Origin of the sequence: Methylocystis rosea SV97 (genome assembly GCF_000372845.1) — a bacterium.
Taxonomy (GTDB): domain Bacteria; phylum Pseudomonadota; class Alphaproteobacteria; order Rhizobiales; family Beijerinckiaceae; genus Methylocystis; species Methylocystis rosea.
The window spans coordinates 555,179-779,119 of the sequence record NZ_KB889963.1 but is presented as its reverse complement, the minus strand read 5'-3'; the positions used below and the strand labels follow the sequence as shown (position 1 = coordinate 779,119).

The 223,941-nt window shown below is 63.7% G+C and carries 218 protein-coding genes, 2 tRNA genes, 1 pseudogene and 2 riboswitches (2 of these 223 only partly in view); of the genes and pseudogenes, 128 read left to right on the top strand and 93 right to left on the bottom strand.

All coding sequences use genetic code 11. From position 1 onward, the window contains the following. Positions 1-219 carry the 3' portion of a transcription termination/antitermination protein NusG gene (gene nusG / locus A3OO_RS0104210; protein WP_018406586.1) on the top strand. Its footprint begins 312 nt before the window's first position, so 219 of the gene's 531 nt are visible here — the last part of the coding sequence; the start codon falls outside the window, past its left edge; its stop codon occupies positions 217-219. 3 nt (positions 220-222) lie between these two features. Here nusG and A3OO_RS0104205 read toward each other — a convergent pair whose 3' ends face one another. After that, the gene (locus A3OO_RS0104205; RefSeq protein ID WP_018406585.1) at positions 223-483 is read right to left on the bottom strand and encodes a hypothetical protein; all 261 of its coding nucleotides are present in this window, start codon (positions 481-483) and stop codon (positions 223-225) included. 99 nt (positions 484-582) lie between these two features. Here A3OO_RS0104205 and A3OO_RS0104200 point away from each other — a divergent pair, with 99 nt between their 5' ends. The 7 genes from A3OO_RS0104200 (at position 583) to A3OO_RS0104170 (ending at position 8,178) form a co-directional block, all read left to right on the top strand. Next, the gene (locus A3OO_RS0104200) at positions 583-918 is read left to right on the top strand and encodes a hypothetical protein (protein WP_198008748.1); all 336 of its coding nucleotides are present in this window, start codon (positions 583-585) and stop codon (positions 916-918) included. A gap of 218 nt (positions 919-1,136) precedes the next feature. Further along, a complete protein-coding gene (rplK, locus tag A3OO_RS0104195; RefSeq protein WP_014891468.1) occupies positions 1,137-1,583 on the top strand; it encodes a 50S ribosomal protein L11 in 447 nt (148 codons plus the stop codon). A 4-nt stretch (positions 1,584-1,587) separates the two neighbouring features. Then, positions 1,588-2,292: a 50S ribosomal protein L1 gene (gene rplA / locus A3OO_RS0104190; RefSeq protein ID WP_018406583.1), complete on the top strand. Its 705-nt coding sequence runs from the start codon at positions 1,588-1,590 to the stop codon at positions 2,290-2,292. 254 nt (positions 2,293-2,546) lie between these two features. After that, the gene (gene sucD / locus A3OO_RS0104185; RefSeq protein ID WP_026222681.1) at positions 2,547-3,431 is read left to right on the top strand and encodes a succinate--CoA ligase subunit alpha; all 885 of its coding nucleotides are present in this window, start codon (positions 2,547-2,549) and stop codon (positions 3,429-3,431) included. Positions 3,432-3,493: 62 nt separating this feature from the next. Then, entirely contained in the window at positions 3,494-6,481 is a 2,988-nt protein-coding gene (locus A3OO_RS0104180) for a 2-oxoglutarate dehydrogenase E1 component (protein WP_026222680.1), read from the top strand. A 27-nt stretch (positions 6,482-6,508) separates the two neighbouring features. Then, complete coding sequence (gene odhB, locus A3OO_RS0104175; RefSeq protein ID WP_018406580.1) at positions 6,509-7,804, top strand: 2-oxoglutarate dehydrogenase complex dihydrolipoyllysine-residue succinyltransferase; 1,296 nt, start codon at positions 6,509-6,511, stop codon at positions 7,802-7,804. 104 nt (positions 7,805-7,908) lie between these two features. After that, entirely contained in the window at positions 7,909-8,178 is a 270-nt protein-coding gene (locus tag A3OO_RS0104170) for a BQ00720 family protein (protein WP_018406579.1), read from the top strand. Between the two features lie 82 nt (positions 8,179-8,260). Here the strand turns inward: A3OO_RS0104170 and A3OO_RS21085 are convergent, their stop codons facing one another. After that, entirely contained in the window at positions 8,261-9,580 is a 1,320-nt protein-coding gene (locus A3OO_RS21085; protein ID WP_018406578.1) for a hemolysin family protein, read from the bottom strand. Positions 9,581-9,756: 176 nt separating this feature from the next. Beyond that, positions 9,757-10,182: an Hsp20 family protein gene (locus tag A3OO_RS0104160; RefSeq protein ID WP_026222679.1), complete on the bottom strand. Its 426-nt coding sequence runs from the start codon at positions 10,180-10,182 to the stop codon at positions 9,757-9,759. Positions 10,183-10,355: 173 nt separating this feature from the next. On the opposite strand from A3OO_RS0104160, the gene A3OO_RS0104155 reads away from it, so the two are divergent. Genes A3OO_RS0104155 through A3OO_RS24520 form a run of 4 tightly spaced genes read left to right on the top strand, consistent with a single transcriptional unit; the run spans position 10,356 to position 11,662 of the window. Further along, complete coding sequence (locus A3OO_RS0104155; RefSeq protein WP_018406576.1) at positions 10,356-10,790, top strand: hypothetical protein; 435 nt, start codon at positions 10,356-10,358, stop codon at positions 10,788-10,790. 36 nt (positions 10,791-10,826) lie between these two features. After that, positions 10,827-11,237, top strand: coding sequence for a DUF6460 domain-containing protein (locus A3OO_RS0104150; RefSeq protein ID WP_018406575.1), 411 nt, complete (start codon positions 10,827-10,829; stop codon positions 11,235-11,237). A 9-nt stretch (positions 11,238-11,246) separates the two neighbouring features. Beyond that, on the top strand, positions 11,247-11,453 hold the full coding sequence (locus A3OO_RS0104145; protein WP_018406574.1) for a type II toxin-antitoxin system HicB family antitoxin: 207 nt from the start codon (positions 11,247-11,249) through the stop codon (positions 11,451-11,453). Further along, positions 11,450-11,662, top strand: a complete 213-nt coding sequence (locus tag A3OO_RS24520; protein ID WP_083909727.1) for a type II toxin-antitoxin system HicA family toxin — start codon at positions 11,450-11,452, stop codon at positions 11,660-11,662. Before A3OO_RS0104145 ends, A3OO_RS24520 begins: the two co-directional genes overlap by 4 nt. On the opposite strand, the gene A3OO_RS0104140 is transcribed toward A3OO_RS24520, so the two are convergent. Continuing rightward, positions 11,657-12,604 carry an extensin-like domain-containing protein gene (locus A3OO_RS0104140; protein WP_018406573.1) on the bottom strand — a complete coding sequence of 316 codons (948 nt, stop codon included), beginning with the start codon at positions 12,602-12,604 and terminating at the stop codon, positions 11,657-11,659. The two genes, A3OO_RS24520 and A3OO_RS0104140, sit on opposite strands and share 6 nt — an antisense overlap. Before the next feature lie 1,259 nt (positions 12,605-13,863). On the opposite strand from A3OO_RS0104140, the gene A3OO_RS0104125 reads away from it, so the two are divergent. After that, positions 13,864-14,349, top strand: coding sequence for an SH3 domain-containing protein (locus tag A3OO_RS0104125; RefSeq protein ID WP_040573605.1), 486 nt, complete (start codon positions 13,864-13,866; stop codon positions 14,347-14,349). A 121-nt stretch (positions 14,350-14,470) separates the two neighbouring features. On the opposite strand, the gene A3OO_RS0104120 is transcribed toward A3OO_RS0104125, so the two are convergent. The 6 genes from A3OO_RS0104120 to A3OO_RS0104095 all read right to left on the bottom strand — a co-directional run bounded on the left by A3OO_RS0104120 (position 14,471) and on the right by A3OO_RS0104095 (position 18,551). Next, positions 14,471-14,953 carry a DUF2852 domain-containing protein gene (locus A3OO_RS0104120; RefSeq protein WP_026222678.1) on the bottom strand — a complete coding sequence of 161 codons (483 nt, stop codon included), beginning with the start codon at positions 14,951-14,953 and terminating at the stop codon, positions 14,471-14,473. Between the two features lie 138 nt (positions 14,954-15,091). Next, positions 15,092-15,412 carry a cell division topological specificity factor MinE gene (minE, locus tag A3OO_RS0104115; protein WP_018406568.1) on the bottom strand — a complete coding sequence of 107 codons (321 nt, stop codon included), beginning with the start codon at positions 15,410-15,412 and terminating at the stop codon, positions 15,092-15,094. Beyond that, a complete protein-coding gene (gene minD, locus A3OO_RS0104110) occupies positions 15,409-16,224 on the bottom strand; it encodes a septum site-determining protein MinD (protein ID WP_018406567.1) in 816 nt (271 codons plus the stop codon). Before minD ends, minE begins: the two co-directional genes overlap by 4 nt. Positions 16,225-16,237: 13 nt before the next feature. Beyond that, positions 16,238-17,035 carry a septum site-determining protein MinC gene (gene minC / locus A3OO_RS0104105; RefSeq protein WP_018406566.1) on the bottom strand — a complete coding sequence of 266 codons (798 nt, stop codon included), beginning with the start codon at positions 17,033-17,035 and terminating at the stop codon, positions 16,238-16,240. A 105-nt stretch (positions 17,036-17,140) separates the two neighbouring features. Then, positions 17,141-17,761, bottom strand: a complete 621-nt coding sequence (locus tag A3OO_RS0104100) for a TetR/AcrR family transcriptional regulator (RefSeq protein ID WP_018406565.1) — start codon at positions 17,759-17,761, stop codon at positions 17,141-17,143. A 43-nt stretch (positions 17,762-17,804) separates the two neighbouring features. Next, the gene (locus A3OO_RS0104095) at positions 17,805-18,551 is read right to left on the bottom strand and encodes a YebC/PmpR family DNA-binding transcriptional regulator (protein ID WP_018406564.1); all 747 of its coding nucleotides are present in this window, start codon (positions 18,549-18,551) and stop codon (positions 17,805-17,807) included. Positions 18,552-18,674: 123 nt separating this feature from the next. Here A3OO_RS0104095 and A3OO_RS0104090 point away from each other — a divergent pair, with 123 nt between their 5' ends. The 9 genes from A3OO_RS0104090 (at position 18,675) to A3OO_RS0104045 (ending at position 27,994) form a co-directional block, all read left to right on the top strand. Continuing rightward, entirely contained in the window at positions 18,675-19,613 is a 939-nt protein-coding gene (locus tag A3OO_RS0104090) for an LOG family protein (RefSeq protein WP_018406563.1), read from the top strand. Positions 19,614-19,743: 130 nt separating this feature from the next. Continuing rightward, on the top strand, positions 19,744-20,088 hold the full coding sequence (locus A3OO_RS0104085; protein ID WP_018406562.1) for a YidB family protein: 345 nt from the start codon (positions 19,744-19,746) through the stop codon (positions 20,086-20,088). 214 nt (positions 20,089-20,302) lie between these two features. Next, positions 20,303-21,286, top strand: a complete 984-nt coding sequence (gmd, locus tag A3OO_RS0104080; RefSeq protein ID WP_018406561.1) for a GDP-mannose 4,6-dehydratase — start codon at positions 20,303-20,305, stop codon at positions 21,284-21,286. 20 nt (positions 21,287-21,306) lie between these two features. Beyond that, positions 21,307-22,296: an NAD-dependent epimerase/dehydratase family protein gene (locus tag A3OO_RS0104075; RefSeq protein WP_018406560.1), complete on the top strand. Its 990-nt coding sequence runs from the start codon at positions 21,307-21,309 to the stop codon at positions 22,294-22,296. Positions 22,297-22,306: 10 nt separating this feature from the next. Continuing rightward, positions 22,307-23,731 carry a glycosyltransferase family 4 protein gene (locus A3OO_RS0104070; protein WP_018406559.1) on the top strand — a complete coding sequence of 475 codons (1,425 nt, stop codon included), beginning with the start codon at positions 22,307-22,309 and terminating at the stop codon, positions 23,729-23,731. A 187-nt stretch (positions 23,732-23,918) separates the two neighbouring features. Continuing rightward, positions 23,919-24,449: a hypothetical protein gene (locus tag A3OO_RS0104065; protein ID WP_018406558.1), complete on the top strand. Its 531-nt coding sequence runs from the start codon at positions 23,919-23,921 to the stop codon at positions 24,447-24,449. Between the two features lie 160 nt (positions 24,450-24,609). Next, positions 24,610-25,611, top strand: coding sequence for an adenosine kinase (locus tag A3OO_RS0104055; RefSeq protein ID WP_018406556.1), 1,002 nt, complete (start codon positions 24,610-24,612; stop codon positions 25,609-25,611). Between the two features lie 62 nt (positions 25,612-25,673). Continuing rightward, complete coding sequence (locus tag A3OO_RS0104050; RefSeq protein WP_018406555.1) at positions 25,674-26,111, top strand: FKBP-type peptidyl-prolyl cis-trans isomerase; 438 nt, start codon at positions 25,674-25,676, stop codon at positions 26,109-26,111. An 80-nt stretch (positions 26,112-26,191) separates the two neighbouring features. Next, positions 26,192-27,994, top strand: a complete 1,803-nt coding sequence (locus A3OO_RS0104045; protein WP_018406554.1) for a patatin-like phospholipase family protein — start codon at positions 26,192-26,194, stop codon at positions 27,992-27,994. 7 nt (positions 27,995-28,001) lie between these two features. Here A3OO_RS0104045 and ubiB read toward each other — a convergent pair whose 3' ends face one another. Both ubiB and ubiE read right to left on the bottom strand, forming a co-directional pair. Further along, the gene (ubiB, locus tag A3OO_RS0104040) at positions 28,002-29,564 is read right to left on the bottom strand and encodes a 2-polyprenylphenol 6-hydroxylase (protein ID WP_018406553.1); all 1,563 of its coding nucleotides are present in this window, start codon (positions 29,562-29,564) and stop codon (positions 28,002-28,004) included. 125 nt (positions 29,565-29,689) lie between these two features. Next, the gene (ubiE, locus tag A3OO_RS0104035) at positions 29,690-30,460 is read right to left on the bottom strand and encodes a bifunctional demethylmenaquinone methyltransferase/2-methoxy-6-polyprenyl-1,4-benzoquinol methylase UbiE (protein ID WP_026222676.1); all 771 of its coding nucleotides are present in this window, start codon (positions 30,458-30,460) and stop codon (positions 29,690-29,692) included. 108 nt (positions 30,461-30,568) lie between these two features. Between ubiE and mutM the strand changes: the two genes are divergently transcribed. The 6 genes from mutM (at position 30,569) to A3OO_RS0104000 (ending at position 36,810) form a co-directional block, all read left to right on the top strand. Next, a complete protein-coding gene (gene mutM / locus A3OO_RS0104030; RefSeq protein ID WP_018406551.1) occupies positions 30,569-31,438 on the top strand; it encodes a bifunctional DNA-formamidopyrimidine glycosylase/DNA-(apurinic or apyrimidinic site) lyase in 870 nt (289 codons plus the stop codon). Positions 31,439-31,478: 40 nt separating this feature from the next. Further along, the gene (locus tag A3OO_RS0104025; RefSeq protein WP_018406550.1) at positions 31,479-32,243 is read left to right on the top strand and encodes an ABC transporter ATP-binding protein; all 765 of its coding nucleotides are present in this window, start codon (positions 31,479-31,481) and stop codon (positions 32,241-32,243) included. Further along, on the top strand, positions 32,240-33,052 hold the full coding sequence (locus A3OO_RS0104020; RefSeq protein ID WP_018406549.1) for an ABC transporter permease: 813 nt from the start codon (positions 32,240-32,242) through the stop codon (positions 33,050-33,052). Before A3OO_RS0104025 ends, A3OO_RS0104020 begins: the two co-directional genes overlap by 4 nt. A 2-nt stretch (positions 33,053-33,054) precedes the next feature. Beyond that, on the top strand, positions 33,055-33,783 hold the full coding sequence (locus A3OO_RS0104015; protein WP_040573603.1) for a TlyA family RNA methyltransferase: 729 nt from the start codon (positions 33,055-33,057) through the stop codon (positions 33,781-33,783). Then, positions 33,780-35,048, top strand: coding sequence for a class I SAM-dependent RNA methyltransferase (locus tag A3OO_RS0104010; protein WP_018406547.1), 1,269 nt, complete (start codon positions 33,780-33,782; stop codon positions 35,046-35,048). The genes A3OO_RS0104015 and A3OO_RS0104010 overlap by 4 nt, the downstream gene beginning before the upstream one ends. 337 nt (positions 35,049-35,385) lie before the next feature. Then, positions 35,386-36,810, top strand: coding sequence for an FAD-binding oxidoreductase (locus tag A3OO_RS0104000; RefSeq protein ID WP_018406545.1), 1,425 nt, complete (start codon positions 35,386-35,388; stop codon positions 36,808-36,810). Here A3OO_RS0104000 and A3OO_RS0103995 read toward each other — a convergent pair. Then, positions 36,807-37,091, bottom strand: a complete 285-nt coding sequence (locus A3OO_RS0103995) for a hypothetical protein (protein ID WP_018406544.1) — start codon at positions 37,089-37,091, stop codon at positions 36,807-36,809. The two genes, A3OO_RS0104000 and A3OO_RS0103995, sit on opposite strands and share 4 nt — an antisense overlap. A gap of 1 nt (position 37,092) precedes the next feature. Then, complete coding sequence (locus tag A3OO_RS0103990; RefSeq protein ID WP_018406543.1) at positions 37,093-37,542, bottom strand: RT0821/Lpp0805 family surface protein; 450 nt, start codon at positions 37,540-37,542, stop codon at positions 37,093-37,095. Positions 37,543-37,643: 101 nt separating this feature from the next. Between A3OO_RS0103990 and pdxH the strand changes: the two genes are divergently transcribed. The 4 genes from pdxH (at position 37,644) to A3OO_RS0103970 (ending at position 40,523) form a co-directional block, all read left to right on the top strand. Next, the gene (gene pdxH, locus A3OO_RS0103985; protein WP_018406542.1) at positions 37,644-38,258 is read left to right on the top strand and encodes a pyridoxamine 5'-phosphate oxidase; all 615 of its coding nucleotides are present in this window, start codon (positions 37,644-37,646) and stop codon (positions 38,256-38,258) included. Further along, positions 38,255-38,860: a TIGR02301 family protein gene (locus tag A3OO_RS0103980; protein WP_018406541.1), complete on the top strand. Its 606-nt coding sequence runs from the start codon at positions 38,255-38,257 to the stop codon at positions 38,858-38,860. The genes pdxH and A3OO_RS0103980 overlap by 4 nt, the downstream gene beginning before the upstream one ends. Before the next feature lie 72 nt (positions 38,861-38,932). Further along, the gene (locus A3OO_RS0103975; protein ID WP_018406540.1) at positions 38,933-39,187 is read left to right on the top strand and encodes a hypothetical protein; all 255 of its coding nucleotides are present in this window, start codon (positions 38,933-38,935) and stop codon (positions 39,185-39,187) included. 241 nt (positions 39,188-39,428) lie between these two features. Continuing rightward, on the top strand, positions 39,429-40,523 hold the full coding sequence (locus A3OO_RS0103970) for a histidine phosphatase family protein (RefSeq protein WP_018406539.1): 1,095 nt from the start codon (positions 39,429-39,431) through the stop codon (positions 40,521-40,523). Between the two features lie 208 nt (positions 40,524-40,731). On the opposite strand, the gene A3OO_RS0103960 is transcribed toward A3OO_RS0103970, so the two are convergent. Continuing rightward, on the bottom strand, positions 40,732-41,838 hold the full coding sequence (locus tag A3OO_RS0103960) for a cupin domain-containing protein (RefSeq protein WP_018406537.1): 1,107 nt from the start codon (positions 41,836-41,838) through the stop codon (positions 40,732-40,734). Between the two features lie 267 nt (positions 41,839-42,105). Here A3OO_RS0103960 and A3OO_RS0103955 point away from each other — a divergent pair, with 267 nt between their 5' ends. From A3OO_RS0103955 to gcvPB, 7 genes are all read left to right on the top strand, one after another. Continuing rightward, the gene (locus A3OO_RS0103955) at positions 42,106-43,437 is read left to right on the top strand and encodes an Nramp family divalent metal transporter (RefSeq protein WP_018406536.1); all 1,332 of its coding nucleotides are present in this window, start codon (positions 42,106-42,108) and stop codon (positions 43,435-43,437) included. 86 nt (positions 43,438-43,523) lie between these two features. Continuing rightward, positions 43,524-44,567: an HpcH/HpaI aldolase/citrate lyase family protein gene (locus A3OO_RS0103950; RefSeq protein ID WP_018406535.1), complete on the top strand. Its 1,044-nt coding sequence runs from the start codon at positions 43,524-43,526 to the stop codon at positions 44,565-44,567. Between the two features lie 93 nt (positions 44,568-44,660). Beyond that, on the top strand, positions 44,661-44,993 hold the full coding sequence (gene hspQ / locus A3OO_RS0103945) for a heat shock protein HspQ (protein ID WP_018406534.1): 333 nt from the start codon (positions 44,661-44,663) through the stop codon (positions 44,991-44,993). Between the two features lie 103 nt (positions 44,994-45,096). Further along, positions 45,097-45,187, top strand: a riboswitch (glycine riboswitch). A gap of 154 nt (positions 45,188-45,341) precedes the next feature. Next, entirely contained in the window at positions 45,342-46,499 is a 1,158-nt protein-coding gene (gene gcvT / locus A3OO_RS0103940) for a glycine cleavage system aminomethyltransferase GcvT (protein WP_018406533.1), read from the top strand. Further along, complete coding sequence (gene gcvH / locus A3OO_RS0103935) at positions 46,496-46,870, top strand: glycine cleavage system protein GcvH (RefSeq protein WP_014891518.1); 375 nt, start codon at positions 46,496-46,498, stop codon at positions 46,868-46,870. The genes gcvT and gcvH overlap by 4 nt, the downstream gene beginning before the upstream one ends. Before the next feature lie 17 nt (positions 46,871-46,887). After that, the gene (gene gcvPA / locus A3OO_RS0103930) at positions 46,888-48,228 is read left to right on the top strand and encodes an aminomethyl-transferring glycine dehydrogenase subunit GcvPA (RefSeq protein WP_018406532.1); all 1,341 of its coding nucleotides are present in this window, start codon (positions 46,888-46,890) and stop codon (positions 48,226-48,228) included. Beyond that, complete coding sequence (gene gcvPB, locus A3OO_RS0103925) at positions 48,228-49,766, top strand: aminomethyl-transferring glycine dehydrogenase subunit GcvPB (RefSeq protein ID WP_018406531.1); 1,539 nt, start codon at positions 48,228-48,230, stop codon at positions 49,764-49,766. The genes gcvPA and gcvPB overlap by 1 nt, the downstream gene beginning before the upstream one ends. Before the next feature lie 2 nt (positions 49,767-49,768). Here gcvPB and A3OO_RS0103920 read toward each other — a convergent pair whose 3' ends face one another. Together A3OO_RS0103920 and A3OO_RS0103915 are read right to left on the bottom strand one after the other, a co-directional pair. After that, positions 49,769-50,851, bottom strand: coding sequence for a cytochrome-c peroxidase (locus tag A3OO_RS0103920; protein WP_018406530.1), 1,083 nt, complete (start codon positions 50,849-50,851; stop codon positions 49,769-49,771). 103 nt (positions 50,852-50,954) lie between these two features. Then, positions 50,955-51,599 (bottom strand): S24 family peptidase, encoded by a 645-nt coding sequence (locus A3OO_RS0103915; RefSeq protein ID WP_018406529.1) that lies wholly within the window; start codon positions 51,597-51,599, stop codon positions 50,955-50,957. 167 nt (positions 51,600-51,766) lie between these two features. Between A3OO_RS0103915 and A3OO_RS0103910 the strand changes: the two genes are divergently transcribed. After that, positions 51,767-53,149 carry an anion transporter gene (locus tag A3OO_RS0103910; RefSeq protein WP_018406528.1) on the top strand — a complete coding sequence of 461 codons (1,383 nt, stop codon included), beginning with the start codon at positions 51,767-51,769 and terminating at the stop codon, positions 53,147-53,149. 6 nt (positions 53,150-53,155) lie between these two features. Here A3OO_RS0103910 and A3OO_RS0103905 read toward each other — a convergent pair whose 3' ends face one another. Next, complete coding sequence (locus tag A3OO_RS0103905) at positions 53,156-55,012, bottom strand: cation:proton antiporter domain-containing protein (protein WP_018406527.1); 1,857 nt, start codon at positions 55,010-55,012, stop codon at positions 53,156-53,158. Positions 55,013-55,263: 251 nt separating this feature from the next. Between A3OO_RS0103905 and A3OO_RS0103900 the strand changes: the two genes are divergently transcribed. Together A3OO_RS0103900 and A3OO_RS0103895 are read left to right on the top strand one after the other, a co-directional pair. Continuing rightward, the gene (locus A3OO_RS0103900; RefSeq protein WP_026222672.1) at positions 55,264-55,527 is read left to right on the top strand and encodes a type II toxin-antitoxin system ParD family antitoxin; all 264 of its coding nucleotides are present in this window, start codon (positions 55,264-55,266) and stop codon (positions 55,525-55,527) included. After that, a complete protein-coding gene (locus tag A3OO_RS0103895) occupies positions 55,524-55,823 on the top strand; it encodes a type II toxin-antitoxin system RelE/ParE family toxin (RefSeq protein ID WP_018406525.1) in 300 nt (99 codons plus the stop codon). Before A3OO_RS0103900 ends, A3OO_RS0103895 begins: the two co-directional genes overlap by 4 nt. 78 nt (positions 55,824-55,901) lie before the next feature. On the opposite strand, the gene A3OO_RS0103890 is transcribed toward A3OO_RS0103895, so the two are convergent. Next, the gene (locus tag A3OO_RS0103890; protein WP_018406524.1) at positions 55,902-57,104 is read right to left on the bottom strand and encodes a glycosyltransferase family 4 protein; all 1,203 of its coding nucleotides are present in this window, start codon (positions 57,102-57,104) and stop codon (positions 55,902-55,904) included. A gap of 137 nt (positions 57,105-57,241) precedes the next feature. Between A3OO_RS0103890 and A3OO_RS0103885 the strand changes: the two genes are divergently transcribed. Then, positions 57,242-58,060, top strand: coding sequence for an alpha/beta hydrolase (locus A3OO_RS0103885; RefSeq protein WP_018406523.1), 819 nt, complete (start codon positions 57,242-57,244; stop codon positions 58,058-58,060). A 166-nt stretch (positions 58,061-58,226) separates the two neighbouring features. Here A3OO_RS0103885 and A3OO_RS23430 read toward each other — a convergent pair whose 3' ends face one another. Both A3OO_RS23430 and A3OO_RS21080 read right to left on the bottom strand, forming a co-directional pair. Then, complete coding sequence (locus A3OO_RS23430; RefSeq protein WP_198008747.1) at positions 58,227-58,877, bottom strand: Nmad2 family putative nucleotide modification protein; 651 nt, start codon at positions 58,875-58,877, stop codon at positions 58,227-58,229. A 186-nt stretch (positions 58,878-59,063) separates the two neighbouring features. Then, positions 59,064-59,342 (bottom strand): GNAT family N-acetyltransferase, encoded by a 279-nt coding sequence (locus A3OO_RS21080; protein ID WP_156824745.1) that lies wholly within the window; start codon positions 59,340-59,342, stop codon positions 59,064-59,066. 386 nt (positions 59,343-59,728) lie between these two features. On the opposite strand from A3OO_RS21080, the gene metX reads away from it, so the two are divergent. The 7 genes from metX (at position 59,729) to A3OO_RS0103840 (ending at position 65,145) form a co-directional block, all read left to right on the top strand. Then, positions 59,729-60,901: a homoserine O-acetyltransferase MetX gene (metX, locus tag A3OO_RS0103865; protein ID WP_018406519.1), complete on the top strand. Its 1,173-nt coding sequence runs from the start codon at positions 59,729-59,731 to the stop codon at positions 60,899-60,901. Next, on the top strand, positions 60,898-61,566 hold the full coding sequence (gene metW, locus A3OO_RS0103860) for a methionine biosynthesis protein MetW (RefSeq protein WP_018406518.1): 669 nt from the start codon (positions 60,898-60,900) through the stop codon (positions 61,564-61,566). Before metX ends, metW begins: the two co-directional genes overlap by 4 nt. Before the next feature lie 180 nt (positions 61,567-61,746). Further along, positions 61,747-62,559, top strand: coding sequence for a Crp/Fnr family transcriptional regulator (locus tag A3OO_RS0103855; RefSeq protein WP_245257099.1), 813 nt, complete (start codon positions 61,747-61,749; stop codon positions 62,557-62,559). A gap of 381 nt (positions 62,560-62,940) precedes the next feature. Next, positions 62,941-63,666 carry a M15 family metallopeptidase gene (locus A3OO_RS21075; RefSeq protein WP_245257098.1) on the top strand — a complete coding sequence of 242 codons (726 nt, stop codon included), beginning with the start codon at positions 62,941-62,943 and terminating at the stop codon, positions 63,664-63,666. A 64-nt stretch (positions 63,667-63,730) separates the two neighbouring features. Continuing rightward, complete coding sequence (locus tag A3OO_RS22835) at positions 63,731-64,024, top strand: YARHG domain-containing protein (RefSeq protein ID WP_083909726.1); 294 nt, start codon at positions 63,731-63,733, stop codon at positions 64,022-64,024. Between the two features lie 207 nt (positions 64,025-64,231). After that, positions 64,232-64,708 carry a hypothetical protein gene (locus A3OO_RS0103845; protein WP_018406515.1) on the top strand — a complete coding sequence of 159 codons (477 nt, stop codon included), beginning with the start codon at positions 64,232-64,234 and terminating at the stop codon, positions 64,706-64,708. 74 nt (positions 64,709-64,782) lie between these two features. Then, complete coding sequence (locus tag A3OO_RS0103840) at positions 64,783-65,145, top strand: DUF1636 family protein (protein WP_018406514.1); 363 nt, start codon at positions 64,783-64,785, stop codon at positions 65,143-65,145. An 80-nt stretch (positions 65,146-65,225) separates the two neighbouring features. Here the strand turns inward: A3OO_RS0103840 and ppa are convergent, their stop codons facing one another. Continuing rightward, the gene (gene ppa / locus A3OO_RS0103835) at positions 65,226-65,759 is read right to left on the bottom strand and encodes an inorganic diphosphatase (RefSeq protein ID WP_018406513.1); all 534 of its coding nucleotides are present in this window, start codon (positions 65,757-65,759) and stop codon (positions 65,226-65,228) included. A gap of 152 nt (positions 65,760-65,911) precedes the next feature. Beyond that, complete coding sequence (locus A3OO_RS0103830; RefSeq protein ID WP_026222669.1) at positions 65,912-66,433, bottom strand: GNAT family N-acetyltransferase; 522 nt, start codon at positions 66,431-66,433, stop codon at positions 65,912-65,914. Positions 66,434-66,879: 446 nt separating this feature from the next. Here A3OO_RS0103830 and A3OO_RS0103820 point away from each other — a divergent pair, with 446 nt between their 5' ends. The 4 genes from A3OO_RS0103820 (at position 66,880) to A3OO_RS0103800 (ending at position 73,363) form a co-directional block, all read left to right on the top strand. Next, the gene (locus tag A3OO_RS0103820; protein WP_018406510.1) at positions 66,880-68,457 is read left to right on the top strand and encodes a 2-isopropylmalate synthase; all 1,578 of its coding nucleotides are present in this window, start codon (positions 66,880-66,882) and stop codon (positions 68,455-68,457) included. A gap of 464 nt (positions 68,458-68,921) precedes the next feature. After that, entirely contained in the window at positions 68,922-70,754 is a 1,833-nt protein-coding gene (locus A3OO_RS0103810; protein ID WP_018406508.1) for a trypsin-like peptidase domain-containing protein, read from the top strand. Between the two features lie 18 nt (positions 70,755-70,772). Continuing rightward, positions 70,773-71,651 carry a PP2C family protein-serine/threonine phosphatase gene (locus tag A3OO_RS0103805; protein ID WP_018406507.1) on the top strand — a complete coding sequence of 293 codons (879 nt, stop codon included), beginning with the start codon at positions 70,773-70,775 and terminating at the stop codon, positions 71,649-71,651. Between the two features lie 2 nt (positions 71,652-71,653). Then, entirely contained in the window at positions 71,654-73,363 is a 1,710-nt protein-coding gene (locus tag A3OO_RS0103800) for a serine/threonine-protein kinase (protein ID WP_026222668.1), read from the top strand. On the opposite strand, the gene A3OO_RS23425 is transcribed toward A3OO_RS0103800, so the two are convergent. Beyond that, positions 73,338-73,553: a hypothetical protein gene (locus A3OO_RS23425; RefSeq protein ID WP_156824744.1), complete on the bottom strand. Its 216-nt coding sequence runs from the start codon at positions 73,551-73,553 to the stop codon at positions 73,338-73,340. The genes A3OO_RS0103800 and A3OO_RS23425 overlap by 26 nt on opposite strands. Positions 73,554-73,882: 329 nt before the next feature. On the opposite strand from A3OO_RS23425, the gene A3OO_RS0103785 reads away from it, so the two are divergent. From A3OO_RS0103785 to A3OO_RS0103775, 3 genes are all read left to right on the top strand, one after another. Beyond that, entirely contained in the window at positions 73,883-74,923 is a 1,041-nt protein-coding gene (locus A3OO_RS0103785; RefSeq protein WP_018406504.1) for an alpha/beta hydrolase, read from the top strand. Positions 74,924-75,078: 155 nt separating this feature from the next. Then, positions 75,079-77,253 (top strand): L,D-transpeptidase family protein, encoded by a 2,175-nt coding sequence (locus tag A3OO_RS0103780; protein WP_018406503.1) that lies wholly within the window; start codon positions 75,079-75,081, stop codon positions 77,251-77,253. Positions 77,254-77,418: 165 nt separating this feature from the next. Beyond that, a complete protein-coding gene (locus A3OO_RS0103775; RefSeq protein ID WP_018406502.1) occupies positions 77,419-78,465 on the top strand; it encodes a class I SAM-dependent methyltransferase in 1,047 nt (348 codons plus the stop codon). 46 nt (positions 78,466-78,511) lie between these two features. Here A3OO_RS0103775 and A3OO_RS0103770 read toward each other — a convergent pair whose 3' ends face one another. The 3 genes from A3OO_RS0103770 to A3OO_RS21065 form a co-directional block, all read right to left on the bottom strand. After that, complete coding sequence (locus A3OO_RS0103770; RefSeq protein WP_245257097.1) at positions 78,512-78,946, bottom strand: cupin domain-containing protein; 435 nt, start codon at positions 78,944-78,946, stop codon at positions 78,512-78,514. Positions 78,947-79,015: 69 nt separating this feature from the next. After that, the gene (locus A3OO_RS0103765; protein WP_018406500.1) at positions 79,016-79,717 is read right to left on the bottom strand and encodes a VIT1/CCC1 transporter family protein; all 702 of its coding nucleotides are present in this window, start codon (positions 79,715-79,717) and stop codon (positions 79,016-79,018) included. A 38-nt stretch (positions 79,718-79,755) separates the two neighbouring features. After that, entirely contained in the window at positions 79,756-80,871 is a 1,116-nt protein-coding gene (locus A3OO_RS21065; protein WP_156824743.1) for an SbmA/BacA-like family transporter, read from the bottom strand. Between the two features lie 242 nt (positions 80,872-81,113). Here A3OO_RS21065 and A3OO_RS21060 point away from each other — a divergent pair. Further along, positions 81,114-81,408, top strand: a pseudogene (locus A3OO_RS21060) (type II toxin-antitoxin system RelE/ParE family toxin). A gap of 8 nt (positions 81,409-81,416) precedes the next feature. After that, a complete protein-coding gene (locus tag A3OO_RS0103750; RefSeq protein WP_018406498.1) occupies positions 81,417-81,725 on the top strand; it encodes a HigA family addiction module antitoxin in 309 nt (102 codons plus the stop codon). A gap of 53 nt (positions 81,726-81,778) precedes the next feature. Here the strand turns inward: A3OO_RS0103750 and A3OO_RS0103745 are convergent. Further along, positions 81,779-81,868, bottom strand: a tRNA-Ser gene (locus A3OO_RS0103745). Between the two features lie 127 nt (positions 81,869-81,995). Here A3OO_RS0103745 and A3OO_RS0103740 point away from each other — a divergent pair. Together A3OO_RS0103740 and msrA are read left to right on the top strand one after the other, a co-directional pair. Next, a complete protein-coding gene (locus A3OO_RS0103740) occupies positions 81,996-82,313 on the top strand; it encodes a hypothetical protein (RefSeq protein ID WP_026222665.1) in 318 nt (105 codons plus the stop codon). A 32-nt stretch (positions 82,314-82,345) separates the two neighbouring features. After that, positions 82,346-82,993: a peptide-methionine (S)-S-oxide reductase MsrA gene (gene msrA, locus A3OO_RS0103735; protein WP_018406496.1), complete on the top strand. Its 648-nt coding sequence runs from the start codon at positions 82,346-82,348 to the stop codon at positions 82,991-82,993. A 116-nt stretch (positions 82,994-83,109) separates the two neighbouring features. Here msrA and mepA read toward each other — a convergent pair whose 3' ends face one another. Further along, positions 83,110-84,066, bottom strand: a complete 957-nt coding sequence (gene mepA, locus A3OO_RS0103730; protein ID WP_018406495.1) for a penicillin-insensitive murein endopeptidase — start codon at positions 84,064-84,066, stop codon at positions 83,110-83,112. Positions 84,067-84,223: 157 nt separating this feature from the next. Between mepA and A3OO_RS0103725 the strand changes: the two genes are divergently transcribed. From A3OO_RS0103725 to A3OO_RS0103710, 4 genes are all read left to right on the top strand, one after another. Then, complete coding sequence (locus tag A3OO_RS0103725; RefSeq protein WP_018406494.1) at positions 84,224-84,775, top strand: L,D-transpeptidase; 552 nt, start codon at positions 84,224-84,226, stop codon at positions 84,773-84,775. A gap of 253 nt (positions 84,776-85,028) precedes the next feature. Beyond that, on the top strand, positions 85,029-86,009 hold the full coding sequence (locus A3OO_RS0103720; RefSeq protein ID WP_040573592.1) for a hypothetical protein: 981 nt from the start codon (positions 85,029-85,031) through the stop codon (positions 86,007-86,009). Continuing rightward, positions 86,006-86,947: a heparan-alpha-glucosaminide N-acetyltransferase gene (locus A3OO_RS0103715; RefSeq protein WP_018406492.1), complete on the top strand. Its 942-nt coding sequence runs from the start codon at positions 86,006-86,008 to the stop codon at positions 86,945-86,947. Before A3OO_RS0103720 ends, A3OO_RS0103715 begins: the two co-directional genes overlap by 4 nt. A 299-nt stretch (positions 86,948-87,246) precedes the next feature. Further along, positions 87,247-88,653, top strand: coding sequence for a hypothetical protein (locus A3OO_RS0103710; RefSeq protein ID WP_156824742.1), 1,407 nt, complete (start codon positions 87,247-87,249; stop codon positions 88,651-88,653). Positions 88,654-88,776: 123 nt separating this feature from the next. Here A3OO_RS0103710 and trpB read toward each other — a convergent pair whose 3' ends face one another. From trpB to A3OO_RS0103685, 5 genes are all read right to left on the bottom strand, one after another. Further along, positions 88,777-90,015, bottom strand: a complete 1,239-nt coding sequence (gene trpB, locus A3OO_RS0103705; RefSeq protein WP_018406490.1) for a tryptophan synthase subunit beta — start codon at positions 90,013-90,015, stop codon at positions 88,777-88,779. A gap of 189 nt (positions 90,016-90,204) precedes the next feature. Continuing rightward, positions 90,205-90,849, bottom strand: coding sequence for a phosphoribosylanthranilate isomerase (locus A3OO_RS0103700; RefSeq protein ID WP_026222663.1), 645 nt, complete (start codon positions 90,847-90,849; stop codon positions 90,205-90,207). A 67-nt stretch (positions 90,850-90,916) separates the two neighbouring features. Continuing rightward, on the bottom strand, positions 90,917-92,329 hold the full coding sequence (locus tag A3OO_RS0103695) for a mannose-1-phosphate guanylyltransferase/mannose-6-phosphate isomerase (RefSeq protein ID WP_018406488.1): 1,413 nt from the start codon (positions 92,327-92,329) through the stop codon (positions 90,917-90,919). Between the two features lie 104 nt (positions 92,330-92,433). Further along, on the bottom strand, positions 92,434-95,598 hold the full coding sequence (locus A3OO_RS0103690; RefSeq protein WP_018406487.1) for a helicase-related protein: 3,165 nt from the start codon (positions 95,596-95,598) through the stop codon (positions 92,434-92,436). Between the two features lie 697 nt (positions 95,599-96,295). Continuing rightward, positions 96,296-96,369, bottom strand: a tRNA-Gly gene (locus A3OO_RS0103685). A 163-nt stretch (positions 96,370-96,532) separates the two neighbouring features. Here A3OO_RS0103685 and A3OO_RS0103680 point away from each other — a divergent pair. Next, on the top strand, positions 96,533-96,901 hold the full coding sequence (locus tag A3OO_RS0103680; RefSeq protein WP_020561381.1) for a TIGR02300 family protein: 369 nt from the start codon (positions 96,533-96,535) through the stop codon (positions 96,899-96,901). 87 nt (positions 96,902-96,988) lie between these two features. On the opposite strand, the gene A3OO_RS0103675 is transcribed toward A3OO_RS0103680, so the two are convergent. Further along, on the bottom strand, positions 96,989-97,396 hold the full coding sequence (locus tag A3OO_RS0103675; protein WP_018406485.1) for a Ros/MucR family transcriptional regulator: 408 nt from the start codon (positions 97,394-97,396) through the stop codon (positions 96,989-96,991). A gap of 285 nt (positions 97,397-97,681) precedes the next feature. On the opposite strand from A3OO_RS0103675, the gene A3OO_RS0103670 reads away from it, so the two are divergent. From A3OO_RS0103670 to greA, 3 genes are all read left to right on the top strand, one after another. Then, complete coding sequence (locus tag A3OO_RS0103670) at positions 97,682-98,683, top strand: MDR family oxidoreductase (protein ID WP_018406484.1); 1,002 nt, start codon at positions 97,682-97,684, stop codon at positions 98,681-98,683. An 84-nt stretch (positions 98,684-98,767) separates the two neighbouring features. Next, entirely contained in the window at positions 98,768-98,878 is a 111-nt protein-coding gene (locus A3OO_RS24195; protein ID WP_245257096.1) for a DUF1348 family protein, read from the top strand. A gap of 157 nt (positions 98,879-99,035) precedes the next feature. After that, positions 99,036-99,503: a transcription elongation factor GreA gene (gene greA / locus A3OO_RS0103655; protein WP_018406481.1), complete on the top strand. Its 468-nt coding sequence runs from the start codon at positions 99,036-99,038 to the stop codon at positions 99,501-99,503. A gap of 58 nt (positions 99,504-99,561) precedes the next feature. Here the strand turns inward: greA and A3OO_RS0103650 are convergent, their stop codons facing one another. Further along, positions 99,562-100,245, bottom strand: a complete 684-nt coding sequence (locus A3OO_RS0103650; protein ID WP_018406480.1) for a ParA family protein — start codon at positions 100,243-100,245, stop codon at positions 99,562-99,564. Between the two features lie 293 nt (positions 100,246-100,538). On the opposite strand from A3OO_RS0103650, the gene A3OO_RS0103645 reads away from it, so the two are divergent. The 6 genes from A3OO_RS0103645 (at position 100,539) to A3OO_RS0103620 (ending at position 109,860) form a co-directional block, all read left to right on the top strand. Beyond that, positions 100,539-101,849, top strand: coding sequence for a replication-associated recombination protein A (locus tag A3OO_RS0103645; RefSeq protein WP_018406479.1), 1,311 nt, complete (start codon positions 100,539-100,541; stop codon positions 101,847-101,849). Between the two features lie 215 nt (positions 101,850-102,064). Beyond that, positions 102,065-103,009 (top strand): outer membrane protein, encoded by a 945-nt coding sequence (locus A3OO_RS0103640; RefSeq protein ID WP_018406478.1) that lies wholly within the window; start codon positions 102,065-102,067, stop codon positions 103,007-103,009. 254 nt (positions 103,010-103,263) lie between these two features. Then, the gene (locus A3OO_RS0103635) at positions 103,264-104,463 is read left to right on the top strand and encodes an efflux RND transporter periplasmic adaptor subunit (protein ID WP_018406477.1); all 1,200 of its coding nucleotides are present in this window, start codon (positions 103,264-103,266) and stop codon (positions 104,461-104,463) included. Positions 104,464-104,542: 79 nt separating this feature from the next. Further along, positions 104,543-107,761 carry an efflux RND transporter permease subunit gene (locus A3OO_RS0103630; protein ID WP_018406476.1) on the top strand — a complete coding sequence of 1,073 codons (3,219 nt, stop codon included), beginning with the start codon at positions 104,543-104,545 and terminating at the stop codon, positions 107,759-107,761. A gap of 2 nt (positions 107,762-107,763) precedes the next feature. Next, on the top strand, positions 107,764-109,170 hold the full coding sequence (locus A3OO_RS0103625; protein WP_040573353.1) for a TolC family outer membrane protein: 1,407 nt from the start codon (positions 107,764-107,766) through the stop codon (positions 109,168-109,170). Between the two features lie 210 nt (positions 109,171-109,380). Further along, positions 109,381-109,860: a hypothetical protein gene (locus tag A3OO_RS0103620; RefSeq protein WP_026222661.1), complete on the top strand. Its 480-nt coding sequence runs from the start codon at positions 109,381-109,383 to the stop codon at positions 109,858-109,860. A gap of 68 nt (positions 109,861-109,928) precedes the next feature. On the opposite strand, the gene A3OO_RS0103615 is transcribed toward A3OO_RS0103620, so the two are convergent. The 6 genes from A3OO_RS0103615 to A3OO_RS0103585 all read right to left on the bottom strand — a co-directional run bounded on the left by A3OO_RS0103615 (position 109,929) and on the right by A3OO_RS0103585 (position 117,118). Beyond that, positions 109,929-110,171, bottom strand: a complete 243-nt coding sequence (locus A3OO_RS0103615; protein ID WP_018406473.1) for a hypothetical protein — start codon at positions 110,169-110,171, stop codon at positions 109,929-109,931. A 330-nt stretch (positions 110,172-110,501) separates the two neighbouring features. Further along, positions 110,502-110,918, bottom strand: coding sequence for a hypothetical protein (locus tag A3OO_RS0103605; protein WP_245257095.1), 417 nt, complete (start codon positions 110,916-110,918; stop codon positions 110,502-110,504). Between the two features lie 17 nt (positions 110,919-110,935). Next, on the bottom strand, positions 110,936-113,647 hold the full coding sequence (acnA, locus tag A3OO_RS0103600) for an aconitate hydratase AcnA (protein ID WP_018406470.1): 2,712 nt from the start codon (positions 113,645-113,647) through the stop codon (positions 110,936-110,938). A 92-nt stretch (positions 113,648-113,739) separates the two neighbouring features. Continuing rightward, positions 113,740-115,176, bottom strand: coding sequence for an MDR family MFS transporter (locus tag A3OO_RS0103595; RefSeq protein ID WP_026222660.1), 1,437 nt, complete (start codon positions 115,174-115,176; stop codon positions 113,740-113,742). 71 nt (positions 115,177-115,247) lie between these two features. Beyond that, positions 115,248-116,825 (bottom strand): RecQ family ATP-dependent DNA helicase, encoded by a 1,578-nt coding sequence (locus A3OO_RS0103590; RefSeq protein WP_018406468.1) that lies wholly within the window; start codon positions 116,823-116,825, stop codon positions 115,248-115,250. Continuing rightward, on the bottom strand, positions 116,822-117,118 hold the full coding sequence (locus A3OO_RS0103585) for a hypothetical protein (protein ID WP_018406467.1): 297 nt from the start codon (positions 117,116-117,118) through the stop codon (positions 116,822-116,824). The genes A3OO_RS0103590 and A3OO_RS0103585 overlap by 4 nt, the downstream gene beginning before the upstream one ends. A gap of 537 nt (positions 117,119-117,655) precedes the next feature. On the opposite strand from A3OO_RS0103585, the gene ffh reads away from it, so the two are divergent. The 3 genes from ffh to rimM all read left to right on the top strand — a co-directional run bounded on the left by ffh (position 117,656) and on the right by rimM (position 120,296). Then, entirely contained in the window at positions 117,656-119,194 is a 1,539-nt protein-coding gene (gene ffh / locus A3OO_RS0103580; protein WP_018406466.1) for a signal recognition particle protein, read from the top strand. Positions 119,195-119,254: 60 nt separating this feature from the next. Then, positions 119,255-119,614, top strand: a complete 360-nt coding sequence (rpsP, locus tag A3OO_RS0103575) for a 30S ribosomal protein S16 (RefSeq protein WP_018406465.1) — start codon at positions 119,255-119,257, stop codon at positions 119,612-119,614. 139 nt (positions 119,615-119,753) lie between these two features. Then, complete coding sequence (gene rimM / locus A3OO_RS0103565) at positions 119,754-120,296, top strand: ribosome maturation factor RimM (RefSeq protein ID WP_018406463.1); 543 nt, start codon at positions 119,754-119,756, stop codon at positions 120,294-120,296. Between the two features lie 22 nt (positions 120,297-120,318). On the opposite strand, the gene A3OO_RS0103560 is transcribed toward rimM, so the two are convergent. After that, complete coding sequence (locus A3OO_RS0103560) at positions 120,319-120,933, bottom strand: hypothetical protein (RefSeq protein ID WP_018406462.1); 615 nt, start codon at positions 120,931-120,933, stop codon at positions 120,319-120,321. A 104-nt stretch (positions 120,934-121,037) separates the two neighbouring features. Between A3OO_RS0103560 and trmD the strand changes: the two genes are divergently transcribed. Continuing rightward, positions 121,038-121,745 carry a tRNA (guanosine(37)-N1)-methyltransferase TrmD gene (gene trmD, locus A3OO_RS0103555; protein WP_018406461.1) on the top strand — a complete coding sequence of 236 codons (708 nt, stop codon included), beginning with the start codon at positions 121,038-121,040 and terminating at the stop codon, positions 121,743-121,745. 112 nt (positions 121,746-121,857) lie between these two features. Next, positions 121,858-122,397, top strand: coding sequence for a Dps family protein (locus tag A3OO_RS0103550; protein WP_018406460.1), 540 nt, complete (start codon positions 121,858-121,860; stop codon positions 122,395-122,397). 20 nt (positions 122,398-122,417) lie between these two features. Here the strand turns inward: A3OO_RS0103550 and A3OO_RS0103545 are convergent, their stop codons facing one another. The 11 genes from A3OO_RS0103545 to A3OO_RS0103490 form a co-directional block, all read right to left on the bottom strand. Continuing rightward, complete coding sequence (locus tag A3OO_RS0103545; RefSeq protein ID WP_018406459.1) at positions 122,418-123,299, bottom strand: 3-hydroxybutyryl-CoA dehydrogenase; 882 nt, start codon at positions 123,297-123,299, stop codon at positions 122,418-122,420. Positions 123,300-123,500: 201 nt separating this feature from the next. After that, entirely contained in the window at positions 123,501-124,445 is a 945-nt protein-coding gene (locus tag A3OO_RS0103540) for an electron transfer flavoprotein subunit alpha/FixB family protein (protein WP_026222659.1), read from the bottom strand. 2 nt (positions 124,446-124,447) lie between these two features. After that, positions 124,448-125,194, bottom strand: coding sequence for an electron transfer flavoprotein subunit beta/FixA family protein (locus A3OO_RS0103535; protein WP_018406457.1), 747 nt, complete (start codon positions 125,192-125,194; stop codon positions 124,448-124,450). A 148-nt stretch (positions 125,195-125,342) separates the two neighbouring features. Next, positions 125,343-126,161: a rhomboid family intramembrane serine protease gene (locus tag A3OO_RS0103530; RefSeq protein ID WP_018406456.1), complete on the bottom strand. Its 819-nt coding sequence runs from the start codon at positions 126,159-126,161 to the stop codon at positions 125,343-125,345. A 55-nt stretch (positions 126,162-126,216) separates the two neighbouring features. Beyond that, complete coding sequence (locus A3OO_RS0103525; protein ID WP_018406455.1) at positions 126,217-127,644, bottom strand: lipopolysaccharide biosynthesis protein; 1,428 nt, start codon at positions 127,642-127,644, stop codon at positions 126,217-126,219. Further along, complete coding sequence (ileS, locus tag A3OO_RS0103520) at positions 127,645-130,767, bottom strand: isoleucine--tRNA ligase (protein ID WP_018406454.1); 3,123 nt, start codon at positions 130,765-130,767, stop codon at positions 127,645-127,647. A 332-nt stretch (positions 130,768-131,099) separates the two neighbouring features. Further along, positions 131,100-131,372, bottom strand: coding sequence for a hypothetical protein (locus tag A3OO_RS0103510; protein ID WP_018406452.1), 273 nt, complete (start codon positions 131,370-131,372; stop codon positions 131,100-131,102). 51 nt (positions 131,373-131,423) lie between these two features. Continuing rightward, positions 131,424-132,407 carry a bifunctional riboflavin kinase/FAD synthetase gene (locus A3OO_RS21055; protein ID WP_018406451.1) on the bottom strand — a complete coding sequence of 328 codons (984 nt, stop codon included), beginning with the start codon at positions 132,405-132,407 and terminating at the stop codon, positions 131,424-131,426. 18 nt (positions 132,408-132,425) lie between these two features. After that, on the bottom strand, positions 132,426-132,911 hold the full coding sequence (locus A3OO_RS0103500; protein WP_018406450.1) for a MaoC family dehydratase: 486 nt from the start codon (positions 132,909-132,911) through the stop codon (positions 132,426-132,428). Between the two features lie 61 nt (positions 132,912-132,972). Beyond that, positions 132,973-133,881 (bottom strand): TIGR01459 family HAD-type hydrolase, encoded by a 909-nt coding sequence (locus A3OO_RS0103495; protein WP_018406449.1) that lies wholly within the window; start codon positions 133,879-133,881, stop codon positions 132,973-132,975. Beyond that, entirely contained in the window at positions 133,878-134,594 is a 717-nt protein-coding gene (locus A3OO_RS0103490) for a carbonic anhydrase (RefSeq protein ID WP_018406448.1), read from the bottom strand. The genes A3OO_RS0103495 and A3OO_RS0103490 overlap by 4 nt, the downstream gene beginning before the upstream one ends. Positions 134,595-134,751: 157 nt before the next feature. Between A3OO_RS0103490 and A3OO_RS0103485 the strand changes: the two genes are divergently transcribed. The 3 genes from A3OO_RS0103485 (at position 134,752) to A3OO_RS0103475 (ending at position 138,462) form a co-directional block, all read left to right on the top strand. Next, entirely contained in the window at positions 134,752-135,621 is an 870-nt protein-coding gene (locus A3OO_RS0103485; protein ID WP_018406447.1) for an HpcH/HpaI aldolase/citrate lyase family protein, read from the top strand. A gap of 66 nt (positions 135,622-135,687) precedes the next feature. After that, positions 135,688-137,043 carry a COG4223 family protein gene (locus A3OO_RS0103480; RefSeq protein WP_018406446.1) on the top strand — a complete coding sequence of 452 codons (1,356 nt, stop codon included), beginning with the start codon at positions 135,688-135,690 and terminating at the stop codon, positions 137,041-137,043. 15 nt (positions 137,044-137,058) lie between these two features. Then, on the top strand, positions 137,059-138,462 hold the full coding sequence (locus tag A3OO_RS0103475; protein WP_018406445.1) for a heme biosynthesis protein HemY: 1,404 nt from the start codon (positions 137,059-137,061) through the stop codon (positions 138,460-138,462). On the opposite strand, the gene A3OO_RS0103470 is transcribed toward A3OO_RS0103475, so the two are convergent. The 3 genes from A3OO_RS0103470 to A3OO_RS0103460 form a co-directional block, all read right to left on the bottom strand. After that, on the bottom strand, positions 138,459-138,893 hold the full coding sequence (locus A3OO_RS0103470) for a Smr/MutS family protein (RefSeq protein ID WP_245257094.1): 435 nt from the start codon (positions 138,891-138,893) through the stop codon (positions 138,459-138,461). The genes A3OO_RS0103475 and A3OO_RS0103470 overlap by 4 nt on opposite strands. A gap of 110 nt (positions 138,894-139,003) precedes the next feature. Next, positions 139,004-140,119 carry a murein transglycosylase A gene (mltA, locus tag A3OO_RS0103465; RefSeq protein WP_018406443.1) on the bottom strand — a complete coding sequence of 372 codons (1,116 nt, stop codon included), beginning with the start codon at positions 140,117-140,119 and terminating at the stop codon, positions 139,004-139,006. Positions 140,120-140,121: 2 nt separating this feature from the next. Next, positions 140,122-140,823 (bottom strand): Tim44/TimA family putative adaptor protein, encoded by a 702-nt coding sequence (locus A3OO_RS0103460; protein WP_156824740.1) that lies wholly within the window; start codon positions 140,821-140,823, stop codon positions 140,122-140,124. Positions 140,824-140,938: 115 nt separating this feature from the next. Between A3OO_RS0103460 and A3OO_RS0103455 the strand changes: the two genes are divergently transcribed. Together A3OO_RS0103455 and secB are read left to right on the top strand one after the other, a co-directional pair. Beyond that, a complete protein-coding gene (locus A3OO_RS0103455; RefSeq protein ID WP_018406441.1) occupies positions 140,939-141,382 on the top strand; it encodes an FxsA family protein in 444 nt (147 codons plus the stop codon). An 86-nt stretch (positions 141,383-141,468) separates the two neighbouring features. Beyond that, positions 141,469-141,957 carry a protein-export chaperone SecB gene (secB, locus tag A3OO_RS0103450; protein WP_018406440.1) on the top strand — a complete coding sequence of 163 codons (489 nt, stop codon included), beginning with the start codon at positions 141,469-141,471 and terminating at the stop codon, positions 141,955-141,957. Here secB and dnaQ read toward each other — a convergent pair. Genes dnaQ through A3OO_RS21050 form a run of 3 tightly spaced genes read right to left on the bottom strand, consistent with a single transcriptional unit; the run spans position 141,954 to position 143,902 of the window. Next, positions 141,954-142,670 (bottom strand): DNA polymerase III subunit epsilon, encoded by a 717-nt coding sequence (dnaQ, locus tag A3OO_RS0103445; RefSeq protein ID WP_018406439.1) that lies wholly within the window; start codon positions 142,668-142,670, stop codon positions 141,954-141,956. The genes secB and dnaQ overlap by 4 nt on opposite strands. 3 nt (positions 142,671-142,673) lie before the next feature. After that, positions 142,674-143,264: a dephospho-CoA kinase gene (coaE, locus tag A3OO_RS0103440; protein WP_018406438.1), complete on the bottom strand. Its 591-nt coding sequence runs from the start codon at positions 143,262-143,264 to the stop codon at positions 142,674-142,676. Between the two features lie 11 nt (positions 143,265-143,275). Next, on the bottom strand, positions 143,276-143,902 hold the full coding sequence (locus A3OO_RS21050) for a Maf family protein (protein WP_018406437.1): 627 nt from the start codon (positions 143,900-143,902) through the stop codon (positions 143,276-143,278). A 394-nt stretch (positions 143,903-144,296) separates the two neighbouring features. Between A3OO_RS21050 and hemE the strand changes: the two genes are divergently transcribed. Further along, on the top strand, positions 144,297-145,328 hold the full coding sequence (gene hemE, locus A3OO_RS0103430) for a uroporphyrinogen decarboxylase (RefSeq protein ID WP_018406436.1): 1,032 nt from the start codon (positions 144,297-144,299) through the stop codon (positions 145,326-145,328). A 2-nt stretch (positions 145,329-145,330) separates the two neighbouring features. Continuing rightward, positions 145,331-145,750 (top strand): protoporphyrinogen oxidase HemJ, encoded by a 420-nt coding sequence (hemJ, locus tag A3OO_RS0103425; protein ID WP_018406435.1) that lies wholly within the window; start codon positions 145,331-145,333, stop codon positions 145,748-145,750. A 2-nt stretch (positions 145,751-145,752) separates the two neighbouring features. Here hemJ and A3OO_RS0103420 read toward each other — a convergent pair whose 3' ends face one another. Continuing rightward, the gene (locus A3OO_RS0103420) at positions 145,753-146,808 is read right to left on the bottom strand and encodes an amidohydrolase family protein (protein ID WP_018406434.1); all 1,056 of its coding nucleotides are present in this window, start codon (positions 146,806-146,808) and stop codon (positions 145,753-145,755) included. Beyond that, positions 146,798-147,562: a hypothetical protein gene (locus tag A3OO_RS0103415; protein WP_198008746.1), complete on the bottom strand. Its 765-nt coding sequence runs from the start codon at positions 147,560-147,562 to the stop codon at positions 146,798-146,800. Before A3OO_RS0103415 ends, A3OO_RS0103420 begins: the two co-directional genes overlap by 11 nt. A 312-nt stretch (positions 147,563-147,874) precedes the next feature. Here A3OO_RS0103415 and rho point away from each other — a divergent pair, with 312 nt between their 5' ends. After that, positions 147,875-149,140 (top strand): transcription termination factor Rho, encoded by a 1,266-nt coding sequence (rho, locus tag A3OO_RS0103410; RefSeq protein WP_018406432.1) that lies wholly within the window; start codon positions 147,875-147,877, stop codon positions 149,138-149,140. A 47-nt stretch (positions 149,141-149,187) separates the two neighbouring features. Here rho and A3OO_RS0103405 read toward each other — a convergent pair whose 3' ends face one another. After that, complete coding sequence (locus A3OO_RS0103405) at positions 149,188-149,619, bottom strand: GNAT family N-acetyltransferase (RefSeq protein ID WP_245257093.1); 432 nt, start codon at positions 149,617-149,619, stop codon at positions 149,188-149,190. A 140-nt stretch (positions 149,620-149,759) separates the two neighbouring features. On the opposite strand from A3OO_RS0103405, the gene A3OO_RS0103400 reads away from it, so the two are divergent. The 6 genes from A3OO_RS0103400 (at position 149,760) to A3OO_RS0103375 (ending at position 156,294) form a co-directional block, all read left to right on the top strand. Beyond that, positions 149,760-150,737 carry an aromatic ring-hydroxylating oxygenase subunit alpha gene (locus tag A3OO_RS0103400; RefSeq protein WP_018406430.1) on the top strand — a complete coding sequence of 326 codons (978 nt, stop codon included), beginning with the start codon at positions 149,760-149,762 and terminating at the stop codon, positions 150,735-150,737. Further along, positions 150,737-152,032: a tRNA uridine-5-carboxymethylaminomethyl(34) synthesis GTPase MnmE gene (gene mnmE, locus A3OO_RS0103395; RefSeq protein ID WP_018406429.1), complete on the top strand. Its 1,296-nt coding sequence runs from the start codon at positions 150,737-150,739 to the stop codon at positions 152,030-152,032. Before A3OO_RS0103400 ends, mnmE begins: the two co-directional genes overlap by 1 nt. 39 nt (positions 152,033-152,071) lie before the next feature. Then, a complete protein-coding gene (gene mnmG / locus A3OO_RS0103390) occupies positions 152,072-153,913 on the top strand; it encodes a tRNA uridine-5-carboxymethylaminomethyl(34) synthesis enzyme MnmG (RefSeq protein WP_018406428.1) in 1,842 nt (613 codons plus the stop codon). After that, positions 153,910-154,545 carry a 16S rRNA (guanine(527)-N(7))-methyltransferase RsmG gene (locus A3OO_RS0103385; protein ID WP_018406427.1) on the top strand — a complete coding sequence of 212 codons (636 nt, stop codon included), beginning with the start codon at positions 153,910-153,912 and terminating at the stop codon, positions 154,543-154,545. Before mnmG ends, A3OO_RS0103385 begins: the two co-directional genes overlap by 4 nt. Continuing rightward, the gene (locus A3OO_RS0103380) at positions 154,542-155,354 is read left to right on the top strand and encodes a ParA family protein (RefSeq protein WP_018406426.1); all 813 of its coding nucleotides are present in this window, start codon (positions 154,542-154,544) and stop codon (positions 155,352-155,354) included. The genes A3OO_RS0103385 and A3OO_RS0103380 overlap by 4 nt, the downstream gene beginning before the upstream one ends. Positions 155,355-155,421: 67 nt before the next feature. Beyond that, entirely contained in the window at positions 155,422-156,294 is an 873-nt protein-coding gene (locus tag A3OO_RS0103375) for a ParB/RepB/Spo0J family partition protein (protein ID WP_026222655.1), read from the top strand. A gap of 217 nt (positions 156,295-156,511) precedes the next feature. Here A3OO_RS0103375 and A3OO_RS0103365 read toward each other — a convergent pair whose 3' ends face one another. Continuing rightward, positions 156,512-158,215 (bottom strand): OmpW family outer membrane protein, encoded by a 1,704-nt coding sequence (locus A3OO_RS0103365; protein WP_018406423.1) that lies wholly within the window; start codon positions 158,213-158,215, stop codon positions 156,512-156,514. 346 nt (positions 158,216-158,561) lie between these two features. On the opposite strand from A3OO_RS0103365, the gene purL reads away from it, so the two are divergent. The 6 genes from purL to A3OO_RS0103335 all read left to right on the top strand — a co-directional run bounded on the left by purL (position 158,562) and on the right by A3OO_RS0103335 (position 164,174). Then, positions 158,562-160,808 (top strand): phosphoribosylformylglycinamidine synthase subunit PurL, encoded by a 2,247-nt coding sequence (gene purL, locus A3OO_RS0103360; protein WP_018406422.1) that lies wholly within the window; start codon positions 158,562-158,564, stop codon positions 160,806-160,808. 1 nt (position 160,809) lies between these two features. Further along, a complete protein-coding gene (locus tag A3OO_RS0103355) occupies positions 160,810-161,040 on the top strand; it encodes a BolA/IbaG family iron-sulfur metabolism protein (RefSeq protein ID WP_026222654.1) in 231 nt (76 codons plus the stop codon). Positions 161,041-161,089: 49 nt separating this feature from the next. Next, positions 161,090-161,434 carry a Grx4 family monothiol glutaredoxin gene (grxD, locus tag A3OO_RS0103350; protein WP_018406420.1) on the top strand — a complete coding sequence of 115 codons (345 nt, stop codon included), beginning with the start codon at positions 161,090-161,092 and terminating at the stop codon, positions 161,432-161,434. Between the two features lie 220 nt (positions 161,435-161,654). Continuing rightward, positions 161,655-161,897: a hypothetical protein gene (locus A3OO_RS0103345; RefSeq protein ID WP_156824737.1), complete on the top strand. Its 243-nt coding sequence runs from the start codon at positions 161,655-161,657 to the stop codon at positions 161,895-161,897. A gap of 327 nt (positions 161,898-162,224) precedes the next feature. After that, complete coding sequence (gene pdxA / locus A3OO_RS0103340; RefSeq protein ID WP_018406418.1) at positions 162,225-163,223, top strand: 4-hydroxythreonine-4-phosphate dehydrogenase PdxA; 999 nt, start codon at positions 162,225-162,227, stop codon at positions 163,221-163,223. Further along, positions 163,224-164,174 carry a ribosomal RNA small subunit methyltransferase A gene (locus A3OO_RS0103335; protein ID WP_018406417.1) on the top strand — a complete coding sequence of 317 codons (951 nt, stop codon included), beginning with the start codon at positions 163,224-163,226 and terminating at the stop codon, positions 164,172-164,174. It begins immediately after the preceding gene. Here A3OO_RS0103335 and A3OO_RS0103330 read toward each other — a convergent pair. The 7 genes from A3OO_RS0103330 to fabG all read right to left on the bottom strand — a co-directional run bounded on the left by A3OO_RS0103330 (position 164,168) and on the right by fabG (position 171,769). Next, positions 164,168-164,527, bottom strand: a complete 360-nt coding sequence (locus A3OO_RS0103330; protein ID WP_018406416.1) for a DUF488 domain-containing protein — start codon at positions 164,525-164,527, stop codon at positions 164,168-164,170. The two genes, A3OO_RS0103335 and A3OO_RS0103330, sit on opposite strands and share 7 nt — an antisense overlap. 31 nt (positions 164,528-164,558) lie before the next feature. Further along, the gene (gmk, locus tag A3OO_RS0103325) at positions 164,559-165,200 is read right to left on the bottom strand and encodes a guanylate kinase (protein ID WP_026222653.1); all 642 of its coding nucleotides are present in this window, start codon (positions 165,198-165,200) and stop codon (positions 164,559-164,561) included. 71 nt (positions 165,201-165,271) lie between these two features. Further along, positions 165,272-166,159: a YicC/YloC family endoribonuclease gene (locus tag A3OO_RS0103320; RefSeq protein ID WP_018406414.1), complete on the bottom strand. Its 888-nt coding sequence runs from the start codon at positions 166,157-166,159 to the stop codon at positions 165,272-165,274. A gap of 75 nt (positions 166,160-166,234) precedes the next feature. After that, positions 166,235-168,979 carry an endolytic transglycosylase MltG gene (gene mltG / locus A3OO_RS21045; protein ID WP_018406413.1) on the bottom strand — a complete coding sequence of 915 codons (2,745 nt, stop codon included), beginning with the start codon at positions 168,977-168,979 and terminating at the stop codon, positions 166,235-166,237. A 159-nt stretch (positions 168,980-169,138) separates the two neighbouring features. Beyond that, the gene (fabF, locus tag A3OO_RS0103310) at positions 169,139-170,401 is read right to left on the bottom strand and encodes a beta-ketoacyl-ACP synthase II (protein WP_026222652.1); all 1,263 of its coding nucleotides are present in this window, start codon (positions 170,399-170,401) and stop codon (positions 169,139-169,141) included. Between the two features lie 91 nt (positions 170,402-170,492). Next, positions 170,493-170,732 carry an acyl carrier protein gene (locus A3OO_RS0103305; protein ID WP_014891668.1) on the bottom strand — a complete coding sequence of 80 codons (240 nt, stop codon included), beginning with the start codon at positions 170,730-170,732 and terminating at the stop codon, positions 170,493-170,495. A gap of 299 nt (positions 170,733-171,031) precedes the next feature. Beyond that, complete coding sequence (fabG, locus tag A3OO_RS0103300; RefSeq protein WP_018406411.1) at positions 171,032-171,769, bottom strand: 3-oxoacyl-[acyl-carrier-protein] reductase; 738 nt, start codon at positions 171,767-171,769, stop codon at positions 171,032-171,034. Positions 171,770-172,194: 425 nt separating this feature from the next. On the opposite strand from fabG, the gene A3OO_RS0103295 reads away from it, so the two are divergent. Further along, positions 172,195-172,971 carry an outer membrane protein gene (locus A3OO_RS0103295; protein ID WP_026222651.1) on the top strand — a complete coding sequence of 259 codons (777 nt, stop codon included), beginning with the start codon at positions 172,195-172,197 and terminating at the stop codon, positions 172,969-172,971. 96 nt (positions 172,972-173,067) lie between these two features. Here the strand turns inward: A3OO_RS0103295 and fabD are convergent, their stop codons facing one another. Continuing rightward, the gene (gene fabD, locus A3OO_RS0103290) at positions 173,068-174,015 is read right to left on the bottom strand and encodes an ACP S-malonyltransferase (protein WP_018406409.1); all 948 of its coding nucleotides are present in this window, start codon (positions 174,013-174,015) and stop codon (positions 173,068-173,070) included. A 106-nt stretch (positions 174,016-174,121) separates the two neighbouring features. Between fabD and A3OO_RS0103285 the strand changes: the two genes are divergently transcribed. Next, entirely contained in the window at positions 174,122-174,688 is a 567-nt protein-coding gene (locus A3OO_RS0103285; protein WP_245257092.1) for a nucleoside deaminase, read from the top strand. 581 nt (positions 174,689-175,269) lie between these two features. Here A3OO_RS0103285 and A3OO_RS23420 read toward each other — a convergent pair. Then, positions 175,270-175,485 carry a hypothetical protein gene (locus A3OO_RS23420; protein WP_156824736.1) on the bottom strand — a complete coding sequence of 72 codons (216 nt, stop codon included), beginning with the start codon at positions 175,483-175,485 and terminating at the stop codon, positions 175,270-175,272. A gap of 258 nt (positions 175,486-175,743) precedes the next feature. Beyond that, positions 175,744-176,319: an SOUL family heme-binding protein gene (locus A3OO_RS0103270; RefSeq protein ID WP_018406405.1), complete on the bottom strand. Its 576-nt coding sequence runs from the start codon at positions 176,317-176,319 to the stop codon at positions 175,744-175,746. A 169-nt stretch (positions 176,320-176,488) separates the two neighbouring features. Here A3OO_RS0103270 and A3OO_RS24190 point away from each other — a divergent pair, with 169 nt between their 5' ends. Then, on the top strand, positions 176,489-176,665 hold the full coding sequence (locus tag A3OO_RS24190) for a tRNA-specific adenosine deaminase (RefSeq protein ID WP_245257201.1): 177 nt from the start codon (positions 176,489-176,491) through the stop codon (positions 176,663-176,665). A gap of 193 nt (positions 176,666-176,858) precedes the next feature. Next, positions 176,859-177,557, top strand: coding sequence for a TIGR02391 family protein (locus A3OO_RS0103255; RefSeq protein ID WP_018406402.1), 699 nt, complete (start codon positions 176,859-176,861; stop codon positions 177,555-177,557). Here the strand turns inward: A3OO_RS0103255 and acs are convergent. Together acs and A3OO_RS0103245 are read right to left on the bottom strand one after the other, a co-directional pair. Then, positions 177,554-179,488 carry an acetate--CoA ligase gene (gene acs, locus A3OO_RS0103250; protein ID WP_026222649.1) on the bottom strand — a complete coding sequence of 645 codons (1,935 nt, stop codon included), beginning with the start codon at positions 179,486-179,488 and terminating at the stop codon, positions 177,554-177,556. The genes A3OO_RS0103255 and acs overlap by 4 nt on opposite strands. A 192-nt stretch (positions 179,489-179,680) precedes the next feature. Continuing rightward, positions 179,681-180,313 carry a Crp/Fnr family transcriptional regulator gene (locus A3OO_RS0103245; protein WP_018406400.1) on the bottom strand — a complete coding sequence of 211 codons (633 nt, stop codon included), beginning with the start codon at positions 180,311-180,313 and terminating at the stop codon, positions 179,681-179,683. A 124-nt stretch (positions 180,314-180,437) separates the two neighbouring features. On the opposite strand from A3OO_RS0103245, the gene A3OO_RS0103240 reads away from it, so the two are divergent. From A3OO_RS0103240 to lptB, 3 genes are all read left to right on the top strand, one after another. Beyond that, complete coding sequence (locus A3OO_RS0103240; protein ID WP_018406399.1) at positions 180,438-180,971, top strand: DUF2243 domain-containing protein; 534 nt, start codon at positions 180,438-180,440, stop codon at positions 180,969-180,971. 100 nt (positions 180,972-181,071) lie between these two features. After that, the gene (gene leuD / locus A3OO_RS0103235) at positions 181,072-181,677 is read left to right on the top strand and encodes a 3-isopropylmalate dehydratase small subunit (RefSeq protein WP_018406398.1); all 606 of its coding nucleotides are present in this window, start codon (positions 181,072-181,074) and stop codon (positions 181,675-181,677) included. Between the two features lie 124 nt (positions 181,678-181,801). Continuing rightward, positions 181,802-182,794, top strand: coding sequence for an LPS export ABC transporter ATP-binding protein (gene lptB / locus A3OO_RS0103230; RefSeq protein ID WP_018406397.1), 993 nt, complete (start codon positions 181,802-181,804; stop codon positions 182,792-182,794). Here lptB and A3OO_RS21035 read toward each other — a convergent pair. Beyond that, positions 182,767-183,804: a class I SAM-dependent methyltransferase gene (locus A3OO_RS21035; RefSeq protein WP_198008745.1), complete on the bottom strand. Its 1,038-nt coding sequence runs from the start codon at positions 183,802-183,804 to the stop codon at positions 182,767-182,769. The genes lptB and A3OO_RS21035 overlap by 28 nt on opposite strands. A gap of 208 nt (positions 183,805-184,012) precedes the next feature. On the opposite strand from A3OO_RS21035, the gene rpoN reads away from it, so the two are divergent. From rpoN to A3OO_RS0103210, 3 genes are all read left to right on the top strand, one after another. Then, positions 184,013-185,578, top strand: coding sequence for an RNA polymerase factor sigma-54 (gene rpoN, locus A3OO_RS0103220; protein ID WP_018406395.1), 1,566 nt, complete (start codon positions 184,013-184,015; stop codon positions 185,576-185,578). A gap of 252 nt (positions 185,579-185,830) precedes the next feature. Beyond that, positions 185,831-186,424 (top strand): ribosome hibernation-promoting factor, HPF/YfiA family, encoded by a 594-nt coding sequence (gene hpf, locus A3OO_RS0103215; protein ID WP_018406394.1) that lies wholly within the window; start codon positions 185,831-185,833, stop codon positions 186,422-186,424. Between the two features lie 168 nt (positions 186,425-186,592). After that, complete coding sequence (locus A3OO_RS0103210; RefSeq protein ID WP_014891684.1) at positions 186,593-187,057, top strand: PTS sugar transporter subunit IIA; 465 nt, start codon at positions 186,593-186,595, stop codon at positions 187,055-187,057. Positions 187,058-187,069: 12 nt separating this feature from the next. Here A3OO_RS0103210 and A3OO_RS0103205 read toward each other — a convergent pair whose 3' ends face one another. Together A3OO_RS0103205 and A3OO_RS0103200 are read right to left on the bottom strand one after the other, a co-directional pair. After that, positions 187,070-187,348 carry a con-10 family general stress protein gene (locus tag A3OO_RS0103205; protein WP_014891685.1) on the bottom strand — a complete coding sequence of 93 codons (279 nt, stop codon included), beginning with the start codon at positions 187,346-187,348 and terminating at the stop codon, positions 187,070-187,072. Between the two features lie 156 nt (positions 187,349-187,504). After that, positions 187,505-188,320 carry a response regulator gene (locus tag A3OO_RS0103200; RefSeq protein ID WP_018406391.1) on the bottom strand — a complete coding sequence of 272 codons (816 nt, stop codon included), beginning with the start codon at positions 188,318-188,320 and terminating at the stop codon, positions 187,505-187,507. Between the two features lie 173 nt (positions 188,321-188,493). Between A3OO_RS0103200 and A3OO_RS24670 the strand changes: the two genes are divergently transcribed. From A3OO_RS24670 to A3OO_RS0103160, 7 genes are all read left to right on the top strand, one after another. After that, complete coding sequence (locus A3OO_RS24670; protein ID WP_018406390.1) at positions 188,494-188,886, top strand: NepR family anti-sigma factor; 393 nt, start codon at positions 188,494-188,496, stop codon at positions 188,884-188,886. Next, positions 188,883-189,527: a sigma-70 family RNA polymerase sigma factor gene (locus A3OO_RS21030; RefSeq protein ID WP_018406389.1), complete on the top strand. Its 645-nt coding sequence runs from the start codon at positions 188,883-188,885 to the stop codon at positions 189,525-189,527. The genes A3OO_RS24670 and A3OO_RS21030 overlap by 4 nt, the downstream gene beginning before the upstream one ends. Further along, complete coding sequence (fumC, locus tag A3OO_RS0103185; protein ID WP_018406388.1) at positions 189,505-190,902, top strand: class II fumarate hydratase; 1,398 nt, start codon at positions 189,505-189,507, stop codon at positions 190,900-190,902. The genes A3OO_RS21030 and fumC overlap by 23 nt, the downstream gene beginning before the upstream one ends. Before the next feature lie 225 nt (positions 190,903-191,127). After that, positions 191,128-192,516 carry a M20/M25/M40 family metallo-hydrolase gene (locus A3OO_RS0103175; RefSeq protein ID WP_018406386.1) on the top strand — a complete coding sequence of 463 codons (1,389 nt, stop codon included), beginning with the start codon at positions 191,128-191,130 and terminating at the stop codon, positions 192,514-192,516. Between the two features lie 58 nt (positions 192,517-192,574). Beyond that, a riboswitch (cobalamin riboswitch) is annotated at positions 192,575-192,779 on the top strand. Between the two features lie 110 nt (positions 192,780-192,889). Next, a complete protein-coding gene (locus A3OO_RS0103170; protein ID WP_018406385.1) occupies positions 192,890-194,968 on the top strand; it encodes a TonB-dependent receptor plug domain-containing protein in 2,079 nt (692 codons plus the stop codon). A gap of 24 nt (positions 194,969-194,992) precedes the next feature. Further along, entirely contained in the window at positions 194,993-195,604 is a 612-nt protein-coding gene (locus tag A3OO_RS0103165) for a DUF7676 family protein (protein WP_245257091.1), read from the top strand. A 54-nt stretch (positions 195,605-195,658) separates the two neighbouring features. Beyond that, entirely contained in the window at positions 195,659-196,213 is a 555-nt protein-coding gene (locus tag A3OO_RS0103160; protein ID WP_018406383.1) for a hypothetical protein, read from the top strand. Positions 196,214-196,341: 128 nt separating this feature from the next. Here the strand turns inward: A3OO_RS0103160 and A3OO_RS0103155 are convergent, their stop codons facing one another. Further along, entirely contained in the window at positions 196,342-197,307 is a 966-nt protein-coding gene (locus tag A3OO_RS0103155) for a LysR family transcriptional regulator (RefSeq protein WP_018406382.1), read from the bottom strand. A 247-nt stretch (positions 197,308-197,554) separates the two neighbouring features. Between A3OO_RS0103155 and A3OO_RS0103145 the strand changes: the two genes are divergently transcribed. From A3OO_RS0103145 to A3OO_RS0103130, 4 genes are read left to right on the top strand one after another with little or no spacing between them, the layout of a single operon-like run. Then, the gene (locus tag A3OO_RS0103145; protein WP_018406380.1) at positions 197,555-198,214 is read left to right on the top strand and encodes a DUF938 domain-containing protein; all 660 of its coding nucleotides are present in this window, start codon (positions 197,555-197,557) and stop codon (positions 198,212-198,214) included. Between the two features lie 30 nt (positions 198,215-198,244). Continuing rightward, a complete protein-coding gene (locus A3OO_RS0103140) occupies positions 198,245-198,991 on the top strand; it encodes an SDR family NAD(P)-dependent oxidoreductase (protein ID WP_040573352.1) in 747 nt (248 codons plus the stop codon). Between the two features lie 34 nt (positions 198,992-199,025). Next, a complete protein-coding gene (locus tag A3OO_RS0103135; RefSeq protein ID WP_018406378.1) occupies positions 199,026-199,649 on the top strand; it encodes a DUF1326 domain-containing protein in 624 nt (207 codons plus the stop codon). A 17-nt stretch (positions 199,650-199,666) separates the two neighbouring features. After that, the gene (locus A3OO_RS0103130; protein WP_026222647.1) at positions 199,667-200,446 is read left to right on the top strand and encodes a DUF2182 domain-containing protein; all 780 of its coding nucleotides are present in this window, start codon (positions 199,667-199,669) and stop codon (positions 200,444-200,446) included. Positions 200,447-201,241: 795 nt separating this feature from the next. Here the strand turns inward: A3OO_RS0103130 and A3OO_RS0103125 are convergent. Beyond that, positions 201,242-201,781: a cob(I)yrinic acid a,c-diamide adenosyltransferase gene (locus A3OO_RS0103125; protein ID WP_245257090.1), complete on the bottom strand. Its 540-nt coding sequence runs from the start codon at positions 201,779-201,781 to the stop codon at positions 201,242-201,244. 315 nt (positions 201,782-202,096) lie between these two features. Here A3OO_RS0103125 and hemA point away from each other — a divergent pair, with 315 nt between their 5' ends. Beyond that, entirely contained in the window at positions 202,097-203,383 is a 1,287-nt protein-coding gene (hemA, locus tag A3OO_RS0103120; RefSeq protein WP_018406375.1) for a 5-aminolevulinate synthase, read from the top strand. A 107-nt stretch (positions 203,384-203,490) separates the two neighbouring features. Here hemA and A3OO_RS0103115 read toward each other — a convergent pair whose 3' ends face one another. The 3 genes from A3OO_RS0103115 to A3OO_RS0103105 form a co-directional block, all read right to left on the bottom strand. Then, positions 203,491-203,880 carry an SgcJ/EcaC family oxidoreductase gene (locus tag A3OO_RS0103115; protein WP_018406374.1) on the bottom strand — a complete coding sequence of 130 codons (390 nt, stop codon included), beginning with the start codon at positions 203,878-203,880 and terminating at the stop codon, positions 203,491-203,493. Positions 203,881-203,905: 25 nt separating this feature from the next. Beyond that, positions 203,906-205,210, bottom strand: coding sequence for a UDP-glucose dehydrogenase family protein (locus tag A3OO_RS0103110; RefSeq protein WP_018406373.1), 1,305 nt, complete (start codon positions 205,208-205,210; stop codon positions 203,906-203,908). A 144-nt stretch (positions 205,211-205,354) separates the two neighbouring features. Next, complete coding sequence (locus A3OO_RS0103105; RefSeq protein ID WP_018406372.1) at positions 205,355-207,649, bottom strand: NADP-dependent malic enzyme; 2,295 nt, start codon at positions 207,647-207,649, stop codon at positions 205,355-205,357. Positions 207,650-207,950: 301 nt separating this feature from the next. Here A3OO_RS0103105 and A3OO_RS0103095 point away from each other — a divergent pair, with 301 nt between their 5' ends. Further along, positions 207,951-208,877 carry a hypothetical protein gene (locus A3OO_RS0103095; protein WP_018406370.1) on the top strand — a complete coding sequence of 309 codons (927 nt, stop codon included), beginning with the start codon at positions 207,951-207,953 and terminating at the stop codon, positions 208,875-208,877. Between the two features lie 135 nt (positions 208,878-209,012). On the opposite strand, the gene A3OO_RS0103090 is transcribed toward A3OO_RS0103095, so the two are convergent. Further along, on the bottom strand, positions 209,013-210,029 hold the full coding sequence (locus tag A3OO_RS0103090) for a DUF3616 domain-containing protein (RefSeq protein WP_018406369.1): 1,017 nt from the start codon (positions 210,027-210,029) through the stop codon (positions 209,013-209,015). Between the two features lie 122 nt (positions 210,030-210,151). Here A3OO_RS0103090 and mutS point away from each other — a divergent pair, with 122 nt between their 5' ends. Continuing rightward, complete coding sequence (mutS, locus tag A3OO_RS0103085; RefSeq protein WP_018406368.1) at positions 210,152-212,833, top strand: DNA mismatch repair protein MutS; 2,682 nt, start codon at positions 210,152-210,154, stop codon at positions 212,831-212,833. Between the two features lie 242 nt (positions 212,834-213,075). Then, positions 213,076-213,498 (top strand): hypothetical protein, encoded by a 423-nt coding sequence (locus A3OO_RS0103080; RefSeq protein ID WP_018406367.1) that lies wholly within the window; start codon positions 213,076-213,078, stop codon positions 213,496-213,498. Between the two features lie 194 nt (positions 213,499-213,692). Here A3OO_RS0103080 and rsmD read toward each other — a convergent pair whose 3' ends face one another. Next, positions 213,693-214,250, bottom strand: coding sequence for a 16S rRNA (guanine(966)-N(2))-methyltransferase RsmD (gene rsmD, locus A3OO_RS0103075; protein ID WP_018406366.1), 558 nt, complete (start codon positions 214,248-214,250; stop codon positions 213,693-213,695). Between the two features lie 3 nt (positions 214,251-214,253). After that, positions 214,254-215,864, bottom strand: a complete 1,611-nt coding sequence (locus tag A3OO_RS21025; RefSeq protein ID WP_425338971.1) for a pseudouridine synthase — start codon at positions 215,862-215,864, stop codon at positions 214,254-214,256. Between A3OO_RS21025 and A3OO_RS24755 the strand changes: the two genes are divergently transcribed. Together A3OO_RS24755 and A3OO_RS0103065 are read left to right on the top strand one after the other, a co-directional pair. Next, on the top strand, positions 215,860-216,276 hold the full coding sequence (locus A3OO_RS24755; protein ID WP_425338977.1) for a hypothetical protein: 417 nt from the start codon (positions 215,860-215,862) through the stop codon (positions 216,274-216,276). The two genes, A3OO_RS21025 and A3OO_RS24755, sit on opposite strands and share 5 nt — an antisense overlap. 48 nt (positions 216,277-216,324) lie before the next feature. Beyond that, positions 216,325-216,771, top strand: a complete 447-nt coding sequence (locus tag A3OO_RS0103065; protein ID WP_018406363.1) for a nucleoside deaminase — start codon at positions 216,325-216,327, stop codon at positions 216,769-216,771. Here the strand turns inward: A3OO_RS0103065 and A3OO_RS0103060 are convergent. Then, positions 216,756-217,616 (bottom strand): patatin-like phospholipase family protein, encoded by an 861-nt coding sequence (locus A3OO_RS0103060; protein ID WP_018406362.1) that lies wholly within the window; start codon positions 217,614-217,616, stop codon positions 216,756-216,758. The genes A3OO_RS0103065 and A3OO_RS0103060 overlap by 16 nt on opposite strands. Then, positions 217,613-218,497: an alpha/beta fold hydrolase gene (locus A3OO_RS0103055; protein WP_018406361.1), complete on the bottom strand. Its 885-nt coding sequence runs from the start codon at positions 218,495-218,497 to the stop codon at positions 217,613-217,615. The genes A3OO_RS0103060 and A3OO_RS0103055 overlap by 4 nt, the downstream gene beginning before the upstream one ends. 213 nt (positions 218,498-218,710) lie before the next feature. Here A3OO_RS0103055 and A3OO_RS0103050 point away from each other — a divergent pair, with 213 nt between their 5' ends. Then, positions 218,711-219,295 (top strand): carbonic anhydrase, encoded by a 585-nt coding sequence (locus tag A3OO_RS0103050; protein ID WP_018406360.1) that lies wholly within the window; start codon positions 218,711-218,713, stop codon positions 219,293-219,295. A gap of 125 nt (positions 219,296-219,420) precedes the next feature. Here the strand turns inward: A3OO_RS0103050 and A3OO_RS0103045 are convergent, their stop codons facing one another. The 4 genes in view from A3OO_RS0103045 to A3OO_RS0103030 are tightly spaced (at most 17 nt apart) and all read right to left on the bottom strand, a layout consistent with a single transcriptional unit that may run on beyond the window. Next, the gene (locus A3OO_RS0103045) at positions 219,421-219,762 is read right to left on the bottom strand and encodes a rhodanese-like domain-containing protein (protein ID WP_018406359.1); all 342 of its coding nucleotides are present in this window, start codon (positions 219,760-219,762) and stop codon (positions 219,421-219,423) included. A gap of 17 nt (positions 219,763-219,779) precedes the next feature. Next, entirely contained in the window at positions 219,780-220,133 is a 354-nt protein-coding gene (locus tag A3OO_RS0103040; RefSeq protein ID WP_018406358.1) for a carboxymuconolactone decarboxylase family protein, read from the bottom strand. Further along, positions 220,130-223,366: an efflux RND transporter permease subunit gene (locus tag A3OO_RS0103035; RefSeq protein ID WP_018406357.1), complete on the bottom strand. Its 3,237-nt coding sequence runs from the start codon at positions 223,364-223,366 to the stop codon at positions 220,130-220,132. The genes A3OO_RS0103040 and A3OO_RS0103035 overlap by 4 nt, the downstream gene beginning before the upstream one ends. Further along, a protein-coding gene (locus A3OO_RS0103030) for an efflux RND transporter periplasmic adaptor subunit (RefSeq protein ID WP_018406356.1) crosses the window boundary here: on the bottom strand, positions 223,363-223,941 show its 3' portion. 399 nt of this gene lie beyond the right edge of the window; 579 of the gene's 978 nt are visible here — the last part of the coding sequence; the start codon falls outside the window, past its right edge; the stop codon is at positions 223,363-223,365. The genes A3OO_RS0103035 and A3OO_RS0103030 overlap by 4 nt, the downstream gene beginning before the upstream one ends.

The window sequence follows — 223,941 nt, the reverse complement described above, 5'->3', positions numbered from 1 at the left end:
CGCATCAAGGGCCAGGTCGCCGATGGCGTCGAGCGGCCAAAGCCGACGATCATGTTCGAGGTGGGCGAGACGGTGCGCGTCGCCGACGGGCCTTTCGCCTCTTTCAACGGCCTCGTCGAGGAGATCGACGAGGCGCGTTCGCGCCTCAAGGTCGCCGTGTCGATCTTCGGCCGGCCGACGCCGGTCGAACTGGAGTTCGCGCAGGTCGAGAAGGTTTAAGGCCTAACGCGCGGGCGATCTATCCGGCCCGCTTTCTCCCTTGGCGCCGCCGTCCGCGGTCGCATCTTTCCGCTCAGGGGGCGCGACGGCGCAACGCTGAGCTCGGCACGCCGGGCAAACGCCACGCCATCCGTAATAATAGAAGCCGATCCCCGCGAGCAGGCCAGCCCAGCCGAGCAGCGTCTCTCCCATGTATAAATTGGAGAAGATCATCGCCGCGAGTCCGGCGGCCATGAAGGCGAGGCGCTTTGCGTAATCTGACATGCAGGCTTCCTTTCCTCGATGGAGGTGGGAAGCCGGAGACAAAGGCGCAATGCGACGCTATGTTGGGTCGGCGGATTGCCGCAGTCGATGGAAGCCGCGATGAGCGACGAGCCCGAGAATTTCACGCTGGCGCTGCTGCGCAAGATCGACGCGAAGGTGGACGGCCTTCGCGAAGAGATGGCGACGAAGAGCGACGTCGCTGACGTCCGCTCCGAGGTCCATTCGCTGCGCGCGGATGTCGGCTCAGACATCATGAATTTGGAAAAGCAGATCAAGGAGCAGGAGAAGCGCCTGAGCGACCAGATTTCCGGCCTGCGCCGCTCGGTGATGGAATATCACTCATCCGCCATCGGCCACGGCGTTCTGCTGACCGAATTCGAAGAGCGCTTACGCAGGCTCGAAGAGCATGTCGGCCTCACGCCCGAGGGGCATTGAGGCTCGCATCAGCAGCAATCAGTTGCTTTTCCCGATCTCGTCAGTATAAGTCGCAAGCCCTCTCGCCGAGGGCTTTTTTCGTTCCTTCCAAAGGAAGCGAAAATCATACGTGGCGGGTCTGCCCCGACGCCATCGGGGAGCTCCAGACCGGACCACGAACTGCAACCGGCGCCGACGCGTGAAAAATCGCGGCGGGCGTCAAACGTTGGAGAAAGCAAATGGCGAAGAAAATCGCCGGCTATATCAAACTGCAAGTGCCGGCCGGCGCGGCCAATCCGTCGCCGCCGATCGGTCCCGCGCTCGGCCAGCGCGGCCTCAACATCATGGAGTTCTGCAAGGCGTTCAACGCCAAGACGGGACAGATCGAGAAGGGGACGCCCATCCCCGTCGTCATCACCGCCTATCAGGACCGCTCCTTCACCTTCGAAATGAAGCAGCCGCCGGTCAGCTTCTTCCTCAAGAAGGCCGTGGGCCTCAAGATCGGCAAGAAGCCGGCCTCCGGCTCCAAATTGCCGGGCCGCAACGTCGTCGGAAAGATCACGCAGGCGCAGATCCGCGACATCGCGGAAAAGAAGATCGTCGATCTCAACTGCGCTTCGATTGAATCCGCGATGTCGATGATCGCCGGCTCCGCCCGCGCGATGGGCCTTGAGGTGGTGGAGTAAGACCATGGCGCATGTCGGAAAACGTATTGCCAAGTCCCGCGAGGGCATCGAACGCACGAAGCTCTATGCGATCGACGAGGCGGTGAAGCTCGTGCGCGAGCGCGCCAAGGCCAAGTTCGACGAGTCTGTCGAAATCGCCATGAATCTCGGCGTCGACCCCAAACACGCCGACCAGATGGTGCGCGGCGTGGTCAATCTGCCGAACGGCACCGGCCGCGTTCTGCGCGTCGCGGTTTTCGCGCGCGGCGCCAAGGCTGATGAAGCCACGGCGGCGGGCGCCGACGTCGTCGGCGCCGAGGATCTCGTGACGACGGTGCAGGGCGGAACGATCGACTTCGACCGCTGCATCGCAACGCCCGACATGATGCCGCTCGTCGGCCGTCTCGGCAAGGTGCTCGGCCCGCGCGGCCTGATGCCGAATCCGAAGGTCGGCACGGTGACGATGGACGTCGCCGGCGCGGTGAAGGCCTCAAAGGGCGGCGCGGTCGAGTTTCGCGTCGAAAAGGCCGGCATCGTGCAGGGAACGATCGGCAAGGCCTCGTTCGACGACGGCAAGCTCGTCGAGAACATCAAGGCCTTCGTCGACGCCGTGGCCAAGGCGAAGCCGCAGGGCGCCAAAGGCACTTATATTCAGCGCGTCGCGCTCAGCTCCACGCAGGGGCCGGGGGTGAAGGTCGACGTATCGAGCCTGGGCGCCGCCCCGCACTGAGACAAGTTCTTTCGACAAAAAAGCCGGCGGGTGACCGCCGGCTTTTTGTTTTGGTTCATCCAACGTAAAGACTCGCCGCGCCAAAACAGACGGTGAGAGCGCGACGCGGCCCCCTGTCGCAGGGGCCTTCTCCGCCTTGTGCGGCTGAGCTTTTGTCAATAGGTTCCGCGCGGGCGACGACGGGCGGCGGCTCCGGTTTTTCGCTTATTCAAAGGCGCGCGCGCCGTTTTCGCTTGTTTCGGGATTTGCGCTTCATGTCCGTGCTGATCGACAAGAACACCAAAGTCATCACCCAAGGCTTCACCGGCAAGACCGCCACCTTCCACTCCGTCCAGGCCCTCGACTATGGGACCAAAATGGTCGGCGGCGTCTCGCCGGGCAAAGGCGGCTCGGTCCACCTCGATCTTCCGGTTTTCGACACGGTGCTCGAGGCGCGCGAAAAGACCGGCGCCGACGCGTCCGTGGTCTATGTGCCCCCGCCAGGCGCCGCCGACGCCATCTGCGAGGCGATCGAGGCGGAGATCCCGCTCATCGTCTGCATCACCGAGGGCGTGCCAGTCCAGGACATGATCCGCGTCAAGCGCGCGCTCTGCGGCTCCAAGTCCCGCCTCATCGGGCCGAACTGCCCGGGCGTCGTCACCGCCGGCGAGAGCAAGATCGGCATCATGCCTGGCAATATTTTCTCACGCGGCTCGGTCGGCGTGGTGTCGCGCTCCGGCACGCTCACCTATGAGGCGGTGTTCCAGACGACGCGCGAAGGCTTAGGTCAGACGACGGCCGTCGGCATCGGCGGCGATCCCGTCAAAGGCACGGATTTTATTGAAGTGCTGGAGTTGTTTCTCGCAGACGAGGCAACTAAGTCCATCATCATGATCGGCGAGATCGGCGGGGCGGCGGAGGAAGACGCGGCCCAATTCTTGAAAGACGAAGCTAAGCGCGGCCGCAAGAAGCCAATGGTCGGGTTCATCGCGGGCCGCACCGCGCCTCCCGGCCGCCGTATGGGCCACGCGGGCGCGATCGTCTCGGGCGGCAAAGGCGACGCCGAAAGTAAAATCGCAGCCATGGAGTCCGCGGGCATCAAAGTGTCGCCCTCGCCTGCGAGGCTGGGAAAGACCTTGGTCGAAGCGCTGAAGGGCTAGCGCTGGCCCGCTCATCGCTTCGTCGGGGGCTTTGAGCGCCGGCGCTTTTGGGAAAGATTGAGATGGCGCGTTTTGAAACCAATGGCGGCGCCGGACCCGCCGCGCCGGTGGGCGCGCGCTCGCCGCAAAATGACTTTCTTGCTTCGACATCGTTTCTGCAGGGGGCGAACGCGGGCTATCTCGAGGGCCTGCTTGCGGCCTATGAGGCCGATCCCTCCTCGGTCAGCGCCGACTGGCGCAATTTCTTCGCCGAGATGGGCGTCAGACCGCAGGAGCAGGTCGTCGCCCACGGCCCGAGCTGGGCGCGGCGCGACTGGCCGCAGCCGAACGGCGAATGGGTGAGCGCGATCATTGGCGAGGCGCCGGCGCCTGTGAAATCGCCAATCGTTCCCGTCGCCCCGCCGACGCCCGGCGGCGAGGACGTGTTGCGGGCGACGCGCGATTCCGTGCGCGCCCTGATGATGATCCGCGCCTATCGCATGCGCGGCCATCTGCACGCCAATCTCGATCCGCTCGGACTGGAGCAGCGCTACGATCACGGCGAGCTCAATCCGCAGACCTACGGGTTCACCGACGAGGACTACGAGCGCAAAATCTTCCTCGATGGCGTGTTGGGGATGCGATACGCCACGCTCTTTGAAATGGTCACGATCCTGCGCCGCACCTATTGCGGAACGATCGGCTTCGAATTCATGCATATCTCCAATCCGGAGGAGAAAGCCTGGCTGCAGGCGCGCATCGAAGGCCCGAAGAAGGAGATCGTCTTCACGCAGGAAGGCAAGCGCGCCATTCTCAACAAGCTCGTCGAGGCGGAAGGTTTCGAGAAGTTCCTCGACGTCAAATACACCGGCACGAAGCGCTTCGGTCTCGACGGCGCTGAATCCATTGTTCCGGCGCTGGAGCAGATCATCAAGCGCGGCGGCGCGCTCGGCGTGCAGGAAATCGTTCTTGGCATGGCCCACCGCGGCCGTCTCAACCTGCTTTCGCAAGTGATGGCCAAGCCGCATCGGGCGCTGTTTCACGAATTCAAGGGCGGCTCCTTCCTGCCGGATGAAGTCGAAGGCTCCGGCGACGTCAAATATCACCTCGGCGCGTCATCGGATCGCGTGTTCGACGACAACAAGGTGCATCTCTCGCTCACCGCCAATCCGTCGCATCTCGAGATTGTCGATCCGGTCGTGCTCGGCAAAGTGCGCGCCAAGCAGGATCAGCATCATTGCGCCGATGGCGACCGCCGCTCGGTGATGCCGCTCCTCATCCACGGCGACGCGGCCTTCGCCGGCCAGGGCGTCGTCGCGGAATGTTTCGGCCTTTCCGGATTGAAGGGGCATCGCACCGGCGGCTCGATCCACTTCATCATCAACAATCAGATCGGCTTCACCACCTACCCGCGCTACTCGCGATCCTCGCCCTATCCGTCCGATGTCGCGAAGATGGTCGAGGCGCCGATTCTTCACGTGAACGGCGACGACCCAGAAGCCGTCGTCTTCGCCGCCCGCGTCGCCGCCGAGTTCCGTCAGCAGTTCCAAAAGCCCGTCGTCATCGACATGTGGTGCTATCGCCGCTTCGGCCATAATGAGGGCGACGAGCCGGGATTCACCCAGCCGCTGATGTATAAGAAAATCCGGGCGCACCGCACGGCGCTCGATATCTATGCGGACCGTCTGATCGCGGAAGGCGTGACGACTCGCGAAGACGTCGATCGCATGAAGGAAGACTGGCGCACGCGGCTCAACGAAGAGTTCGAAGCGGGCCAGAGCTACAAGCCCAACAAGGCGGATTGGCTCGACGGCCGCTGGGCGGGAAAGAAATCGGGCTGGCAACTCTCGGAGAACGAGCGGCGCGGACAGACCGGCGTGGCGCTCGAGACGCTGCAGCACATCGGCGCCGAGATCACCTCGACGCCGCCCGATTTTCACGCCCACCGCACGATCCAGCGTTTTCTCGACAATCGCAAGGCGGCCATCGAACATGGCGGGCCGATCGACTGGGCGACGGCCGAAGCGCTGGCGATCAGTTCGCTGCTCTATGAAGGCTACAATGTGCGGCTCTCCGGGCAGGACAGCGAGCGCGGCACCTTTTCGCAGCGTCACAGCGTGCTCATCGATCAGGAGAATGAAGCGCGTTATCTGCCCTTCAATCACATCGCCGAAGGCCAGGGCCGCTACGAAGTCGTCAATTCGATGCTCTCCGAAGAGGCTGTGCTCGGCTTCGAATATGGCTATTCGCTGGCCGAGCCCGACGCGCTGGTGTTGTGGGAGGCGCAGTTCGGCGATTTCGCCAATGGCGCGCAGGTCGTCTTCGACCAGTTCATTTCATCGGCCGAACGCAAATGGCTGCGCATGTCGGGCCTCGTTTGCCTCTTGCCGCATGGCTACGAAGGCCAGGGTCCGGAACATTCCTCCGCGCGGCTTGAGCGCTATCTGCAGCTGTGCGCCGAAGACAATATGCAGGTGGCCAATTGCACGACGCCTGCGAACTACTTCCATATCCTTCGCCGTCAGCTGCACAGAAGCTTCCGCAAGCCGCTGGTGCTGATGACCCCGAAATCGCTGCTGCGCCATAAGCGCGCCGTCTCGCGGCTCGGCGAAATGGGCATGGCCTCGAGCTTTCAGCGGCTGCTCCTCGACGACGCTGAAACGTCGCCGACGGAGACGTTCGTCCTCAAAGCCGACGAAAACATTCGCCGGGTCATTTTGTGTTCGGGCAAGGTCTATTACGACCTCCTCGACGAACGCGAGAAACGCGGCGTCGACGACGTGTATCTGCTGCGGGTCGAGCAGCTCTATCCTTTTCCGCTCAAGGGTCTCGTCGCGGCGCTTGGGCGCTTCAGGGACGCGGACGTCGTATGGTGCCAGGAAGAGCCCAAGAACATGGGCGCCTGGTCCTTCGTCGACTCCTATCTCGAATGGGTGCTGACGCAGATCGGCGGCAAGTCGAAGCGCGCCCGCTACGTTGGACGCGCCGCCTCGGCGTCGACGGCCACGGGCACCATGTCCCGGCACCTTGCACAGCTGAAATTGTTCCTGGAAGAAGCGTTCGCGCCGTAAGACGCAACGCGAGCGAAGAGAGAGCCGATGGCTGAAATACGCGTGCCGACCTTGGGCGAATCGGTGACTGAAGCGACGATCGGCCGCTGGTTCAAGAAGGCGGGCGACGCGGTGCGCGCCGACGAGGCGCTCGCCGAGCTCGAGACCGACAAAGTCACGCTCGAAGTCAACGCCCCCGCCGCCGGCGTGCTCGCCGAGATCGTCGCCAAGGAGGGCGAAACTGTCGGTCCTGGCGCGCTGCTCGGGCAAATCGCCGAGGGCGCCGCCGCGCCGGGGAAGAGCGGCGAGACCGCCGGCAAGAGTCCCGCGCCTAAGCCGGCGCCCGCCCCCGCAGCGCCTGCGCCCAAATCCACTCCGGCTCCGGCGCCGGCTGCGCCCGCCGCGACCCAGATGCCGCCCGCGCCATCGGCCGCCAAGATCGCCGTCGAGCAAGGGATCGACATTGCTCAGGTTCCCGGCAGCGGCAAGCGCGGCCAGGCGCTGAAATCGGACGTCGTTCAATTCGCCGCGCGTCAGGCGGCCGCCCCGCAGCCCGCGCAAGAAGGCCGCGTCCAGGAGCTTCCCGCCCAGGAAGCGCGAGTCGAGGCGCCGCCGCCCCGCGTCCCCGTTCCGCAGGACGACGCCCGCCGCGAAGAGCGGGTGAGGATGACGCGCTTGCGTCAGACGATCGCGCGCCGGCTGAAAGAGGCGCAAAACACCGCCGCCATGCTGACGACGTTCAACGAAGTCGACATGTCGGCGCTCATCGAATTGCGCAAACGCTACAAGGAGGCGTTCGAGAAGCGGCACGGCGTGAAGCTTGGCTTCATGGGCTTCTTCGTGAACGCCTGTTGCCAGGCGCTGGAAGAGATCCCTGCCGTCAATGCGGAGATCGACGGGACGGACATCATCTACAAGCGCTTCTGCCACGTCGGAGTCGCCGTCGGCACGGAGAAGGGACTCGTCGTGCCGGTGGTGCGCGACGCCGACCGTCTGTCGCTCGCCGAGATCGAAAAAACCATCGCCGAACTTGGGCGCAAAGCGCGCGAGGGCGCGCTCGACATCGCCGATCTGCAGGGCGGCACCTTCACGATTTCCAACGGCGGCGTCTATGGTTCGCTGATGTCCACGCCGATCCTGAATGCGCCGCAATCGGGCATTCTCGGCATGCACAAGATTCAGGAACGTCCTGTGGTCGTCGACGGTAAGATCGAAGCGCGGCCGATGATGTATCTGGCGCTTTCTTACGATCACCGTGTCGTCGACGGGAAGGAAGCCGTGACTTTCCTGGTGCGCGTCAAAGAGTTGCTCGAAGATCCTGCACGGCTGGCGCTCGGCCTGTAGCCGCGACCCCTTCAAAATCTCCAAAGGCTACACATCTTATTTCAGACGGCGCGCCCGCCAATGGGGCCGTCGGCGGGGACGAAAGGACCGCCTTGGAGGTAGAGATGGAAATGAAAACCGCCACCGAAACCAGAGAGTCTCCGCTGACGCCCGAGCAGTTCGCGCAACTTGGCGATGGCCTCATCGCTTATGTGCGATCGATGAGTTCGGAAGACGTCAACCGGCTTTACCCGCAGGCGCCGCAGATTGCGCCAGGGCTGACGATCTTTGCGCTTTTCGGTGCGGATGGCGCGCCGATCGTGCTTGCGGATTCGGAAGAAGGCTGCATCGGCAACGCTCGTGAAAATCATCTGCAGATGGTGAGCCTGCACTAACCGTCCCAGTAAGGGGCGCGCCGTCGGCGCGCCTGCCGCCCGGGCAAAGGTTAAGCGCTTGGGGCGAAGATCTTCCCGCAACTCAGCCGTTAGCGTCTCTCGAACGTGCGCCGTTAAGGTTGTCGACGGTCAGCTTTGACGCCAGCACCTTGTCAAGCCGGCGTCCGTCGAGGTCGATGACTTCGAAGCGCCATCCGAGCTTCTCCACCGTTTCGCCGAGGGTCGGGAAGCGGATAAGCCCGTCGAGGACGAGGCCGGCCACCGTTTCAAAGCTCCTGTTCTCGGGCAGGGCAACGTGCAAAAGCTCGGCCATTTCATCGACCGGCATCCAGCCGGCCAGCAGCCAGCTGCCGTCTTCGCGCTGAAGCGCCTCCGGCTCTTCGTGCCCCTCGTCGGATCTGAACGCGCCGGCGATGGCGTCGAGTATATCGGCGGGCGTCACCACGCCTTCGAAATGGCCATATTCGTCGTGCACGAGCGCCATCGGCGTCTCGGCTTCGCGCAGAACATTCAGCGCGTCGAGCGCGTCGATCGAATCGGGCACCACCGGCGCCGACCGGACATGGGATTCGAGGTCGAGCGGCTCGCCGCGCAGCGCGGGTCCAAGCAGGTCTCGGATCAGCAGGACGCCGATCATGTCGTCCATATCGCCCCGACTGACCGGCAGGCGCGCATGGGACGTCTCGATGAGCTTCTCGCGCAAAAGGTTTTCGGGCTCGCCGAGATTGAGCCAGTCCACCTCCGTGCGCGGGGTCATCAGCGCACGCGCGGCGCGGTCGCCCAGCCGCAGCACGCCCGCGATCATCTGCTGTTCGTCGGCCTCGATCGCCCCAGCCGAATGCGCCTCGGCGACAAAGGTCTTGATTTCTTCATCGGTGACCCAGGACTGAAGCTCGTTGGCCTGGCCGACGAACAGCAAGATGAGCTTCGTCGACTCATCGAGCAGCCAGACCACCGGCGTGACCAGAGTGGAAAGCAACGCCATCGGCGCGGCCATGCGGCAGGCGATGGCTTCCGCATGGCGCAGCGCGATGTTCTTGGGCAGCAATTCGCCGATCACGACGGAAAGATAGGTGATGACGCCGATGACGCCGCCATAGCCGATCCAGTCCGCCGCACTGTCCGATAGACCAAGCGCGCGCAGCTCTTGCGAAAGCCGCTGACCGAGCGCGGCGCCTGAAAAGGCGCCCGCGAGGACTCCAACGAGCGTGATCCCGATCTGAACGGTGGAGAGGAAGCGTCCCGGATTTTCCGCCAGCGCCAGGGCGGCGGCGGCGCCGCGGCGACCTTCGGAGGCCAAAGTCTTCAGCCGCACTTTGCGCGACGAAACGATGGCGAGTTCGGACAACGAGAAAATCCCGTTGATGACTATCAACACAAGCGCGACGGCTAGCTCGAACATGACACCTGATAGGGCTTTCTGCGCAGGCTCTCAAGCAAATGGCGCCGGCAAGCGTTGACGGCGACGACATTTGTCGCAACTGGGCGTTGATCCTGGGCGTCGATCCCGGCGAGAAGGCGGGCAATCGACCGATCCGAAATCTACATCACAGGATTCCATGTGTGATCCGGAAGCGCTCAGTCGCGAGCCGCGATTTCGATCTTTTTGATGACCCGCGCCGGCTCGGGCCGCGCCAGATCGATCGAGAGCAGCCCGTTGACGAGATCGGCCCCCAGCACCTGCATCCCTTCGGCCAGGAGAAAGGCGCGCTGAAACTGCCGCGCGGCGATGCCGCGATGCAGGAAATGCCGCTCTCGATCCTCGGTTTGGCGCCCGCGGATGACAAGCTGATTCTCTTCGAGGGAGACGTCGAGCTGGTCGCGGGTGAAGCCCGCGACGGCCAGTGTGATCCGAAGCCGCTCTGGCGCGCTCTCGACGCGCGGAATGCGCTCGATATTATAGGGCGGGTAGCCGTCGGAGGCGGTGCGGGCGACGCGGTCGAGCGCCCTTTCGATCTCATCGAAGCCGAGCAGGAACGGCGAATTGAGCGGCGGACGCGACATGTCGTTGAAGCCCTGTTGGCGCCTCTTCGGCCAGAGCCCGTGAAGCGCTCCGGCTCCAGCTATATGGCCGAGCCGGCCGAGCCATTCAAGCGCGGCCGATGCGCGCGCCCGCCATTGACGCGCGAACGACAAACGCCCATGTGCGAGCAAGCTTCCCCTTAAGAGCGGCGACCATGGGCAAAGCAAAGCATCTCTTCCTCGCGATTGTCCTTGCCGCGTCCTTCGGGGCGCCGGCGGTCGCCGAAACGCCGCCGCCAATCATCGCGCCGGACGGCGAACGCTTCACGCTCACCCCTGCCGAGGGCGGCTATGTCCGGCTGAACAAGGAGACCGGCGCCCTGTCCTATTGTTCGGCCAAGGACGGCGTCACGGCGTGTCGGCTCGGCGCCGAGGAGCGCGCCGCGTTTGAGGCGGAGATCGAGCGTCTGCGCAAGGAGAACGCCGCGCTCAAAGCGCGCGCCGAAGCTGCGCCCGTCCCCCCGGCGGCCAGGCCGAACATGGCGCCGAGCGAAGAGGAGTTCGAGCGCGCGCTCTCCTTTACCGAGCGCTTTCTGCGCCGCATAATGCGCCTGTTCCGCGAAGAGACCTCGCCTGGAGGCGCTCTGTGAGGACCAAAGCGACGACGTGTCCGCGGGAGCGCCCCGGTGGCTGATCAGGGACCCTTCGCCAATTGGCCGCATCTCGACAAGCCGCCCCGGCCTGAGCGGTCAGAGACCGCCCACGACGTGCTGCTCCTGCCGAGCTCCGACAAAATTTCACAGGAAACCAAGCAGATGGCGTCGAACAACACGCTTGAAAATTTCCTCGGCGGCTCGCCCCTCAACACTCTCGCGCGGTTGTTCGTCATTTCGCTCGTCGTCGGCGCCCTGCTGATGTGGCTGGAACTGCGGCCGATCGATATTTTTCGCGGCGTGCAGGCCTTCTTCGACCGCATCTATCAGCTGGGATTTGGCGCGGTGCGTGAGCTTGTCAGCTATGTGCTCGCCGGCGCCATTTTCGTCGTGCCGGCGTGGCTCGTTCTGCGACTCGTCAATGTGGGCGCGAGCAAGCGCTGAGGAAGGGCGATGAAGCTGACTGTGGAGACCGAGCAGGAGGTGGACGGCCGCTGGATCGCCGAAATCCTGGAAATTCCGGGCGCGTTGAAATACGCGACGACCCGCGAGGCGGCCATCGCTCAGGTGGAGGCGCTGGCCCTACGCGTCATCGCAGACCGCATCGAACATGGCGAACGCCCGACTGAGCCGATTCATATTACTTTCGCGGCTGCATGACGCCATGGCCGAGCGTAAAGGCGAAGCGTCTTCGTGCGGCGCTGGAAAGAAAAGGTTGGACGGAAAAGCGATCCGCCGGCTCTCACCGGACGTATGCCAAAAGTGGGTTTCCTGATTTCATATTTGCGTTTCACGATGGCGAGGAGATCGGGCCACGAATGTTGGCGAGGATAGCCAAACGAACAGGACTGACGCGGGAAGATTTATAGTCTTCGGCGCCGGTCGATGCTTGACGTCTGATCCGGATCTTCGATGAGCTGGCCGATGCCGTCCCGGCGCGGCGGAAGCGGCGGCGGCGGCGCATAGGCCTCAGGTCCGGCGACGGGGCCGAACCCGTCCCGCGCGCCGACTCCAGGTCCTTCGAACGCGGCGAGCGGCGGCTTGCCCGTCGTGTCATTGTCGGTCTCGTCATCCGGCGCAGGCGGCGCGCGCCCCTGCGCGATCAGCGGCGACGGGTCGGGCGGCGGCAGCGTCTCTTGCGGCGCGGGCTTGCAGATGCTGCGCCCCGAGCGGCCGTGCAGGGCGAGATCGACGTGAATATGGTTGTAGTGAAAGGCGTTGGAGCCTGGCGACAGCACCGTCGAGAAATGCCCGCACGAGCCGCGATGCACGTCCATCAGGAAGGCGCGCGTCTGTTCGTCGCCATTGCGCCAGTCTCTCACGAGCGTGATCTCGCGACCGTTGGCGAGCACGAAGCCGCCGATGTCCAGCGCATTGCCGAAGGAATGTTCAGAAAGCTGCGCGCCGCGCTGATTGTTCATGCCGCGGCAGGCGTAAGAGCCCATTGAATTGATCTGAACCACCTGCTGTCCGAAGCGCGCCTGCGCGGCGGGCTGGACGGTGTCGGCGAGCCAGGCGTCGAGTTCGGCCACCATCGAGCAGTCGAGCGTGGCGGTCGCGTTGAACGAAACGGCCCCGCCCTGCAGCGCCGTCACTTTGAACGGCCTCGTCAGGCCGCAAATGCCCGGACCGTCGACTTCGGGCGCGAGCGCGATGTAGTCGGAAGGGTTGACGCGCCTTTCCGCGAGACAGGCGTTTTCAGCCTGGGTACGCCAGGCCGGCCGCTGCGGCTTCTGCCCGATCGAGCAAGCGGAAAGCGTCGCCGCGACAAGCGCCGGCACGAGCAACAATTTATGGGCGCGGCGGACCATGCCGCGAGGATGGGCGCCGGGCCGTTAATTCAGGGTCGAGAATTGTGGTTAATGCTCAAATATTTGAGGACTGTGGCGGGCGATCCACACGCCCGCGCAAGTTGCACGGGATGCGCTGCGCATGAGCGCGGCGGCAAAAGAAGCGTGATCAGCGCGCAAATCTGCTCAAGCGCCGCTTCCATGTTTCGCCGGCTTTGAGTTCAGTCTTCAAAACCCATTTCCGTCGAATCGTCCTGATCGCCCGCGACGATGTCTTGAGAATGACTTCCGGTTCCGGTTCTTTTGCGCGCTGCGCCGTGAAAATCGGGGTCGCTGCTGTCTGCGGCGCGATCTGCGGCTTCACCTTTTTTGGTTCCGCAGGAACAGCCTCTTTAACTTTGGCCGGCTGACGCACACGACGCGTCCGAACTGATGCGCCTCGCGCCGGAGGATCGCTTATGGCGTCGTCCTGCAACAGGTTCGGGAGCACCCGCCCCGGCAGGCCCGTCGATGGCGAGAGAATCTGGGGACGTTCAGCCGCTTTGGCGCCGAAAACCGCGTCCGCCGCGTTTAGAGCCGCCAAATAGGAGGCGTCACGTTCGACCTCAGGGGCGGCCGAAGCGCCGGAGCCATTAAGCGATGGACTCCCACTCGCATTTTCAGGCTCGTCGATCTTCCACGGATTCGAAGTGCGAGATTTGGGAGACCGACCTTTATATGCCGTGATGAACGGACGAGTGGGCTGGCGCATTGAAGCTGAAGATCTTTCTGTTGACGTATATGGCAAGGAAGGTCGCTCGAAAGACCCGCCTCGGCACAAGCGTAATTGAGTATTGAGAAAACGCCTGGGCATGACGCTCAGTCCAAGCGTCTGCGACGAAGGACATTTGCTACCTATAACGGAAAAGCCGCAAGAAGTCATCGTAATGGCCCACTGATGGCGCAAAGGGGACGGAACTTAAAATTCGTCTTTCGCCAGGACGTGGGGCGCTCACATTCCATTTTGAGCCGATCAGTCAGCTTGCAGACGCATGCTGCGGCTATGGGGTTGCGCGCTCCGATCTCAGAATGTTGTGCAGCCCCTCTAGAAAAGCTTCAGGTCTATCCCAACTGAAAGACGATCAAGCGCTGCGATTTGTCTTCTTCCAACAACGAACGACTCGGAGCGTTGCTGAAAGACCCTCTAAACGGATCAGCAAAACCCTCATTCGCCCGCCGGATATGTCGGCGCAACGCGAGAAACCAGAAGTCCATTGTCGTTCACTTGGGAGATTTTAGTCATGCGAAACATGCTCGCTGCAGCGACGGTCGGCCTCGTCGTTTTTCTTGTCCAGGACATCGCCAAGGCGGCCACCGCCCAAAGTCCGGCGACGCTACGCTCTGGACCGGGGACGTCGTGGCGTAGAATCGGCCAGATCCCGGCCGGATCTGATGTGCAGGTCTTGAGCTGCAACCCTGGCTGGCGCCACAGCTGGTGCCAAGTCCGCTACGGTTCGAAGACGGGGTGGGTGAACGCTCCTGCGCTCGGGACGTCCGGATCGCAGGTCATCGTTGCGCCAGTCGTGACAACTGACGCCGCCAGTCTCAAGCGGCGCGCGAGCATGTTTTCCTCGGTTATCGAGGTCATTCCCGGCGGCAAAAAGGTCGACGTCCTTCGCTGTAGAAATGGACTCGGCAGGGGCTGGTGCCGCGTCTCCTATCAGGGCAAGACCGGATTCGTCAGAGGGGGTCTTTTGACGCGCCAACGGTCCGTCATTCCCCGTTAAGAACGGGCGTGCGAGCCGAGAAAATTCGGCCCCGAAGCCGCAAAAAATAAAGGCGCAAATCGGACATCGCCGATTTGCGCCTCTTCTGTTCAGGTCAGCGCCTGCGCAGCCTTAACCGGCGTTATGCGCCTTTATCCTCGCCCTTGCGGCCGCGCATAAAGGATTCGAACTCTTCGCGGTCGCGGGCGCGGCGCAGCTGGTCGATATGTTCGGCGAAGTCGCGCTCCGCTTCGGCGACCTTGCGACGATCTTCCTCAAGACGCGCGAGTTCGCCTTCGCGCCACTCATCAAAGGCGACATTGCCGGTGGAGCGCATGAAGGAGGGACCGCCCCAGGCAGCCGAACCCTCTCGAGCGACGCCGCTCACGGCGTCCCTCACCCGCGCGCCCTGCTCCTGGGCGAAGGCGAAGAAGTCGCCCTCAAAGCCCTGGCTGCGCTGCCAAAGCTTCCAGACCAGTATGCCGAGGCCGAGCGGCCAGAAGATCAAAAAGCCAAGGATCACCGCCGCGATCTCGTAGGGCCTCCAGGACATTCGTCCGTGATGCCCCCAGGGCGTGCCGCCCTCTGCGGATGACGACATGCGAGAATAACGATGGCAGCTCATGATGGGCTCCAGTTTGTCAACGGCCGCCCGCCGCAAAGCGGGGCCGACACCAATGTAATATGCATTAACATTGGCGCAAGGGAAAGCGCCGCGCCAAAAAATTGGCGCGGCGCCTTCAGGCGTTTCGCGGCGCGCGCATCAGGCCGCCTTGCCGCTCAGATCCTCTTCAAGCACGGCGTCATCCGCGAAGGCCGCGGCGCTTTCGAGCGTCGCCGCCGGCTCGATTTCAATGTCGATTTCGAGCAGCGACATGTCTTCCTTGCGATGCATCTTCACCATGACCTTTTCGGGGTCGACGTTGATGTGCTTGGAGATCGCGATGAGGACTTCCTTGTGCAGCACGGCGATCAGATCCGAATCGCGCGCCGATTTGCGTTCATGCGCGAGAAGGATCTGCAGGCGCTCGCGCGCAACCGGCGCGGTGGCGCCGCGACGCCCGAACAATCCGAAAATATTCATGCCGCCCTCCGACCAAAGAGCCGAACGAAGAGTCCCCGCTTGTCCGCGGGAATATTCACCGGCAGTTTTTCGCCGCACAGCCTCTTCGCCGCTTCCGAATAGGCGCGCGCCGCAGGGCTCATGGCGTTGTGAAGAATGATAGGCGCGCCGACGTTCGACGCGCGCAGAACGTCTTCGCTCTCCGGCACGATCCCAAGCAGCGGTATCGAGAGAATTTCGAGCACGTCGTCGACGCTGAGCATCTCGCCGCGGCCGGCGCGCTGCGCGTCATAGCGCGTCAGCAGCAGATGCTTCTCGACGCGTTCGCCCTTTTCGGCGCGTTCGGTCTTGGCGTCGAGCAATCCGATGATGCGATCGGAATCGCGCACCGAGGAGACTTCCGGATTGGCGACGACCACCGCGACGTCGGCGAAGCGCATCGCGAGCGTCGCGCCGCGTTCGATGCCGGCGGGACTGTCGCAGACGATCCAGTCGAACTTCTCGCGCAATTCATTGATGACGCGCTGCACGCCCTCTTCGGTCAAGGCGTCCTTGTCGCGCGTCTGCGACGCGGGCAGCAGATAGAGATTGTTCAAGCGCTTGTCGCGGATGAGCGCCTGATGCAGCTTCGCGTCGCCCTGGGCGACGTTGATGAGATCAAAGACGACGCGCCGCTCGGCGCCCATAACGAGATCGAGGTTGCGCAGGCCGACGTCGAAGTCGACGACCGCGACCTTGTGACCCTGTTGCGCCAGCGCGGCGCCGAGAGCCGCGGTCGACGTTGTCTTTCCGACGCCTCCTTTGCCGGAGGTCACCACCAAAGTCTTGGCCATTGTTCGTCCTCTCTTAATCGAGCCGCGCGATCTTGACCGTCTCGTTTTCGAGCCAGGCCTGGATGGATTGGCTCTGAACATTCGCCGAGATCTCGTCGGCGGTGAGATAAACGCCGCAAACCGAGAGCAGCTCGGCTTCGAGCTTGCGGCAGAAAATTCGCGCGCGTTTTTCGCCATAGGCGCCGGCCATCGCGCGGCCGCGCAGCGTTCCGTAGATATGCACGGAGCCGCCCGCCATGATTTCCGCGCCCGACGCGACGGAGCCGATGACCGTCACGTCGCCGTCCGGGTGATAAATCGACTGCCCGGAGCGCACCGGCTCCAGCAGGATCAGCGGCGCAGCCGTGGGGGCCGGCTCGGACGATTTGGGATCGACGGACTGCGCGCCGCCGGCGCCGAGCGCGTTGGCGATATCCTCGAAGGCTGCTTCTTCGCTTGGGGACAGCGTTCCAGGGCTTGCGTCTTTGGCGCGCGTTGCGCTGACGTCCGGCGGCGGTTGCGGGGTGGCGCGACCGCCAGCCAGAATCGGCGGCAGATCGTCGCTGGCCCATGACGGGTCGACTCCCGACAATCCCATGAGGCGTATGCCGCGCCGGGTGAGATTTTCGAGGAGCTCGGTGAGTTGTGGCCGCTCAATCGTCAGTTTGGCGAGGTCGATGACGATCGACTTCCGGCTGAAAAAGGCGGGCGACTGCTCAAGCAGCGCGTCGAGCTGCTCGAACCAGCCTTCGATCGGCTGCTCGGGCTCCAGCGTCAGGACGGGAAAGGACCTGCCTCTGAAGCGGATGTGTCGGGATGACGCTTGCGTCACGGGAGCCCTCACGCAATTAGGATTTGCGTCATTTGAGGGCGTTAACGTTAATGAAGGATTAAAGCGCGCGCGTAATTTGGCGCCCGGTCGCGCTTTATTAAGAGATTAAGCTGGCGCGGCTTTCGCGCGCGCAGCAGCGCTCTCCATGACGCCTTGCGCGGCGCTCTCGAGCACCAGCGCCGGATCCGCGCTTTTGACGGGATCGAAATGGCCCGAGATGGTCAGCATCGCGACGCCATGGGCGAGCGACCAGATTTGCAGCGCCGCGTAGCGCGCGCCCTGCGCCGGCGCGCCCGCCTGCTGCAGCCAGGCCACCACGGCGCGCCAAAGGATTTCGAGCGCATGGTCGGCGGCGCCGCCGGCGCCGGGGTCGGCAAGCGTCTTCGCCTGCCCGAACATGGCTGCGTAAAGCCCCGGTTCGTCCCGCGCGAATTTGAGATAGGCGGCGCACATCGCCCGCATCGCGCTCTTGGCGTCAGGTCGGCCTTCGTCCCACGCCGTTTCAATTCGTGCGCCAAAGGTCTCAAAACCGCGGCGCGCCAGCTCGCTCATCAGCGCGTCGCGTCCGCTGAAGTGACGGTAGGGGGCGGCGGGCGAAACACCGGCGCGGCGCGCCGCCTCGGTGAGCGTCAGCGCCGATGGTCCGCCTTCGGCGAGAATGTCCAAAGCGGCGTCGATCAGCGCCTGTTTGAGCGAACCGTGGTGATAGCCTCGCTTATTGTGCATCTCTCACCCCGGCGCGGATCGGCGTCATCGCCCCGTCGCCGGGTTATCCCGAGAGCTTGGCGACCAGCGCGTCGGAGACCTCGAAATTGGCGTAGACGGTCTGAACGTCGTCATTGTCCTCGAGCAAGCCGACGAGCTTGAGGATCTTCTCGCCCGAATCATCGTCGACCTTGATCGTGTTCTGCGGGCGCCAGACGAGCGCCGCCTTGCGCGGCTCGCCGAATTTCTCCTCGAGAGCCTTGGCGACGTCGCGCAGCGATTCGACGGACGTGATCACTTCATGCGTCTCGTCGGTCGTCGAAACGTCGTCGGCGCCGGCGTCGATCGCCGCCTCCATCATCGCATCTTCAGTCGCCGCCTTCTTATCGAATTCGATGAGCCCGACGCGGTCGAACATGAAGGACACGGCGCCGGTCTCGGCGAGCGCGCCGCCAGCCTTGGTGAAATAGGAGCGCACCTCGCCGGCCGTGCGGTTGCGATTGTCCGTCAGGGCCTCGACGATCACGGCGACGCCGCCCGGCGCGTAGCCCTCGTAACGCACTTCATCGTAATTTTCGGCGTCGGCGCCCGAGGCCTTCTTGATCGCGCGTTCGATGTTGTCCTTTGGCATGTTCTCCGCCCGAGCGGCGAGAACGGCGGCGCGCAGCCGCGCGTTCATATTCGGGTCGGGCATGCCCATCTTGGCGGCGACGGTGATTTCTCGGGCGAGCTTTGAAAACAGCTTGGAGCGGATCGCGTCCTGCTTGCCCTTCTTGTGCATGATGTTCTTGAATTGACTATGCCCGGCCATGCGCTCCCGCCCTGCTCCTCGATCAATCTTCGCCGTCCGGCGTCCGGCGGGTCATATACGCCGGACGTATCCGGAAATAAAGAAAAGCGCCAAGGAGAGTATGGGCGCCAAAGGAGAGTATGATTGAGCGCAAGCGATGAAGAGCGAAATTCTCGGCCTGAGCCCGACGGGCCGGCCCCGTCCGCACTCCCGGCGCCGCATATCCCGGACCTCGCCGCCGCCAAGCGGCTGCAGGCGATCCTCTCCAGTCCGTCCTATCGCAAGGCCGACGAGGACATTCATTTCCTGACGTCGGCCGAAGCGCGCGGTCCCCGACTGGAGCTCGAATACCTCAAGGCCGAACTGCTGCTGCGACGCCATGGCGTCACCGATACGGTCGTCGTTTTCGGTTCGACTCGCATCGTCGAGCCCGCTTTAGCGGAAAGCCGCCTCGCCGAATCGCAGGCGCGCGCGACAGCCAATCCCAATGACGCGGCTCTCGCCAGACAGCTCGCGGCGGCGAAACGCGCCCGCGATAATTCGCGCTATTATCAGATCGCGCGCGAGTTCGGCGCGCTCGTCGGCGCCGCCCGCGAGAGCGGAGACCGGCCGCGCCTCGCGATCGTCACCGGCGGCGGACCGGGCATTATGGAGGCGGCGAACCGCGGCGCCTTCGAGGCCGGCGCCGAGACGGTGGGGCTCAACATCACCCTCCCGCACGAGCAGCTGCCCAACAGCTATGTCACGCCATCGCTTTGCCTGCGCTTCCGCTATTTCGCGCTGCGCAAAATGCATTTCATGCTGCGGGCGCGAGCGCTGGTCGCCTTTCCGGGGGGCTTTGGCACGTTCGACGAATTGTTCGAGACGCTCACGCTGGTGCAGACCGGCAAGGTCAAGCCGATCCCGATCATCCTCGTCGGCGAAAGCTATTGGCGACGCGCCTTTGACGTCGACTTTCTGGTCGACGAGGGCGTCATCGCTCCACAGGACCGGGATATTTTCCGCTACGCCGAAACCGCCCCTGACATTTGGGAAGAAATCCGACGCTGGGGCGAACGCAAGGAGGATCTCCTATTTGAATGAAGGCCTTAGGCTGTGCCGGCGATCGCCCGCCCGATCCTGCCCGATCCCCTGCCATTGTAAAGCCTATGCCCCGCCTTATCTCAGCTAGCGCGGCGCAAAGCGCGCGCTTTTTTAAAAAGGGAGAATACTCATGAGTTGGCTCAAAGCGATCGCTGGCGGCGTGATCGGGGCTGAAGCCCTGACCCTTATTAAGGATTATGTGGAGAAGCAGGGCGGCCTCGACGGCGTCGTCAAGAATTTCGAGAACTCCGGACTGGGGAAGCAGATCCACTCCTGGGTCGGCCTCGGTCCCAATGAAAAGATCAGCGAGATGGACATTGGCAAGGTGGTCAACGCCGATAAGCTGATGGAAATCGCCAAGAACGCCGGCATCGACATCGACAAGGCGAAAGCGCTTCTCGCTCAGTATTTGCCGGAAGTGATCGACAAGGCGACGCCGGAAGGCAAGCTGCCGCCGCCCGACAAGCCGGCGTAAGCGCTCCAACGCCAATTCTCGACACTGCCGACGGCGGCGCGCGCCGCCGTCCGGCCTGTTCCCCGCCCACGCTCTTGCTTCACGCGCCCTGATTCTGTAATTCCCTCGCGCGCGCCCTTTGCGCCCGCGCCAGGGCGCGGAACGCCCTGAGGCCGCGCCGCTGCGGGGGTTTCGCCTTCGCCACGACCGCCGGCCAATTTGAATAGGACCATTAATGACCAAGCGCGCGCTGGTGACCGGGGTTACAGGACAGGACGGCGCCTATCTCTCCCAGTTTCTCCTCGACAAGGGCTATGAAGTGCATGGCGTGGTGCGGCGCTCGTCGCATCGGGGCGTCGAGGACCATCGCCTGCGCTGGCTCGGCATCAGCGGCAAGCTGAATTTGCACGACGCCGATCTTGCAGATCTTTCAAGCCTGCTGCGCACCGTTCAGGCCATCCAGCCCGACGAAATCTACAATCTGGCGGCGCAATCCTATGTCGCGTCCTCCTGGCGCCAGCCGATCCTCACCGCGAACGTCACCGGCGTCGGCGTCACCAACGTGCTTGAGGCGATGCGGCTCGGCGCGCCCAAAGCGCGCTTCTACCAGGCGTCCTCCTCCGAAATGTACGGGCTCATCCAGGAGCCGATGCAAAGCGAGAAGACGCCCTTCTATCCGCGCAGCCCCTATGCCGTGGCGAAACTCTACGGCCATTGGATCACGGTGAACTATCGCGAGAGCTTCGGCCTTCACGCGTCCTCGGGCATTCTCTTCAATCACGAAAGTCCGCTGCGCGGCGTCGAATTCGTCACCCGCAAGGTCACGACCGGCGTCGCCGCGATCAAACTCGGCCTCGCCACGGAGTTGCGGCTCGGCAATATCGACGCCAAGCGCGACTGGGGGCACGCCAAGGATTACGTGCGCGCCATGTGGCTGATGCTGCAGCAGGAGAAGCCTGACGATTACGTCGTGGCGACCGGCGTCACCACCACGGTGCGTGACATGTGCCACATCGCTTTCGAGCACGCCGGCCTCGACATGGAGAAATTCGTCATCATCGATCCAGCGTTCTACCGCCCGGCCGAGGTGGACGTTTTGCTTGGCGATTCCAGCAAGGCCCGGCAGGTTCTCGGCTGGAAGCCGGAGATCGATCTTCGCGAAATGATTTGCGAGATGGTCGACGCCGATCTCGAGCGGCTGCGGCGCGAGTCGGCCTAACCCGAAAAAGGGCGCCCGCGATGGCCGCCTTCGAGCGCATCTTGGTGACGGGCGGCGCCGGATTTGTCGGCGGCCACCTCTGCGCCGCCCTGGCCGAGGCCTATCCGCAGGCGACGCGGTCGCTGCTGCTGCGTCCCGGCGAACGCGGCGGCCATGAGGCTTTCGCCGCAGCCGTCGCCGATCTTGTCGACGAAGCCGCGATCGATTCGCTGATTGCGCGCATGCGTCCCGATCTCGTCGTCCATCTCGCGGGTCAGTCGTCGATCGCGCAGGCGCTGCACGCCGCCGAAATGACTTGGCGGGTGAATTTTCATGGTTCTTTCGCGCTTGGGGCGGCGGTCGCCCGGCACTGCCCAACCGCGGCGTTTCTCTTCGCCTCAACCGCGGCGGCCTATGGCGCAAGCTTTCGCGACGGGGTCTTGAACGAGGACGCCCCGTTGCGGCCGGTGGACGTCTACAGCCGCTCGAAGGTCGCCGCCGAGAGCGCGCTTTCGGATCTCTTGGCTCCCAAAGGGCGACTCATCGTGGCGCGGCCGGTCAATCATTCAGGACCGGGCCAGCGCAATCGCAACTTCGCGCTCGCCTCCTTCGCCGCGCAGATCGCCGCGATCGAGGCGGGGCGCGCCGAGCCCCGCCTCAGGGTCGGCGATCTCTCCAAGGCCCGCGATTTCCTCGACGTGCGCGACGTCATCGACGCCTATTTGCGGCTGATCGCAAGTGCGCGGGATCTGCCCGCTTCCGTCTCGATCTTCAACATCGCGTCCGGAAGGGCGCATCGCATGGAGGCGCTGCTCGAGCGGCTGCGCGGACAGGCAAGGGCGCAATTTGAGATCGAGGTCGATCCGGCGCTGCTGCGCCCTGAAAGCGACATCGCCAGCGTCGCCTGCGACGCGACGAGACTGACCGAAGCGACCGGCTGGCGCCCCCGCCACGACATCGACGACATGCTGCAGGCGCTCCTCGACGACGCCCGCGCCGCCCAAGCGCAGGCCACAACGGCGCCGTCATGAGCAAGCGGTCATGAGCGAGCGGCAAAACCGAGAGCCCGAGCAGGACCGCGAACGCATCCGCCTGCTCGAATTCCAGCTCGATTATTTGCGCGCCGAACTCCTGCATCTGACCCACGAGCGCCATCGGCTGATCTATTCGGTCTCCGGCCACATCTATCGCTTTCTTCGGCCGGTCGAAGCGTTTCTCGCCGACGCCGCCAACGCTGTCGTCGCGCGTTTTCGCCCGCCGCCCGACGCGACGAGGCCGTCGGCGTCCGGTGAGGGCGCGCCGGCCGCTCGCGGCGCGCCGCTGCCGGCGCGAAGGCTGCTGGTCGATGTGACGGGAACGATCAAGCGCGACGCCGGCACCGGCATTCAGCGCGTCGTCAAGGAAGTGACGCGCGGCCTCTATAGCGGCGAAAGCTTCGACCTGCCGGTTCTGGCGGCACGCTGCGAGGACGGTCGGCTGCTGACCGCCAATGGCTTCATCGCCGAACTTGTCGGCGGCGAAGCCGCGCCCGACTCCGAGATCGCGATCGCCGGAGGCGACCGCTTTCTGATGCTTTCTGACAGCTGGAACGCCTTCGACGAACTCGCGCCGGTTTTTGCGAGGATTCGGGACGCGGGCGGCGAGGTCGTCACCTGCATCTTCGATCTCATTCCGGAGCTTTATCCGCACGCCTGCCACGAAGTGACGGTGCCGCGCTATCGCGCCTGGCTGCGCAAGGCGCTCCTCGAGAGCGACAGTTTCCTGGCGATTTCGCGAACCGTCGCCGATGAACTCGCCGACTATGTCGCCGCGCAAGGGCTGCCGCATCGTCCTGGTCTCAAGATCGGCTGGTTTCACTGCGGCTCCGATCTTGCGCTGCGCGCAGACGCCGCGCCGCGCGACAAGGTCAAAGCGGCGGTCGCCGGGGATGCGCCGGTCTTTCTCGCCGTCGGCACGATCGAACCGCGCAAGGGTCAGCGCGTCGCCCTTCGCGCCTGTGAAGACCTCTGGGCGAGTGGCCGCGATGTCCGGATCGTCTTCGTCGGCCGGCGCGGCTGGTTTGAAGAAGCGGTGGCAAGCGAAATTCTCGGACATAAGGAATTCGGCCGTCGGCTGTTCTGGTTCGACGACGCGGACGACGACGAGCTTTCGTTTCTCTACGACCACGCGGCGGCGCTGATCTTCCCCTCCTATGCCGAAGGGTTCGGCCTGCCGATCGTCGAGGCGGCGCGCCGCGGCCGCCCGGTCATCTGCAGCGACATCCCGGTCTTTCGCGAGGTCGGACGGGCTGGCGCGCTCTATTTTCAGGTCAATAACGCCAAAGCGCTGGCGGAGACGATCGCCGACTTTCTCGACGGCCGCCGCGTCGCCGACCAGGACCAGGTCTTGCGCGTCGCCTGGCGCGACGCCGCGCGGCGCATCGTCGAGGTTGTCGCGCGTGAGGACTGGAGCCGGCGCCTGCCGTAGCCTGCTGGTTTGCGTTGCACCATGAGAACGCCGGATTTCCGCGCTCCCTCAAAGCGTGTTAGAGAGGCGCCAATTGGCCGTGCGGCCTGGCCAGCGCTCTTGCGGCGCGCTGGGCCCGCACGGCTTTTCGCTTCCAATGCGGGTAAGGCCTTCGCCTTCTCCCACGCCAAAAACGGAAACGCTCTCCATGCCGATCAATATTCCGCTTCTCAATCAGCAGACGCCGCAGACGGTGCTCAAGATGATCAATCTCGAAGCGTCGCAGCTCTCGCTGCCGGATTCGCGCGAATTGATGTGGGGCGCTTTCGGCGCCTATGGCGTGCTCCAGGCGATCGCGCAGTCGTTCAACCACTCGCTGCTCGGGAGCCTGATCTACGGCGTGCTGAGCGTGGTCCTTCTCTACGGCGGAACGTACGGCCTGCTGCGCGTTTTGAAAGAGGACGCAAAGTTTCAGCGCACCGCCACGGCGCTCGCCATCATGAGCGGGCTTGCGGCGCTCGTCTATACTATCCTGCACCTCCTCTTCGGCATTGCTCTGCCGCCGCCCTTGCCGACCGAAAAGCTCCTGCGCTTTCTGCTCTTTCCGATTTTGATTTGGATGGTGTTCATGTACGCCTTCGTGTTCCGGCACGTGTCGCTGCGCCCGGCGCCGGCCTTCTTCGCGGCGGCGCTGTTCGTCATCGTCATCGAGGTGATCCTGTCGCCGATTAGCCGATAGACGCAAATCCATATTCGGACGGCGCGGCGCTCGGCCGCCTCGTTTTGCGAATTTCGCGAATGCCTCGCATGTGATCGACGGAACCGCGGCGCAATGCTAAACAACGCGCCAGCGGCGCGCAGACGCCCGATTGCCTACGCTAAACGGATTAACGACGCTCATGACCTTATCATTTGATGTTCTGGGCATTGGCAACGCCATCGTCGACACGATCGCGCGCGCCGAGGACGACGATTTGCTGCAGGCCGGACTGCGCAAAGGCTCGATGACGCTTGTCGACGAAGCGCGGGCCGCTGAACTTTATACAGCGATGGGCCCGACGACGGTTATTTCCGGCGGCTCGGCCGCCAACACCATGGCGGGCCTTGCGAGCCTGGGGCGCGCCGCGGGATTCGTCGGCAAGGTCAAGGAAGACGACGCGGGGCGCGAATTCGCGCACGACATCCGCAAGGCCGGAGTCGCCTTCGACACGCCGGCGGCCGCCGACGGCGCCGCGACCGCGCGCTGCTTGATTTTCGTGACGCCGGACGGCCAGCGCACGATGAACACGTTCCTCGGCGCCTGTCAGGCGCTCGCCCCGACGGACATCGACGAGGAGACGGTCGCGCGCGCGAAGGTCCTCTACATGGAGGGCTATCTCTGGGACCCGCCCGGCGCCAAGGAGGCCTTCCTGAAGGCCGCGAAGATCTCGCGCGCCAACGGACGCAAGGTGGCGATCACCCTTTCCGACAGTTTCTGCGTCGATCGCTATCGCGGCGAATTTCTCTCTCTCATCCGCGATCGGGTGGTCGACATCGTTTTCGCCAATGAAAGCGAATTGCACGCGCTCTATCAAACCGGCGATTTCGAGACGGCGCTCGCGGCGCTGCGCGCCGAAGACGGACTTCTTGGCGTCGTCACGCGGTCGGAAAAGGGCTGCGTCGTGGCGAATGGCGCGAGCGCCCTCGCCGCGCCGGCCTGTTCTGTCGATGCGGTCGTCGACACGACCGGCGCGGGCGACCTCTTCGCCGCCGGTTTTCTCGCCGGCTACACGCAGGACTTGCCGCATGAACGCAGCGCCATGCTCGGCGCGCTCGCCGCGGCGGAGATCATCTCTCACGTCGGCGCGCGGCCGCAGAAGGATTTGCTGCAACTCGCCCGTGACACTGGCGTGCTGGAATAAGTTCGGGTTTCCTCGACCAGAGGCGCTCGATCGGCGATTCAAACAAGCTGGAGGAACGAAAGATGCGCCTTGTCTCCAAAGCGGTTCTGGCCGCATTTGCCGCAGTCGCGAGTCTCGCGCTCACCGTTGAAGCGCGCACGGAGGAGCAGATGACGAAAAGCCTCACCGGCCTTCAGCACAAGGACACGAAGGTCGGGACCGGCGCGACCCCCAAGATCGGTCAGACGGCGGTCATGCATTACACCGGCTGGCTTTACAACAATGGCGAGAAGGGCAAGAAATTCGACTCGTCTCATGATCGCGGCCAACCGTTCGAATTCCGGCTGGGCCAGGGTCAGGTGATCAAGGGCTGGGACGAAGGCGTTGAAGGCATGAAGGTCGGCGGCAAGCGCACGTTGGTCATTCCGCCGGAACTCGGCTACGGCGCGCGCGGCGCCGGCGGCGTCATTCCGCCGAACGCCTGGCTGATCTTCGATGTGGAGCTGGTCGGGGTGAAGTAGCGCTGCGCCGCACATTGACGGAATCCAGCGCCGCCCGCCATATTTAACGCGGGCGGCGTTTTTATTTTTATGGATGCATTATGAGCAGCGATCAATCGCAGGCGGCGTTCGCCGCGCCTCAAGAGTTTTGCGACATCGTCATGAAGGGCGGCATCACGTCCGGCGTCGTTTATCCGCTAGCGCTGACATCTCTCGCCAAGAAGTATCGTTTCTCGAACATCGGCGGCACGTCCGCCGGCGCCATCGCCGCTGCAGCAGCGGCCGCCGCGGAATATGGGCGCTTGTCCGACAAAGGCGGCTTCGTAAGGCTCGCGACGGTGCCCGACGAAGTCGGGCCACATCTCAAGAGCCTCTTTCAACCGACGCCCGCGCTAAAACCGCTGTTCGATATTTTCATCGCGCTACTCGAATCGAGATCGGCGTTCGGGAAGGTCGCCGGCGTGCTGCGCGCAGCTTTTCTTGGCTACCGTAAGGAGGCGATCATCGGGGGAAGCCTTGGGTTCTTCCTCGCGTTGCTGCTCGTCACTCAGGGCGCCGCCTTCTGGCCGAGCCTTGTCCTTTTTATTCTGCTTGTTACGCTTGGAGTCGCCGTCGCGTTCGTCTGGCGTTTGATAGTGGCGTTCAAGCGTGAGCTGCCCGACAACGACTACGGCCTATGCCCTGGCCTGCGACAAGATGGAGGCGAACACGAAGGCTTTACGGACTGGCTCACTCGGCTGATCGACGAAGCGGCAGACCGCGCGCCCGACTCAGCGCCGCTGACATTCGGCGAGCTCAAGAAGCCGCCGCAAGACGGGCGTCCGATCTCGCTGATGATGATGACGACGAGTCTGATGGAGAAGCGTCCCTATACGCTGCCGCTCGATAGCGGACGCGAGGGTGACGCCACCTTTGGTTTCGTCTTTGAGATTGGAGAATGGAAGAGGCTCTTTCCCGCACGGGTCATCGACCACCTCCTCAAGGTCTGCGAACGAGATTTTCAGTCGCAGGGGGAGCCCGGCGAATTTTATACGTTTCCCCACCGGGACGATTTGCCCATCGTCGTCGCCGCGCGCATGAGCCTCAGCTTCCCAGGGCTCATTTCCGCTGTTCCGCTCTGGCGACGCGACTACAAATATGCCTCGAAGCCCGATCAGCAGACATTAAGACGCTGCCTTTTTAGCGACGGAGGGCTCTCGAGCAACTTCCCAGTCCATTTTTTCGACAAGCTGCTGCCGAATACGCCTACCTTCGCCATCTCGCTCGATGTCTTTGATCCGAAGCGGCATGATCCAGAGGGGGGTGACGGGCGCATCTGGATGTTCCGCAATCCGCGCGAAGGGGCAAGCTTGCCCATTCTGCCTTTCTCGGGCTTCGGCGACTTCCTGTTCCGGCTCGTCGATGCAGCGAAGGACTGGCAGGATAATCTGCAGAGCGTTCTGCCGGGCTACCGTGAGCGTATCGTCCATGTCGGACTTTCGGACGACGAGGGCGGCCTCAATATCGCAATGACGGAGGAAACTGTCCGAAAGCTGGTTGCGCTCGGCGAAAGAGCGGGCGAACGGCTGGCGGATTTTGACGGCGACGACATGGACGCGCCTCGTTGGCGCCGCTTCCTCGTCGCCATGGCCCGCATGGAGCAGACGCTCGACGATCTCACCCGTTCGTGTGAAGGGATCGCGCAGACGAGTAGCGGCCCGACTGTGGAGTCCTTCGGTCGTTTTCTGGAGCGCTACCCCGCGCTTGCGCGGGAATACGAGCAGACGCCCGCAGTTCTTAACGCTATGCTGACGCGCGCCGCGGAAATCCAGGAAATAGGCGCACAGTGGCGGGATTCGCCGACCATCCGATCAGGTAGGATTCCTCAACCAGACACCAATCTGCGCATCACGCCAAAGCCCTGAGCTTACGTCAATGGAATATCCACATAGCGGCAAAGAGCACTAAGGCGAGTCCGATCAGCAGCGTTCTGTCGGAGCGGCGGCGCGTCTCGCCCAGCGCCTCGATCGAGCGCGGCGAAAGATCGACGCCGCGCTCTGACATTTCGCTCACCCGCTGAATCGCCGTTTCGGCGTCCTGCAATGTCTGCGGCAGCCGCGTCGCGAGCTTCGCCAGCTCCGTGAGACTTCTGCTCGCGTCCTCGATCTTCGCCTTGACGCCAAGATTCTCCTCGATCCAGGAGCGAACCACCGGATCGCAGGTTTTCCAGATGTCGAGCTTGGGATCATAGGCGCGGGCGACGCCTTCGGCGACGACCATGGTCTTTTGTAGCAGCACCAGCTCGGTGCGCGTGCGCATGTCGAAGAGGGCCGTCACTTCGAAGAGCAGCGTCAGCAGCCGCGCCATCGAAATATCGGCGGCGTTGATCGTATGCATCGGCTCGCCGATCGCGCGCAGCGCCTGCGAAAATTCTTCGATGGAATGGCTGGCGGGAACATAGCCCGCCTCAAAATGAACCTCAGCGACGCGCTTATAGTCGCGAATGATGAAGCCGTAGAGAATTTCGGCGAGGAACCGGCGCTCCTTCAGGCCCAGCCGTCCCATGATGCCGAAGTCGATGGCGACGAGCCGGCCTCGCTTGTCGACGAAGAGATTGCCCTGATGCATATCGGCGTGAAAAAAGCCGTCGCGCATCGCATGGCGCAGAAATGACTGCAGCACGTTGCGGCCGATCGCCTTGAGGTCATAGCCCTCGGCGGCGACCCGCTCGATATCCGAGAGAGGAACGCCGTCGACCCATTCCAGCGTCAGCACTTCACGATCGGTGCGGCTCCAGTCGACGCTGGGCACGTGAATCTCGGGATCGCCGGCGACATTGTCGGCGAATTCGGAGGCGGCCGCCGCCTCGAGACGAAAGTCGGTTTCAAGCCTGACGGTGCGCGCGAGCGTATCGACGACCTCGATCATACGCAGCCGGCGCGCTTCGGAAGAATAGCGCTCAGCCAGCCGCGCCACGCGATACATATCGCGTAAATCGAGCGCGAATCGGCCTTCGATGCCCGGCCGCAGCACTTTCACCGCAACCTTGCGCACGCCCTCCTTGTATTGCGCCTGGGCGACATGCACCTGCGCGACGGACGCGGCGGCGACAGGCTCGCCGAAAGACACAAACAGCTCGTCGATGCTTCGGCCGAGCGCCTTTTCGACGATCGCGACCGCTTTGTCGCGGCCGAACGGCTCCATCCGGTCCTGCAGCGCGGTCAGCGCATCGGCGATCTCGCCCCCGACGATGTCGGGGCGCGTCGCCAGAAACTGCCCGAGCTTGACATAGGAGGGGCCGATCTGCGCCAGCGCGCGCACCAGCGCCCGCCCGGCGCCGTCGCGCTTGCCGCCCGCGAAGAGATTGGCGAAGCGCACGAGCGGCGCCGCGGCCGGCGGCAAAAGCGCCGGATCGAGGAGCGCAAAGACGCCTTCGCGCGCCATGATGTAGCCGGCGCGCGCCAGACGATAGAAATGACCGACGCCAAGGATCACGAACGCCGCCGCTCTTTAGATCACGCTGAACTTGGGCGGAATCGCCCAAATTAGCGTGTTCGAATGCAAAAGATTAGAGCGCGGCGTCACCGGGTCCCGATTTTTCGCAGCGCGCTCGTTAGAGATCAGCTCTTCCAGCCGGAATGGATCGCCACCACGCCGCCCGTCAACCGCTCGAAACCCGTGCGCCGAAAGCCGGCCTTGCGGATCATCCGTTCGAATTCTTCCGCGCTTGGGAATTTACGGATCGATTCGACGAGATAGCGGTAGGGCTCGGAATCTCCCGCGACAAGCTTGCCGATCGCCGGAATGACGTTGAACGAATAGGCTTCGTAGAGCTTGTCGAGGCCCGGAACGGCGACCTGCGAAAACTCAAGGCACAGGAAGCGGCCGCCGGGCTTCAGCACGCGATAGGCTTCGGCGAGGGCGACGTCGATGCGCGGCACATTGCGAATGCCGAAAGCGACCGTGTAGCTGTCGAAATGCGCATCGGGAAAAGGCAGCGATTCGGCGTTGGCCTGTATGAATTCGACTCCGGAAACGCCGCGCTCGCGCGCGCGATCGCGGCCCACTTCGAGCATGTCGCCATTGATGTCGAGCACGACGATTTCCGCGTCATGCGCCGCGCTCGCGGCGATGCGAAAAGCGACGTCGCCCGTGCCGCCCGCGACGTCGAGATGGCGAAAGCCCGTGCGCCCCCGCGCATTGACCTTGGCGACGAGCGTGTCCTTCCACAGCCGGTGCATGCCGCCCGACATGAGGTCGTTCATGATGTCGTAGCGCCGCGCAACCTTATGGAAGACGTCGTCGACGAGGCCCTGTTTCTCGTTCAAGGGAACCTCGGAATAGCCGAAATGGGTCGAGCCCTCTCGCTCGGAAGTTCGATCAATCATCAGGCGCTCGGGTGACGAGGAAGGAAGGGGACGGTATAGCCTGTCGCCGAGCCGGTGGCTACGCCCGCGCCGCCCCAGCCCGCCGGCGCTTTGACGGGATCAACCCACTTCATGCCAGAGCTGCCCGAAGTCGAAACTGTGCGACGGGGATTGGCGCCCGCGCTCGTCGGCGCGACGATCGAGCGCGTTGAGCTGAGGCGCCATGACCTGCGCTTTCCTTTCCCCGAACGCTTTGCCGCGCGTCTTCAGGACCGGCGCGTTCTCGACCTTCGCCGGCGCGCGAAATATCTCCTCGCCGATCTCGACGACGGCCATTCGCTGATCATGCATCTTGGCATGAGCGGCTCGTTTCGCATCGATGAAGAAACGCCGGGCGCGTTTCACCACAAGCGCGACAAAAACGCCGCGCATGACCATGTCGTCCTGCATCTCGATCATGCGCGGCGCGTCGTCTACAACGACCCGCGCCGTTTCGGCTACATGCTGCTCATCGCCACGCAGGCGATCGATGAAGACAAGCTCTTTCGTGGTCTCGGCGTCGAACCTTTGAATGGCGCGCTCGACGCGGCGTTCCTTGCCCGCGCCTTTCGCGGACGCGCGGCGCCGGCGAAGGCGCTGCTGCTCGACCAGCGCCTGATCGCCGGCCTCGGCAATATCTATGTCTGCGAGGCGCTGCATCGGGCGCATATTTCGCCGCTGCGCGCGGCGGGATCGCTCGTCACGGCGAGCGGCCGGCCGACGGCGGCGCTGGCGCGGCTGCCGGAGGCGATCAAGGATGTCTTGACGGATGCGCTGAAAGCGGGCGGCTCGTCGCTGCGCGATCATCGCCAGATCGACGGCTCGCTCGGCTATTTTCAGCACAGTTTCCGCGTCTACGACCGCGAAGGCGCCGCCTGCCCAACGCCGGGCTGCAAGGGAACGATCACGCGCGTCGTTCAATCCGGCCGCTCGACCTTTTATTGTCCTGTGTGCCAGACGTGACGCCCTTGCGAGGCGACGCGCGGCGAGCTTAATAACCCCCATGTCCCAAAATGCAGTCGCGCCAAAGCCGACGCTCGTCGTCGCCGGCCTTTCCAAGAGTTACGACAAGCGTAGAGTGGTCGGCCCGCTCGACTTCTCGCTGGAGGCCGGCTCCGTCACCGGCCTGCTCGGCGGCAATGGCGCCGGCAAGACCACGACGATCGGCATGGTGATGGGGCTGATCGAGCCGACGCAAGGTTCGGTCCACGCTTTCGGCTGCGATATGTCGCGCGAGCGCTATGGCGCGCTCGGCCGGATGAACTTCGAAAGTCCCTATGTCGACATGCCGCATCGCCTTACCGTGCGGCAGAATTTGCGCGTCTTCGGCATGCTCTACGACGTCGAGGATCTCGACGCGAAGATCGAACAGCTCGCGAAGGATCTGGCGCTTGGGGATTTTCTCGACCGCCAGACCGGACGCCTGTCCGCAGGCCAGAAAACGCGCGTCGCCATCGCCAAATCGCTGATCAACGACCCGCAGCTCTTGCTGCTGGACGAACCGACCGCGTCGCTCGACCCCGACACGGCGGACTGGGTGCGCGCGCGACTTGAAGCGCATCGACGCACGCATAATTGCGCCATCCTGCTCGCGTCCCACAATATGAGCGAGGTCGAGCGTCTGTGCGACCGCGTGCTGATGTTGAAGGACGGGACGCTCGTCGACGATGATTCGCCCGCAAGCCTCCTGGCGCGCTATGGCCGCGACACGCTCGAAGAAGTGTTTCTCGACGTCGCCCGCGGCCGCGTCGACGGAGCCCCGGCATGAATGTTTCCTTCAAGCGTATCGGCGCGATGGTGCTGCGCTACGCCTATCTCTTACGCGCGTCTTACACGCGCGTGCTCGACATCATCTATTGGCCGACCGTGCAGCTCCTCACCTGGGGATTTCTGCAGACCTATCTCGTGCGCGCCGGCGCACTCGCGGCGCCGGGCGGGGCGGCGCAGGCCGCCGGCACGCTGATCGGCGCCATTCTTCTGTGGGACATTCTGCTGCGCGGACAACAGGGCTTCTGCTTCTCCTTCATCGAGGAGTTGTGGTCGCGCAATCTCCCCAACATTCTGATGAGCCCGCTGCGGCCGGCGGAGTTCGTCGGCGCGCTTGTGGCCTTGAGCCTCATTCGACTCGCTGTCGGCGTGCTTCCCGTCACGATTTTTGCGATCCTGTTCTTCGGTTTCAATCTCTGGGCGCTGGGGATCGCCTTCGCCGCCTTCTTTGTGGTGCTGATGTTGTTCGCCTGGAGCATCGGTCTCTTCGTCTCCGGCATTCTGCTGCGTTATGGACTTGGCGCGGAAAACCTCGTCTGGTCGCTGATGTTCTTCGTGCAGCCGCTCGGCGCCGTCTATTATCCTGTGACCACGCTGCCCAACTGGCTGCAGCCGATCTCCTGGATGCTGCCGCCGACCTATGTGTTCGAAGGTCTGCGCGCCGTATTGATCGATCACGTCGTCCGCTGGGATCTGCTGGCGCAGGGCTTCGCGATCGACGTTTTTCTCTTCGCGGCCGCATCGGCGGCGTTCGGCCTGCTGCTGAAAAGCGCGCGGCGGGCCGGCACGCTGCTGCAGACGGGAGAATGACGATGGCCGCGAGCCGCGCCGACACAGCTCTCCACGCGCGAGGGCTTTTCGAGAGTCGCGCCAAGGCGCGCGAGGCGATCGAAGCCGGGCTTGTCACCGTCGACGGACGCATCGTCAAAAAGCCCTCCGAGCCGATCGCCGCCGACGCACATATTGTCGCGCAAGCGGCTTATCCCTGGGTGTCGCGGGGCGGCGTGAAGCTGGCGCATGCGCTCGACCAGTTCGGCGTCGATCCAGACGGGCGCTTCTGTCTCGACGTCGGCGCCTCGACGGGAGGCTTCACCGACGTTCTGCTGACGCGCGGCGCGCGCCATGTCGTCGCGGCCGACGTCGGTCACGGACAACTGCATGCGCGGCTGCTCGGAGATCCGCGCGTGACCTCGCTCGAAGGGCAGGACGCCCGCACGCTGACGGCGGCGCATCTGACCGAGGCGCCGAGCCTGATCGTGATCGACGCGAGCTTCATTTCGCTTAGCGTCCTGCTGCCGCATGTTCTTTCGCTCGCGGGGCCGCGCGCCGACCTTGTCGCGCTGATCAAGCCGCAATTCGAAGCCGGGCGCGCCGCGGTGAAGAAGGGCGTGGTGCGCGACGAGAAGATTCACGCACAAGTTTGCGCGCGCATCGAAGGCGAAATCGAAGCGCTCGGCTGGCGTGTAAGCGGCGACATTCCTTCGCCGATCGAGGGCGGCGACGGCAATCGCGAATTTTTGATTCACGCGGCGCGATCATGAGCGTTGAGCGCCTCGTCATCGAGCGGCTCGGCAATCGCGGCGAGGGCGTGGCGCTGCTTGGCGAGCGGCGCGTCTTCATTCCCTATGCGCTATCCGGCGAGACCGTGACGGCGGAGGTCGACGGCGAGCACGCGCGCCTCGTCGACATCGTCGAAGCGTCGCCGCAGCGTATCGCGCCGATCTGTCCGCACTTTGAGGATTGTGGCGGCTGCGCCGTTCAAACGCTGCGCGCCGACGGCTATGCGGCGTGGAAGCGCAGTCTCGTCGAGACGGCGCTCGCAAATGCAGGGCTGACGCTCGACGTGGCGCCGACCGTCGACGCGCATGGCGCCGGCCGGCGGCGCGTGACGTTCCACGCCCGGTTCGATGCCGGCAAGGCGCGGGTCGGCTATATGGCGGCGCGCTCGCATCGAATCGTCGAGATCGAGACCTGTCCAGTGCTCGCGCCCGAACTTGCCGGAGCGCTGCCCGCCGCCCGCGCAATCGCGGCGATTCTCGCGCCGCGCGGCAAGCCGCTCGACATCGCCGTCACGGCGACCCTCGGTGGTTTGGACGTCGAGTTACGCGGCGGCGGGCCGCTCTCCGAGACGGAAACCGGCGCGCTGCTCGCCGCGGCTGAGGCGCTTGATCTCGCGCGGCTGACGAATCACGGCAAGCTTGTCGCGCTCCGCCGCGCGCCACAGATCCAAGTCGGCGAAGCGACGCTCACGCTTCCGCCTGGCGCATTCCTGCAGGCCACCCAAGCCGGCGAAGAAACGCTCGCGGCCCGCGTTTTAAGCGCGACGGCGAAAGCGCAAAACGTCGCCGACCTGTTCTGCGGCGTCGGCGCCTTCGCACTTCGGCTGGCGCGGCGCGCGCAAGTGAAAGCCTATGATATGGACGCCGGCGCACTCGCGGCGATGCGCGCCGCGGCGCATGCGACGCCCGGCCTGCGCACACTCGAAGACGTCGCCCGCGATCTCTTCACGCGTCCGCTCAGCGCCTGTGAACTCAATGAGTTCGACGCCGTCGTGTTCGATCCGCCGCGCGCCGGCGCCGCCGCGCAGGCGGCTGAAATCGCACGATCGGAAGCTCCGATCGTCGTCGCCGTCTCCTGCCATGCACAAAGTTTCGCCCGTGACGCCGCAATTTTGCTCAAAGGCGGGTACGTCATCCGGGAAATCACGCCCATCGACCAGTTCCGCTATGCGGCGCATGTCGAGATCGTGGCCGTTTTCGAGAAGTCGAGCGGACGCAAATCCGCAAAACGGCGTCTGCTTGGATGAAATTGTCGGCGCCTGCGTCGCTCGTGCGTGCCAAGAATGTCACAGGAGCGTCAAGAAGCGACATTGCGACGCAGCGGCTCCGCCCTGAGCAGTTGCCGGCCGCCCAAATCAGGCATAGGATTTGCGAGTGGTCCAGCGTAGCCGGAAATTCAATGATTTCCGAGGTCTGGAAGGAGAACGTCATGATGAATGCGCTTATCGCCGCGACATTATGCAGTATCGTCCTCGCAAGCGCGCCGGTCGCCATGCGCGCTTATGTCTATGCCCGCCGCAAAGATGATCGCCGCCGTCACTATCGCTAAGGACAGCGCGACAAAAAGGGCGCATCTTACTGCCTGTGACAGCCATTCGGTCTGACGCGCCTCTTTTGCTTTCTCGTCTCGCGGCCATTGTCGGGGAGGCGGCCGTCGTAACGGATGCGACGGCGATGTCCCCTTACCTGGCTGAGCCTCGCGACCTCTATCATGGCCGCGCGCTCTGCGTTCTCAAGCCAAGCGCCCCACAAGAAGTCGCCGGCATCCTGGCGCTGTGCAATGAAACCGGCGCGTCCGTAACGCCCCAAGGCGGCAACACCGGACTCGTCGGCGGACAAACCCCCGACCGAAGCGGCGCGTCCGTCGTGCTTTCGCTGGAAAAGCTCAATCAGATTCGCGCCGTCGACGCGACGGCCGACGCGATGACGGTCGAGGCCGGCGTAACGCTGTCGCAGGCGCAAGACGCCGCGCAGGCGGCCGACCGCTATTTCCCGCTTTCGCTCGCGTCCGAAGGAAGTTGCACCATCGGCGGCAATCTCGCGACCAACGCCGGCGGCGTGCATGTCCTCGCCTATGGCTCGATGCGCGACCTTGTGCTGGGCGTCGAAGTGGCGCTCGCCGACGGCCGGCTGCTTTCGACCATCGGCGCCCTGCGCAAGGACAACACCGGCTACGATCTGACCCGCCTCTTTGTCGGTTCGGAAGGCACGCTCGGCGTCATCACCGCCGCGACGCTAAAGCTTTTCCCCTCACCGCGCTCCCACGCCGTCGCCTTTCTCGGGCTTCGCGATCCCGCTCAGGCGCTGCAATTGCTGAACTTCGTCAAAGGCCGCGCGGGTCCGATGCTCCACGCCTTCGAGCTCGTGTCGCGGCAGGGCCTCGAGCTCGTCCTGCGCCATATCCCCGGAACGCGCGATCCTCTGTCGCAGCCGCACGATTGGTATGCGCTGATCGAGCTTGCCGGCTTCGCCGATGGCGACGCCGAGCGCGCCGCCGCCGAGATTCTCGCCGCCGCGATCGACGCGGATTTGACGCAAGATGCAACGCTCGCGCAATCGCTGGATCAGGCGCGCGCGCTATGGAAGCTGCGTGAAAGCATGTCGGAAGCTCAGAAGCGTGAAGGCGGCTCGATCAAGCACGACATCGCCGTTCCCGTGAATGTCATTCCCAACTTCATCGAGGAGGCTGGGCGACGGCTGCGCGCCGCTTTCCCGCTGGCGCGGCCGGTGCCCTTCGGCCATATGGGCGACGGCAACATCCATTATAATGTCTCGCAGCCTCTCGGCGTCGATAAGGCGGAATTCATCGCGCGTTGGGCCGAGGTCAACGCCATCGTGCACGGCGTCGTGCACGAGTTCGGCGGATCGATTTCCGCCGAACATGGGATCGGACGGCTGAAGCGGGATCTCCTGCGCGAAACGAAAGACCCGGTCGCGCTCGACGCCATGCGCGCCATCAAGGCGGCGCTCGACCCCAACGGCATCCTCAATCCGGGCGTGTTGCTTTAGCTTCGGCGTTGCGGGCAGACGATCTTCACTGTGATCCCGTCCCTGTAGATGAAATATTCGACGCAAGACTGACCATTGACGTCGACCGGCCGCTTGCCGACGTCAGCGGCGCGCAGGAAATCCGCCATCGACGTATGGCCCTTGTCGTCCCAATCCATTTCCGCCCAGTCGTAGCCTTGCCGCCAGGCCATGATGGCGCGCGCGACGAAAAAGAACGCCGGAATCGCGAGGATGGCGGCGATTGTCGCCACAATGAGCCATTTGCCGAAGGGCGCCGACATGTCATCCTTTCTTGGAGCGCTTCACCTCGGTGAGCGCCCATTCAGCGGTTTTTTCGCGACAGGCCGCGCCCTGGAGGCTTTCCTGAGTGTCGCTGACGACGATGTCGCCATGGAAGGCGCGGCAAATTCTGCCTTCCAGCGGATAGGGCTGGCCCACCGGCGTGAAGGAGCCCTTGGCGCCGCTCTGCGGATTGTCCCAATTGACGCTCGTCCCGCTTCCTTGCGGATCGAGCGCGGTGCTCAGCGCCGCGATCGCCCTGCGCTGATCTTCCGAATCGAGCGCGCCCGACAGTTTGGGAGGAGACTTTGGAATCGCGCTTGTGACGTCCGATGCGACGCGTTCCGAATTCCACATGACGGAAGGGTCCGAGGCCATGGGAACGGCGATCGAGCAGCCGGCGAGGCCGCCGGCCGTCGCCGTCAGGGCAATGAGCTTTGCGCCGCGCGACATTTGAGCAATGACGCAAGCGGCGGTATGTCTGACGCACTGGAACTGCAAAGCGCCACCTTTGAAGCGCCGATCTTTGAATCGGCTTGAGAAAGGATTCTCGCTTGAACGCGTTAACGTCGGGTGACTTTGTCGAGGCCGCCGAACCTTTCGCATTGTTTGGTCAATGGTTCCAGGAGGCTCAACTCAAGGAGCCGAACGATCCCGAGGCGATGGTCTTGGCGACGGCCGACGCGCACGGCCTGCCCGACGCGCGCATGGTGCTCCTGAAGGAATGGACGCCAGAGGGCTTCGTATTCTACACCAACGCCGAGAGCGCCAAGGGGCGCCAACTCGAGTCGAACATGCAGGCGGCGGGGCTCTTTCACTGGAAATCGCTTCGCCGGCAGGTGCGGCTGCGCGGACCCGTCAGCCGCGTCAGCGACGCCGAGGCGGACGAATATTTCGCCAGCCGGCCGCGCGATTCCCGCATCGGCGCGTGGGCGAGCCAACAGTCGCGTCCGCTGGAAAGCCGGTTCGCGCTCGAAAAGTCCGTCGCCGTCTTCGCCGCCAAATATGCGGTGGGCGGCATTCCCCGCCCGCCTTATTGGCGCGGCTTTCGAATTGCGCCGGTCGCGATGGAGTTTTGGTCCGATCGGCCGTTCCGGCTCCACGACCGCGTCCGCTTTTTCCGGGCCGAGCCGGGTCAAGATTGGCAAAAGGAGCGGCTCTATCCATGACAGGGCAAGCAAAGCGCGCGACGGCGGCGCTCGCTGTGGCGGCGGCCGCGGCGCTTTTTTCGGCCGAGGCCGCCGCGCAGGATCCTTTCGATTTCCTCTTCGGCGGCGGCTACGACGGCCCCCGCCGCGCCAGGCGCGCGCCCAGCGCGCCGAGACGGTCCGAGCGTCCGCCGCCGCGCAAGCGGGACGGCGCCGCGCAGACCCAGACGAAGGGTCAAAATCAGCAGGCTCCCGGGGCGCCCGGCGCGCCAGGGACGACCGGAGCGCCGGCGGCGCCGAGCGGACCGGAGGGGCCGCCGCCGCCCTATGATCCCCAGATCACGCGGCTCTCGGAAGTCCTCGGCGCGCTGGCCTTCCTGCGCGACCTCTGCGGGTCGGGCGACGGCGAGGAGTGGCGGGGGAAGATGTCGGCGCTGCTCGACGCCGACGCCCCCAGCGGCGCGCGCCGCCAGAGGCTCATGGCGTCCTTCAACCACGGATTTCGCGGCTATGAGCTGACCTATCGCGCCTGCACGCCCAACGCCAAGACGGTGATCTCCCGCTATCTGGCGGAGGCCTCCCGGCTGACCCGCGACATCACCTATCGCTACGGAAACCCCTAAGCGGACTCGCGAAATTAACCTTCCGGCGAGCGTCGCCTCGCGCGGCGCGGGCGGCTTCTCTACAGTGGCGTCATGAACGAATTGAACGTCGCCTCGCTCTACGACTTGGGCGGGGACCAGCACCGAGCGGCCCTTGCCTATGTCACCGAGGCCTTCGCCGAGGCGATTCTCGCGGGGATCGAAAGCGATTCCTTCGCGCATGCCGCCCTCTGCGCGGCGTTGCGCGAACTGGTGGCGACCTATGGCGAGGAATCGGTGGCGGTCTTCGCCGAAACGCTGCCCGCGAGGCTGCGGGCGGGCGAATTCACCACCGGCCTGAGACATTAGATCGCACTGCATTTGGGCAAAATCGCTCGAATGCGGATCAATCTCAAAGTTTAGGGCGCTCTCTCCGCCCATAACGCCGCCACTTTTGCGCAGCGCGCGCCAAGTCGCTTGCGGTTATTCGCCGCGACCCCGCGAATGCGGACTGACTTTTGCACTGCAAGGCCCTAGAACGCCGGACGCCGCGGGCGTAGACGCCCGGCGGCTTTGCACAGCGACTCCTGCGCCTTAAATCCGAAACGACATGCCCCGCACGCTTCTGTGTCTCGCACGGCACGGCGAGACCAACTGGAATATCGAAAGGCGCTTTCAGGGCCAGTTCGACATTGCGCTGAACGCCCGCGGACGCGCGCAGGCGGCCGCCCTGGCGAAGGAGCTCGCCGGCGCGCATTTCGACAGAGTCTATTCGAGCGACCTGCGCCGCGCGCTCGCGACAGCGACGCCGATCGCCGGCGCACGCGGCCTCGACGTCGCCAAGACCCCGGCGCTGCGCGAGAAGGACGACGGCGTTTGGCAGGGCCACACGCATGCGGAAGTGCAGGCGACGCACGCCGACATCTATCCGAACTATCTGACGCGCCGGCCGGATTTCGCCGCACCGCAAGGCGAAAGCCTGGAACATTTCGCCGCGCGGGTGCGCAAGGCCTTGACCCAGATCGCCAAGGAGAGCGCCGGCGAGACCGTGCTCGTCGTCGCCCATGCCGGCGTGCTCGACATCGCCTGGCGGCTCGCCGCCGGCAAGAGGCTCGACGAAAAGCGCGAACATCCGGTGCTTAACGCCACGCCGAATTGGATCGCCTATGAGGACGGGAAATGGTCGCTCGTCGACTGGGCGACGCCGGAGGGACGCGCCGAAATCGCCGCGCCATGGGACGGCCGTGAACTGCCACGTCGCGAAGCCGCGCGCGCCTTGATCGTCGATCAGGATAACGACGTCCTGCTGATGCGCTACGCCGGCGGACTCACGCCGCATTTTCTGGCGCTCGGACATCATCACTTCTGGGCGACGCCGGGCGGCGCGGTCATGGAGGGCGAGGACTTCGAGTCGGCGCTGCGCCGGGAGGTCTATGAAGAGACGGGCCTCACCCTTCTCGATCCCGGTCCGGTCGTCGCGACGCGCGAATTTCCGATGGAGATCGGCGACGACTGGCATCAGGCGGTGGAGCGCTATTATCTCATCCGCACCGAACGTTTCGCCATCGAGCCGCGCCACCTGACGCAGGAGGAAAAAATCCATGTGCTCGGCTGGCGCTGGTGGAGCGCGGACGAGATCGCGGTCTCGCACGATCTGATTTTCCCCGAAGGGCTCGAGGCGCTGCTGCGAAAGGTCAGTACGTAACGGGCGCGGTCGAGGCGCGCTCGCACGCGCCTCTTATACGGAAACCGGCTCACCCGTTTGCTCGGAAGTGTCATTCCCGGCAGGCCGAAGGCCTGACCGGGAATCCAGAATCACAACAAGGATCGCGGCGGCGCTCTGGATTCCCGATCGCGCGCGTTGCGCGCGTCGGGAATGACATCCGCGCCGTTCAAACGGATTTCGTAATTACTCACTTCGTCATGAAGACGTCCCTGCGCGGGAATTTCTCGAAGACCGAGGGGTCCTGCCCGAAATTCGTCGCGAGAATGTCGGTCGGATTGCCGGCGATCCATTGCGAGAGGTCGATCGTCTGATAATGCGCGTTGTTGAAGACGATGAGCACGCGCACCGTCTCGGTCCCGACATTTTCGAGCGAATGACCCATGCCCTGGGGAATATAGCCGACGTCGCCTTTCGAGAACGTCTCCTGGCGCCAGCGGCCCTTTGACCCAAACAGCGTGACGCTAAGCTGTCCGCTCAGAACATATTGCCATTCGGAAGCATTGGGGTGCCAATGCAGTTCGCGAAGCGCGCCGGGCTCCATTTCCAGAACGACGCCGGTCATCGTCGTGGAAATCGGGAATTGCGATCCGTCGACGCGCCACTCGATTCCGCCCGGAAACGTCTCATAGGGCTTTTGCGACAGAAGGCTGTATTTGTGGGTCAGCGGCGGCGGCTTCCATCCCTGCAACGGTCGCGCGGGGGTCTCCGGCGGATTATTGCCCCTGGCGAAATAGACTTCCTGCTTGGGGAAACTGTCGAAGGTCGACGCGGGGACGCCGAAATTCTTCGCCAGCAGCTCCTTGGGCGCATGGCCGAGCCAGTCGCTGATGCTGAAGGTGCCGAATTCGGAGAAATAGCCATTGTCGAAGACGAGGATGAAATGACACAGGTCTTTTCCCAGCGTCTCGATGACATGGCCATGGCCGCGCGGAAAATACCAAAGATCGCCCGCCTCAAAGTCGTTGGTCTCCGAGCAGCCCGCCGGATCGATGACGGTGGTGCGCACACGACCCTCGGTGACGAAGCCCCATTCGGCGGCGGTCGCGTGCCAGTGAAGCTCGCGCATGACGCCCTGCTCCATGCGCATTGAAACGCCGGCGATGTCCTTGGAGATCGGCAGCTGAGCGACTGTCGCTTCCTTGCCGTAGCTGGCGCCGTCGACGCGTCCTTGAGATTTTTCAAGCTCGAACTTGAACGTCGGCAGCTCGGCGCCCGAGGTCACGGGATCGGGCACATTATTATGGAAGCTCGTGTGTCCGCCTTCCGAGCTTATCGGGATCGTCAATGAGAACATTACCAGCCCCCGCTGTTCTGACTGTGTGTCGCAATCTCTCGTCGCATGACAAGCACATCGGCTGATTCTGAATCGCGACGGCTCAGCTTGCGAGCATGCCTGCTCGAACGGCGCGCGACAAGGCGCGGCTGCGGCGGCGCTCGCCCGCAGGTGAAATTCTCCCGTCACGATTTACATTGGTGACAAAGGGAAGCCTTAAGGCGAAAACTTCTTGCTAAGAAGCGGCCCTTGCCAAGTAGATCCTGTGTCCGGCGCCGCCGGCGCCTCGTGGAGACAAATGTGACGCCAGCGACGACCGCCAACGCGCCCGCTCCGCAACGCGGCGATATGCGCCGCTCCGTGCATGTGCCCGAAGGCGGCAGGTTTCTCCGGCGGCTCTTCGTGTTTCTGGGTCCGGGCTATCTCGTCGCTACCGGCTATATGGACCCCGGCAACTGGGCGACGGCGCTCGCCGGCGGCTCGAAATTCGGCACGGCGCTGCTTTTCGTCGCCGTGCTGTCGAGCTTGATGGCGATCGTCCTGCAATCCCTTGCGGCGCGGCTCGGCGTCGGCGCGGAGCTGGATCTGGCGCAGGCCTGCCGGCGGCATTATCCCTTCCCGGCCGCGGTCGGGCTCTGGATCTTGGCGGAAATCGGCATTTTCGCCACGGATCTCGCCGAAGTGATCGGCACCGCCATCGGGCTGCAATTGCTGTTCGGCCTGCCGCTTGCGGTCGGCATCTTCATCACGGTGCTCGACACCTTTCTGGTCCTTGCTTTGGAGCGGGCCGGCTTTCGCAAGATCGAGCTTTTCGTCGTCGCGATGCTTGCGCTCATCGCCTTTTCGTTCCTGGCGCAACTCATCATGGCGCGCCCCGATCTGGCGCAGATCGCGCAAGGACTGGTTCCAACGCGGCGCTTTTTCACCGACCCAGAGATGCTCTACATCGGCCTCGGCATCCTCGGCGCGACGGTGATGCCGCACAATCTCTTCCTGCACTCCTTCGTCGTGCAAACCCGCGCCGTCGCCGAGCCGCTCGATAAGAAACGCGAGGCGATTCGCTTCGCGGTGATCGACAGCACGCTGGCGCTGTTTCTCGCGCTGTTCGTCAACGGCGCCATCCTCGTTCTCGCCGCCGCGGTCTTCCACGCGACCGGCCATACGGAAGTCGCTGAGCTTGGCGAGGCCTATAGGCTCATCGCGCCTTTGCTCGGGCAGCCGGTCGCGGCGACGCTCTTCGCCGTCGCGCTCATCGCCTGCGGGCTCAATTCGACCGTGACCGCCACCCTCACCGGACAGATCGTCATGGAGGGATTTGTGCGGCTGCGGATGAAGCCGGCGACGCGTCGGCTCATCACCCGCTGCATCGCGATCGCGCCGGCGATCGGCGTGACGCTTTACGCGGGCGAGTCGGCGACGGCGCAGCTGCTCGTCATGAGCCAGGTGGCGCTGAGCGTGACGCTGCCCTTCGCCGTCGTGCCGCTCGTAGCCTTCACGGCGCAGCGCAGCGTGATGGGAGAACTCGTCGCGCCCAGACGCACCACCGCGCTTGCGGCGATCATCGCCGTCGTCATCATCGCGCTGAACCTGAAGCTGCTCTGGGACGCCGTAGCGGGCTGAGCCTTTGCGGCTGTGACAAACTGCTCAGCATTGCCAAGCCGACGCATCTGGCTTAACTCGACGCAGTTTTTTGGAGCTGCGTCGAGATGAAACTTCCCAATCAATTCTATCGTCCGCTCGCCATCGGCGCCCCGGCGCCGCTGCGCGAACCGCCCGTCAAGGTCGAGCGGATGATCCATTTCGTGCCGCCGCATCTTGAAAAATTCCGCGCCAAAGTTCCCGAGCTCGTCAAACAGGTCGACGTCGTGCTCGGCAATCTCGAAGACGCGATTCCCGCCGACGCCAAGGAAGCCGCTCGCGCCGGCTTTATTGAACTGGCCAAGGCGACCGACTTCGGCTCGACCGGCCTGTGGACGCGCATGAATGCGCTGAACAGCCCCTGGGCGCTCGACGACATGATCGAGATCGTCGGCGAGGTCGGGAGCAAGCTTGACGTCGTCATGCTGCCCAAGGTCGAGGGTCCCTGGGACATCGCCTATCTCGACCAGCTCCTGGCGCAGCTCGAAGCGCGGCATAGCGTGACGAAGCCGATCCTTATTCACGCCATTCTGGAGACGGCGGAAGGCGTCAAGAATGTCGACGCCATCGCTTCGGCCTCGCCGCGCATGCATGGCATTTCGCTTGGACCGGCCGATCTCGCCGCCTCTCGCGCCATGAAGACGACCCGGGTCGGCGGCGGCCATCCGGATTATAAGGTGATCGCCGACGCCGAGCCCGGCCAGGGCCTGCGCGCCTCGTTCCAGCAAGACCTTTGGCATTACACCATCGCCAAGATGGTCGACGCCTGCGCTTCCGCCGGCATCAAGGCCTTCTACGGACCCTTCGGCGATTTCTCCGACGCCCCCGCCTGCGAAGCGCAATTCCGCAACGCCTTTCTGCTCGGCTGCGCCGGCGCCTGGTCGCTGCACCCGTCGCAAATCGCCATCGCCAAGAAGGTCTTTTCGCCCGATCCGCAAGAAGTCGCCTTCGCCAAGCGGGTGCTTGACGCAATGCCGGACGGCACCGGCGCGGTGATGATCGACGGCCGAATGCAGGACGACGCCACCTGGAAGCAGTGCAAGGTCGTCGTCGACCTCGCCAAACAAGTCGCCGCCAAAGACGCCGACCTCGCCAGGATCTACGGATTTTGAGGGGATTTGGCTGTGGCGCGACGTCCGATTGACGGCTGCGCCCCGGCTGCGTTACTAAAAGGCAAGTAAACAGCGTGTTAAAGGCGCCTTGGAATGCCGCGAGAAAACTCCGCGAAATTTTCTATTGGACAGGTGGTCAAGCATCGCCGCTATCCGTTCCGCGGCGTGATCTATGACGTTGATCCGGTGTTCGCCAACACTGAAGAGTGGTGGCTTTCAATTCCGGAAGAGCTGCGTCCGAACAAGGATCAGCCTTTTTATCACCTCTTCGCCGAGAACGCCGAAACCGAATATGTCGCCTATGTGTCGGAGCAAAATCTGCTGCCCGACAACAGCAACAGGCCGGTGCGCCATCCACAGGTCGACGAGACCTTTGAGCGCGATGACGACGGCGTCTATCGCATGCGGGCGCCCAAGCGCCACTGAGCAGCGGCGCTTCCGATCGGACCGCGCGCTGCCGCATTGCAAAAAAACCCGCAGCGCCGGGATTGACGATCGCGCGAATCGACCACATTTTGGTTGCAGGTCGAACTTCATCGCGGGAGAGACCGGCGCTCGCGCCGGCGCCGAAGGCGAAACCGCCCCGGAAACGCTCAGGCCCAAAGGACCGCGACGAAGTAGAAACTCTGGAAAGCGGCGAAGCGCGCAAGCGTTTCGCCCACCGAAGGGCGTAACCTGTCGCTTTTAGCGCAGGGAAATCTCTCAGGTCACCGGACAGAGGGGGCGCGTAGCGAAGTTTGGCTTTGCTGCGCCAACCATGTCCTGGCGGAGTTGATGGTGACCGAACTCGACGTCGCGACCGCCGCGCCTCCAGCGCTGGCCAAACTTCCGCTCGACGCCGTTCATCGACGGCTTGGCGCGCGCATGGCGCCTTTCGCTGGCTACGAGATGCCGCTGCAATATGAGCAGGGCATCGTCGCCGAAACGCTCCATACGCGACGCCGGGCAAGTCTGTTCGATGTTTCGCATATGGGTCAGGCGATCCTCGCCGGCGCGCGCGCCGCACGGGCGCTTGAAAGTCTGACGCCGGCCGATTTGGCGTCGCTTTCGCCAGAGCGCACGCGTTATACGCAGCTGCTCAATGAGAGCGGGGGCATACTCGACGATCTTCTCGTCACCCGTCTGCCAGGCGTCGAGGAGCGGCTGCTGCTTGTGGTCAACGCCTCGCGCAAGCAGGCCGATTTCGCGCTTATCAGCGCGGCGTTGCCCCAGTTCGACTTCAATCCATTGGACCGCGCGTTGCTCGCCCTTCAGGGCCCGCGCGCGTCCTCGGTCCTCGGCGCGCTCCTCCCCGGCGCCGAGGACCTTCCTTTCATGGGCTGGCGCGCCTTCGACTTCGGCGGCGCGCCGCTCTTCGTGTCGCGCAGCGGCTATACGGGCGAAGACGGATTTGAGCTGTCGCTGCGCGCCGAGCATGCCGAAGACCTCGCGCGCCTGTTGCTGTCGCATGAGGACGTCGCGCCGGCGGGCCTTGGCGCGCGCGACGCCTTGCGGCTGGAGGCGGGCCTGCCCCTCTATGGCCACGACCTCGACGAAACCACAGATCCCGTCGAAGCCGGACTCGGCTGGTCGATCGGCAAACGCCGGCGCCTCGAAGGCGGGTTCCCCGGCTTCGAACGCATTCGGATCGCGCTTGAGCAGGGTCCTGCCCGCAGGCGCGTCGGGCTCGAGCCGCAATCAAAGGCGCCGCTGCGCGAAGGCGCGGAGCTCTCGGCGCGCGACGGCGAAGCTGTTGGCCATGTGACGTCGGGCGGCTTTTCGCCGACGCTGCAACGCCCGATCGCGATGGGCTACGTCGCCAGCAATCACGCAAACCTCGGCGCGACGCTTTCGGCGCCGCTGCGCGACAAACGCGTCGACGTCACAGTGGCGGCTCTGCCCTTCGTCCCGCACCGCTACTTCAAAACGCCGGATGGAAAGGATGCGAGATGACCGATCTTCGCTACTCGAAGGATCATGAATATGTCGCGCTCGATGGCGATCTCGCGACGCTGGGCATATCGGACTATGCGCAGTCGCAGCTCGGCGACATCGTCTTCATCGAACTGCCTGAGGTCGGCAAAAAGGTCGCGAAGGGCAAAGAGATCGCGGTCATCGAGAGCGTAAAAGCCGCGAGCGAAGTCTATTCGCCTGTGAGCGGCGAAGTCGTCGAAGTCAATCCCGAGCTCGGCGAAGCGCCGGCGCTCGTCAACGACGATCCGCTTGGACGCGGTTGGCTCATCAAGGTGAGAGTCAGCGATCCTGGCGAATGCGCATCGCTGATGGACGACGCCGCCTATTCGAGCTTCCTGAAGACGATTTAAGCGCAAGGAAAAGAACGATGCGCTATCATCCGCTGTCAGAGGCCGACAGAAACGCGATGCTCGCGACGATCGGCGTGTCGTCGATCGAAGCGCTCTATGCCGATGCGCCGCGCGCGACGCTGCTAGAAACGCCGCTCGACCTGCCGTCCGGCAAGTCGGAGCTCGACGTCGAACGTTTCTTCGCAAGGCTTGCCGCCCGCAATATGCCTGCGTCGCGCGCGCCGTTCTTCGTCGGCGCCGGCGCTTACAAGCATCACATTCCTGCTAGCGTCGATCATCTCATTCAACGTTCGGAATTCTTGACGAGCTACACGCCCTATCAACCGGAGATCTCGCAGGGCACGCTGCAATATCTCTTTGAATTCCAAACCCAGGTCGCTCTGCTCACAGGCATGGAGGTCGCCAACGCCTCGATGTACGACGGCTCAACGGCGACCGCCGAAGCCGTGCTCATGGCGCATCGTGTGACGAAGCGACGCAAGGCGCTGCTGTCCGGCGGGCTGCATCCGCATTACGCCGAAGTCGTCCGCACCATCTCGCGGCTTGCCGAAGATGAAGTCGAGACGATGGCGCCCGACATTGGCGCCGCCGAAGACCTCGTTGCGCGCATCGACGACACGCTTTCTTGCGTCGTCGTGCAGACGCCCGATTTTTTCGGCAATCTGCGCGATCTGACGAAGATTGCGGAAGCCTGCCACCGGAACGGCGCGCTTCTCATCGCCGTCTTCACCGAAGCCGTGTCGCTTGGTCTCCTCAAATCGCCTGGCGCGATGGGCGCCGACATCGTCGTCGGCGAGGGCCAGTCGATCGGCAATTCGCTCAATTTCGGCGGACCTTATGTCGGTCTCTTCGCGACGCGACATGAATTCCTGCGTCAGATGCCCGGCCGCCTCGCCGGCGAAAGCGTCGACGCCGACGGCAGGCGCTCCTATGTGCTAACGCTGTCGACCCGCGAGCAGCATATCCGCCGCGACAAGGCGACATCGAACATCTGCACCAATTCGGGGCTCTGCGCGCTCGCCTTCACGATTCATCTGACCTTGCTTGGCGAAGCAGGATTGACGCGGCTCGCGCGCATCAATCACGCCAATGCGGTCTTGCTGGCGCAAATGCTCAAAGACGTTCCAAAGGCCGAAGTCCTCAACGAGACCTTTTTCAACGAGTTTACGCTTCGCGTCGAAGGCGACGCCGCCGCGCTTGTTGAGAAAATGGCGGCGCGCGGCGTCCTCGCAGGGGTTCCCGTCTCGCGGCTTCTGCCGCGCGCCGGGCTTGACGATCTTCTCCTCGTCGCCACCACCGAAGTGAATACGCAAGAAGATCGCGACGCGTTCGTCGCGGCGCTCAAGGAGTCGCTCTGATGCTCGACAGACCCGCAGTCGTCGAACCGCTCGATGACGACAAAACGCCCGCGACCTTCACCGGCAATCGCGGGCTCGATCAGGAAGAGCCGCTGATCTTCGAGATCGGTCGGCTTGACGCGACCGGCGTCGACATCGACGATCCTGCGCCCATCGCGACGCGGCTCGGCGCGCTGGAGCGCAATGCGCCCATCGGTCTTCCGGGCCTCACCGAACCGGAGACGATGCGCCATTACGTGCGTCTGTCGCGCAAGAATTATTCGATCGACGCGGGGCTCTATCCGCTCGGCTCCTGCACGATGAAGCATAATCCGCGCAGCAATGAAAAGATCGCGCGCTTCGAGGGCTTCGCGGATCTTCATCCGCTGCAGCCGCAATCGACCGCGCAAGGCGCGCTGGAGTTGATGCAGATTCTCGCCGACTGGCTGATGACGCTCACCAATATGCAGGCGGTGGCGATGTCGCCGAAGGCCGGCGCGCATGGCGAACTCTGCGGCATGATGGCGATCAAGTCCGCGATCGCCGCCAGAGGCGAAAGCGCGACGCGCAATGTCGTTCTCATTCCGCAGTCGGCGCACGGCACCAATCCGGCGACGGCGGCGCTGCTCGGCTTTTCGGTTCGCGTCGTTCCGGCGGCGGCGGACGGAACCGTGCGCGCCGAGGCTGTCAAAGAGGCGCTCGCTCCCGACGTCGCGGCGATCATGCTGACGAACCCCAACACTTGCGGGCTGTTCGAGCGTGAGATCGTTGACATCGCCGACGCGATGCACGAGGCCGGCGGCTATTTCTATTGCGACGGCGCGAATTTCAACGCCATCGCCGGCGTCGCGCGTCCGGGCGACTTCGGCATCGACGCCATGCACATCAATCTACACAAGACCTTCTCGACGCCGCATGGCGGCGGCGGACCTGGCGCAGGTCCGGTCGTCTTATCGGAGCGTCTCGCGCCTTTCGCGCCGGTTCCGTTCATCCGCCGCAACGGCGACGCCCTGGAGCTCGTCGAAGCGGCTGAGGGCACGCAGAGCTTCGGTCGCCTGACCGCGTTTCACGGCCAGATGGGCATGTTCGTGCGGGCGCTCGCCTATATGCTGGCGCATGGCGCCGACGGGGTCGCCCAGGCCTCGAAAGACGCCGTGCTGTCGGCGAACTATGTCCGCGCGTCGCTACGTGACGTGATGACTCAGCCGTTCGGCGATCGCATCTGCATGCATGAAGTTTTGTTCGACGACGCCTGGCTGCGCGGCACCGGCGTGACGACGCTCGATTTCGCCAAGGCGATGATCGATGAAGGCTATCATCCGATGACGATTTATTTCCCGCTCGTCGTCCACGGCGCCATGCTCATCGAGCCGACGGAATCGGAATCGAAAGCCTCGCTCGATCTCTTCATCGCAACGCTGCGCGATCTCGCGCGGAGCGCCAAAGCCGGCGAGGTCGCGCGCTTTGGCCCCGCGCCGCGATTGGCGCCGCGTAGGCGCGTCGATGAAGCGCTCGCGGCGAGAAAGCCGGTGCTGCGCTGGACGCCCGCCGCTGCCTGACGTCACTGCGCCTGGCTGACCGGCGGCGCGGTGCGCGGCGGTAGAATCGGCAGCACCACCTCAGGCTGGCGCCCGGTCAGCGAATCGAGGAAGGCGACGATCTTGTCGGTCTCGTCGGCGCTGAGTTCGACGCCGAGCTGGCTTTCGCCCATCACCGCCACGGCCTTCTTCAGATCGAAGGTCGCGCCCGTGTGGAAATAGGGCGCCGTCAGTTCGACATTGCGCAGCGAGGGAACCTTGAAGGCGTATTTGTCGGCGACCGCCTTAGTGACCGCGAAGCGGCCCAAATCGTCCGGCGGCAGAAATTCCGCGGTCGGCTGTTTGACGACGCCGAAACGCGCATACATGCCGCCGCCGACATTGACGCCGTTGTGGCAGGTGACGCAGCCCTTCTCGATGAAGAGCTTCAGACCATCCTTCTGCGCGTCGGACAGCGCCTGATCGTCGCCTTTGAGCCAGCGGTCGAACGGCGCGTCCGGCGTGATCAGCGTCGCCTCGAAAAGTGCGATGGCGCGACCGATGTTGTCATAGGCGACGGGATCGCTCTGTTCGGGAAAGGCCTGTTTGAAGGCCGCCACGTAACCTGGGATTTTCTTGAATTGCTCGACGGCGCGCTGTTTTGCGATTGCGTGCTCCGTCGGATTGATCGGCATCGGCCCCCCGCGCGTCTTCAACATCGCCTTGGGATTGGCCATCACCGAATTAACCACCTGGTCCGAAAGATTGGCGGCGCGCCCATCCCAATACTGGGCCTTGTTGAAAATGGCGTTCAACACCGTGAGGACTTCGCGGCCGGCGAGCTGCGCATTATGCCCGCCCGACAGCGCGCCGCCGTCGACGCCGCCCATGCTCAGATTGTGACAGTCGGCGCAGCTGACATCGCCGCTTCCGGAAAGTCGCGGCTCAAAATACAGCATCTTGCCGAGCGCGAGTTTTTCCGGCGTCGCCGTCTCTCCAGGAATCGCCGGCGGCGCCGTGGGAATCGGCTCGAACAATTCCTTCGCCCGGTCCCGCAGGCCGGCTTCGGCAAAAGCGGGGCCGCCGACAAGAAGCGCGACAAGAGAGACGATCGAAGAAAGACGCATGGCGGATTTCACCCGGATGGAAGCGGCGCAAGAGGTTGAAGCTTATACCACAGCTGCATGGGCGCGAGGCTAGATGCGTCGGTCGGCGGCTAAGCGTCACACGTCATTGGCTCGCCCAGAGAATGCGGGCCATCCAGCTGACCTCGTCGCGCGGAATCGTGCGGTCGGGATAGGCCGGATTGACCGAACGCAGTTCGATGGTTCGCGCCGTCTCGCGCTTCAGCTCCTTGGCCATGATCTCGCCCGAGGTGGTCTTCACCACCACCCGGTCGCCGCGCCGCACCGGCGCCGCCGGCGAGACGATGACCACATCGCCGTCGCGATACAGCGGCGCCATGGAGTCGCCTGAAATCTCCAGCGCGTAGGAATGTTCGTCGGCCTCGGCGAGCACGTCGATCTCGTCCCAGCCCGCGCCGGTGGCGAAGCCGGCATCGTCGAAAAAGCCGCCGACTCCCGCCTGCGCCAGGCCGATCAGCGGCCGCGTATGGCGCCAGCGGCCGGCGGCGCTGTTCGCCATCACCAGCGACATGAATTCGTCGAGCCCGGCGCCGGTCGCCTGCAACACTTTGGCGATCGATTCGGTCGAAGGCCAGCGCTGGCGCCCGCTCGTCGTTTCGCGCTTGGAGCGATTGAAGGTCGTGGGATCGAGCCCGGCCTTGCGCGCCAGGCCCGACGGCGTCATGCCATATCGCTCGCCGAGCGCGTCGATCGCCGCCCAGATCTGAGCATGGGTGAGAATGTCGGACATGGCTGGCCGCGTTCGGAAGAGTTTCCTAGCAGCTAGGAATATATCTATTAACTATGCCGCACAATAGGAAATCGGCGCTGTCGGCTTGGCGCGCGCAAGGCCAGGCGCCATAACCCTCTTCTCACTGCGTCGTCTTCCACGCCGCGCGCTCTAACTTGCCGGGTTGCATGTCTTCCTCGCCCGAGCCCGCGCCAAATCGCCCGCGCCGCCCTTTCCTCACACTCTGGCTTGGGATTCTCGTCGCTATCATTGTCGCGGGGAGCGCGGCCTTGGCCGCTGTCGCGATCCTGGGCCTCGGCGAATTTCTGTCGCTCGTGAACCGCCTGCCGACGCCGACGCCGCAGACGGCGGCGGTCGGAGCGATCTTCGCGGCGACCTATCTCGTGCTCGCGATCGGCAAGCTGCCCTACTATCGGCTCGACCGCGCCGGCGGCGCGCTGCTCGGCGCGAGCCTGATGATCGGCGTCGGCGCTCTGACGCTGGACGAGGCCTACCGGTCCATCGATTTCGACGCCATCACTTTGCTGCTCGGCATGATGATCGTCGTCGCCAATCTGCGCCTTTCAGGCTTCTTCCGACGCGCCGCCGACTGGCTGGCGGACGTCGCGCGGCGTCCGATTTTTCTGCTCGCGGCGGTCGCCGCGGCGACGGGGCTGTTTTCCGCCTTTCTCGTCAATGACGCGATCTGTCTCGTCATGCCGCCGCTGGTCGTGGATTTGGCGCAGCGACTGAAGCGCGATCCGACGCCCTATGTGCTGTCGATCCCGCTCGCCTCCAATGTCGGCAGCGTCGCGACGATCACCGGCAATCCTCAAAACATGATCATCGCTGCCGCCTCGGGCATTTCCTACGGCGACTTCGCTGAGGCGCTCTGGCCGATCGCCCTCGCCGGCGTCGCGCTCACGATCCTTCTGGTGGCGATCGCTTTTCCGCGCGAATTCTTTTCGCGCGAGAAGCTGACGCCGATCGTCGCGGCGCCGCGCGCTTTTCATGCGGCGCTCGCCTCGAAAGCGCTGCTGATCACCGCGGCGATGATCGGGTTCTTTTTCGCCGGCGTTCCGCCCGCCAAAGCGGCGATCGTCGCCGGCGGGCTGCTGCTGCTCACGCGACGCATCGGCTCGAAGAAAATCTACAGCGAAATCGACTGGCCGCTGCTCCTGATGTTCGCCGGACTCTTCATTGTCGTCGGCGCCTTCGACAAGGTCGTGCTGACGCCAGGAGAAATCGCGGATGTCGGGCGGCTCCGACTCGATGACGCATCGACGCTCGCGCTCGTCTCCGCCGTGCTGTCCAACATCGTCAGCAATGTGCCGGCGGTCCTCGCGCTAAAACCGTTCATCGTCGGACTGAGCGATCCGAGGCGCGCCTGGCTGATTGTGGCGATGGCCTCGACGCTCGCCGGCAATTTCACGCTCGTCGGCTCGATCGCCAATCTCATCGTCGTCGAGCGGGCGCGCGCGCTTGGCGTCACGATCGGCTTCTGGACCTATTTCAAGGTGGGTGCGCCGCTGACCCTCGCGACGATCGCGCTCGGACTGTGGAGGTTGTAGGGAGCGCTAAGCCTCCTCCCCGCTCTCTTCCGCCGCGCGTCCCGATATGCGCCGGCGCGTATGCTCGCGCCTGATCTTTCGATTGCGCTCCGCGTGCCGGGCGCGCGTCTTGTCGTCGGACGGCTGCAGCAGCTTGCGAAACTCGTCGCGCTTTTCGTGGATCGAGGCGATGACGAAGCCCATCGGCACGCCGATATCGACGAGCACGGTTTCGGCGAGCTGCAGGCTGGCTTCGACCGTTTCGGGTATCGCGTCGGTTGCGCCGAGTTTGTAGAGTTCGGTGGCGTGGTCGGCGTCGCGCGCCCGCGCGACGATGGTGAGATCGCCGCGGATTTCATGCGCCAGACGGACGATCTCTCCGGCCGCGTGAACATTCTCGATCGTCACGACGAGCGCGCGGGCCTGCGCCACGCCGCAACGCATCAGGAACTCGCGCCGCGTCGCATTGCCCCAGTAGATTTCGACGCCGTCCTCGCGCCCCGCGGTCACCAGCGACACGACGTTTTCGACGGCGACGAACGGGATGTCGTGGCGCTTCAGCATTTCGCCGACAAGGCTGCCGATTCTGCCATACCCGACGACCACGACGCGGTCCTCGGCGACTTCGGCCGCCGGCGCGAGATCCGCATAAAGCTGTTCGTCCTCGGCTTCCGTCGCCGGCGGGACGAGAGCGGCGCCGATCCGGCCAAGAAGGGGAATGGCGAAAATGCTGATCGTGACGACGATCATCGCGTCGGCGCCATAGTGACCCGGCAGCACGCCGACGGCCATCGCCGAGGTCAGCAGCGCGAAGGCGAATTCGCCGCCCGGCGCCAACAGCAGCGACGCCTCGGCTGAGGGGCGCCATTCGACGCCAAAGAGCCGCGCGAGAACGAAGATGATCGCGCCCTTAACCGCGATCAGCCCGGCGGCGTATATGAAGATCGGAACGGGATCCGCGGCGACGGCCCCCATATCGAGACCGGCGCCGACCGAAACGAAGAAGAGCCCCAGCAACAGGCCCTTGAACGGCTCGATCGTCACCTCGACCTCGCGCCTGAACTCCGTTTCCGCCAGCAGCAGCCCGGCGATGAAGGCGCCAAGGCCCATGGAGAATCCGGCGGCCGCCGAAAGCGCCGCCTCGCCGATGACCACGAGTAGGCAGGCGGCCATGAACAATTCGGTCAGCTGCACGGCCGCGACCATGCGAAACAGCGGACGCAGCAGCAGCCGTCCGATGAAGATCAGCGCGCCCATGGCGAGGAAGGCGCGCCCAAACGCCCACGCCGCCTGTTCGCCCGTGAAGCCGCCGTTCTTGGCTTCGGCGAGCGCGGAAACGAGAAAAAGCGCGGGCGCAACGGCAAGGTCCTGAAACAACAACACCGAGAACGCGACGCGGCCGGACGTCTTGTTTAAGCGCCGCGCCTCGGCGAGCACCGGCAGCACCACCGCCGTCGAGGACATGGCGAGGGCGATGCCCATCAACATCGAGGGGCCGAGTTCGACGCGGAAATAATAGAAGCCCACAGCCGCGAGCACGCTTGCGCACACCACGACCTGCGCGAGGCCCAGTCCGAAGACGAGCCGCCGCATGCGGGCAAGTCGCTCCCAGGAAAGTTCGAGGCCGATCATGAACAGCAGGAAGACCAGCCCGAATTCGGCGAGATTGGACACGCCTTCGACATTGGTGATGGTGAAATTGCGCGCCCATTCATGATCGCCCGCCAAGCGGCCGAGTCCGAACGGCCCAAGCACGACGCCGGCGAAGAGAAAGCCCAGCACCGGCGAAACCTTGATGCGATGAAACAGCGGGACGACGACCCCCGCCGTGGCCAGAAAGACCAGCGCCTCGCGATAGGATTCAAGATGCAAAGAGCCTGTCATGCCGCCTCGTCGTTCGCGCGCTGGTCCTTAGCGAAGGATAAATGGGTCACGCGGCGATCGGCGACGAAACAGCAAGAGTCGCGCCGCCGGGCGAGCTTAGGGAAGCCCGACTGGCGCGACCATGGCGCTGCGCGCGAGATCGTCCGTTTGACGACGGGATTCTATCCGATTCGGCGGGTGTCTCGCGCCCGCAGTGACGGTTGATAATAGTTATTGGTCCGTGACATGTTAACCACAAGGAGGATCGTGTCATGGCCATCAGCGCAGACTTGGGAAGCCAGCTCGAGGCCTTCGTCGCCAAGCTGGTGGCGTCGGGCCGCTACAACTCAAAGAGCGAAGTCTTGCGCGAGGGGGTTCGCCTCATTCAGGAGCGCGAGGCCCGTCTTGCCGCTCTGGACGCCTCGATTGCGAGGGGCATCGCCGACGCTGACGCCGGACGCGCCCAGCCCGCGAAGGCGGTGTTCGATCGCTTGGAGGCTAAATTCAAGGCCAAGGCGCAAGCCCGTCGCCGATGATTGTTGTCATAACCCAGGAGGCCGAAGCCGATCTTGAATCGATCGGCGATCATATTGCGCAAGAAAGCCCCGAGAGCGCCGTGACGTTCGTGCGGGAGCTCCGGGAGGCGTGCGAGGGACTGGGCGACATGTCGAAACGATTTCCGCTCGTGGCGCGCTATGAACACGCCGGGATCCGCCGTCGCGTCCACGGCAATTATCTCATTTTCTATCGGGTCGGGATTGAAACGGTTGATGTGATCCATGTGCTGCATGGCGCCATGAACTATGAACCGTTGCTGTTCCCCGAGGGATGATTGGCGGTCGCAACTCAGGTGTCGCCGTTGCTGCGTTGTAGAGTTTGCCGTCAGCACGAACGGAGCTGATGACTTCAACTAGAGCCCGAGCAGACGCTCATAGACCTGCAGCGTGGCGCGCTGCATCTCCTCCACCGAGAAGCGCTCCTGCGCGTTTCGGCGCGCCCGCAGCGCGAGGTCGTCATGCGCCGAGGCCTGCAGGCTCAGCGCCTCTGCGATGGCGTCGGCCAAGGCGACCGGATCGCCGGGCGGCGTCCGCCATCCAGTCGCAAGATGGCGCGGGGTCTGCGGCGGCGCCAGGACGATCTCCGGCGCGGCGCCGATATCGGAGATGATCACCGGCGCCCCCATCGCCTGCGCTTCAACAGCGATCCGCCCGAACGCCTCCGGCTCCGTCGCCGGCGCGACAATGACGGCCGCGGCCATATAGGCGGCGGGCATGTCTTCGCAGTAGCCGGCGTTGCGAACGACGTCGCTCAGGCCGGCGTGCTCGATCTGCGTATCGAGGGCGCGGCGCGTGGAATCGCTGTGCGGGTCGCCGACGAAAATGACGCGCAGATCGCAGATTCCTTGCTTGATCAGCCGCTTGGTCGCCTCGACCAGAACCGAATGGCCTTTGCGCGCCGAAAGCCGCGACGGCAGCAGCACGACGCGATCATGCGCCGCGACGCCCCACGCCGCGCGCAGGCGTTCGACGCGGCGCCGGTCGACGGCGGCGGGCGCGAAGGCGCGCAGATCCGCGCCGCGCGGGATGACCACAATCCGCTCCGCGCTTTCCGGATGCAATTCCCGGATGCGCTGGGCGGCGAATTCCGAGATGGCGATCACCGCATCGCCCGCCGACATGATGGCGTTGTAGCGCTGCTTGATCGCCGACGCGCCGCTATAGGCGCTGTGATAGGTGGTGACCAGCTTCGCGCCGGTCTGACGCGTCGCGTAATAGGCGACCCAGGCGGGGGCGCGCGAGCGCGCATGCACGATGTCGACGCCTTCGTCGCGGATGATTCGCGCAAGCCGCACCGAATTCAGCGCCATCGCGAAGGGATTTTTCGTCGCCGCCGGAAACGGCGCCCAGACGCCGCCTTTCGACTGCAACTCGCTGACCATGCGGCCGCCGCGCGACGCCACAAGACAGCGGGCGCCGACCCGGCTTAAAGCCTCGGCCACGTCCACCGTCGCGCGCTCCGCCCCGCCCGACTGGAGATCGGGCACGATCTGCAGGATCGTTCGTCCGGCGAGTCGCTGGCCGGGGGCGGCGATCGTGGCGGTTTGTTGCGACATCGCTGGGCTAACGCGCGCCTCGGACAGAAGCGTCCGGCTGCGGCATTCTGTTGCGAGATCCTTTACCAACTATGAGCGAACCGCCTATTTCCAATCGCGTCGCCTCTTCGATCCCAAGTGAACCTGAGTGAACCAGCTTGTCCGACACGCTCGACTTCCTCGACATTCCCAATCCTGCGGGCGGCGCCTGGCGCATCGCGCGGCGATGGCGCGCCGCGACGGCCGAGGCCGGCAACGCGCCGGGCCTCGTCTGGCTTGGAGGCTTCGCCTCCGATATGGACGGAACCAAGGCGAGCTTTCTCGACGAATGGGCAAAAGCGCGGGGGCGCGCCTTCCTGCGCTTCGACTATTCGGGCCATGGCCGCTCGGCGGGACGTTTCGAGGAGGGTTGCATTGGCGACTGGCTGGAGCAGAGCCTCGCCGTTTTCGAGCGCTCGACGCAAGGGCCGCAGATCGTCCTCGGCAGTTCGATGGGCGGCTGGATCGCGCTGCTTCTGGCGCGCAGGCTCGCCGCGAGAGGCGAGAGCGCCCGGCTCGCCGGACTGATCCTGCTCGCGCCGGCGGTCGACTTCACCGAGGCGCTGATGTGGGAAGGTTTCGACGAAGCGACCCGCCGCGAACTCATGGAAAAGGGCGTATTGCCCGCCAAGGAGCCGGATCACGGGCCGGTCACAAGGCGGCTGATCGAAGAGGGGCGCCATCATCTGCTGCTCGGCGGCCTCATGCGCGCCCATGCGCGCGTGCATATTCTGCAGGGCATGCGCGATGACGCCGTGCCCTGGCGGCATGCGCTGACGATCGTCGAGCATCTGAACGCCGATCCCGTGACGCTGACCTTCATCGCTGACGGCGATCATCGGCTGTCCCGCCCCGAAGATCTCGCGCAGCTCGCCGCCGCGGTGGAGACGATGAGCGCCCCGCCGCCGGGCGAGCCGCCGCCGACGTTTTTCGATTGAGGGGCGCAAGGGATCGATGCGGGTTCGCGTAGAGCCTATCTCGTTGCTATGCAGACTATTGCACCGAGCCCGAAAAGACCGGAGCACGCCGAGGTGTCGAGGCGTTGGTCAGGAGAGGAGGCCTATGTTCCTGTCCTGGATTTTGCAGGATCTCCAACAAGGAACTTCAACAGGTCTCGTCACTTTCAGCATCTAGCTTTCGCTCGATACATCCCCCACAGGACGGAATTGCCGTCCAGTCAACGATATGATCGGGCCAGCCGAGTTGACCATGCGATAGATTTAATTTGTGTAGCCAACTCACAAATTGATCAAAGTAAGGTGCGTTACTGTCGCTCTTGTGCCCTTGGTTTTGATGACAAATGGGCAGCAGGTCATCAGGTACCCTGATGGCCCGACTGCCGAAATAGTAAAAATGGCACGAAACAAGGGCATTCTTTCCGCTCAGATCGATCTCCATGTTTTGTGGACCATGAACGCTGGAACGCTGCACGGGTCTCCCCTGAGAAAAGTCATGGATACAATCGCCAAGCCGCTCTGATAAATCAGCGCTGCCTGTATTTGGTATTCGATGCGGCCATCTCGCGGGAGCTTGCCTGTCATAGGCTTCCAACGACAAAACCTCGTCAACGCGCATCGCGTACACAAGGCGCTGGCTTAGATCTCCGCTTTGCGCGAATTTTGAACCTAGACCTGCAACCCAGTCACCTTCTTTTGCCGTGCTACGAATCCTCGGTTTACAAATAGCCAGCGAACACATGCCATGAAACGGATTAGGTGCTGCCCCGTCGTCAATTCGGATCGTGTAAGTGAACAATCGAGACATCGATACAGCACCCACGTTTTATGTCTTTTGGAGATTTCGACGATTGCTCTATTCCACACGCAGGTAGTTTCCGTAAACAGCTCTAACTCACGCCAAAAAGGCGGGTTCGCCTTAAGCGGTTCCCTGATCAGGGCTACGCGCCTTTGATAAAGATTGGAGCTTTCGCAAGACAGCGGCTCACCCGCGCCGCTCGCTTTCCAGAAGCTGCAGCGCGGTCGCCATTGGCAGAAACATCCGCCGGGCTTCGTCGGGAATTGAGGCGAAGCCGTTCGCTGCGTAAAAGGCGCTCGCGCGTTCGTCTTTGGCGTCCACGATCAGCGCATAACCGCCGACGCGAAGGCTTTCCGTGCGGGTGATGGCGTCGGCGATGAGGGCGCGCCCAAGCTCAAGCCCTTGGCCCTGTCCCTGGCGTTTCGTCGCGACGGCGAGCAGGCCGATCAGCATGGCCGGCGGCACGGGATAGCGGGGCAGCTTTTTCGTCGCCGCCGGCGGCAGCCCGGCCCTGGCGCCGCCGCATGGCTTCGACCTCGGGTTAATTTCAGCCTAGCTTCAGCCGTCATGGCCGGGCTTGTCCCGGCCATCCACGCCGGGACATCGCGAAATGCCTCGCGCGGAGACGGCATGTTCGGCTCATGTTGTCACATTTAGATCGCGTCATCGCGTGGATGGCCGCGACAAGCGCGGCCATGACGGGGGAGATGACGCGGCGAGATGACGTCTCGATAATCTGGATTCGAAACCTTGTGCGCCGCCGCGCGGCGCTTGACACCTCCGCCGGGCGCATCGATGTTGCCGAACGAATTGTTCGGCATATCGAACGCTAGGATGATCGCTTGTCCGTATTGTCAGAAGCGCGGCCGGCCTGCGGCGAGGGCTTCGCACCGAAAACCGTCGTCTTTCAGCCCGACCGACCGCTTCTGACAGACGGCGGCGGCCGCATCGCGCCGCTCACGATCGCTTACGAGACCCGTGGAACGCTCAACGCCGCGCGCAGCAACGCCATTTTGCTGTGCCATGCGCTCACCGGCGACCAATATGCCGCGGGCGTAAATCCCGTCACCGGCAAGCCCGGCTGGTGGGAGGCGATGGTGGGACCCGGCAAGCCCTTCGACACGGATCGCTATTTCCTGATCTGCTCGAATGTCGTCGGCGGCTGCATGGGCACGACCGGCCCGGCGTCGATCAATCCAACGACCGGCAAGCCCTATGGCGTCGATTTCCCCGTCGTCACGATCCGCGACATGGTGCGCGCGCAGGCGATGCTCATCGATCATCTCGGCATCGACACGCTGTTTTGCGTCGCCGGCGGCTCGATGGGCGGCATGCAGGTGCTGCAATGGGCGGCGAGCTATCCGGAGCGGGTCTTCTCGGCCATGCCGATCGCCACCGCCGCCAAACATTCGGCCCAAAACATCGCCTTCCACGAAGTCGGCCGACAGGCGGTGATGGCCGATCCGGACTGGCGCTCGGGACGCTATCAAGAGCAAGGCGTGCGGCCCGAGAAGGGACTCGCGGTGGCGCGCATGTCGGCGCATATCACCTATCTCTCGGAAGCGGCGCTGCAGCGTAAGTTCGGCCGCAAGCTGCAGGACCGCAGCGCGCCGACCTTCTCCTTCGACGCGGATTTTCAGGTCGAGAACTATCTGCGCTACCAGGGCCTCGCCTTCGTCGAGCGCTTCGACGCCAATTCCTATCTCTTTGTCACCCGCGCCTGCGACTACTTTGATCTTGCCGCCGACTATGGCGGTTCGCTGGCCATGGCCTTCAAGGACACCAAGACGCGCTTTTGCGTCGTCTCCTTCACGTCGGACTGGCTCTATCCCACCTCCGACTCGCGCGCCATCGTTCACGCGCTCAACGCCGGCGGCGCCTCGGTGTCTTTCGTCGAAATCGAATCCGACAAGGGGCACGACGCGTTCCTGCTGCACGAGCCGATGTTCATTGCGACGACGCGCGGCTTTCTCGATTCAGCCGCAGACGCGCGCGGCCTCGCGCCTGACGGAACCTCGAAATGAACTACACGCCTGCGGCCGACGCGCCTGAGCGGCCCGCGCAGCCGCTCGAGCAATCGCGTCTCGATCTCGCCGTCATCGCCGAGATGGTCGCGCCCGGCGCGCGCGTTCTCGACGTCGGCTGCGGCGACGGCGCGTTGCTGCAGCTCCTGGCGCAGAAGAAGGGCGTTGACGGCCGCGGCGTCGAACTCTCCCAGCGCGGCGTCAACGAATGCGTAGCGAAAGGACTTTCCGTCATTCAAGGCGACGCCGACACCGACCTCTCCGATTATCCGGACGACGGATTCGACTATGTGATTCTTTCCCAGACGCTGCAGGCGACAAGGCGCCCGCGCGCGGCTCTCGCCAATATGCTGCGCATCGGTCGGCGCGCCATCATCTCATTTCCCAATTTCGGCTATTGGCGCGTGCGCGCGCAGCTCGCCTTTGGCGGCCGCATGCCGGTCACCGGGCGACTCGACTATCACTGGCATGACACGCCGAACATTCATCTTTGCACTATCCGTGACTTCGTCGAGATCGTCGACGAACTCGGCGCGCACATCGAGCGCGGCGTCGCCTTTGATCGCGCCGGCGCGCCGATCCGCTTCAGCGCGCCTTGGTGGGTTTGGAATCTCTTCGGCGAACAGGCTGTGTTTCTGCTGGAGCGTGGCGACCAACGACGCTGACCCGTGCGACGGTTTGTCCCGCGTTCGTCGCCTTTCGCGGGTTGACGGTTCGCGTTAGCCTTCTCCTTGGCGGCATTAAGAGAATCATGCGCGGGAGGGAGCGGCGGCGCCTCCGCTTCATGCGTCGTCATCCCTTGGATGACGCGCGTAATTCCGCGCGCTTCGGTAGGAGGCGCGAGCTTGACAGTCGACACCGGCCCCGCCGTGCGAAGCTATGACAGCGTCTCGCAAAAGAGCCGCGCCGGTCCGTGCGCGCCGCAGCCGGCGGGCCCCGGGGAGCTGCGCAACGCGCCGCTCTTCGCCGAGGTCGACGAAGCGACATTGTCGCGTCTGTCGGCGGACGCCAGGATCGAGTCCCTCCAGGACGACGATGTGCTTTTCCATCAAGGCGCTGTCGTCACGGACCTCGCATTCGTCTTGAGCGGCTATGTGAAGCTGCTGCGCATTTCGTCTTCGGGACGCCAAACGCTCATTGGCATTTGCTCGGACGGCGAAATCATCGGCGAGGCCCCGACCGACGCCGATGAGAGTCACACGCTCTCCGCCAAGGCGGTAGGCGCGACCCGCGTGCTCAAGCTGCCGGCGGCGCTGTTCGCTCGGCTCGTCAAGGAGTCGCCGTCGCTCTGCGCCGCGGTGATGCAAAACTCCAAGGAGAGCATCGCGCGTCTCCTCGGCGAGATTGAGTCGCTCAAGAGCCAGAACGCCGATCAGCGCCTTGCCAGTTTCCTACTCGGCCTCTGCCCGCCGGGCGAAGACCGGTGCCGCTTCCGCCTGCCCTATGACAAGCGCCTGATCGCCGCGCGCCTCGGCGTAAAGCAGGAGACGCTATCGCGCGCTTTCGCCAAACTCCGCGCCCATGGCGTCCGCACGGAGACGCGCAACGTGCATGTCGAAAGCGTGCTGCATCTCGCGGATCAGTGCGACCGGCTGGGTCGGCCGCCACGCCTTGCTTTCGGGCGACGCAAGATCGAGAAGCGGCACGACGCCGCTTAGAGCGCGGCTCGCGAATAAAAGTGAAGTCCGGTTTTTCGCGCGAGGCGCGCTATAAGCTGTGAGGGAATTCCCCGGCTTTGCCGGAGGCGCTAGAAGTATGCGCAGAGCGGAAATGCTTTGGCCCTCGCCGCCGGGGCGCGAAGAAAGCGTCGGAAAGTATGGCGTTCGGCGAAATATTGGCGGCGCGCAATGGCTTCTCACGGCAACAAGAATGAAAAGACAGCGCCGATTCTAGATCACGCTGCATTTTGGCGGAATCGCCATAATGCAAATGACGTGATCGCTTCCAAAAGCTTAGAGCGCGCTCGACGCGAAAGGCCGGATTCCACTTTTTTCGCGAGCCGCGCTCTAAAGATCGGCTTGCTCCTCGCGGGCGTCGAGATGCTTTTCTTTTCCGTCGCCGCTCGCGGGCAGGCGATTTCGCCCGACGCGTTGACGCACGCCTATCCAGATCAAATCGCCGGTCGCGACGACGCCGGGATCATATTCCGCGACGGAACAAGACAAAATCTCTCTGACGGCAGGACTGACAAGAGCTTCGACGAGAAACTGAAAAACGCCTCTCTCCTAGATCAGTTGAGCCTTCCCTATCCCAAGGGCGCGCTGACGCAGCCTCCCGGACCGCAGGACGATCCGGGACGCTTCCGCAACGCCGCCTTCTTCGACAAAATGTATGGGGATTGCGACAAGGGCGAAACCCAGAAGCATTTGACCGATATTCCCTGGTTCATCGGCAAGGTGCGAGTCACCACGATCAATGGCGTCGCTGAAAGGTTGCGCGCGGTCGCCACGGAAATCGATCGTCTGCCACAGGACATTAAGCGTCATGCTTATCCGAGCGCCGGCGCCTTCAATTGCCGCGTTGTGAAGGACACTGGCAAACGCAGCATGCACGCCTATGGCGCGGCGATTGATCTCAATACCGCCTTCTCTGATTATTGGCTCTGGCGCAAAGGCGGTTACCGCAATCGGATTCCTTACGAGATCGTGGAGATTTTCGAACGCCATGGGTTCATCTGGGGCGGCAAATGGGGGCATTTTGACACGATGCATTTCGAATACCGGCCCGAATTTTTCGAGACATCGCCAGGCAGCGAAGAGAAATAACAACATAGCGATTGAAAAGAACTGCGCGGATCGTACGTAACATCCATTAGAGGAGGGAATTCCTATGAAATCACAAAAGATTTTCACGGCGCTTAGCCTTATCGGCGCGATAGGCGCGGGATCGATGGGGGTCGTCACGCCGACTCCGGCGGCGGCGCAGGATCCGGCTTACATGTCTTGCGGGGATCTCTGGTACGCACGCAACCGGATATACGCGCGTAACGGCCATTGCTTCAATACCGACCGAGGGCGGGCCGCCTTCGGAGCCGGCTGTTTTCCACCTTACGGGCGGCTGAGCGGTTGGGAGAAAAGCCGCGTCAATCAGCTTCAAATGTGGGAGCGCCGTAAGGGCTGCTGAGCCCCATGTGCGGGCCAAAATTTCGCAGTTCAACAAGGGCCGCCACTCGAGCGGTAGACGGTCCGCCTGCGGCTCTAATTTTCAGACGCGCATTCACGGTCGCGGAAATGGCGGATATGTTCGTCGCCGTAGACTGAACGCGCCTGCGTCGCAAATTCGGCGTCGGCTTTTGGTCAATTGCGCAGATGCATTTGTCGGGGAATCATCATGATCGCCATTAAACCGGTTGGCTTGTTTTTTTTGTTCGTCCTCGCGCCCGCGGCTGCCCAAGCGGGGGCGAGCAACGGCTCCAATGCGCTCGCGCTCGCGGCGATCGTCGGCGAATTGTCGCCCCAGACGAGCGCCCCCAATAAAAAGCTTCTTGCGGCGTTCTTCAGCGGTAAGGCGGACGCGCCGCACGCCAAGGATCTGCGCATTGCGGTCAAGGCTGACGCGATCGACTGCCGCGCCGGTAATGTCGACATCACGTCACGCGCCTGCGAGCTGACCTTCGGCGCCAAGAAGATCGAACTGCGCGGCCGCAAGGCGCATGAGCTCTATGCGACCTTGATCGAGAATGGCGTCGCCCTGGACGGCGCCGCCGGCGCCTCGCATGCGTCGCTCACCGGACTCGACTGCATCGTCGACGCCGACGAGGTGGCGGAAAAGGCCGGCGGGGGGGCGCGCTGCGCCTTCAATCCCTAAGAGCTGCGCCCCGGCACGACTTGTCTTTGGGGCGACTTTGGCCGAGAAGGCGCGTCCATAGACAGGAGTTCTAAATGGCTGCGCCGGGCGTCACGGTCTTTGTTTGCGTCTCCTGCCGCGACGACGGCGACGCCGACATGCGTCCCGGCGCGCTTTTGCTGGAGGCGCTGCGCACGCGGCTGAACGAGCGCAATCTCGATATCGCCGTCGAACCGGTGGAATGCCTCGCGGTGTGCAAGCGCCCGGCGACGGTCGCCTTCGCCGGCGGCGGCAAATGGACTTATGTGATCGGCGATATCGACCGCGGTGTCCATGTCGACGAGCTGATCGATTCGGCGCAAAGCTTCGCCGCGACGGACAATGGCATCGTCGCCTGGAAAGACAGGCCGGCGTGCTTCAAGAAGGGCGTGGTGTCGCGCACGCCGCCGCTTCGCTAAGGCGCTTCGCTCAAAATCAAAATGCTCGAGCAGGTTCTCATCGAAAAAGTCGGTCAGTTTTTTCGGAACCTGCTCTGACGCTATTTCGCCGCTCGCGCCCGCTCGATCGCCGCCGAGATCAGCACGCGCGCCTCGGCGGCGTCGCCCCAGCCCGCGATTTTGGCCCATTTGCCCGGCTCGAGATCTTTATAATGCACGAAGAAGTGCTCAATCCGGCGCCAGGTCATCTCCTGCAGGTCGGTGTAATTCTCGACGTCGACATAGCGTTGCGTGAGCCGCGCCGACGGCACGGCGACGATCTTTTCGTCGCCGCCAGCCTCGTCCGTCATGCGCAGCACGCCGATCGGCCTGACTGCGATAACCGCGCCCGGCGCCACAGGCCGGGTGTTGGCGACGAGCACGTCGCAGGGATCGCCGTCGTCGGAAAGCGTATGCGGAATGAAGCCGTAATTGCCGGGATAGCGCATCGCCGTATACAGGAACCGATCGACGAAGAGCGTGCCGGAGGCCTTGTCGAGCTCATATTTGATCGGCTCGCCGCCAAGCGGCACCTCGACGATGACATTGACTTCGTGCGGCGGGTTCGCGCCGATGGGAATGGCGTCGAGACGCATTCAAGTGCTCCGATTGAGATCGATGGCGCCGCGTGAACGGCCGGCGCAGTATGGGTTTCGTTGAGGAAGGACGCGCAACAAACCTTGCGGGGATCGCGGCGCTGCGCGGTCCATATCTTCACAGTGCTTCGCGTTATGTCGCCAAATTTGATTTACCGCACCGGCGCGGAAACGAAGCCGAAAGCGACGCGCGTCAGCATGTCCGCGCCGAACCGCTCCTCGGCGCGGCGAACCGTCTGGCCGCCGAGACTGCGATAAAAGGCGAGCGCCTTCTCATTGTCGGCGAGCGCCCAGACGATGGTGGAGAGATAGCCGTGCTCGGCGAGTTCGCGCCGGGTGGCGTTGAACAGCCGGCGACCCAAGCCAAGCCCTTGCTGCTCAGGCGCCAAATAGATTTCAAAGATCTCACCGGAATAGGGCATCGATGGTACGCGGTTTCGCCCATAAGTCGAGTAGCCGACGATAGCGTCATCGAAGTCGAGCACGAGAAGACCGGTGCCACGCACGATGGCCGAATGCCACCAGTTGGGACCCCGGCGCGCGATCATCCGCTCAAGCTCGGCGCCGGGTATGACGCCGCGATAGGCGTAGCGCCACGAGGCGTCGTGAACGCGCGTGATCTGCTCTGCGTCTCCGGGACGTGCATGACGGATGGAGAATGCGGTTTTGACCATGCCTTTGATGTTAGGTCCCATCGGTTCGTTTCGGCAAGAGCCATAAGCGTTTCAGCTGTAAAAATTCTCCTCGCCGGGACGCTTAGGCGTTTGGCGTCATTGCCTGTTTCACTTTATGACGCTCGCGAGTCGCGCGAGATGGCGCGCGGCGACGCGGCGCTTGCGGCACGGGGCCTTCTTGCGCTATTCTTCCGGCGATTGCGGCTAACGCCGCCGGAACGGGACGAGATCGTTGCCCCACGCAACCGCCTTTGCGAATGACCCTGTGACGCCCGCGCGCGCACACGGATTCGCTCGGCCGCGTTCCCTGCCGCTTTTCGGCCTGCTGCTTCTTAGTCGCCCCTGAGCGCCCGACGGGCTCGCGCCCAGGCCTTCAGGGGACATGTCATGCAGTCAGACGACAAGAGCCCCCCCAGCGGGCGCGGCACAGCAGGATTTCAAAACCGATGAGCAACACGTCACAGCCCGGCGCCGTCGCAGATAATGACGCGCGCGTCCTGATTTTCGACACCACCCTGCGCGACGGCGAGCAATCGCCCGGCGCCTCGATGACCCTGGAAGAGAAGCTCGAGGTCGCGGATCTCCTCGACCAATTGGGCGTTGATATTATCGAGGCCGGTTTCCCGATCGCCAGTCCCGGCGATTTCGAGAGCGTCAGCGAAGTGGCGCGGCGCGTCAAGAACGCCTCCGTCGCAGGATTGGCGCGCGCGTCCGAGAAGGACATCGACCGCTGCGCCGAAGCGCTGCGCGAGGCGAAGCGCCCGCGCATCCACACCTTCATCTCCACCTCGCCGGTGCATATGAAATACAAGCTCCAGCTGGAGCCGGAGCGCGTCTTGGAGATGGTCTCCGCGTCGGTGACGCGCGCGCGCAATCATGTCGCCGACGTCGAATGGTCGGCGGAGGACGGCACCCGCACGGGGCTCGATTTTCTCTGCCGCTGCGTGGAGGCCGCGATCACGGCGGGCGCAACCACGATCAATATTCCCGATACGGTCGGCTACATCACGCCCACGGAATATGAGCAGCTGTTCCGCACGGTGCGCGAGCGGGTGCCAAATTCCGACAAGGCGATCTTCTCGGTCCATTGTCACGACGATCTGGGGCTGGCGGTCGCCAATTCGCTCGCCGGCGTGCGCGGCGGCGCGCGGCAGGTGGAGTGCACCATCAACGGCATCGGCGAGCGCGCCGGCAATGCGGCGCTCGAAGAAATCGTGATGTCGATGAAGACGCGCGCCGACGCGCTGCCGTTCTTCACCGATATCGACGCCAAGCTCTTAACCCGCGCCTCGAAGCTGGTCTCGGCGGTCACGTCCTTTCCGGTGCAGTACAACAAGGCGATCGTCGGGCGGAACGCATTCGCGCATGAGAGCGGCATCCATCAGGACGGCATGCTCAAGAATGCGCACACCTATGAGATCATGACGCCGGAAAGCGTCGGGGTCTCCAAGACCTCGCTGGTCATGGGCAAGCATTCGGGCCGCCACGCGTTTCGCGAAAAGCTGAAGGAGCTCGGCTATGACCTCGGCGAGAACGCGCTGCTCGACGCGTTCAATCGCTTCAAGGATTTGGCCGACCGCAAGAAATTCGTTTACGACGAAGATCTGGTGGCGCTCGTCGACGACGAGATCGTCAACGCCCATGATCATATCAAGGTCGAGGCCTTGATGGTGATGGCTGGCACGCATGGCCCGCAATCGGCGGCGCTCACGCTCGACGTCGACGGACAGAAGCTGACGCATCAGGCGACCGGCAACGGCCCCGTCGACGCCATCTTCAACGCCATCAAGGCGCTCGCGCCGCATGACGCCACACTGGAGCTGTTCCAGGTCCACGCCGTCACCGAAGGCACCGACGCGCAGGCGGAAGTCTCCGTGCGCCTGAGCGAGAACGGCAAGTCGGTGACCGGCCGCGGCGCCGATCCCGACACGCTCGTCGCTTCGGCGCGCGCCTATGTCTCGGCGCTGAACCGGCTGATGGCGAAACGCGCGCGCGGCAAGCCCGAAGCCATGCAGGCGATCTAGGCGGCGCGGCGACGCCTGACGCATACGGCGGCCGCGAGCGGATTTGACGATCCCGCTCGCGGCGCCAATCGGGCGTCCTTAAAATTCGACGCGCAGCCCACCCGTGATGTTCGGTGACGCATAGCGCCGGCACGACGGTGAAACTGTTGACGAGAGGGCCGCGCGCCTCCGTTGCCGCAAATATATTCAATCGGTGAAAGAACCGATTGCGCAAACGGACAGTGTCCGTGCGAGTCGACACGCGCGCGACTACCATCAAGATATCTTTGAAAAAATAGCACAGCGCTCGCCCAGCGTCTGAGCCGCTTGATCGCCGCCGCAAAGGAAACGCGCGCGCGCGCCTGCCGCAGCCATGGCCAAGCGGCCTTGCCACCCGAGGAAAGTCGGGTCTATCCTCGAAATTGGGGCAATTCGCGCATTTTCAAACGGCGAAGACGAGCGCGCTTTTGGCGCAGGGGGCAGTAATGACGACTCCAATCGAGCGTATCATCATACGACATCTGTCGGGCTCCAAGGCCAATCAGATCGAACAGCTGCCGGTCGGCGACTCGCGCGAATTCACTATCGGCCGCGATCCAACGTCGAAGATCGCTTTCGATCCTGTCGGCGACAGCGTCGTCAGCCGCAAACATGCGCTCATCCGCATCATGGGCGAAGGCGACAATGTCTCCTTCAAGCTCTCGGACGCCGGCAGCAGCAATGGCACCTTTCTCAATGGCGAGCGGGTGAACGGCGAGGTCGAACTTCTTCCCGAAGACACGATCGAACTTGGCGCCAAAGGTCCGAAGTTCACCTTCGACGTGCAGCCGCGGCCCGCAAGTTTCGCCGCCAGAACCAAGGTGATCGGCGTCGCAGACACCGCGGCGACCCGCGTCATCAAGACCGCCGAAGCCGCCGCCTCGACGGCTGTGAACGCCGCCGCGACCGGCGCCAGCACGGCGGCAGGAGCGAACGCCGACGGCGGACCGCCGAAGAAGGTCGGAATCGGCCACGAAACTGTGCAGCGGCTCATCGGAGAAGAACGCGGCAAGGCCAATCGAAACATGACCGGCGCGATCGCCGCGGTGGTCGCCTTCTTTGTACTCGGCGGCGCGGCGCTCTACTGGGCTCAGCATCGCGAACTCGAGCGAAGAGACGCGGAAGACAAGCTCGCTCAAACCGAGACGGATGAAAGGCTGTCGCGCATCCCCGGCGACGTCAACCTCAAGATCGGCATGAAGCCGCGCGAGATCTATGACAAGTATGCGAAAGCGACTGTCCAAGTCGGCATGATGTGGCGGCTGTACGATAAGCAGACCGGCAGGCCCATCCAGCACAAGACGATCGACTACAAAGGCCGGCGCTATCCCGCCTATGTGCAGCTGCCGAACAATCTCGGCGTCGTGCGCTGGCTGACCCTTGAAGACGATCACATCACCAATCTCATGGTCGGCGGCGGCGGCACTGGCAGCGGCTTCGTCATCAGCGAGCAGGGCTATATTCTCACCAATAAGCATGTCGCCGCCGGCTGGCAGGTCGCCTATGGCGCCGAAGGCGGCAGGGAGGGCATCCTCTACGATTACGTCGTCGTCTCATCGGGAAAGAAGCGCAAAGCCAAAATCAAAGAGCCGAAGCTCATCGATCTCTATGATTCGGCCTATGCCGACGTGTTCCATTGGATTCCTGAATCGGGCGGCTACATTTTCAAGACCGACGATCCAACGACGGCGCTCACGGGCAACACCCCGGATCCAAATTCCAATAACAAGGCGTCTTTCGTCGGCCGCAACGAAGTTCTCGAGGTCAAGTTTCACGGCAGCCGTTTGGGCGTGAACGCCAGTCTCGTGAGGACGTCGGCGGACGCCGACGCGGCGCTCGTCAAGATCGATTCGCCCCAGACTTTGACCAAAGTGGATATGGCGCCCAACGCCGCCGTCGAGATCGGCGAGAACATCACCGTGCTCGGCTACCCCGCCGTTTCGGTCGAAAACTTCGTGCTGCGGCAAACCGAAGAGCGCGGCCGTATTCGCAGCCAGCTCGAAAAGATCACCGAGGCGACCGTCACCGAAGGCATCGTGTCGAAGACCGCGAGCGGCGTGAAGTCGACGGAAGGCGGCACCTTCGCCAGCGATATGGGCGACGTTTACCAGCTCAGCGTCGTCGCCACCGGATCGGGCAACAGCGGCGGGCCGGTGTTCAATTCCTCCGGCAAGGTCATTGGTCTCTTCACCTACAGCCGCAATGTTGGCGACACCAAAGCGACCATGGCGGTTCCAATCAAATATGGCGCCGAACTCACCCAAGCGCAGCGCGAATAGCAAAGGGTCCGTCCTCCCATGACGGCGAACCGGCCAGAAGACCCGTTGCGCATCGCAGGCGCCATCCGCACGGATGTCGGATGCGTCAGGCAGCTCAACGAAGACTCCGTCGCCTTCATCGCAGGCGCCGGCCCCTCGCAAGCTCGCGACCACGGCGCGCTGGCGCTTGTCGCGGATGGCATGGGCGGCCACGCCGCTGGCGAGGTGGCGAGCGCGCTCGCGCTCGAAGTCGTGCGGCGCGTCTATTATTCGCTCGACAAGATCGCTTCTGAGGCGCTGCGGGCGGCTTTTGACGCCGCCAATCGAGCGATCTTCGACTACGCCGCCAAACATCCTGACTGCGCCGGCATGGGGACGACCTGCACGGCGCTCGGCGTCAGGGACGGTCTTCTGTGGCTCGCGCATGTCGGCGACAGCCGCGCCTATCTGATGCGCGACGGCCGGCTTGTCCAACTTTCCGACGATCAGACGCTGCACGCGCAATTGGTGCGCGACGGCGTGATGTCGCCGGAGGACGCAGGCAAGGGCGCCGGAAGCAATGTCATTCTGCAGGCGCTCGGCACGCGTCTCGACGTCGAGCCGACAATCTGGACGGAAGGCCTGCCGCTGCGACAGGGCGACATCGTGATCTTGTGCTCCGACGGCTTAACCAATCTCGTCTCCGACGCAAGGATCGCCGAAGTGGTCTCAAAAAACCCGCCGCCGGAGGCCTGTCGGCTATTGATCGACGCCGCGCGCCGCGGCGGCGGACATGACAATATTTCAGTGGGCGTCTTCGTGGCGGAGACCGACGGCGCCGGTCGGGTGGCCGATCAAGCGGCGACGAAGCGGATAAACATCGCGGACCCGCCGACGGGCGCCCTGACGGCGAAGATCGACGCCGTCGCGGAGGGTTGAGCATGACCGACCCGCAGATGATCGGACACTATCGCATCGTCAAGCTGCTCGGCGTCGGCGCGATGGGCAAGGTGCACGCCGCGCTCGACACTTTCCTCGAGCGCGAAGTGGCGATCAAATCCCTGCGCGCGGAGCTCACGCAGGACCCCGACTTCGTCGGACGTTTCCGCGCCGAAGCGACGAGTCTCGCCAAACTCAACCACCCCAACATCACGACGCTCTATTCGCCGGTGCTGCAGGGCAGCGACCTTTACATGGTCATGGAGCTTATCAACGGCCGGCCGCTCGACGAGATCTTGAGGGAGCGCGGCAAACCGCTTGGCGTCAAGGAAAGTCTCGCGATCATCGCGCAGGCGGCGGACGGACTCGCTTACGCGCATCAGATGGGCGTCATTCACCGCGACATTAAGCCGTCGAACCTCATGGTCGCCGACGACGGCCGAATCAAAATCATGGATTTCGGCATCGCGCGGGTGCGTGGCAGCGTGCGTCTCACGCGCGCCGGCACGGCGGTCGGCACGCCGCTTTACATGTCGCCGGAGCAGTGCCGCGGCGGCGAAGGCGACGAGAGGAGCGATCTCTATTCGTTGGCCGTCGTGCTTTATGAGATGCTTGCCGGCGCGCCGCCCTTTTCCGGCGCGACCGAATATGATCTCACTCAGGCGCAGATCCACGCCGAGGCGCCGCCGCTCGTGCCGCGCATATCGGGCGTCACGCCGGAAATTGAATCGGCGATCATGACGGCGCTGTCGAAACGTCCGGAGCAACGCTTCCCGAATATGCGCGCCTTTAGCGACGCGCTCGGCGCCACGGCGCTGCGCATCGACGCCTCGAGCATTATTCGCAGCGCGGGACATCTCGTCCAGGATTCGACGGCCGAGCGCGACGTGCCGACGCCCGAGCGCATGTCGACGAAGCTTATCGCCCTCGCGAAAAGTCGCAGCGCGACGCTCGTGCGCCGCTTCAAGCGGCTGCATCCCGCGGCGCAAGGCGCTTCCCTCGGCATCGCGGCTGCGGCGCTCGCCACGTTGGCTTTTCTCGCGCTGATCGAGCCGTCGTCGCCAGCACGGGACGAACGCCAGACCCGAACCGATCCAGGCGACGGCGACCACCGTCCCATCAGCAGAGTCAACGATGCGCCGATCGCTCGGGGCGGCGACTGCAACTCGCAGTTTGCGACGCGGAACGACCCGTTGGGCTGCAATTGGCGCCAGCCATCCACTTCAAACTCGAGCGCTTCGATTTCCGAGCTGCGCGCGGCGATGAAGGATCGCGGACGATGGGACGTCGCCTTCCCGCTTGCGCAAAAACTGGCGGAGTCCGGCGATAAAGAGGCGCAGTATCATCTCGCCACTCTCTACGCGAAGGCGCCGGGCCGGCAGAATTTCTCGGAGGCCTTCAACTGGTTCAAAAAATCCGCGATGCAGGGCTATGCCGACGCGCAGGCGTCGCTCGGCGTCATGTACAAGGACGGCATGACGCCCGACGGCAGGCAAGATCCGACCGAAGCGGTACGTTGGTTTGAGCAGGCGGAGGCGCAAAACAACGGCAGAGCGCAATATTGGCTCGGCGAAGCCTATGAGAAGGGCCTGGCAGGACTGGACGTTAGTCGCGGCAAGGCCGAAGAACTCTATTATAAGGCGAGTCTACAGGACGTTCCCGACGCCGCCGAAGCCTTGCAGAGAATCAAGCGGCGACGCGGCCGGCGTTAAAGTCCGCCTTTGCTGAATTGTCCGCCGCCACCCCCGCCGCCGCCGCTGTCCCCTCCGCCACCGCCGCCGCCATGACGGCGACGGTTTGCGACACGCACGCGTCCGCGATGACGCGCGTAATGGCGGCGCGCCTGATAATGATGGTAGCCGCCAGAATGGCGACGGTGAAACCGGAAGCGAAACCCTCCAAGCATCGCGCCAATGAGACCCAGCTGCGCGGACGCCGGCTCCGGCTCCACAACGACAAGAGGCAGCGTGAAAGCGCCGAGCAAGAGAGCTCGGCGCGAAAGCCGACGGTCGGCGCCGTCGTCATTGTCAGTCATGGAACTCGCCCCCGCAGACGGTAGGCGATGATATTGTTCTCGCGGCTGCGTCCTGTCAATTTGCCGCGCGCTTCATCAGAGTTCGCATCGGTTCTTGGAAAATCGCGCTCAGGCCGACGGTCGACGTTGGCCGCGTCTTTCACATTGTCGTGGATGCAGGATATTCCCGAAGCCGCAAGGATTTGGAGCAAGGTTGATGGGGGAAATTGAGAATCGCGGCGCCGCGCCGTCCGACTTTGTCGACGCGCGCGCGGACGGACCGGGCGTCGTCCGCATCTTTGAAGATGATCCAGCCGCGCCCTTCTATCGATTGCTGTCGAAACTGCGCGCGCCCGTCGCGATGCGCGACATGATGATGGCGCCCGTGCGCGCCTGTTACAGAGGCGAGGGGCTGGCGATCGACCCGGCGGAACTGCCGCCGGGCGCCTCGCAGCTCTATCCGCAGGTCTCGGTTTCGACGCTCGCCGTTCCTTCGGACGCCGGTCCGATCCGCTGCGAATGTTATGCGCCGCCCGGCGACGGCCCGAAACCGCTGATGCTGTACGTGCATGGCGGCGGCTTTGTCGTCGGACGATCCGAGGACACCGCTTACGTCACCAGCCGCATCGCCGCCGAAAACAACGTCATCGTGGTCAGCGTCAATTATCGCTGGGCGCCCGAATGGCCCTTCCCAGCCGGCCTCGACGACTGCATGGCGGTTTTGCGCTGGATGCGTGACAGAGGCGCCGACATCGGCGGCGACGCATCGCGCATCTTGGTCTGCGGCGATTCCGCCGGGGGCAATCTCGCGGCGGCGTTGCCGCTAAGAGGGCGCGAGGAACGCATATCCATTCTCGCGGCCGTGCTTTTATGTCCGGTCACGGATTTTCACTTCGAAGAATTTCCCTCCTTCGAGCGGCTGGCGCCGACCGGCGTCGTGATCGACGCCTCCTTCATGGGATTTGCGCGCGGCGCCTATCTCACGAAGCTCGAGCAGTGGCGAAATCCATGGGCGAGCCCGGCGCTTGGCGATTTGAACGGCTACCCGCGAACTCTGCTCGTCAGCGGAACCGCCGATCCGCTTGTCGACGACAATCGCGCCTTTGCCAGGAGATTGACAGCCGCGGGCGTGGCGGTCACGCATTTTATCGGCGAGGCCATGCCGCACGGCTTCTATTTCTTCCCCGGCCTGTTGAAAGAGACCGACGGCGCCTTCGCGGCGATCGCGAGATTCCTCCCGGCGGCGCTCCAAGGCTAGTCAAAACAACCCTCTCTTCGCTGCGCACGAAGCAAAGCTCAAGCATTGGGCCTTGATCTTGGTTGCTGTTTGGCCACGCATTAGCCATTCATTATCGTTTAAATAAGAAATTCGCCTTAGTACCGAAGGTGCTCAACAGCAGTTTGGAGCGGCACATGCGCTTGCGAACGCGCTCTCGCGCCCGGCTTTTTTCGAAGGTGGCAGTGACCGCCGCCGCGACGCTCGGCTTGGCGCGGACGCCTGTCCTGGCGCAGGGCTATTATTTCTGGGGCGACCGCGAGCCTCTCATCAATGCGGTTCCAGAGCCAGAGCGCATCACTCGCCCGCAACGCCCGGCCGCGCGAAAAAAGATCTCTCGTCCAACGAGCGACAAAAGCGGCGCGGCGACTTCGCTCGACGCCAAGCCCGAGGCTGCACGGCTTGATCGGCCGCTCTTCGTCGTCGCCTCCATCGCCGATCAGCAGGTGTCGATCTACAACCACAGCGGCCTGGTCGCGCGTTCGGCGATCTCGACAGGCATTGCCGGACATCCGACGCCGAAAGGCATTTTCACCATCATCGGCCGCGAACGGTTCCATCGATCCAACATCTATTCCAGCGCGCCGATGCCCTTCATGCAGCGGATCACCTGGTCCGGCATCGCCATGCATCTTGGAGTCGTGCCGGGACATCCGGCCTCGCATGGCTGCATCCGGCTTCCCGCCGCATTCGCGGCGAAGCTCTGGGGCATGACCAGAATCGGCGAGCGGGTCGTGATCACGCCGCATGACGTGTTTCCGGCCGAATTCGAACACCCCTTGCTGCCAGCGCCTATGATGCGCGCATCCCTAGAAGCGGAAAAAGGCGCGCCAGCGGCTGAGCCGCAACAACCGCCCCACGCCGCAGAAGATCGCCTCGCGCCTCAGGCGGAGCAGCCCAAAGCCGACGCCGGTGAAGGCGACGCGCGACGCGACAAAGCAGAGCAGCCCAAGGCCGAAACCAGCGAAACTGTCGCGGCAATTGCAGACCCGCAGAAGCAGCCCCTCGCCGCGACCGACCAGCTGGCGGCCAGACTGCAGCAGCCGGCCACTCAAGCCGACGCCATGGCCGGCGCGACTGGAGCCGCCAAAGCCGCGCCGACGGCTGATATGCCACAGCCCCCCGCCGTCGAGGCTGATGCGACTGCCGCCGGTTCAAAGCACCCCCAGCAGCCCAAGGCGGAAGCCGGCGCTGAGGTCGCTTCGGCCGATACAGCCGCGCCCGCTGCAAATTCGCAGCAGCCCGACTCCGCCGACCCGGCGTCGAAGACGGAGCAGCCCAAACCCGGAACCACGGCAGAGAAATCGGCATCGTCGGTTTCCTCGGGCCCAGCCGCCGTCGCCGAACGCCTGACGGTAAACCCGCATCAATATGCCCAGCGACTGAAAGCCAAGGCCCAGGCTGACGCCGCCGCCGCCAGCAAGGCAATCAAGGCTTTGTCCGCTGAAGTGGTCATCAAGCAGAAAGAGGCCGCGCGCACCGCGGCCGAGCTCCGCGCCGCAAAAGCCGCGCAGGCCTTGGCCGTCGTCAAGGCGGACGCGGCTGGGGCCTCCTATGACGCCTCTAAGGCCGCGGCCATCAGCCAGCAGGAGCCGGCCGTAACGGCGGAACGCAGCGCGTCGGCGGGCGATGAACAGGCCAAAGCCAGAGCCGACCGTCTGACGAGAGCCTATGGCGAAGCTCTGCTCGCTGAGGACGCGGCGCTGCTGATTCAGACGAACGCCAGCTCCGCGTTGGCGGAAGCCACGGCAAAGCTCGAACAGGCGAGCGCGGCCGTCGTCGCCGGGGACTCGGATCTGGCGGACGCGGAGCGGCGTTTGGATGAGGCGAGAACGACCGCCGCCGCCGCCGCAACCGCTCAAAGAGAAGCCGAGCGGCGCGTAACGCCCCTCTCGGTGCTGATCAGCAAGAAGGATCGGCGGATCTATGTTCGCCAGGGCCTGTCGCCGCTTTTCGATGCGCCAATCGAGATCCGCGATCCGGACTCGCCGCTCGGCTCGCATCTGTATATTGCGACGGCGGCCAAGGACGACGGAAGCTCGCTCAAATGGTCGGTCCTGTCGATGCCGGAAGCGCAGACGGAGCGCAGGAAGAATCTGGCGTCGGCCGATGCTAAAGCCGACATATCCTGGGATTGGCGCCCTGCGAGCGCGAGCCCGTCCGAGGCGCTGGAGCGCATCGACATCCCGAAAGACGTACGCGACCGGATTGCGGAGCGGCTATGGACTGGTGCGTCGCTCATCATCTCGGACCAGCCGGTCAGCGGCGAGACCGGAAACGACGGGACCGACCTGACGATAAAACTACGCTAGCGCGCACGCGCCACGCTCCATCGGTTCTCCCGCGCTCGACGGCGATATTGCTCGGCAGTTGGAAGCTGCGCCTGTATTCTCCCGGCTTATGCCCGCGAGCGCTGTATAGGCGCTGAGCGCAATATCCGAAGGCGCCCTGCGTCCATCCACAATGAGAGGTGAGCGATGAACCTCGACATGAACAAGCTCGACTTGCTGCTCGGAACGGTCGTCAATGAACTGGGCGCCGCTTCCAACGCGGCTCTGGTGATCATCGGAGACAAGCTCGGCCTGTTCCGCGCGCTCTCGCAAGGCGCCGCGACCTCCGCCGAACTCGCCGACAAGACCGGCACGCATGAACGCTACGTGCGCGAGTGGCTCTCCGCGCAAGCGGCCTCCGGCTTCGTCGATTATGACGCCGAGGCGCGCAAATTTTCGATGTCTCCCGAGCAGACCGCGGTGTTTGCGGCCGAGGACAGCCCCGCCTTCATGGTGGGAGGTTTCAGCCTGATGACCGCGATTTTTCACGACGAACCCAAACTCGCCGAGGCTTTCAAGAGCGGCAAGGGCATGCATTGGGGGGACCACTGCAATTGCCTGTTCTGCGGCGTGGAGCGCTTTTTCCGGCCGGGCTACCGGACGCATCTCGTCGCCGAATGGCTGCCGGCGCTTGACGGCGTCACCGCCAAGCTCGAGCGCGGCGCAATCGTCGCCGACGTCGGCTGCGGACATGGCGTCTCGACCCTGCTCATGGCCGACGCGTTTCCGAACTCGGAATTTGTCGGGATCGACTACCATGAGGGTTCGATCGCGCACGCAAGGGAGAAGGCGAACGGTCGCAAGAACGTGCGCTTCGAAGTGGCGCGGGCGCAGGATTTCGCCGGGGCGAGCTACGACCTCGTGACGATGTTCGATTCGCTGCATGACATGGGCGATCCCGTCGGCGCCGTCGCGCATATTCGCGACGTCTTGGCGGAAAACGGAACCCTGATGCTGATCGAGCCGGCGGCCGGCGACAGCCTCGCGGAAAATCTGAACCCTGTTGGGCGGGTCTATTACGCCGGCTCGACCCACATCTGCGTGCCGACGTCGCTCAATCAGGACGTCGGGCTCGCGCTCGGCGCGCAAGCCGGCGCAAAGCGCATCGGCGAGGTCGTGCGCGAAGGCGGCTTCTCCCATTTCCGCAAGGCGGCGGCGACGCCCTTCAACATGATCCTCGAGGCGCGGCTCTAACGCGACAAAAACGATGTCTAACGGACGGGCGTTCGTGTTCTATCCGCTACGGCGCCGCGGGCCGATTGACCGTGACCTCGCCGCCGGGCGGCAACTGATCGATGACCAGCAATTTGACCGGAACGGCCCCGACCGTTGCGCCGAAATGCCAGCGGTCGACGCTCTCAATCACGAATTCTCCAGCGTGATAGACGCGCGAGGAGGAATCGGCTTGTTGGACCATCAGTTGCCCTTCAAGAATATAGGCATAGCGCTGATACGGATGCTTATGTTCCGGCAGTTTGACGCCCGGCGCCAGAGTGTAAATCGAAGCCACGACCTCCAACGGCCCCTGCGGAAGCGTGATCGGCTGCCCGGTGGCGGTTTTTGTCGCCCTGGCGATTTCCGTCACGACCTCGGCTGGCGCAGGCTCCTTCGCGACGGCCGCCCCGACCATATTGAAAGCGACGCTCAGGACCGCGACAAACCCCAAGCGAATCATCTGTTGCTCCATTCGCAATCTGCGTCTTGCAGTCGCCATATAGAACCGTTTCCGCGATCGCCGGTTCTTTTAAACGGCCATGCCGAAAATCTTGCCGACGCCCGCCGTCAGCGCCAGCGCCAATGCGCCCCAGAACGTCACCCGAATCGCGGCGCGCAGGATGCCGGCGCCGCCGGCCTTGGCGCCGACAGCGCCGAGCAGCGCCAGGCACCCTAAAGAGGCGGCCGAGACGATGGGGATGATCGCGTCGCGCGGCGCGATCGCGACGATGAGGAGCGGCAGCGCGGCGCCCGCGGCAAAGGTGACGGCCGACGTTAGCGCCGCCTGCACCGGCCGCGCGCTGGCGATCTCCGAAATGCCCAATTCGTCGCGCGCATGCGCGGTCAGCGCGTCCTTCTCCATCAGCTGCAAGGCGACTTCCCGCGCCAGCTCAAGGTCGACGCCGCGCTCGACATAAATCTGCGCAAGCTCCTCTCTTTCGAGTTCGGCGTAATCGCTCAGTTCCTCGCGTTCGCGCGCGAGGTCGGCCTTTTCGGTATCGGATTGAGAGCTGACCGAAACATATTCGCCCGCCGCCATCGACATCGCGCCGGCCACCAACCCCGCCGCGCCGGCGACGAGCACATCATTGCGTGTCGCTTGCGCCGCGGCGACGCCGACGATGAGGCTCGCGGTCGAGACGATGCCGTCATTGGCGCCGAGCACCGCCGCCCGCAGCCAGCCGATGCGCCGGACGAGATGACTCTCCCGGTGGATGCGAAGTCGGCTCATGTTCCCTCTTGGTCAGCGCTACGTCACAAGCGCACGCGCTATTCCTCACGTGTCGTGTCAATCGCCAAATCAAGGGCCGCGACGCGCCGCGCCGACGCCGACCAGTTCGCGATGCTCAGGGCGTTGTCGGCGAGCCAATTGAGGGAAAGCTGCACCTGCAAAAAGGCCGCGGCCGCCTGCATCAGATCTCCGAGCGTCAAATCGCCGGCAAGATATTTCGGCGCGCCAAGCAACAGGGGGACGGCGGGAGCCAGTAGATTGTTCGCGTGCGTCAAAAAAACGATCTTTGTCTGCCCCTGGATGACGCGCCCCCAGGTCGCTGCGAGCAGAAAGAGGAATCTGTCGAAGGGATTTCCGCTCTGGGCGTCGATCTCGGGCAGCCGATCCGGAATGATCGGAACCCCCTTGACGACGGGATGGCGCAGGTAATCGCCAATATCGCGATCGATGTCCTCGTCGACTTCCACCACCGCTCTCGACTCGAACTCATGACGAGCGCGGGTGAGCGCATAGCGGAAGTTCCCCTCCGCCGCGGCCTTTGCTTCGACGCTCGCCACCAGCGGTCGCCCCAGCACCCACATGCAAAACGACGTCACCACTGAATAGACGAAGACCGCGAGCACCAGATAACCGGGGATGACCACGCCGAGAAACTCATAGGAGCCCCCGACTTGCCAGAGAACGAGGATGAAGGCGGCTGACACCAAGAAAATATTGATGACGCCGCCGGCGAGATCGACAAAAAGCTCGATCGCCAGCCGACCGTCATCGGCGATGCGGGCTTCCGGATTATCGATTGCGGGGGATATGGCGCATGCCTGGCGAGACTCGTTGACGAGCCATTTCTCGATGAGCGAGGCGGTGAGCCACAATCGCCAGTTGACCTGAAGTCGCATACGAAACTGCGTTGTGGCGATTGAGGCAAGACCGACGCCGACGGCCAGAATGGCGAGTTGAAGAATTCCCCCGGTCACTTCATCGACTTTATGCGTTTGAAGCGCGTCGAAGAAACTCTTGCTCCAGCGATTCACGGCCAGAGCCATGTAAGTGTTCACAACCAGGCAGATGAGAAACCCAACCGAGAGAACCCACGCCGGGCGTTGCGTTTGGCCTTTCCAATAGCCCATCGCCAGCCAGAGGAACCGGTGAATCACGTCGTTCCCTTTGAGCGAGATTTGTGAGATCGGCTTCGCGGCGCGCGCGCGCGCGACAAGACCCTATTCATGCTTCGCTTTGTAGCTGGTCTCGGCGCGGCAGGAAACGCCGGCGGGGGCGGGTGGCCGAGGGTGCTTGGCTCCGGTCAGAATGTGGGATTGTAACAGCCGAGCCTTGGACGGCGCGTCCGCATTGCCAAGTGACCCACAGAGTGGTACATATGCTCCTATAGAGTCGCGGCATGATCGAAAGCTTTCGGGACGATTGGTTGCGCGCCTTCTTTGTCGACGACGTTCGCTCAAAGAAAATCCCGCCCGATCTCGAAAACCGCCTGTTCCGCAAACTACAGATGATCGACGATGCGGCGACGGATCAGGATCTGCGTGTCCCGCCGAGCAATCTTCGAGAAACTGCGCGGCGATCTGGCCGACTTTCATTCGATCCGGTTGAACAAGCAGTGGCGACTTATCTTTCGATGGGATGGCGCTAAGGGCGAAGCCTCCAGCGTCTATCTGGACAACCACAGTTACCAGTGAGGCGAGCCATGTTGATGACGACGCGCAAGCCGGTGACGGTGGCGGAGATTCTGGTCGAAGAGTTCATGGAGCCGATGGGACTGACCCAGACCGCGCTGGCGGAGGCGATGGGGGTCCAGCGCAAGCATGTCAACGAACTGTGCAATGACCGCAGGAACGTGACGGCGGCCACGGCGCTCATTCTCGCCCGCGTATTCGGCAACAGCCCCGACTTCTGGCTGAACGTGCAGCGACGTAGCGATTTATGGGAGGCGATGCATTCGCCTCGCGAGCGCAAACGTATCGAACGGGCGAAGCCGTTGAAGGCCGTCGCGTGATGCGCGCCGGCGCTACGTTGATGTAGCCCGGAGACAGTTGCCCTCGATAGAACTGGCGGAGGGGGCGGGATTCGAACCCGCGATACGGTTTCCCGCATACACACTTTCCAGGCGTGCGCCTTCAACCACTCGGCCACCCCTCCGCGAAGCGCGCACTATATGCACGCGCGACCGGAACGCAACGCCAAGCATGGACAGACGCGGCCGCGGCGCCTATTCTCCCCACGCTTTTTCGACCCATCGCAACATTTACATTCGCACGAAGAGACCATGCTGCGACTCCTCACAAGACTGATCGGCCTTCTCCTGCTCGCGGGCGGCTTCATCGCCCTCATCGTCGACGGCACACGCTCGATCGCCGCCGGCCGGGTCATGGTGACGAGCATCAGCAGGGGAACGTCCGCGGTGTTTCCTGGCCTTTATCAGTCGCTGCAGTCGAGCGTCGAGAATGTCTCGGCCTTTCTGTGGGACCCGGTTTTGACCACGCTGATGCTGGCGCCGGTCAGCGTCGCCTTCGGCGGCGTCGGGGCCTTGCTGATCCTGCTCAGCCACCGGCGGTCGGCGCCTCTCTATTACGCACGGCGCTAGTTTCCCTCGAGCCGCCACACTATATCGGCGCCATGACGATCTTCGACGAACTCGGTCTTTCCAAACTGCTTGGGCCCATCCCCGACCGCGAAACGCCGGTGGCGCATGGGGCGCGCCATTTCGTTAACGGGCGCCCGCTCGACCCGCCGTTTCCGCTGGGGTCCGAACAGGTCCTCTTCGGCATGGGCTGCTTTTGGGGCGCGGAGCGCAAATTCTGGCAGGCGGGCGAAGGCGTCTATGTGACGGCGGTCGGCTACGCCGGCGGCGTGACGAAAAATCCCACCTATGATGACGTCTGCAGCGGCCGCACCGGCCATGCGGAGGTGGTGTGCGTCGTCTATCAGCCGCCGGCGATGAGCTTCGAACAGCTCTTGCGCATTTTTTGGGAAAGCCATGACCCGACGCAGGGCATGCGCCAGGGAAATGACGCCGGCACGCAATATCGCTCGGCCATCTATGTCTCGACGCCGGAACAGCTGGCCGCCGCGAAGGCCTCTCTCGCCATGTATCAACGCGTATTGACGCAGGCTGGCCTGGGCGCGATCACGACGGAAATCCGCGAGAGCCCGCCGTTTTATTACGCCGAAGAATATCACCAGCAGTATCTCGCCAAAAATCCCGGCGGTTACTGCGGACTCGGCGGAACCGGCCTCGCCTGCCCGCTCGGCTCTTGCGACTAGAGCGCTTCCCGATCACATGGAACTATGTGATCGATAAGGAAACGCTCAAAATCAAAACATTGGAGCAGGTTCTCCTAGAAAAAGTCTGTCAACTTTTTCGGAACCTGCTCTGAGCCCTACTGCGCGCGCAAAACCTCGCGGCAGGCTGACGGCAATCCCGCCATGGTCATCGGCGGCCAGCTTTTCCCCGACTTCTTCGCGTGCAGCACCCCGTCCTGGAACCACCAGGCGAGCGAGGCGTCGCAGCCATCGCCGGAGGGCGTCGGGTCCTGGTCGCGGCAGTTGGAGCCGTTCGGGCAGTGAAGCCGGATGTGGAAATGGTAGTTGTGCCCCCACATCGGCCGCACCTTGTGCATCCAGCTTTCGCCCTGCGCCGAGCGGCATAACGCGCGTTTGATCGCGGCGTTGACGAAGATGCGCTGCACGGCCGGCTCCATCGCCGCCGCGCGGATCAGGGCGATGTGGCCTGCGCTCCAGACCTCGGGGCGGACGTCGAGCCCGTCGTCGCGCACCACGTCCGTCGACATCAGCTCTTCGCGCTCTTCGCGGGTGAGTTCGCGGTTGGGCATCGGCGTCAGCCAGATGTCGGCGTCGAGCCCGATCTGATGCGACGCGTGGCCAGAGAGCATCGGCCCGCCGCGCGGTTGCGACAGATCGCCGACGAGCAGGCCTGGCCAGCCCGATTCGCGCGCCGCCTTCGACGAAAAATGTTTCAAAAAGGCGATGAGATTGGGATGTCCCCAATTGCGGTTGCGCGACAGGCGCATGACCTGCCAGTGGGGGCCGTTGATCGGCAGCGGCTCGCCGCCCGCGAGACAGCCGCGCGAATAGAAGCCGATCGGATCGGGATGGAGCGGCGCCGCCTCTTGCGCGCGGCCAAACAGTTCTCGCGCCGGCGTCACCGGACTGGAGGGATTGGCGAGCGGCGGCAGCGGCTTTGGATCGAGCACGCCCCTATCCTGCGCCAGAGCGCCATTTGTCGTCGCCAGCGCCGCCAAGGACGCCAAGGACGCCAAGCCTGCTGAGGCGAACAGCGCCACGCGCAGCGCGCGCAATATCGAATTTGTCGTCATGGGCGTTTCGCCCCCAGTGTCGAAGCGCGCGTCGCCGGCGCAAAGGTTTGCGATTCATCCTTGCCGGGAAAGCTTACCGCTTCATTTAGTTTGATGGCGCGCCAAGCCACAGCAGAATGCCCGGCGCGGCGCCTGCGCGTTTGGTTAGGAGTCCATCATGCGTATTCCCGTCATCATTCCTTTCATTGTTTGTCCGTTTGCGTGGGCGGGCGCGGCGAACGCCGCCGCCCACATCCACATCAATCTTTCGACGCAGACCATGCATGTGCAGTCTTCGTCGGGCAGCTATTCGTGGCCGGTGTCGACGGCCCGCGCCGGCTATTCGACGCCGCGCGGCTCGTTTGCGCCCACCGGCATGCAGCCCATGCATTATTCCCGAAAGTATCACATGTCGCCCATGCCCCACTCGATCTTTTTCCGCGGCGGCTATGCGATCCACGGGTCTTATGCGACAGGGATGCTCGGCCAGCCGGCGTCGCACGGCTGCGTGCGCCTGTCGCCCGGCCACGCGGCGATGCTGTATCAAATGGTGCAGAATGAAGGCGGCCGCATTTCGATCACCGGCTCGCCGCCACGGAGCCAATACTATGCCAGCGCGCGGCGGGGGAGCAGCGTCCACTATGCGTCCTCGCGCGGCCGTTCCTATTATGGCTCGGGCTACGCAGTCGCCGATCCTTTCACCGCTTTGTTTGGCGGCGGCCTTTTCTGAACGCTTGGAGCGCTTCCCGGTCGCATGGAACATGTGATCGGTAAGGAAGCGCTCAAAATCGAAATGGTGGAGCAGGTTCCCGTCGGAAGTCCGTCAACTTTTTCGGCGCCTGCTCTATGCAAGGGCCTGTCCTCTGCCGGGCGGGCCTACTCCTTGTTTTCGCCTTTTGCGCCCCGTTAATGGATCGCGACGCTTGCCGCGCGCTTCCTTTGCGCGCGATAAGGAGTTCAAAAAGCAGCAAGGAATCGTCCAGTTGACCACATTCGATCGCCGCCGCTTTCTTTTGGGAGCCGGCGGCTTGGCCTTAACCGGCTCAGCCTCGGCGCAGGCTCCGGACGCGGCCGAAGAGTTGCAAGTTCGCGTCGAGAATAATTCGGCCCCGGAGCTCTGCGCCGAGAAGGACAATGTCGAGCTCGACTTCATCTCGCCGCGCGTGCGCAGTCTGCAGATCCAGGCGGTGCACCCCTCCTACATCAACACGATCGCCTCGGATCGCTGGGCGCCCGACTGGTCGAGCTGCGATTTCACCGTGGACCCCAAGGCGTTTTCGCAGGCGCGCCGCAAGACCTTCTGGGAGACGCCGGAATTCTGGCTGACGGGCTACACCTTTCCCTCGTTCTGGCGCCCCAACGACGTGCCGATCCGCGTCGGCGATTCCGTCGAGCACGGCTTCCATCTGATCCAGCTCTGGATGTGGCGCCGCGAGCGCGCCGAAGAGATCATGGTGCTCTATCCGCCCGACGGCTATTGGCGCGCGCGGCCACTGCCCTTCGACGACATGCGCTGGACGGCTTACGGCTCGTCCTTTCTCGTCGGGCCGGTCGAGACGCAGGAGCGGCCGATCGTCGATATTGAGGAAATCGTCTTCGAGCCTCAATCGCGCAGCCTGATCCTCAAATTCAGGCGCGGCGGCGAAGGCCGCCTCTCGATCAAGAGCGTCGATCAGGACCGGATAACGCTCGACGTCTCCTTCAGCCAGGCGATGCCGAACGGATTGCCCTTCGCGGCGCTGCGGTCGATGTACGCCATGGAGACGATGAGCGACGCCGCCATTGTCGCCTGGCGCAGCAAGCGCGGGAAGAGTTGGGAGGAAGCGCCCGTCATTCGCTTTCCTGGCGCCAGCGCGACAGAAGTGTGGGTCGGCCGTCATCTGCCGTCGCGCCATAATCTTTCGGCGCCTGACATGGTGTTCAGCAAATTCCAGGGCGCGCCGCCGGCGGCCGCGCGCCGATGAGTCAGGGCCGGTGGTGGGCGCTCGACGCGGCGCGCGGCCTCGCCGTCCTGGCGATGGTGGTTTTTCACGTCATCTGGGATCTCGCGCATTTCGGCTATGCGCCGGCTAATCTCCCCTGGTCGGCGCCCGTCAGGATCTTCGGCCATTCGATCGCCTTCGCCTTTCTGTTCATCGCGGGCGTCGCGCTGGTACTGGCCAATCGCGATTCAATGCGCTGGCCGGCCTTCTGGCGCCGCTTCGCGCTCATCGCCGCGGCGGCGGCGCTGGTGACGGCCGGCACCTATGCCCTTTTTCCCACCTCCTATGTGTTCTTCGGCATTCTGCATTGCATCGCGGCCGCCAGCCTGATCGCGGTTCCCTTTCTTTTCGCGCCCTGGCCAATCGCATTCGCTTGCGGCGCCTTTTTCCTTCTCGGCGGGGAGTTCTTCGCGTCGTCCGCCTTCAACGCCGATTGGCTGCAATGGATCGGGCTTTCGACCAGCGAACCGATGACTCAGGACTGGCGTCCGCTTTTTCCCTGGGCCGGCGCGCTGCTGCTCGGCGTGGCGGCGGCAAAACTCGCTCTCCCCGTTTACGGAAATAGAGCTGGCGTGAGCGGCGAGGGCGCTAACCCTCTCCCGACACGTTCCAAGAGAGAATGGCTTCCCTTCCTCGGCAGGCACAGTCTTCTCATCTATCTCGCGCATCAGCCGGCGCTCTTCGCGCTCTTTATGGGACTCGCCTATCTCATTCCGCCCGCCGTCGACGCGACGGAATTTGTCGCCTCATGCGAAGCGCGCTGCATGAATGAGGGCGGCGAAGGAAAAATTTGCCACGACGCCTGCGCGTGCACGGCGCGGGAAGCGATCAGCAGCAAGGCGCTCGCCGGCGTGACCGATGAGGCCGAGCGCGGACGCCGGTTGAATGAGATTGCGCAAAGATGTGTGGCGGGCAATTGATTAGCCGTTGACCAATTTTTTGGGCAAGTATCAACAAATAAGTTGCGACGAGGAATCTATTTGTGAACTTCAGCGCTATCGGACCGCACACCAAGCGCGCCCATGGGCGCTCACTGAGGGATTTCAAAAATCTCTCTTGGGCCGAGAAAAAACTGATCGCCTGTAGCGCGCGCGGCAAACCGTGTCTGCTTGCCGCGGAGGCACCCAACGCGCCGATGCGCGCAAACGTCATAAGGCCGGAGCTGGTACGCTTTCTGGCGCTCGGCGGAGACGAAAACGCTCCGGTTCATGAAAAGGGCGTGTGGCTCAAAGGCGCATGGATTGGAACGGCGCGGGACGTGGGCGCGACGCAAACTCTCGATCTCCAGGGCGCAACGCTCTCAGTCAGTCTTTGGCTCTTTAACTGCCGATTCGACGCCAAGATTTTTCTAGTGGACACTTGCGGTCGCTCAATCGGTCTCGATGGCTCCGTCTTCCCTGGCCTCCAGGGAGACAGACTTTTCCTCGAAGGAAGCCTGCACTTTCGAATGACAAAGGCGACTGGCGAAGTGCGCCTCTCGGGGACAAAGATTCGCGGCGACTTGACATGTGGAGGCGCCCGACTGGACAACGCGAGCGGCAATGCCCTTTTCTGCGATAGTGCTGAGATTGGGGGCAGCGTTTACCTGAGCCAGCCATTTTACGCGAGCGGCGCGGTTCGCTTTGTAGGGGCGAAAATTGCCGGCGATCTTAATTGTATGGGCAGCCGGTTCCATAACACTGGCGGAGATGCACTTTCCTGCCACGGAGCTGAGATTCACGGTGCGCTCTTTTTTCATCGAGTGCGGTTGGTGGATGGTAATATTTCTTTCGCGCGTGCGCGCGCAGCGACTCTTCACGATGACCTCTCTTCGTGGCGCGAGCAGGCACTTGATCTCGACGGATTTCTTTACGACCACATCGCCGCTGGCGCGCCGCTCGACGCCAAGAGCCGCATAGTTTGGCTCGACCGGCAACGTTCTGAGCTGCTTGCTGGCAATTCCTTTGCTCTCCAGCCTTGGATGCAGCTCGCCAAGGTTCTTCGAGAACAAGGTCATTTCCGCGATGCTGCGGAAGTCGATATCGCTCGCGAAGATCGCCTGCGCGCCGCCGGCAAAGTCGCGGATCACACCGCGCTGAAGAAATGGCTGCGCACCTGGGGGAAGCTCGGCCCCGACGGGCGGTACACATCCTTCTTCTCCATAGTTGCACGTCTTGATGACTTCGTCGCTTGGGCGCTGCACTGGTTCTATGGTCGATTTTCCGGCTACGGCCATCGTCCGATGCGCATTGTCTATTCGGCGCTGTTTATCTGGCTGGCGTTCGCCGCGGTCTATTATTACGTCGCATCAGACGGCCATTTCGCGCCGGCAAATCCGACCGCCGTGAATGCGATACGGTCCTCCTGCGAAAAGAAATTTCCGCAAGCAAATATCAACTGGACGCAGTGCGACGCGCTGCTCGTCGCCTATCCTCGGTTCAGCTCCTTCGCCTATTCGCTTGATCTCATTCTGCCAGTAGCGCGGCTCGGCCAATCCAATATGTGGACGCCGATTTCGGACGGAAGCTGGACGTCATTAAGCGGCTGGACTCAGCGTCTTGTTTGGTTCGAGGAGGTTTTCGGCTGGGTGGCGGCGCTGACGCTCGGCGCCATTGCGGCGGGGCTTGTGAAGCGCAGGGATGGGTGACGCCATTTTCCTCATCCTGAGGAGCGAGCGAAGCTCGCGTCTCGAAGGGCGAGGAAAATGGCGGCGCGCCCTCGTCCTTCGAGACGGCGGCTTTGCCGCCTCCTCAGGATGAGGGCGCTCGGGTTACATCCCGCCGAGATGCTCCGCGACGGTGAAAATGTCCTTGTCGCCGCGGCCGCACATATTCATCACCATCAGATGATCGCGCGGCTTCTGCGCCGCGAGCTCGAACACTTTCGCCAGCGCGTGCGAGGGCTCGAGCGCTGGGATGATGCCCTCGAGTTTCGAGCAGAGCTGAAAAGCGCTCAGCGCCTCCTGATCGGTGGCGTTCAGATATTTCACCCGGCCGATCTCATGCAGCCAGGAATGTTCGGGGCCGATGCCGGGGTAATCCAATCCCGCCGAAATCGAATGGCCTTCGAGAATCTGGCCGTCGTCGTCCATCAGGAGATAGGTGCGGTTGCCGTGCAGCACGCCCGGACGCCCGCCGGTGAGCGACGCCGCATGGCCGTTCGGCACATGGACGCCATGGCCCGCCGCCTCGACGCCGTAAATCTCGACGCTGGCGTCGTCGAGAAACGGATGGAACAGCCCAATGGCGTTGGAGCCGCCGCCGATGCAGGCGACGAGCGAATCCGGTAACCGCCCTTCCATCTCCTGCATCTGGACGCGCGTCTCATTGCCGATGATCGACTGGAAATCGCGCACCATCGCCGGATAGGGATGCGGCCCCGCCGCCGTGCCGATGCAGTAGAAGGTGTCGGCGACATTCGTCACCCAGTCGCGCAGCGCCTCATTCATCGCGTCCTTCAAGGTCCGCGCGCCCGACTGCACGGGAATGACTTCGGCGCCGAGCATCTTCATGCGGAAGACGTTCGGCTTCTGCCGCTCGACGTCGACCGCGCCCATATAGACGACGCAGTCGAGGCCAAAGCGCGCGCAGGCGGTGGCGGTGGCGACGCCATGCTGGCCGGCGCCCGTCTCGGCGATGATGCGCTTCTTGCCCATGCGCCGCGCGAGCAGGATCTGCCCGAGCACATTATTGATCTTATGCGCGCCGGTGTGATTGAGCTCGTCGCGCTTGAAATAGACCTTGGCGCCTTTGCCCTCGCCCGCCCGCTCACGCACATAGTCGGTGATGCGTTCGGCGAAATAGAGCGGCGAGGGGCGCCCGACATAGTGCTTGTGGAGGCTCGTGAGCTCCTCGTGAAAAGCCGGATCGATCTTCGCCTTCTCGTACGCCGCTTCAAGATCGAGCACGAGCGGCATCAGCGTTTCGGCGACGAAACGCCCGCCAAAAATGCCGAAGCGGCCGTTTTCATCCGGGCCGGCGCGGAAGGAATTGGGAATCGGCTTGTTCACGGGGGGCGTCCTCGCTCTGCGTCGCTACCCCCTCCCCAGCCCTCCCCCGCTACGCGGGAGAGGGAGTCAGATTCGGCGCTTCATCGAGTTTCCCGCAATGCGGCTCGTTGGCGTCCCCTCTCCCGCGTAGCGGGGGAGGGACAGGGAGGGGGCCGATCCGTCGGCGCAGTCTTAAACTGTCAAACGCCGCTATGAAAGCCGAGCGGCGGCCAGGAAGGCTGAAATCTTCGCCGCGTCCTTGACGCCGCGTTCGCGCTCGACGCCGGAAGAGACGTCCACCGCGCGGGCGCCGGTGAGGCGCATCGCTTCCGCCACATTCTCGGGCGTCAGTCCTCCCGAAAGCATCCAGTGTTTCGCCGCGACGCCGCGCAGCAGAGACCAGTCGAAAGCGACGCCGGCGCCGCCGGGAACAGCTGCGTTCGGCGCGGGTTTGGCGTCGAACAGAATGACGTCGGCGATGTCTTCATAGGCGCGCGCCGTCTCGACATCGGCGGGCGTCGCGACGCCCGCCGCCTTGATGACCGGCAGGCCGAAGCGCGCCTTCACCTCGGCGACCCGCGCCGGCGTCTCACTTCCGTGAAGCTGAAGATAGTCGGGCGCGAGCGCCTCGACGATGTCTTGAAGCGCGGCGTCGTGAGCGTCGACGGCAAGCGCGACTTTGCTGATGCGATCCTGCGCGAGAAGACCAAGCGTGCGGGCGGTCTCAAGGTCGATATGGCGCGGGCTTTTCTCGAAGAAGACGAAGCCCGCCATGTCCGCGCCGGCTTCGATCGCCGCGAGAAGCGTCTCGGGCGAGGACAGACCGCAGATTTTGACGATCGTTGATTGCGTCATGGCCGCGCTTGTCGCGGCCATCCACGCCGGCCGCTACGGTGATTTTTGCAAAGTTGGCGCGCGTCGACTACCCGCGATTATAGGCGTCTTCGAAGCGGACGATATCGTCTTCGCCAAGATAGGAGCCCGTCTGCACTTCGATCAGCTCCAGATCGATCTTGCCGGGATTGGTCAGGCGGTGCTTGCTGCCAATCGGCAGATAGATCGACTCGTTCTCATGGACGAGATGAATTTCCTCGTCACGGCCGACCTCCGCCGTGCCGCGCACGACGATCCAATGTTCGGCGCGGTGGAAATGCTTCTGCAGCGACAGGCGTTGGCCGGGCTTCACGACGATGCGCTTCACCTGATAGCGCTGGCCTTCGTCGATCCCTTGATAGTATCCCCACGGCCGAAAAATGCGCTTGTGCTCGCCCGCTTCGCGCCGGTTTTCGCTGCGCAGCTGCTCAACGAGCTGTTTGACCTGATCGCCATGCTCATGGCTGAGCACCAGCACGGCGTCCTGCGTCGTCACGACGATGATGTCGTCGACGCCGACCACCGTCGTCAGCGTGTCCTCTGAGCGCACATGGACGTTGCGCGCATCCATCACGACGCCATGGCCGCGCACCGAATTGCCGTTTTCGTCGCGCTCCGACAATTCCCACACGGCGCGCCAGGTGCCGACGTCGGACCAGCCGATGTCGGCCGGAATCAGCGCCGCCTTGTCGGTCTTCTCCATCACCGCGTAGTCGATCGATTTCTTCGGCGCATGCGCGAAGGCCTCGGCGTTCAAAATCATGAAGCCGAGGTCCTGGCGGGCCGCTTCGATCGCGGCCTCGGCGGCGGCGAAAATGCCGGGCTCGAACTGCGCGATCTCCGACTGCATGACGTCGGCGCGAAAAATGAAGTTGCCGCTGTTCCAGAGATAGCCTGCGTCGACATAGTCCTGCGCCGTGGCGCGGTCCGGCTTCTCGACAAAAGCGTCGAGTTTGTAGACCTCGCAACAGGTCTCGAGCGGCGCGCCGGGGCGCAGATAGCCGTATCCCGTCGCGGGGCCGTCCGGCTTGACGCCAAGCGTGACGATATAGCCTTCGGCGGCAGCGGCGCTCGCTCGCTTGCACAGATCGACGAGGCCTTGCGTGTCGCGCACGACATGGTCTGCGGCAAGCACGACGACAATGGTGTCGGGCGCGCGGCGCGCGGCGAGGCCCGCCGCGACGGCGACCGCCGGACCCGAGTCGCGGCGCGACGGCTCCAGCACGACGTCGGCCTCCGCGCCGATCTCGCGCAGCTGGTCGGCGACGAGGAAGCGGTATTCCAAATTGGAGACGACGATTGGCCGTTCGAACGCCGGGTCGGCCAGCATCGCGATCGTCGTCTGGAAGGTGGAGCGCTCCCCGACGAGCGGAATGAACTGCTTGGGAAACGTCTCGCGCGACTCGGGCCACACCCGCGTCCCCGATCCGCCGCACATAATAACGGGCAGAATCTTCTTCATAAGCCCCTCTAGCACTCGGCCGCGCCCGCCCCCGGGCAGCAATAATTGTCCGCCCGACTATTGGCAATACGATGGCGAAGCTAAGGGCAGAAGCGCAAGCGCTGCTATTTGCCTTTCTTCTCAAGCTCGGCCTTGAGAGCCGCAAGCTTGGCGAAGGGCGAATCCGGATCGGGCTGGCGCTCGCGCCGCTCCGGCGCGGCAAAGCCTGCAGGACGCCGGGCGCGGGCGTCATCGCGCGGCGGGCGGCCCTCGAAGCGCGGCTTTCCGGCCGGACGCCCCTCCTTGCCCGGAGCGTTGCCGGGCCGCTGGTCGCGGCGCGGCGGCCTCTGTTGCTTGTTGTCCTCAGCGCCCTGACCGGGCGCCTGCCGATGCGCGCCGGCCTCACGGGGACGCGGAGCGGCATGAACGTGGCGCTGCGGACGCCAGATTTCGATGGATTCCGGCTCGGTCGGCGCGGCTTTGGCGGGCGCAGCTTCCAAGGCGGGCTCTTCCTGCACTTCGGTCGCTGTCGCCTCTTCTTCGCGCGCCTCGGCGCTTTCTTCGACGGCGACGGACGCCGGCGCCTCTGTCGCCGGCTCTTCAACGGCAGGCGTCTCGACCAGCGCCTCCTCCGAGGTCGCCGTCTGCGACGCGAGAGCGATTTCCGCTTCCGCGGCGGCGGGCGCCTCGGCGGCGGCGCTTTCGGCCTGAATATCCTCGCTCGCGGCTTCCGCTGGCTTGGCCGCGGTCTTTGGCGTCACCGGCTCCATCGCAGCCGCGGGCACGATCGCTACCGTAATCGCAGGCCCTGGACGCTGCGTCGAAGCGTAGCCGAGCGACTTCAGGATCGAGGAAAAAGCCTCGCCGGAACAGCCCGTGAGCGAGGTCATCGCGACGGTGACGACGAAGCCGTCGGCGTCGGCCGCGCCGGGCGGCGGCTCGCCCGCGGTGAGCCCCGGACGGTAGGCGATCGCCGGCCGAATGAGATCGGCGAGACGTTCGAGAATGTCGACGCGAACGACGCGCTCGCCGCACACTCGAAAGCCGGCGGCGCGATAAAAGCCTTTGGGGATCGAAGCGTCGGCGGCGAAGGAGGTGCGTCCGGAGGCCGCCAGATGCGGGACTTCCTCAAGACCCCTCACGTTTTCGAGACCGCCGTGATGCAGGGCCCAAAGCAGCGCCGAGAGCGCGCGCGGCGCGGGCTTGAGAAGCGCGGGCAGATAGATGTGATAGGCGCCGAACCGCACGCCGAGCTTGCGCAGCGCAGCGCGGTCCTCCTGGGAGAAAGCCTTCACGTCCTTGGCGACGCGCGCGCGGTCCAGCACGCCCAATTCTTCGGCGAGCTGAAAGGCGACGCCGCGCGTCACCCCTTCCAAGCCTTCGCCCTTCTCCAGCTGCTCGAGCGGCCCCAGCAGCTTCTTGACATGTTGCGCGAGCCAGAGGTCGAGGCGCTGCTTGACCTTCTCCAGAGCCGGTCCCGTCAGCTGCTCGTCGGCAAGCACGCGCGTCGTCGGCGTCAGCACGCCGGCGCCGGAGGCGATTTTCCCCACAGGTTCGCCGAGCCAGCGAATCAGGCCGTCATTGCCGAGCGCGAAGGCGTCGTCGACCGCGTCGAACACCCGAGTCGCCCGCGCCTCGAATTCTCCAGCAAGCGCCTTCTGCGCCGCGGCGTTCAACGTCTTGGCCGCTTCGCCCGCCGCGCCGGGATCCGGCGTAAAGCGAAATCCCTGGAGGCTTCCGACATGCTGGCCCTCGACCAGAACGTCGCCGGCGGCGTTGATTTCGGCTTCAAGCATCGCGTTCTCTCTTAAGCGGCGCGCCAGCACGCTGGTGCGGCGGTCGACGAAACGCTGCGTCAGTCTGTCGTGCAACGCGTCGGATATGCTGTCCTCTACCCGACGCGCGACGCTCTGCCAATGCTGAGAGTCGTCAAGCCAGCCGGAACGGTTGGCGATAAAACTTGCGGTACGCACTTGCGCGAGGCGGTTCGACAGCGTCGCGATGTCGCCGTCGATGCGGTCGACCGCTTCGATCTGCCGCGCCATCCAGTCCTCGGGGATCTTGCCGCGCCGGGCGATGAACGCGAATATGGCCAGCGCGAGCTCGGCGTGAGCGGCGGGCGAAGTCTTGCGGTAGTCGGGGATTTGGCAGGCTTCCCAGAGCCGCGCGACATCGGCTGTCGTCTTGGCGTTGCGCTGCGCGATTTCATCACGGCTCGCCGCTTCAAGCGCCCTTTGATCGTCTGCGACCCGGGCGCGCACCAGATCCGGATGCGCCGGGACCTGGTCGAGAGAATGCATCAACGCGTCGATCGAAGAAAAATCGAGGGCGCTGGTGCGCCATTGCAGCGTCTTCACCGGATCGAAGCGGTGGTCCTCCAAAGCCTCGATCAACTCCTCGTCGAAGGGCGGGCAGCGGCCGGTCGCGCCAAAAAAGCCGTCGCTCATATGGCGCCCCGCTCTGCCGGCGATCTGTCCAAATTCCGCCGGCGTCAGCCTGCGATGGCGTATTCCGTCGAATTTGCGATCGGCGGCGAAGGCGACATGATCGACGTCGAGATTGAGGCCCATGCCGATGGCGTCCGTCGCGACGATGTAATCGACGTCGCCGCCCTGATAGAGCTCGATCTGCGCGTTGCGCGTGCGCGGCGACAGCACGCCGAGCACGACGGCCGCCCCGCCGCGCTGGCGCTTGATCAGTTCCGCGATCGCGTAAACCTCTTCGGCTGAAAAGGCGACGATGGCGGTGCGCGGCGGCAGCCTCGAGATTTTCTTGTCGCCGGCGAAAGAAAGTTTTGACAGCCTCGGGCGCGTAAAGATCGGTGCGCCAGGAAAGAGCTCCGTAACGAGCGGCGCCATCGTGGCCGCGCCGATCAGGAGAGTCTCCTGGCGTCCGCGCCAGTGGAGCAGCCGGTCGGTGAAAATGTGGCCGCGGTCGAGATCGGCGGCGAGCTGGATTTCGTCGATCGCGACGAAATCCGCCGGGACGTCGCGCGGCATCGCTTCAACCGTCGCGACCCAATAGGCCGGCGCACGGGGCTTAATTTTTTCCTCGCCGGTGATGAGCGCGACACTGTCCACGCCGACACGTTCGGCGACGCGATTATAGACCTCACGAGCGAGCAGGCGCAGCGGCAACCCAATGACGCCGGAGGGAAAGGACAACATACGCTCGATGGCGTGATGCGTCTTGCCGGTGTTGGTGGGGCCGAGCACCGCCGCCACGCCCCTGTCGAACGGCCTTGCGCGGGGGGCGGCGCGGCTCGTCGGATAAGACGGCGCGACTGTCATTTTGTTCTTTGCTGCCTGACGCGCTCCGCAGCGCGCCTTCGTTTCATATCGAAACTTAGAGCAGGGCGCGACTTTACCTTCTGAACAGCCTGCGAACGAATCGCGCCCGAATCGCTGACTCTCGCCGAGTCATGCTCTGTTCCAACAATATATGGACGCGCGGGCGAAACGAAACGCCAGAACTTGCGAGAACGGCCCGTCGATGGCGTCGCACGCGCTTTTGGCGAAAGAGTCGCCGGCGGACTCGTTTCGGCCCTTCTGTCAACGGCCAAGATTAGGCGGTTTGGCGTCTTGCGGTTAAGCTTTGGGATCAACCGGGAACGCAGCAGGCACGAATCGGTGGTCGATCTCAGTTGGCGTTGCGTTCCGGCGAGTTTCCGCGACCTTCCAGCGCCTCATCGGCAGCGTCGACACGAGGAACGCGGCGCAGACATACAAGAACGCTTAACGCCATGTCCTTCTCTGGGACGCTTGGACGAGGCGGGGCGGCGTTCGCGCGCGCGGCGTCTTAACGTTGCGGCAGCTTTGCACGGCGCGCCTTTGCGCGTCATTGGTAAACGGCAAGGTCGATTCGCGCATTGGCGAGACTCTGAACAGGAGGCCGTAGAGGCTGTCGCAGCGGGCAAGGCGCGGCCGAACGCAAAAGAATGGCGGGCCGTAATCGCTCACGCTGGGAAAAATTCACCGGAAGGGATTTTGGAGCGGGTGAAGGGAATCGAACCCTCGTATTCAGCTTGGAAGGCTGCTGCTCTACCATTGAGCTACACCCGCGTGACCGTGATTCTATGCCAATCTGTGCGGCGCTTGGCAATGGGCGCGCAGACAATGCATTTCCCATTTGACAGCGAGGCGGGACGCCACTAACCGGAGCGCCCAAACAGTCTCTCAATACAGGCGGGGCGTTCCCACGCTGCTTCTCGAGGACCAATCGACCGTGGCCAAACCCGAACTCGGCGCCAAACGCCAATGTCAGTCCTGCGGGACGAAGTTTTACGACTTTAACAAGGACCCGATCGCCTGTCCGAAATGCGGCGCGATTTATCAGGTTGTGGCGCTGACGCGCGCGGCGGCGCGCGCGCAACAAGAAGAAGAAGAGAGCGAACTCGAAAAGGAGAGCCCCGAAACCGTGTCGCTCGAAGAAGTCGAGGAGACGGAGACGGTGGCGGAATCGATCGATGTCGAAGATGATGTGGAGATCGAAGCAGACGACGCCGAAGACGACACCTTCCTCGAGGAAGAAGAATCCGACGACGATGTCGCCGGATTGATCGACGGCGATATCGAAACTGACGAAGAGACCTGAACCGCGGGGCGTCGCTGACCTGGCGCGACAGCGCGCGCCGCAGTTTTCAGGTCAATTGGAGAAAAGGCGGCCGTTTTGGCCGTCTTTTTATTTGCCCCGACGCCGGCGCTGCTGGCCGAGCCCCATCTGCTTGGCGAGATTAGACCGCGCCTTGGCGTAGTTGGGCGCAACCATCGGATAGTCGGCCGGGAGGCCCCACTTCTCACGATAGTCTTCGGGCGACAGACCATATTGCGTGCGCAGATGACGCTTCAGCGACTTGAACTTCTTCCCGTCCTCAAGGCAGATGATGTAATCATTGGTCACCGAACGCTTGACGGGAATCGCCGGTTTCGGCGGCTCGGCGGGCGCGGCCGCGGAGCCCGCGCCAACGCGCAACAGGGCGCTGTAGACTTCATTGATAAGCCCGGGCAACTCTCCGGCGGGAACGGAGTTGTTGCTCACATAGGCGGAGACGATGTCAGCCGCGAGTTCAATGTTGTTGGCTTGATTCATCGGATTGCTCACCACTTCCTGTTGAGACGGACGCCGCCCCCGCCGCCCTTGGTCAATGCTTTGTTGCATAGAACCGTCGCCCTGCCGTTACTTGTTGACTGCGTAACAGAATAGTGCGACTGCATCAAGTAATATTATGCACTATTGGCGCTGCCCAATTCTGCATAGTTGATCAATCAGAATTTCGGACTTTACCGCCGAGAGCGCCTCATGTTTTCTTTTTTTTTGTCTTCTTTTCTCCGCTAAAAAGCGCTGGTTTGTCGCCAACGGCGGAGGCGCAGCCACATGACTGACTTCAGGGCCATTCGCATCGACAAAGACGAACACGGCCAACACGCCAATTACGTCGTGATGCGTGAGCGCGATCTGATGGAGGGCGATGTCGATGTTGACGTCGCTTTCTCGGCGATCAACTACAAGGACGGTCTCGCGGTCACCGGCAAGGGACCGGTGGTGCGTCGCTTCCCAATGATCCCCGGCGTCGATCTCGCGGGCCGCGTCACGCGCTCCGCGCATCCGGATTTTGCGTCAGGCGACATCGTCGTTGCGACGGCGTGCGGCCTGGGCGAAGCGCATTATGGAGGCTTTGCGGAAAAGGCGCGGCTAGCGGGCGATTGGCTCGCGAAACTGCCGCCGCCGCTAACGCCGGCGCGCGCAATGGCGGTTGGCACCGCGGGACTGACCGCTCTGTTCTGCGTGCTTGCGCTGGAGCGCCATGGCGCCCGGCCCGAGGACGGGCTCGCGGTGGTGACCGGCGCGACGGGGGGCGTCGGCTCTTTCGCCGTCGCATTGCTCGCCAAGGCTGGCTGGCGCGTCGTCGCCGTCACCGGACAGGCGAGCCAAGACGCCTATCTCAAACGCCTGGGCGCGTCAGAAATCATCGGCCGCGACGAATTGTCCGCTCTCGGAAAGCCGCTGCAAAAGCAGCGCTTCGCCGTCGGCGTCGACACTGTCGGCGGCGTCACTCTCGCCAATCTTCTTGCGCAGACTCGCTTCGATGGGGCCGTCGCCGCCTGCGGCAATGTCGGCGGCATGGAGCTTCCGGCGAATGTCGCGCCTTTCATTCTGCGCGGCGTCTCGCTGCTCGGCGTCGAAAGCGTGCGCCCGCGCATCGGCTTGCGGCGGGCGGCGTGGACCCGAATCGCGCAGGATCTCGATCCCTCCACAATCGACGCCATGAGCGAGATCATCCCCTTCGATGCGGCGCTGGATCGGGCCCGCTCGATCGTTGGAGGAGCGATTCGCGGACGCGTCGTCATCGACATGGGCCGGCATCTTCCGCTCTAAGGTGGTAAGATCGTCGTTCAAAAGACGAGGACCGCCCGTGTCGCGACCGCCCCTGCCGCCCTTCACGCCACGCAGAAAGTGCGCATGGCCGAGGACGCCTGGAATACGCGCGACCCTGAGCGCGTGTCGCTTTCCTATACGGTCGACAGCCGCTGGCGAAATCGCGCGATCTCGGGCTTTGAGCCGCCAAGCTAAGCCTTCGGAAGCGCGCGCGAATCGTCGCATTGCGACGTCAATTTCTCGACAAGCGCGCCCGTCTCGGCTCTAATGCCCGTGACGGCCCGCTTGGGCCGATTATTTTTGTTAAGGGACGCTCGCCGCATCGGCGCGGCGAACGAAAGGTCAAAAGCGCATGAGTTCGGCTTTTACGAAAGAACAGGACGACGACAATCCGCGCGAGGACATGCCTGACCGGCCGGTCAGTCCGCACCGCAATCTGGTCACGCCCGAGGGCCTCGAACAGATTGAAGCCGAGCTTACGCGCCTGCAGAAGGAAATCGAACGCGCGACGGCGAGCGAAGACAATCACGCGCTCGCGCTGGCGCAGCGCGATCTGCGCTATTGGTCGGCGCGTCGCGCCAGCGCCGAAGTCATCCGGGCGATCGCCGATCATTCGCATGTGCGGTTCGGCCATCGCGTCGTCGTCGAACTCGAGGACGGCGAACGCCGCAGCTTCCGGCTCGTCGGCGAAGACGAAGCCGATCCGACCAAGGGGCTCATTCCCTATGTCGCGCCGCTCGCAAAGGCGCTGATGGGCAAGTCCGTCGGAGACAAGGCGGAGGTCATCCACCACAGCGCGCGAATCGTGGAGATCGGGTAGCGCAAGCGCCCCGATCATGCGCGGCGCGGTTCTCTCGCGCGCTTCTCTTCGATGACGATCAGGCGGCGTTCCTGATCGCCTTCGTCGGCTTCGCTGACGCCGTCTTGGACGCGTTCGCGGGCTTTTTCAATCTGCGCTTGATCGAGGCCCAGAGCTCCCGCATCTCCTCGGCCGCGACGCCGTCGGGGTTATATTCGCCGACCCCTCGCCCGAGCCTCGCCGCTTCCTGATAATCGACGCGCGATGAAACGAGCGGCGCGAGAAGGCCCCCCATCTCCTGCAGCGCCTTGGCCCCGAGTTCGACGCGCGCGCTCTGTTGCGCGGGCGGACATTGGTTGAGCAGAAAGGCGTAATCCTTGCCTTTCTCCTTCACGCGCATGCGAGTTGCTTCCGACGCCCACAGATCGAAGGCGTTGGGGCGCGCCGGAATGACGCAAAGATCCGCGACGCGCACGGCCGCCGAAAGATAGTCGCCCTCCTGGCCTGGCGCATCGATAATGGCGAGCGTCACGCCCTTTGCCGCGAGCGCGGCAAGCGCCTTGCTCAGCTTCGCCGGCGGCACATGTTCGACCGGAATGTCGGCGGCCCTGCGCGCGCGCGACCATTTGACCAGTGTTTGCAGCGGGTCGAGATCAATGATGAATACGCGTTCCCCAGCCTGGCGCGCGGCGACGGCGACGCTGCTGGCGAGCGTGCTCTTGCCGGCGCCGCCCTTCTGGGTGACGAAAGCGATTTTGCGCATGTGCGACGGTCCAGTTTTTGGTTGATATCGACGCTGTGCACGCGAAGCTTAACGAATGAGATCCCGGCCCGAAATTCATTCACTGAATCGTAATACTTGCGGCAAGGTTAATCGAGGGTTAACGGCTCCGCTTCAGTAGTCGAGAATCTGATCAGGACAGTCTTCATCAAACTCGGGGCTGGGAGCGTCCCGGCCGCCACGGCGCGCGTTCCTCCACGTTTGCGACGCGCGCCCTTTTCTTCGGCGCCAGAGATTCTCGCAAGCGAGCCGCCCCGCTATGTTAATCAGTGACCATGTCCGATCTGTTCCAAGCCGCGAAGCTTGAAGACGACGCGCCGCGTCCGCTCGCCGACAGGCTGCGGCCGACGCGTCTCGATGAGGTGGCGGGACAGGATCATCTGCTTGGATCCGAAGGCGCGCTGACGCGGCTCACCCGCGCCGGCGCGCTCGGTTCGCTCATCTTCTGGGGGCCGCCGGGCACCGGCAAAACCACGGTCGCGCGGCTTCTCGCGCATGAAACCAAGCTCGCCTTCGTGCAGATTTCGGCGATCTTTTCCGGCGTCGCCGATCTGAAGAAGACATTCGAGGCGGCGCGCGCCAGACGCGCGGCCGGCCAGGGGACCCTGCTCTTCGTCGACGAGATTCACCGCTTCAATCGCGCGCAACAGGATTCCTTCCTGCCGGTGATGGAAGACGGCACGATCACGCTCATCGGCGCGACGACCGAAAACCCCTCCTTTGAACTCAACGCCGCGCTGCTCTCGCGCGCCCGCGTGATGACCTTCAAGGCGCTCGATGAAGCGGCGATCGAACAGCTGCTCAAACGCGCCGAAAACGCCGAAGCCAAACCATTGCCGCTCGAACCCGACGCGCGCGAAGCGCTTGTCGGCATGGCCGACGGCGATGGCCGCGCGGCCTTGACGCTCGCCGAGGAAATCTGGCGCGCCGCAAAGCCCGGCGAGATCTTCGATCGGACGGGGCTCGTCGACATCGTGCAGCGCCGCGCGCCGATCTACGACAAGGCGCAGGAAGGCCACTACAATCTCATCAGCGCATTGCACAAATGCGTCCGCGGTTCGGATCCCGACGCCGCGCTCTACTATCTCGCGCGCATGCTCGCCGCCGGCGAGGATCCGCTGTTTCTCGCACGCCGCATCGTGCGCATGGCGGTCGAAGACATCGGCTTGGCCGATCCGCAAGCGCTCGTCGTCGCCAACGCCGCCAAGGACGCCTATGATTTCCTCGGCAGCCCCGAGGGTGAACTCGCGCTGGCGCAGGCGGTGATCTATGTGGCGACCGCGCCCAAATCCAACGCCGCCTATGTCGCCTTCAAGCGCGCGCAGCGCATCGCGGAGGAGAAGGGCTCCCTGATGCCGCCGAAGGTCATCCTCAACGCGCCGACGAAAATGATGCGCGAAGAGGGCTATGGCGCGAACTACGAATATGACCATGATTCGCCTGAGGCCTTCTCGGGCCAGAACTACTGGCCAGACTCGCTCTCGCGGCAGAAGTTCTACAGACCGGTCGAGCGCGGATTCGAGCGCGAGATCGCCAAACGCATCGACTACTGGGATCGATTGCGCAGAGAGCGCGGCGATTCATAAAAATGCGCGCGTGAAGACGTGGCGAAATCGAATCTTTCGCTGTTGCATATTGGTCACGTCCTTTAGGAAACGCGCCTGTGAACGTCTAAAACCGCAGCGTTTTGATTGACCTTTGAAATGGTTCCAACGTAATCCTGAACGTATCGGCGCATTGTCGCAGAAGCGGCGATCTTAGGGGCCGCAGGAACTGAAATTTACTGTAGAGGGGGTCACTCATGACCAAATTGCCTGTCGCCGCCGGCCTCGCGCTAGCGCTCGCCGCCGGATCCGCGCTCGCTGCCGACCTTCCGCATTATAAGGGTCCCCCGCCATTCATGCCGCCGCCGTTCACTTGGACGGGCATCTACGGCGGCGTCAACATCGGCGGCGCATTCGGCAACGCCGACAAGCAGTGGACCCGCGAGAACATTCACTCTGCGCTGGGAACTCCAATCTTCGGCGGCGTGGCTTGGCAGCGGCAGACCAACCTCAGCGGCGTGATCGGCGGCGGCCAGATTGGCTACAATTATCAGTTCAATCCCTGGTTGATCGTCGGAGTGGAGACGGACTTCCAAGGCGCCGGAATTCAGACCACCAACAGCGGCTGGGGTCCGGGCGTGACGACGCCAGCCGCTCCAGTCGGAGTCGTGCTGTCGAGTGCTTATGCAGGCGCTGGCTCCTTCAACAGCCATGTCGATTGGTGGGGCACGGTTCGCGGGCGCGTCGGCGTCGCGCCGCTGATGCCGAACCTGATGTTCTACGCCACCGGCGGCTTCGCTTACGGCCAAGCCGGAACCAACTTTGACTATGGCTCGGTAAGGGGGGTTCAGGGCTTCTTCTTTGCGCCCAACAGCATCAGCTCCGGCGCCTTCGGCCGCGCGTCGTACAACAACGTCAAGACCGGCTGGACCGTCGGCGGCGGTTTCGAATATGCGCCGCTGATGTTCCCAAACTGGTCGTTCAAGCTGGAATATGACTATGTCGACCTCGGCCGCACGACCTTGACGACCTTCGGTCTGGGCACGACGACGTTTTCGACGATTTTCGGCTCGGCATCTGCGCCGTTCTTCAACAGCGCGACGACGAGCGTTCAGACACGCTTCCATGTGGCGCGCGTCGGCCTCAACTATCGGCTGAACTGGTTCAGCGCGCCGTCGGCCCCGGTGCTCGCCAAATACTGAGCCAACGGCAAAGCGGCAAACTCCACGAAAATAGAAGCCCGGCCTTTTGGCCGGGCTTTTCTTTTTGAAAACTGCGGCATGTGCGAAACAGCCGCGAGCCGCCGCATGGACCGGGCCAGCCAACTCCTTTAAAGAAAAATGAATCAACGCCGAACGCGCGATATCCCCCTCTCGCGCCGCGGCGGCCCATGGCTCGAGCGGCGCGCCAATGCTACGCCCTGCAGACCGCTCGTGACGGAGCTGACTTCGCGATTATGACCCGTTATAGGTCCGTTCTGGTTCTTGCCGTTCTCGCGAGCCTGGCGATTGGCGCCGCGCTGCCGTCGCTCTTTGGCGCCATGCGCAGCCGCGTTGCGCCTGACCGCCAAAGCGAGACGATTCCGCCCGAGTCCGCCGACGGCGAAGTCCGGCTTTCCGCCGCTCAGATCGAAACGTCCAAGATCGCGATGGCGACGGTCGGCCCTGGCGTGATTACGCGGCGGATCACGGCGCCTGCCGCCGTCAAGCCCGATCCGGACAGAATCGCGCGCGTCGCGGCAAAGGTCTCAGGCGTCGTCGAAGAGATGCGCAAGCGTCTTGGAGACCAGGTCGCGCGCGGCGAAACCATCGCGATTATCGACTCCCGCGAAGTGGCCGAAGCAAAAAGCGAGTATCTCGCCGCAACGGCGAATTTCGATCTGCAGAACGTGCTTTTTCAACGCGAAAAAGGACTGTTCGAGAAGAAAATCACTGCGGAGCAGCTGTTTCTGAAGGCAAAAGCGGTCTTCATGGAAGCCAAAGTGAAGCTCGATCTTGCACGGCAGAAACTCGCTGCGCTGGACATGAGCGAGCAGGAGATCTCCGCCCTGCCCTCCCAGGCGATTGCGGACCTTCGCCGCAAGGAGATCCACGCGCCGATCTCCGGGCGCGTCATCGAGCGTCTGGTCAGCGTCGGCCAGCCCGTCGGCGGGGAAGGTCAGGCGAAGGAACTCTACGTCATCGCGGATCTCTCTGTCGTAGAGGTCGAACTTGCGGTGCCCGCCGCCGATCTCGGCCTGTTGCGCGAGGGCCAGGAGGTTCGGCTGCAAAACGCGGAAGGTCGCGGGTTCGAAGGCAAGATCACTTATGTCAACGCGCTGATCACGCGCGAGACGCGTTCAGGCCAAGTCCTGGCGCGCTTTGCGAACCCCGATTTCGCGCTGCGGCCGGGCAGCCTGCTGGAAGCGGATATCTCGCTCAAGGAGACCCAGGTGAAACTCGAGATTCCACGCTCCGCGGTGATGATCGTCGACGGCAAACCCAATGTCTTCGTTCGGACTTCCGCTGGCTTTATCAAGCGCGAAATCGAGTTGGGACGTGGCGATGATGACTCGGTCGAAGTCGTTTCCGGCCTGAGCGCGGGAGAGGAGATCGCCGTCTCCAATGCCTTTCTGCTGAAGGCGGAGCTCGGCAAGCAAAGCATTCCGGAGGAATGATGCGCGCCGGCGGCCTGTTTTTCTCCACGACGCTGCGACTGGGCGCCGCAGTAGCGCCTTCGACCGCCAGTTGCCGTCGATGATCAAAAATCTCATCGCCTTATCGGTCCGAAGCCGGTGGCTCGTGGTGTTGCTGACGGCGTTCGCCGTGCCGCTTGGCGTCTGGTCGCTGATGCGATTGCCGATCGACGCGGTGCCGGACATCACGAATAACCAGGTTCAGATCAACGCCTTCGGACCGGCGCTTTCCGCCTTCGAGATCGAAAAACAGGTCACCTATCCGATCGAGAACGCCATCGCGGGAATACCTGGGCTCGAATATACCCGCTCGCTTTCCCGCAACGGCTTCGCCCAGGTGACCGCCGTCTTCGGCGACAGCGTCGATATTTATTTCGCCCGCCAACAGGTCGGTGAACGCCTCACGCTCGCCAAGGAGTATTTTCCACCCGCCGTAGAGTCGCATATGGGCCCGGTCGCCACCGGGCTGTCAGAGATCTACATGTGGTCCGTCGCCTACGCGCCGCGAGGCGGGGACGAACCGGCGCCGGACGGAAAGCCAGGCTGGCAGAGCAATGGCGATTATCTGACGCCGGAGGGGCAGAGACTTCGCAACTTGGTCGAAATGACCGCCTATCTGCGAACGGTGCAAGATTGGATCATCAGGCCGTTGTTGCGCACCGTGCCCGGAGTCGCCGGCGTCGACTCGCTTGGCGGCTACGTCAAGGAATATCACGTTCAGCCCGACCCCGCGAAAATCTTCGCTCTCGGACTGTCCTTCGCCGATCTCGCGGGCATTATCGAGCGCAATAACATCAGCCGCGGCGCAGGCTACGTCGAGCGCAATGGCGAGGGCCTCGTCGTGCGCAGTCCGGGGCGGCTCGAGTCCATGGACGACATCGCCAAGGTCGTCGTGTCGACGAGAGGCGGCACCCCCGTGCGCGTCGAGGATATCGCGGAGGTGGGCGTCGGACGCGAGCTGCGCGTGGGCAGCGCCAGCATGAACGGCGAAGAGGTGGTGATCGGCACGGCGCTGATGCTGATCGGCGCAAACAGTCGTGAAGTGTCGAGCGCCGTCAATGCGAAGATGAACGAAATCCGGCGGCTGCTACCGCCCGGCGTCGAAGTGCGCACGATCTTGAACCGCACCGTGCTCGTCAACGCCACGATCAAAACGGTCGCCCTGAATCTTGTTGAGGGCGCCGCGCTCGTCATCCTCGTGCTCTTTGTCATGCTCGACAATTTTCGCGCGGCGCTCGTGACGGCGATGGTCATACCGCTGACGATGCTGCTGCTGGGCATCGGCATGCATGTCGGAAAGATCAGCGCCAATCTGATGAGTCTCGGCGCGCTCGATTTCGGCTTGATCGCCGACGGGGCCATCATTGTCACCGAGAACTGCCTGCGCCGTCTTTCGCAGCGTCAGAGCGCCTTGGGCCGCGCGCTCACGCTGGAAGAACGGCTGACGACCGTGATCGACTCGGCGGTCGAGATGCGGCGGCCGACCGTCTACGGCCAGGCGATCATCATCCTCGTCTATGTGCCGATCCTGACCTTTTCAGGGGTCGAAGGCAAAATGTTCCATCCGATGGCGATGACCGTCATCATGGCGCTCGCCTCTGAATTCGTCCTGTCGCTGACGTTCTTTCCGGCGATGATCGCCATTGCGCTTTCAGGTCGCGTGCGCGAATCCGAAAACGTCGTCGTGAGCGCCCTCAAGCGCGCATATGAACCCATTCTGAAATGGGCGATGGCTGCGCCTTTGAAGCCGATCGCGCTGGGCGCGGGCGCCTTCGTCCTCGCGGCGCTTCTCTACTTGACGCTGGGCGAAGAGTTCGTGCCGACGCTCGACGAAAAGAACCTCGCGATGCAGGCGAATCGAATTCCCAGCGCGTCGCTGACGCAGTCGCAGGCGATGCAGTTCGAGATCGAGAGCACGCTACGCAGTTTTCCCGAAGTCGACTATGTCTTCTCCAAGACCGGCACGGCCGAGATCGCCACCGATCCCATGCCGCCGAACCTGACCGACACGTTCATCATGTTGAAGCCGCGCGACAAATGGCCCAACCCAGGCCTCGACAAGGCGGCGCTGATTCAAAAATTGGAGGCGCGGCTCGCGCAACTGCCGGGCAACGCCTATGAGTTCTCGCAGCCCATTCAATTGCGCTTCAACGAATTGCTCGCCGGCGTGCGCGGCGACATCGCCGTAAAAGTGTTTGGCGAAGACTTTAACGTCATGTTGAAGGCGGCCAACCAAATCGCCGGCATTCTCAATTCGATCAAGGGCGCGAGCGACGTCAAGGTCGAACAAGTGGCCGGATTGCCGATTCTCGATGTCGCCGTCAACAAGGGCGCGATCGCGCGGCTTGGCCTCAGCGTCGCCGCCGTGCAGGACGTGATCGGCGCGGCGATCGGCGGACAAAGGGCTGGAGTGGTGTTCGAGGGCGATCGCCGCTTCCCTATTGTCGTCCGGCTGCAGGACAATTTGCGCGAGGACGCGCAGGCGTTGGAGTCCATTCCCGTCGCGCTTCCCGGATCGGCGAACGACAACGCGCCGGTCGTGCTGCTGAAGCAGGTCGCGAAATTTTCAATTGTGGACGGGCAGAACCAAATTTCGCGGGAGAACGGCCATCGCCGCGTCGTGGTCACCGCCAATGTGCGCGGCCGCGACATCGCGTCCGTCGTCGATGAGGCGCGGGCGAGAATCGAGTCAAAAGTTATCCTGCCGCCCGGCTACTGGATTGCATGGGGCGGCCAGTTCGAGAATCTCGCGGCGGCGCGCGCGCGTTTGATGTTCGTCGTGCCGATCTGCTTTTTCCTCATTCTTCTGCTGCTCTACTCCTCGCTCGGCTCGGCGCGCGACGCGCTGCTGGTGTTCACCGCGGTGCCGCTGGCGCTTTCCGGCGGCGTCGCCGCGCTGTGGCTGCGCGGCATGCCGATGTCGGTCTCGGCCGCGGTCGGCTTCATCGCCCTTTCGGGCGTCGCTGTGCTGAACGGCCTCGTCATGCGCACCTATATTTCGCAGTTGATCGCAGGCGGCATGGCTGAACGCCAGGCGATCTTCAAAGGCGCGATGACGCGGCTGCGCCCTGTCGTGATGACGGCCCTTGTCGCCTCGCTCGGATTTCTGCCGATGGCGCTTGCCACGAGCACCGGCGCCGAAGTGCAAAAGCCGATCGCGACGGTCGTCATCGGCGGCCTGATCAGCGCCACGCTTCTCACTCTTGTCGTTCTGCCGGCCCTTTACGCGTTCTTTTGTCGCTCGCCAGAGTCAGCTTCCGCGCAACAAAGCGGGGGCTGACCGTGAGCGTGCGCGGCGTCGCCTCGGTCCTGATCTGCTTCATTCTGAGCGGCGGCGCGTCCCACGCCGAAACCTTGATGGGCGCGATGCGTCGCGCCTATGACGCCAATCCGCAGCTTAACGCCGGCAGGGCGGAGCTGCGCGCGATTGATGAGAATGTGCCGCAGGCGCAAGCCGGCATGCGGCCGCGCGTTTCCGCCGACGGCTATCTCGGCGTGCAGCGCAACCGCTACATCACGCAACAGCGCGACGTCGATCTCAACGACCCCACCTACACAGCCCGCACGAAGAGCATCCAAAACGGCGGCAGCGTTCCTCGCTCCGCCCAATTGACGTTCGAGCAGCCGATCTTCGACGGCTTCAAGGCGCGAAACGAAACGCGCGCGGCGGAGTCTGGCGTCTTCGCCGGGCGCGAGCGACTGCGCCTGACCGAGCAACAGGTCTTATTTGACGCGGTCGCCGCTTATATGAACGTCTTGCGCGACACGGCGGCGCTCAAACTCCAAGAAAGCAATGTCGCCGTCCTGAGGGAACAATTGCGCCAGACGCGCGAGCGTTACGCATATGGACAGATCACGCTGACCGACATCGCGCAGGCCGAAGCGCGGCTCGCGGGCGGCAAATCTCTCATCGGCGCCGCGCGCGCCGCGCTCGACGCCAGCATCGGCGTCTATCGCAAGACGGTCGGCGTCGAGCCGACGAAGCTCGCGCCGGGCGCGCCGATCGACCGATTGCTGCCGAAGTCGCGCGAAGAGGCGGAACGCATCGCCCAGAGCGAACATCCCTTCGTTCTTGCCGCTCTGCACGACGCCGACACCGCCGACCTCGACATCAAGGCGCTCGAGGCGGACTTCATGCCCAAATTGTCGATCGTCGGCGATGTCTTCACGCAGACCGACACGGTCGGCGTCGGCAACCGCAACATCGGGGCCAGCGTCGGCGGACGTCTCAGCGTGCCGATTTACGAGGGCGGCCTGACGTCCTCTCGCGTGCGGCAAGCCAAGGAAACCGCCGGAAAGCGCCGACTCGACGCCGACGTCGCGCGCGCCGAAGTTCTGTCGCTGGTACGCGCCTATTGGGGCGCCCTGCAAGCGGCCAAAACGCAGATCGCCGCGGCGCAAACTCAGATCGCCGCCGCGGAGCGCGCGCTCTACGGCGTGCGCGAAGAAGCCAAGGCCGGTCAGCGAACGACGCTCGAAATCCTGAATGCGCAGCAGGAGCTGCTCAACGCGCGCATCGGACTCGTCCTCGCGCAGCGGGACCGCGTCGTCGCTTCCTATGCCATGCTCTCTTCGCTCGGGCGGCTTTCTTCGGGCTGGCTCGGTCTTACGCCCGGCGGTTATGATCCTGCCATCCACTTCGATCAGGTTAAGGATCTCTGGGGCGATCCGACGACGCCCGACCGTTAGAACAGGTTTTGAGAAAGTTGACGGGTTTTTTCGATAAGAAGCGGCTCCGCTATTTTAATGTGAGCGATTTCTTATCGACCGCGTAATGCCCTGTGATCGGGAAGCGCTCTAGGACTTAAGACGCGCCGCGAATGCTGCGATAAGATGCTAGAGTCTAAAAAAGACGCGCCGCCGGGCGACGAAATCATAAAGGCTGAGGGAGAGGACATCATGCGAGGCGCTTTCATCACATTCGCCGTTGCGATGCTGCTGGCGTTGCTACCGGCGATCCCGGCCAATGCTTTTTGCATGTTCGGCTGCAATCCAACTGAAGCGCATGCGCGGCAGATTTTCGAGAACTTGCTGAAGCAGCGCGCCGACAAGCCGTTCAAGATCGTCGAGTTCAAACAGACGATGGCCGAGCGCCTCGAGATGCACGCCACCGGAGAAAAGGGCTACGAGATCTTCTTCAATGCGCGGGTCGAGTTTCCAGAAGGCGCAAATCTCGAATGCAAACCTGACGAGGCTGGAAAATTTCCCGAAGGCTGTTCGCCGAGCAATCATTATGTGACGGCGCCGCGCAGTTCCGATCCCCCGGGCAAGCAATATATCGCGCCCGGTTCAACAGTTCTGTTCGACGAGGAATATCGCTTTTATGAAGCGGGCAGCGGTTGGAAAGGCCCAGACGGCAAGGTCTATACGGTTGACTGATAAAAAAACGGGCGCGCATTGAATGCGCGCCCCGTCTCAACCGACCTCGCTCGCGAGGCTCGGCCTTTTTACTCTTTGTCCTTGGTGTTCTGCGGGCAGCCGCAGGCGGCGTCACAGGCCTTCTTATTGGCGAGGACTTCACTTTTGTTGGAGGCATAATTCATCTTGCGGGCGAGGTACTCGTCGTCGCATTTCTCAGCGCATTTAGCCTGCTTGTCTTCGTCCGCTTTGTGGACGTCGCAATCCGCGAATGCCGGGCTGATCATGCCGGCGACAAGGAGAGCCGCCGTCATAATGGCGTATTTGTTCATTTGGTCGTTTCCTTCACTTGCCCGTTGGGCGTCTAGACTGCGCTTGCGCTCGACCCCTCCCGCCATGGAACAGCAACGGCGTCACATAACGCAATAAGCGGCCGGACGATGTCGTATGTGGCCGCTCATGTCAATTGCGCATCACTGGGGCCATATTTCGAGCCGCTTCGTCGGTCTTCGGCGCGGTTCGCTAAAAGCCTGTTGTTTCCATGTCCTTGATGAACACGAAGACGCGGCGTGACGGCTGTCCGACGTTTGATTGGCCAACGTGAATAGGGCGCGCGCGATCCCTCGCGCGCCCTTATGTCGCTGTTCGAACCAATGGGACTGTTAAAGGCCCTTCGAGTTCTGCGGGCAACCGCACTTGTCGTCGCACGCTTTCTTGGCGGACTTGATCTTGCTCATGTCCGCCGTCCAGCCCTGCTGGTCCTTAAGATAGGCGTCCTCGCACTTGCTGGCGCAAACGGCCTGATCGTCTTCGGCGTGCGTGTCGCAGCTGATGCGCGTCGCCTGGCTCGGTGCGCGCAAACCGACACCGGCGTCGAAGGCGAACGACGGCGCGGTCATCCCCAGGAACAGGGCGGCGACGGCCGTAAGGGCGTATTTATTCATATGCTGATTTTCCTCTTCTTCGCGTCGTGAGCTTTTTTGTTTTTGTAGAGCGCTGCGTTGAAGACATTGCAACCGCAACGGCTGGAAACCAACGCAAAGCACAGCAACGCTGTCGGAGGACTTCGACTGAGTCAATGGTTTTTTGTCGAGATCTAAGGGGCGAGTTGTCGCAACACATAGGCAAGGATGCCGCCATTTTTGAAATATTCTAGCTCGTCGAGCGTATCGATGCGCGCGAGCAGCGGCACAGTCTTGGTGGACCCATCCGGGAATGAGATCGAGGCGACCAGAGTCTTGCGTGGCGCAAGCCCCTCGCACAGGCCATGGATGGTGACGGTTTCATCGCCCTTGAGTCCGAGCGTGTCCCAACCTGTCCCCTCCGCAAAGGTGAGCGGCACGACGCCCATGCCGACGAGATTGGAGCGGTGGATGCGCTCGAAACTTTTGGCGATCACCGCGCGAACCCCAAGCAGCATGGCGCCCTTCGCCGCCCAGTCGCGCGACGAGCCGTTGCCATATTCGGCGCCGGCCATGACGACCAGCGGCGCGCCCTCCTCTCGGTAGCGCATGGCGGCGTCATAGATCGGCATGATCTCGCCGCCCGGATAATGCTTGGTCAATCCGCCTTCCGGCGTGAGGCCTTTCGCATCCCGCATCATGTGATTCTTGATGCGGATGTTGGCGAAGGTGCCGCGCATCATCACTTCATGATTGCCGCGACGGGTGCCGTATTGATTGAAGTCGGCGGGCGCGACGCCATGCTCCATCAGCCATTGGCCGGCGGGCGAAGCCGCCTTGATCGAGCCGGCGGGCGAGATGTGATCGGTGGTGATCTTGTCGCCAAAGAGCGCAAGGATGCGTGCGCCGACGATATCTTCCACAGGCTTGGGCTCGCGCTGCAGACCAACGAAATAAGGCGGGTCGCGCACATAGGTGGACTGGTCGTCCCACGCGTACGTCTCGCTGCTGGGCGCCTCGACAGCGCGCCAGTGCGCGTCGCCCGAAAAGACGTTTGCGTAGGTCTCGCGAAACAGATTGCGCGTCACCTGATCGCGGACGAAGGTCGCGATTTCCGCATTCGGCGGCCAGATGTCGCGCAGATAAACCGGCGCCCCGGCGCTGTCATGTCCGAGAGGCTCTTTGGTCAGATCAATCGCCATCGTGCCCGCGAGCGCATAGGCGACGACGAGCGGCGGCGAGGCGAGGTAATTCGCCTGGACGTCGGGATTGACCCGGCCTTCGAAATTGCGGTTTCCCGACAGCACCGACGCCGCGACGAGGTCATGCTCATTGATGGTCTTGGAGATCGCCGGCGGCAGTGGCCCGGAGTTGCCGATGCAGGTCGTGCAGCCAAATCCCACAAGATTGAAGCCGAGATCGTCGAGATATTTCTGCAGTCCGGACTTGGCGAGATATTGCGCGACGACCTGACTGCCCGGGGCGAGCGAGGTTTTCACCCAGGGCTTGGCCTTCAGTCCGCGCGCGACGGCGTTGCGCGCCAGCAATCCCGCGCCGATAAGCACGCTGGGATTGGACGTATTGGTGCAGGAGGTGATGGCGGCGATGACGACGTCGCCATGGCCGAGATCAAAACTTTCGCCTTCGACGCCATAGCGCTGCCCGAGTCCGTCTTCCTTCTTATATTCGCTCGCGAGCGCGCCGAGAAAGGCCGAGCCGACTTCGGAAAGCGCGGCGCGGCTCTCGGGACGCTTTGGGCCGGCGAGCGACGGCGTCACCTCCGCAAGATCGAGGCTCAGCGTATCGGTGAATTCGGGATCAGGAGCGCCGGACTCGCGCAGCATCCCTTGCGCCTGGGCATAAGCTTCGATCAGCGCGATGCGGTCGTCGGCGCGCCCCGACATGCGCAGATAGGAAAGCGTCTCCTGATCGATGGGGAAGAAGCCGCACGTGGCGCCATATTCCGGCGCCATATTGGCGATTGTCGCGCGATCGGCGAGGCTGAGATGATCAAGCCCTTCGCCAAAGAACTCCACGAACTTTCCGACCACGCCCTTTTTGCGCAGCATTTGCGTGACGGTCAGGACGACGTCCGTCGCCGTCACGCCTTCCTTCGGCGCGCCGGTGAGCTTGAAGCCGATCACTTCCGGCGCGAGCATCGATAAAGGTTGGCCGAGCATCGCGGCCTCGGCCTCGATGCCGCCGACGCCCCAGCCGAGAACGGCGAGACCATTGATCATGGTCGTATGCGAATCTGTGCCGACCAGCGTGTCGGGATAGGCGAGTTCGACGGTCTTGCCGTCGATGCGCTCGGTGCGCGTCCAGACGGTCTGCCCGAGATATTCCAGATTCACCTGATGGCAGATGCCGGTGCCGGGAGGCACGACGCGGAAATTGTCGAACGCCGACTGGCCCCATTTCAAAAATCGGTAGCGCTCGCCATTGCGCTCATATTCGAGTTCGACGTTGCGGGCGAAGGCCTGCGGCGTGCCGAAGCTGTCGACGATCACCGAATGGTCGATGACAAGATCGACGGGCACAAGCGGATTGATCTTCTGCGCGGTCCCGCCGAGCGCGACGACGGCGTCGCGCATCGCCGCAAGATCGACGACCGCCGGCACGCCAGTAAAATCCTGCATCAGCACGCGCGCCGGCCGGAAGGCGATTTCGCGTTCCGTCTTGCCTTTCTCCTCGAGCCATTTCGCGAAGGTTTCGATCGACTCCCGGGTGACCGAACGGCCGTCCTCGTTGCGCAGCAAATTTTCGAGAACGACCTTGAGCGAATAGGGCAGGCGGGAGACGTCTCGAAGCCCGTTTTGCTCCGCCGCCCTCAAAGAGAAATATTGATAAGACCGATTCCCGACGACGAGCGTCTGGCAGGCGTTGAAACTATTGAGAGAGGCCATGGAAGGGTCCTTGCGGCGCGGGAAGGCGGAATCTTTCTAGAAAATTCCATGCCATGGGGGCAAATAGAAAAGACGCGAGCAAAATCGACCCGTCAGCTGCGCCGCTCGCCGCGCAGCGGCCGCTCCTCCATACGCGCGAGGAAAAGCAGGGACAGGCCCACGCAAACGGCAAGCGCCAGAAAAACGAGGCGAAAGCTCGAAAACAAAGCGGCGCCGTCGACGTCCGTCTTCATCTCCTCAAGCAATTGCGCGCGGCCGCCGCCGATCGCCAGGGCGGCGAAAAGCGCGACGGCGGCCCCGGCCGCGAGTTGCCGAAAGAATTGCATCGAGGCCGTCGCCGTCCCCAAATCGCGCGAATCGACCGCATTCTGCACCGAAACGGTGGCGACAGGCAGCATCGCGCCGATGCCGAACGTCGTGACGGTGAGCAGGGCGTTGAGCCAAAGCAGCGAGCGGCCCGAACCCATCATCGCGGCTGCGCCCAGCGCGGCGAGAGCGCCCGCGCCGAGTCCGAGGAGCGGAACCGTCTTGTAATGCGTCAAACGCCCCATCAATCGTCCGGAGACTGTGGCGCCGGCGACGGTGCCGACCATCAGGGGAATAAGCGTCAGCCCCGATTCGCTCGCATTCATCCCGCCGCAGATTTCGTAATAGATGGGCATCACGACCGAAAGTCCGACGAACCCGCCGAGCCCAAAGGAACTCGACAGGATGGCGTCGCGCACGATCCGTAGCCGGAGAATGCGCAGCGGAATGAGCGGCTCCTCGGCGCGCGCCGTGCGCCAGGCAAAAAGCGCCCAGGCGAGGGCGGAGGCGGCAAGGAGGCCGACGATCGGCGCCGACCGCCACGGATAGCGCACGCCGCCCCAGCCGAGCGCCAGCACGAGAAGACCGGAGCCGGCGATCAGCAACATCGCGCCCAGATAATCGACGCGATGCGGATGGCGCCGCTCCGGCACGCGCTTCAACCGCGAATTGACGATCAGGAGCGCCGCGAGGCCCAGCGGCAGATTGATCCAGAAAATCAGCGACCAATGCCAATATTGCGCAAAAACGCCGCCGAGCGCCGGACCGGCGATGCTGGAGGTGATGAACACCGCAGCGAAATAGGATTGATATCGGCCGCGCTCGCGCGGCGAGACAAGATCGGCGACGATCGTCTGCGCGAGCGAGATCAGGCCGCCGCCGCCAAGTCCCTGAATGACCCTCGCGCCGGCGAGCGCCGCCATGCTCGGGGCCAAGGCGCAGGCGACCGATCCGATCACGAAAGTGACCACCCCGATCAAAATGACGCGTCGCCGCCCGTAGACATCGGCGAATTTGCCGTAGAGCGGCGTCACCACCGTCGCCGCGATGAGATAGGCCGTCACGATCCAGGGCAGATCCTGAGGATCGCCGAGGTCGGCCGCGATGGTCGGCATGGCCGTGACCACGATCGTCTGGTCGAGGGCCGAGAGCAGCATGGCGAGGCCGAGCCCGAACATGACCTGTCGCAGTTCGGCGGCGTTTGGCGGCGGGTTAGCGGACATGGGCTCGGGGGAACAGCACGGAGAGCCATAACTACAGTGTTGCGGCGCCGAACGAAACCCTCACGCCGGCTTTAGAGGGCTTCGCGGATCACCCGCAGCAGCGCCGCCGGCTCTTCGAGCCCCCGCAGCAGCGGATCGTCGGCGCTTAGCGGCCTTTCGCGCGCGAGGGCGCGCAGCGCCTGTTCGGAGGCGACAATTCGCGGCGCCAAGCCGCGCCGTTTTGCGATGGCGAGCCGCTCGGCCTCGAGCGCGCGCAGCAGCCGCGCCTCGGCCACCGTCAGCGGCGGCTCCTCCTGGCGCCTCGGCGCGTCGATCGGCGCGGGCGCGAGTTCAGGGAGATCAGCCTCGCCCTCCGAAAGGTCGGCGCGCGCTGCGAAGCCGCTTGAGAGCGCCGCGCGCCAGCCGAGGGCGAATGATGAGAGGCGCCGGGGCCACGCGAGCGGTCCGCCGCGGCAATGGTCGCATCTCCCGCAGCGCCCGCTCTCTTCGCCGAATTCGGCGAGGAGGCGCTGAAAACGGCAGCTCGGCGCCGCCGCTAGCCGGGCCATCGCCTGGCGTCTGGCGTAGTCGCCCGCGGCCGCGTCATTGTCTTTCGCCGCATCCGGAATGCGCCAGCGCAGCGCCAGCTCCGCGGGCGAGAACAGCGTCAGCGCGCGGGCCGGCGCGCCATCGCGGCCGGCGCGGCCGATCTCCTGATAATAGCCCTCGACCGAGGTCGGCAGATCGGCGTGAACGATAAAGCGCACGTCCGGCTTATCGACGCCCATGCCGAAGGCGATGGTCGCCACCATCACCGCGCCCTTACGGGTAAAGAAAGCGTCCTGGCTCTCCGCACGCGTATGGGCGTCGAGCCCGGCGTGATAGGGCAGCGCATCGAAGCCGAGCCGCGAAAGCTCGCGGGCGAGCGCGTCGGTCTTGTTGCGCGAGTTGCAATAAATGATGCCGCTTTCCTTCGCGCCGCCGCCGCCTTTGCGCGCGAATTCGACGATCTGCCGCAGGCCGGCGCGCTTCTGCGCGAAATCGAGCGCAAGATTGGGCCGCGCAAAGGAGCGCTGAAAAATCTCGGGCGGCCGCGCAAACAGCGTGCGGGCGATGTCGTCGCGGGTGCGCGGACCGGCCGTCGCGGTGACGGCGAGCATCGGCGGCGCGCCGAGCTTTCGCGCAATGTCGCCCAGCGCGCGATAGTCGGGGCGAAACTCGTGGCCCCAATGCGAGACGCAATGCGCCTCATCGACCGCGAACAGCTTGATGCGAATGCTGCGCAATAAATTCTGCGTTCCGTCCTGGGCGAGACGTTCGGGGGCGGCGTAAAGCAGCTTCGCCCGGCCCGACGCGACGGCGTCGATCGCGGCCGCCGCCTCGTCGTCCTCCTGCATGGAGTGCAGCGCGACGGCGCCAATCCCAGAGTCGGCGAGGGTTCGAAGCTGGTCGCGCATCAGCGCGATCAGCGGCGAGCAGACGAGAACGAGTCCGCCCCCCGGAGCGGCGGCCGGCAGCTGATAGAGGAGCGATTTGCCGGAGCCCGTCGGCATGATGGCGATGGCGTCGCGGCCAGTGAGCACGGCCTCGACGACCTCCACCTGTCCCGGCAGAAAATCCGCAAAGCCGAAATTGCTGCGCAGCAATTCTCGTGCGGACAGCTCCGTCATGGCGTAGTTTGCGACAGCAGCGCTTGCGCGATCTCGCGCCATTCGTCTTCGAGCGGGGCTTTTTGCGGCTCTCGCCCGGCGCGGCGATACCAGTAGGCCGCGTTGGAGAGATCGCCCTCCTTGCGATGGAGAAAAGCGTGAACCCACATGCTGTCGGGGTCGGATTTGTCGTCGACGCTTTTATGCGCCGCGTTCCAGTCGCCCTTGGCGTCGAACCACAGCGCCCGCGCCGGCGGCGGGAGGGCCGGCGGCTCGGATGCGGACAGCGATGCGAGAAAAGCGTCGAGCGTCATGACCTGCTCTCAAATCATAAGAAGAGCATCATGGCGGCGCGTAGCAGCGTAACAGCTCATTCTGCATTCGCCGCGCCAACCATAATCAATTGAGCGAATGACTATGCTCGGTAGTTAGCGGAAATACCTCCCCCTTGCGGGGAGGTCGGCGGTCGCAGACCGCCGGGTGGGGGGTCTCACCGCGCCAGCATGCGATGACCCCCACCCGACCCCGCTTCGCGGGGCCACCCTCCCCGCAGGGGGTAGGGAATACGCAAACCCCAGCTTTCAACTCGATCCAAAGTCGCCAAGCCGACCAACGCGACCGATATTCGTGAAGTTCGCGCTTAGCTATTCGCGTCGGATTCCTGCTCTGAAGTAAGAGTATAACCCCCAGATGTTGACGCGCGAAACCATCCCGCGTATCCATTCCTCCAATCTCGAAAGAGAAACCGACCACAGCCGAGCCACCCGAGAGGCGGCAGGCCAACGCCCGGCAGCGCGATGCGCCCCCGGGCGCGTTTTGCTTTGGAGCCTTCGCGCTCGCGGGAGAACAGCATGTTCGAGAGCCTTTCCGACAAGCTCTCCGGCATTTTCGACAAGCTCACACGGCGCGGCGCCCTCTCCGAGGCCGACGTCAACGAGGCGCTGCGCGAAATCCGCCGCGCGCTGCTCGAGGCCGACGTCGCGCTCGACGTCGTGCGCTCCTTCACCGACAAGGTCCGCGACCGCGCGATCGGCGCCGGCGTCATCAAATCGGTGACGCCCGGCCAGATGGTCGTCAAGATCGTCAATGACGTGCTGATCGAGACGCTCGGCCAGGACGCGGAGCCGATCGATCTCGTCGCCGCGCCGCCGCTCGCCATCATGATGGTCGGCCTGCAAGGCGCCGGCAAAACCACGACCACCGCCAAGATCGCCAAACGGCTCAAAGAGCGCCACGGCAAGCGCACGCTGATGGCGTCGCTCGACGTTAAGCGCCCGGCGGCCCAGGAACAGCTCGCCGTGCTCGGCCGGCAGGTCGAGGTCGACACGCTGCCGATCGTGCCCGGCCAGACGCCGGTGCAGATCGCCAAGCGCGCGATGGAGGCGGCGCGGCTGCAGGGCTATGACATCGTGCTGCTCGACACCGCCGGCCGCACGCATATCGACGAGCCGCTGATGGCGGAGATGGCGGAGATCAAGACATCCTCCAAGCCGCATGAAATCCTGCTCGTCGCCGACGCCCTAACCGGCCAGGACGCCGTCAATCTCGCCCAGAATTTCGACGAACGGGTCGGGCTGACCGGCATTGTATTGACGCGTATGGACGGCGATGGCCGCGGCGGCGCGGCGCTCTCCATGCGCTATGTCACCGGCAAGCCGATCAAGCTCATCGGCGTCGGCGAAAAGATGGACGCGCTCGACGAATTCTCGCCGACGCGCATCGCCAACCGCATTCTCGGCATGGGCGACATCGTCGCGCTGGTCGAAAAAGCCGCCCAGGCGATCGACGCCGAACAGGCCCGCAAGGCCGCCGAGCGGATGGCCAAGGGCAAGTTCGATCTGCAGGACCTCTGCGATCAGCTCGCCCAGGTGGAAAAGATCGGCGGATTGGGCGGCATCATGGGTCTCCTGCCCGGCGTCGCCAAGATGAAGGATCAGATCGCCGCGTCCGGTTTCGACGACAAGATGGTCAGGCGCCAGCGCGCCATCATCCTTTCGATGACGCCCAGGGAGCGGCGCAATCCCGATCTGATGAAAGCCTCGCGCAAGAAGCGCATCGCCGCAGGTTCCGGCGTCAAGGTCGAGGAGGTCAACAAGCTCCTCAAGCAGCATCGGCAGATGGCCGATCTGATGAAGTCCTTCGGCGCAGGAAAACGCGGCGGCGGCATGATGGGCAAGGCGGCGCAAATGATGGGGCTCGGCCCCGGCATGCAAATGCCCTCCCAGGAAGAGCTGCAGCAGCTGCAGGCGAAGCTTGGCGTGCAACAGCCGAAAGCCCAGCCCGGCGGCGTTCCGGCGGCGCCGCCCCCCGATCTTCTCGCCAAGCCGAGCCTGCCGGGGCTCGGCGGCGGCTTGCTCAGCGGACTGAACCCCTTCGGGAAGAAGAAATAGCAAACCGGCGACTGTCGTCACCGGTTCCCTCACTCACCTCAACGCAACAGGAACGAAAACATGTCTCTTAAAATTCGTCTCGCCCGCGGCGGCGCCAAGAAGCGTCCCTTCTATCGTGTCGTCGTCGCCGACTCGCGCTCGCCGCGCGACGGCCGCTACATCGAGAAGATCGGTTATTTCGATCCCTTGAAGGAGAAGGACGCGGCCGACCGCCTCGTGCTCGACACGGAAAAGGCGAAGGCCTGGATGGAGAAAGGCGCGCAGCCGACGGATCGCGTCGCGCGACTGCTCGATGGTCTGGGCGTGATGAAGCGCGAAGCGCGCAGCAATCCGCAGAAGGCGCAGCCCAAGAAGAAGGCGCAGGAGCGCGCCGCCGCGGCGGCTGAAGCAGCAGGCGCGGCGGAAGCGCCGGCGGCGTAATGCGGGGCGCTTGCATTCGCCCTCATGCTGAGGAGGCTCCGCAGGAGCCGTCTCGAAGCGCGAGGGCGGCGGAGCCCTATGCGATTTCCTCGTCCTTCGAGACGCGAGCTTCGCTCGCTCCTCAGGATGAGGAAATCGAATGACGGCGGGCGACAGGACAAAGAGCCTCGTTCTTCTCGGCCGCTTCGGCGCGCCGCATGGCGTGCGCGGCGAGATCCGACTGCAGAGCTTCACAAGCGATCCATTGGCGATCGCAGCCTATGACGGCCTCACCGATAAAAGCGGGACGCGCAAGTTCAGGCTGCGCGCCGTGCGCCCGCAGGGCAAGGACATGCTCGTCGCGCAAGTCGAGGGCGTCGACGACCGCGCCGGCGCCGAGGCCCTAAACCGCGTCGAACTCTATGTCGCGCGCGACAAGCTCCCCGCGCCGGAAGAGGACGAATTCTATATCGCCGATCTCATAGGCCTTCGCGCCGAAACGGCGGATGGCGTGGAAATCGGAACGATCGTCGCGGTGCGCAATTTCGGCGCGGGCGACATTCTCGAAATTGCGCCAGCCGCCGGCGGCGAATCGCTGCTTTACCCGTTCACCGGAGCCGTCGTTCCGGTCGTCGACATCGCTCAAGGGCGCGTGGTGATCACGCCGCCGGCGGAGGTCTCTGCCGAGCCGGATTTACACTAGGCCCCGCCGCGCACCGCTCGGCTTATTTCGGCGCCAAAAGGCGCAAGTTCTCCTCGCCATTCTTTACGTAAAAGTCCTTGACGTCGAACCACACCGTCTGCGGCCCGTTCGGCGTGTCGTAAACGATGACGTCATAAATTCCGCCCTCTTTGACGAAGCGCCGCTCCTTTTTTCGCCAGGCGGGATGCTTCAGCTGGATCCAGAAATCCTCCGCCGGAACCCCTTCAAGGGAATTGGCCGCGCCCACGATCTTCACAGCCATTTCGCGGCTGTGGCCATCGCCGCCGTCGAAACTCACGAGCGGTTTTGATTTGAGCCTCTCGGCGAAGCTCTGTTTGTAACACTGAAGGAAGGCGGCGGCGCATTCTGACGGCGCCGAGTTCGCACTGGATTGGCTGCAGCTTCGCAGTTGCAGGAAGCACTTGAAGCACGCGTTCAAGCAGGTCAAAGTCAGCGAATCGCGCAGCGACTCGGAGCCCTTCGCGCCCTCGCGCACGGCCCAACAGGTTTTCTGACAACTGCCGTGCATCTGCCCGACCGTGAGCGTTGGCGGCGCGTCAATTGGCGTCGCGCGCGCCGCGAAGAGGCCGCCGAAAGCCCACAATAGAAAGCCTATTCGAAGAAAGAATTTCATCATTGGCCCCAAGCTGTCGCAATGTCTGCGACACTATGGCCGAGGCTTGATCTCAGCAAGAATGAAACTGCTTCTCGCCTCCGCGAACGCCATGCCATAACCGCACCATGTTCCGCGCGACGGTCCTGACGCTCTTTCCCGAAATGTTTCCAGGTCCCTTAGGCCTGTCGCTCGCCGGCGACGCGCTTTCGCGTGGCGTCTGGACGCTTGAGCCGCGGCAGATCCGCGAGCATGGCCTCGGCCGCCATCGCGCCGTCGACGACACGCCGGCCGGGGGCGGCCCCGGCATGGTGATGCGCGCCGACGTGCTGGCGGCGGCGATCGACGCCGCCGCGCCCAAGGACGATCCGCGCCCGCGCCTGCTGATGAGTCCGCGCGGCGCGCCGCTGACCCAGGCGCGCGCGCGCGAACTCGCCCAAGGCCCCGGCGCGATCATTCTTTGCGCCCGGTTCGAAGGGGTCGACGAGCGCATCATCGACGCCCGCGGGCTCGAAGAAATGTCGATTGGCGATTTCGTGCTTTCGGGCGGCGAGATCGCGGCGCTGGCGCTGATCGACGCCTGCGTGCGGCTCATTCCCGGCGTGATGGGCGAAGAAGCTTCCGGCGTCGAGGAAAGTTTTGAGGCCGGCCTCCTCGAATATCCGCATTACACGCGGCCACGCGACTTTGAGGGGCGCGCCCTCCCCGAGGTGCTGCTCTCCGGCGATCACGCCAGGATCGCCAAATGGCGCCATGAACAGGCGCTGGCGCTGACCCGCGCGCGACGCCCCGACCTGTTGTCGCCCCAGACAGGCGACGCTTCCCGCCGCCGCTAAATCTCCGCGCTCTGCTCTATTTTTCATCTGGTCCGCCAGCGCGCGCGATCTAGCTAATAGCAGCGCACCCCGAGCTTGAGCCTGGAGCCAGGGCGCAAGGAGGCCCACCCAAATGCAAAAAACAAAGACGCCGATGAAGCCCGACACCGAACGTTCGGCGCTGGATACGCCGACCGATCTTGAAAAACAGTCGACGATGAAGGTCGCCGCGGAGGTCAACAAGCTCGTCGCCGACGCCCTCGCGCTTTATATGAAGACCAAGAATTTCCACTGGCACATGAGCGGCCCGCATTTCCGCGACTACCATCTGCTGCTCGACGAGCAGGCGACGCAGATCTACGCCGCCGTCGACCCACTTGCCGAGCGCGTGCGCAAGCTCGGTCAGCCGACCCTGCGCTCGATCGGGCAGGTGGCGCAAATGTCCCGCATCAAGGACAATGACGAGGAATTTGTTTCGCCTTACGACATGCTGTGCGAATTGCTCGACGACAATAAGGGGATGGCCGAGTCGCTGCGCAACGCCCATAAGGTCTGCGACGACAACGAAGACATCGCGACGGCGAGCCTTCTCGAAACTTTTCTTGACGAGACCGAGAAGCGAACCTGGTTCCTGTTTGAGGCGGCGCGCGGCGCCGGCCCAGGCGGCCACTGACAAAGGCGGCCGTTCGAACGCTAGCGCGTCGGAACGGGTGTGCCGCTGCGATAATCGTAGAAGCCGCGCTGCGTCTTTTTGCCGAGCCAGCCCGCTTCGACATATTTCACGAGCAGAGGGCAGGGGCGGTATTTCGAATCCGCCAGGCCCTCATGCAGCACCTGCATGACCGAAAGACAGGTGTCGAGGCCGATGAAATCGGCGAGCTGCAGCGGACCCATCGGGTGGTTGGCCCCGAGCTTCATCGCCGTGTCGATGGCGTCGACCGAGCCCACGCCTTCGTAGAGCGTGTAGATCGCCTCATTGATCATCGGCAGCAGAATGCGGTTGACGATGAAGGCGGGGAAGTCCTCAGAAACGCTGATCGTCTTGCCAAGCTTGACGACGAACGCCTTCGTCTCCTCGAAAGTGACGTCATCGGTCGCAATGCCGCGAATGAGTTCGACAAGCTGCATGCGCGGCACCGGATTCATGAAATGAATGCCGATGAAGCGCTCCGGCCGACCGGTGACGGCGGCAAGGCGCGTGATCGAAATCGATGATGTATTGGAGCTGATGATCGCGCCGGGCTTCACGAACTGCGCGAGCTCCGTCAGAATCTTTCGCTTGAGGTCTTCGACCTCGGTCGCCGCCTCGATCAATAGGTCGGCGTCGGCGAAGTCGGCCATTTTAGGCGCGCCGGAAATGCGTTCGAGCGCCGGTTCGACCGCCGAGGCGTCGATCTGGCCGCGCTCCACAGCGCGTCGCATCTGCGCGGCGACGTCGGCGATGCCGGCGTCGATGCGTTCCTGCGAAATGTCGTTCAGGGCGACGTCATAGCCGGCAAGCGCGCAGACATGGGCGATCCCCTTGCCCATCTGGCCCGCGCCGATGACGCCGATCTTGCGAATTTCGAAGCCCATTTTTTACCACCGTCAGCCAAGCTCGCGCCGGATAGCAAGCGGCCCGCCCGCGCTGAGTGCGTGCCGCAGTGCAATATAACTTGCGTTCCTTCGCAAAGAAAACAAAGAAAAGAGCCTGCGGGGCGCCGAGCGCCGACGCTCCGCCAGCTCCGAGCCGCCGCGCCGGACCATTTCGGACCGAAGCGACGGCGGTTTTTGTGGTCAGCGGCCGATCTTCACCAGCTCGGCTTCAAGCTCGGGCAGCGCCGTGAAGAGGTCGGCGACGAGGCCAAAGTCGGCGACCTGGAAAATGGGCGCCTCCTCATCCTTGTTGATCGCCACGATCACCTTCGAATCCTTCATGCCGGCGAGATGCTGGATCGCCCCTGAAATCCCCGCGGCGATGTAGAGATCGGGCGCCACGGCCTTTCCGGTCTGGCCGACCTGCAAGTCGTTTGGCGCATAGCCGGCGTCGACGGCGGCGCGAGACGCCCCGATCGCGGCATTAAGCCGCGTCGCGACCGGATCCAGCACCTTCTGGAAATTCTCCGCCGACCCGAGCGCGCGCCCGCCGGAAAGAATGATCCGCGCTGAGGTGAGCTCCGGGCGCTCGGACTTCGCCAGCTCTTCGCTCTTGAAGGCGGAAACGCCGGGATCGGCGGGCGCCGAAATCGCCTCGATGGGCGCTGCCTCGCCTTCGGGGGCCGCCGCGAAGGCGGTGGTGCGCACGGTGATCACTTTCTTGGCGTCCTTCGCGCGCACGGTCTGGATCGCATTGCCGGCGTAGATCGGCCGCTCGAAAGTGTCGGCCGACACGACCTTGATGATGTCGGAGACCTGCATCACATCGAGCAGCGCCGCGACGCGCGGCAGCACGTTCTTCGTCGCCGAGGTCGACGGCGCGATGATGACGTCATAAGCGCCGGCGAGCGAGACGATCAGCGCGGCGACGGTCTCGGCCAGAACATGATCGAGCGACGCGTCTTCTGCGACGAGGACCTTCTCGACGCCGGCGAGTTTCGCCGCCTGCTCGGCCGCGCCCTTGAGGCCGGGCCCGACGATGAGGACATGAATGGGGCCGCCGATCTCCTTCGCCGCGGTGAGCGCCTTGGCGGTCGCCGGGGCGATCGCGTCGCCGGCGGTTTCGGCAAGAAGCAGAATCGTCATCTTCAAAGCACTCCCGCTTCCTTGAGCTTGCCAACGAGCTCGACGACCGAGCCGACCTTGACGCCCGCCTTGCGTTTCGCAGGCTCGGTGGTTTTCAACACTTCAAGGCGCGGCGAAATGTCGACGCCGTAATCGGCGGGCGACTTCACGGCGACTTCTTTCTTCTTGGCCTTGATGATGTTGGGCAGCGAGGCGTAGCGCGGCTCGTTGAGGCGCAAATCCGTGGTGACGACGGCTGGCAGCTTTAAGCTGACGGTCTGCAGCCCGCCGTCGATCTCGCGCGTCACGTCGACGGCGCCCTCAGTCATCTCGACTTTCGAGGCGAAGGCGCCCTGGCCCCAGCCGAGCAGCGCCGCGAGCATCTGGCCCGTCTGATTGCAATCGTCGTCGATCGCCTGCTTGCCCATGATGACGAGCTGCGGCTGTTCCTCGGCGACGATCTTGGCCAGGATTTTGGCGACGGCGAGCGGCTCGACGGTCTCGTCGGTTTTGACCAGAATGCCCCGGTCGGCGCCCATGGCGAGGCCGGTGCGCAAGGTCTCGTCGGCCTTGGCCGGTCCGATCGTGACGACGATGACTTCCGTCGCCTTGCCGGCCTCCTTGAGCCGCAGCGCCTCTTCGACGGCGATTTCGTCGAAGGGGTTCATCGACATTTTCACATTGGCGAGATCGACGCCCGAACCGTCCGCCTTGACCCTGATCTTGACGTTGTAATCGACGACCCGTTTGACGGGCACGAGAATCTTCATCGCGCGACCCCTTGGTCCTTCTGACCCTTTGGCGAGACGGTGTCGGAACGCCGCCTGCGCGCGCTCCACTCTGGCTAAAGCCGTCGCGCGGTCTGGTAGCGGGGGCGCGCGCGCAAGTCAAACAAAGCGCCCGCGCCGAACGAATTGATCAGGGAGCGTCGTCGCCGGCGTCCTGCGCGCGCGGCGCGGGGGTGAGCGGGCCGCTCCTATCGAAAAGCCGGTGCCGACGGCGCTTGAAGATGGGCGTCAGCACCAGACCCGCGGCGATGCCGCCGACATGCGCCATCCAGGCGACGGCGCCGCCCTCGCCCATGGAGGCGTTGATCAGCTGCATCACAATCCAGGCGCCGACGAATAGCCAGCCGGAGGCGACAAAAGAAAACAGCGGCGCCCGCAGCCCCAGAATCGCTCTCGGCCGCGCCCCAGAGAGCCAGGCGCCAAGATAGATCGGCGCGAGCGCCAGCGAGAGCGGCGGAAAAATTCCCGCGACCGTGGCGCGTGGATGGAGCAGCAGAAAGGCCGCGCAGACGCCGGAGATCGCGCCCGACGCACCGACGAGCGGCAAGATCGAATGCGGCGTGGCGTAGATGTAGAACACGCCGGAGGCGACGCCGCAGGAAAGATAAAACAGCAGATAGTGCAGCGAACCCATGGCGTCTTCGACATTGTCGCCAAAAACGTAAAGGAACAGCATGTTCGAGCCGAGGTGCACCACCGACGAATGAAAGAACAGCGCGGTGACTAGCGTCAGCGCAGCCGGCGGTCCAACGATCCAGTCGGCGAGCTGGGCCTCGCCGAAGAGCACGCGTGGAATGATCGCGAAGCCGCGGACGACGGTCAGCGGATCGCCGAAAATCTCGCTCTGCACGACGAGGAATACGATGACGTTGAGCGCGATCAGCGTCCAATTCACGATCGGCCGCCGCAAATAGCGCAGCGGCGCGTCGTCATAGATCGGCATCACCATTGGCGCGCTCCTTATCGACCGCTAGCCTAGCATATGGCGACGCCGACTGGCCGCGTCACGACCGGGCAAGGCGTCGATGGAGCCACGTCGTCGTGAGATCGCCCAGCCCGGCGATGTCGAAGGCGACGGTCAGCAGTCCGTAGACGACCGCTCCGGCCAGGATCTGAGCAATCAGCGTGGAAATGCCCGGACTCATCTCGCGCAAAGGGGTGAGCGCGAGCGACATCGCCCCCGTCGCCACAAGCGCAGCGAACATGTCCCAGAACGAGGGCCAGACCGGCTGCGTGCGCAGCGCGAAATAGACCGTGGCCACGAGCGCCGCGATGTAGGCGCCGGCTTGCGCGATCGCGAGATTGGAAGCGTCCTCGCCCCAGGGCAGAAAAAGCAGCAGCGCAAGGCCGAAGGCGACCGCCGCAAGCGCCGCGACCATCAATGGCGCCGTCTTCTTCTCAATCTGAAAGACGGGATTGACGCCGAACAGAATGACGCCCATCGCGAAAAGTCCCGGAAGCAGCAGGCCGAGGTAGTGGCCGAAGGGACCGCGATATTGCGCCGGCACGATGAGCGCTTCGATCGACGGCATGACGAACCAGAGGCCGGCGCACGCCGGCAGTAAAAAGGCGACGACGATGCCCATGTTGCGCGCGACCTGCTGCTTGGCGCGATCGACGCCATGGAGTTCATGCGCCGCGACGGCGATCTGAAACAAGAGCACGTCGAGCGCCGAACCGAGCGCCTGCACCGCACGCACGCCGAGATCATACGCCAGCGCGAACTGGCCGGTTTCCGCAAAACCGAAGACGCTTGCGACGATGGAGCGCGCCGCGAGCGGCATCGCCTGATAGAGAAGATGCGCGGTCACGATCGGCGCGCTATAGGCCGCAAGCGCACGCGCATTCTGACTCGAGGCGGCGCGAATATCGGCGCCAGGATCGAGCAGCGCGCGACGTCCGAGAACGACCGTGCCGAACAGGCTCGCGACGCCGCCGGCGAGCGCCACCGCAGCCGAGTGAAAAATAAAGGCGCCGCCGCCGATGAGGACAAGCGACAGCGCGTTCTTGGCAAGCATGAGGCGCACATAGGCGTGGTCATGAAAGCGCGCGCGCACAAGCGCGGTGCAATAGTCGAAGAGCCCGTTGGCCACCGACGTCAGCAGCGCAAGCAGGATGAGATTGGTTTCGAAATCGAGCGGCGGCCCCGCAAGCGCATAAATGCCTGTCGCCAATGCGAGGAAGAGCGTGACGGCGATGAAGGACGCGTCGAGCGTCGAGCGCACCACCGGCTCTTTGTCGCGCGTGCGCTTTGAATAAAAGCGCGTCGCCGAGAGACGCAGCCAATCATAGAGCGCCGTCTGCACGACCACCGCGATGGAGAAGGCAAGCGCGAAGCGGCCGTATTCCTCGGGGCCGAGAAATTTCGCCACCGTGAGGCCGATGACGAAATTGACGATCGTATTGGCCAGAAATGCGAGAAGGACGTTCACTTACGAGCCTGCCCCGCTCCAGCGGCCGAGCGCGACAAGCTCGCGCAACGCCTGCGCGTCGCGCGGCGTCACGTCGGGATAATCAGGATCCGCCGTTGCGGGATCGAAATATTTCCACGAGCGGGCGCATTTGACGCCGGCCGCGCGTTGCGAAACGACGCCGACGCCCGGCGCTTCCGGCAGGCGGAAGGCGTCGATCGGCGCTTCTCCCGGCAAGACGCGGATATCCGAGGCGATGCAGATTTCGGCGAAGTCGACGCCGTCGAGCGCGGCGCGCAACGACTCATCTTCTACATAAACGGTCGGCGCCGTTTCCAGCGAAGAGCCGATGCGTTTTTGCGCGCGCTCGATTTCAAGCGCGCCGGTGACGACCGAGCGGATCTTGCGAATTTTGTCCCATTTGGCTGCAAGCGCGTCGTCGCGCCACGCCTCGGGAATGGTCGGAAAATGCTCGAGATGCACGGATTGCGCGTTCGGAAAGCGGGACAGCCACGCCTCCTCCGCAGTGAAGACGAGAATCGGCGCGAGCCATGTCGTGACGCTGCGGAAGATGCGATCGATGGTCGCGAGCGCCGCCTTGCGTTTCACGCTCGAGGGCGGATCGCAATAGAGCGCGTCCTTGCGCACGTCGAAGTAAAAAGCCGACAGCTCGCTCGTCATGAAATGGGTGAGCAGTGCGACGACGCGCTTGTAGTCGTAGGCCGCATAAGACGCGCGGATCGACTTGTCGAGCTGATGCAGACGATGCAGCATAAGGCGCTCGAGTTCTCCCGCCTCGCGCATCGCCGCATCGTCATTTGGCTGATAATGCGCCAACGCGCCGATCATCCAGCGGCTCGTGTTGCGCAGCTTGCGATAAAGCTCGACGAAGGTTTTGAGGATTTCGGGTCCGACGCGCAGATCATCGGCATAGTCGGACGCGGCGACCCACAGCCGCATGATGTCGGCGCCGGAATCGGCGATGATTTTTTGCGGCGCGACGACATTGCCGAGCGACTTCGACATTTTGCGTCCCCGCTCATCGAGCACGAAGCCATGCGTCAGCACGGCGTCATACGGCGCGCGGCCGCGCGTGCCGCAGCTTTCGAGAAGCGAGGAATGGAACCAACCGCGATGCTGATCGGAGCCTTCAAGATACATGATCTCGTCTTCGCCGCCGTCGCGCTTGCGACGAATGCCGGCGAGCATCGGAAAATGCTGCGGATCTTCGAGCGTGAAGGCGTGGGTCGAGCCTGAATCGAACCAGACGTCGAGAACGTCGGAGATCTTCTCGTAGTCTTCAGCCTTGTAATCGGGCGAAAGAAATCGCTCTGAAGCGTTTGCTTCGTACCAGGCGTCGGCGCCTTCCTTCTCAAAGGCCCCGATGATGCGGGCGTTGACGCGCGCGTCGTCAAGCGGCTCATGCGTGCCCTTCTTGACGAAGACCGCGATCGGCACGCCCCAGGCGCGCTGGCGCGACACGACCCAATCGGGACGATTGGCGATCATGCCGCGAATGCGGTTCTCGCCCGCCGCCGGCGTCCATTGCGTGCGGGCGATTTCCTCAAGCGCGATCTCGCGAAGCGTCGGGGCGTTAGCGCGCACACTTTCAATGCTCGCGCTATCCCTCCCCTCGACGGGGAGGGTCGCATCGCGAAGCGATGCGGGGCGGGGTGAGTCGTCTTGAACCCCCACCCGGCCGCCTTCGGCGGCCGACCTCCCCGCTAGGGGGAGGTAAGGCGCCGCGCCAAACGGCTTATCCATCGCGATGAACCATTGCGGCGTATTGCGGAAGATCACCGGCTTCTTCGAGCGCCATGAATGCGGATATTGATGCTTCAGCTTTCCGCGCGCGACGAGATTGCCGGCCTGAACCAGCGCGGCGATGACCGCCTCATTGGCGTCGCCCTTGTCGCCCTTGTCGGTGATGACGCGCTTGCCTTCAAAGCCCGGCGCGTCCTTCGTATAGAATCCGTCCTCGTCGACCGTATAGGGAATGCGCGTCTCGATGTTGCGCGCCTGCAGTTCGCGCGCGTTCGCCATCCAGATGTCGAAGTCCTCGCGGCCGTGGCCCGGCGCGGTGTGCACGAAGCCCGTGCCCGTGTCGTCGGTGACATGTTCGCCGTCGAAGAGCGGCACGTCGAAATCATAGCCAAGATGCGCAAGCGGATGCGCGCAGATCAGCTCGGCGAGCATTGCGGCCGGCACGTCGTGCAAACGCTCGTAGCCCTCGACCTTCGCCGCCTTGAACGCCTCGCTCGCAAGCTTGTCGGCGATGACGAAAGTCGCGCCCGGAAGCGCCCAATTGCCCTCCGGCGCATGGGTGACGTGATAGAGGCCGTAGTCGATCTTCGAGGAGAAGGAGATCGCGCGATTGCCGGGAAGCGTCCAGGGCGTCGTCGTCCAGATGATGATGCGCGCGTCGCTCAGTCCGCCCGCGGCGCCGCGCGGGATCGGAAACGCCACCCAGACCTGGTCGCTCGTATAATCCTCATATTCGACTTCCGCTTCGGCGAGCGCGGTCTTTTCGACGACGCTCCACATCACCGGCTTCGAGCCGCGATAGAGCAGGCCGCTCGCGGCGAATTTCATGATCTCGCGCGCGATCGTCGCTTCCGCCGGAAAAGCCATCGTCGAATAGGGATGGCCCCAATCGCCGGCGACCCCTAAGCGCTTGAACTCCTCGCGCTGAACGCCGAGCCAATGTCCCGCATAGGCGCGGCATTCGCGCCGGAAGGCGATCATGGCGCCTGGATCGGTGAAATCGGGCTTCTGCTTGCCCTTGGCGCGGTAATTCTCCTCCTCGATCTTCCATTCGATCGGCAGGCCGTGGCAGTCCCAGCCGGGCACATAGACGCAGTCCTTGCCGGTCATGCGCTGGCTGCGCGTCACGAGATCCTTGAGGATCTTATTGAGCGCATGGCCGATATGAATGTTGCCGTTGGCGTAGGGCGGGCCGTCGTGGAGCGTGAATTTCGGACGACCCTCGCCCGATTCGCGCATCTTTTGCTCCAGGCCGATGGTCTCCCAGCGCTTGAGGATTTCCGGCTCGCGCTGCGGCAGGCCGGCGCGCATCGGAAAATCCGTGACCGGCAGATAGAGGCTTTTCGAATAATCGGGCCCTTTCGGGCTGTCGTCGTTCATCGTCGTGAAAACCGGCTGGGGCGGACGCAGGCGCCATAAGCGCCGCTATTGCCGCGCTGATTAGAGGATTTGTGGAAAGAGCGCCAATCGCGCCGCACCCGACCCTGCGTGAGCCCTTAGCTCAGGAGCGCGCTGCGAAAAAGTGGAACCCGGTTTTTCGCATAGTGCGCGCTTCAAACTATTGGATCGATCACGTTACCTGCATTTGGGCGATCACGCCCAAATGCAGCGTGATCTCGCGCAGGCCGGGTTTGGTAATTCGAATGGCGGTCAGGAAAGGCATCTGGTCCTTAATAGCAGCGCTACCGAGCCGGGAAAAGCGGCCAGCGCCCCTAGCGTGGCCGCCTCAGCCCGAGCAGTCCGGCGAGAAAGGCGATGCCTCCCGCCACAACGGCGATAACCAGCAACACCAGAAATGCGCCGGACAGCAGCGTGAACCCGAGGAACAGAAACAACAGCAGCGCCGCAGTGACGAACAGGCTCTGCCATGGCGAGAGTTTGACGACCTTGACCCGACCAGCGCCCGTCGCGACCCAGATCCTTGAGGCGTCCGTCTCCTCGCCCGGCAAGATAATTTCGACCCGTCCCTTGGGCTCTTCGTTCATGACGTTTCCCTCCTGTCGAGGACGCTGTCTCCAAGCTAGATCGCGCGCAACTTATGGCAACAGATCATTCGCCCGGCTCAAAGCGCCGCTTTCGGCCAATAGTCCTCGCGCCTCTTCGACGTCGACGCGCATCCTCTCGACGAGCGCATCGACGCTGTCGAATTTCGCTTCGCCGCGTATGAAGCCGTAGAAGGCGACTTCCACCTCCTTGCCATAGAGGTCGCCATCGAAATCGAAGAGGAAGACTTCAAGGAGCGGCGCGCCATTGTCAAAGGTCGGCCGGCGTCCGAAACTGGCGACGCCCTGATGCGCCTTCCCGTCGACCTCGATCGTCACGGCGTAAATCCCGTGCTTGAGCCGATTGGCGGGATCGAGCGCGATATTGGCGGTGGGAAAGCCGAGCGTGCGCCCGCGCTTGTCGCCGTGACGCACGACGCCGCGAATGAAGTAGGGGTGGCCGAGAAGCCGGCGCGCTAGCGCCGCGTCGCCGCGTTCCAGCGCTTCCCGCGTCGCGGTCGAGGAGACGGCCTCTAAGCTGCCCTCTTCGTCCTGGGTGATGCGATCGACGATCTCCACGATCATCCCGAGCCGTTCGCCTTCGGCGCGCAAAAACTCCGGTCCGCCTTCGCGGCCGGCGCCGAAACGAAAATCATAGCCCGCCACAACAGCAGAAAGCTGCAGGCGATCGTGCAGAATCTCTTGCGTGAAGATCCGCGCGGGGCTTTTCGCGAAGTCCTTGTCGAAGGTGAGCACGATAACGCCGTCGAGCCCGAGCCGAGCGGCCTGCGCCGCCTTTGCGTCTGGCGGCGTGAGCCTAAAAATCACCGTTCGCCCGGCGAAAAAATCCGCCGGATGGGGCTCGAAAGTCAGCAGAATGCAGGGACGCGAGAGTTTTGCGGCGAGCGCCCGAGCCCGAGCGATGACGCCGCGGTGGCCTCTGTGCAGCCCGTCGAAATTGCCGACCGCCGCGACCGCGCCCTCCAGTCCAGGCGGCGGCGCTTGAGGGTCGCGCGCGACAATGAAGGAGTCGGACACGGCTCGGGGCCGGAAGATCTAAGCCGAGGCCGGCTTCGCCTCTGCTGGCGCTGGCGCCGCGACGCGCATCACCTGCTCGCGGCTCGGCACCATGACGAAGGCCTCGCCGTCGAGCACGACCTTGCCGTCGACGAGACATTCGCATTTGAGCTTGGCGCGCCGGCCTTTTTCGATCAGCTCCACCACTTCAACAATGACGGTGATCACGTCGCCGATCTTCACCGGCGCGCGGAAATTCAGCGTCTGCGACAGATAGACGGCGCCGGGGCCAGGCAGATACATGCCGATGACCGTCGAAATGAGCGAGGCCGTATAAAGGCCATGCACGATGCGCTCGCCAAAGCGCGTCTTCGAGGCGAAGTGATCGGAAAGATGAATCGGATTGCGGTCGCCGGAAAGATCGGCGAAGGCGATCACGTCGTCGTCCATCACCGCCTTCATCAGCGTCTCGCGCATGCCGACGCTCAGATCCTCGAAATAGTAGATTTTGAACGGCGTCGACATGGAAGCCACCGGAAAGTTGCGTCGCGGATCGTGACCGCAGATGAGGCCTGTGCAGCCCCTTTTACCAGAAAAGCTCGCGAGCCAAAGCCTTAGGACGAGCGCCGGCGCGCGCGAAGAGCGAATCGAGCGCCGCTTCGTCAAGCGCGCCGCCGCCGGGATGCAGCTCGGCGCGATGCACGCCATGGATGATGAAGAGGCAGTCGAGCCCGGCGCGGCCCGCGCCGGCAAGGTCGGTGAAGGCGCCGTCGCCGATCGCCAGCGTGCGCGCCTTGTCAACTTCGCCGCCGCGCAAATTCTTGAGCCGCTCCAAGGCGGCGGCGTAGATCGGGGCGTGGGGCTTGCCCAAGGTCAGAACGCGGCCGCCGATCGCCGCATAACGTTCGGCGATGGCGCCGGCGCAGTAGACGAGATCATTGCCGATGGCGACGACAATATCGGGATTGGCGCACAGCATCGTCAGATCGCGCGCCTTTAGCTCTGCGAGTTGCTCGTCATAGTCCGAGGGGGTTTCGTTGCGGTCGTCAAAGAGGCCGGTGCAGACGATGTAATCGGCGGCTTGCGGCCCGACGCGCATAACCGGCGCGCCGAGACGCCGCGCGGCCGCGCGGAACAGACCGTCGTCGCGCGAGGGGCCGAGGTGGTAGACCGCTTGTCCGTCGCGCGCGACGATTTCGCGCAGCGCCAGCTCTCCCGCCGAGAGGAGATCGTCGAAACAATCCTGCGGCACGCCAAGACCGAGGAGCTGGCGCCGCACTTCTTCGTCGGGACGCGAGGCGTTGGTGATCAGCACGACGGTTCCGCCTTGCGCGCGAAAGCGCCGCAGGGCCTCGGCGGCTTCCGGGAAATGCCGCCGGCCGTCGATCAGCACGCCCCAGCCATCGCACAGAATCGCGTCATAGCCGTCGGCGATGTCGCGCAGGCCGGCGATGAACGGTACGCGGTCGCGGTCTGGCGAGGGGCCTGCCGTCAAAAGCGCGCCTCGGCGAACGCAGCGGCGTAGGCTCCTTCGCAGACGGGATTGAAGACACCCGTCGATTCGTCGAGCACGAACAATCGCCCGTCCATGATTCGAAACAGAGCGCCATGCAGCCGCAGATGCCGGTGATGTTCGAGCACCTGAATCATGGGAAAGGAACGCAAGTTGCGCAGCGTCTGCTTCACCGACTCGAATTCCAGGCGCTCCACATAGTCCGCGTCCTTGGGATTAGGCCGAACGCCCAGGCGATCAGCCGCGGGACCAAGCATTTTGATCCAGTCGCCGATGAAGTCGCTGTGGCTCAGCCGCGGCGCGTCGGGATCGGCGGCGATCTCCGCATAGGCGCGCACGCCGCCGCATTGCCCATGGCCGAGCACCACGAGGTCCGTAACCTTTAGCGCCATGACGGCGTATTCGAGCGCCGCGGAAGCGCCGTGATAATGATCGTCGGGCTCGTAGGGCGGCACCAGCGCCGCGACATTGCGCAAGACGAAAAGCTCGCCGGGGCCAGCGTTGAAGATGGTCTCGGGCGCGACGCGCGAATCGCAGCAGCTGATGATCATTGTTTTGGGCGTCTGGCCCCTGACCGCTAATTCTTCGAATCGGTCGTGATCGGCCAGGAAACGCCCCCGAACGAAGGACTCATAGCCCTCTATGAGCGTTTCCGGCAAGCCGGCCGCGCCGCACGACTGCTCGTGATCCGCCATTTACCGTTCCCTTCTCGCCCCTTGGCCAGGTCCGCCTTCGCCAAGTTCGCTCAACCCAGTTCGCCTTGGCCGGGCGGATGGCGGACCCGGGGGTTATTGTGTAGATCACGCGGCGGGGTCAAGAGCAGGCCGAATCGTTTCGATGTTGGAGTTTTGAATGATTTCCCGACTAAAGCGCAGCGTGCTGGCGATGCCGGGCTCGAACGCCCGAGCGCTGGAGAAAGGCAAGACGCTCGCCGCCGACGTCCTGATGTTCGAACTTGAAGACGGGGTCGCGGAATCCGCCAAGGCGACGGCGCGCGCGCAGGTCGCGGCGGCGGTGGCCGACGGCGGCTATGGCGCGCGGCAACTCGTCGTGCGCGTCAACGCCCGCGGCTCCGAGTGGTATAAGCCCGACATCGCCGCCATCGCGCCGCTCGGCCCAGACGGCATCGTCATCCCCAAGGTCAATTCGCGCGATGAGATTTTGAAGGCGGCCGCCGATCTCGTCGCCGCCGGCGCGCCGTATAAGACGCGACTCTGGGCGATGATCGAGACGCCGCGCGCCGTCTTTGACATCGAAAAAATCGCCAGCGCCGCAGACGATCGGGCTTCGCGGCTCGAGGTTTTGGTGCTTGGTCCCAACGACATCGCCAAATCGACGCGCGCGCGGCTCACGCCCGGACGGCCGGCGCTGTTGTCCTGGCTTTCGGCCGGCGTGCTTGCGGCGCGAGTTCACAACATCGAGATCATCGACGGGATATACAACGACTTCAACGATCTCGACGGCCTGCGTCGTGAAGCGGCGCAGGGCCGCGACTTCGGCTTCGACGGGAAAATGCTCATTCATCCGGGCCAGATCGGTCCGGTGAATGAAATATTTGCGCCGAGCGCCGAGGAGGTCGATTTCGCCCGCCGGATCATCGCCGTGTTCGACGAACCGGAAAACGCCGACAAGGGCGTGGTGCAGATCGACGGGAAAATGGTCGAACGTCTGCATCTCGACATTGCGCGCCGCACGTTGCAGCTTGTCGAGGCTTCAGGCTGACGGCCGCCTGTTTTGCGGGCGCCGAACGCATCAACTATAAGGATGCGGGACAGCAAGGATTAGCCAATGGTCTTGCCGAACGACGAAGAACCGAAGCGCGTCGAACCTTCGGAAGCGCCCATCGATTTTGCAGAGTCGCCGTTTGAACCGCCGCCTTCGCCGGTGGTCAGACCCAAGCGGCGCTCCTTCTTCGGCCGGCTGGCGGCGACGCTGCTGCTGCTCGTTCTCGTCGCAGGCGCGGCTCTTTATGCGGCGATCGCGTTCAAGGATCGAGACGAGCGGCTGAAGGTCGTCGCGGACTATGCCGAGCCTTATGTGGATCAGGCGAGCGGCGCCTTCGGCGAGTTGAAGGATCGCGTCCGTTCGCTCGTCGGCGAGACCGAGCCGGCGCAGACGACGACGCCCGAGACGCCGGCAGCAGGACAGTCGGCCACGAGCGACGCGGAAGCGCCCCGGCCCTCCATGGCGCCCCCGCCCTCCTCCGCGCCCGTGAAATCCGCCGAGCCGGCGATCGAACCGACGCCGCCGGCGCCTAACGCCGCTATGGAATCGCAGAAGACGGCGATCGAATCGCAAAAAGCAGCGGTCGCAGCGTTGCAGAGCCGCGTCGATTCGGCCGAAGAGCTGGCGCAACGCGCCTTGCGCGCCGCCGAAGCCGCCCAGGCGGCCGCCAACGCCGCCAAGACCACCGCCGAAACGGCGGCAAAAGCGAGCCCAGCTCCCGCCGCTGCCGCCGAACAGGGCGAACCCGGGGCGCTCACCGCCAGCGAGCTGATGACGGCGCTTGAAGGCCGCATCGACGAACTTGGGAATGAGACCAAGGCGCTGCGCGAGCGCCTCGAGTCTTCGAAGGGCGAGACGCGCGCGGCGCCGGAAGCCACGGCGGCAAAGACTCCCGACGGCCCCGCGGCGATCGTGGTCGTCGCCTTTGCGCTTCAGCGCGAGCTGGAGGCGGGCCGGCCCTATGCGCTCGAGACGAAGGCGCTAACGCGGCTCGGGGCCGATCCCGCCGCGCTGGCGGCCCTCTCGCCATTGGCCGAAAAGGGCGCGCCGACCGCCGCGCAATTGAAGACGGAGTTCACGCCAGCCGCCAAGCGCATCCGCGCGCTCGAGACCGGCGCTTCCGGCGATCTTGCGGAGCATCTGATGAAGGGCGCCAGCAAACTCGTGCGCGTTCGTCCCTCTGGTCAGGCGCCGACGACCGAGGCTCAGACGGTGGAAGAAAAAGTCGCTCACATCGAGGCGGCGCTGACCCATGGCGACTTTGCCCAGGCGAGCGCCGTTTTCGCGGCGCTCCCCGAAGCGGCCCAGAACGAAGCCAAAGATTTCGGCGCGACCTTGCACGCCCGCGTCGACGCCGGACGGGCGGCCGACGATCTGCTGCATGGCGCGATCGCCGCGCTTGGCGCAACGAAGGAATAAGCGGGATCCATCGCCATGCTGTTTCTGTTCTTCTTCATCATCGCGCTTGCCGCGGTCGCCTATGGCCTCGAATTGCTGATCGAACAGCCCGGTTCGCTGACGCTGGATTTCGCCGGCTACCAGTTTGAAGCGTCGATACCGGTGGCGGTGGCAGGTCTGCTGCTGATCATCGCCGCGACGGTCGTCCTTTGGGCGATCGCCATGGCGGTGCTGCGGCTGCCTGGCCGCTGGAGCGGCGGATCGCGAACGAAGCGGCGGGATAAGGGATTCGATGCGCTTTCGCAGGGATTCATCGCCGTCGGCTCCGGCGACGCCGCCCGCGCCCGCAAGGCCGCGCACGTCGCCGAACGGCTGCTGCCAAGCGAGCCGCTCACACAGGTGCTGAAGGCCCAGGCCGCGCAGCTCGCCGGCGATCGGCGGGTTGCGGAAGAGACCTTCCACAAAATGACCTTGAAGCCGGAGACCAAGCTGCTCGGGCTCCGCGGGCTGCATATCGAGGCGCGCCGACGCGATGACGCGGACGCGGCGCATCATTTCGCCAAGGAGGCGCATGACATCGCGCCCGTGCCCTGGGCGGGCGCCGCGATGCTCGAACATCTGGCCGCGCAGGGCGACTGGCAGAAGGCGCGCGAGGCGATCGAGGCCAGTCTTACCGCCAAGGCGATTGACGCGCCGACAGCGCAGAACCTCCGCGCCGTGATCGAAACCGCCATGGCGATGGAGAAGGAGCGCGATCATCCACATGACGCGCTTCATCTCGCACGCCAGGCGTTGAAGCGCCGGCCGGGCTTCGCGCCAGCCGCCGTGGCCGCGGCGCGGGTGCTTGCCCGCCATGGCGACCAGAAGCAGTCGCTGAAGCTAATCGAAACGGTCTGGGCGACGAAACCGCATCCTGACCTCGCCGCCGCCTATCTCGAAGCGCTATCAGGCGAATCGAATACGACGAAGCTCGCGCGGGTGGAAAGGCTCGCCCGCGCCGCCCCCAATGCGCCGGAAAGCCGGCATATCGTCGCGGAGGTCGCACTGTCGGCGCGCGATTTCGCCAAGGCGCGCGCCGCGCTCGCGCCGCTCCTCGCCGCCGAACGTCATCCGACGGCGCACACCTGTCTGCTGATGGCGGAGATCGAAGACGGAGAACACGGACCGTCAGGTCCGGTGCGCGAATGGCTCGCCCGCGGCTCGCGCGCGCCGCGCGATCCTGTCTGGATCGCCGATGGCGTCGTCTCCAAGAACTGGCTGCCGATGTCGCCGGTCACCGGCCGGCTCGACGCCTTCGAATGGAAGCCGCCGCCGGATTCCGCGCAACATCTGACCGAGGAAGGCAAGCCGAACATTCCGGCCGCCTTTTTGACCCGCCCCGCCGAACCCGTGGCGCTGCCTGCCGCCGAGGTCTCGGGCGCGGCCGGACAGCAGGCTTAGCGCATCCGATCCGCCCGGCGGATGCGCACATAGAGCGCGCCCTCGCCGCCGTGGTGGCGGGCGGCTTCGCCAAAGCCGACGACGACGTCGCGCAGATTCGGCGCTTCGAGCCACATCGGCACGACGCGGCGCAGCACGCCGCCTTCGTCCCGCGTCAGCCCCTTGCCCGTCACGATGATCGCGATTCGCGCGCCATTCACCTGACATCTGCGCAGGAAGGCCGTTAGCGAGCGCTGCGCCTCCGCCTGCCGCAGCCCGTGAAGATCGAGTTTGGCGTCGACGTCGATTCGTCCGCGCTTGATCTTCACGAAAGTGCGCGGGTCGATGTCGATCGGCCGCGGCGGCGGCTTCGGCGCCGCTGGGCGGCCGTTGACCGAAGGCTCCGAAGGCGACAAGGGCGCGGGGACTTCGGCCACCGGCGTGGGCGACACGTGCTTTCTTGGACGCGCCCGCGCAGGTCGAACGTCAGCCGTCGCTATTGTCCAGAGCTCGGCCTCGGCCTGAGACAGCCGGCGCGCATATCGGCGGGAATTCTCCTCGCTCACGGATCGTCCCCAACATCCTTCGGCAGCAGCACGATCATTTCGGCGGCGTGCCGGATGTCGCCAGCCCGCCTCCCCGCCGCTTCGCCCGCGCCGAAAAAAAAATCGGCGCGCGCAGGACCAATTATGGCAGATCCGGTGTCCTGCGCGATCATCAGTCGACGAAATGGCGTTTCCGCCTCTCCTTGCCATGGAATTTGCGCGGCAATCCAGAAGGGCAGGCCGTAGCACCAGATCGAGCGGTCGACGGCGATCGACCGGAACGGCGTCAGCGGCGCGCCCTGCCCGCCGATCGGTCCGATCCTGCGCCGCTCAGACGCATCGATCTCGAAGAAAACATAGGAACGGTTCTCCTGCATCAGCCGGCGACCCGCGTCGCCAGGACCAACTCCGAGCCGCCGCAACGTCTCCTTCATCAGATCGAGCGACATCTCGGCTTTCGCGACCAGCCCGCGCTCAATCATCAGCCGGCCAACGGATGTATAGGGCCAGCCGTTGCGCCCCGCATAGGTCAGCGTCATGACGCCGCCGCCGGGCAGTCGCAGCCGCGCCGAACCCTGCACCTGGATGAGGAACAGTTCGACGGGATCGCGAACATAGGCGAGAGGATGCGCGCTCGGCGCCGCGCCTTCCTCTTCGATCGCGCGGCGATCGGGATAGGGCACGAGCGCGCCATCGGCCTGCCGTCGCGCGCTGGTCAGCGTCTCGCCGGTCGGCAGCGAGAGCGGCGATTCGTTCAGAGTGACGAGATCGCGCGGACGCGACAGGACGGGGGTCGCGAAGCCCGGCTCGGGCGACAATCTGGCGTCGACCTCCACCTCGTAATAGGCGGTCACGAAGCCCTTGGTCTTGATGACGTGCGGGCGAAACCAGTCCTGAAAGAAGCGGTCAGGATGATCGATGGCGCCAAGCGCCGCGCGCGCGACGGCGACGAGCGAGGGGGGAGGCGCGACGGCGCCACGTTGCTCTTGCGCCTTGGCGTCGATGATCTCGGCGGAACGTCGGAAGGCGGCAAAGGCGGCGAAGAGATCGTCGGCCGCAAAGCCGTCGATCTCTTCGAATTGTATGTTTTGCAGCAGATCGGAAGCGGAAAACTGCGGCGCCTTCCGCGACATGCTCAGTCTTCGGTTTGCGTCGCGACGAGCTTCCAGTTGGGATCGCTCGCCTTGGCGTCGCGCGCAAAGGTCCAGCGCTCGACGACCTTGCGCGTCTGCCCGCCGTCGATGGTTTCGCCGGCCTGGTCACGCCGCACGCTCATCAGTCGAACGACGAAACGGACGGTCACCTCATTGCGGCCGCCAACGGCCCGGGCGGCGTCGACCGTCGCCGAGTCGATCGCGACGACGGCGGTCTCCATGCTTTCGCCCTGCTGCTCACGCCGGGCGATCTCCGCCGAAAACCCGTCGAACACGTCCTGCGCCAGCAGCGGCTTCAAAGTTTCCCGGTCGCCCTTGGCGAAGGCCGTGACGATGAGTTCATAAGCGCGGCGCGCGCCGCTGACGAAGGATTTGCCGTCAAAATTGGGGTCAGACGCCGCCACGGCGTCGAGGCCGCTCCAGGCGGAGGCGACGCCTTTCTCGGCCACGCCCTCCCAGCGATCGGCGCCACTGGGGCGCGACGGCGCTTCGGCGATCGGCGCGACGCCAGGCGCCGCGGCGACTGCCGCCGGGGCAGAACCGCGCGCCGCGAAGCGCGCCGGGGGCGGCGTTTCGCGATCCACCCGCATTCCGAGCACCGAGCGCAGCTTCCAGATGACGAAAACCGCAAGCGCCGCGAAAACGATAAGGCTGGGATCGAACAGATCGCCGGAGGCCGGCATTGGCAACTCCCGAATAAATTTGTCGTCGGCTATCATGTCGCTGCGTACATGTCACGAATCAAGGGGCGGGCGTATCGCCGCGGGCGACGTAGGGCCGCAAAGATCGGATGATTCGGTGAAATCTAAGCTTGTCGGCGCCGTCCTCGCAACCTGGATCGTGCTCGAGATACTGTGTTTCGCGCTTGTCGTCCGCGCCGTCGGGCTTCTCGCGGCGATCGTCCTCGCCCTCGGTGCTTCGCTGCTGGGCCTCTCCGACGTGCGGCGCCTCCTCGATTTTGTCCGCGCCGGATTGGCCGCCAAAGCGAGAGGCGAAAGCTCCGCCACGCTCGACGGGCCCATGCTGGACGGGGCGATGCAGGCGCTCGCCTCGATCCTGCTCATCCTTCCGGGCTTCGCCTCGGATTTTGTCGGGTTGGCGCTGAAGTCCCCGTCCGTGCGGCAGAGCCTGGCGCGGCGGCTACGGGCGCGCTCCGGCAATGCAGACCCGCGACTCATCGACCTCGACCCGCGCGAATGGCGTCGCGACGCGCGTCGCCCGCGGCGAACCGCTCCGAAGTAGCGACCGGGGGCGCGCCTTGTTCGCTTCTGACAGACGTGTTAGGCGGGCGCGAATTCTCATGACAACGGCTTTGCTGGAGATCCTACATGACCGACACCAATGGCAACGGCGCGCAAGGAGCGCCGGGCGGCGCTCCGGCCCTCAATTCGCTTGCTCAATATCTGAAGGATTTCTCCTTCGAGAATCCCAATGCGCCGCGTTCGCTCGGCGCGCAGGAAAAGGCGCCAAACATTTCGATTCAAGTCAACGTCAACGCCAAACAGCTGGCGCCGACCGACTTCGAAGTCAGTCTGATGCTCGACTGCAAGGCGGGCGAGGGAGACGGACTCCTCTTCAAGCTCGACCTTGAATATGGCGGCGTGTTCCGACTGTTGAACATTCCCGAAGAGCAGGTGCATCCGATCGTGATGATCGAATGCCCGCGTATGCTGTTTCCCTTCGTGCGCCAGCTTGTGGCCGACGCGACGAGCAAGGGCGGTTATCCGCCGCTCTATATCGATCCGATCGACTTCGTCGCGCTCTATCAGCAAAAGGCCGCCGAAGCGGGCGTCCAGAGCGGCGCTCAGGCCAATTAACCAGCGACGCTCGGCGCCGCGTTTTCGTCGCTTGCGAGATAACGGTCCCAGATCGGGGATTTGATCGTCGCGACAAAGACAGAGTGGGCCGTCTCTTCGGCCGCGCTTAACCGCGGCGCGAGCGGCTCGGGGCGACGGCGCAACAGATCGTTCAAGGCGGCGATGCGCACCGCCTGAACCGTCTGAAGCGACAGCGCCGACTGCCTTCCCCCGCAAAGCTCGGCGTAGACCTCGGCGAGGAGATTGGCGTCGAGCAGGGCGCCGTGTTTCTCGCGCCGCGAGAGATCGATGGCGTAGCGCTGACACAAGGCGTCGAGAGAATTGGGGCCGCCAGGATGGCGGCGGCGCGCCATGGCGAGCGTGTCGATGATGCGGCCGCCGCCGAGCGGCGGCAAATTCATGAGCGCGAATTCGGCGTTGAGGAAGCGCGTATCAAATTCGGCGTTGTGAATAACCAGCGGCGCATCCTCGATAAAGTCAAGAAATTCGGCGGCGATTTCCTTGAAGATCTTGTGCTGCGCGAGAAATTCGCGCGAGAGGCCATGCACTCGAAAGGCCTCGTCCGGCATGTCGCGCTCTGGATGGATATAGCGGTGGAAATACCTGCCTGTCGGGATGAGATTGGAAATCTCGACCGCGCCGATCTCGACCACGCGATGGCCGCTCGAGGGATCGAGCCCCGTCGTTTCAGTATCGAGAACGATCTCCCGCATTTTTCACCCGAGCCGCGCGTCAAGCGCTTTCACGATGTTTCGCACCTCTTCGCGCGCTGCGTCCAGACCCCGGTCTGTGTGGACCACGAAATCGGCGCGGGCGCGCTTTTCTGAATCAGGCGTCTGCTTCGACAGAATGGACGCGAATTTCTCCGCCGTCATGCCGTCCCGGGCAAGAACCCGCGCCTTTTGCACATCTTCCGGCGCGGTGACCACGACAATGACGTCGAAGTCCTTTTCGGCGCCGGTTTCGAAGAGCAGCGGGATATCGAAAACGACGATGCGATCGCCCTGATTTTTACGTTCTTCGATCAGAGCGTCGCGCGCCGCCCAAACCATCGGATGCACGATCGCTTCCAGACGCTTGAGCGCCGCGGGATCGTCAAGAACGCGGGCGGAAAGCCGCGGACGGTCGACGACGCCATTCACGACGACGCCGGGAAACGCACGCTCAATCTCGGCCGCCGCCGGTCCTTTATAGAGGTCATGCACGAGCTGATCGGAATCGAGAACCGCGGCGCCTTCGGCGCGAAACATGTCGGCCGTCGTCGACTTGCCCATGCCGATCGAGCCGGTCAGCCCCACGCGCAGCAACTTTGGCTGTGTCACGAAAGGAGCGCCCCCTCGCGCCGAAGCGCCTCGAGGAGCTCCAGCAGCGGAAGCCCCATGATGGTCCAGTAATCGCCTTCGACCTTGGAGAAGAGTTGCGCGCCCAGGCCTTCGATCTGATAGGCGCCGGCCGAAGTCAGCGCAGCGTCGCCGACCGCCGCAAGATAAGCGGCGATGAAGTCCTCGCTCAGCGCGCGCATGGTGAGGTCGGCGACGCCCACCGTCGCAAAGACGACGGCGCCGTCGCGCGCCAGAGCGATCGCCGAATGCAGGCGGTGCCGGCGGCCGGAGAGGAACCGCAGGAGCGTCTCGGCTTCCCGCATGTCCGCCGGCTTGCCGAATATCCTGCCTTCGCAGCTTGCGACCTGATCGGCGCCGAGCACGAGCCGGCCGTCAGCGGAAATGGCGAGCGCCTTGGCGCGCGCCAGCGCAAGAGCAATCGCGTCGGCGTCGGCGCCGTCAAGCCGCGATTCGATCGCCCGTTCGTCAACATCCGCGGGAATTATCTCGAAAGGGACGCCCGAATGCAGCAGCGCCTGCCGCCGGCCGGCGCTCTTGGAGGCGAGAATCAGCGGCGCCGATTCGCGCCAGAAGGTCGATGTTGACTTGCCGGTCACGTCCACAGCCCTCCCGCGTAAGCCGAAGAGCGGGGATAAAACGCGCTCAAAAAATGCTCCGCTTCGGTTAGCGGGCATAGAGTCCCCAAACGCTCAACAGGAGAAGCCCTGTCGAACGGATTCCCGCCGGCGCCGGTACAGGAGGGATTCACAGGCCATCCACAATCCGTCGCGCCGAGAATGACCGATACGTCCATGATTCCATTCGCTGTCTGAATTTTTCCCGCTACGGCCCCGCGACCGGGTCTTCGCGGCTCGCCTGTGGGCGACTGGTTAATGAAAATTAACTTTTGTCCGCTACGCGATACAACTGAAGAATCAATTCTTATTAAAATGAATTTTCTTTTAATGGCGTTTCGCGCTACCCCGCTTATCGAGGACGACAGACGGAGCGAACGCGATGGCGGAAGAGAAGGCGCTTCTTTCGGTTCTGCGCAGACAGGTGCGAAGCGTTCCGCCGCTCTGGCTGATGCGGCAGGCGGGCCGCTATCTTCCCGAATATCGCGACGTGCGGGCGACGACGAAGAGCTTCCTCGATTTTTGTTATTCGCCGCAGAAGGCGGCCGACGTGACGCTGCAGCCGATCCGGCGCTTTCACTTCGACGCCGCGATTTTGTTCTCCGACATTCTTGTGGTGCCCGACGCCATGGGCCAACGGGTTTCCTTCGAGAGCGGCTCAGGTCCGCGGCTTGAACCGATTGAAACCCCGGAGCAGGCGCAGCGGCTCGGTGAATTCAACATCGAGCATCTTTCGCCGGTGTTCGAGACGATCGATCTTGTAAAAACCGCGTTGCCTTCGGACGTGACGTTCATCGGCTTTTGCGGGGCGCCGTTCACGGTCGTGAGTTATATGATCGCTGGGCAGGGCACGCCCGATCAGGCGCCGGCGCGTCTGTTCGCCTATCGTTATCCCGACGCTTTCGCGCAGCTGATCGATCGTGTCGTTGACGCGTCGATCGACTATCTTGCGCGCCAGATCGAGGCTGGCGTCGAGGTCGTGCAGATCTTCGACAGCTGGGCCGGCGTCTTGCCGGCAAATGAATTTCAGCGCTGGTCGGCGGCGCCGGTGCGGCGGATCGTTGAAGGCGTCAAAGCGCGCCATCCGCAAACGCCTGTGATCGCCTTCATACGCGGCGCCGACGCGCATTTGCCCAGGCTCACGCAAATGATCGGCGCCGATGCTTACGGCATCGATACGGCGCTCGATCCCGCATGGGCCGTTGCGCAAACCGAATCGCATGTGCCGCTGCAGGGCAATCTCGATCCTCTCGTGCTTGTCGCCGGCGGAGAAGCGCTCGACCGCGAAGTCGATTCAATTCTCGCCGCGTTCGAAGGCCGTCCGCATATTTTCAATCTGGGTCACGGCATCTTGCAACAGACGCCGATCGAAAACGTCGAGCGGCTTGTCGCCCGCGTACGACGGGGAGCGTGACGATGTACGTCTGGATCAAGGCGCTGCATGTCATCGCCATCATCTCTTGGATGGCGGGGCTTCTCTATCTGCCGCGTCTCTTCGTCTACCATGCGAGCGCGGGCGAGGGGACGCTCTCTGAGACGTTCAAGATCATGGAGCGGCGGCTCTATCGCTACATCATGACGCCGGCGATGCTCGTCGCCTGGATGACCGGAATCTATCTGGCCGTTGAGGGCGGCGCGCTGTCGTCAGGATGGTTTCATGCGAAAGCGACGCTCGTCGTGCTGCTGACCGCCGCGCATATTCATGACGGCGCGCTGATGCGCCGTTTCGCGGCGGACGCCAATGTTCATTCGCCGCGCTACTATCGCATCTTCAATGAACTGCCGACCCTGCTGATGATCGGCGTCGTTATTCTGGTGATCGTCAAGCCGTTCTGACGCTAGGCGATGATCTTCTCCCAGTCGGGCGCGATCGGCCGTGCGACGCCATTCACCTTTCCCTTGTTGGCGCCATAGATGCGCTCCGCGGTTCGCCAGCAGAGATCTGCGCAGGCCTTGTCGCTCAGCTCGTCGAGAAAAACGTCGTAGCGTTGGAGTTCTGGTCCCAAGCGTTCGAATTTGGCGACGAGGTCGGAGCCTAAACAGATGCGCTCGCTATGACGTTCGGTGAGCGCGAGCCAATTTTCGTCAGGCGCGGAATCGGGGCAGATGGCGACGTCGTAGATCACCCATGAATAATCGACGCACACGTTAGGATATTGGTCGAGCAGCCGTTCGACCATCTGATAATAGAAGGGCGCATTCACCCGCCGCGACATGCCGCAATGCGCGAAGATGAAGCGCGTGCGCGGAAATTCGCGCAGCGCCTCTTCGAGTTCGAAGAGATAGACGGGATGATCGCCCTTCGAAACGGCCGTGACGTTTTGATGCAACAGCACCGGAAGGTCGTAGTGGCCGGCAAATTCGTAGATCGGGTAGAGCGCGCGATGATTGGCCCGCGCATTTTCGCCAAATGTGAAGGCGGTAAGATCATCGTGGCGCAACAGCATTTCGCCAATGCCGCTCCACACGTCGGGATATTGCGCATATAGCCGCTCGACGTGACGAATGGCGTAGCGATCGACTGGATTGAAGCCGCAGATCAACGGATAGAGTCGGCTCTGATGCTCTGCGGGGAGAGCGCGCACCATCTCGGCGACGATGACGTCCGTATAGGCGTAATAATAGCAGTGCGCGTCATTGGCGAGATAATAGTCCGGGGGCTCGCGGTCGTATTCGTTCCATAGCTTGCGCACGGGCAGTCCGAAGATCACCGCCTTATCGACGTTGGCGCGATCCATGTGATCGATCAGCGCCGGTCCTCCTGGCGTCTCCTGGACGAAATCGACGACGTGAAGATGCGCGTCAATCATCCGGCGTTTGCTGCCGCGAAGCCGGGCGAGCGAACCGACGTCTTGCGATTTACGGCGCGAAATACGCGACGGTTCATAGGGCATTGTCTGCTCCGAGCTTGGCCAGCAACTGGACGGCCTCGTCGGGCCTGATTCGATTGTAGAGGTAAATCCACGCCCTACGGTCGCCGATGATCTCCACAAGCTGTTGGCGATCGAATTGATCAAGCAGAGTCGCGCTGATGGTGGGTGGGAGCGCGCGCAGCAGCAGCGCCAGATCGCGCGCGTTGCGCGTCAACTCCGCGACGCGCGCGAATCCGATGCTGTCGAACAGCGCGCTTTGAGCGTCTTCGGCAAGTGCGTTTAGCGCGAGCGCCAGATCGTCGCCATGGCGGATGAGGCGACGCAAATAATCGGCGCCGAGAAGTTCAAGAAGCCGCCGGCTGCGTTGCGCATAGGTCCATTCGAGAGCGCCTGAAAGGTCCCGCGCGGTGACGATAAGTTTGCGCAATCCTGGTCCGCCGAGAGTGTCGATGACGCTCAACCTGACTTGCGGCTCCGCGATCGTCGCCAGCAACTCGCGCAGGTGACGCGCCGTCTGCAGAGCGTCGGCCAAGGAATCGCCCATTGCCTCGACGAGGAAGATCTGGTCGTCGCGATCGAGCCCGCGCATCAGTAGCGGCAGGTCCGAAGGCTTGCGAATGATTTGCGGCAAATGCGGGCGCAGCTGCGTGAGAACGTCCCGGTCGCGGCGGCCGTTGAGAACGTCGAGAAGGACGACAAGCTCCTCGGCGTCGCCGACGTCGGCGCTTTCGCCGTCCAATCGAACCGGATAGCGAGCGAGATTGATGGCGGCCATCTGAAGTCCCATGAGCGAAGAGGGGTGAGATGAGCAAAGGGGAAAAGATTATGCGGCGCCCAAGTTCGGCTGCGCCAGTCCGGCTGCGCCAGCGGCGCGAGCCCGGCCGGCGCGTTAAGGCCGCTTTAACGGAACTCTTGATTCATGTCTGGAAATTGTCTAAGTGAACCCTATCCCTCTGAGGCCCGTGTCTGCTTGTAGCGGCATCGCCGGATTTTCGCCGGCGCTCCCCGAAGGCCGTCTCCCCCGCCCCACCTCTTCTCTCCGGCTCGTTTCCATCTGCGCGCCAGTAATACCCAAGGTTCCTCCTGAATGCGGGAAATTAAACTTTCGGACTTGAAGGCTAAGTCCGCCGCCGAACTCCTCGCTTTTGCCGAAGAGCACGAAGTCGAGAACGCCTCTCTCCTGCGCAAACAGGAACTCCTCTTCGCGATTCTGAAACAATTCGCGAGTCGCGACGTCGAAATCGTCGGCGTCGGCGTCGTCGAAGTGCTGCAGGACGGCTTCGGCTTTCTGCGCTCGCCCGATGCGAATTATCTCGCCGGTCCCGACGACATTTACGTCTCGCCCTCGCAGATCCGAAAGTTCGGCCTGCGCACCGGCGACACGGTTGAGGGCATGATCCGAAGCCCTAAAGAGGGCGAACGCTATTTCGCGCTGTTAAAAGTCAACAGCATCAATTTCGAAGATCCCGAGAAGGTGCGCCACAAGGTGCCCTTCGACAATCTGACGCCGCTCTATCCGGACGAGCGCCTCAAGCTCGAGATCGAAGACCCGACCCGCAAGGATCTCTCGTCGCGCATCATTGATCTCGTCGCGCCGATCGGCAAAGGGCAGCGCGCGCTGGTCGTGGCGCCGCCGCGCACCGGCAAGACCGTGCTGCTGCAGAACATCGCGCAGTCGATCACGACCAATCATCCCGAGTGCTATCTCATCGTGCTGCTCATCGACGAGCGGCCTGAGGAAGTCACCGACATGCAGCGCTCGGTGAAGGGCGAGGTGGTCTCCTCGACCTTCGACGAGCCGGCGGTGCGCCACGTGCAGGTCGCCGAAATGGTGATCGAGAAGGCGAAGCGTCTCGTCGAACACGGCCGCGACGTGGTGATCCTGCTCGATTCGATCACACGGCTCGGGCGCGCCTACAACACCGTCGTGCCGTCGTCCGGCAAGGTGCTGACCGGCGGCGTCGACGCCAACGCGCTGCAGAGGCCCAAGCGCTTCTTCGGCGCGGCGCGCAATATCGAGGAAGGCGGGTCGCTGACGATCATCGCGACGGCCTTGATAGACACGGGCTCGCGCATGGACGAAGTCATCTTCGAAGAGTTCAAGGGCACCGGCAACAGCGAGATCATTCTCGACCGCAAGGTTTCCGACAAGCGGATTTTCCCGGCGCTGGACATCACCCGCTCCGGCACCCGCAAGGAAGAGCTGCTCGTTGCGCCCGACATCCTCAAGAAGATGTATGTGCTGCGCCGTATCCTCAATCCGATGGGCACGGTCGACGCGATCGAATTCCTGCTCGGAAAGCTGCGCGAGACGAAGAACAATCTGGGCTTCTTCGATTCGATGAATACGTAACGGCGATAAGACTTCGGCCGTGTCATCGGCCGGTCTTGTCACCTGTTTTATTCATCGAAACGAAGCGCCATCAGCGTTTCGTCGAGATAATCGCCGTCGCCGTTTTTCGCTGAGCGCTCTTCGACGCCATAGGCGCGAAACCCCCATCGCTCGTAAAAGCGCAGCGCGCGAAAATTCGTCGAGACGACGGTAAGCGTGACGATCTCGACGCTGCCGCGCGCCTCGTCGATCAGTCTTTTCATGATCGCGTCGGCGGCGCCCGATCCGCGCGCGGCGGCCTTCACATACATGCCGTAGAGCAGCGCCTTGTGGCGTGTTTTCACGCCGTCGCTCCAAGCCAATCCGCCAACGCCAATCATTTGCGAGTCTTCTGCGTTGAACGCGCCGATGACAAAGTCACGCTGAAGGCGTGCGGCGACCGCGTCTGCCGCGATATGGGCTTCATCTTCCGGCGCGAAGCGAAAGGCGCGGGGCTCCAATGTAAAGCTCTCGAGACGCAATGCCTGAAAGCACCCCGCGTCCGAGCCGTTGAGCCGGCGACATATTGCTTGCGTTCGCATATGTCTTTGTGCCGGACAGTCCTTGCGAATTCCAGCGGCGAAGGAAATAAGCGGCGCGCATGTTCAAGGATTTCGCCAATGTGTGGACGATCGTCGGCCTGGCGCGCGATCTGAAGCGTGACACGCCGCTGGCGATGCGCGTCGCCGGCGAGCGCGTGGTCTTCTTCCGGGACGCTGGCGGCAAGGCCTGCGCGCTCATCGATCGATGTCCGCATCGCGGCGTCGCGCTCTCGCTCGGGCGAGTCGAGACGGGCGTCATCGAATGTCCCTTCCACGGCTGGCGTTTCGACGGCTCGGGCCGTAACTGCCACGTCCCCTGGAATCCCGAAGCCAAGCGCGAAAACTTGAGCGCCGTGGCCTTGCCGTGCCGCGAGTCCGGCGGTCTGCTGTGGCTCTACACGGGCGTCGATCCCATCGAAGAACCTTCGCCGTCTCAAACGCTTACGGCGCCTCAGGGCCTTGCGCTGTGCGCCCAATCGGTGGTCTGGAAGGCGCATTGGACGCGAGTCATGGAAAACATGCTCGACAGTCCGCATCTGCCTTTTGTGCACCGCAGCACGATCGGGCGCGATCTTTCCAAACATGTCGGCGCCGGCAAGTTGGAGATGACATTCGAGGAGAGGCCCTACGGCGGACGCATTTGCGCGAGCGTCGACGGCGCGCCCCGCGCTGGCAATATGGATTATCGTTTCCCCAATGTGATGGAGCTTTTCATCGACCCGCCGGGGAAGATTTTTCGGCTCATGGTCGCCTGCATCCCCGAAGACGCGCAGACGACCCGCCTTTGGCTCCTAACTGTGCGCAGTTTCGCGCGTGCGCCGCTGTTTGATTTCGGCTTCCGCTGGATGAACCGCAGAATCGCCCGCGAGGATCAGGCGATTGTTGAATCCTCTCTGCCGCCCGTGGTTCCGCCGGCCGGCGAGGAGGCGTCCGTGCGCACCGATGCGCCGACTTTGGCGTTTCGCAAGATTTATCGCGAGCGGCTGCTGGGAAGTTCCGTTTCCCCGCCGCCACGCCGCGAGTCCGTCGCGCCGTGATGTCGCGTGATACAATCTTTGCGCTGGGCACGGGGCCCGGACGCGCCGCCATCGCCGTCATCCGGATTTCGGGGCCGGGGGCCGGGGAGGCGGTCAAGGTGCTCGCCGGCAAGCTCCCGGCGCCGCGGCAGGCGAGCTTTGCGGTTCTGCGTGATCCAGAAACTAGGGAAATGCTTGATCGGGGGATTGCGCTGTTCTTTCCCGGTCCCGCGTCGTCAACGGGGGAGGATTACGCCGAGCTGCAGCTCCATGGCGGCCGCGCGGTCGTCGAGGGCGCGCTCGCCGCTTTGCATCGGCTCTCCGGCCTGCGGCCGGCCGAACCGGGTGAATTCGCGCGCCGCAGCTTCGCCAATGGCAAGCTTGATCTCTCTCAAGCGGAAGCGCTTGCCGATCTCGTCGATGCGCAGACCGAGGCGCAGCGACGTCAGGCGCTGCGCGTGGCGGGCGGCGCTTTGCGCCGGAAGGTCGAGGACTGGCGGGCGTCGCTGGTGGAGTCGCTGGCGCTTGTCGAGGCCGAGCTCGACTTCAGCGACGAGGCGGATGTCGGGGTGTTTTCGCCGGCGCGGCTCGGCGCGCTGCTTTCGCCGCTTGCCGAGGACATGCGCGCGGCGTTGCAGCTCGCGCCAGCCTCGGAGCGCATGCGCGACGGCTTTCTCGTCATGATTCTCGGGCGGCCGAACGTCGGCAAATCGACCCTGATCAACGCGCTGACCCGGCGCGACCTGGCGATCGTCTCGCCGATCCCCGGCACGACAAGGGATATGATCGAGGCGCATCTCGATATTGGCGGATTGCCGGTCACGCTGATCGACACGGCGGGACTCCGCGAGGCGGCGGACGCGATCGAACGGATCGGCGTCGATCGGACGCTGGCGCGGGTCGAAACAGCCGATTTGGCGCTGTGGCTCTCGGATTCTGGGGAGGCGCCGCCGGCGCACGACGTCGAGACAATCCGCGTCGCGACCAAAACTGATCTGACGCCGGCGCATCAAGGCGCGATCGGCGTCTGCGCCTTGAGCGGAGAGGGGTTCGAGACGCTGGCTGCAGCGATTGAAGCGCGCGCCCGGGCGCGATTGGGCGACGGCGCGACGTCGCTGATCGTGCGCGAAAGGCATCGTCGCGCCTTGGAGCAAGCCGTTGAAAGCATTGAGGCTATCCTGGCTGGCGGAGAAGCGCTCGAGCTTCAGGCCGAGGAGTTACGCCGCGCCGGCGCCGCGCTCGGGCGGATTGTCGGCGCCGTCGATGTCGAAGAAATTCTCGACGCGGTTTTCTCGCGTTTTTGCATTGGCAAGTGATATGTTTCACGTGAAACAGGCCAGGCCATGACTTCCGGTATGAAGCAATTCGACGTCATTGTGATCGGCGGCGGCCACGCCGGCTGCGAGGCTGCGGCGGCAGCGGCGCGTCTGGGCGCCCGAACGGCGCTGGTGACTCAGAACCGCGCGAAAATCGGCGAAATGTCCTGCAATCCCGCAATTGGCGGGCTCGGCAAGGGCCAGCTGGTGCGGGAGATTGACGCGCTCGATGGACTGATGGGGCGGGTCGCTGACGCCGCCGGCATCCAGTTCCGCGTGCTGAATCGCTCCAAAGGCCCGGCGGTGCGCGGTCCACGCGCCCAGGCCGACCGCAAGCTCTATCGCACGGCGATGCAGGCCGCGCTCGACGAAACCGCAAATCTGGCCATCGTCGAAGCTTCGGTCGAAGATCTGGTGATGGAGGGCGAAGCCGTTCGTGGCGTCGTCACCGCCGAGGGCGAGATCAGGGCCGGGTCCGTCGTCGTCGCCACCGGCACCTTTCTCGGCGGCGTGATTCATATCGGCGATGAGCGCACGCCCGCTGGACGGATGGGCGACGCGCCGTCCAACGGACTGAGTCGACGATTGCGGGCGGCCGGCTTTGCGGTCGCGCGGCTCAAGACCGGCACGCCGCCGCGGCTCGACGGGCGCACGATCCGCTGGGAGGCTCTCGAGGTCCAATGGGGCGACCCGACGCCCGAGCCCTTCTCCTATCTGACGACGGTGATCGCGAACCGTCAAATCTCCTGCGGCGTCACCCGCACGACGCCGGCCGCGCATCGGATCATTCTCGACGATCTGCATCGCTCGCCCATGCGCACGGGGGCCATCTCCGGACCGGGACCGCGCTATTGCCCCTCGATCGAGGACAAGGTGACGCGTTTTGCCGACCGCGACGCCCACCAGATCTTTCTCGAACCCGAAGGGCTCGACGACGACACGGTCTATCCGAACGGCATTTCGACCTCGCTGCCGCTCGCGACCCAGCAGGCCTTCATCAACGCCATTCCTGGGCTCGAGAAGACCCGCATTCTGCGGCCGGGCTATGCGATTGAATATGACTATGTCGATCCGCGCGAACTCTCGGCGACCCTCGAAACCAAGCGTTTTCGCGGTCTTTTCTTCGCGGGGCAGCTCAACGGCACCACCGGCTATGAAGAGGCTGCGGCGCAAGGGATTCTGGCCGGGATCAATGCGGCGCGCTACGCCGCCGGAACGGCTGCGATCGTCCTCGATCGCGCCGAAGCCTATCTCGGGGTGATGGTCGACGATCTCGTCACGCGGGGGATCAGCGAGCCATATCGCATGTTCACCTCGCGCGCCGAATATCGCCTGTCGCTGCGCGCCGACAACGCCGATGAGCGCCTAACGCCGCGCGGGATCGAAATCGGCTGCGTCGGCGCTGACCGGGCGTCGCATCACGCGATTCGCGCGGCCAGCCTCGAAGCTGCGCGCAACATGCTGCAAACGCGCGAATTGACCTCGGCGGCGGCGCGCCGGCACGGCCTGCCGGTCAATCAGGACGGGCTGCGCCGCAGCGCCTATGCGCTGCTGTCCTTTCCGGACATCACACTGGCGCGCTTGGCGCCGATCTGGCCAGAGTTGAGCGGAATTGACGCCGATACTGCCGAACGCTTGGAGACGGAGGCCCGCTACGCCGTTTATCTCGACCGCCAGCAGGCCGATATCGACGCGTATCGACGCGACGAGCGCCTGGCGCTGCCGGATGGGCTGGACTATGCGGCAATCGCCGGGCTCTCTGCGGAATTGCGCGGAAAATTGAGCTATCTGCGGCCGCGCACGATCGGCCAGGCGCAGCGGATCGACGGCATGACGCCTTCGGCGTTGACGCTGCTGGCGGCTCGGGCGCGCCGCGCGTGAGAGATAGATCTTGCCGTGAAGAGGCGCTCGGGCTCTTCCCGGAACTCAAACCTATCCAAGCGGAGCTTGAGATCTACGAAGCCCTGCTGCGTCGCTGGCAGGCGAAGATCAATCTCGTCTCCGCGGCGACGCTCGACGATACGTGGTCGAGGCATTTCGCCGATTCGGCGCAGGTTCACGCCGCCGCGCCTCACGTCAGGCGTTGGGCGGACCTGGGGTCAGGCGCAGGCTTTCCCGGGCTGATGACCGCGCTCTTGTTGAAGTCCACGCCCGATGCCGTGGTTCACCTGATTGAAAGCGACCAGCGTAAGGCTGGATTCCTCCGCGCTGTTTCACGTGAAACAGGAGCGCCGGTGGTCATTCATGCGGGGCGAATCGAAAGCGTTCTGCCCAATCTGGCCGAAATTGGCGGCGTCAGCGCACGCGCCCTCGCGCCGCTCTCCCGTCTCGTGCAGCTTGCCGAGGCGCCGTTAGAAAAAGGCGCCGTTGGGGTGTTTTTAAAGGGGGAAGAGTGGCGAGACGAATTGACCGCGGTTAAGGCGCTCGGTAGCTTGAGTTGCGAATCGGTGGACAGCCGCACCCGCAAGGGCGCGCGCGTCGTCGTCGTCAAGCACAAGGTTTCCCCATTGTGACCGCTTCCTCTTCGCCGCGCATTTTTGTGCTGGCCAATCAAAAGGGCGGCGTGGGCAAGACGACCACCGCCATCAATCTCGGCACGGCGCTGGCGGCGGTCGGCGAGGAAGTTCTCGTCATCGACCTCGATCCGCAAGGCAATGCGTCGACCGGCCTTGGCGTCGACCGTCACCAACGAACGATTTCCACCTATGACGTGCTGCTCGGCGAATCGAGCCTCGCCGACGCGATCATCGCCACGGCCGTGCCGCGCCTCTCGATCGCGCCGTCGACTCTCGATTTGCTCGGGGTCGAGCTTGAAATCGCCAATGACAAGGATCGCGCCTACAGGTTGAAGCGCGCCTTCGCCGAGCTGGCGGCCGACCACGATGTTGAGCGGCGCTACAGCTACATTCTGATCGATTGCCCGCCGTCGCTTAATCTCTTGACTATCAATGCGTTAGCGAGCAGCGACGCCGTCGTTGTGCCGCTGCAGTGCGAATTCTTCGCGCTGGAAGGCCTGTCTCAGCTCCTCTCGACTGTCGAACAGGTTCGGCAGACACTCAACCACAAGTTGTCCATCCACGGCGTCGTCCTGACGATGTATGACCCCCGCAACAATCTCGCCAATCAGGTCGTCGCCGACGTGCGGCGTTTCATGGGCGAGAAGGTCTATCAAACGATGATCCCGCGCAACGTCAGGGTCTCGGAGGCGCCTTCACATGGCAAGCCGGTGCTGCTCTATGACCTCAAATGCGCGGGCAGTCAGGCCTATCTGAAGCTCGCCTCGGAAGTGATCCAGCGCGAGAAGCGGTTGCGCGCGGCCTAAGAGTCAAGCAGCCGAGATCAAGCAGCCCGAGAGCCAAGCGGTCCTAGAACCAAGAAGGAGCTTCATGATGGCGGATGATTCGCGGCGCCGGCTGGGCCGGGGATTGGCGGCGCTTCTCGGCGACGCCGCCGCGGACGCCGCCCCGGCCGAGCGGCCGCGCGGTCCGCGAACGGCGCCGATCGAGTTCTTGCGCCCGAATCCGCGCAATCCGCGTATCTCCTTTCGCGAGGAGGATCTGGCCGAACTGACAGCTTCGATCCGCGAGAAGGGCGTGATCCAGCCCATCATCGTGCGCGTCATCGTCGGCGTCGCCGACGCCTATGAAATCATCGCGGGCGAGCGGCGCTGGCGCGCAGCGCAGATGGCAGGTCTTTCCGACGTGCCGGTCGTCATCCATGAGGCGAACGACAAGGAAGCGCTCGAACTCGCGATCATCGAGAATGTGCAGCGCGCCGACCTCAACGCGATCGAGGAGGCAAAAGGCTATGAGCGGCTCGGCGCCGAGTTTGGATATTCCCACGGCGAAATCGCGAAAATCATCGGCAAGAGCCGGTCTCACATCGCCAATACGATTCGTCTGCTCGCTTTGCCGGAGGACGCGAAACGGCTGGTGGGCGAGGGCGCGATTTCGGCCGGCCACGCACGCGCGCTTCTCGCCGTGGCGGACCCCAGCGCGGTGGCGCGCCGCATTGTCGAAAAAGGGTTGACGGTTCGCGACGTGGAGCGACTGGCGAAGGACCACGCCTTGAATGCTCGCCCGTCGAAGAGCGCCGCCGCTCGCCCCGCCAAGGACGCCGATACGCGCGCGATCGAAAGGACCTTGAGCGATGCGCTCGGGATGCGTATCGAACTTCGTTCGAATGGTGAGAGCGGCGAACTTCGGATTCGCTACGAATCCTTGGAGCAACTCGACTCGATTTGTCGGCTGCTGACCCAGTAGCTTTCCTCTTGGTCACAACGTCGACGGCGTGGTCAGAATAGATGGCGCCGTCTTTTTCTGCGCCAATGGCGCTCCGCCATGCGCAGCGCGGCTTTCCTCGATCGCTGTTGGCGCGCCTTCTCAGCGATGCCACGTGAACAAAAAACCCCCGGCGTGAGCCGGGGGTTTTTGTATCTGAAACCGACCCGCAAGGGCCGGTTTCACGTGATTGCTAACCTTAGAACAGCGGCGACAGGAGGCTGCCGCCGAAGCGATAGGTGAGGCCCGCCGAGATGACCACCGGATTGATCGGCAGAGACACCTTGACCGGGATGTAGACCGCTCCCAGCGCCGGCGCTTGCGGCAGAAAAGCGACGACGGTGGAGTGAACCATCGGGTGCAGCCCGATATATTTGAAGTCGACGTTCACGCCCCAATGATCGTTCAGCATATAGTCGAAGCCGATCTGTCCCACCGGGCCCCACGAGGGCGCGACCGTGGCGTATTGGAAGGTGCTGCGGACTCCGCCCAGACCCAGGGTGCTAAGCGCCGAGCCAGGGGCGAAAGGAATCGACCAGGTGTCGTTGTTGACGCGGGTGTTCCAGAAGGTGGTGAAGTTCACGCCGACGCCGATGTAGGGCTGGAAAGCGCCGAAATTGGTGACGTGATATTGCGCCATGATGGACGGCGGGAACAGCCAGGCGCGGGCGAAGTCGCTGGAGATTGTGCCGGTGCCCTGGATATGATGGGGCGCGACGCAGCAAATCGCTTCGATCGCCCAGTTCTTAGTGAGGTAATAGGCCACGTCGAGCATTGGGATGATGGCCGACGAGGTATTGGTGCTCGCGCCGGCAATGACGCCATTATAGCCGGTCAGCCCCGAGAGCCGACCAATGGAGCCCAAGCCGGGATATCCGGAGCCCGAGTCGTAGACCGTGCCATGGCCGTTGAGCGGAATGACGCCGGCAACCTTCAGGCGCACCTGAAACGGCTGGTAGCTGTCGACGAAGGCCGGCGGCGGTCCCTTGATGGAGGGTAGAGCGCCGCCCGCGCTCAAAGGCGCTGCGACCGCGAAGGGATCGAAGTGCCAGTTGATGCCCGCGCGAACGACTTGAAAGCGCGTCGGCGAGCTATGCGTCGCGGCGAAAACAGGAGATGTGGGGCCGATCAGGGCCGGGACGCCGCCGTTGAGCGGCACGGAATTGGCGGACGTCGAGCCGAGATCGACATAGAGATATTCGGCCTTGAGCGACCATGACGGGAACATGGACGGCGACCATTCGACGCCGCCGCCCGCGGTCCAGCCGGTTTTGGTGTTGTCGTAATAGCCGTTGCCGATGCCGCTTATTCCCAGATTGAGAAAATTATCGGCGAACCCCACATTGTTGACGACTTGGCCATAGGCGAAACCGCCCGTGCCATAGATCATCAGATTCGGTATCGAAATCGGAGTGAAGCCGACCCGTCCGCGCACAGTGCCGAACCAGTCGACGTTCTTCGTCGAATTCATGCTCTGCAGGTGGCCTCCGGCGGCGTCGGACCGCCCGAGGGTCGACCGGCTGTGGGAGACCGCATCGGTGGCTTGGATGTCGGCCTCGGCGCCGAGGACGAGCCATGGGTTGAACTGATAATTGTAGCCGAGCTGTGCGCCGCCGGCGATGCCGTGCAGATCTTGCCCGACGCTCCAGGTGGAGCCAAGGGGCGCTAGCGGAGCCGCCCCAACGACCGGAATGCCGGAGAGATAGCCCAGGCCGCCCGTTTCCCGAGTGGTGTCGCCGAAGGCGTAACCGATGTTGACGCCCCCGTAGAGGCCCGTCCAGGTGAAGGCCGGCGGCAGCGGCGGCGGCGGCGCTTTATACCTGGGCAGGTCGGCGGCCTGGGCGGCGGCGCCCACGCTCCCGACCAAAAGTGCGGCTAACGCGCCGCGAACAAAATTCTTCATCGGAACCCCCGGATTAAATTCTGCGGTAGACGGTCGACGACGAAGGCGCCGAAGTCCCGTTCACGTTGCTATAAATTTTTGGTAATGCAACTAACTCTGATGCAAAATTAGGCTGTGGCATGCTCATTCTTGGCCGCTGTGGCTATCAGGCAACAATCCCCTGAGATTCATGTGGGATAGCGAACATAGCTTTGCTGCAGGCGCTGCCATGCACAGCGTCTTAGATGCGATTTTAGGCGTGTGCGCGGCTTGCCGCGCCAGACGGCGCACAGTATTCCTTGCGCCGCCGCAGCGCGGCGAAGACGCGCGAAGAGCCGCCGAGATTTTCACGTCAATGCGAGGTTAAGTGAGCGCGACCGAACCCGCCGTTACGCCGGAGCTCGCCGCCGCTCATGGCCTCAAGCCCGATGAATATGCGCGCATCCTGACTCTCATCGGCCGCACGCCGAGCTTCACCGAACTCGGCATATTTTCGGCGATGTGGAACGAACACTGTTCCTACAAATCGTCGCGCGTGCATCTGCGCAAGCTTCCGACCAAAGCGCCCTGGGTGATTCGCGGTCCGGGCGAGAACGCCGGCGTCATCGACATCGGCGATGGCGACGCCTGCGTCTTCAAGATGGAGAGTCACAACCATCCGTCCTTTATCGAACCCTATCAAGGCGCGGCGACGGGCGTCGGCGGCATCCTTCGCGATGTGTTCACGATGGGGGCGCGGCCGATCGCCTGCTTGAACCTGCTGCGCTTCGGTCGCCCGTCGCATCCCAAGACGCGGCGGCTCGTCGCCGGGGTCGTCGCCGGCGTCGGCGGCTATGGCAACAGTTTCGGCGTGCCGACGGTTGGCGGCTCGACGGAATTCGACGCCTCCTACGACGGCAATATTCTCGTCAACGCCATGGCGGTCGGGCTTGCCCGCACAGACTCGATCTTCTACTCGGCCGCCGCCGGCGTCGGGAATCCGATCGTTTATCTTGGCTCCAAGACCGGCCGCGACGGCATCCACGGCGCCACCATGGCTTCGGCGTCCTTCGAGGAGGACGCCGAGGAAAAGCGCCCCACCGTGCAGGTCGGCGATCCTTTTTCGGAGAAGCTGCTGCTCGAGGCTTGCCTGGAGCTGATGGCGTCGGGCGCGGTCATCGCCATCCAGGATATGGGCGCCGCCGGACTGACATCTTCGGCGGTGGAGATGGGCGCCAAGGGCAATCTCGGCATCGAGCTCGACCTCGACGCCGTTCCATGCCGCGAAGAGGGCATGACCGCCTATGAAATGATGCTCTCGGAGAGCCAGGAGCGCATGCTCATGGTTCTCAAGCCCGAACTTGAAGCGCAGGCCGAGGCGATCTTCGAAAAATGGGGGCTCGACTTCGCGATCATCGGCAGTACGACTGACACGCTGCGCTTCGTCGTCAAGCACAGGGGCGAGGTGAAGGTCGATCTGCCGATCAAGGAATTGGGCGACGAGGCGCCGCTCTATGACCGTCCCTGGACGCAAACGCCGACACAGCCGGCGCTCGATGCGGCGTCGATCAAACCGCCCCTGTCGAACCGCGACGCGCTGCTGAAGCTGCTCGCGACGCCGAATCTCTGCTCGAAGCGCTGGGTCTGGGAGCAGTATGATCACCTCATTCTCGGCAATAGCGTGCGGCCGCCCGGCGGCGACGCCGCCGTGGTCAGGGTGGAGGAGGGACCGAAAGGCCTGGCCCTAACCACCGACGTCACGGCGCGCTATTGCGCCGCCGACCCTTACGAGGGCGGCAAGCAGGCGGTCGCCGAAAGCTGGCGCAACATCACCGTGCGCGGCGCGACGCCGCTGGCGCTCACCGACAATCTGAATTTCGGCAATCCCGAGCGGCCAGAATACATGGGCCAGTTCGTCGGCTGCCTGGAGGGAATCGGCGAAGCCGCGCGGGCGCTGGATTTCCCCATCGTTTCCGGGAATGTCTCGCTCTACAACGAGACGCAGGGCGCCGGCATTCTGCCCACCCCGGCGATCGGCGGGGTCGGACTCATCGCCGACGTCGCCAAGGCGGCGCAAACCGGCTTCGCCAGAGACGGCGATGGAATCCTGCTCATCGGCGAGACGAAGGGCTGGCTCGGCCAGTCAGCCTATGCGCATGACCTTTGCGGGCGCACGGAGGGCGCTCCGCCGCCGGTCGATCTTGCCGCCGAGCGCCGGAACGGCGACTTCCTTCGGGGACTGATTCTTTCCGGGCGCGCCAGCGCGGCGCATGATCTCTCGGATGGCGGTCTCGCCGTCGCGCTCGCGGAAATGGCGCTCTCCGGCGACATGGGCGCCGAAATCGCGGCGCTCCCATCGGGCCCTGGGCACGCGACGCTGTTTGGGGAAGATCAGGCGCGCTATCTCGTCACCATCCCGCAGGGCGAGAACGCCGTAGAGGTGGTCCGAGAGGGCGCGGCGGCGGGCGTGCCCATTCTGGCGATCGGCCGCGTCGGCGGCGACGCCTTGATCCTGCCCGGCGAGGCGCCGATATTGCTGACCGAGCTGCGCAAGGCGCATGAAGCCCCGCTGCCGGCCTTCATGGCCGGAGATGACAACGCGCTTTCGTGCGCTTTCTCGACACAGGTGTCATAAAATGCCCATGCCCTCCGCTGAAATCGAGCGTCTCATCAAGTCCGCCATACCCGACGCGCAGGTGGAGCTGACCGCGCTCGTCAACGATGACGATCATTGGGCGGCGACGGTCGTCTCCGAAAGCTTCCGCGGGCTCACCCGCGTCAAGCAGCACCAGATGGTCAACGCCGCGTTCGGCGACCGGCTCGGCGGCGAATTGCATGCGCTGCAGCTGACGACGCGCGCGCCCTAATCTCTCTCCTCAACCGGCGCCTTGAACGCCGCAAGAAAGGCAAATGACAATGTCCGAAGACGCCAACTCCCGCATCAAAAGCGAAATTGAATCCTCCGACGTCGTGCTCTTCATGAAGGGAACGCCGCAGGCGCCGCAATGTGGCTTCTCCATGCAGGTGGTGCAGATCCTCAACCACCTCGGCGTGCCCTATAAGGCCATCAACGTGCTCGCCGACGGCGCGATACGTGACGGCATCAAAGCCTATTCCAATTGGCCGACGATCCCGCAGCTCTACGTGAAGAATGAATTCATCGGCGGCTGCGACATCGCCAAGGAAATGTTCCAGAGCGGCGAACTCGTCGCTCTGCTCGACAAAGAAGGCGTTCCTCATGCCCCGGCGGGCAAGGCCTAAGCCTTATCGCCGTCTAGCATTTTTGTGCGCGTCGCTCTCTGAGCGGCGCGCATTTGTTTTATCGATAGATCGGCGAGACCGCATGATTGCTGCATCGCACACGGGCGTCAGAAGGGTGAAGTAGCTTACACTTTATTATGACAAACAGATGAAGGATTCTCTTCTCCACAGGGGCGCCCGGGCATCCCGCCCGCAAGCGCAGTTCGGGATGGAGAATACGATGTCCTTTAAACTCGTCTTTGCCGCTGCGGCGCTCGGGGTCGCACTTTCTGCGGGCTCTGCCTTCGCATATGAGCGGCACTATAATTTCCGCGAGGTTTGGGGCGACGCGGTGCGCGAACACGGGCGCGATGAAGCCTTGAGCGCGACGCCGCGCGACGTCATGCGACACTATCCGCGTCAGCTGACTGAGGACGGACCACACGATCCGAGCGGCACGATCATTCTCGAAGGCGCTCAGTAGCCGAACTGTCAAGAAAAAGCTCCGGCGCGGCTCCAAAGGACCGCCGGAGCTTCTTTTTTCACTGCGCGATGGCGCCGGAAGCGACCGGCGCGGCACATTAAAAAAATAAAACGTTTTTTGCGGCGCATTACGGAAGCTGCGGCAGGAAGATTTCTATCACCGTGAGCGATAGCTCACCCCGCCGAATCCATAGGTTAAGTCTATGTATCGTAACAGCCGGGCGGTTTGATTTCGTGCCGCGTCTGCGGCACAGTCGCTCATGACCAAGCAGCGCCAGCGCAATTTCCGGTCCGGCGCCCGCGACTGCCACGAGGGCAGCCAAGAGCCGTGACGCTCGCTCCCATCGCCCTCACTCAAGGCGACCCTTCAGGCATCGGGCCGGAGCTCGCGCTCATGGCCTATGTCCTGCGTGAATCACGCGATCTGCCGCCGTTTTTCTTGCTCAGCCCTCCGGCCTTTATCGCCCAGGTCGCGGCCACTCTCGCACTCGAAATCCAGATTGAAAGCACAACGGCGGCGCAGGCCCGCGATGTCTTCTCGCGCGCGCTGCCTGTCGTCGACACGGGGCGTCATGTCGTCGCCGGCGCGCCCGGCCGTCCTGATCGTCAAGACGCTCAATCAACGATTGTCTCCATCGAGCAGGCGGTGGAGTGCGTCGCAAAAGGTGAAGCGCGCGCGGTCGTCACCAATCCGATCGCGAAATCGGTTCTCTATGAAGCGGGATTCAAACATCCCGGGCACACCGAGTTTTTGGCGGAACTCGCGCATCGCCATTATGGCGGCGATTACCGCGCGGTGATGATGCTGTGGTCGGAGGAACTTGCCGTCGTTCCGATCACGATTCACATTCCGCTCGCCAGCGCCTCGAAAAACCTGACGCGCGAACTGATCGTCGAAACGGGAGAAATTGTGGCGCACGATCTGCGCGCGCGTTTTCACATCAGTGACCCGCGCCTCGCTTTCGCCGGCCTCAATCCTCATGCGGGCGAAGAGGGCGCGCTTGGCCGCGAGGAGATTGACACTATCGCGCCCGCGATCGCGCAATTGCGCGCGCGCGGCGTCAATGCGTCTGGACCTTTTCCCGCTGACACGATGTTCCACGAATCCGCTCGCGCGAAATATGACGTCGCGCTGTGTCCGACGCATGATCAGGCGCTCATTCCGATCAAGACGCTCGCCTTTGACCGCGGCGTGAATGTAACGCTCGGCCTTCCCTTCGTGCGCACGTCGCCAGATCATGGAACGGCGTTCGACATCGCCGGCAAAGGAATCGCCGATCCGACGAGTTTGATCGAAGCGATCAAACTTGCAGGACGAATCAGTTAAGTGGCCGACGCGCTGCCGCCGCTGCGAGAGGTCGTCGCCCGTTACGGACTCGACGCAAAAAGATCGCTTGGACAGAACTTTCTGTTCGATCTCAATCTCACCGCGCGCATCGCCCGCGCCGCCGGACCTTTCGATGACACGATCATCGTCGAGATCGGGCCCGGTCCCGGCGGGCTGACGCGCGCGCTGCTCGAGCAAGGCGCGCGAGTCATCGCCGTCGAACGCGATCCTCGTTGTTTGCCGGCGCTCGAAGAGATTGCAGCGTATTATCCAGGCCGGCTGACGATCGTCGAAGGCGATGCGCTGGAGACAGACATTGCAGCGCTCGTGCGGACTCACGCGCCTGTCATTCCCGACGCTCGTGAAACGAGCGATCGGGAATCCAGGGCAGATTCCGAAAAAAATGCCAATTCCCCGCTCGACCTTCGGCCCGTCGGGAATGACAACGGAGCTTCTGCGCGCATCTGCGCCAACCTTCCGTATAACGTCGCCACGGCGCTGCTGACGCGGTGGATCGCAGCGGAACCCTGGCCCTCGGTCTTCGATCGCTATGTGCTGATGTTTCAAAAAGAGGTCGCGCTGCGCATTGTCGCGACGCCGAAAGAGCGCGCCGATTATGGTCGGCTCGCGGTGCTGTGCGGCTGGCGCACGAAAGCGCGCATTCTCTTCGATGTGTCGCCCGCCGCCTTCACGCCGCCACCGAAAGTGACCTCTTCCGTCATTGAGCTGACGCCAAATCCCACGCCGCTTCACTGCGATCCACGCGCGTTGTCGCGCGTCTCGCAAGCCGCCTTCGGACAGCGCCGCAAGATGTTGCGGCAAAGTTTGAAGTCGCTTGGCGTCGACGCGTCGGCGCTGCTCGTGGCGGCCGGAATAGACGAAACCAAACGCGCGGAAGAAATCGACGTCGTGGGCTTCGTCGCTCTGGCCAATGCGCTTTTGGCTCAGTGACGCTTGCGCAGATCGTCTCGCAGCACGACGGCGTTGTTCATCGATTCATCGCGCGCCGCATAGAGCAATGTGACGCGGCCCTTGCGCGTCAATGCGCGAAGCGCCTCGACCTGCGGCTGCGCCTCGGGCGCGGCAAGTTCGGCGCGATAGCGCTTCTGGAATTCTTCCCACCGCTCAGGTCTATGGTCGAACCAGCGCCGCAGCGTATTGCTTGGCGCAACGTCCTTCGCCCAGAGATCAAGGTCCGCCTTGTCCTTGCGCAGCCCGCGCGGCCAAAGCCGATCGACGAGCACGCGGGTTCCGTCTTCCGCTTCGGCTTGCTCATAAACGCGCTTGAGAGCAATAGGCGCCATGGTGACGAGATAGCGCGCCGCGCGCGAAGAGCTATTCGCTCAAAAGCTTGGCGACGAATTGCTCGATTTCCTTATCGCGCCTTGGCCGTCTCTGCCGTTCGGCGCGCAGGATCGCGATCAGATCGTCGAAGGCGCGCTGCAGATCGTCGTTGACGATCACATAGTCGTAATCTTTCCATCGCGCGATTTCCTTTCGCGCATTCTCCAGCCGCCGCGCCATCGCCTCGCGCGAATCCTCAGCGCGCCGTTCAAGTCGGGCGCGCAGTTCATCCATCGACGGCGGCAGGATGAAGACAGTGACGGCGTCAGCGCCCATCTTCTCGCGCACCTGGCGCGTGCCCTGATAATCAATGTCGAACAGGCAGTCGCGGCCTTGCGCAAGAATGTCTTCGACCGGCCCGCGCGGCGTGCCGTAAAAATTGCCGTGAACCTCGGCCCATTCCAAAAGTTCGCCGGCTTCGCGCATGGCGGCGAATCGACGCTCGGGGATGAAGCTGTAGTGGATGCCGTCGACTTCGCTCGAACGTCTTGTGCGCGTCGTCACCGAAATCGACAGCGTCAGATCGAGATCGCGGTCCTGCAGCAGCATCCGCGTTAGCGTCGTCTTGCCCGCGCCGGAGGGCGAGGAAAGGATGAGGACAATGCCGCGGCGGCTGGATGGAGTTGGAAGCATGACTTTTCGAGAGCGAGTAGCCAATAGTGAGTAGCGAGTTAGCGAGTAGCGGCCGCGCTGTCCACTCGCGCTCACTCGATGTTCTGAACCTGTTCGCGCAACTGCTCGACCTCGATCTTCAGTTCAAGCCCGATGGCGGAGAGTCCGGCGTCGTTCGATTTGGCGCACAGCGTGTTGGTCTCACGGCCAAGCTCCTGCGCCAGAAAATCCAGACGACGGCCGATCGGCCCTCCCGCAGCGAGCAGTTTGGAGGCGCTGTCGACATGCGCCTTCAGGCGGTCGAGCTCCTCGCGAATGTCGGCTCGAACCGCAAGCAGCGCCGCCTCCTGATGCAGCCGCGCCGGATCGAGGGAGTCGGCGTTCTCCATGAGGCGTGCGAGCTGCTGCTTCAGCCGCGCGCGAATCGCTTCAGGCTGGCGCGCCGGCGCGGCGTCGGCCTGCGCGGCGAGGATCGATATGCGCTCGAGCCGCTGATGAAGAACCGCCGCCAGAGCGCCGCCCTCCGCCGTGCGCGAGGCGATCAGCGCGTCAAGCGCTTCATCCAGCGATCCGAGAATCTGCGCGTCGAGTTCGGCGCGATCGGCGTCGGACAGTTCCGGCTCGACGATCTCGACGACGCCGCGCACCGCGAGCAGACCATCGAGCGTCGCGGGTCCGACATTGGCGGGCGGCGGGCGTTCGGAAAGCACGGCGAGAAGGGCGTCGAGAGCGGCCCGGTTGACGCGGGCGACCTGGCTTTCGTCCTCGCGCTTTGCGACAAGATTGGCGAAGACCGCCCCTCGCGCGAGCCGCGCGGCGATTTTTTCCCGCGCCTTGATCTCCACGAAGTCGAAATCGGGCGGGGCGCGCAGACGCAGGTCCAGCCCCTTGGCGTTGACGCTCTTGATCTCCCACGCATAGCGAAAGGCGACGACGGCGCCTTGAACGCGGGCGAATCCCGTCATGCTGTGAATGCTCATTTGCGGCGGCGACTCCGAGACGGCGAATCGGCGTGAGGCCGAGTTGCGCCGCGCCTGACTATCGCCGCGTCGGCCTTACCGCAAATCGCTCGTCACAGGGACCGTCTTAGCTGAGGTGAGATCCCAGCTCTTGTCGCGCAGCGGGTCGAGCGGCGTGCCTTCTGAGGCGTCGAAGGCGCGCGGACGATAGGGCCGACCGTCCGTCGCGGCCAAAGCCGCGGCGCCCGCCGGCGGCGCGGCGTCCTGGGCGAGTCGTCCGCCGAGCGCTTCGCCGGGAAGCTCGTCGGAGCCTGCCGCAAGGCCGAGACGCGCCGCGCGGGCCCTCTGTTCGGCGCGCTGCGCCGGCGAGACCGGATAGGCGGCGATCTCGCCGCCATCGTCAGGCTGAGCGTCCGGACTTTCGCTCGCGATCGTCGTCATATCCGGATTGAGCCGCTCCTCCTCCGCACGGGGCGGCGCCGGGCGGCCGGCGAGAAGCATCGGGTCAAATAACGTCTTGGCGCGCAGCTGCACGGATTCCTCGGTAAAGAAGGGTCGCGCCGGCCTCAGGGCGGCATATTCAGCCGCCTGGACCTGCGCGCGGTCGCCATGGCCGCCGAGGAAAAAATCGGCTTCGGCGTAAGAAAATTTGCCGAGCCGGTGAGTCGGGCCGTCATCGGGCGCCATGGCCCGGTTCGGCGGAAAGTCTTCGTGACTGTCAGCAAGCGTGACGAGACGTCCGATAGGCGCCTGCGTGCGCTTGTCGGGCTTGGGCGCAGCCGGCGCGGGAACGCCGGGCGTGCCGCGATCAACCGCGCCGTCGGTCTTTTCCTTCTCCAGTCGCCGCCAGTTCTGGACGTTGCGCGAATGCTGGTCGAGCGATTCGGAGAAGACATGGCCGCCCGTGCCGTCGGCGACAAAATAGAGATCGCGCGTCGGCGCCGGATGCGCGGCGGCTTCAAGCGCCGCCCGGCCGGGATTGGCGATCGGTCCCGGCGGAAGACCGTCGATGGCGTATGTGTTGTAAGGCGTCCACTTCTCGATCTCGCTGCGCATGATCGGCCGGCCGAGCGTCGCCTTTCCGCCGACGAGGCCGTAGATGATCGTCGGATCAGACTGAAGGCGCATGCCTTTGCGCAGCCGATTGACGAAGACGGCGGCGACGCGCGGCCGCTCCTCGTTCTTGCCCGTCTCTTTTTCGACGATCGACGCGAGCGTCACCAGTTCGTAAGGCGTGCGCAACGGCAGGTCCGGCGATCGCTTCGCCCAGATCGCGTCGAGCGTCTTGCGTTGGTCTTCCTGCATCTTCCCGAGGAGACGCGCCCGAGGGTAGCCGCGCGGGTATTTGTAGGTCTCGGGCAGCAGAGCGCCTTCCTTTGGCAAGTCGACGATATCGCCCACCAGCAGTTCGGCCTCTTTCAGCTTTTGCACAATTTGTTCTGAAGTCAGGCCTTCCGGAATGGTCACGCTGTGCATGATCTGGCGGCCGGAGGCGATCTGATCGATCACGTCGCGAACGCTGATGTTTTTCTTAAATGCGTATTCGCCGGGCTTCAGCTTGCCAAGCTTGCCTTCGAGAACGATCCCGAGCTGCATGAGCGTCGAATTGGCGATGACGCCTTCGCGCTCGAGTTGAGAGATGATCTCAAGCAAGTCGCTGCGCGGCGGAATATAGACGACCTTGTCGGCCGCGAGCGGTCCGGGTTCTTTCAGCTTGTGCATGGCGGCGATGACGCCGAAGACGCCGGCGACCAGCGCGACGAGCACAAAACTCAGGAAGCCGCTCGCCACGGAAAGCGTTCCCTCGCGACGCTTACGCTTTTTCGGCGTGGGCGCAGCCTTGGGCGTGGGCGCAGCCTTGGGCGCGGTCTGCGATTGCAAATCCTGTTTGGCGCTGGGCTCGACGCGCCGTCGGAATATGCCGGCGCCCGCCGCAGCGGCGCCCGGCTTTGCCGTCGAGGACGGGCCGGCAGGTCCGAGCGCTGGCGCTTCAGCTGCGGGCGGCTGCGGCGCGGTCGAAGGCGCTGGAGCTGGCGATGCGGGTCCCGCCGGCGGCGCTGGAGACATTTTTGCGGTTTCGCCAGCAGGCGCGACGTAGCCGGTCGGCGCGGCCGCTTGCGCCAATGGGGGTGGCGGCGCTGCGGGGGCGGGAGCTGCCTGCGAAAGGGGCGCTTCGACCTTCGCCGCGACGGGCGGCTGTGGCGCTGGCGGCGGAACGATGGGTGGGAAGGGCGCTGTAGGAACCGTCGTGACGATGTCAGACGCTGACGGGGCGGAAATTATCGGAGCATCTGGCAGAGGCCCTTCGGCCTTCGCCGCAAGGGGCGGCTGCGGCGCTGGCGGGGGAACCACGGCGGGTTGGATGGGCGCCGCCGGAACCGGAGTGGCGATGTCAGCCACTGGCGGCGCGGGAGCCTTCGGCGGCTCGGGCGGAGGCGCCTCGACCTTCGCCGCGATGGGCGGCTGGGGCGCTGGCGGGGGAACCACGGCGGGTTGAAGGGGCGGCGCCGGAATCGGCGTGGCGATGGCAGCCGCAGGCGGCGCGGGAGCCTTCGGCGGCTCGGGCGGAGGCGCCTCGACCTTCGCCGCGATGGGCGGCTGCGGCGCTGGCGCAGACGCAACCGTGGCGGGCTCTTTGACCGGCGCGGCGTCAGGCGGCGCAATGTCTATCGGCGGCGCGCCAGAATCCTCTGGGGGCGCGGTCAAGCTCGGTTGAACTGTGAGGTCTTCGCGCTGCAGCGCGGCGGATTCGGCGTTTTCGGCAGAGGTCGGCGCGCTTGGCGCCGCCGCTGCGGCGTCTGTTGGCTTTTCGGGCGCGCCTTTATTGTCCGGTTCGCTCATCGCACCACGCCCATCAAACGCTCGAAGATTTCACGCCGATTATCGCCGAGGACTTACACTATGCCTCATTGTGGCGAATTCAGGAATGCGCCGCTTCGGTTCGCAGGCTCCGGCGCATCGAGCGATAGACGTTCGAATGCGCCGGTTGAGCGCCCCTGCTCAGGAGGCGCGGCGAAACAGCAGCGAGGCGTTCGTGCCGCCGAAACCGAAGGAATTCGACAAAGCGATATTGATTTCCTTCTCGCGGGCTTTGTGCGGCACGAGGTCGATCGTCGTTGCAACCGAGGGATTGTCGAGGTTGCGCGTCGGCGGCGCGACATTCGCCTGCATCGCCAGGATCGAATAGATCGCTTCGACGGCGCCGGCGGCGCCGAGCAGATGGCCAATCGCGGATTTCGTCGATGACATGGCGAGCTTAGGTTCGACATTGCCAAGAAGACGTTCGACGGCTTTGAGTTCGATCTCGTCGCCGAGCGGCGTCGACGTGCCGTGCGCGTTCACGTAATCGATGTCGGTGACGGAAATGCCGGCGCGCTTCAGCGCCGCCTTCATGCAGCGATAGGCGCCGTCGCCATCGGGCGCCGGCGCGGTGATATGATAGGCGTCGCCCGACATGCCGTAGCCGATAAGTTCGGCGTAGATTTTCGCGCCACGCGCCTTGGCGTGCTCATATTCCTCAAGCACGACGCAGCCAGCGCCTTCGCCAAGCACGAAGCCGTCGCGGTCCTTGTCATAGGGCCGCGAGGCGGCTTCAGGACGATCGTTGAAGCCGGTCGACAGTGCGCGGCACGCGGCGAAGCCAGCGACGCCGATGCGATTGACGGGCGATTCGGCGCCGCCGGCGACCATCACGTCGGCGTCGCCCACTGCGATGATGCGTCCGGCATCGCCGATGGCGTGCGTGCCGGTGGCGCAGGCTGTCACCACCGCATGATTCGGGCCCTTCAGGCCGTGCATGATGGAGACATAGCCCGCCACGAGATTGATGATTCGGCCAGAGACGAAGAAAGGCGACACGCGGCGCGGTCCCTTCTCCCTCAAGGTGACGGAGGTTTCGTAGATGCCGCCGAGCCCGCCGATGCCGGAGCCGATCAGAACGCCAGTCGATTCCTGCTTCTCCGGGGTGTCGGCCACCCAGCCGGAATCCTTTAACGCCTGGGTCGCCGCGCTCGCGCCATAGATGATGAAATCATCGACCTTGCGCTGCTCTTTGGGATCGAACCAGTCGTCAGGATTGAACGTGCCGTTCGTGCCGTCGCCGCGCGGCACGACCGCCGCAATCTGGCACGCGAGGTCGGAGGCCTCGAATGTGTCGATACGTTTGAAGCCGCATTCTCCGGCGGCGAGACGGCGCCAATTGGTCTCCACGCCGCAGCCCAAAGGAGATACGACGCCAAGACCGGTGACGACCACCCTGCGCATGGCTCTACTCTCGAACTGTTATGTTGTCGGAAATGGCGGCGTCGGCGAAGCCTCGCGAGAGGATCCGCCGTGCGCTTGAATCTTCAGTTCGTCAGGCGGCTTTCGCCTTTTCGAGGAACTTCACTGCATCGCCCACAGTGAGAATCGTCTCGGCGGCGTCGTCGGGAATCTCGACGCCGAATTCTTCCTCGAAAGCCATGACGAGTTCGACGGTATCGAGCGAATCGGCTCCCAGATCGTCGATGAAATTGGCTTTGTCGACGACCTTGTCGGCTTCGACGCCGAGATGCTCGACAACAATCTTTTTCACGCGCTCGGCGACATCGCTCATCTTCTTTTATCCCTGTCTGCGTTTGGCGCCTCACGCGCCGTGTGGCGATTTAGAGCAGGCCTGCTGGCGCGCTCCGTGATCGCCCTTCATCCCTTTAACGTGCAATCGCGCGCCGATCGCCCTGATGTGTGCGAGACGCGTTGCGACTTGCTCCACCGGGTTTAAATCGCGGCGACGCCGCCCCTCAGCGGCGAGGTCTGGTAGCATACTTCCCTGAGCATGGCGAGAGGCGCCCCCGGGTTCTCACGCACGCGGCGAAAAGGTCGCCGCAGACGCGTTTTCCAGGCGATTCGCCTCTCCTAGATCATGGCCATGCCGCCATTGACGTGCAGGGTCTGCCCGGTGACATAGGCGGCCTCGGCGCTGGCCAGATAGACGCAGGCGGCCGCGACGTCGGCGCCGGTCCCGAGCCGTCCCGTCGGCACCATGCGAAGGATCGCCTCCTTCTGGGCGTCTGTCAGCGCGTCGGTCATCGGGCTTTCGATGAATCCGGGCGCGACGCAATTGACCGTCACGCCGCGCGAGGCGACCTCGGCGGCCAGCGACTTCGACATGCCGATCATGCCCGCTTTGGCGGCGGCGTAATTGCCTTGCCCGGGATTGCCGGTCACGCCGACGACCGACGTAATCTGGATGATTCGGCCGAAGCGCTTTTTCATCATCCCGCGCAGCGCCGCGCGCGACAGGCGAAAGGCCGACGTCAGATTGACGTTGATGACGGCGTCCCAGTCCTCGTCCTTAAGGCGCATGAACAACATGTCGCGGGTGATGCCGGCGTTATTGACGAGAATGTCCAGACCGCCCATCGCCGCCTCCGCCGTCGGCACGAGCTTCTCGGTCTCGTCCTTTTGCGAAAGATTGCAGGGCAGAATGTGCGTGCGGCCGTTCAATTCGCCGGCAAGCGCCTCGAGCGCCTCTTTCCTCGTGCCGGAAAGCGCCACGATCGCGCCGGCGGCGTGAAGCGCGCGCGCGATCGCCGCGCCGATTCCGCCGCTCGCGCCCGTGACGAGCGCAGTCTTGCCGTTGAGATCAAACATATCTTCCCTCTCCTCCCTCATCCCGATGGCGTGAGTCTTAATAGCTCAGTTCGGGGAGTGGCCTTTTTTCAGCCGCGGTTCAACTTCAAACGACCGCCTCCACTACGGCGGACGTCACCGACGCCCGATCGGATATTGGGAGAAAGTGGGCGTCAGTTCGGCTTCGTTTCGCAAGCGACGGATTCGAGACTGAATTGCTCAACAACGCATCGGAATCTGCGTCAAACTTCATTGTGGCGTAACTGCAACAGTCGAAATCTTTTGGGTCTTTTGGGCCCGATTTTACCTTCTGTTTGTTGTTTCCCGCGAGAAATTTGCGCACAGTCCGCCGTGCTTGGGGGTCAGCGTCCACGGAACGTCCGAAAGAGTCACGGGACTGACGCGCACCTAATAATTTAAGTTGGCTCAAAATGAAGGATAGAGAGATGAAGACAGCGATCTCGGCCCTGGCTCTGGCGACGGCGCTTTTCGCCGGCGCCGCGAACGCCGCCGATCTACCCTCCCACAAGGCTCCTCCGCCGTACATCCCGCCGCCGCCGATCATGACCTGGACCGGGTTCTACGCCGGTCTTAACCTCGGCGGTGGCTTCCTGGCCAGCAATTCCTCCAACCAGGGTTGGAATGGCGGCTGGAACAATGGCAACAACAGCAAAGGCGGTGTCGTTGGCGGCGGTCAGATCGGCTATAACTTCCAGGTCACGCCGATGTTCGTCGTCGGCGTCGAGACCGATTTCCAGGGCACGAGCATCGGCTCCGGCGGCAACAACAACAACAATTGGTGGTTGTTTGGCGGTTTCGGCGGCGGTGGCGCTGGATCGGCGCGCCTGAACTGGTTCGGCACCGTTCGCGGCCGCGTCGGCATCACCCTGCTGAGCCCGCAACTGTTGGTCTACGGCACGGGCGGCTTCGCCTATGGCGAAGTGCAGCGCAACAGCTGGTTTAACCAGAACTCTGCGGTGCAGACCGGCTGGACGGCTGGCGGCGGCGCCGAGTGGATGTTCTTCCCGAATTGGTCCGCCAAGGTCGAGTATCTGTATACGCAGATCAGCGGCAGCAACAGCAACAACAACTGGCTGTTTGCGTTCAACCCGGGTTGGGGCCTGAACAATGTGAACAACCGCACGCGCTTCCACACGATCCGCGCGGGCATCAACTACCACTTCAACTTCGGCTCCCCGGCGCCGGTGTTGGCCAAGTACTGATCTCACTGATCCGACTGATCGGCCTTTCGGTCGAGAGAATGGGCCCGGTCCTCGCGACCGGGCCTTTTCTTTGCTTTTCCTTTGCTTCCCGCGCCTTTACGCGAAGGCGCGATAGGCGTCGAAATCGGCCGGGGCGCCCACGGAGACCCCCGCTGCCTGCGGCGCGATCCGCTTTAAAAGCCCCGCGAGAACCTTGCCCGAGCCGCATTCGACGAACTTCGTCGCGCCGTGACTCGCCATATAGGCCACGCATTCGCGCCAGCGCACCGCGCCGGTGACCTGCTCGACGAGCAGTCGGCGAATCGCCTCCGGGTCTTGCGTCGGCTCCGCCGTCACATTGGCGACGACCGGAACGCGCGGGGCGCTGATCGCCGCTCCGGCGAGCGCCTCGCGCATCGCGTCGGCGGCGGGCTGCATCAGCGCACAATGGAAGGGCGCGGAGACCGGCAGCAGCAGCGCGCGCTTGATTCCCTTCTCCTTGGCGATGTCGATCGCCTTGTCGACGGCGGTCTTCGCGCCGGAAATCACCACCTGGCCGCCGCCATTGTCATTGGCGACCTGGCAGACGCCGTTCGCCGCGGTCGTCGCCTCCTCCGCAACGGCGCGCGCCAGATCGAGATCGGCGCCGAGCAGCGCCGCCATGGCGCCTTCTCCGACAGGAACCGCCTTCTGCATGGCGTCGCCGCGAATGCGCAACAGCCGCGCGGTGTCAAAAATCGTCAGCGCGCCCGCGGCCGCGAGAGCGGAATATTCGCCGAGCGAATGGCCGGCGACGAAGGCCGCGTCGCGCGGAAGATCAAGGCCGCATTCGGCTTCCAGGGCGCGAATCGTCGCGAGCGAAACCGCCATCAGCGCCGGCTGGGCGTTGGCGGTCAGCGTCAGCTCGGCTTCAGGACCTTCGAACATCAGTTTCGAAAGCGGCTGCGACAGCGCGTCGTCGACCTCGGCGAAAACCGCGCGCGCGGGCTCGAAGGCGTCGAACAGCGCCTTGCCCATGCCGACCGCCTGAGATCCCTGACCCGGAAAAATGAAAGCCTTCTGCATGCGTAACCGTCCCTGCTTTATTATTGTTTGGGTCGCCGCGTGTGGCGCAGGGGGGTTCGCCGTGTCAAGTTGGCGCCTGAAGACGAAGCGCGCGCTGGAGCGGGAAATGAGCCAAACGACATGCGGCTGCGACGGCGGCCGCTTTAATCGGCGCGCCGCGCTGGCGACGATAGGCGCAGGTTTCGGGTTAGCTTTTGGCGCCGCGCCGGCGCATGGCCATGCCAAGCGCGCGCCCGTCCTGCCGGAGGACGAAGGCTTTATGCGGTTGGCGATCGCTGAAGCCGCCAAGGGCGACTTTCCCTTTGGCGCCGTGATCGTGCGCGACGGCAAGGTCGTCGCGACGGGACGCAATCTCGGCGTGACGAACAATGATCCCACCGCGCATGGCGAGATGATGGCGATTCGCCGCTTCGTCGCCGACAATCCGGCTAAGGATCTCGAAGGCGCGACGCTTTACACGTCGGGCGAGCCCTGCCCGATGTGCATGGGCGCGATCGTCTGGTGCGGAATTGGGCGTGTCGTCTACGCCGCGTCGATCGAGCAGCTTGAGAAGCGAATCGGCCAGATCATGATCACCAGCAAAGCAGTGGCGCAGGCCGCGCCGTTCGCAACGGTCGAGATCACCGGCGGGGTGCTCGCGCCGGAGGCGCTGGCGCTGTTTGTCAAGAAATAGACTGCGCTTCGCGGCGCGTCCGGACATCGGACGACGTTTGGCCGACGAGGCGACGCCAAGCTTGGATTGACGCCGCGCTCGTCGGTGGCCGTCGTCTCGGCGATGGTTCGCGGCGCGGTGTCGCGGATCCGGCGTCGCGGGAGGAGCGACGCCGAAACCGTCGTCTTTGACGCATCACGATCGGCGCGGACCGGGGGGGCTCCGCGCCAAATCTCGAGTGGCGGACAACGCCCGCCGCATCTCCATCCTCGAAACGAGGCTCTCGAGGATGAAAAGCCGAAAGCTCTGCTTGAGATAGCCGCAGGCCCGCCAATACAGCGCCAATTCTCGCCAACCGAAGTCGAGTGCGGAATTCGATGGCCGCGGCCAGCCCTGGGCGATCTCGACCAGGACCTCGTTGCGCCGGTTCTCAAGCTGCGCGAGGTTTTGGCCTCTTCGAATAAAAAGCGGCCGCTAGCGCCGAGCTTGACCATTCCGACGATTCGCTAATGCCCCTCTTTTTGAAAGAGGGGCATTAGGCTTCGAAACGCGCTAGCCGTTTCGCTGTCCGTCAGGTGACGGGCGGGACGCGGCATGGGCGATTATGAGCCCCTGCCCCATCGGCGCTTCTGCTTGAGGCAGCCGTTGCCGAACGTGCCCCAGGACGCCGGATTCTTCTTGCCGCAGCGCCAAGAAAGGGCGGCGTTCTCGACAGATTCGCCCGGCGCCTTCAACGAAACGCCTATCGGCGCGGCGTTCGCGTCGACGCTCAGAGAGCTGGCCGCGATGGCGGCCGCAAGAAACAATGCGGTCTTCATGAAATTTCTCCATAAATGAGTCGATAACATTTGCGACGAACACGAAGGTTCTCCGCAAACACTTGTCTTGCAATTGCAAGACAAGACGACCTTACGATTAAAAGGGGCGGATGAACGTGCGGCGGCGCACGGGGCCGCGCATGGCGATTTCATATCGGCGCGAGGCGGCGGCGATGCGATCTGCAAGTGGCGGGAAATCGGGCTGATCGATTCGCCTATCGCTGACAGGGAGCCAGCAGACTCGTCAGAGTCGCGCGCTCACTCGCGGGCGATCTCGACCAGGACTTCGTTGCGCCGGTTCCAGGGCAGCGTCCAGGGCGGGTCGTAGAAGGCATATTGCGGCTCGCCCTTGGGCGAGATCCCCTGGCGCTTCAGATAATCGAGCAGCTTCGCCTGATTTTCCGCGAGGGCGTCGTCGCCGGCGAGTCCGGAGAAGCGGATCGCCGCCATGCGCTTGCCCGGCGCGGCGGCGAGTTTGACCTCTGCGCTATTGGGCTTGGGCAGGCTCGCCATATTGTATTCGGCGGGCATGGTGAAGCGCACTTTCCAATCGCCGCCCTTCCACTCCTGTCCGACGGGGGCGGTCATGGCGATTTTCCGCTGCGGGGAATTGTCGCCGAAAATATAACCGGCGAGGCGGCGGAAGCCCTCGCTAATGGCTGCGCCGCGCTCGCCGGCGACCGTCGTCTCTGCGACGATCTGCGGCGCGTAGTCGCGAATTTCGATGGCCCCTGTCGAGGCGACCACCGAATATCGTGCATGCTCCACATCGGAATCCGCGCGTGCGGGGGCAGCCGCGATGAGCCCGACGAGGATGGCAAGAAAGCGCCGCATCTCCTGGATCCTCTGTTGTGAAGAGGTAAGATGAAGCGCGGCAGGGCGGCGGAACAGGCGCCGGGGCGCCAAAGAAGGGCGGTTTTTCGCCACCTGTCGCACGCGCTAACGCCTATGGCTGCGTTGCATACGAAGAAGCTTGGCTGGTTGAGGCGCGCGGAAAGCGCGAATAGGTGAGTCGCCGCTTGATCGCCGACAATCCGGCGAAGACCTTAAACGTGCGACGCTTTATACGTCGGGCGAGCCCTGCCCGATGTGTATAAGCGCGATCGTCTGGTGCGGCATGGGCGCGTCGTTTATGCCGCTTCAATTGAACAATTGTCGAAAAAGCTCGGTCAGATCATGATCACGAGCAAAGATATCGCGAAGCGCCCTTATTGACGGTCGAAATCACCGGTGGCGTTCTCGCGCTGGAAGCGCTCGCGTTCTTCGATAGCAAATGAGCACCGATCGATAATGATGGTTTTGTTCACGCTTGCGTTTGGAAGCCGTAGCTTTTCCATTTAACTGTAGGTGCGCGAATCAACTGGCTGCCGGCGATGACGATTTCCGATCCTAGGTTGAGAGGCTTGTACGGCAGATTGACAGGCTTGAAGTTTGCGCTGCCCTCCGAAGGCGTAACATATGACTCTTTTGCAAATGATTTTAACGCCATCGTGCGGGATCTAACTTCTGCCCTCGGCGAGAACTTGGACTCATTTCTCGTCGGCACCAGCGCAGGATATCGTTCCGCGGGCGGAAATTATATGTACTATACAGACTTAATAAGATTAAAAGTAGAGCAACTCATTGGTTATCTGAACAACGTCTATTTTACACAGGAATCCATAATTGAAATAGGCTCTCTATACAATGTCATCTCTGATAAGGATTTAAAACAAAGATGTTCAGACTTGCTAACGGCGCCTAGAGCGTTCGACAGAGCAATCAATCAAGCCACGCTGGTCCTAGAACATCGTGTCAGGGAAAAGGCCAAGCTGCAAGACGATCAGCTAATGGGCAAAGATTTAATCAACAAAGCTATAAATACTGATCCTAACAAATCTGTTCTCGTAATCTCTCAAGATAAATCGGAGCACGAAGGGATCGCTCACATTTGCCGTGGAATTGTCGGTGCCTTTCGTAATCCAACGCATCACCATCTGCTCGATCATTATACGAGAGAAGATGCATTGAGATTGTGCGGGTTCATTGACCAACTGCTGTCGATTATCGAAAAGGCCACCATTCGAAGCTAGCTCTCCGGCCTCTCCCTTACCAGCTCCTCCACGACCCCCGGGTCCGCAAGCGTCGAGGTGTCGCCGAGCGCGCCAAACTCGCCCTCCGCGATCTTGCGCAAAATGCGCCGCATGATCTTGCCAGAGCGCGTCTTCGGCAGTCCTGGCGCGAATTGCACGATATCGGGCGTCGCGATCGGCCCGATCTCATGGCGCACCCAATGCACCAGCTCCTTGCGCAGATGTTCGCTTGGCGTCACGCCCTGATTGAGCGTCACGAAGGCGTAGATGCCCTGTCCCTTGATGTCGTGCGGATAGCCGACGACGGCGGCTTCCGACACTTTCTCATGCGCGACGAGCGCGCTCTCAACTTCGGCGGTGCCGAGGCGATGGCCCGAGACATTGATGACGTCGTCGACGCGGCCGGTGATCCAGTAATCGCCGTCGGCGTCGCGCTTGGCACCGTCGCCGGTGAAATATTTGCCGGGGAAGGCGGAGAAATAGGTCTGCGCGAAACGTTCATGATCGCCATAGACGGTGCGCATCTGCCCCGGCCATGAATCGGCGATGACCAGCAGCCCTTCGCATTGGCCTTCGAGAACATTGCCGGCCGGATCGACGATCTCGGGCGCGACGCCGAAGAAGGGCCGCGTCGCCGAGCCGGGCTTCAAATCAATCGCGCCGGGCAGCGGCGAGATCAGCACGCCGCCAGTCTCCGTCTGCCACCAGGTGTCGACGATCGGGCAGCGGCCCTCGCCGACGACGCGGTGATACCATTCCCACGCTTCCGGGTTGATCGGTTCGCCGACGGAGCCGAGCAGGCGCAGCGACTTGCGGCTGGTCTTTTTGACGGGCGCCTCGCCCGCCGCCATCAGCGCGCGAATGGCGGTCGGCGCCGTATAGAAAATATCGACCTTGTGCTTGTCGATGATTTCCCAGAAACGCGACACGCTCGGATAATTCGGCACGCCTTCGAATATCAGCGTCGTGGCGCCATTGGCGAGCGGGCCGTAGACAATATAGCTGTGTCCGGTCACCCAGCCGACGTCGGCGGTGCACCAATAGACGTCGCCCTCGCGATAGTCGAAGACGAGTTCATGCGTGAGCGATGTGTAGACGAGATAGCCGCCGGTCGTATGCAACGCGCCCTTCGGCTTGCCGGTTGAGCCGGACGTGTAAAGGATGAACAGCGGATCTTCCGCGTCCATCTCCGCATAGGGACAATCGGCGTGCACGCGCGCGGCTTCTTCCTCGTAGCGGAAGTCGCGGCCGGGCTGCATGTCGATGTCGCCGCCGGTGCGCGTGACGACAATGACCGTTTTCGCGGAAACCTTGTCGAGCGCGGCGTCGACATTGGCTTTCAGCGGGATCTTCTTTCCGCCGCGCAGGCCTTCGTCCGCCGTGACGATGACCTGTGATTCCGCGTCGGCGATGCGTCCGGCGAGCGAATCCGGCGAGAAGCCGCCGAAGACCACCGAATGAACGGCGCCAATGCGCGCGCAGGCGAGCATCGCGAAAGCGGCTTCGGGAATCATCGGCAGATAGATGGTGACGCGGTCGCCTTTCTTAACGCCGTGTTTCTTGAGCACATTGGCGAAGCGGCAGACTTCCTCATGCAGTTCGGCGTAAGTGATATGACGCGAGACGGAAGGATCGTCGCCTTCCCAAATGATCGCGGTCTTGTTGGCGCGCTCCGGCAGATGCCGGTCGATGCAATTCATCGCGACATTGGTCGTGCCGTCCTCGAACCAGCGTATCGAAACATTATGTGTGTCGAAGCTGGTGCGCTTTACTTTCGAAAAGGGCGTGATCCAGTCGATGCGCTGCGCCTGCTCGGCCCAGAAGCCGTCCGGATCCTTGATGGAGCGTTCATAGAGCCGGCGATAGGTCGCTTCGTCGATGCGCGCGCGCGTTTTCCAGTCGTCCGGGACGGGGTAGATTTTTTGCGACATTCTTGTTCTGACGCCTTCGAATTCGTCATGGCCGGGCTTGACCCGGCCATCCACGCGGTGATGCTGCGTAATCCCCGGTCATTGAAGCGTATTACAGCCTTTCAAGCGGAGCCGATACGTCTCCGTGGATGCCCGCGACAAGCGCGGGCATGACGCGGAAAGGGGACGCTTACGGGCACGGAATGGGAGCGCTCATCCCTTGCGGGCGCGGGCGAGCTCCACATTATGCTGCATGCGCTGAACCATGAGCCGCATCAGGTAAAAGCCGAATTGCGGCGTCTGCGCCGCGAGCTGCAAGAGATCGTCGTAGCGCACGCAGAGAAGCTCGACATCGGTCGCGGCGACCGCGGTGGCGGTGCGGCGATTTTCATTGGTGAACATGCCCATCTCGCCAAAGAGCGTTCCGGGCTTCAGCGTGACGTCGGGCTCGCGCAGATGGATCTCGCCGTGCACCAAGAGATAGGCTTCCTCGGACAGATCGCCGATGCGATGCAGGACGAAGCCTTCCGAAAGCTTTATGGGCCGCATATAGGGACGCAGCCATTCGAAATCGAAATCCTCGGAGGCGGCGGCGCGAATGTCCTGAACGAGCCGCCGGATCTGTCGGAGCCGCACGATGTTGACCGGAACCAGAAAGGCGTTGAGCGCGAAGAGCGGGTAGAGACCCTTGAGGAAAAAGTAAGCGGCGAACAGCGCATTGGCCAGGATCGCCGCGATCCGCAGGGGGATCATGGTGTTCGACACATAAACGAACACGCTCGCCGCCGCGGCGAGATAGCCGAGGACTTCGATAAGCAGACCGTTCAGCGTCGTGGGCAGCGTCATGGCGAGATCGCTCGGACTTCAACTTCGCCCAACACCTTTAGCAGAAGACTTTGTGCAAATGCGAGGGCGGAACACGTCGCGGCCCCGGGCGTTGCAAAGGTCTACGGGGTAGAGCAGGAACGCCATGACGCAGTCAGCCAGCATTCGTCCCGCCCGCGCCCGGGGCGCCTTTCCGACGGCCGCCGCGATCATTCTTGGCGTGGGCCTTGGCATCTTTTTTGACGGCATCGTTCTGCATCAACTCTTGCAATGGCATCATCTGGTCAGCAACTGGCGTCCCGCCGGAACTGTCGAAGGCATGGAATTCAACACCTATTGGGACGGGATGTTGCATAGTTTCGCTTATGTCTGCGTCGGGGTGGGACTGTTCCTTCTGTGGCGCGCCTCGCGCCGCGCCGGTTACATGTGGTCCGGCCGGCGCCTGGCGGGCGCGCTGCTGATCGGCTGGGGCGGGTTCAACCTCTACGATGGCGTCATCAACCATCTCGTCCTCGGCATCCATCATGTGAATGAACGAGTCGATCGCGCCCAGTGGCCGATCTATGACGCGGGCTTCATCATCTGGGGCGCCGCGATGTTGCTGGCCGGCTTTCTGCTTCTGCGCGGCGGCAAGGCGGAGGCGGGGAGCGAGGTCCAGAGCACGCTCCGACAAAGTTAACATTTTGATTTTGGCGATCCCCGCGTCCCTTCGCGCTTTGCCCTCGCTGCGGCGATTTGGTAAAGGGCGCTAGACTTCCTCGCGCCAAACCGAAAGAAACATGGACAAGTTCACCACGCTGACGGGCGTCGCCGCGCCGCTGCCGATCATGAACGTCGATACGGACATGATCATTCCCAAGCAGTATCTCAAAACCATTCAGCGCACCGGCCTCGGCAAGGGCCTCTTTTCGGAGATGCGCTATCGCGACGACGGTTCCGAGAATCCCGATTTCGTCCTGAATCAGCCGGCCTACCGCAATGCGCGCATCCTCGTCGCCGGCGACAATTTCGGCTGCGGCTCGTCGCGCGAACATGCGCCCTGGGCGCTGCTCGACTTCGGGCTCCGCTGCATCATTTCGACGAGTTTCGCCGATATTTTCTATAACAATTGCTTCAAGAACGGCATTTTGCCGATCGCGGTGAGCGAGGCCGAGCTCGAAAAGCTGATGGACGACGCCAAGCGCGGCGCCAACGCCACCCTCACCGTCGACCTCGCGGCGCAGGAGATTCGCGGACCGGACGGCGGCGTGATCACATTCGACATCGACCCCTTTCGCAAGCACTGCCTGCTGAACGGGCTCGACGACATCGGTCTGACCCTCCAAAAGGCCGAAAAGATCGACGACTACGAAAAGCAGGCCGCGGCGAAGCGCCCTTGGGCCTGACAGCAACGATGGCGCCGCAGCGCGGCGCCGGGCTAATGTTTCCGAAGCGGCGCTTCGCACCCCTGACGGGGCGGCGAGCGTCGCCTCCAACCGCTGGACGCCCAGAGCGACGGATAAGGCGCGCTTGAGCTATCTTTCCGCCCTTTCCATGCGATTTCGCGCCGCCGGCCAGTCGCTGGCGCGGCTCGCTTCCGGCGTCAGGCGCTCGCGAAAGCCCGACGATATCGCGGAAGGCCAATGGCGGGACGCCGGCGCCCAAAATTTAGGCGAGGATTCCGACGAGGCGGCGCGGGACGCAAACTTCTGGGGACCCGCGCCGACAAACGAACAGGCTGAGCCGCCGCCGGCGTTCGAGCCCGGCTCCGCCTATCGGGAACCCGCCGGATTCGATGGCCAGGGCCTGCTTTCGATCCATAATCTCGCGAAGTCCTATAAAGCGCGCCGCGTCGTCGAAGACGTGAGCCTGCATGTGGCGCGGGGCGAGGCGGTCGGGCTGCTGGGCCCCAACGGCGCCGGCAAAACCACTGTTTTCTATATGATCACAGGGCTGGTGAAGCCCGACAAGGGCATGATTTCGCTCGACGGCTATGATGTGACGCCGCTGCCGATGTATCGCCGTGCGCGGCTCGGAATCGGCTATCTGCCGCAGGAGGCGTCGGTGTTCCGGGGCCTCTCGGTCGAGGACAACATCCGCGCCGTGCTCGAGATCACCCAGCCCGACGTCAAAAAGCGCGAGGAGGAGCTGGAGGCGCTTCTCGAAGAGTTCCGCCTCACCCGCATGCGCCACACGCCCGCCGTCGCGCTCTCCGGCGGCGAACGGCGTCGCTGTGAGATCGCCCGCGCGCTCGCCGGCCACCCGTCCTTCATGCTGCTCGACGAGCCTTTCGCCGGCATTGATCCGATTGCGGTCGGCGGCATTCAGGACCTCGTGCGGCATTTGAAAGCCCGCGGCATTGGCGTGCTCATCACCGACCACAGCGTTCGCGAGACGCTGGGGCTCACCGACCGCGCCTACATCATCTACAACGGCCATGTGCTGACCGAAGGAACGCCTGACGAAATCGTCTCCAATCCGGACGTTCGGCGCATCTATCTTGGCGAAGATTTCCGCATGTAGCGCCACAGGAGCCGCTCGATCAAAGACGGCGCGGCGCTTTTTGGCGGCGCGGCGGCAAGGGCGCGTTTCTTGGCGACGAGCACTGTCGCGCAGGCGAGTTCAAGCTGTTTTTCGCGCGGCAGCTCGGCGGCGAAAGGCTCGTCGAGAAGCGCCAAGGGTTGTCCGGTCAGCGCCCCGACGGGCATGTCCAGGAATCTCGCCCGAGTCGATTCGGGCAAGGCTTGCGACCAGCTGTTCAGCACCCAGGATATGGCCCAAAGCGGGTGGATCGGCGTGAGCGAACCTTCCTCGACCGCGATATCGGACTCGAACAGGCGACACAAACCTTGCGGTGTCGCGTTGAAATAGTGATGCGGATAGGCGTGGACCGGCTGCAGCAGCGGTATGCAGCAGAACAGCTCTCCGGAAGGCTTCAAAACGCGTGCGAGTTCTTTGGCGCAGCGAAACGGGTCGCGCACATGTTCGAGCACGGCGACCGAGATGACCGCGTCGAAAGCGCCGTCGACAAAGGGAAGCTCTTCGCCGACGCCGAGCACGTCGGTGCTGTCGTAGTCGACGATCTCGTAATTCACGACATTGGGGAAATACCAATCCCGACGCCCGGCGCCGCAATCGAGCACCAGCCCGTCAGCGTGTTTGTCGATGATGCCGCGCGCGACTTCGTCGTAATTGTGGCTTGAGACGTTTTCGACTTCCGCCAAGCCAGCGGCGTCGCGAAGTTCCGGCGTCAGAAAGTCCAGCTTGCCGTCGCGCTGGCGCATTGGCATGTCGTCTCGTAGGAGAGGTCTGAGCTTGTGGATCTTCATCTTGCGCACATCGCTCAGAGGGCCTAGCGGAACGCGCTGGAGGCGGCCTTCGTCGCGGCCGTGCAGATCGAAATGCTTGCGGCCCGAGCCAAGCTTGCGCTGAGCCACCGCGACCCTAACGTCCGGATTGATCGACAGATAGCCGTCCTCGAGAAAATCCCCGGACGTCGCCTTTCTGATCTCAAATCCTATCGGGTCGGTCATTGAAAGCGTGTTCGCAAAGAAGGTCATCTTTGCCCTTTGAAGGATCGGGGGCAAGTCTTCGCGATCGATGAAATTGGTGATTAAGGCTTAGGCGGTTTGCCCCGCCGCGCGCTGCTTTTTTGGCCCTGTGCGCGCTTTGCCGAAGTGATATAAGCAAGAACCGGGCCGCAAAGCGGCGGCCGATGCGTTCCGAGTGGGCCGAGCGAATATGGCGATTTCCACCAAGTTGATGATGCGTCAGGGCCAAGCCCTGGTGATGACGCCGCAGCTGCTCCAGGCGATCAAGCTGCTGCAGTTTTCCAATTTGGAGCTTGCCGCATTTTTGCATGATGAGCTCGAGCGCAATCCGCTGCTCGAAGCGCATGAAGGCGATGGCGGCGTCGACGCGGCCGATCCTTCCCAGGGTGGGGAGCCGAGCGCGGCGGAGCCCTTTGAAGGGCCGCAGGAGGGCGACTGGGCGCAGCAGGACCTCGCCGTCGATTCCGCGACGCTCTCCGCCGATCTCGGGGCCGACATGAGCAACGCTTTTGAGGCCGAGGGTCCGTCGATCGGGGAGCGGGCGCGGGATGAGGCTCCTGACGGCGCCGGACTTTCGGCGACCTCCTGGACCGGGGCCGCCGGCGGTGGGCCGGCTGACGGGGAAGCGCCCAATCTTGAAGCTTATGTCGCCGATCGGCAGAGCCTGCACGAGCATCTCGCCGAACAGCTCGCGCTCGCCTGCCCCGATCCGCGTCACAGAATCATCGGCCAATCGATCATCGATGCGATCGATGAGAGCGGTTATCTGCGAGAGAGCCTGGACGAGATCGCCGCGCGTCTCGAGGCGGACATGGCCGAGGCCGAGCACATTCTGGCGACGATCCAGACCTTCGACCCCTCAGGCGTCGGCGCGCGCGATCTCGCGGAGTGTCTCGCGATCCAGCTTAAGGAGCGCGACCGCTATGATCCGGCGATGCAAGCGTTCGTCGCCAATCTCCCGCTCGTCGCGCGTCGCGATTTTGCGCAACTCGCCAAGCTGTGCGGCGTCGACGACGAAGACATCGCCGACATGGCGGCGGAGCTGCGCCGGCTGGAGCCTAAGCCCGGCCGAGCGTTCGGCGGCGCCCCGATTCAGCCGCTTGTCGCCGACGTCATTGTGCGCGCCGCTTCGGACGGCGCCTGGCATGTGGAGCTCAACGCCGACGCGCTGCCGCGAGTCTTGGTCAACCACAGTTACGCGGCGCAAGTCAGCGCCGTCGCCACCGGCCCCGCCGACAAAAGCTTCATTTCGAGCTGCCTGCAGAACGCCAACTGGCTGACCAAGAGTCTCGAGCAGAGGGCCCGCACCATTCTACGCGTCGCTTCCGAAATCGTGCGATTGCAGGACGCCTTTCTTACGCATGGCGTCGAACATCTGCGTCCGCTGAACCTGCGCACGGTCGCCGATGCGATCGGCATGCATGAGTCGACGGTCTCGCGGGTGACGTCGAACAAATACATGATGACGCCGCGCGGCGTCTTCGAACTCAAATATTTCTTCTCCGCGTCGATCGCCACGACGAGCGGCGCCGCCGCGCATTCGGCCGAGGCGGTGCGCTTTCGCATCAAGCAGATGATCGATCGGGAAACGCCCGACGGCATCCTGTCAGACGACGCAATCGTCGAACGGCTGAAGGCGAGCGACATCGAAATCGCCCGGCGCACGGTCGCGAAATACCGCGACAGTTTGCGCATTCCCTCCTCGGTCGATCGCCGCCGCGCCAAGCTTGCGCAGGCGCGCATGACGACCCATTAATTGTCCTATGCCGTCCTCGGCTTGAAGCTTCGCCGTGAGTGAAGACTCCATTGACTTCGTTCGCCGAGGCTTCTAACGCTGCGCGGAATTTCCGCTGTCTGGCTAGATGGCGGGCGATTCGCCGACCCCTCAGGCGGAGTTCCAGGGCGGATGGGGCGCATTGGGCGGTTGGTCTGACGGCGGCGCGGCAGGCGCGCGGCTGGCCCTTTCCGCGGCCGAAACTTCGCTCGCAACGAAAGTTCGGATTGCAAAATGTCTCTTAGGGTTTCCGGCAAGAACATCAACATCGGCGAAGCGCTTCGGGCTCATGTGACGCAGAGGCTCGAGACGGCGGCGGCGAAGTATTTTGACGGCCGAGTCAGCGGCCACGTCACCATCTCGCCGGAGGGCTCTGGCTTTCGGGCCGACTGCAGCCTGCATCTCGCCTCGGGAATCGTGCTGCAGGCCGACGGCCGGGCGCAGGAGCCCTACGCCTCGTTCGATCAGGCGGCGGAACGCATCGAAAAGCGCCTGCGCCGCTACAAGAGCAGGCTCAAGAGCCATCACGAGCATGGCCACGGCGCGGGAGACGGCGCTCAGGCCGAGGTCGTCGCCTATCACGTGCTTGAGGCGCCCGATCAGGAAAATGAGGCTTCGGCGGAGTTCAGCCCCGCGATCATCGCCGAATCCACCACGCAGTTGCGTCGGCTGTCGGTTTCGGCGGCGGTGCTCGACCTCGATCTCACTGGCGCCCCGGTCGTCGTGTTCCGGCACGCCAACACCGGCCGCGTGAATGTCGTTTATCGGCGCGGCGATGAGAATATCGGCTGGATCGACACCCCCGAGCCGGAAGGCGATGCGCGCTGACGGCAAAAACGTCGTGGGACGGCCATAATAACGGCCTCCTCGGCACGTATCTTGCCATTTTCCCACGTCCCTCGGGTTTTGGCGAAAATAGCGAGACGTTGAAATTTCAAGGATGGTCGGCGCCTTCGGCGGCCCTAGACCTCCCATGAGAAGCAGGATGATCGTCGCATGCGGCCAACGGACTTGGTTTCGCCCGATTCGGTTTGCGCCTCGCTGAAGGCGACGACGAAGAAGCACCTTCTCCAGGAACTCAGCGAGAAGGCCGCGAAGATTTGCGGGCTTCCCGCGCGCGAAATTTTCGATGCGCTTCTTCACCGCGAGCGGCTGGGCTCGACGGGAATTGGCGAAGGCATCGCCATTCCACACGGCAAGCTTGCGAAATTGAAGGGGATTTACGGGGTCTTCGGCCGGCTAGACCGTCCGGTCGACTTCGGCTCTCTCGACGGCGCGCCGGTCGATCTCGTTTTCATGATCCTCACGCCCGAGAGTTCGGGCGCTGACCATCTTAAGGCGCTTGCCTGCGCCGCCCGCATGTTGAGGGAGCAAGGCCTCGTGGCGACGCTCCGCGGGACGCGCGACGATGACGCACTGTATTCGCTGATCGCGCAGCGCTCGAAGCCGTTTGCGGCATAGTAGCGCCGCTCCTTAGAGCGGCGCGCTGCGTTTTTGGGCGCCGCCTCCATGCGAGGCGTGTCCGCCTTTGCGGCCGGCTTCCGAAGCGAGCGCATGATCGCGCGAGAAGCTCCGCTTGGCCGGGTTCACGCTTTGACCGCCCTTGCGCCCTGCCCGGGCCGCAAGATCGGGGTTCTGTGAGAAACTTCGTTTCTCATCAGGAACGCTTTGGCCGCCCTTGCGTGCAATGGCCCGCTGCTTTTCGGGATCCATAGACGCAAAACCGCGACTGGATTTTTTATTCTCCTCCATGGGCCGCCTCTCATAGTTTCCCAGCGCCTTCGGCTATAACTCGCCGGGTCGGCCAATGTTTCTGGGAGGCGGCGATTTATCTTTGCAGTCCCGAATGATCCCTTCCGCCGGGAAGGCGAAGACGAAATATTTAATGTTTGCAATAAGATCAGAGATTCACATGCCGACCCGCGGCGCGGTTTGTTCGCGACGTCCGGCGCGTCGTTCAAAAAACAGCGCCTGGCTGATGACGGCCTTGAGGCTTTCGACATTGAAGGGTTTGGCGATAAGAAAGGCCGGTTCGGGCGGCTCGCCGGTCAAGAACCGCTCGGGGTAGGCGGTGACGAAGATCACCGGGATGGACAGGGAGACGAGGATCTCGTTTACGGCGTCGAGCCCTGAACTGCCGTCCGCGAGCTGGATATCGGCGAGAATCAGTCCCGGGTTGCTTTCTTGTATGGCCGCCAGCGCCTCGGCGTGCGTGCGCGGCATGCCGACCACCCGATGTCCCAGCTCCTCGACGATGCTCTTCAGGTCGTGGGCGATCAGGGGCTCGTCCTCGATGATCAGCACGTCGGTCGCGATCTGGTCGGCGATCTCGCCGTTTGCCTCCTTGATCAGCGCGCCAGCCTCGACCTCCGAAACATTTAGAGTCTGACCAATCTGGTCGAGATCGAAGCCTTCGAGCGCCTGCAGCAAGAAGGCTATTCGCGGTTTCAGCGAAATGGCGTCGAGATTGCGTCGGCCGCTTTCCGCCAGCGCGCCGGAGCGGTCGGTGTGGGCGTTAATCGGCGACGCCGCCCAGACGTCAAGGAACAGACGATATACAGCGATGCGCAGGTCATCGGAATCTGTGATGCGGCTTGGTTCCGCGACAACGGTTTCGAGAGTGGCCAGCACATAGGCGTCGCCGCCCTCCCGATCCCCGACCAATGCACGCGCAAAACGTCTCAAATAGGGAATATGCGCTGAAATTTCCTTTGACGCCGACATGTCTTACAACTCCAGCAGCATCGAGCCTCGCAGAGGAGAGGAGTGCGAGCTAAGCAGATTCAAAACTTGGACAATACGTCAAAACTGCTCGGCATTTTAGGGAACCAATCCTTCAGCGGTGCGTTTTGCCTATCGTCCTTGCGGCGCAGTATAACGCGGCGGCTCCAGAAATCATGCATATTAAAATAGAGGGCTCCATGGGGAATAAGAATCCGGAGAATATAGTTGCGCGCGCGAAAGCAGACGACGATGCTTTCGCAGGCGACGGGCGGTATTCTTCCAAACCGGGCCCTCGAAGGGTGGAGACGTTTGCAGGGTGGGTGATGACACGTGACGAATTCGGCGACCGTCGCCGAGGAGTAGGGGAGGCGCGCTGCGGCGCACAACCGGTCCTGCGACAGCGGCCGGTGGAATTCCAGGACTCGATCGGAAAGGAGCTTCGCAATCTCTACGACGATGTCGTGGCTCAGCCCGTTCCCGATCGGTTTTTGAAACTTTTGAACCAACTCGAAACGAATGTGCTATCCTCCCCGGCGACATCAAGCGCGCCGAGGAAGAGTGAGTGAAGGCAAGCGAAGAAGCGCATTTAGCAGGACAGGGACTCAAGGCTGATCTGATCTCAGCCATCCCGAGCTTGCGCGCCTTCGCGGTGTCGATTTGCGGAAATTCCGACCGCGCCGACGACTTGGTCCAGGAAACATTGGTCAAGGCCTGGGGCAGCCTCGCAACGTTTTCGGAAGGCACCAATCTCACCGCCTGGCTGTTCACGATTCTGCGCAACATCTACTACAGCGAATTTCGCAAGCGCCGACGCGAGGCGCCCGATCCCGACGGTCTGATCGCCGGACGATTGGTCGCGCCGGAATCGCAGCACGCGCATATGGATTTTCTCGACTTCCGCGACGCGATGCAAAAATTGCCGCTCGATCAGCGCGAAGCGCTGATCCTGGTCGGCGCGTCCGGCATGTCATATGAGGAAGCGGCGCAAATCTGCGGCTGCGCGCCGGGCACGATGAAGAGCCGGGTGAACCGCGCCCGTAGACCTGATGTCGGCGCCGCGGAGCGCCGAGCCGCGCGAATGGTCCTCGGCCGAGCAGCTCTCCGCAGCCACGCGCGATTGAACGCTACTCGGAAATGCCGCATAGGGAAGCGCGCGAAACGCGCCCTTTCATGCGAGCCATCCGATGACCGACGATCAGAGAATTGAACGCGACTCCTTCGGCGACATCGCCGTGCCATCCTGGGCGTATTGGGGCGCGCAGACGGAACGCTCGCGGGAGAATTTTCCGATCGGCGGCGATCTCATGCCGATCGAGATCGTGCATGCGCTGGCGCGCATCAAGCTCGCGGCCGCCAAGGTCAACACCAGGAAGGGCCTGCTCGAGCCTAAAATCGCCGACGCGATTGTCGTCGCCGCGCGTGAGGTGATCGACGGCAAGCTCGACGAGCATTTTCCGCTCGTCGTCTGGCAGACCGGCTCCGGCACCCAGACCAACATGAACGTCAATGAGGTGATCGCCAATCGCGCCAATGAAATGCTCGGCGCGCCGCGCGGCTCGAAATCGCCGGTGCATCCCAACGATCATGTCAATCTCGGGCAGTCGTCGAACGACAGTTTCCCGACCGCCATTCACATCGCCGGCGCCACGACGATTTCCGGTCGGCTGATTCCCGCGGTCGAGCGGCTGCATATTTCGCTCAACGCCAAGGCGGTGAAATTCGCCAATATCATCAAGATCGGTCGCACCCATCTGCAGGATGCGACGCCGGTGACGCTCGGCCAGGAGTTTTCCGGCTATGCGGCGCAGGCCGAATACGCGGAAAGGCGCATCAGAACGACGCTCGCCGATCTTCTGCAGCTCGCTCAGGGCGGCACGGCGGTTGGCACGGGGGTCAATACCTTCAAGGGCTTTGGCGAAGAGGTCGCCGCCGATATCGCGGAGCAGACCGGACTGCCTTTCGTTTCGGCGCCCAACAAATTCGAGGCGCTCGCCACGCACGATGCGATCGTCTTCGCCCATGGCGCGCTCAATGCGCTGGCGTCGGGCCTCTACAAGATCGCGAGCGACATTCGCCTGCTCGGCTCGGGGCCGCGCGCCGGCCTCGGGGAACTCAGGCTTCCCGAGAACGAGCCCGGCTCGTCGATCATGCCGGGCAAGGTCAATCCGACCCAGGTCGAGTCGCTCACAATGGTGTGCACGCGGGTTTTCGGCAACAATTCGACGATCACCTTCGCCGCCTCGCAGGGCCATCTCGAACTCAATGTGCTGAAGCCAGTCGTCGGCTTCGCGCTGCTCGAATCGACGATCCTGCTCGCCGACGGCATCAACAGTTTCGTCGCACGCTGCGTCGACGGCATTGAAGCGGATGAGGCCAACATCAAGCGTTTCCTGGATCGCTCGCTGATGCTCGTCACCGCGCTCGCGCCGAAGATCGGCTATGACGCGGCCTCGAAGATCGCGCGCGCCGCGCACAAAAACGGCACGAGCCTGAAGGAAGAGGCGCTCGCTTCCGGCAAGGTGACGGAAGTCGAATTCGACGAGATCGTGCGGCCGGAGAATATGCTCGCGCCGAGCGCGTGAGCATCCAAAGTAGCGTGCGTAACACCCTCCCCTTGATGGGGAGGGTCGGCGCGAAGCGCCGGGGTGGGGTGATCGTCTTTTCTATCTCTCGTCTCTTAAACTCACCCCCACCCGCGCTGCTGCGCAGCGCGACCTCCCCCCTCAAGGGGGAGGTGAAACGCGCGCTGCGCCTTCCCCTCGCCACGCATCCGCATTAGTTTCGGCTTCTCACCGAGGAGCTGATTCATGGCCGCACTCGACGCCGTGCTCACGACCATAGACGCCAATCTCGACGCTTCGAGAGAACGCCTGTTCGATCTCTTGCGTATCCCTTCGGTTTCGACCGATCCGGCCTATAATGCGCAATGTCTGCGGGCGGCGAACTGGCTCAAGGATCAGCTCAACGGCCTTGGTTACGAAGCGGAAGTGCGCGAGACGCCTGGCCATCCGATCGTCGTCGGCCACGCCAAAGCGAAACGCAAGGATGCGCCGCATGTGCTGTTCTACGGCCATTATGACGTGCAGCCGCCGGATCCGCTGGAGCTGTGGGAAACCGAGCCCTTCGCGCCGCGGCTGACCGAGGGCAAGGATGGCAAGGACATCGTCGCCCGCGGCGCCTCGGACGACAAAGGCCAGCTGATGACTTTCGTCGAAGCCTGCCGCGCGTTCGAGGCGAATGGCGGTCTGCCCTGCAACGTCACATTTCTGTTCGAGGGCGAAGAGGAGACGGGGTCGCCCTCGCTTCCCGGCTTTCTCGCCGCGCATAAGGACGAACTCTCGGCGCCTGATCTCGCGCTCGTCTGCGACACCAGCATGTGGAACGCGTCGACGCCGGCGATCACGGTGATGCTGCGCGGGCTCGCGCTCGAAGAGGTGATCATCAAAGGGCCGAGCCATGATCTGCATTCCGGCATGTTCGGCGGGCCGGTGCTGAACCCGATTCATGTGCTGGCGAAAATCATCGCCGATCTGCATGACATCGAGGGCAAGGTGACGCTGCCCGGCTTCTACGCCAGCGTGCCGGAGATTCCCGAAGACATCGCCGAGCAATGGCGCGCCATCGACTTCGACGAGGCCAAATGGCTCTCGGAAGTCGGCCTCACGCGCGTTGGCGGCGAAACCGGCCGCGGAATCATGGAGCAGATCTGGGCGCGCCCGACCTGCGACGTGAATGGAATCATCGGCGGCTATACCGGCGCGGGATCAAAGACGGTATTGCCGGCGCAGGCGTCCGCGAAATTTTCGTTTCGTCTCGTCGGCAAGCAGGACGCCAAAACGATCCTCGAAAGCTTCCGCAGTTTCGTGCGCGAGCGTCTGCCAACCGACGCCAAGGCCGAATTCATTTCACATGGCGCTTCGAACGCTCTGCAACTTCCCTTCGGCTCGGAGGCGCTCAATCGCGCGCGCCGCGCGCTTGCGGAAGAATGGGAGAAGGAAGCGGTGCTCGCCGGCTGCGGCGGCTCGATCCCGATCGTCGGCGCGTTCAAACGCGACCTCAATATGGATTCGCTGATGATCGGCTTCGCGCATGACGACGACCGCATCCATTCGCCGAACGAGAAATATTCCTACGCGTCGTTTCACAAGGGAACGCGCTCCTGGGCGCGCGTGCTGCACGCGCTCGCGGCGGCGTGATCGCAGTGAGAGAAGCAATCTTCTACGGCCACGCTCTTGACTCGCGTTGCGATCGGCATTCTATTTTGCGGCAGACGGTTCCTAACGGGATCAAAATGGGAATGCGGTGAGCGCGCAGCTTCGTGCGCAATTCCGCGGCTGCCCCCGCAACTGTAAGCGGCGAGCCGACGACCACTAAGCCACTGGAGCCATAAGGCTCTGGGAAGGCGGTCCGAGGCGACAACCCGCGAGCCAGGAGACCTGCCGTCGCTTCGTGGTCACGCGCGAAAGCGTCGGGCGGGGTGCACCGATGCGGCCGATGCCTCTCGCCTTGTTGGCGAGTCGGCAAAGACCTTCGCAGTGACGGCCCACGTCTCGCTGCGAGTCTAAGCGCATGCATATCCACATCCAGAGCCCCGCCTTGCGCGGCGCATTTCTGCTGTCCTTATCCTTCTCCGCTTCCGTCGCTTTCGCTCAGCAATCCCTGCCTGTCATCGAGGTCGGCCCGTTGAGCCCGGCGCAGCCAGGCTCGCCCGCCGCCGACGTTGAGGACCAAACCGTCGTCACGCCGACGCGCGTCGAGCAGCCGGTTGCGAGCACCGGCGCCTCGGTCAGCGTCATTCATGCGCGCGATATCCAGAAACGCGGATCGCTCGGCTTCAACGACGTTCTGCGCGGTGTGCCGGGACTTGACGTCTTTTCGAATGGCGGGCCCGGAACACAGACCTCCGTCGCCTTGCGCGGCTCGACGCCGGGACAGACGTTGGTGCTCATCGACGGCATCCGCATTGGCGATCCGACGAGCACGGACGGCTCGGTGGATTTCGGCCAGCTCATTCCGACCGACATCGAGCGGATCGAAGTGCTGCGCGGTCCGCAATCGGCGCTTTACGGCTCTGACGCCATGGGCGGCGTCATCAATATCATCACGCGTCGCGGCAAGGGCGCGCCGCAAGGCTGGCTCATGTCGGAAGGCGGCGCCTATGGGACGTCGTCGTCGCGCGCGTCGATCTCAGGAAGCGACGGGCGCGGCGCCTACGCGCTGTCGATCTCCGGCCTGCACGCCGATGGCTTCCCGCGCTACGGCTATCGTCAGCAACGTCCGATCTTCATCGGCGATCAGACGACGCCGCTGCCGCCGCTTCCCGCCAATGATCCGACAAACAATCTCGGCGTCACCGGGCGCATCGGCTATGAGTTCACCGAAGATGCGCGAATCGAGGCGGGAGTCGCCGGCTACGACAGCGCCATTCGCTACGACAATCCCTACGCCTTCAGTCCTTGGAGCGTTTTCGATCGCTTCAATCATCAGCACGCGACCTTCATGCAGGGCTATGCGCGGCTCGGCGCTGAGATGTTCGACAAGACTCTGCGCAACAGGCTGACGCTCTACGCCAATCGCGGCAACCGCGACGCCTGGATGACGGAAGCCTGTTTCGACATGCTGACCTTCACATCGCAGAACTGCCGCTTCGGCTATCTCGGCGGGCGCAGGGGCGTCGAATATCAAAGCGATATCGCGCTAGGGCCGCTGGGTCTCGCGACGCTCGGCGCGCGCGTCGAAACAGAGACGGCGCAGAATTCGCGCGAGGCCTGGATCGTCGATGATTACGCGCCGTCGCGCGCCGTCCAGACGACATGGTCGGGCTATGCGCAGCATCAATTCACGCTCTTCGATCGCCTCGATATTTCCTATGGCGGGCGCGCCGATGCGGTGAGCAAGAACCAAACGTTTCTCACCTGGCGGACGATGGCGAATTTCCGCATCGATGAGATCGGCATGCGGCTGCGCGGCTCCGCGGCGACCGGCGCAAAAACCGCTTCGCTCTATCAGCGGTTCAGCCAGTACGGCGATCCGGCGCTCGCGCCGGAACGCGTGCTCGGCTTCGACGCCGGCGTCGATCAGAGCTTTTTCGGCGGCCGCGCCACGGCCTCAGTCTCGGTCTTTCACAATCGCTACGAAAATCTTGTTCAATTCGGCAAGGCTGAGAGTTGCGCGTCGACGCAGATCTTCGGTTGCTATTTCAACGTCGGGCGCGCGGATACGCGCGGCGTCGAATTTTCGGGTGAAGCTGCTCTCGCGCCCGGCGCTCTGCTGTTGCGCGGAAGCTACACGTTTCTCGCCGCGCGAAATCTCGATGATGACGAGGGCAGCATCTACGCCGGACGCACGCTGCTGCGCCGTCCGCGTCACAAGGGGATGTGGTCGGTCATTTATACTGGCGCGCCGGGTCTCGAACTCGAAGCGCGCGCCAATATCGTCGGCGCCGCGCATGACGTGGATTTCATCTTCAACAAACGCGTCATGCTCGCGCCCTATGTGCGCCTCGATCTCTTCGCGAATTACAGGCTGACCGACCAGCTGACGCTGCATGCGCGCATCGAGAATGTCGGCAATGCGCTCTACGAGGAAGTCTACAATTATTCCACGACTGCGCGCGCCTTCTATGGCGGCGTGAAATACGCCTGGTGACGAATGAACGGCAAGGAGATCGATATGGAAATCAGCGCAGAGATAGCGCCAAGCATGACGCCAAGCACAACACCCAGACGCATCGTCGAGCCAGACGGTGCGGCGCTCGATGTCTTCTCTCTGCCGTTAGATACGGCCAGTCTTGAAGAATTGTTTCGCGACCTTTTCGAACATCACTGGCGCGAAATCGTCTTCGGGCCGATCATTCAAGGCGCGGCGTGGGAGATCCACGCCGACCGTCCGCCGACGCGCATCAAGCTGCTCGACGGCTATCTCACGGTCGCCTTCGGCGTCACGCATTTTCACGTCTGCATCGGCGAGAACAAGGGATCGCGCGCACGGCCGACGTCTCCCGAACTTGCAAAACTCAGGCGCACGTCGCGCGCCGAACTCTATCGGCGGCGAAACACAAGCTGCGTGCCGATGTCGTGGGGACTGCAGCTGTTCAACGGCGCCGGCGAACAGCAGATCACCGTTCTGCTGCCCAATCCCTTCCTCGACGCGGAGACGGACAAAGTCCTGAAAGAACCGGATTGGTCGCGTCTCGCGCTGTGGGACAAATTGCGCGCGCGCTGGTTTGGTCTGCTCGAACCCGATCCCATCGATCGTTCAGCAGGCCGGTTGCGCGGCGACTGACGCGCCGCGCTTATGAATTCACTTCCCCAATGTTCACTCGAAAGGAGAAACATCATGTCGCTGACGCTTTCCACTCTTCCGACAGCAAACCGCCGCGCGCTCTGGGCCGCGACCTTCATCACCGCCAGCATTATTTTGAGCTTCGGTTGGGCGTGCGCCTTGCCGCTTGCCGGCTTCGCCGCCGTCGCCGCGCTTACAACTTCGCGTCGCGAGGCCCTGCTGCTGACGGGCGCAGTCTGGTTCGCCAATCAGGCCGTGGGCTTTCTGTTCCTGCATTATCCGACGGACGCGATGACGCTGTTTTGGGGCGGCGCGCTCGGCGTCATCGCTCTGCTGTCGTGTGAAAGCGCCGGCCTGCTCGCGCGCCGCTTTTCTGGTTTCGCTGGCGGTCTCGCCGCTTTCCTTGCGGCTTTCGTTGTCTATGAGAGCCTGGTTCTGGCGGTTACGGCGGCGACGGGCCCCGGCGTCGATCATTTTACCGCGCCGGTCGTGACGCAGATCTTTCTCATCAATTTAAGCGCCTTTGTTTCGCTGTTGATGTTGAAGGCCGCAGGCGCCGCGGTGGCCAACCGTGATGTGACGAAGGCATTCGCCTCGCGCCCGATCTAGGGTGCGAGGGAGCCATCGAAGCGGAGGCCGCGGCCCGACGCGGATTTCGTCGGGCCGTGTTCTTGCAGCGTGTCGTTTCAGCGCCTCTTAAGGCGACTTAGACTGCGCTGACTGGCAAAAATTCGGCTTTAGTGAATATGCGCCTTGGCGCCAGCGCCGGCGTTCGCGTCGTCGCCGCTGTCGCGGCGGCAGGCCATTCGCACGCGTTCTCGCAGCCACATATGCGCGTGATCTTTCTCGTGGCGTGGATGCCAGAGCATCATCAACTCGTAGCGCGGCAGGTCGATCGGGATCGGCAGGATTTTGAGCGGAGCCAGCTGTACGAACTGCTCGGCCATCCTCTGGGGCAGACAGAGCATGAGGTCGGTCTTCTCGAGAATCCAGGGCGTCGTCAAGAAGTTCGGCAGGACAAGAAATACGTTTCTACGTAGCCCCAGCTTCGCGAGACTGTCGTCGATCAGGCCCGTCCCGGCTTCCCGCCAGCTGATCAGCACATGCTTGCCTTCCAAAAACTGCGCCAGACTGATGTCATCGCCCGGGACTTGCGCGTTCGATTTTCTTGTGAGGCAAACGATGCTCTCGCCCATCAATGCCTGCGAGCAGACATGCGGCGTGCCGCCGAAGATTGCGTCGAAGCCGATCGCCAGATCGATATTGTCTTTCTCGAGCACGATGTGGGGCGGCCCGGTTATTGGCTGCCGAATATGCACCTCGATATGCGGGGCGATGCGGATCATCGACTCGGCAAGCGTCGGCAACAGGGCGAACCCGACGTAGTCGCTTGTCGAGATCACGAAACGTCGTCGGCTGGTTGCGGGATCAAATTCTGGCGGCGGTTCGACGATCCTTTCGATCTCCCGAAGCACGGCCGCCGTCGGCTCCAACAAAGCAAGCGCGCGCGCCGTAGGGACCAAACCCGATGCGGATTTCACGAGTATCGGATCGTCGAGCTGGTCGCGCAGTCTGCGCAGAATATGGCTCATGGCGGGCTGGCTCAGGCATAGCTTTTCTGCGGCCCGCGACACGTTCTTCTCTTCAAGGAGCGCCTTCAACGCCAGCAACAGATTGAGGTCGAAAGACTTGAGGTTGACCATCCTGTCGCTGCCTCTTGCGAATTGAGTCTGCTGTTTCGAACTCTTCGACGCAGCACGTCTAGGGGTTTAGTTCCCCGAATGAGTTCATAAGATTTTCGAATTTTACCGCGTCGGCGACAATCGATAAAGCTTCCGGCGGCTTGGGCCGGAACAAGATCCAAAAATGAAGGCCGCGAAGCGTTCGAGCGACGCTTCCGCGCAGTCGGGCGAGCGGCGCAAGCGTCGAGGAAAGCCGAGGAGGACCGCCATGTCCATCAATGTGCCTGCAGACCGTCCGCCGATCGATCCGCATCCGCTCAGCCCCTATGTCGCGTGGGCGGGGAATCGAAACCGTGATCCCATTCTCAGCATGTTCAGAGGGATCTTTCCGAACAGCGGCAATGTGCTGGAACTTGCGAGCGGCGCCGGCAACCACATCAACTATTTCGCGCCGCATTTCCCGAATCTGTCGTTTCAGCCTTCCGACTATGACGTCGAAGTGTTCGATTCGATCAAGAAGAAGCGAGACGAAGCAGGCGGCAAGAATATCTTCGATCCGATCAAAATCGATCTGACTGAGCCCCAGACCTGGCCCAGCGCCAGCGATCGGCTCTACGACGCCATTTTCGTGGTGAACCTCTTCCAGGTCGCGCCGGTCTCGATCTGCGACGGCATCGCTCAAGTCGCCGAGCGCGTGTTGACCAAGGATGGCATTGTCGCGATCTACGGGCCCTTCAAGGTTGACGGCAATTATACGACCGAATCAAACGCCGCTTTCGATCAGGAGATCCTCGCGCCCAAGATCGCCGAATGGGGCCTTAAGGACGTGCGTGACCTCGAACGCGCCGCCAACGCACACAATATCGCGCTTAAAAAAATCATGGACATGCCCGCGAACAACTTCATTCTTCTCTTTGGGCGCGCATGAAGCGAGCGCGGCGAAGAGAATTGACGCGCCATGACAGAACCGGCGTTGGCGAATAGGGGGGTGGCGCTCGTGATTGGCGTCGGCGCCGAGTCGGGCCTCGGCGCGGCGCTGGCGCGGCGTTTCGCGCGCGAAGGGCTCCGCGTCATGGTCGCGGGCCGCACGCCGGAGCGGCTGCGAATCGTCGCCGAGCAGATTGCCGCCACGGGGGGCGCGGTCGCGATCAAAGTCGCAGACGCCACCAGCGAAGCCGATGTCGCCGCCCTCTTCGACGAAGCAGACCGCGACGGCGACCTCGTGCTGGTCGCCTACAATGTTGGGAGCAATGTCGCTGCTTCTGCTCAGGACACGACGCCCGAACTCTTCGAGCGCCTTTGGCGCCAAAACGCCCTCGGCGGCTTCGTCGTCGGGCGGGAGGCCGCGAGGCGCTTCTCCCAGCGCGGGCAGGGCACGATCCTGTTCACCGGCGCGACGGCGTCCTTGCGGGCGCGTCCGCCCTTCCTGGCCTTCGCCGCCGCCAAAGCCGCCTTGCGCGCCGTCGCCCAGGGGCTTGCGCGCGAGTTTGGCTCAAAGGGCGTTCATGTCGCCCATATCGTCGTCGACGGCGTGATCGCGGGCGAATATGCGGCGACGAATTTCGCCGACTACGCGCGCTCGAAAGGCGCGGACGGCGTCCTTGCGGTGGACGACATCGCCGACGCCTATTGGGCGCTGCACTGTCAAAAGCGCAGCGCCTGGACTCACGAAATGGACCTTCGGCCCTTCAAGGAGCCTTTCTAGGTCCGCACATTTACGGCCGCGGAGAAAGCAGAAAATGGCGACGCGAACGAAGTGGCGCTTTGTCGGCGACTATCTCGAGAACTGCAATTGCGACATCGTCTGTCCTTGCCTGGTCTCGACCAAGGCCATGATGGCGATGCCGACGCAAGGGTGTTGCGACAACATTTTGGCGTTCCACATCGACAAGGGCCATTATGGCGACGTGGCGCTGGATGGGCTGAACGTGGCGCTTGCGGCCCACGCGCCGGGACCGATGGCGGAGGGCGACTGGACGCTCGCCGTCTATATCGACGAGCGCGCAACCGACGAACAGACCGCCGCACTGGGCGCGATTTTCGGCGGCGACGAAGGCGGACCGATGGCGGCTTTCGCGCCTTTGGTCGGAACGCATCTCGGCGTCAAGAAGACCTCGATCCATTATACGATCGAGGGTAAATCACGCTTCGTCGAAATCCCGGGCGTTCTCGCCGTCGCGGTCGATCCGCTGGCGAGCATGCATCCGAGCGGCGAAATCTGGGGCATGACCGGGCATCCGCTCGCGCCGGAGAAAATCGCTTTCGGCGTCGGCCGCACGGGCAACCATTTCAGCGACCACGGCATGGACTGGAATAATTCGGGCCAGAACGGGCATTACGCGCCGATCGAATGGTCGAATTGACGGATGGCGCCCCCCGCATGGAACAGACGCGCTTGGACCTGATCGCACTTCAGCGTAACGCGATCCTGGCCATGCTCATCGCCTTGTCGGTCGCAGCGTGGACGCTTCTGATCTGGAAAGGCGCAGGTCATGACGCCCATAACAGCATGGCGTCGCCGTCCATGGGACTCGGCGCGCCGCTGTTCATCGCTGCGTGGCTGGCGATGACGATTGCGATGATGTTTCCAACGGTGGCGCCGATGGCGCTCACCTTCCACAAGACGCAGGCCGCGCGCCGCAAACGGGGACAGGCCTTCGTCGGAACATGGGCGTTCCTCGCCGGCTATCTGCTCGTCTGGATGGCGTCTGGCCTCCTCGCTTATATTGGCGCGCTCGCCGCGGAGGCTGTCGCCGCGCGTCTGGATCTTTCGGCGTCGGCGCAGGGCCGCGTCGGCGGTTTGATCCTGATCGCCGCCGGGCTCTACCAGCTCACGCCGTTGAAAGAGCTCTGCCTGACGAAGTGCCGTACGCCGATCAGCTTCATCATGACCTCCTGGCGCGAGGGGACGCTCGGCGCCCTGCAGATGGGCGCGCACCACGGCGCCTGGTGCCTTGGCTGCTGCTGGCTGCTTTGCGCGATCATGTTTCCTCTCGGCATGATGAACGTCGCCGCGCTAGCGAGCGTGACAGCGATTGTTTTCGCCGAGAAGACCCTGCCATGGGGGCCCGCCGTGGCGCAGGCCATGGGCATCGCCATTTTCGTCTACGGGCTTTTGATCCTGATCCAGCCTCAGCAGTTTCCGGTCTTCCATGGATGACTGGGCTTGGCTGGGAACCTCGCGGGAAGGCAGAGGCGTGGCGCCAGCCCAGCCGGCCCGTTCTTCCTCACCCGCCGAGCTACGCCGTGAGTTACACGACGGGGGATGATCGCGCGCTCGCCGCTCATAATGTAACGAAACACTGCGGCCGATTGCTTATCTCGGCCGCAGCTTCTTTGCGACGCTCTATTCAACTATTCCGCGTGCACGGCCGCACGACACTGCGCAGGAACAACCTGTGCCGAGCCATCCGGGCTCGCGGAGCAAGCAGGTTTTCACGCCGGTCGCACAATAATATCCCTCACTCGCGACAGGCGTGGAAGTTGCTGCGCCGTAATAGCCGGTGTTCCCAGAGCCGTAATAGCCGTACCCCGATGGATTGGCAGAGCCATAATAGCCGTTGCTATAGGGGCTTGGCGCCGCCGCGCGCAGCGCCATGCCGTAGTAGCCGGGCCCCAAATTCCTACCACAGCGGCTCCATGCGGAAGCTGGGCTCGAAATTGACAGCATAGTGATTGCGATCGTGGCGGCGAGCGCCGCAGTCATTATCTTTCGTGAGGTCGCCATTGGCGGAACTCCTGGGCAGGGCTCAGCCAGGCCCTTGTTGGACAAACCCCAACGCCCACCCCTGTAACGCCAGCCCCGCTTGCTTGTTCCCGCCCATGAAGGCGTGGAACGCAACGGCGGGAGGCGAGGATGACGACACTTTCGCCAGCCCATTCAAAATTTGCCTGGAACCTGACCGCAAGAAATCTCCGCTCCTGGCGCGAAGCGGCCTTCACGGCTCATGAAAGCTCACCCGCCGAGCATCCGGTCCGCGTGTCCGCTGTGCAGGTCCGCGAGCCGCGCCAGTGCGAATAATAAATCGCTCAGGCGATTGAGATAGGCGAGGGCGCTTTCGGGCGCCGGCGGTTCATCGAGCGCGGCGACGCTGCGCTCGGCCCGCCGCGCGACCGAGCGCGCCATGTGGAGACGCGCGCTCGCTTCCGCCTCTCCCGGATAGATGAAATCGCGCAGCGGCGGCAGCGCGTCGGTGGCGCGATCGATCTCGGCTTCGAGCGCCGCGGTCTCGGCGTCGTCGAAGGCAAGATCGATCTTCCGCGCTTCGGCGCTGACGATGGCGCTGATCGTGTAGAGCGCCTTTTGCGCGCCGCTCAAAAGATCGTTCGCCTCGGGGAAGACGACGCGCGCGAGCCCGAGGCTCGCCGACAATTCGTCGAGATCGCCAACCGCCGCGACGCGCGGATCGAACTTCGCCGCCCGCCGCCCCGAGAAGAGGCTCGTCTGGCCTCTGTCGCCTTTTTTCGTATAGAGCTTCATCGCCGTCACGCGCACCCCCGGTCTCTTCGTTACCTCACGCGAGGCCAGCCGGTCATCCCATAAACGCCGCGCTCGAAAAAGCCTCGCTGAAGGCGGAGCCAGGCACGGCGCGGTTGGGGCGCCGCCGGGCGGCGCCGCCGCCTCGTGGCGCCATTGTTTTTATTGGCGGTGGCCCCGCACTGCGGGAGAAAAGAGGCGCGGGCGCGTCATTCGGCCACTCGCCTTTAAGGCGCGGATCGGCTATGTAAGAAAACGTCCAAACTGGACGGCAGGCAGGACGGGAGCTTGTCGTCGCACTCCGGGACAAGGGAAAAATCAAAGGGTTCGAGCATGGTCTATCGGCGTTACTTCGAGGCCGCCGTCTCCCGTCTGAAGGACGAGCGCCGCTACCGCGTCTTTGCGCATCTTGAGCGCGACGTCGAAGCTTTTCCGCTGGCGAATTGGCATCGCGAGGACGGCTCGGTCGAGCCCGTGACCATCTGGTGCTCCAACGACTATCTCGGCATGGGCCAGCATCCGGACGTGATCGCCGCCATGGTCGACACGGCGAGCAGAGTCGGCGCCGGCTCCGGCGGCACCCGCAACATTTCCGGCACCAGCCACGCCATTGTCGAGCTTGAGCGCGAGCTCGCCGATCTGCACGGCAAGGAAGCCGCGCTCGTCTTCACCTCCGGCTGGATTTCCAATCTCGCGGCGATCTCGACCATCGCCGACCTTCTGCCCAATTGCGTCATTCTCTCCGACGCCTCGAACCATAATTCGATGATCGAAGGCGTGAAGCGCTCGCGCGCCGAGAAGAAGATCTTCCGCCATAATGATCTTGCGCATCTCGAAGAGCTGCTGATCGAAGCGGCCGATCGGCCCAAGCTCGTCGTCTTCGAAAGCCTCTATTCGATGAATGGCAATATCGCGCCGGTCGCGGACATCGTCGCGCTGGCCGAGCGCTATGGTGCCATGACCTATGTCGACGAGGTGCATGCGGTCGGCATGTATGGCGCGCGCGGCGGCGGCATCTGCGAACGCGAAGGCGTGATGGGGCGCGTCCATGTGATCGAGGGCACGCTCGCCAAGGGCTTCGGCACGATGGGCGGCTATATCGCCGGCGACGCCGTGATCATCGACGCGATCCGGTCCTATGCGGCTTCATTCATCTTTACGACGGCGCTGCCGCCGGCCGTCGCGGCCGCCGCCTGCGCCGCGGTGCGGCTGCTCAAGCGCCGACCGGATCTGCGCGCGGCGCATCAGCGCGCCTCGCATATCACCAAGCACGCCCTCGCCGCGGCCGGCCTGCCTGTGATGGAAAATGGCTCGCATATCGTGCCGGTGATGGTGCGCGACGCCGAGCTTTGCAAGTCTGCGAGCGACCTGCTGCTCGATCGCCACTCGATCTACATTCAGCCGATCAACTATCCGACGGTGGCGAAGGGAAGCGAGCGGCTGCGCGTCACGCCGACGCCTTGCCACACGCCGGCGCATATCGCGAATCTCGTCGAGTCGCTCGTCGACGTCTGGCACACGCTCGGGATTCCCTTCGTCGAGCCGCCGTCGCATTTGCACGTCGCGGCGAAGAGCGACGAGAAATGCACCTATCCCGAGATCAAACTCGCGGCGCAGTAGGCGTCGCTCGCGAATGCAAAAAAGCGCCGGCCCGGGGCCGGCGCTTTGTTCTTTATGAGGGCGCGGCGCGGTAGCTGCGCGAGACGAGGGTTGAAAGACTTTTCGGCTCAGGATTTTTCCGCAGCCAAAAGATTTGCATCTCGGGCCAGCCGCCATCGCCCGTCGGCTTCCTTGCGTAGAATCGACAAGGCATATCCGGTCCGGTGCAAAGGCGCGCCTCCGTCTAGAGGCGTCGCCGTCATGTCGATGTAATTGCGCAGATACGCCCAGTCGCCAAAAATGCAGAGCTCCTGGACTTCGCTGCGCCCCTCGATTGCGACGTTCTTCTTGTTTTTCGTAGCGGCTGCGAAAGCCTCCTTGCCGAATGGCTTTCCCCCCGGCGTCAAAAAAATCACGTCATCCGTCATCAGATCGAGCAGCGCTGAAAGGTCGCCCGCTTTGCTGCAGGCCATCCAGGCTTCGACCAACGCGCGAATGGCTCTTTCGTCGTCCGTCATGCCAGAATCCTCCGCGTTAGCCCTCTCACGTCCTCCCCACGCTCACATAGGTGAAGCCGCGCTTGCGCACGTCGCCAGGGCGATAGACATTGCGCAGATCGACGATGATCGGCTGCTTCAAGAGGCTCCTGACCCGATCGAGATCGAGCGCACGGAACGCGTCCCATTCGGTGACGATGGCGAGCGCGTCGGCCCCTTCAAGCGCCGAATAGGCGTTGTCGTGGAAGGTGACTTCCGGCATCAGCGGACGCGCCTGCGCCATGCTTTCAGGGTCATAGGCGTGCACCTGCGCCCCGTCGCCGGCAAGCGAGGCGACGATGGCGAGCGAAGGCGCGTCGCGCATGTCGTCGGTGTTGGGCTTGAAGGCCAATCCCAGGAGCGCGATCTTCTTGCCGCGCACCGAGCCGCCGAGCGCGTTGATCACCTTACGCGCCATCGCCCGCTTGCGCGCGTCATTGACCGCGACCACCGTTTCGACGATGCGCAGCGCCGCGCCCTCGTCCTGCCCGGTCTTGATCAGCGCCAGCGTGTCTTTCGGAAAGCAGGAGCCGCCATAGCCCGGCCCGGCATGCAGGAATTTCCCGCCGATGCGCTTGTCGAGGCCGATGCCGCGCGCGACCTCCTGCACATCCGCGCCAACCTTCTCGCACAGATCGGCGATTTCGTTGATGAAGGTGATCTTCGTCGCGAGAAAGGCGTTGGCCGCGTATTTGGTGAGTTCCGACGTGCGGCGCCCAACGAAGACCAGCGGCGGCGCGTTCAGCGACAGCGGCCGGTAGATTTCTTCCATCACGTCGCGCGCGCGCGGATCTTCGATGCCGATGACGACGCGGTCGGGGCGCTTGAAATCCTCGATAGCGGCGCCTTCGCGCAAGAATTCAGGATTGGAAACGACGGTGAAATCGGCGTCCGGATTGACTTCGCGAATGATGCGCTCGACTTCGTCGCCGGTGCCGACGGGGACGGTCGATTTGTTGACGACGACCGTGAATCCTTTGAGCGCTTTGGCGATGGTCTGTGCGACGGCGTAGACGAAGGACAGATCCGCATGGCCGTCGCCGCGCCGCGACGGGGTGCCGACAGCGATGAAAACCGCGTCGGCGCCTTTGACCGCCGGTTCGAGTTCGGTGGTGAAGGAAAGGCGGTTCTGCTCAACATTATTGGCGACGAGTTCGTCTAAGCCGGGTTCAAAGATCGGTATCTCGCCCGTCTTCAGGCGCTCGATCTTGTTCGCGTCGGCGTCGACGCAAATGACGTTATGGCCGAAGTCGGCGAAACAGGCGCCCGAGACCAAACCCACATAGCCAGAACCAATCATCGTAATGTTCATCAGCGTCAGTCTCTTGCTTCATGTGCGATCGCCTCCCAAGGGAGGTCGCGCGGGGAGGCCGCGCGGGTGGGGGTGAGCAGGGTGCGGGACGCGCGGTTCAGCCCGCCCGCGCCTATTGCGCGACTCTACCCATCAACGGGTTGGTCATCCGCCGACGCCAAAGGCGGCGAGCGCCGCCATATTGACGATCTCCGTGTCCGTTGCGCCGAGTTGGACGATTTGAATCGGTTTGTCGAGTCCGACGATCAGCGGACCGAGAACGGTCGCGCCGCCAAGTTCCTGTAACATTTTTGTCGAAATAGCCGCCGAATGAAACGCTGGCATGACAAGAACGTTCGCCGTCTCGGTCAGTCGCGAAAACGGATAGGCGCTCATCAAATCCTTGTTGAGCGCAATGTCCGCGCCCATCTCGCCCTCATATTCGAAATCGACGCGCCGCTGGTCGAGAACATTGACCGCCTGGTGCACGCGCGCCGTGCGCTCGCCCGGCGGATAGCCGAACGTCGAAAAGGCCAGCATGGCGACCCGCGGCACGAGTCCGATGCGGCGCGCCACGCCAGCCGCCTCGATGGCAATTTCAGCCAGCTCGTGGGCGTCGGGCATCTCGGTGATCGCCGTATCGGCGACGACGACGACGCGGCCATTGGCGAGAATGATCGACGCGCCGATGACGCGGTGGCCGGGCTTGTGGTCGATGACGCGGCGCACGTCTTCAAGCGCGTGGGAGAAATTGCGCGTGACGCCCGTCACCATGGCGTCGGCGTCGCCCTGCGCCACCATCGCCGCGGCGAAATGATTGCGGTCCTGATTGATCAGCCGCTGGCAGTCGCGCATCAGATACCCCTTGCGCTGCAGGCGCTCGAACAGGAACTGCGCATAGACCGAGTTGCGGCTCGAGAGTCTGGCGTTGTGGATTTCGATCTCGGCGGGAAGCTCAAGGCCGGCGTTCGCCGCCGCTTCCTTGACGCGGTCCTCCCGGCCGACAAGCACTGCGCGTCCGAAACCCTGATGGACGAAGGAAAGCGCGGCCCGGATGACCTGCTCCTCTTCACCCTCGGCGAAGACGACGCGCTTGGGATCACGCCGCACGCGTTCGTGAATCGTCTGCATCAGCCCGGCGATCGGATCGCGCCGCGCCGATAACTCAGCGCGATAGGCTTTCATGTCGACGATGGGGCGTCGCGCGACGCCGGTGTCCATCGCCGCGAGCGCCACGGCGGGCGGAATGATGGAGATGAGGCGCGGGTCGAAAGGCGCCGGGATAATATAGTCACGGCCGAAACGCGGCCGGGCGCCGCGGTAGGCGTTGGCGACTTCGTCCGGCACGTCCTCGCGCGCGAGATCGGCGAGCGCCTTCGTCGCAGCGATCTTCATTTCCATGTTGATGGTCTTGGCGCGCACGTCGAGCGCGCCCCGGAAAATATACGGAAAGCCTAGGACGTTATTGATCTGGTTGGGATAGTCGGAACGTCCCGTGGCGATGATCACGTCGGCGCGCGTGGCGCGCGCTTCTTCCGGCGTGATCTCGGGGTCGGGATTGGCCAGGGCGAAGACGATCGGATTGTCCGCCATGCTGCGAAGCATGTCTGGCGTCAGGGCGCCCTTGACCGAAAGGCCGTAGAAGATATCGGCGCCTTCCAGCGCCTCAGCGAGCGTTCGCGCCGTGGTGTCGACGGCGTGCGCGCTCTTCCACTGGTTCATGCCCTCCTGGCGACCGCGATAGACGACGCCCTTGGTGTCGCACAGGATGACGTTGCGCGGATCGAAACCCATCGCCTTGGCGAGATCGAGACAGGCGATGCCGGCGGCGCCGGCGCCGTTGCAGACGAGTTTCGCCGATGAGATGTCGCGGCCTGTCAGCAGCAGCGCGTTGAGCATGCCGGCGGCGGAGATGATCGCCGTGCCGTGCTGATCGTCATGGAAGACCGGAATGTCCATGAGATCGCGTAGCCGCTCCTCGATGACGAAACACTCGGGCGCCTTGATGTCTTCGAGATTGATGCCGCCGAATGAGGGGCCGAGGTATCGGACGGCGTTGACGAATGCGTCGACCTCCTTCGCATCGATCTCGAGATCAATGGAATCGATGTCGGCGAACCGCTTGAACAGCGCGGCCTTGCCTTCCATCACCGGCTTCGCCGCAAGCGCGCCGAGATCGCCAAGCCCGAGGATCGCAGTGCCGTTGGTGATGACGGCGACCATGTTGCCGCGGGTCGTATAATCGAACGCCGCTGAAGGATCCTTGGCGATGGCGAGCACCGGCGCGGCGACGCCGGGCGAATAGGCGAGCGACAGGTCGCGCTGAGTCGCCATCGGCTTCGAGGCGATGACGGCGAGCTTGCCGGGCCGGCCGCGCGAATGAAACAGCAGCGCCTCCTTGTCCGATATCGCCGCGCGCTGCTCTCCTTCCGCCCGATTTTCCGCCATGTCGTCGGCCATCTCCGCCCCTTTGCTTGTTGCGACGCAACACGGCGACCATACCCGGAGCGTGGCTGCGTCCACAAGCGCTTTGCCCAAGGCGGCCGCGCCAAGCGTCACGGAACCAAGCGTCACGGAACAATGACGAAGCGTCAGAGTTTTAGGCATGCGCGGCTGTCCACGCTGCGGCTTAGGTCGTGATTCCGGGCAGCGCAGCGGTCGAAGCGGAGGTTTCAATGAGTGGCATCATTTATCTCGTCGGACTGATCGTCGTCGTTCTGGCGATTTTATCATTTCTTGGCCTGCGCTGAGGAGATGCAGAATGACTGACTTCGTGCAAACGGGACTCGGCGTCGGGCCGTCGCGCGGCGAAGCCGCCGCGGTGGCGGCCGCCCAAGACATGTCCGGCCGGTCGACCAACACCGATTGGGCCGCCATCATCGCCGGCGCAATGATCGCCGGCGCAATTTCCTTCATCATGGGGGCCTTCGGTTCGGCGATCGGCCTGTCGATGACGTCGCCATATGGCGGCGCGTCCTTGGTTGTGCATCTGATCGCGTTGACGCTCTGGGTGCTCTGGATCACCGTTTCGAGCTTTGCGGTCGGCGGCTACGTCACGGGACGGCTGCGCCGGCGCGCCGGAGACGTTTCGCAAGAAGAGGTGGAAGTCCGCGACGGGGTCCACGGCCTCGTGCTCTGGGCAGTCGCGATCGTGGTGTTCGCGCTGATCGCCGGCGCTTCTATCTTCCAGCTCGCCAAGACGGGCGTTTCCGCGGCGGCGTCTTCAGAGGGCGCAAGAAGCGAGACGTCGTCGCTTGCGCCCGCGGTGACTCCGGTCGAGGAGCGGGTCGATTTTCTGTTGCGCGGCGATGGTGACGTGAACGCACGGGGCGTGACGATGCCGACCGAATATCCGCGCGCGATCGTCACGCGCATCGTCGAGCGCGGCTTGGCGACAGGCGAAATCTCCGGAGAAGATCACGCCTATCTCGTCAATGTTCTCGCTTCGCGCTCCGGCCTCGCTCCGCAGGAAGCCGAACGGCGCGTGGATCTGAGCGCCGAACGCCTGCGCGAAGATCAGGCGAAGGCGAAGGAGACGGCCGAGACTGCGCGCAAGACCGGCATCCTGCTCGCGTTCCTGTCCGCAGCGACAATGCTCCTCGGCGCGGTGGCGGCGTGGTACGGCGCGACGCTCGGCGGACGCCATCGCGATGAAAACGTCGGCGTCGCGGCGTTCTCTCGCTTCTAAAGGGAGGTAGGAAATGTTTCGGTCTGTCTTGCTGTGGATGCTCGGGATTCCGATACCGATCATCATCCTTCTGGCGTTCTGGCGCTAACACGGGATGCGATAAAGCCCCGGAAGAACGCTCTTCCGGGGCTTTTCTTATGGCTTGCGGGGAATGTTGAAGACCAGCGGCGCGCCGTCGTCGCCTCCGTCCGAGAGCACGAGCAAGCGATAGCGTCTGGGGTTCAGCTCAAGCACGGCGATGGCCTCCGGCTTGATGAGGCTGCCTTTCTTCCCTAGCGGCGCGTTTTGAAGATCGAGCGCTGCGAGTTCTCTTGGTTGCACAGCTACGCCGGTCGTCAGTCCGCGCAACTCGATGATCGAATAGCCCGCTGGCGATTCAGCGTCGCTGGGTCCAACAAGAGCGAGCGCCTCGCCGTCCGCGATTGCGAGATCTCGAAAGCCCTTGTTGGCGCCCAACCGAACCGTTGTGAGAGAAGGTTTCAGATCGCCCCCCTCGAAAAGAGCCCTCGCGTCGACGCTGACGATGTAACCGTTTCCTCCCACATTCGGCGCGCGCAAGGCGAAAAACAGCCGCCCATTCGCCGCCCCCATGCCCTCGATGTCGATGCGGTTGCGACCCGGAGCCCTGTCGCAGCGGCAGTCGCCGGGAACGGCATAGGACGCAAGTTCGGGAAGGCTGCGCATCGCGTCCCATAAGCGCTCGCTGTGCGCCATCGTTCCGATATGGCCGCTCTCGTCGGCCGTGAGCCGGTAGACTCGTCGGCTGTCAGAATTGTCGCAGCATGTTTCGCGCTTTGCGGCGTGTGATCCGGCCACGTAAAAATAGCCGCCGTCGACGGCCGCAGCTTCGGCGTCGAGTTCCTTCTCCACGCCGCTGAATTCGAAGGGCTCTCCGACGTAGACAAGCCGCTCGCCCTTGATGCGCATGAAGGCGCCCTGCCGGCCCTCATCGACGGCGAGCACGCACATGCCGCTCGTTCGGCAGGCAAAGCCGCTGAACGCTTCATTCGCCCTTTTCGCCGCAAAGGGATGCTTGTCGACCTGCCACGGGTTTGGCGATTCCGGCGCGACGCGCTCCGCGGCGAAAGCGCACGAACAAAGCCAAGCGGCGGCTGCGGCAAGCGCAATCGGTCGATAGATGGCGGCGATCATCGACGTCCCCAATCCCAAACAGGCAAGCAAGAGGCGAATCTAGGCCCGGACGGACGCGTCGTCCACATGCAAGCGCATGCCACGCGTGGCGCTTGCGCCGCGACGTCGTTACACTGGCGGGCATGAAACACGCAGCGCCCGTTCCTGCTCAAAATCTCAATGACCAGGCGCCGACGCGCGTGACCCCAATGATCGCGCAGTATATCGAGATCAAGGCGGCGAACGCCGATTGCCTGCTCTTCTATCGCATGGGCGATTTCTACGAACTGTTTTTTGAAGACGCGCAGACGGCGTCGCGCGCGCTCGGCATCATGTTGACGAAGCGCGGCAAGCATCTTCGCGAAGACATTCCGATGTGCGGCGTGCCGGTCGAGCGCGCTAACGACTATCTGCAAAAACTCATTGCGCTCGGACATCGCGTCGCCGTCTGCGAGCAGACCGAAGACCCGGCCGAAGCCAAAAAACGCGGTGCGAAATCGGTGGTGCGGCGCGACGTCGTGCGGCTGGTCACGCCCGGCACGATCACCGAAGATGCGCTGCTCGATCCCGCGAGACACAATGCCTTTTTAGCGATCGCGCGCTTGCGCGGGGAGGACGGGCGCTGGCGATACGGCCTGGCGAGCGTCGATATTTCGACGGGCGCCTTTACGGTCTGCGAGCGCGAAGAGAATGCGCTCGGCGCCGAAATCGCGCGCCTGGAGCCGCGCGAAATCATCGCCGTCGACGCGCTGTGCAGAGACCCATCGCTTGCGGCGATCTTCGAAGGCGCCGGCGCGCCCATCGCGCCGATCGGCCGCGATATCGGCGACGGCGCTGACGCGGCAAGACGCCTCATGGCGTTCTACACTGTGGCGACGCTCGAAGGTTTTGGCGCCTTCAGCGACTGTGAGCTGGCCGCAGCCGCGACCGCGATTCTCTATGTCGAGCGCACGCAAAAGGGGCAGCGCCCGGCGCTGTCGCGTCCGACAAGTCTGCGCGCGCTGACGGCGCTTGAAATCGACGCGGCGACGCGCGCCAATCTCGAACTGACGCGCACGCTGTCCGGCGCGCGCGAGGGCTCGCTGCTTTCGGTCGTCGATCTCACCGTCACGCCCGGCGGCGCGAGACTCTTGGCCGAACGGATCGCGGCGCCGTTGACCGATGCGAGACTGATCGCATCGCGTCTCGACGCCGTCGCCTTCTTTGTTGAAAAGCCGGACCTGCGCGGCGCGCTCCGCGCGAAGCTCGCGCGCGCGCCGGATCTTTCTCGCGCCTTGTCGCGTCTTTCGTTGGAGCGCGGCGGCCCGCGCGATCTTGCAAGCATTGGCGTCGCGCTGGACGCTGCGCAGGACATCGCGAGTCAATTCGCGCAGCTCGATCCCCCAATCGACATCGCGGCGGAGGCTCAAGCGCTTTCTCGAGCGGACCTCGCGCTGGCCGGCGAAATCGCCGCAGCCTTGAAAGACAGCCTGCCGCTCGACAAGCGTAACGGCGATTTTGTTCGCGAGGGGCGCGACTCCGAGTTGGACGAAGCGAGGCGCCTACGCGACGCAAGCCGCAAGGTGATCGCTGAGCTGCAGGGGCGATATGCCGAGCTCACAGATACGAAGCTCAGGATCAAGCATAATAATTTTCTGGGGTTTTTTCTCGAGGTTTCGCTGACGAACGGCGAGAGGCTGCTGCGGCCGCCGTTCGACGCGACCTTCACGCATCGGCAAACCATGGCCGACGCGATGCGTTTCTCGACGCGCGAACTCGTCGAGCTCGAAGCGAAGATCGCTTCGGCGGCCGATCGCGCGCTGGCGCGGGAACTCGCGATCTTCGACGCGCTGGTCGCCGAAGTGTGCGCGCGCGCCGAGGACTTGCGGCGTCTCGCCGAAGCGTTCGCGCGGCTCGATCTCTATGGCGCACTCGCCGAAGTCGCAGAAAAGCGCGGCTGGACGCGCCCGCTGATCGACGCCTCGCTCGATTTCGAGATTGTCGGCGGGCGCCATCCCGTCGTTGAAGCTTCGCTACAGTCGCAAGGCAAGGCTTTCGCCGCGAATGACTGTGATCTTTGCGGAATGGAGGGCGGCCGAATCGCCGTCGTCACCGGGCCGAATATGGCCGGCAAGTCGACATATCTGCGTCAGAACGCGCTCATTGCGCTGTTGGCGCAGACCGGCTCCTACGTTCCCGCGCAGTCCGCGCGCATTGGCGTCATCGACAGGCTGTTCTCGCGTGTCGGCGCCTCTGACGATCTCGCTCGTGGTCGCTCGACCTTCATGGTCGAGATGGTCGAAACCGCGGCGATCTTGAACTGCGCGAGCCCGCGTTCGCTCATCATTCTCGATGAAATCGGTCGTGGCACGGCGACATTCGACGGACTTTCGATCGCCTGGGCGACGATCGAACATCTGCACGAAGTGAATCGTTCGCGCGCGATCTTCGCCACGCATTTCCACGAATTAACGCAGCTTGCGAAGCGGCTGCCGCGCCTCGTCAATCTGACGATGAAGGTGACCGATCACGCCGGCGATGTGGTGTTTCTGCATGAGGTGATAAAAGGCGCGGCCGACCGCTCCTATGGCGTGCATGTCGCGCAGCTCGCGGGACTGCCGGCGAGCGTCGTCGCGCGTGCCCATGCGATCCTCGCAGAGTTGGAAGCGGCCGACCGACGCGCGCCGGTCGAGACCTTGATCGACGATCTACCGTTGTTCGCACGCCTCGCTGAGGCGTCGGCGGCGAAGGATTCGTTGCGCGACGCGCTACATCAGATTGATCCGGACCAGATGACGCCGCGCGAAGCGCTCGCCGCGCTCTACGAATTGAAGAAGAAACTTTGAAGCCGTCTTTTGTGATTTGAAGCGAAGCTTAAAGACTCGTGACTAAGTCGCAGACCGCTGGGCGTTTGGCGCACACACTCAAATCCATCGAGCCCCGTTGCGTCCTTCCGTCGACGCCAAGACGCGTCGAATGAAGTCGCAAGGATCGGGACTATACGCCGGCGCCGCCTGCGGCCTTCGCTACGCATGTCCGTCTCTCATTCGACGGCGCCACCAAATACTCTGACATCGGAGAACGTGTCATGATTCTCGTGTTGATCTTCGTCGGCGTCGCTTTGGCGGCAGGCGGCGTGCTCTCATTGCTCGACCGACAGTTCAGGGTCAGCAAGGTGACGGCGGTCATGGCCTTCGTCGGCGGATTGATCATGGTCGTCGGAGCGGAAGCCGGACTGATTGGCTCCAGCTCATCCTTCTTCAAAGCGCAGCAGATTAAAACGTCGGCCTGCGAATTGGATGGCGAGTCGGCATATCCCGAAAATCGCCGCTTGGATCCAAATCACCTGATCCGCATATATATTTTGGGTTGCATGGAGCGGTCAGGCTATGCGTGGACAAGCGATCACGAGCACTGCAAGGAAGCGCCGCTCGCCACAAATCCGCTGTGCTATCTGCCGACCGGCCTTTTCGATCGCGCGGTGACGAAAGTCCAAGTCGCTTTTGAGTGATTCAAAAATCCGTTTGAACGGAACGGCTGTCATTCCCGACGCGCGCGAAGCGCGTGATCGGGAATCCAGAGCACGACCAGCATTCTTGGATTGGCTCTGGATTCCCGGTCAGGCCTTCGGCCTGCCGGGAATGACAAACTCCAAGCGACGGATCAGGCCGAGTCCATATGAGAGTGTAACGCCTCCTTTGAGCGCTAACGGATATAGCGCGCGAAGACGAATTGCGTGTCGCCATAGCGGCGTGCGTCTTCGCGCAGCAACATCGGCGGCAGGTTGATTTGCGCCTTGGCGCTTTCTTCGACGACGACGACGGCGTCCGGCGCAAGCCAGCCGCCATCGACAAGTGCGATGAGCGCTTGCGTCGCGAGATCCTTACCGTAAGGCGGATCAAGAAAGGCGAGCGAAAATGTTTCGCCCGCCGGCGCGGCGCCGAGCTTGGTGGCGTCCCGGCGAAAGATGCGCGTGACGCCGCCAAGCCCCAGCGCTTCGATATTGGCGCGTAGCAGCGCGCGCGCCTCAGCGCCGTCGTCGACGAAAAGCGCTCGCGCCGCGCCGCGCGACACGGCCTCGAATCCGAGCGCGCCGGCGCCGGCGAAGAGATCGACGACATTCGCGCCCGCAACCGGATCGCCGAAGCGATGCGCGAGAATGTCGAAAACGGATTCGCGCAGCCGTTCGGACGTTGGTCGAATGGCCTGCGAACGTGGTCCCCAAAGCGCTCGACCGCGCAGGGCGCCGCCGACGATGCGCATGGTCTATGCGCCGCGCGGCTTGCGTGGTCCCTTCGGCGGCCCTTTGCGCGGTCCCTTGAAGGGCCCTTTGGGCGGTCCCTTGCGCGGTGCGCCTCGGGCGCCCGCGGGACCTTTGCCCGGCCCGCTGCGTGGACCTTTGTACGGGCCCCGGGACGGTCCGCCGCTGCGCGAGGGCCGCGCGTCTCCGCCCGAGCGGGGCTGATCGAATTTACGCTCGCGGGGGGCGCGGTCGCCAGCCGAAAATTCACGCTCGCCGCTGCGGGCCGGGCGCTTGTCGAATGTCCGCGGCCGTTCCTGGCGCGTCGCGCTGGCGCCGCGCGTATCGCGTCGGGCCTCGTCGCCGTCGCGACGCGGCGGACGCTTTTCGAACCGCGCGTCATCGCGAGTGGCCGTGCGATAATTTCTCTGACCGCTCGCGTGGTCGTCCGACCGCTTCTCGAATCTCTGCGTGCTGCGCGGACGTTCGTCTCGCCCCTCGGCGCTCCGCTCGCGCGGCGGTCGTGTCGGCGAACGCGCCCCGCGCTGATCATCGAAGCGCGGCGCGCGGCGCTGTTCCGGCGCGGCCCGCTCGTCGCGGCGGCGTCCGTCCTCGCGCGGGAAACGCTCGCCGCGCGGCTTGCTGTCGCGCGATGGGCGTTCGGATCGCGCCTTCGGCTGGTGCGGCGCGCCATCGGCGCGCATCGCATCGAAGCGCCGGGCGTTGCGCGAAGGCGCCGCCGCCTCGTCGCGCCGCCGTGTCGGAGTCACCCGTTCGACGGCGACGGCGCGGCCCTTGCGATCGGCGACCGCGCCGCGCGTCACGCGGGCTCGCGGTCCGGCGTCGCGTCGCTCGTCCTGCTCTTTGCGCAGCGTGGAGACATGTTTGCGCGGACGCTTCTCGGCGCGCGCACGAATCTCCTGCTGCTCCGCCGGCTCTTTCTCGCGCAGCGGCGCGGCGAAATCGACGCCGGCGAGTTCGGCGAGCGATTTGCCCAATTGCTCGCGCAGCATTTTCAATCGCACTTCTTCGACAGCGCCTTCCGCGAGATCGCCGAGCTGGAAGGGCCCGTACGAGACGCGAATGAGCCGCGTCACGTCGAGCCCGAGATGCGCCATGACGCGCTTGATCTCGCGGTTCTTGCCTTCGGTGAGGTTCATCGCGATCCAGACGTTGGCGCCTTGCTCGCGTTCGAGCCGCGCCTCGATCGGCGCATAGTGGATGCCGTCGATCGTCACGCCGTCGCCCAATGAATCGAGCTGCGCCTGATCGATCGCGCCATGCGCCCGCACGCGATAGCGCCGCGTCCAACCCGTCGCGGGCAGTTCGAGCGTGCGCGCGAGGCCGCCGTCATTGGTGAGCAGCAGCAGCCCTTCGGTATTGATGTCGAGCCGGCCGACGCTGACGAGCCGCGGCAGGTCCGGATGATGTTCCTCAAGGTAGGAGAACACCGTGGCGCGGCCTTCTTCGTCGCGCGCGGTGGTGACATAACCGGCGGGCTTGTGGAACAGAAAGAGTCGCGTGCGCTCGCGCGCCTGCATCGGCGCCCCGTCGACGGTGATCTTGTCGCTGTCGCTCACATTGAAGCGGGGGCTCGTTTGCACGCGGCCGTTGACGGCGACGCGGCCTTCCGTGATCCAACGCTCCGCGTCGCGGCGCGAACAGACCCGGGGCGCGCGCCATAACCTTGGCGATGCGATCGCCTTCGAAGGCGCCTTCGCGGGGCGTGGGCGCAGGGGCTGCGGCGCGCTGCTTGGCAGGGGACTTGGCGGGGGACTTGGCGGGGGGCTTGGCGAAGGTCTTGGCGAGGGACTTGCCGGGCCGCTTATCGCGCGCGCTTTCGGCGTCGCGCGCGGCGGGCTTGTCCGAGCGGGGTTTGTCGAAGCGAGGTTTCTCAAGGCGAGGTTTGTCGAAGCGTGGCTTTGCAGGCCTCGAGTCTTCGCGCGCGGGATATGCAGCCGGCGTCTTTTTGGCGGGCCGGCGCAAGGGCCGATCGCCGCCGGGGGAGCCGGCGCGGGTATTTCGGTTCTTTTCGGTCATGGGTTCTGATAGCAGGCGGCAAGCGCGCTTTGAAGCGCGATCGCTGAAGAGACGCAAATGAATGGCACGGACTTTTTCAGCGCCGCTTTCGAGCAGGCGCGCGCGGCGGCGGCGGCGGGCGAAGTCCCGGTCGGCGCGGCGCTTGCGCGCAATGGCGACATTATCGCCGCCGCCGGCAACCGCACCCTGCGCGATCGCGATCCGACGGCGCATGCCGAGATGCTTGTTATCCGCCAAGCCTGCGTCGCACTCGGCTCAGAGCGCCTCGTCGACTGCGATCTCTATGTGACGCTCGAGCCCTGCGCCATGTGCGCGGCCGCGATTTCCTTCGCGCGCATTCGGCGGCTCTATTATGCGGCAAGCGATCCGAAGGGGGGCGCCGTGGAGAACGGGCCGCGGTTTTACGCGCAGCCGACCTGCCACCACCGGCCCGAAGTCTATGGCGGCATTCGCGAAAGCGAGGCGGCGCTGCTCCTTCGCGAATTCTTTCAGGCGCGGCGGTGAGCCTCTAACCGCAGCGCCGCCTGCGCCAGTCCCTGGCGCAGCGTGTCGCGGCAGGCGTCGCCGGCGGCGAAAATGCGCGACGCCTTGAAGAGGTCCAGCGCGAGATATTGATGCACTTCCGGTCGGATGAGCACGTCGGGCGGCCGCTCGGCGATCATGCGCGAGCTGATCGCGTTCATCATGATCTGGCTCGCGACGATCATCGTCTCGAAGGCGGACGGCGGCCCCTTGCCAGTCTCGACGCCGAAATTGCCGGAGACGTCGACCGCGATGACGATGTCGGCAAGACCCCAGAGATGGTCATAAGGAAGGGGATTGACCAATCCGCCATCGACGAAATAGCCGTGATCGCTCGTGGCGGCGCGCACGATGCCTGGAATAGCCATCGACCCAGCCACGGCGGGACGCAATGGTCCCGTGGCGAAAACCGCTTCGATGCGGCGGCGAAAATCAGTCGCGACGACCTGCAGCGGAATGCTTAGATCTTCGAAGCGTTCCGGCATGCCTTCGGGCCAGAAGGCGTGAAGAAAGCGCTCGCCGTCGAATAGCAGCGGATGCGCGACGCGGGAAAGAAGCCGCTTTCGCCCCCGCGCCCGCGCATGAAGCAGCCGGCGCGCGAGTCCGATGCGGTTCTTGAGAATGGCCTGAGTGTGGGCGCGCAGCTCCGCGCCCGAGAAGCCCGCGGCGTAAGCGGCGCCGACGATGGCGCCGATCGAGGCGCCGGCGATGGCCACCGGCCGCACGCCCAGTTCGTCGAGCGCCTCGAGCACGCAGATATGCGCAAGCCCGCGCGCGCCGCCGCCGCCAAGGGCGAGCGCGACGGTCTTACCGCGATAGAGGCTCACAGGAACTTCTCCAGGGCGGCAAGCGTCTCCGCCGGCGCCTCCTCCATCGGATAAAGGCCGGAATCGACGCGCGCCTCGGCGACATCATCGCCCCATTCGCGCCACGCGGCGGCGAGCGAGGGGCCGTTCGCGGGAAAGGTCGCATCCCCGGCGACAATGAGCGTTGGCATGACGAGCTTCTTGCCGTCCGCTTTGTCCTCTGCAAGGTGCTCGCGATCGATGGTCGCGCCGGCGCGAAAATCCTCGCAGAAGGCGTGAATGCGCGCCGGGTCGTTGAAGGCTTGGCGATAGGCCGCGAGCGCGTCCGCGCCGAACGGCTCCAGCGACTTCGCCTTGGTTGCATTCATCAGCGCATCGTCGAGAAAGCCGATCGGATCGAGCCCGATCAGCTCTTCGGGCTTGGGCGCGTCAGCCGCGAGGAAACGCGCGCGCCCGACTCGCTGCAAATCCGCATCGCCGAACTCATCGTTGATCGGCGCGATATTGATGAGCGCCATCTTATCGAGCCGACCGGGCTGATCGAGCGCAAGCCGCTGGCCGACGCGCGCGCCCCTGTCGTGACCGATAAGCGCGAAGCGCACATGGCCGAGCGACTCCATGACCGCGACGACGTCGGCGGCCATTTCCCGTTTGCTATAGTTCTCGCCCTTCTCGCTCGCCGGAACCGCCGACCAGCCATAGCCGCGCAGATCCATCGCAACGACGGTAAAGCGTTTGGCGAGCGCCGGCGCAATTTTTCGCCACGCGACATGCGTCTCGCCGAACCCATGCAACAGAACCACGGGCCGGCCCTCGCCGTGGACGCGGGCGAATATCTTTCCAGCCGGCGCATCGATCCAATGCGAAGCGAAACCAGGAAAAAACTCTGCGGAATCGGACATTCGTTACAACCATCTCCCTTAGACCTGCGCCTCTGCGCGAACGTTATACAATATCAGCGCCGACGCTCCCGAAATATATATCGCTGATCGTCAAGCGACTATGTCACGAAGATCGTGCGTCTTGTCTGCTTGAAAAGGAAGCTGAAGCGCTTCAATGTTGAGAAAGGTCAAAAAAGATTTTGCAAAAGCAACACGGCAACACGGGAGAGAGACATGGCAAGCCAGATCGTCAACGAGGTCGTGACCGCGAACAATGCTTACGCCGCCAATTTCGGAAGCAAGAGCGAACTTGCGCTGCCGCCGGCGCGCGGTTTCGCGATCCTGACCTGCATGGACGCGCGTCTCGATCCCGCGAAATATGCGGGTCTCTCGGAAGGCGACGCGCATGTGATCCGCAACGCCGGCGGCCGCGCGTCAGATGACGCGATTCGCTCGCTCGTCATTTCTCACAAGCTGCTCGGCACCAAGGAGTGGTTTGTCATTCACCACACCAATTGCGGCATGGAGCTCTTCTGCGACGAGATCATGAGCGACTTGCTGGATGACAGTCTCGCGACGGCGAGTTTCGACGGCGAGAACTGGTCGAACCCGCAACATGGCGGCGGCTGCGCGGCCGGCCACTTCATCAAGTGGCACACGATCGAGAATCAGGAGGAAAGCGTCGCGCAGGACGTCGCGCGCATCCGTTCGCATCCGCTGGTGCCGAAAAACATCCCGATCTACGGCTACATCTATGATGTGAAGACCGGCAAGATCAACGAGGTCTCGGAAGCGACCAAGGTCGGCAAGGCGGCGTAACCCGCATTGGCGTAGCTCGCGACGCTTCGCTCAGCGAAGCGATCGCGACTTACGTGATATCTGGATCCCGATCGCGCTATGCGCGTCGGGGAGGACAGATCGCGCAGGTCAACCTGCGGGTTTGACTATTCCACCGGGCCGCCGCGCGCGCGCCAGCCGCCGGTGCCCGGCGCATAGTGGCGAAGATCCTTTCGTCCCGCGCCCTGCGCCTGGGCGAGCGCCTTGGCCGAACGCCCGCCTGCCTGGCAAATGAGGACAACGTCGCCCTTCGGAAGCTTTGTCGGATCGAAGCTCGAGAGCGGCATGTTCTTGGCCCCCGGGACATGCCCGGCGCCATATTCATGCGGCTCGCGCACATCGACGATGGCGCAGGATTTATCCGCGACGACGCGGCAGAAATCGTCATGCTCGATCGTCGGCGCCGCGCCGCCGCCCGCGAGTTTCGATAAGAGAGAGCCCAGAGCCATTGTTCGTTCCTTTCTTCTCAGGCTTGCTTTTCGGCGTCGAACTGGGTGAACGCCGCGAGCGCGTGGCTCGCATACATCACCGACGGTCCGGCGCCCATGTAGATGCTCATGGCGAGCGTCTCCATCACCTCCTCACGCGTCGCGCCGCGCTGTGACGCGGCTTTGGCGTGGAAAGCGATGCAATCGTCGCAGCGCACCGCGACGCTGACCGCAAGCGCGATCAGTTCCTTTGTCTTGGGGTCGAGCGCGCCTTGCGCGCCCGCCGATATCGCCATCGCCGAAAAGGCTTTCATCACCTCAGGCGAGCCGACGCGCAATTCTCTTATGTCGGCGGAGAGCTTCTTGGCGAGCGCCGCCCAGTCTTCGATCATGACGCACTCCTTGGGACTTCGTCGTCGCGCAGTACGACATAGATCGCGGGGATGACAAGCAAGGTCAGCGCCGTCGACGAGGCGAGGCCAAAGACCAGCGAAATGGCGAGGCCCTGAAAAATAGGGTCGGTAAGGATAAAGGCCGCGCCGATGATCGCCGCGGCGGCGGTAAGAAAGATCGGCTTGAAGCGGACGGCGCCCGCCTCGATCAGCGCCGCGCGCAAGCTCATGCCGCCGGCGCGCAAATGCCGGATGAAGTCGACGAGCAGGATCGAATTGCGCACGACGATCCCGGCAAGCGCGATAAAGCCGATCATCGAGGTGGCGGTGAAGGCGGCGTTGAACAGGATATGGCCGATGACGATGCCGACGAGCGTCAACGGCACCGGGGCCAGGATGACCAGCGGCAGTTTGAACGAGCCGAACTGCGCGACGACGAGAAGATAGATGCCGAGCAGCGCCACCATGAAAGCTGCGCCCATGTCGCGGAAGGTGACATAGGTCACCTCCCACTCGCCGTCCCAAAGCAGCGTGGGCTTGGAATCATCGAGCGGCTGGCCGTGATATTTGATCGTCGGCGGACCTGAGGCGCCCCAATCGATCTTGTCGATCGCGTCTTCGACCGCGAGCATCCCATAGATCGGCGCTTCGAAACGTCCGGCGACCTCGGCGCTGACCATTTCGGCGAAGCGGCCGTTATGGCGGAAAATCGGGTAGGAGCCGAGTTCGCGCGTCGCCTTGACGACGTCGCCGAGCTCGACATTGGCGCCCTGACGCGCCGTGCCGCCGGCAGGGAGCGGCGTCGACAGGATGCGTTCGCTCGGCGTCATGGCCCCGCGCGGCAACGCCACGGTAATATCGATGGGTTTCGCGCCGCCGCCCTTTTGCGAAAAGCCGATCTTCACGCCGCCGACCAGAGCGCCGATCGTGTCGTAGACGGCGCGCTCCTCGACGCCGTGATATTCGAGCGCTTCCTGATCGATCTCGAAGCGCAGGCGCTCGGCGCGCTGGCCGAAGCTGTCGTCCGTATCGACGACGAAATCGACCGCGTCAAAAGCCTTGCGCACTTTCGCCGTGAGATCGCGCCGCGACTGCGCGTCGGGTCCATAGACTTCGGCGAGCAGCGTTGACAGCACGGGCGGGCCTGGCGGCACTTCGACGACCTTGATTGCGGTATGCTCCGGCGCGGGCACGCCTTCGAGCCGCTTACGAATATCGAGCGCGATCGCATGGCTCGCGCGGCTGCGCTCGGACTTCGGCTGCAGATTGATCGCCAGGTCGCCCATCTCCGGCGCCTTGCGCATATAATAGTGCCGCACCAGACCGTTGAAGTTGAACGGCGCGGCGGCGCCCGCATAGGACTGAACCGAGGTCAGCTCCGGAATGTCCTTCAGGCGCTCGGCCGCCGCCGTCAGCACCCGATCCGTTTCTTCGAGCGAAGCGCCGCGCGGCAGATCGACGACGACCGCGATCTCCGACTTGTTGTCGAACGGCAGCAGCTTCACGCGCACGGTCTTCGTTGCGAAGAGCGCCATGGAGAGAAGCGTCGCGAGGCCGACAGCCGCAAGAAACCATTGCGAGCGCTTTCGGCCCTTCAGCAAGGGCGTCGCGACGCGCACATAGAAATTGCCCATGGGGCCGCGTGCATGCGCATGGTCGACGCTGTCGCCGCGCTCCTGCGCGAAACGCTTGCCGGCGACCTTGAGCAAAAGCCAGGGCGTGATGGTCATGGCGACAAAAAAGGAAAAGATCATCGCGAGCGAAGCGTTCGCGGGAATGGGGCTCATATAGGGCCCCATCAGACCCGAGACGAACATCATCGGCAGCAGCGCGGCGACGATCGTCAGCGTCGCGACGATGGTCGGATTGCCGACTTCCGCCACAGCCTCCACAGCTGTGTCGATCAGGCTGCGGGAGCCGCGCATATGCCAATGGCGCACAATGTTTTCAACGACGACGATGGCGTCGTCGACCAGAATGCCGATCGAGAAGATCAGCGCGAAAAGGCTGACGCGATTGATCGTGTAGCCCATCAGCCATGAGGCGAAGAGCGTGAGTAGAATGGTCGTCGGAATGATGACGAAGACGACGACGCCCTCGCGCCAGCCGACCATCACCACGATGAGCGCGACGATCGAGACGGTCGCCAGCGCCAGATGGAAGAGCAGCTCGTTGGCCTTTTCGGTGGCCGTCTCGCCATAGTCGCGCGTCACCGCGATCTCAATATCGTCGGGAACGATGCGGCCCTTGACGGCCTCCAGCCGATGCATGACCTCGTCGGCGACGATGACGGCGTTGGCGCCCTTGCGCTTGGCGATCGCGATGCTGACAGCGGGGCGCTTATCAAGGCCGCCGGCGGCGTTGCGGGTCATGGTCCAGCTGAGTCGGTCGGGCTCGGCCGCGCCGACGCGCACATCGGCGACGTCTTTTACATAGACCGGCCGTCCGTCTCTCGTGGTGAGCAGCAGCAGACCGACATCGGGAACGCCCTGCAAGGTCTGGCCGGCGACGACCGGCACGGCGCGATTGGCCTCGCGAAACGCGCCGACGAGAAAGGAGCGGTTGGCGTTGGTCAGCTTGTCGATGAGCTGATTGAGCGTCACCCCAGATTGCGACAGGCGCTCTGGATCGGGTTCGACGCGGATCTGATTGGGGCTGCCGCCGACGATGTAACTTAAGCCGACGTCATTGACCTTGGTGAGGTCGTGCTGCAATTCCTCGGCGACCTGATAGAGGCCATTGTCGGTCCATCGGTCGGCGCGCTCCGGCTTCGCCGACAGCGTCAGCACGACGATCGCCACGTCATCAATGCCGCGGCCGATGATCAGCGGCTCGGGAATGCCCTTCGGCAATTCGCCGATATTGGCGCGTATCTTGTCGTGAATGCGCAGCACGGCGTTGTCCTGCGGCGTGCCGACATAAAAGCGCGCCGTGACGACCACATTGTCGTCGCGCGTCTGCGAATAGACATGCTCGACGCCGTTGACGCCCTTGATGATGTCCTCAAGCGGGCGCGTGATGAGTTCGATCGCGTCCTCAGCCTTATAGCCGTTGGCTGACACCATAATGTCGACCATCGGCACGGAGATCTGCGGCTCCTCCTCGCGCGGCAGCGAGCGCAGCGCGATCAGCCCGACGAGAATCGAGGCGATCAGCAGCAGCGGCGTCAGCGGCGAATTAATGAAGGTGCGGGTGAGCGTTCCAGAAATGCCGGGGCGAAACTCTGCGCTCATGGCGTCGACACCACGTCGCCGTCATGGAGGCCGGAAAGAATCTCGACGCCGTCGCCGTGCGCTTCGCCAAGCTGAAGGACGACTTCTTCGCCGGAGGCGAGTCGGACGAAATCCACGCCGGCGCGTCGATAGACCGCGCTGCGCGGGATGATGATCGTGTCACGCTTGCCCGTCGTGACGTAAACCCGCGCCCGTTCGCCGACGAAATAGTCGCCGAGCCCTACGACGTCGACGTCGGCGATGACGCGGCCGCCCTGAATTTCGGGATAGACGATGCGCACGCGACCCTGCTTGCGCCCGCCGCCCGCCTCTTCGTGCAGGCCGCGCGCGCCAATTTCGACCTTGTCGCCGGCCCGCATGAAGCGCGCGTGGCGTTCGGGCAATTGCAGGCGTAGGATATATTTGTCTTCGGCGATCGTCGCGATGGTTTCGCCGGGCATGACGACGCGCCCCACGGAAACCGGAATGGTGAGGATGCGCCCTGGTCCCGGCGCGCGCACCGAGCCTTCCGCCGCCTGCTGTTCGATCACGCTGCGATCGGAGCGCAGGGCCGAGAGGTTGCGGTCGGCGACGTC

What these genes read in the sequence shown, in the direction of transcription:
- A3OO_RS0104205 (WP_018406585.1), bottom strand. Translation starts at nt 483, where the DNA reads ATGTCAGATTACGCAAAGCGCCTCGCCTTCATGGCCGCCGGACTCGCG.
- A3OO_RS0104200 (WP_198008748.1), top strand. Translation starts at nt 583, where the DNA reads ATGAGCGACGAGCCCGAGAATTTCACGCTGGCGCTGCTGCGCAAGATC.
- rplK (WP_014891468.1), top strand. Translation starts at nt 1,137, where the DNA reads ATGGCGAAGAAAATCGCCGGCTATATCAAACTGCAAGTGCCGGCCGGC.
- rplA (WP_018406583.1), top strand. Translation starts at nt 1,588, where the DNA reads ATGGCGCATGTCGGAAAACGTATTGCCAAGTCCCGCGAGGGCATCGAA.
- sucD (WP_026222681.1), top strand. Translation starts at nt 2,547, where the DNA reads ATGTCCGTGCTGATCGACAAGAACACCAAAGTCATCACCCAAGGCTTC.
- A3OO_RS0104180 (WP_026222680.1), top strand. Translation starts at nt 3,494, where the DNA reads ATGGCGCGTTTTGAAACCAATGGCGGCGCCGGACCCGCCGCGCCGGTG.
- odhB (WP_018406580.1), top strand. Translation starts at nt 6,509, where the DNA reads ATGGCTGAAATACGCGTGCCGACCTTGGGCGAATCGGTGACTGAAGCG.
- A3OO_RS0104170 (WP_018406579.1), top strand. Translation starts at nt 7,909, where the DNA reads ATGGAAATGAAAACCGCCACCGAAACCAGAGAGTCTCCGCTGACGCCC.
- A3OO_RS21085 (WP_018406578.1), bottom strand. Translation starts at nt 9,580, where the DNA reads ATGTTCGAGCTAGCCGTCGCGCTTGTGTTGATAGTCATCAACGGGATT.
- A3OO_RS0104160 (WP_026222679.1), bottom strand. Translation starts at nt 10,182, where the DNA reads ATGTCGCGTCCGCCGCTCAATTCGCCGTTCCTGCTCGGCTTCGATGAG.
- A3OO_RS0104155 (WP_018406576.1), top strand. Translation starts at nt 10,356, where the DNA reads ATGGGCAAAGCAAAGCATCTCTTCCTCGCGATTGTCCTTGCCGCGTCC.
- A3OO_RS0104145 (WP_018406574.1), top strand. Translation starts at nt 11,247, where the DNA reads ATGAAGCTGACTGTGGAGACCGAGCAGGAGGTGGACGGCCGCTGGATC.
- A3OO_RS24520 (WP_083909727.1), top strand. Translation starts at nt 11,450, where the DNA reads ATGACGCCATGGCCGAGCGTAAAGGCGAAGCGTCTTCGTGCGGCGCTG.
- A3OO_RS0104140 (WP_018406573.1), bottom strand. Translation starts at nt 12,604, where the DNA reads ATGGTCCGCCGCGCCCATAAATTGTTGCTCGTGCCGGCGCTTGTCGCG.
- A3OO_RS0104125 (WP_040573605.1), top strand. Translation starts at nt 13,864, where the DNA reads ATGCGAAACATGCTCGCTGCAGCGACGGTCGGCCTCGTCGTTTTTCTT.
- A3OO_RS0104120 (WP_026222678.1), bottom strand. Translation starts at nt 14,953, where the DNA reads ATGAGCTGCCATCGTTATTCTCGCATGTCGTCATCCGCAGAGGGCGGC.
- minE (WP_018406568.1), bottom strand. Translation starts at nt 15,412, where the DNA reads ATGAATATTTTCGGATTGTTCGGGCGTCGCGGCGCCACCGCGCCGGTT.
- minD (WP_018406567.1), bottom strand. Translation starts at nt 16,224, where the DNA reads ATGGCCAAGACTTTGGTGGTGACCTCCGGCAAAGGAGGCGTCGGAAAG.
- A3OO_RS0104100 (WP_018406565.1), bottom strand. Translation starts at nt 17,761, where the DNA reads ATGCACAATAAGCGAGGCTATCACCACGGTTCGCTCAAACAGGCGCTG.
- A3OO_RS0104095 (WP_018406564.1), bottom strand. Translation starts at nt 18,551, where the DNA reads ATGGCCGGGCATAGTCAATTCAAGAACATCATGCACAAGAAGGGCAAG.
- A3OO_RS0104085 (WP_018406562.1), top strand. Translation starts at nt 19,744, where the DNA reads ATGAGTTGGCTCAAAGCGATCGCTGGCGGCGTGATCGGGGCTGAAGCC.
- gmd (WP_018406561.1), top strand. Translation starts at nt 20,303, where the DNA reads ATGACCAAGCGCGCGCTGGTGACCGGGGTTACAGGACAGGACGGCGCC.
- A3OO_RS0104075 (WP_018406560.1), top strand. Translation starts at nt 21,307, where the DNA reads ATGGCCGCCTTCGAGCGCATCTTGGTGACGGGCGGCGCCGGATTTGTC.
- A3OO_RS0104070 (WP_018406559.1), top strand. Translation starts at nt 22,307, where the DNA reads ATGAGCGAGCGGCAAAACCGAGAGCCCGAGCAGGACCGCGAACGCATC.
- A3OO_RS0104065 (WP_018406558.1), top strand. Translation starts at nt 23,919, where the DNA reads ATGCCGATCAATATTCCGCTTCTCAATCAGCAGACGCCGCAGACGGTG.
- A3OO_RS0104055 (WP_018406556.1), top strand. Translation starts at nt 24,610, where the DNA reads ATGACCTTATCATTTGATGTTCTGGGCATTGGCAACGCCATCGTCGAC.
- A3OO_RS0104050 (WP_018406555.1), top strand. Translation starts at nt 25,674, where the DNA reads ATGCGCCTTGTCTCCAAAGCGGTTCTGGCCGCATTTGCCGCAGTCGCG.
- A3OO_RS0104045 (WP_018406554.1), top strand. Translation starts at nt 26,192, where the DNA reads ATGAGCAGCGATCAATCGCAGGCGGCGTTCGCCGCGCCTCAAGAGTTT.
- mutM (WP_018406551.1), top strand. Translation starts at nt 30,569, where the DNA reads ATGCCAGAGCTGCCCGAAGTCGAAACTGTGCGACGGGGATTGGCGCCC.
- A3OO_RS0104025 (WP_018406550.1), top strand. Translation starts at nt 31,479, where the DNA reads ATGTCCCAAAATGCAGTCGCGCCAAAGCCGACGCTCGTCGTCGCCGGC.
- A3OO_RS0104020 (WP_018406549.1), top strand. Translation starts at nt 32,240, where the DNA reads ATGAATGTTTCCTTCAAGCGTATCGGCGCGATGGTGCTGCGCTACGCC.
- A3OO_RS0104015 (WP_040573603.1), top strand. Translation starts at nt 33,055, where the DNA reads ATGGCCGCGAGCCGCGCCGACACAGCTCTCCACGCGCGAGGGCTTTTC.
- A3OO_RS0104010 (WP_018406547.1), top strand. Translation starts at nt 33,780, where the DNA reads ATGAGCGTTGAGCGCCTCGTCATCGAGCGGCTCGGCAATCGCGGCGAG.
- A3OO_RS0103995 (WP_018406544.1), bottom strand. Translation starts at nt 37,091, where the DNA reads ATGTCGGCGCCCTTCGGCAAATGGCTCATTGTGGCGACAATCGCCGCC.
- A3OO_RS0103990 (WP_018406543.1), bottom strand. Translation starts at nt 37,542, where the DNA reads ATGTCGCGCGGCGCAAAGCTCATTGCCCTGACGGCGACGGCCGGCGGC.
- A3OO_RS0103980 (WP_018406541.1), top strand. Translation starts at nt 38,255, where the DNA reads ATGACAGGGCAAGCAAAGCGCGCGACGGCGGCGCTCGCTGTGGCGGCG.
- A3OO_RS0103975 (WP_018406540.1), top strand. Translation starts at nt 38,933, where the DNA reads ATGAACGAATTGAACGTCGCCTCGCTCTACGACTTGGGCGGGGACCAG.
- A3OO_RS0103970 (WP_018406539.1), top strand. Translation starts at nt 39,429, where the DNA reads ATGCCCCGCACGCTTCTGTGTCTCGCACGGCACGGCGAGACCAACTGG.
- A3OO_RS0103960 (WP_018406537.1), bottom strand. Translation starts at nt 41,838, where the DNA reads ATGTTCTCATTGACGATCCCGATAAGCTCGGAAGGCGGACACACGAGC.
- A3OO_RS0103950 (WP_018406535.1), top strand. Translation starts at nt 43,524, where the DNA reads ATGAAACTTCCCAATCAATTCTATCGTCCGCTCGCCATCGGCGCCCCG.
- hspQ (WP_018406534.1), top strand. Translation starts at nt 44,661, where the DNA reads ATGCCGCGAGAAAACTCCGCGAAATTTTCTATTGGACAGGTGGTCAAG.
- gcvT (WP_018406533.1), top strand. Translation starts at nt 45,342, where the DNA reads ATGGTGACCGAACTCGACGTCGCGACCGCCGCGCCTCCAGCGCTGGCC.
- gcvH (WP_014891518.1), top strand. Translation starts at nt 46,496, where the DNA reads ATGACCGATCTTCGCTACTCGAAGGATCATGAATATGTCGCGCTCGAT.
- gcvPA (WP_018406532.1), top strand. Translation starts at nt 46,888, where the DNA reads ATGCGCTATCATCCGCTGTCAGAGGCCGACAGAAACGCGATGCTCGCG.
- gcvPB (WP_018406531.1), top strand. Translation starts at nt 48,228, where the DNA reads ATGCTCGACAGACCCGCAGTCGTCGAACCGCTCGATGACGACAAAACG.
- A3OO_RS0103920 (WP_018406530.1), bottom strand. Translation starts at nt 50,851, where the DNA reads ATGCGTCTTTCTTCGATCGTCTCTCTTGTCGCGCTTCTTGTCGGCGGC.
- A3OO_RS0103915 (WP_018406529.1), bottom strand. Translation starts at nt 51,599, where the DNA reads ATGTCCGACATTCTCACCCATGCTCAGATCTGGGCGGCGATCGACGCG.
- A3OO_RS0103910 (WP_018406528.1), top strand. Translation starts at nt 51,767, where the DNA reads ATGTCTTCCTCGCCCGAGCCCGCGCCAAATCGCCCGCGCCGCCCTTTC.
- A3OO_RS0103905 (WP_018406527.1), bottom strand. Translation starts at nt 55,012, where the DNA reads ATGACAGGCTCTTTGCATCTTGAATCCTATCGCGAGGCGCTGGTCTTT.
- A3OO_RS0103900 (WP_026222672.1), top strand. Translation starts at nt 55,264, where the DNA reads ATGGCCATCAGCGCAGACTTGGGAAGCCAGCTCGAGGCCTTCGTCGCC.
- A3OO_RS0103895 (WP_018406525.1), top strand. Translation starts at nt 55,524, where the DNA reads ATGATTGTTGTCATAACCCAGGAGGCCGAAGCCGATCTTGAATCGATC.
- A3OO_RS0103890 (WP_018406524.1), bottom strand. Translation starts at nt 57,104, where the DNA reads ATGTCGCAACAAACCGCCACGATCGCCGCCCCCGGCCAGCGACTCGCC.
- metW (WP_018406518.1), top strand. Translation starts at nt 60,898, where the DNA reads ATGAACTACACGCCTGCGGCCGACGCGCCTGAGCGGCCCGCGCAGCCG.
- A3OO_RS21075 (WP_245257098.1), top strand. Translation starts at nt 62,941, where the DNA reads ATGCTTTTCTTTTCCGTCGCCGCTCGCGGGCAGGCGATTTCGCCCGAC.
- A3OO_RS22835 (WP_083909726.1), top strand. Translation starts at nt 63,731, where the DNA reads ATGAAATCACAAAAGATTTTCACGGCGCTTAGCCTTATCGGCGCGATA.
- A3OO_RS0103845 (WP_018406515.1), top strand. Translation starts at nt 64,232, where the DNA reads ATGATCGCCATTAAACCGGTTGGCTTGTTTTTTTTGTTCGTCCTCGCG.
- A3OO_RS0103840 (WP_018406514.1), top strand. Translation starts at nt 64,783, where the DNA reads ATGGCTGCGCCGGGCGTCACGGTCTTTGTTTGCGTCTCCTGCCGCGAC.
- ppa (WP_018406513.1), bottom strand. Translation starts at nt 65,759, where the DNA reads ATGCGTCTCGACGCCATTCCCATCGGCGCGAACCCGCCGCACGAAGTC.
- A3OO_RS0103830 (WP_026222669.1), bottom strand. Translation starts at nt 66,433, where the DNA reads ATGGTCAAAACCGCATTCTCCATCCGTCATGCACGTCCCGGAGACGCA.
- A3OO_RS0103820 (WP_018406510.1), top strand. Translation starts at nt 66,880, where the DNA reads ATGAGCAACACGTCACAGCCCGGCGCCGTCGCAGATAATGACGCGCGC.
- A3OO_RS0103810 (WP_018406508.1), top strand. Translation starts at nt 68,922, where the DNA reads ATGACGACTCCAATCGAGCGTATCATCATACGACATCTGTCGGGCTCC.
- A3OO_RS0103805 (WP_018406507.1), top strand. Translation starts at nt 70,773, where the DNA reads ATGACGGCGAACCGGCCAGAAGACCCGTTGCGCATCGCAGGCGCCATC.
- A3OO_RS0103800 (WP_026222668.1), top strand. Translation starts at nt 71,654, where the DNA reads ATGACCGACCCGCAGATGATCGGACACTATCGCATCGTCAAGCTGCTC.
- A3OO_RS0103785 (WP_018406504.1), top strand. Translation starts at nt 73,883, where the DNA reads ATGGGGGAAATTGAGAATCGCGGCGCCGCGCCGTCCGACTTTGTCGAC.
- A3OO_RS0103780 (WP_018406503.1), top strand. Translation starts at nt 75,079, where the DNA reads ATGCGCTTGCGAACGCGCTCTCGCGCCCGGCTTTTTTCGAAGGTGGCA.
- A3OO_RS0103775 (WP_018406502.1), top strand. Translation starts at nt 77,419, where the DNA reads ATGAACCTCGACATGAACAAGCTCGACTTGCTGCTCGGAACGGTCGTC.
- A3OO_RS0103770 (WP_245257097.1), bottom strand. Translation starts at nt 78,946, where the DNA reads ATGATTCGCTTGGGGTTTGTCGCGGTCCTGAGCGTCGCTTTCAATATG.
- A3OO_RS0103765 (WP_018406500.1), bottom strand. Translation starts at nt 79,717, where the DNA reads ATGAGCCGACTTCGCATCCACCGGGAGAGTCATCTCGTCCGGCGCATC.
- A3OO_RS0103750 (WP_018406498.1), top strand. Translation starts at nt 81,417, where the DNA reads ATGTTGATGACGACGCGCAAGCCGGTGACGGTGGCGGAGATTCTGGTC.
- A3OO_RS0103740 (WP_026222665.1), top strand. Translation starts at nt 81,996, where the DNA reads ATGCTGCGACTCCTCACAAGACTGATCGGCCTTCTCCTGCTCGCGGGC.
- msrA (WP_018406496.1), top strand. Translation starts at nt 82,346, where the DNA reads ATGACGATCTTCGACGAACTCGGTCTTTCCAAACTGCTTGGGCCCATC.
- mepA (WP_018406495.1), bottom strand. Translation starts at nt 84,066, where the DNA reads ATGACGACAAATTCGATATTGCGCGCGCTGCGCGTGGCGCTGTTCGCC.
- A3OO_RS0103725 (WP_018406494.1), top strand. Translation starts at nt 84,224, where the DNA reads ATGCGTATTCCCGTCATCATTCCTTTCATTGTTTGTCCGTTTGCGTGG.
- A3OO_RS0103715 (WP_018406492.1), top strand. Translation starts at nt 86,006, where the DNA reads ATGAGTCAGGGCCGGTGGTGGGCGCTCGACGCGGCGCGCGGCCTCGCC.
- A3OO_RS0103700 (WP_026222663.1), bottom strand. Translation starts at nt 90,849, where the DNA reads ATGACGCAATCAACGATCGTCAAAATCTGCGGTCTGTCCTCGCCCGAG.
- A3OO_RS0103695 (WP_018406488.1), bottom strand. Translation starts at nt 92,329, where the DNA reads ATGAAGAAGATTCTGCCCGTTATTATGTGCGGCGGATCGGGGACGCGG.
- A3OO_RS0103690 (WP_018406487.1), bottom strand. Translation starts at nt 95,598, where the DNA reads ATGACAGTCGCGCCGTCTTATCCGACGAGCCGCGCCGCCCCCCGCGCA.
- A3OO_RS0103675 (WP_018406485.1), bottom strand. Translation starts at nt 97,396, where the DNA reads ATGAATCAAGCCAACAACATTGAACTCGCGGCTGACATCGTCTCCGCC.
- A3OO_RS0103670 (WP_018406484.1), top strand. Translation starts at nt 97,682, where the DNA reads ATGACTGACTTCAGGGCCATTCGCATCGACAAAGACGAACACGGCCAA.
- A3OO_RS24195 (WP_245257096.1), top strand. Translation starts at nt 98,768, where the DNA reads ATGGCCGAGGACGCCTGGAATACGCGCGACCCTGAGCGCGTGTCGCTT.
- greA (WP_018406481.1), top strand. Translation starts at nt 99,036, where the DNA reads ATGAGTTCGGCTTTTACGAAAGAACAGGACGACGACAATCCGCGCGAG.
- A3OO_RS0103650 (WP_018406480.1), bottom strand. Translation starts at nt 100,245, where the DNA reads ATGCGCAAAATCGCTTTCGTCACCCAGAAGGGCGGCGCCGGCAAGAGC.
- A3OO_RS0103645 (WP_018406479.1), top strand. Translation starts at nt 100,539, where the DNA reads ATGTCCGATCTGTTCCAAGCCGCGAAGCTTGAAGACGACGCGCCGCGT.
- A3OO_RS0103640 (WP_018406478.1), top strand. Translation starts at nt 102,065, where the DNA reads ATGACCAAATTGCCTGTCGCCGCCGGCCTCGCGCTAGCGCTCGCCGCC.
- A3OO_RS0103635 (WP_018406477.1), top strand. Translation starts at nt 103,264, where the DNA reads ATGACCCGTTATAGGTCCGTTCTGGTTCTTGCCGTTCTCGCGAGCCTG.
- A3OO_RS0103630 (WP_018406476.1), top strand. Translation starts at nt 104,543, where the DNA reads ATGATCAAAAATCTCATCGCCTTATCGGTCCGAAGCCGGTGGCTCGTG.
- A3OO_RS0103620 (WP_026222661.1), top strand. Translation starts at nt 109,381, where the DNA reads ATGCGAGGCGCTTTCATCACATTCGCCGTTGCGATGCTGCTGGCGTTG.
- A3OO_RS0103615 (WP_018406473.1), bottom strand. Translation starts at nt 110,171, where the DNA reads ATGAACAAATACGCCATTATGACGGCGGCTCTCCTTGTCGCCGGCATG.
- acnA (WP_018406470.1), bottom strand. Translation starts at nt 113,647, where the DNA reads ATGGCCTCTCTCAATAGTTTCAACGCCTGCCAGACGCTCGTCGTCGGG.
- A3OO_RS0103595 (WP_026222660.1), bottom strand. Translation starts at nt 115,176, where the DNA reads ATGTCCGCTAACCCGCCGCCAAACGCCGCCGAACTGCGACAGGTCATG.
- A3OO_RS0103590 (WP_018406468.1), bottom strand. Translation starts at nt 116,825, where the DNA reads ATGACGGAGCTGTCCGCACGAGAATTGCTGCGCAGCAATTTCGGCTTT.
- A3OO_RS0103585 (WP_018406467.1), bottom strand. Translation starts at nt 117,118, where the DNA reads ATGACGCTCGACGCTTTTCTCGCATCGCTGTCCGCATCCGAGCCGCCG.
- ffh (WP_018406466.1), top strand. Translation starts at nt 117,656, where the DNA reads ATGTTCGAGAGCCTTTCCGACAAGCTCTCCGGCATTTTCGACAAGCTC.
- rpsP (WP_018406465.1), top strand. Translation starts at nt 119,255, where the DNA reads ATGTCTCTTAAAATTCGTCTCGCCCGCGGCGGCGCCAAGAAGCGTCCC.
- rimM (WP_018406463.1), top strand. Translation starts at nt 119,754, where the DNA reads ATGACGGCGGGCGACAGGACAAAGAGCCTCGTTCTTCTCGGCCGCTTC.
- A3OO_RS0103560 (WP_018406462.1), bottom strand. Translation starts at nt 120,933, where the DNA reads ATGATGAAATTCTTTCTTCGAATAGGCTTTCTATTGTGGGCTTTCGGC.
- trmD (WP_018406461.1), top strand. Translation starts at nt 121,038, where the DNA reads ATGTTCCGCGCGACGGTCCTGACGCTCTTTCCCGAAATGTTTCCAGGT.
- A3OO_RS0103550 (WP_018406460.1), top strand. Translation starts at nt 121,858, where the DNA reads ATGCAAAAAACAAAGACGCCGATGAAGCCCGACACCGAACGTTCGGCG.
- A3OO_RS0103545 (WP_018406459.1), bottom strand. Translation starts at nt 123,299, where the DNA reads ATGGGCTTCGAAATTCGCAAGATCGGCGTCATCGGCGCGGGCCAGATG.
- A3OO_RS0103540 (WP_026222659.1), bottom strand. Translation starts at nt 124,445, where the DNA reads ATGACGATTCTGCTTCTTGCCGAAACCGCCGGCGACGCGATCGCCCCG.
- A3OO_RS0103535 (WP_018406457.1), bottom strand. Translation starts at nt 125,194, where the DNA reads ATGAAGATTCTCGTGCCCGTCAAACGGGTCGTCGATTACAACGTCAAG.
- A3OO_RS0103530 (WP_018406456.1), bottom strand. Translation starts at nt 126,161, where the DNA reads ATGGTGATGCCGATCTATGACGACGCGCCGCTGCGCTATTTGCGGCGG.
- ileS (WP_018406454.1), bottom strand. Translation starts at nt 130,767, where the DNA reads ATGAACGACGACAGCCCGAAAGGGCCCGATTATTCGAAAAGCCTCTAT.
- A3OO_RS0103510 (WP_018406452.1), bottom strand. Translation starts at nt 131,372, where the DNA reads ATGAACGAAGAGCCCAAGGGACGGGTCGAAATTATCTTGCCGGGCGAG.
- A3OO_RS0103500 (WP_018406450.1), bottom strand. Translation starts at nt 132,911, where the DNA reads ATGTCGACGCCGTTCAAAATCTACTATTTCGAGGATCTGAGCGTCGGC.
- A3OO_RS0103490 (WP_018406448.1), bottom strand. Translation starts at nt 134,594, where the DNA reads ATGGCGGATCACGAGCAGTCGTGCGGCGCGGCCGGCTTGCCGGAAACG.
- A3OO_RS0103485 (WP_018406447.1), top strand. Translation starts at nt 134,752, where the DNA reads ATGATTTCCCGACTAAAGCGCAGCGTGCTGGCGATGCCGGGCTCGAAC.
- A3OO_RS0103480 (WP_018406446.1), top strand. Translation starts at nt 135,688, where the DNA reads ATGGTCTTGCCGAACGACGAAGAACCGAAGCGCGTCGAACCTTCGGAA.
- A3OO_RS0103475 (WP_018406445.1), top strand. Translation starts at nt 137,059, where the DNA reads ATGCTGTTTCTGTTCTTCTTCATCATCGCGCTTGCCGCGGTCGCCTAT.
- mltA (WP_018406443.1), bottom strand. Translation starts at nt 140,119, where the DNA reads ATGTCGCGGAAGGCGCCGCAGTTTTCCGCTTCCGATCTGCTGCAAAAC.
- A3OO_RS0103460 (WP_156824740.1), bottom strand. Translation starts at nt 140,823, where the DNA reads ATGCCGGCCTCCGGCGATCTGTTCGATCCCAGCCTTATCGTTTTCGCG.
- secB (WP_018406440.1), top strand. Translation starts at nt 141,469, where the DNA reads ATGACCGACACCAATGGCAACGGCGCGCAAGGAGCGCCGGGCGGCGCT.
- dnaQ (WP_018406439.1), bottom strand. Translation starts at nt 142,670, where the DNA reads ATGCGGGAGATCGTTCTCGATACTGAAACGACGGGGCTCGATCCCTCG.
- hemE (WP_018406436.1), top strand. Translation starts at nt 144,297, where the DNA reads ATGGCGGAAGAGAAGGCGCTTCTTTCGGTTCTGCGCAGACAGGTGCGA.
- hemJ (WP_018406435.1), top strand. Translation starts at nt 145,331, where the DNA reads ATGTACGTCTGGATCAAGGCGCTGCATGTCATCGCCATCATCTCTTGG.
- A3OO_RS0103420 (WP_018406434.1), bottom strand. Translation starts at nt 146,808, where the DNA reads ATGCCCTATGAACCGTCGCGTATTTCGCGCCGTAAATCGCAAGACGTC.
- A3OO_RS0103415 (WP_198008746.1), bottom strand. Translation starts at nt 147,562, where the DNA reads ATGGCCGCCATCAATCTCGCTCGCTATCCGGTTCGATTGGACGGCGAA.
- rho (WP_018406432.1), top strand. Translation starts at nt 147,875, where the DNA reads ATGCGGGAAATTAAACTTTCGGACTTGAAGGCTAAGTCCGCCGCCGAA.
- A3OO_RS0103400 (WP_018406430.1), top strand. Translation starts at nt 149,760, where the DNA reads ATGTTCAAGGATTTCGCCAATGTGTGGACGATCGTCGGCCTGGCGCGC.
- mnmE (WP_018406429.1), top strand. Translation starts at nt 150,737, where the DNA reads ATGTCGCGTGATACAATCTTTGCGCTGGGCACGGGGCCCGGACGCGCC.
- mnmG (WP_018406428.1), top strand. Translation starts at nt 152,072, where the DNA reads ATGAAGCAATTCGACGTCATTGTGATCGGCGGCGGCCACGCCGGCTGC.
- A3OO_RS0103375 (WP_026222655.1), top strand. Translation starts at nt 155,422, where the DNA reads ATGGCGGATGATTCGCGGCGCCGGCTGGGCCGGGGATTGGCGGCGCTT.
- A3OO_RS0103365 (WP_018406423.1), bottom strand. Translation starts at nt 158,215, where the DNA reads ATGAAGAATTTTGTTCGCGGCGCGTTAGCCGCACTTTTGGTCGGGAGC.
- A3OO_RS0103355 (WP_026222654.1), top strand. Translation starts at nt 160,810, where the DNA reads ATGCCCATGCCCTCCGCTGAAATCGAGCGTCTCATCAAGTCCGCCATA.
- grxD (WP_018406420.1), top strand. Translation starts at nt 161,090, where the DNA reads ATGTCCGAAGACGCCAACTCCCGCATCAAAAGCGAAATTGAATCCTCC.
- A3OO_RS0103345 (WP_156824737.1), top strand. Translation starts at nt 161,655, where the DNA reads ATGTCCTTTAAACTCGTCTTTGCCGCTGCGGCGCTCGGGGTCGCACTT.
- A3OO_RS0103330 (WP_018406416.1), bottom strand. Translation starts at nt 164,527, where the DNA reads ATGGCGCCTATTGCTCTCAAGCGCGTTTATGAGCAAGCCGAAGCGGAA.
- gmk (WP_026222653.1), bottom strand. Translation starts at nt 165,200, where the DNA reads ATGCTTCCAACTCCATCCAGCCGCCGCGGCATTGTCCTCATCCTTTCC.
- A3OO_RS0103320 (WP_018406414.1), bottom strand. Translation starts at nt 166,159, where the DNA reads ATGAGCATTCACAGCATGACGGGATTCGCCCGCGTTCAAGGCGCCGTC.
- mltG (WP_018406413.1), bottom strand. Translation starts at nt 168,979, where the DNA reads ATGAGCGAACCGGACAATAAAGGCGCGCCCGAAAAGCCAACAGACGCC.
- fabF (WP_026222652.1), bottom strand. Translation starts at nt 170,401, where the DNA reads ATGCGCAGGGTGGTCGTCACCGGTCTTGGCGTCGTATCTCCTTTGGGC.
- A3OO_RS0103305 (WP_014891668.1), bottom strand. Translation starts at nt 170,732, where the DNA reads ATGAGCGATGTCGCCGAGCGCGTGAAAAAGATTGTTGTCGAGCATCTC.
- fabG (WP_018406411.1), bottom strand. Translation starts at nt 171,769, where the DNA reads ATGTTTGATCTCAACGGCAAGACTGCGCTCGTCACGGGCGCGAGCGGC.
- A3OO_RS0103295 (WP_026222651.1), top strand. Translation starts at nt 172,195, where the DNA reads ATGAAGACAGCGATCTCGGCCCTGGCTCTGGCGACGGCGCTTTTCGCC.
- fabD (WP_018406409.1), bottom strand. Translation starts at nt 174,015, where the DNA reads ATGCAGAAGGCTTTCATTTTTCCGGGTCAGGGATCTCAGGCGGTCGGC.
- A3OO_RS0103285 (WP_245257092.1), top strand. Translation starts at nt 174,122, where the DNA reads ATGAGCCAAACGACATGCGGCTGCGACGGCGGCCGCTTTAATCGGCGC.
- A3OO_RS23420 (WP_156824736.1), bottom strand. Translation starts at nt 175,485, where the DNA reads ATGAAGACCGCATTGTTTCTTGCGGCCGCCATCGCGGCCAGCTCTCTG.
- A3OO_RS0103270 (WP_018406405.1), bottom strand. Translation starts at nt 176,319, where the DNA reads ATGCGGCGCTTTCTTGCCATCCTCGTCGGGCTCATCGCGGCTGCCCCC.
- A3OO_RS0103255 (WP_018406402.1), top strand. Translation starts at nt 176,859, where the DNA reads ATGACGATTTCCGATCCTAGGTTGAGAGGCTTGTACGGCAGATTGACA.
- acs (WP_026222649.1), bottom strand. Translation starts at nt 179,488, where the DNA reads ATGTCGCAAAAAATCTACCCCGTCCCGGACGACTGGAAAACGCGCGCG.
- A3OO_RS0103245 (WP_018406400.1), bottom strand. Translation starts at nt 180,313, where the DNA reads ATGACGCTGCCCACGACGCTGAACGGTCTGCTTATCGAAGTCCTCGGC.
- A3OO_RS0103240 (WP_018406399.1), top strand. Translation starts at nt 180,438, where the DNA reads ATGACGCAGTCAGCCAGCATTCGTCCCGCCCGCGCCCGGGGCGCCTTT.
- leuD (WP_018406398.1), top strand. Translation starts at nt 181,072, where the DNA reads ATGGACAAGTTCACCACGCTGACGGGCGTCGCCGCGCCGCTGCCGATC.
- A3OO_RS21035 (WP_198008745.1), bottom strand. Translation starts at nt 183,804, where the DNA reads ATGACCGACCCGATAGGATTTGAGATCAGAAAGGCGACGTCCGGGGAT.
- rpoN (WP_018406395.1), top strand. Translation starts at nt 184,013, where the DNA reads ATGGCGATTTCCACCAAGTTGATGATGCGTCAGGGCCAAGCCCTGGTG.
- hpf (WP_018406394.1), top strand. Translation starts at nt 185,831, where the DNA reads ATGTCTCTTAGGGTTTCCGGCAAGAACATCAACATCGGCGAAGCGCTT.
- A3OO_RS0103210 (WP_014891684.1), top strand. Translation starts at nt 186,593, where the DNA reads ATGCGGCCAACGGACTTGGTTTCGCCCGATTCGGTTTGCGCCTCGCTG.
- A3OO_RS0103205 (WP_014891685.1), bottom strand. Translation starts at nt 187,348, where the DNA reads ATGGAGGAGAATAAAAAATCCAGTCGCGGTTTTGCGTCTATGGATCCC.
- A3OO_RS0103200 (WP_018406391.1), bottom strand. Translation starts at nt 188,320, where the DNA reads ATGTCGGCGTCAAAGGAAATTTCAGCGCATATTCCCTATTTGAGACGT.
- A3OO_RS24670 (WP_018406390.1), top strand. Translation starts at nt 188,494, where the DNA reads ATGCATATTAAAATAGAGGGCTCCATGGGGAATAAGAATCCGGAGAAT.
- fumC (WP_018406388.1), top strand. Translation starts at nt 189,505, where the DNA reads ATGACCGACGATCAGAGAATTGAACGCGACTCCTTCGGCGACATCGCC.
- A3OO_RS0103175 (WP_018406386.1), top strand. Translation starts at nt 191,128, where the DNA reads ATGGCCGCACTCGACGCCGTGCTCACGACCATAGACGCCAATCTCGAC.
- A3OO_RS0103170 (WP_018406385.1), top strand. Translation starts at nt 192,890, where the DNA reads ATGCATATCCACATCCAGAGCCCCGCCTTGCGCGGCGCATTTCTGCTG.
- A3OO_RS0103165 (WP_245257091.1), top strand. Translation starts at nt 194,993, where the DNA reads ATGGAAATCAGCGCAGAGATAGCGCCAAGCATGACGCCAAGCACAACA.
- A3OO_RS0103160 (WP_018406383.1), top strand. Translation starts at nt 195,659, where the DNA reads ATGTCGCTGACGCTTTCCACTCTTCCGACAGCAAACCGCCGCGCGCTC.
- A3OO_RS0103155 (WP_018406382.1), bottom strand. Translation starts at nt 197,307, where the DNA reads ATGGTCAACCTCAAGTCTTTCGACCTCAATCTGTTGCTGGCGTTGAAG.
- A3OO_RS0103145 (WP_018406380.1), top strand. Translation starts at nt 197,555, where the DNA reads ATGTCCATCAATGTGCCTGCAGACCGTCCGCCGATCGATCCGCATCCG.
- A3OO_RS0103140 (WP_040573352.1), top strand. Translation starts at nt 198,245, where the DNA reads ATGACAGAACCGGCGTTGGCGAATAGGGGGGTGGCGCTCGTGATTGGC.
- A3OO_RS0103135 (WP_018406378.1), top strand. Translation starts at nt 199,026, where the DNA reads ATGGCGACGCGAACGAAGTGGCGCTTTGTCGGCGACTATCTCGAGAAC.
- A3OO_RS0103130 (WP_026222647.1), top strand. Translation starts at nt 199,667, where the DNA reads ATGGAACAGACGCGCTTGGACCTGATCGCACTTCAGCGTAACGCGATC.
- hemA (WP_018406375.1), top strand. Translation starts at nt 202,097, where the DNA reads ATGGTCTATCGGCGTTACTTCGAGGCCGCCGTCTCCCGTCTGAAGGAC.
- A3OO_RS0103115 (WP_018406374.1), bottom strand. Translation starts at nt 203,880, where the DNA reads ATGACGGACGACGAAAGAGCCATTCGCGCGTTGGTCGAAGCCTGGATG.
- A3OO_RS0103110 (WP_018406373.1), bottom strand. Translation starts at nt 205,210, where the DNA reads ATGAACATTACGATGATTGGTTCTGGCTATGTGGGTTTGGTCTCGGGC.
- A3OO_RS0103105 (WP_018406372.1), bottom strand. Translation starts at nt 207,649, where the DNA reads ATGGCCGACGACATGGCGGAAAATCGGGCGGAAGGAGAGCAGCGCGCG.
- A3OO_RS0103095 (WP_018406370.1), top strand. Translation starts at nt 207,951, where the DNA reads ATGACTGACTTCGTGCAAACGGGACTCGGCGTCGGGCCGTCGCGCGGC.
- A3OO_RS0103090 (WP_018406369.1), bottom strand. Translation starts at nt 210,029, where the DNA reads ATGATCGCCGCCATCTATCGACCGATTGCGCTTGCCGCAGCCGCCGCT.
- mutS (WP_018406368.1), top strand. Translation starts at nt 210,152, where the DNA reads ATGAAACACGCAGCGCCCGTTCCTGCTCAAAATCTCAATGACCAGGCG.
- A3OO_RS0103080 (WP_018406367.1), top strand. Translation starts at nt 213,076, where the DNA reads ATGATTCTCGTGTTGATCTTCGTCGGCGTCGCTTTGGCGGCAGGCGGC.
- rsmD (WP_018406366.1), bottom strand. Translation starts at nt 214,250, where the DNA reads ATGCGCATCGTCGGCGGCGCCCTGCGCGGTCGAGCGCTTTGGGGACCA.
- A3OO_RS0103065 (WP_018406363.1), top strand. Translation starts at nt 216,325, where the DNA reads ATGAATGGCACGGACTTTTTCAGCGCCGCTTTCGAGCAGGCGCGCGCG.
- A3OO_RS0103055 (WP_018406361.1), bottom strand. Translation starts at nt 218,497, where the DNA reads ATGTCCGATTCCGCAGAGTTTTTTCCTGGTTTCGCTTCGCATTGGATC.
- A3OO_RS0103050 (WP_018406360.1), top strand. Translation starts at nt 218,711, where the DNA reads ATGGCAAGCCAGATCGTCAACGAGGTCGTGACCGCGAACAATGCTTAC.
- A3OO_RS0103045 (WP_018406359.1), bottom strand. Translation starts at nt 219,762, where the DNA reads ATGGCTCTGGGCTCTCTCTTATCGAAACTCGCGGGCGGCGGCGCGGCG.
- A3OO_RS0103040 (WP_018406358.1), bottom strand. Translation starts at nt 220,133, where the DNA reads ATGATCGAAGACTGGGCGGCGCTCGCCAAGAAGCTCTCCGCCGACATA.
- A3OO_RS0103035 (WP_018406357.1), bottom strand. Translation starts at nt 223,366, where the DNA reads ATGAGCGCAGAGTTTCGCCCCGGCATTTCTGGAACGCTCACCCGCACC.